143 protein-coding genes, 1 tRNA gene, 5 pseudogenes and 1 riboswitch are annotated in these 161,893 nt (G+C 71.6%); of the genes and pseudogenes, 87 read left to right on the top strand and 62 right to left on the bottom strand.

The window, feature by feature from the left end:
- Positions 1 to 91: 91 nt before the first annotated feature.
- The 3 genes from ACFZDC_RS31185 to thiO form a co-directional block, all read right to left on the bottom strand.
- Positions 92 to 886 (bottom strand): thiazole synthase, encoded by a 795-nt coding sequence (locus tag ACFZDC_RS31185; RefSeq protein WP_391329131.1) that lies wholly within the window; start codon positions 884 to 886, stop codon positions 92 to 94.
- A gap of 3 nt (positions 887 to 889) precedes the next feature.
- A complete protein-coding gene (thiS, locus tag ACFZDC_RS31180; protein WP_391329130.1) occupies positions 890 to 1,090 on the bottom strand; it encodes a sulfur carrier protein ThiS in 201 nt (66 codons plus the stop codon).
- On the bottom strand, positions 1,087 to 2,247 hold the full coding sequence (gene thiO / locus ACFZDC_RS31175) for a glycine oxidase ThiO (protein ID WP_391329129.1): 1,161 nt from the start codon (positions 2,245 to 2,247) through the stop codon (positions 1,087 to 1,089). The genes thiS and thiO overlap by 4 nt, the downstream gene beginning before the upstream one ends.
- Positions 2,245 to 2,356: riboswitch (TPP riboswitch) on the bottom strand. (Overlaps the previous gene by 3 nt.)
- Before the next feature lie 53 nt (positions 2,357 to 2,409).
- Between thiO and ACFZDC_RS31170 the strand changes: the two genes are divergently transcribed.
- The 6 genes from ACFZDC_RS31170 (at position 2,410) to ACFZDC_RS31145 (ending at position 7,210) form a co-directional block, all read left to right on the top strand.
- Positions 2,410 to 2,760, top strand: coding sequence for a hypothetical protein (locus ACFZDC_RS31170; protein WP_391329128.1), 351 nt, complete (start codon positions 2,410 to 2,412; stop codon positions 2,758 to 2,760).
- Between the two features lie 32 nt (positions 2,761 to 2,792).
- The gene (locus tag ACFZDC_RS31165; protein ID WP_391329127.1) at positions 2,793 to 4,025 is read left to right on the top strand and encodes an FAD-dependent oxidoreductase; all 1,233 of its coding nucleotides are present in this window, start codon (positions 2,793 to 2,795) and stop codon (positions 4,023 to 4,025) included.
- 65 nt (positions 4,026 to 4,090) lie between these two features.
- Complete coding sequence (locus ACFZDC_RS31160; RefSeq protein WP_391329126.1) at positions 4,091 to 4,456, top strand: Rv2175c family DNA-binding protein; 366 nt, start codon at positions 4,091 to 4,093, stop codon at positions 4,454 to 4,456.
- Between the two features lie 90 nt (positions 4,457 to 4,546).
- Positions 4,547 to 5,194, top strand: a complete 648-nt coding sequence (gene thiE, locus ACFZDC_RS31155) for a thiamine phosphate synthase (RefSeq protein WP_391329125.1) — start codon at positions 4,547 to 4,549, stop codon at positions 5,192 to 5,194.
- Between the two features lie 121 nt (positions 5,195 to 5,315).
- Positions 5,316 to 6,239, top strand: coding sequence for a methylenetetrahydrofolate reductase [NAD(P)H] (metF, locus tag ACFZDC_RS31150; RefSeq protein WP_391329124.1), 924 nt, complete (start codon positions 5,316 to 5,318; stop codon positions 6,237 to 6,239).
- Positions 6,240 to 6,295: 56 nt separating this feature from the next.
- Positions 6,296 to 7,210 (top strand): hypothetical protein, encoded by a 915-nt coding sequence (locus tag ACFZDC_RS31145; RefSeq protein WP_391329123.1) that lies wholly within the window; start codon positions 6,296 to 6,298, stop codon positions 7,208 to 7,210.
- 14 nt (positions 7,211 to 7,224) lie between these two features.
- On the opposite strand, the gene ACFZDC_RS31140 is transcribed toward ACFZDC_RS31145, so the two are convergent.
- The 5 genes from ACFZDC_RS31140 to ACFZDC_RS31120 form a co-directional block, all read right to left on the bottom strand.
- Positions 7,225 to 8,772 (bottom strand): FAD-dependent oxidoreductase, encoded by a 1,548-nt coding sequence (locus ACFZDC_RS31140; RefSeq protein WP_391329122.1) that lies wholly within the window; start codon positions 8,770 to 8,772, stop codon positions 7,225 to 7,227.
- 57 nt (positions 8,773 to 8,829) lie between these two features.
- Entirely contained in the window at positions 8,830 to 9,444 is a 615-nt protein-coding gene (locus ACFZDC_RS31135) for a DUF4126 family protein (protein WP_391329121.1), read from the bottom strand.
- A 390-nt stretch (positions 9,445 to 9,834) separates the two neighbouring features.
- Positions 9,835 to 10,464, bottom strand: a complete 630-nt coding sequence (locus tag ACFZDC_RS31130) for a TetR family transcriptional regulator (protein ID WP_391329120.1) — start codon at positions 10,462 to 10,464, stop codon at positions 9,835 to 9,837.
- A gap of 47 nt (positions 10,465 to 10,511) precedes the next feature.
- Complete coding sequence (locus ACFZDC_RS31125; protein WP_391329119.1) at positions 10,512 to 12,596, bottom strand: YhgE/Pip family protein; 2,085 nt, start codon at positions 12,594 to 12,596, stop codon at positions 10,512 to 10,514.
- Entirely contained in the window at positions 12,568 to 13,341 is a 774-nt protein-coding gene (locus ACFZDC_RS31120; protein ID WP_391329118.1) for an ATP-binding cassette domain-containing protein, read from the bottom strand. Before ACFZDC_RS31120 ends, ACFZDC_RS31125 begins: the two co-directional genes overlap by 29 nt.
- 160 nt (positions 13,342 to 13,501) lie before the next feature.
- On the opposite strand from ACFZDC_RS31120, the gene ACFZDC_RS31115 reads away from it, so the two are divergent.
- The 3 genes from ACFZDC_RS31115 (at position 13,502) to ACFZDC_RS31105 (ending at position 15,678) form a co-directional block, all read left to right on the top strand.
- Positions 13,502 to 14,065 carry an SAV_6107 family HEPN domain-containing protein gene (locus tag ACFZDC_RS31115; RefSeq protein WP_391329117.1) on the top strand — a complete coding sequence of 188 codons (564 nt, stop codon included), beginning with the start codon at positions 13,502 to 13,504 and terminating at the stop codon, positions 14,063 to 14,065.
- A 180-nt stretch (positions 14,066 to 14,245) separates the two neighbouring features.
- Positions 14,246 to 15,016, top strand: coding sequence for a methyltransferase (locus ACFZDC_RS31110; RefSeq protein ID WP_391329116.1), 771 nt, complete (start codon positions 14,246 to 14,248; stop codon positions 15,014 to 15,016).
- 278 nt (positions 15,017 to 15,294) lie between these two features.
- The gene (locus ACFZDC_RS31105) at positions 15,295 to 15,678 is read left to right on the top strand and encodes a DUF3040 domain-containing protein (RefSeq protein ID WP_391329115.1); all 384 of its coding nucleotides are present in this window, start codon (positions 15,295 to 15,297) and stop codon (positions 15,676 to 15,678) included.
- A gap of 123 nt (positions 15,679 to 15,801) precedes the next feature.
- Here the strand turns inward: ACFZDC_RS31105 and ACFZDC_RS31100 are convergent, their stop codons facing one another.
- The 4 genes from ACFZDC_RS31100 to ACFZDC_RS31085 form a co-directional block, all read right to left on the bottom strand.
- Positions 15,802 to 18,186: a transglutaminaseTgpA domain-containing protein gene (locus ACFZDC_RS31100; protein ID WP_391329114.1), complete on the bottom strand. Its 2,385-nt coding sequence runs from the start codon at positions 18,184 to 18,186 to the stop codon at positions 15,802 to 15,804.
- Complete coding sequence (locus ACFZDC_RS31095) at positions 18,183 to 19,544, bottom strand: DUF58 domain-containing protein (protein ID WP_391329113.1); 1,362 nt, start codon at positions 19,542 to 19,544, stop codon at positions 18,183 to 18,185. Before ACFZDC_RS31095 ends, ACFZDC_RS31100 begins: the two co-directional genes overlap by 4 nt.
- The gene (locus ACFZDC_RS31090; RefSeq protein ID WP_391329112.1) at positions 19,544 to 20,584 is read right to left on the bottom strand and encodes an AAA family ATPase; all 1,041 of its coding nucleotides are present in this window, start codon (positions 20,582 to 20,584) and stop codon (positions 19,544 to 19,546) included. The genes ACFZDC_RS31095 and ACFZDC_RS31090 overlap by 1 nt, the downstream gene beginning before the upstream one ends.
- A 290-nt stretch (positions 20,585 to 20,874) precedes the next feature.
- On the bottom strand, positions 20,875 to 21,486 hold the full coding sequence (locus ACFZDC_RS31085; RefSeq protein ID WP_391329111.1) for a carbonic anhydrase: 612 nt from the start codon (positions 21,484 to 21,486) through the stop codon (positions 20,875 to 20,877).
- Positions 21,487 to 21,840: 354 nt separating this feature from the next.
- Between ACFZDC_RS31085 and rsmH the strand changes: the two genes are divergently transcribed.
- The 16 genes from rsmH to ACFZDC_RS31005 all read left to right on the top strand — a co-directional run bounded on the left by rsmH (position 21,841) and on the right by ACFZDC_RS31005 (position 39,608).
- Complete coding sequence (gene rsmH / locus ACFZDC_RS31080) at positions 21,841 to 22,797, top strand: 16S rRNA (cytosine(1402)-N(4))-methyltransferase RsmH (protein WP_391329110.1); 957 nt, start codon at positions 21,841 to 21,843, stop codon at positions 22,795 to 22,797.
- A gap of 63 nt (positions 22,798 to 22,860) precedes the next feature.
- On the top strand, positions 22,861 to 23,436 hold the full coding sequence (locus ACFZDC_RS31075) for a septum formation initiator family protein (RefSeq protein WP_391329109.1): 576 nt from the start codon (positions 22,861 to 22,863) through the stop codon (positions 23,434 to 23,436).
- A 5-nt stretch (positions 23,437 to 23,441) separates the two neighbouring features.
- Positions 23,442 to 25,406 carry a penicillin-binding transpeptidase domain-containing protein gene (locus tag ACFZDC_RS31070; RefSeq protein WP_391329108.1) on the top strand — a complete coding sequence of 655 codons (1,965 nt, stop codon included), beginning with the start codon at positions 23,442 to 23,444 and terminating at the stop codon, positions 25,404 to 25,406.
- A 35-nt stretch (positions 25,407 to 25,441) separates the two neighbouring features.
- The gene (locus ACFZDC_RS31065) at positions 25,442 to 27,097 is read left to right on the top strand and encodes a UDP-N-acetylmuramoyl-L-alanyl-D-glutamate--2,6-diaminopimelate ligase (RefSeq protein WP_391329107.1); all 1,656 of its coding nucleotides are present in this window, start codon (positions 25,442 to 25,444) and stop codon (positions 27,095 to 27,097) included.
- 4 nt (positions 27,098 to 27,101) lie between these two features.
- Positions 27,102 to 28,508, top strand: a complete 1,407-nt coding sequence (gene murF / locus ACFZDC_RS31060; RefSeq protein WP_391329106.1) for a UDP-N-acetylmuramoyl-tripeptide--D-alanyl-D-alanine ligase — start codon at positions 27,102 to 27,104, stop codon at positions 28,506 to 28,508.
- On the top strand, positions 28,508 to 29,578 hold the full coding sequence (gene mraY, locus ACFZDC_RS31055; protein ID WP_391329135.1) for a phospho-N-acetylmuramoyl-pentapeptide-transferase: 1,071 nt from the start codon (positions 28,508 to 28,510) through the stop codon (positions 29,576 to 29,578). The genes murF and mraY overlap by 1 nt, the downstream gene beginning before the upstream one ends.
- Complete coding sequence (gene murD / locus ACFZDC_RS31050) at positions 29,560 to 31,002, top strand: UDP-N-acetylmuramoyl-L-alanine--D-glutamate ligase (protein WP_391329105.1); 1,443 nt, start codon at positions 29,560 to 29,562, stop codon at positions 31,000 to 31,002. The genes mraY and murD overlap by 19 nt, the downstream gene beginning before the upstream one ends.
- Positions 31,003 to 31,069: 67 nt before the next feature.
- A complete protein-coding gene (gene ftsW, locus ACFZDC_RS31045; RefSeq protein ID WP_391329104.1) occupies positions 31,070 to 32,431 on the top strand; it encodes a putative lipid II flippase FtsW in 1,362 nt (453 codons plus the stop codon).
- 6 nt (positions 32,432 to 32,437) lie between these two features.
- On the top strand, positions 32,438 to 33,526 hold the full coding sequence (murG, locus tag ACFZDC_RS31040; RefSeq protein ID WP_391329103.1) for an undecaprenyldiphospho-muramoylpentapeptide beta-N-acetylglucosaminyltransferase: 1,089 nt from the start codon (positions 32,438 to 32,440) through the stop codon (positions 33,524 to 33,526).
- Positions 33,527 to 33,552: 26 nt separating this feature from the next.
- A complete protein-coding gene (locus ACFZDC_RS31035) occupies positions 33,553 to 34,344 on the top strand; it encodes an FtsQ-type POTRA domain-containing protein (RefSeq protein WP_391329102.1) in 792 nt (263 codons plus the stop codon).
- Between the two features lie 278 nt (positions 34,345 to 34,622).
- Positions 34,623 to 35,828, top strand: a complete 1,206-nt coding sequence (gene ftsZ / locus ACFZDC_RS31030; protein WP_391329101.1) for a cell division protein FtsZ — start codon at positions 34,623 to 34,625, stop codon at positions 35,826 to 35,828.
- Positions 35,825 to 36,553 carry a peptidoglycan editing factor PgeF gene (pgeF, locus tag ACFZDC_RS31025; RefSeq protein WP_391329100.1) on the top strand — a complete coding sequence of 243 codons (729 nt, stop codon included), beginning with the start codon at positions 35,825 to 35,827 and terminating at the stop codon, positions 36,551 to 36,553. The genes ftsZ and pgeF overlap by 4 nt, the downstream gene beginning before the upstream one ends.
- Before the next feature lie 6 nt (positions 36,554 to 36,559).
- The gene (locus ACFZDC_RS31020) at positions 36,560 to 37,279 is read left to right on the top strand and encodes a YggS family pyridoxal phosphate-dependent enzyme (RefSeq protein WP_391329099.1); all 720 of its coding nucleotides are present in this window, start codon (positions 36,560 to 36,562) and stop codon (positions 37,277 to 37,279) included.
- 127 nt (positions 37,280 to 37,406) lie between these two features.
- Positions 37,407 to 38,048, top strand: a complete 642-nt coding sequence (locus ACFZDC_RS31015; RefSeq protein ID WP_391329098.1) for a cell division protein SepF — start codon at positions 37,407 to 37,409, stop codon at positions 38,046 to 38,048.
- Between the two features lie 50 nt (positions 38,049 to 38,098).
- Positions 38,099 to 38,386, top strand: a complete 288-nt coding sequence (locus ACFZDC_RS31010; RefSeq protein WP_391329097.1) for a YggT family protein — start codon at positions 38,099 to 38,101, stop codon at positions 38,384 to 38,386.
- Between the two features lie 55 nt (positions 38,387 to 38,441).
- Positions 38,442 to 39,608: a DivIVA domain-containing protein gene (locus ACFZDC_RS31005; protein WP_391329096.1), complete on the top strand. Its 1,167-nt coding sequence runs from the start codon at positions 38,442 to 38,444 to the stop codon at positions 39,606 to 39,608.
- Between the two features lie 371 nt (positions 39,609 to 39,979).
- On the opposite strand, the gene ileS is transcribed toward ACFZDC_RS31005, so the two are convergent.
- On the bottom strand, positions 39,980 to 43,123 hold the full coding sequence (gene ileS / locus ACFZDC_RS31000) for an isoleucine--tRNA ligase (protein ID WP_391329095.1): 3,144 nt from the start codon (positions 43,121 to 43,123) through the stop codon (positions 39,980 to 39,982).
- A gap of 605 nt (positions 43,124 to 43,728) precedes the next feature.
- Between ileS and ACFZDC_RS30995 the strand changes: the two genes are divergently transcribed.
- The 6 genes and pseudogenes from ACFZDC_RS30995 to ACFZDC_RS30970 all read left to right on the top strand — a co-directional run.
- Positions 43,729 to 45,069 (top strand): TraR/DksA C4-type zinc finger protein, encoded by a 1,341-nt coding sequence (locus ACFZDC_RS30995; RefSeq protein ID WP_391329094.1) that lies wholly within the window; start codon positions 43,729 to 43,731, stop codon positions 45,067 to 45,069.
- 67 nt (positions 45,070 to 45,136) lie between these two features.
- On the top strand, positions 45,137 to 45,760 hold the full coding sequence (gene lspA / locus ACFZDC_RS30990) for a signal peptidase II (RefSeq protein ID WP_391329093.1): 624 nt from the start codon (positions 45,137 to 45,139) through the stop codon (positions 45,758 to 45,760).
- Positions 45,761 to 45,829: 69 nt separating this feature from the next.
- On the top strand, positions 45,830 to 46,774 hold the full coding sequence (locus ACFZDC_RS30985; protein ID WP_391329092.1) for an RluA family pseudouridine synthase: 945 nt from the start codon (positions 45,830 to 45,832) through the stop codon (positions 46,772 to 46,774).
- Positions 46,771 to 47,238, top strand: coding sequence for a GNAT family N-acetyltransferase (locus tag ACFZDC_RS30980; RefSeq protein WP_391329091.1), 468 nt, complete (start codon positions 46,771 to 46,773; stop codon positions 47,236 to 47,238). Before ACFZDC_RS30985 ends, ACFZDC_RS30980 begins: the two co-directional genes overlap by 4 nt.
- Positions 47,239 to 47,323: 85 nt before the next feature.
- On the top strand, positions 47,324 to 48,910 hold the full coding sequence (locus tag ACFZDC_RS30975; RefSeq protein ID WP_391329090.1) for a Na+/H+ antiporter: 1,587 nt from the start codon (positions 47,324 to 47,326) through the stop codon (positions 48,908 to 48,910).
- Between the two features lie 209 nt (positions 48,911 to 49,119).
- A pseudogene (locus ACFZDC_RS30970) lies at positions 49,120 to 49,284 on the top strand (oxidoreductase); the annotation flags it as partial.
- Between the two features lie 31 nt (positions 49,285 to 49,315).
- Here ACFZDC_RS30970 and ACFZDC_RS30965 read toward each other — a convergent pair.
- The gene (locus ACFZDC_RS30965; RefSeq protein WP_391329089.1) at positions 49,316 to 50,422 is read right to left on the bottom strand and encodes a mechanosensitive ion channel domain-containing protein; all 1,107 of its coding nucleotides are present in this window, start codon (positions 50,420 to 50,422) and stop codon (positions 49,316 to 49,318) included.
- A 106-nt stretch (positions 50,423 to 50,528) separates the two neighbouring features.
- Between ACFZDC_RS30965 and ACFZDC_RS30960 the strand changes: the two genes are divergently transcribed.
- Entirely contained in the window at positions 50,529 to 51,107 is a 579-nt protein-coding gene (locus ACFZDC_RS30960; protein ID WP_391329088.1) for a dienelactone hydrolase family protein, read from the top strand.
- Between the two features lie 75 nt (positions 51,108 to 51,182).
- Here ACFZDC_RS30960 and ACFZDC_RS30955 read toward each other — a convergent pair whose 3' ends face one another.
- The 5 genes from ACFZDC_RS30955 to ACFZDC_RS30935 form a co-directional block, all read right to left on the bottom strand.
- Positions 51,183 to 51,533, bottom strand: a complete 351-nt coding sequence (locus ACFZDC_RS30955) for a hypothetical protein (protein WP_317442836.1) — start codon at positions 51,531 to 51,533, stop codon at positions 51,183 to 51,185.
- Between the two features lie 128 nt (positions 51,534 to 51,661).
- Positions 51,662 to 53,332: an alkaline phosphatase D family protein gene (locus tag ACFZDC_RS30950; RefSeq protein WP_391329087.1), complete on the bottom strand. Its 1,671-nt coding sequence runs from the start codon at positions 53,330 to 53,332 to the stop codon at positions 51,662 to 51,664.
- Positions 53,333 to 53,425: 93 nt separating this feature from the next.
- On the bottom strand, positions 53,426 to 54,241 hold the full coding sequence (locus ACFZDC_RS30945; RefSeq protein WP_391329086.1) for a thioredoxin domain-containing protein: 816 nt from the start codon (positions 54,239 to 54,241) through the stop codon (positions 53,426 to 53,428).
- A 66-nt stretch (positions 54,242 to 54,307) separates the two neighbouring features.
- The gene (locus ACFZDC_RS30940; RefSeq protein ID WP_391329085.1) at positions 54,308 to 54,991 is read right to left on the bottom strand and encodes a hypothetical protein; all 684 of its coding nucleotides are present in this window, start codon (positions 54,989 to 54,991) and stop codon (positions 54,308 to 54,310) included.
- Between the two features lie 84 nt (positions 54,992 to 55,075).
- On the bottom strand, positions 55,076 to 56,401 hold the full coding sequence (locus ACFZDC_RS30935) for a DUF2252 family protein (RefSeq protein WP_391329084.1): 1,326 nt from the start codon (positions 56,399 to 56,401) through the stop codon (positions 55,076 to 55,078).
- A gap of 302 nt (positions 56,402 to 56,703) precedes the next feature.
- Here ACFZDC_RS30935 and dnaE point away from each other — a divergent pair, with 302 nt between their 5' ends.
- On the top strand, positions 56,704 to 60,243 hold the full coding sequence (gene dnaE / locus ACFZDC_RS30930; RefSeq protein ID WP_391329083.1) for a DNA polymerase III subunit alpha: 3,540 nt from the start codon (positions 56,704 to 56,706) through the stop codon (positions 60,241 to 60,243).
- Positions 60,244 to 60,328: 85 nt separating this feature from the next.
- Here dnaE and ACFZDC_RS30925 read toward each other — a convergent pair whose 3' ends face one another.
- On the bottom strand, positions 60,329 to 60,508 hold the full coding sequence (locus ACFZDC_RS30925; RefSeq protein WP_391329082.1) for a hypothetical protein: 180 nt from the start codon (positions 60,506 to 60,508) through the stop codon (positions 60,329 to 60,331).
- 225 nt (positions 60,509 to 60,733) lie between these two features.
- On the opposite strand from ACFZDC_RS30925, the gene ACFZDC_RS30920 reads away from it, so the two are divergent.
- From ACFZDC_RS30920 to ACFZDC_RS30905, 4 genes are all read left to right on the top strand, one after another.
- Positions 60,734 to 61,954: an NYN domain-containing protein gene (locus ACFZDC_RS30920; RefSeq protein ID WP_391329081.1), complete on the top strand. Its 1,221-nt coding sequence runs from the start codon at positions 60,734 to 60,736 to the stop codon at positions 61,952 to 61,954.
- 58 nt (positions 61,955 to 62,012) lie between these two features.
- Positions 62,013 to 63,026: an ATP-binding cassette domain-containing protein gene (locus ACFZDC_RS30915; protein ID WP_391329080.1), complete on the top strand. Its 1,014-nt coding sequence runs from the start codon at positions 62,013 to 62,015 to the stop codon at positions 63,024 to 63,026.
- A 76-nt stretch (positions 63,027 to 63,102) separates the two neighbouring features.
- Positions 63,103 to 63,924, top strand: coding sequence for an ABC transporter permease (locus ACFZDC_RS30910; protein ID WP_391329079.1), 822 nt, complete (start codon positions 63,103 to 63,105; stop codon positions 63,922 to 63,924).
- A 34-nt stretch (positions 63,925 to 63,958) separates the two neighbouring features.
- Positions 63,959 to 64,597: an AAA family ATPase gene (locus ACFZDC_RS30905; RefSeq protein ID WP_391329078.1), complete on the top strand. Its 639-nt coding sequence runs from the start codon at positions 63,959 to 63,961 to the stop codon at positions 64,595 to 64,597.
- Positions 64,598 to 64,949: 352 nt separating this feature from the next.
- Here the strand turns inward: ACFZDC_RS30905 and ybaK are convergent, their stop codons facing one another.
- The 4 genes from ybaK to ACFZDC_RS30885 form a co-directional block, all read right to left on the bottom strand.
- On the bottom strand, positions 64,950 to 65,450 hold the full coding sequence (gene ybaK, locus ACFZDC_RS30900) for a Cys-tRNA(Pro) deacylase (protein WP_391329077.1): 501 nt from the start codon (positions 65,448 to 65,450) through the stop codon (positions 64,950 to 64,952).
- 43 nt (positions 65,451 to 65,493) lie between these two features.
- Positions 65,494 to 66,234 (bottom strand): LON peptidase substrate-binding domain-containing protein, encoded by a 741-nt coding sequence (locus ACFZDC_RS30895; protein ID WP_391329076.1) that lies wholly within the window; start codon positions 66,232 to 66,234, stop codon positions 65,494 to 65,496.
- Between the two features lie 11 nt (positions 66,235 to 66,245).
- Positions 66,246 to 67,301, bottom strand: a complete 1,056-nt coding sequence (locus ACFZDC_RS30890; protein WP_391329075.1) for a hypothetical protein — start codon at positions 67,299 to 67,301, stop codon at positions 66,246 to 66,248.
- 129 nt (positions 67,302 to 67,430) lie between these two features.
- Complete coding sequence (locus tag ACFZDC_RS30885) at positions 67,431 to 69,008, bottom strand: oxidoreductase (RefSeq protein WP_391329074.1); 1,578 nt, start codon at positions 69,006 to 69,008, stop codon at positions 67,431 to 67,433.
- 178 nt (positions 69,009 to 69,186) lie between these two features.
- On the opposite strand from ACFZDC_RS30885, the gene hisD reads away from it, so the two are divergent.
- The 9 genes and pseudogenes from hisD to ACFZDC_RS30840 all read left to right on the top strand — a co-directional run.
- Complete coding sequence (hisD, locus tag ACFZDC_RS30880; protein ID WP_391329073.1) at positions 69,187 to 70,512, top strand: histidinol dehydrogenase; 1,326 nt, start codon at positions 69,187 to 69,189, stop codon at positions 70,510 to 70,512.
- Positions 70,509 to 71,633, top strand: a complete 1,125-nt coding sequence (locus ACFZDC_RS30875) for a histidinol-phosphate transaminase (RefSeq protein WP_391329072.1) — start codon at positions 70,509 to 70,511, stop codon at positions 71,631 to 71,633. The genes hisD and ACFZDC_RS30875 overlap by 4 nt, the downstream gene beginning before the upstream one ends.
- Positions 71,630 to 72,232 carry an imidazoleglycerol-phosphate dehydratase HisB gene (gene hisB, locus ACFZDC_RS30870; RefSeq protein WP_391329071.1) on the top strand — a complete coding sequence of 201 codons (603 nt, stop codon included), beginning with the start codon at positions 71,630 to 71,632 and terminating at the stop codon, positions 72,230 to 72,232. Before ACFZDC_RS30875 ends, hisB begins: the two co-directional genes overlap by 4 nt.
- A 4-nt stretch (positions 72,233 to 72,236) precedes the next feature.
- The gene (locus ACFZDC_RS30865) at positions 72,237 to 72,401 is read left to right on the top strand and encodes a hypothetical protein (RefSeq protein WP_391329070.1); all 165 of its coding nucleotides are present in this window, start codon (positions 72,237 to 72,239) and stop codon (positions 72,399 to 72,401) included.
- The gene (hisH, locus tag ACFZDC_RS30860; protein ID WP_391329069.1) at positions 72,398 to 73,039 is read left to right on the top strand and encodes an imidazole glycerol phosphate synthase subunit HisH; all 642 of its coding nucleotides are present in this window, start codon (positions 72,398 to 72,400) and stop codon (positions 73,037 to 73,039) included. Before ACFZDC_RS30865 ends, hisH begins: the two co-directional genes overlap by 4 nt.
- 3 nt (positions 73,040 to 73,042) lie before the next feature.
- Complete coding sequence (gene priA / locus ACFZDC_RS30855; protein ID WP_391329068.1) at positions 73,043 to 73,768, top strand: bifunctional 1-(5-phosphoribosyl)-5-((5-phosphoribosylamino)methylideneamino)imidazole-4-carboxamide isomerase/phosphoribosylanthranilate isomerase PriA; 726 nt, start codon at positions 73,043 to 73,045, stop codon at positions 73,766 to 73,768.
- Entirely contained in the window at positions 73,765 to 74,169 is a 405-nt protein-coding gene (locus ACFZDC_RS30850) for a Rid family hydrolase (RefSeq protein ID WP_391329067.1), read from the top strand. The genes priA and ACFZDC_RS30850 overlap by 4 nt, the downstream gene beginning before the upstream one ends.
- Positions 74,166 to 74,921: an imidazole glycerol phosphate synthase subunit HisF gene (hisF, locus tag ACFZDC_RS30845; protein ID WP_391329066.1), complete on the top strand. Its 756-nt coding sequence runs from the start codon at positions 74,166 to 74,168 to the stop codon at positions 74,919 to 74,921. The genes ACFZDC_RS30850 and hisF overlap by 4 nt, the downstream gene beginning before the upstream one ends.
- 65 nt (positions 74,922 to 74,986) lie before the next feature.
- Positions 74,987 to 75,868 (top strand): annotated as a pseudogene (locus tag ACFZDC_RS30840) (MFS transporter); the annotation flags it as partial.
- 3 nt (positions 75,869 to 75,871) lie between these two features.
- On the opposite strand, the gene ACFZDC_RS30835 reads toward ACFZDC_RS30840, so the two are convergent.
- Positions 75,872 to 76,270, bottom strand: coding sequence for a VOC family protein (locus ACFZDC_RS30835; protein WP_391329065.1), 399 nt, complete (start codon positions 76,268 to 76,270; stop codon positions 75,872 to 75,874).
- A gap of 11 nt (positions 76,271 to 76,281) precedes the next feature.
- On the bottom strand, positions 76,282 to 76,917 hold the full coding sequence (locus ACFZDC_RS30830) for a TIGR03085 family metal-binding protein (RefSeq protein ID WP_391329064.1): 636 nt from the start codon (positions 76,915 to 76,917) through the stop codon (positions 76,282 to 76,284).
- Positions 76,918 to 77,037: 120 nt separating this feature from the next.
- On the opposite strand from ACFZDC_RS30830, the gene hisI reads away from it, so the two are divergent.
- The 11 genes from hisI to lgt all read left to right on the top strand — a co-directional run bounded on the left by hisI (position 77,038) and on the right by lgt (position 86,106).
- Positions 77,038 to 77,439 (top strand): phosphoribosyl-AMP cyclohydrolase, encoded by a 402-nt coding sequence (hisI, locus tag ACFZDC_RS30825; protein ID WP_391329063.1) that lies wholly within the window; start codon positions 77,038 to 77,040, stop codon positions 77,437 to 77,439.
- Between the two features lie 11 nt (positions 77,440 to 77,450).
- Positions 77,451 to 78,947, top strand: a complete 1,497-nt coding sequence (locus ACFZDC_RS30820; protein ID WP_391329062.1) for an anthranilate synthase component I — start codon at positions 77,451 to 77,453, stop codon at positions 78,945 to 78,947.
- A 50-nt stretch (positions 78,948 to 78,997) separates the two neighbouring features.
- On the top strand, positions 78,998 to 79,636 hold the full coding sequence (locus ACFZDC_RS30815; protein ID WP_391329061.1) for a TIGR02234 family membrane protein: 639 nt from the start codon (positions 78,998 to 79,000) through the stop codon (positions 79,634 to 79,636).
- Between the two features lie 208 nt (positions 79,637 to 79,844).
- The gene (locus ACFZDC_RS30810) at positions 79,845 to 80,102 is read left to right on the top strand and encodes an HGxxPAAW family protein (protein ID WP_391329060.1); all 258 of its coding nucleotides are present in this window, start codon (positions 79,845 to 79,847) and stop codon (positions 80,100 to 80,102) included.
- A gap of 95 nt (positions 80,103 to 80,197) precedes the next feature.
- Positions 80,198 to 80,638 carry a DUF2752 domain-containing protein gene (locus ACFZDC_RS30805; protein WP_391329059.1) on the top strand — a complete coding sequence of 147 codons (441 nt, stop codon included), beginning with the start codon at positions 80,198 to 80,200 and terminating at the stop codon, positions 80,636 to 80,638.
- A gap of 135 nt (positions 80,639 to 80,773) precedes the next feature.
- Positions 80,774 to 81,583, top strand: a complete 810-nt coding sequence (gene trpC / locus ACFZDC_RS30800) for an indole-3-glycerol phosphate synthase TrpC (protein ID WP_391329058.1) — start codon at positions 80,774 to 80,776, stop codon at positions 81,581 to 81,583.
- A gap of 21 nt (positions 81,584 to 81,604) precedes the next feature.
- Entirely contained in the window at positions 81,605 to 81,799 is a 195-nt protein-coding gene (trpM, locus tag ACFZDC_RS30795) for a tryptophan biosynthesis modulator TrpM (RefSeq protein ID WP_391329057.1), read from the top strand.
- A 231-nt stretch (positions 81,800 to 82,030) separates the two neighbouring features.
- Entirely contained in the window at positions 82,031 to 83,314 is a 1,284-nt protein-coding gene (gene trpB / locus ACFZDC_RS30790; RefSeq protein ID WP_391329056.1) for a tryptophan synthase subunit beta, read from the top strand.
- Positions 83,311 to 84,129 (top strand): tryptophan synthase subunit alpha, encoded by an 819-nt coding sequence (trpA, locus tag ACFZDC_RS30785; protein WP_391329055.1) that lies wholly within the window; start codon positions 83,311 to 83,313, stop codon positions 84,127 to 84,129. Before trpB ends, trpA begins: the two co-directional genes overlap by 4 nt.
- Positions 84,130 to 84,237: 108 nt before the next feature.
- Entirely contained in the window at positions 84,238 to 85,011 is a 774-nt protein-coding gene (locus tag ACFZDC_RS30780) for a thioredoxin domain-containing protein (protein WP_391329054.1), read from the top strand.
- A gap of 84 nt (positions 85,012 to 85,095) precedes the next feature.
- Positions 85,096 to 86,106 (top strand): prolipoprotein diacylglyceryl transferase, encoded by a 1,011-nt coding sequence (gene lgt, locus ACFZDC_RS30775; RefSeq protein WP_391329053.1) that lies wholly within the window; start codon positions 85,096 to 85,098, stop codon positions 86,104 to 86,106.
- Positions 86,107 to 86,195: 89 nt separating this feature from the next.
- Here the strand turns inward: lgt and ACFZDC_RS30770 are convergent, their stop codons facing one another.
- Genes ACFZDC_RS30770 through ACFZDC_RS30740 form a run of 7 tightly spaced genes read right to left on the bottom strand, consistent with a single transcriptional unit; the run spans position 86,196 to position 94,601 of the window.
- Positions 86,196 to 87,008, bottom strand: coding sequence for an aldolase/citrate lyase family protein (locus ACFZDC_RS30770; RefSeq protein WP_391329052.1), 813 nt, complete (start codon positions 87,006 to 87,008; stop codon positions 86,196 to 86,198).
- Complete coding sequence (locus ACFZDC_RS30765) at positions 87,005 to 88,222, bottom strand: CoA transferase (RefSeq protein ID WP_391329051.1); 1,218 nt, start codon at positions 88,220 to 88,222, stop codon at positions 87,005 to 87,007. Before ACFZDC_RS30765 ends, ACFZDC_RS30770 begins: the two co-directional genes overlap by 4 nt.
- On the bottom strand, positions 88,219 to 89,112 hold the full coding sequence (gene rbsK, locus ACFZDC_RS30760; RefSeq protein WP_391329050.1) for a ribokinase: 894 nt from the start codon (positions 89,110 to 89,112) through the stop codon (positions 88,219 to 88,221). Before rbsK ends, ACFZDC_RS30765 begins: the two co-directional genes overlap by 4 nt.
- Positions 89,109 to 90,473 (bottom strand): ADP-ribosylglycohydrolase family protein, encoded by a 1,365-nt coding sequence (locus tag ACFZDC_RS30755; RefSeq protein WP_391329049.1) that lies wholly within the window; start codon positions 90,471 to 90,473, stop codon positions 89,109 to 89,111. Before ACFZDC_RS30755 ends, rbsK begins: the two co-directional genes overlap by 4 nt.
- Positions 90,461 to 91,654, bottom strand: coding sequence for an ADP-ribosylglycohydrolase family protein (locus ACFZDC_RS30750; RefSeq protein WP_391329048.1), 1,194 nt, complete (start codon positions 91,652 to 91,654; stop codon positions 90,461 to 90,463). The genes ACFZDC_RS30755 and ACFZDC_RS30750 overlap by 13 nt, the downstream gene beginning before the upstream one ends.
- Before the next feature lie 8 nt (positions 91,655 to 91,662).
- Positions 91,663 to 92,778 (bottom strand): ADP-ribosylglycohydrolase family protein, encoded by a 1,116-nt coding sequence (locus tag ACFZDC_RS30745; protein ID WP_391329047.1) that lies wholly within the window; start codon positions 92,776 to 92,778, stop codon positions 91,663 to 91,665.
- The gene (locus ACFZDC_RS30740) at positions 92,775 to 94,601 is read right to left on the bottom strand and encodes an ADP-ribosylglycohydrolase family protein (protein ID WP_391329046.1); all 1,827 of its coding nucleotides are present in this window, start codon (positions 94,599 to 94,601) and stop codon (positions 92,775 to 92,777) included. The genes ACFZDC_RS30745 and ACFZDC_RS30740 overlap by 4 nt, the downstream gene beginning before the upstream one ends.
- A gap of 271 nt (positions 94,602 to 94,872) precedes the next feature.
- Here ACFZDC_RS30740 and ACFZDC_RS30735 point away from each other — a divergent pair, with 271 nt between their 5' ends.
- From ACFZDC_RS30735 to ACFZDC_RS30725, 3 genes are all read left to right on the top strand, one after another.
- Positions 94,873 to 95,604 (top strand): VIT1/CCC1 transporter family protein, encoded by a 732-nt coding sequence (locus ACFZDC_RS30735; protein WP_391329045.1) that lies wholly within the window; start codon positions 94,873 to 94,875, stop codon positions 95,602 to 95,604.
- A 402-nt stretch (positions 95,605 to 96,006) separates the two neighbouring features.
- Positions 96,007 to 100,605 carry a glutamate synthase large subunit gene (gene gltB, locus ACFZDC_RS30730; RefSeq protein WP_391329044.1) on the top strand — a complete coding sequence of 1,533 codons (4,599 nt, stop codon included), beginning with the start codon at positions 96,007 to 96,009 and terminating at the stop codon, positions 100,603 to 100,605.
- On the top strand, positions 100,598 to 102,061 hold the full coding sequence (locus ACFZDC_RS30725) for a glutamate synthase small subunit (protein ID WP_391329043.1): 1,464 nt from the start codon (positions 100,598 to 100,600) through the stop codon (positions 102,059 to 102,061). The genes gltB and ACFZDC_RS30725 overlap by 8 nt, the downstream gene beginning before the upstream one ends.
- A gap of 144 nt (positions 102,062 to 102,205) precedes the next feature.
- Here the strand turns inward: ACFZDC_RS30725 and ACFZDC_RS30720 are convergent.
- A pseudogene (locus ACFZDC_RS30720) lies at positions 102,206 to 103,097 on the bottom strand (chitosanase).
- A complete protein-coding gene (locus ACFZDC_RS30715; RefSeq protein WP_391329042.1) occupies positions 103,094 to 104,014 on the bottom strand; it encodes a rhomboid family intramembrane serine protease in 921 nt (306 codons plus the stop codon). The pseudogene ACFZDC_RS30720 and the gene ACFZDC_RS30715 overlap by 4 nt, the downstream one beginning before the upstream one ends.
- A gap of 143 nt (positions 104,015 to 104,157) precedes the next feature.
- On the opposite strand from ACFZDC_RS30715, the gene ACFZDC_RS30710 reads away from it, so the two are divergent.
- A complete protein-coding gene (locus ACFZDC_RS30710; RefSeq protein ID WP_391329041.1) occupies positions 104,158 to 104,883 on the top strand; it encodes a VWA domain-containing protein in 726 nt (241 codons plus the stop codon).
- A gap of 90 nt (positions 104,884 to 104,973) precedes the next feature.
- On the opposite strand, the gene ACFZDC_RS30705 is transcribed toward ACFZDC_RS30710, so the two are convergent.
- Both ACFZDC_RS30705 and ACFZDC_RS30700 read right to left on the bottom strand, forming a co-directional pair.
- Complete coding sequence (locus tag ACFZDC_RS30705) at positions 104,974 to 105,927, bottom strand: acyl-CoA dehydrogenase family protein (RefSeq protein ID WP_391329040.1); 954 nt, start codon at positions 105,925 to 105,927, stop codon at positions 104,974 to 104,976.
- On the bottom strand, positions 105,927 to 107,066 hold the full coding sequence (locus ACFZDC_RS30700; RefSeq protein ID WP_391329134.1) for an acyl-CoA dehydrogenase family protein: 1,140 nt from the start codon (positions 107,064 to 107,066) through the stop codon (positions 105,927 to 105,929). Before ACFZDC_RS30700 ends, ACFZDC_RS30705 begins: the two co-directional genes overlap by 1 nt.
- 53 nt (positions 107,067 to 107,119) lie before the next feature.
- On the opposite strand from ACFZDC_RS30700, the gene ACFZDC_RS30695 reads away from it, so the two are divergent.
- The 3 genes from ACFZDC_RS30695 to ACFZDC_RS30685 are packed head-to-tail and all read left to right on the top strand — an operon-like array spanning position 107,120 to position 109,753.
- Complete coding sequence (locus ACFZDC_RS30695) at positions 107,120 to 107,905, top strand: SDR family oxidoreductase (RefSeq protein WP_391329039.1); 786 nt, start codon at positions 107,120 to 107,122, stop codon at positions 107,903 to 107,905.
- Positions 107,906 to 107,920: 15 nt separating this feature from the next.
- Complete coding sequence (locus ACFZDC_RS30690; RefSeq protein ID WP_391329038.1) at positions 107,921 to 108,556, top strand: TetR family transcriptional regulator; 636 nt, start codon at positions 107,921 to 107,923, stop codon at positions 108,554 to 108,556.
- 39 nt (positions 108,557 to 108,595) lie between these two features.
- Entirely contained in the window at positions 108,596 to 109,753 is a 1,158-nt protein-coding gene (locus tag ACFZDC_RS30685) for an acetyl-CoA C-acetyltransferase (RefSeq protein ID WP_391329037.1), read from the top strand.
- On the opposite strand, the gene ACFZDC_RS30680 is transcribed toward ACFZDC_RS30685, so the two are convergent.
- From ACFZDC_RS30680 to ACFZDC_RS30665, 4 genes are read right to left on the bottom strand one after another with little or no spacing between them, the layout of a single operon-like run.
- Complete coding sequence (locus ACFZDC_RS30680) at positions 109,737 to 110,798, bottom strand: nitronate monooxygenase (protein ID WP_391329036.1); 1,062 nt, start codon at positions 110,796 to 110,798, stop codon at positions 109,737 to 109,739. The two genes, ACFZDC_RS30685 and ACFZDC_RS30680, sit on opposite strands and share 17 nt — an antisense overlap.
- Positions 110,795 to 111,559 (bottom strand): CoA-transferase, encoded by a 765-nt coding sequence (locus tag ACFZDC_RS30675; protein WP_391329035.1) that lies wholly within the window; start codon positions 111,557 to 111,559, stop codon positions 110,795 to 110,797. The genes ACFZDC_RS30680 and ACFZDC_RS30675 overlap by 4 nt, the downstream gene beginning before the upstream one ends.
- A complete protein-coding gene (locus tag ACFZDC_RS30670; RefSeq protein ID WP_391329034.1) occupies positions 111,556 to 112,407 on the bottom strand; it encodes a CoA-transferase in 852 nt (283 codons plus the stop codon). The genes ACFZDC_RS30675 and ACFZDC_RS30670 overlap by 4 nt, the downstream gene beginning before the upstream one ends.
- Positions 112,408 to 113,151 (bottom strand): enoyl-CoA hydratase family protein, encoded by a 744-nt coding sequence (locus tag ACFZDC_RS30665; RefSeq protein ID WP_391329033.1) that lies wholly within the window; start codon positions 113,149 to 113,151, stop codon positions 112,408 to 112,410.
- Positions 113,152 to 113,284: 133 nt separating this feature from the next.
- Between ACFZDC_RS30665 and ACFZDC_RS30660 the strand changes: the two genes are divergently transcribed.
- Complete coding sequence (locus ACFZDC_RS30660; RefSeq protein WP_391329032.1) at positions 113,285 to 114,052, top strand: SDR family oxidoreductase; 768 nt, start codon at positions 113,285 to 113,287, stop codon at positions 114,050 to 114,052.
- A complete protein-coding gene (locus ACFZDC_RS30655; RefSeq protein ID WP_391329031.1) occupies positions 114,049 to 114,969 on the top strand; it encodes an SDR family oxidoreductase in 921 nt (306 codons plus the stop codon). The genes ACFZDC_RS30660 and ACFZDC_RS30655 overlap by 4 nt, the downstream gene beginning before the upstream one ends.
- A gap of 12 nt (positions 114,970 to 114,981) precedes the next feature.
- Here the strand turns inward: ACFZDC_RS30655 and ACFZDC_RS30650 are convergent, their stop codons facing one another.
- Positions 114,982 to 115,449, bottom strand: coding sequence for a MarR family transcriptional regulator (locus ACFZDC_RS30650; protein ID WP_391329030.1), 468 nt, complete (start codon positions 115,447 to 115,449; stop codon positions 114,982 to 114,984).
- A 116-nt stretch (positions 115,450 to 115,565) separates the two neighbouring features.
- Here ACFZDC_RS30650 and ACFZDC_RS30645 point away from each other — a divergent pair, with 116 nt between their 5' ends.
- A complete protein-coding gene (locus ACFZDC_RS30645) occupies positions 115,566 to 117,005 on the top strand; it encodes an MFS transporter (RefSeq protein ID WP_391329029.1) in 1,440 nt (479 codons plus the stop codon).
- Positions 117,006 to 117,127: 122 nt separating this feature from the next.
- On the opposite strand, the gene ACFZDC_RS30640 is transcribed toward ACFZDC_RS30645, so the two are convergent.
- Positions 117,128 to 118,009, bottom strand: a complete 882-nt coding sequence (locus ACFZDC_RS30640; protein ID WP_391329028.1) for a hypothetical protein — start codon at positions 118,007 to 118,009, stop codon at positions 117,128 to 117,130.
- 123 nt (positions 118,010 to 118,132) lie between these two features.
- Positions 118,133 to 118,387 (bottom strand): annotated as a pseudogene (locus ACFZDC_RS30635) (beta-galactosidase); the annotation flags it as partial.
- Here ACFZDC_RS30635 and ACFZDC_RS30630 point away from each other — a divergent pair.
- The 3 genes and pseudogenes from ACFZDC_RS30630 to pepN all read left to right on the top strand — a co-directional run.
- Positions 118,386 to 118,579, top strand: a pseudogene (locus ACFZDC_RS30630) (AraC family transcriptional regulator); the annotation flags it as partial. The pseudogenes ACFZDC_RS30635 and ACFZDC_RS30630 overlap by 2 nt on opposite strands.
- A gap of 56 nt (positions 118,580 to 118,635) precedes the next feature.
- Entirely contained in the window at positions 118,636 to 118,986 is a 351-nt protein-coding gene (locus ACFZDC_RS30625; RefSeq protein ID WP_391329027.1) for a chorismate mutase, read from the top strand.
- Positions 118,987 to 119,069: 83 nt separating this feature from the next.
- The gene (pepN, locus tag ACFZDC_RS30620) at positions 119,070 to 121,550 is read left to right on the top strand and encodes an aminopeptidase N (RefSeq protein WP_391329026.1); all 2,481 of its coding nucleotides are present in this window, start codon (positions 119,070 to 119,072) and stop codon (positions 121,548 to 121,550) included.
- A 20-nt stretch (positions 121,551 to 121,570) separates the two neighbouring features.
- Here the strand turns inward: pepN and ACFZDC_RS30615 are convergent, their stop codons facing one another.
- Positions 121,571 to 122,161 carry a GNAT family N-acetyltransferase gene (locus ACFZDC_RS30615; protein WP_391329025.1) on the bottom strand — a complete coding sequence of 197 codons (591 nt, stop codon included), beginning with the start codon at positions 122,159 to 122,161 and terminating at the stop codon, positions 121,571 to 121,573.
- 271 nt (positions 122,162 to 122,432) lie between these two features.
- On the opposite strand from ACFZDC_RS30615, the gene ACFZDC_RS30610 reads away from it, so the two are divergent.
- Both ACFZDC_RS30610 and ACFZDC_RS30605 read left to right on the top strand, forming a co-directional pair.
- Positions 122,433 to 123,791, top strand: coding sequence for an aminotransferase class V-fold PLP-dependent enzyme (locus ACFZDC_RS30610; protein WP_391329024.1), 1,359 nt, complete (start codon positions 122,433 to 122,435; stop codon positions 123,789 to 123,791).
- Positions 123,788 to 125,200 carry a SidA/IucD/PvdA family monooxygenase gene (locus tag ACFZDC_RS30605; protein WP_391329023.1) on the top strand — a complete coding sequence of 471 codons (1,413 nt, stop codon included), beginning with the start codon at positions 123,788 to 123,790 and terminating at the stop codon, positions 125,198 to 125,200. Before ACFZDC_RS30610 ends, ACFZDC_RS30605 begins: the two co-directional genes overlap by 4 nt.
- Positions 125,201 to 125,219: 19 nt before the next feature.
- Here ACFZDC_RS30605 and ACFZDC_RS30600 read toward each other — a convergent pair whose 3' ends face one another.
- The gene (locus tag ACFZDC_RS30600) at positions 125,220 to 127,025 is read right to left on the bottom strand and encodes a 5'-nucleotidase C-terminal domain-containing protein (protein ID WP_391329022.1); all 1,806 of its coding nucleotides are present in this window, start codon (positions 127,023 to 127,025) and stop codon (positions 125,220 to 125,222) included.
- A 149-nt stretch (positions 127,026 to 127,174) separates the two neighbouring features.
- Between ACFZDC_RS30600 and ACFZDC_RS30595 the strand changes: the two genes are divergently transcribed.
- Positions 127,175 to 127,870, top strand: coding sequence for an SIMPL domain-containing protein (locus ACFZDC_RS30595; RefSeq protein WP_391329021.1), 696 nt, complete (start codon positions 127,175 to 127,177; stop codon positions 127,868 to 127,870).
- A 145-nt stretch (positions 127,871 to 128,015) separates the two neighbouring features.
- The gene (pyk, locus tag ACFZDC_RS30590) at positions 128,016 to 129,452 is read left to right on the top strand and encodes a pyruvate kinase (protein ID WP_391329020.1); all 1,437 of its coding nucleotides are present in this window, start codon (positions 128,016 to 128,018) and stop codon (positions 129,450 to 129,452) included.
- Positions 129,453 to 129,515: 63 nt separating this feature from the next.
- Here pyk and ACFZDC_RS30585 read toward each other — a convergent pair.
- Positions 129,516 to 129,590, bottom strand: a tRNA-Leu gene (locus tag ACFZDC_RS30585).
- Between the two features lie 100 nt (positions 129,591 to 129,690).
- Between ACFZDC_RS30585 and ACFZDC_RS30580 the strand changes: the two genes are divergently transcribed.
- Positions 129,691 to 130,347 (top strand): response regulator, encoded by a 657-nt coding sequence (locus ACFZDC_RS30580; protein WP_391329019.1) that lies wholly within the window; start codon positions 129,691 to 129,693, stop codon positions 130,345 to 130,347.
- 74 nt (positions 130,348 to 130,421) lie between these two features.
- On the opposite strand, the gene ACFZDC_RS30575 is transcribed toward ACFZDC_RS30580, so the two are convergent.
- The 7 genes from ACFZDC_RS30575 to ACFZDC_RS30545 form a co-directional block, all read right to left on the bottom strand.
- The gene (locus ACFZDC_RS30575; protein ID WP_365254354.1) at positions 130,422 to 131,138 is read right to left on the bottom strand and encodes an ABC transporter ATP-binding protein; all 717 of its coding nucleotides are present in this window, start codon (positions 131,136 to 131,138) and stop codon (positions 130,422 to 130,424) included.
- Positions 131,135 to 132,016: an ATP-binding cassette domain-containing protein gene (locus tag ACFZDC_RS30570; protein ID WP_391329018.1), complete on the bottom strand. Its 882-nt coding sequence runs from the start codon at positions 132,014 to 132,016 to the stop codon at positions 131,135 to 131,137. The genes ACFZDC_RS30575 and ACFZDC_RS30570 overlap by 4 nt, the downstream gene beginning before the upstream one ends.
- Before the next feature lie 6 nt (positions 132,017 to 132,022).
- Entirely contained in the window at positions 132,023 to 133,807 is a 1,785-nt protein-coding gene (locus ACFZDC_RS30565; RefSeq protein WP_391329017.1) for a branched-chain amino acid ABC transporter permease, read from the bottom strand.
- Positions 133,808 to 133,812: 5 nt separating this feature from the next.
- Positions 133,813 to 134,751: a branched-chain amino acid ABC transporter permease gene (locus ACFZDC_RS30560; protein WP_391329016.1), complete on the bottom strand. Its 939-nt coding sequence runs from the start codon at positions 134,749 to 134,751 to the stop codon at positions 133,813 to 133,815.
- Positions 134,752 to 134,860: 109 nt separating this feature from the next.
- Positions 134,861 to 136,069 carry an ABC transporter substrate-binding protein gene (locus ACFZDC_RS30555; RefSeq protein ID WP_391329133.1) on the bottom strand — a complete coding sequence of 403 codons (1,209 nt, stop codon included), beginning with the start codon at positions 136,067 to 136,069 and terminating at the stop codon, positions 134,861 to 134,863.
- Positions 136,070 to 136,822: 753 nt separating this feature from the next.
- Positions 136,823 to 137,311, bottom strand: coding sequence for a hotdog fold thioesterase (locus tag ACFZDC_RS30550; protein ID WP_391329015.1), 489 nt, complete (start codon positions 137,309 to 137,311; stop codon positions 136,823 to 136,825).
- A 45-nt stretch (positions 137,312 to 137,356) separates the two neighbouring features.
- Positions 137,357 to 139,777 (bottom strand): FdhF/YdeP family oxidoreductase, encoded by a 2,421-nt coding sequence (locus ACFZDC_RS30545; RefSeq protein ID WP_391329014.1) that lies wholly within the window; start codon positions 139,775 to 139,777, stop codon positions 137,357 to 137,359.
- Between the two features lie 450 nt (positions 139,778 to 140,227).
- Here ACFZDC_RS30545 and polA point away from each other — a divergent pair, with 450 nt between their 5' ends.
- Positions 140,228 to 142,954, top strand: coding sequence for a DNA polymerase I (gene polA, locus ACFZDC_RS30540; RefSeq protein WP_391329013.1), 2,727 nt, complete (start codon positions 140,228 to 140,230; stop codon positions 142,952 to 142,954).
- A gap of 629 nt (positions 142,955 to 143,583) precedes the next feature.
- Positions 143,584 to 143,982, top strand: coding sequence for a hypothetical protein (locus ACFZDC_RS30535; protein WP_391329012.1), 399 nt, complete (start codon positions 143,584 to 143,586; stop codon positions 143,980 to 143,982).
- Here ACFZDC_RS30535 and ACFZDC_RS30530 read toward each other — a convergent pair.
- A complete protein-coding gene (locus ACFZDC_RS30530) occupies positions 143,900 to 144,757 on the bottom strand; it encodes a DUF4184 family protein (protein ID WP_391329011.1) in 858 nt (285 codons plus the stop codon). The two genes, ACFZDC_RS30535 and ACFZDC_RS30530, sit on opposite strands and share 83 nt — an antisense overlap.
- 318 nt (positions 144,758 to 145,075) lie before the next feature.
- Between ACFZDC_RS30530 and ACFZDC_RS30525 the strand changes: the two genes are divergently transcribed.
- The 3 genes from ACFZDC_RS30525 to ACFZDC_RS30515 all read left to right on the top strand — a co-directional run bounded on the left by ACFZDC_RS30525 (position 145,076) and on the right by ACFZDC_RS30515 (position 148,125).
- Positions 145,076 to 146,809: a lytic murein transglycosylase gene (locus ACFZDC_RS30525; protein ID WP_391329010.1), complete on the top strand. Its 1,734-nt coding sequence runs from the start codon at positions 145,076 to 145,078 to the stop codon at positions 146,807 to 146,809.
- 163 nt (positions 146,810 to 146,972) lie between these two features.
- Entirely contained in the window at positions 146,973 to 147,107 is a 135-nt protein-coding gene (locus tag ACFZDC_RS30520; protein WP_391329009.1) for an SPW_0924 family protein, read from the top strand.
- A gap of 25 nt (positions 147,108 to 147,132) precedes the next feature.
- Positions 147,133 to 148,125, top strand: coding sequence for a porin PorA family protein (locus ACFZDC_RS30515; protein ID WP_391329008.1), 993 nt, complete (start codon positions 147,133 to 147,135; stop codon positions 148,123 to 148,125).
- On the opposite strand, the gene hrpB is transcribed toward ACFZDC_RS30515, so the two are convergent.
- Together hrpB and ACFZDC_RS30505 are read right to left on the bottom strand one after the other, a co-directional pair.
- Complete coding sequence (gene hrpB / locus ACFZDC_RS30510) at positions 148,115 to 150,640, bottom strand: ATP-dependent helicase HrpB (RefSeq protein ID WP_391329007.1); 2,526 nt, start codon at positions 150,638 to 150,640, stop codon at positions 148,115 to 148,117. The genes ACFZDC_RS30515 and hrpB overlap by 11 nt on opposite strands.
- 125 nt (positions 150,641 to 150,765) lie before the next feature.
- On the bottom strand, positions 150,766 to 151,590 hold the full coding sequence (locus tag ACFZDC_RS30505) for a methyltransferase domain-containing protein (RefSeq protein WP_391329132.1): 825 nt from the start codon (positions 151,588 to 151,590) through the stop codon (positions 150,766 to 150,768).
- Positions 151,591 to 151,968: 378 nt separating this feature from the next.
- Here ACFZDC_RS30505 and rpsA point away from each other — a divergent pair, with 378 nt between their 5' ends.
- Positions 151,969 to 153,465, top strand: coding sequence for a 30S ribosomal protein S1 (gene rpsA / locus ACFZDC_RS30500; RefSeq protein WP_391329006.1), 1,497 nt, complete (start codon positions 151,969 to 151,971; stop codon positions 153,463 to 153,465).
- 139 nt (positions 153,466 to 153,604) lie between these two features.
- On the opposite strand, the gene ACFZDC_RS30495 is transcribed toward rpsA, so the two are convergent.
- Positions 153,605 to 154,573, bottom strand: coding sequence for a right-handed parallel beta-helix repeat-containing protein (locus ACFZDC_RS30495; RefSeq protein WP_391329005.1), 969 nt, complete (start codon positions 154,571 to 154,573; stop codon positions 153,605 to 153,607).
- A gap of 201 nt (positions 154,574 to 154,774) precedes the next feature.
- On the opposite strand from ACFZDC_RS30495, the gene ACFZDC_RS30490 reads away from it, so the two are divergent.
- The 3 genes from ACFZDC_RS30490 (at position 154,775) to ACFZDC_RS30480 (ending at position 156,863) form a co-directional block, all read left to right on the top strand.
- Positions 154,775 to 155,716 carry a PAC2 family protein gene (locus tag ACFZDC_RS30490; RefSeq protein ID WP_391329004.1) on the top strand — a complete coding sequence of 314 codons (942 nt, stop codon included), beginning with the start codon at positions 154,775 to 154,777 and terminating at the stop codon, positions 155,714 to 155,716.
- A 69-nt stretch (positions 155,717 to 155,785) separates the two neighbouring features.
- Positions 155,786 to 156,433 carry a dephospho-CoA kinase gene (gene coaE / locus ACFZDC_RS30485; protein ID WP_391329003.1) on the top strand — a complete coding sequence of 216 codons (648 nt, stop codon included), beginning with the start codon at positions 155,786 to 155,788 and terminating at the stop codon, positions 156,431 to 156,433.
- Positions 156,434 to 156,482: 49 nt separating this feature from the next.
- On the top strand, positions 156,483 to 156,863 hold the full coding sequence (locus ACFZDC_RS30480; protein ID WP_391329002.1) for a tetratricopeptide repeat protein: 381 nt from the start codon (positions 156,483 to 156,485) through the stop codon (positions 156,861 to 156,863).
- Between the two features lie 24 nt (positions 156,864 to 156,887).
- Here the strand turns inward: ACFZDC_RS30480 and ACFZDC_RS30475 are convergent, their stop codons facing one another.
- Complete coding sequence (locus tag ACFZDC_RS30475; protein ID WP_391329001.1) at positions 156,888 to 157,184, bottom strand: DUF6343 family protein; 297 nt, start codon at positions 157,182 to 157,184, stop codon at positions 156,888 to 156,890.
- 348 nt (positions 157,185 to 157,532) lie between these two features.
- On the opposite strand from ACFZDC_RS30475, the gene ACFZDC_RS30470 reads away from it, so the two are divergent.
- Both ACFZDC_RS30470 and ACFZDC_RS30465 read left to right on the top strand, forming a co-directional pair.
- Positions 157,533 to 158,225 carry a methyltransferase domain-containing protein gene (locus ACFZDC_RS30470; RefSeq protein ID WP_391329000.1) on the top strand — a complete coding sequence of 231 codons (693 nt, stop codon included), beginning with the start codon at positions 157,533 to 157,535 and terminating at the stop codon, positions 158,223 to 158,225.
- 83 nt (positions 158,226 to 158,308) lie between these two features.
- Positions 158,309 to 158,761 (top strand): DoxX family protein, encoded by a 453-nt coding sequence (locus tag ACFZDC_RS30465; RefSeq protein WP_391328999.1) that lies wholly within the window; start codon positions 158,309 to 158,311, stop codon positions 158,759 to 158,761.
- 121 nt (positions 158,762 to 158,882) lie between these two features.
- Here the strand turns inward: ACFZDC_RS30465 and ACFZDC_RS30460 are convergent, their stop codons facing one another.
- Positions 158,883 to 159,560, bottom strand: a complete 678-nt coding sequence (locus ACFZDC_RS30460) for a S4 domain-containing protein (protein ID WP_391328998.1) — start codon at positions 159,558 to 159,560, stop codon at positions 158,883 to 158,885.
- A 214-nt stretch (positions 159,561 to 159,774) separates the two neighbouring features.
- Between ACFZDC_RS30460 and ACFZDC_RS30455 the strand changes: the two genes are divergently transcribed.
- The gene (locus ACFZDC_RS30455; protein WP_391328997.1) at positions 159,775 to 160,470 is read left to right on the top strand and encodes a uracil-DNA glycosylase family protein; all 696 of its coding nucleotides are present in this window, start codon (positions 159,775 to 159,777) and stop codon (positions 160,468 to 160,470) included.
- A 175-nt stretch (positions 160,471 to 160,645) separates the two neighbouring features.
- On the opposite strand, the gene ACFZDC_RS30450 is transcribed toward ACFZDC_RS30455, so the two are convergent.
- Positions 160,646 to 161,107 carry a GNAT family N-acetyltransferase gene (locus ACFZDC_RS30450; protein WP_391328996.1) on the bottom strand — a complete coding sequence of 154 codons (462 nt, stop codon included), beginning with the start codon at positions 161,105 to 161,107 and terminating at the stop codon, positions 160,646 to 160,648.
- Complete coding sequence (locus ACFZDC_RS30445) at positions 161,104 to 161,565, bottom strand: Rid family hydrolase (RefSeq protein WP_391328995.1); 462 nt, start codon at positions 161,563 to 161,565, stop codon at positions 161,104 to 161,106. Before ACFZDC_RS30445 ends, ACFZDC_RS30450 begins: the two co-directional genes overlap by 4 nt.
- Positions 161,566 to 161,893: the final 328 nt, after the last annotated feature.

The following is a 161,893-nucleotide window of genomic DNA, read 5'->3' as shown; positions in this document are numbered from 1 at the left end:
TAGAGTGCGGTCACGAGGGTGTCCAGGTTCGTCGTCACAAACGATCATGGACACCCTCTCCTCGCGCCCGCAGGCATTTGGAAAGACTCGTCTAGAAGGCGGGGCGCTCGGGATCCAGGTGGGCGCGCCCCTCCGTGGGGGAGGAGGCCTCCGCGAAGTGCCTGCGCGGAATCCGCCCGGCCAGCCGGGCCAGGCGTCCCGCCTCGACCGCGTGCTTCATGGCGGCGGCCATCGTCTCGGGCTCCTGCGCCCGCGTGACGGCGGAGGCGAGCATCACCCCGGCACACCCCAGCTCCATCGCCAGCGCCACGTCCGACGCCGTACCGGCCCCCGCGTCCAGGATCACCGGCACGCGCGCGTGCTCCACGATCAGCTGGAAGTTGTGCGGGTTGCGGATCCCGAGCCCGGACCCGATCGGCGAGCCCAGCGGCATCACCGCCGCACAGCCCACGTCCTGCAGCTTCCGGGCGAGCACGGGATCGTCGTTGGTGTACGGCAGCACCGTGAACCCGTCGTCGACCAGCGTCTCCGCCGCCTCCAGCAGCTCCACCGGATCCGGCAGCAGCGTCCGCTCGTCGGCGATGACCTCCAGCTTGATCAGGTCGGTGCCGAGGGCCTCGCGGGCCAGCCGGGCGGTCAGCACGGCCTCCCCGGCGGTGAAACAGCCCGCCGTGTTCGGCAGCACCCGGATGCCCAGCTTCTCCAGCACCGAGAGCACCGAGCCGTGCACCGCGGGATCGACCCGCCGCATCGCCACCGTGGTCAGCTCCGTGCCCGAGGCGACCAGCGCCCGCTCCAGCACGTCCAGGCTCGGTGCGCCGCCCGTACCCATGATCAGCCGGGAGCCGAAGGGCACCCCACTGAGGACGAAGGGATCGTCGGCCATGGCTCAGCCTCCCTGCACGGCGGTGAGGACTTCCACACGGTCGCCCTCGGCGAGGGCCGTGGTCGCCCACTGCGCGCGCGGGACGACGGTTTCGTTGACGGCGGCGGCCACCCCGGAGGGCGCCGCGGTGAGGGTCTCGACGAGGGCGTCCAGCGCGGTGCCCGGAGCGACCTGCCGGCGCTGCCCGTTGACGGAGATGTTCATGCCGGCTGCTCCACGAGTACGGCGCCGAAGCGCTTCGGCGTGAACGGGCGGGCCTCCTGAGGCAGCTCACCGCCGACCAGCAGCTCGGCCATGACGTCCCCGGTGACCGGCGTGAGCAGCACCCCGTTGCGGTAGTGCCCGGTGGCCAGCAGCAGCCCGTCGAGCCCGGAGGGGCCGAGCAGCGGCGCGTTGTCGGGGGAGCCGGGACGCAGACCCGCCCGGGTCTCGGTGAGGGGCAGCTCGGTGATCCCCGGCACCAGCTCATGGGCGTCGCGCAGCAGCTCGTAGACGCCGCCCGCGGTCACCGTCGTGTCCCAGCCCAGCTCCTCGCTGGTCGCGCCGACGACCAGCTCACCGTTCTCCCGGGGCACCAGGTAGACCTGGCTGCCGCGCACCACGGCCCGCACGGTGCGGCTCAGGAAGGGCGCGTACCGGCGCGGCACGGTCAGCCGCAGCACCTGTCCCTTCACCGGCCGTACGGGAGGCAGCACGTCGTCCGGGACGCCCGTCAGACGTCCGCTCAGGCTCCCGCCCGCCAGCACCACCTGACCCGCGCCCAGCCCGGTACCGTCCGCCGTGGTGATCCCGGCGGCCCGGTCCCCCGCGACGTCGAGCCGCTCGGCCCACGACCGGTGGAACACCACCCCGGCCCGCTCGCACGCGGTCACCAGGGCCGACGCCAGCCGCCGCGGGTCGATCTGGTGGTCGCCGTCGACCCGCAGCCCGCCGCGCACACCGGGCGCGAGCATGGGCTCCAGGCGCCGGCAGTCCCGCCCCGACAGCCACTCCGACTCCAGGCCCGAACGCTGCTGCAGCGCGTGCAGTTCGCGCAGATGCGCGCGGTCGTCGGCGTCGAGCGCGACGGCGAGCGTGCCGCTGCGCCGGTAGCCGAGGTCGTGTCCGGTCAGCTCGGTCAGCTCGGCCGCGAAGTCCGGGTAGCGGCGGGCGGATTCCATGTTCAGGGCGAGCAGCGTCTCCTCGCCGTAGTGCAGTTCGGTGACCGCGGCCAGCATCCCCGCCGCGACCCGCGCGGCCCCGCCACCGGGCTCCGGGTCCACCACGGCCGTGGCGAGCCCCCGCTGCGCGGCACGCCAGGCCGTGACCAGGCCGATGATTCCGCCCCCGATGACGAGGACGTCGGGTGTACGTGACGACATGGGCGTCCAGCCCCTCCCTTCGCCGGCATGACCCGGATCAGGTTCGTACGGTCGGAGGCCGCCAGCCTCCCTCTCAGCCCGGTGCGTCCGGGCTCCCGCGAGTGCTTGTACGGTGGCCACCCTAGCCCGCGGAGTACGTCGCCTGTAAGGGAGCCCCCGGCCATGACCCGCTCGCTCGACGGACTGGTCCTGGCCCCGGTGGCGGACCAGGCCCCAGGTCAGGTGGGTACGCGCACCCGGTTCGCGTACCACGAGAAGGACGGGGAGATCTGGGCCGAGTACGCCGGCGGCGACGTCGTACGCGGCCATCTGGTCGGCACCCGGGAGGGCGACCGGCTGGACTTCCGCTACGTGCAGCTCAAGCGGGACGGCACCACCTCCTCGGGGCACTGCGTGGCGACGGCCGTGGAACTGCCGGACGGGCGGGTGCGCGTGGAGGAGGCCTGGCGGTGGGAGTCGCAGCCGGGCGCCGGGACGAGCATTGTGGAACAGGTCACCGAGCACGCCCCCTGACTGACGTTTTGTCAGTTGTCTATGGTGATCGAGTGAGCGAGCAGACACCGCAACAGGGCACGTCACAGGGACGGCACGTGGTCGTCGTCGGCGCGGGCATGGCCGGGGTGCAGACCGCGGTCGCCCTGCGGGAGCAGGGCTTCACGGGCACCGTCACGCTGATCGGCGCCGAGCCCCACCAGCCGTACGACCGGCCGCCGCTGTCCAAGGCCGTGCTGCTCGGCACGGCCGAGGGCTCAGCCTTCGACATCGACTTCGAGGCCCTCGGTATCGAACTGCGGCTCGGCTGCGAGGCGCTGGGCGTGCGCCCCGGCGACCACGAGCTGGGCACCGAGGCGGGACCCGTCCCGTACGACGTCCTGGTGCTCGCCACGGGTGCCGAACCGATCCGGCTGCCGGGTGCCGAGGGCGTGCCCGGCGTGCACCTGCTGCGCACCCTGGACGACGCCGAACGGCTGCGGCCCGTGCTCGCCCGGCAGCACGACATCGTGGTCGTCGGCGCCGGCTGGATCGGCGCCGAGTTCGCCACGGCCGCCCGCGAGGCCGGCTGTGCCGTGACCGTCGTGGAGGCCGCCGACCGGCCGCTGGCCGGCGCCCTGCCCGCCGAGGTCGCCGCGCCGATGACCGTTTGGTACGCCGACAGCGGCGCCGAGCTGCGCACCCACGCGCGCGTGGAGCGCGTCGAGCCCGGCACGGTGGTGCTCGGCGACGGCACACGGCTGCCCGCGGGCGCCGTGGTGGTCGGCATCGGCGCCCGGCCGGCCACCGGCTGGCTGGCCGGTTCCGGCATCGAGCGGGGCGCGCACGGCGAGGTCGTGGCCGACGCCCACCTGCGGACCTCCGCCGAGGACGTGTACGCGGTCGGCGACTGCGCCTCCTTCCCCTCGGCCCGCTACGGCGCCCGGCTTCTGGTCCACCACTGGGACAACGCCCTGCAGGGCCCGCGCACGGTCGCCGCGAACATCCTGGGCGAGATCCCCATGGCCTACGACCCGGTGCCGTACTTCTGGTCGGAGCAGTTCGGCCGGTTCGTCCAGTACGCCGGCCACCACCCCGCGGCCGACCGCATGGTGTGGCGCGGCGACCCGGCGAGCCCGGCCTGGACCGTCTGCTGGCTGCGCGAGGACCGGCTGGTGGCTCTGCTGGCCGTGGGCAGGCCGCGCGATCTGGCCCAGGGCCGGCGGCTGATCGAGACCGGCCGGCGCATGGATCCCGAGGCCCTGACCGACCCGGCGCGGCCCCTGAAGGAAGCCACCGTCGGCTAGGCGCGTCCTCCCGCGTGGACCGGCCTGACTTCCGACTGTCAGTGGGGGATGGCAGGCTAGTTTCCGTGACCGAGATTGACGCAAAGATTGATGCTCTCGTCCCCGCCTGGCTCACTCTCCCCGATATCGCCGAAAAGTTCGGCGTCGAGGTGACGCGTGTGAGGCAGCTGGTCAAGGAGGGCCAGCTCATCGCCGTACGCCGAGGTGAGAACCGGGCGCTGCACGTCCCCGCCGCCTTCATCGACGGGGACAAGGTCGTCAAGGGCCTGACCGGGACCCTGACGCTCCTGAGGGACGACGGCTTCACGGTCGAAGAGATGATCGAATGGCTCTTCACCCCCGACCCGACCCTGCCCGGCACCCCCGCGCAGGCCCTGAGCGAGAATCGCGGCACGGAGGTGAAGCGCCGCGCCCAGGCGCTCGCCGTCTGAACCGACCCGCACCTCGGGTGGCGTACCGGCCGCGGCCCGTACGCCACCCCCTCGCACACCCATGGACACCGACCACGGGGGGACCCGCTCATGTCCGACACCGCCCGCGGCAGGCTCGTCGACGCCCGCCTCTACCTCTGCACGGACGCCCGTGAGCGCCAGGGCGACCTCGCCGAGTTCCTGGACGCGGTCCTGGCCGGCGGTGTCGACATCGTGCAGCTGCGCGACAAGGGCATGGAGGCCGCCGAGGAGCTGGAACACCTGGAGGTCTTCGCCGACGCCTGCGCCCGGCACGGCAAGCTGCTCGCGGTCAACGACCGGGCCGACGTCGCCCACGCCGCCTCCGCGGACGTGCTCCACCTCGGCCAGGGCGACCTGCCGGTCCCCGCGGCCCGCGCGATCCTCGGCGCCGACGTCCTGATCGGCCGCTCCACGCACGCCGTGTCCGAGGCCGCCGCGGCCGCCGTCCAGGACGGCGTGGACTACTTCTGCACCGGCCCCTGCTGGCCCACCCCCACCAAGCCCGGCCGCCACGCCCCCGGTCTCGACCTGGTCGGGTACACCGCCGCCCTGGGCACCGACCGCCCCTGGTTCGCCATCGGCGGTATCGACCTCGGCAACCTGGACGAGGTGCTCGACGCGGGCGCCCGCCGAGTGGTCGTGGTCCGCGCGATCACCGAGGCCGACGACCCGGGGGCCGCGGCGGCGGAGTTCGCGAAGCGGCTCCGGCAGGCTTAGGGACGCTCCGGGACGGGGCGCTGTCCAGGTTTTTGTCCAATGGGTGGACGGGGAAGCGACAATTCGGGCAAATTTCCGGCATTCGGTTGGGGTGCCGCCCACCCCTGGCTAACCTGCGGGTATGGCCCTCGGAACCGCATCCACCAGGACTGATCGCGCACGCACCGTGCGTGACATCCTCGCCACCGGCAAGACGGCGTACTCGTTCGAGTTCTACGCGCCGAAGACCCCCAAGGGCGAGAAGAGCCTGTGGAACGCACTGCGGCGGGTCGAGGCCGTGGCTCCCGACTTCGTCTCCGTGACCTATGGCGCCGGCGGCTCCACCCGAGCGACCACCGTCAAGGAGACCCAGCAGATCGTCGTGGACACGACGCTCACGCCGGTCGCCCATCTCACCGCGGTCGACCACTCCATCGCCGAGCTGCGCAACATCATCGGCCAGTACGCGGACGCGGGCATCCGCAACATGCTCGCCGTGCGCGGCGACCCGCCCGGCGACCCGATGGGCGAGTGGGTGCCGCACCCGAGGGGTCTGACGTACGCGGCCGAACTCGTCCGGCTCATCAAGGAGTCGGGCGACTTCTGTGTCGGTGTCGCCGCCTTCCCGGAGATGCATCCGAGGTCCACGGACTGGGACACCGACGTCGCCCACTTCGTCGACAAGTGCCGTGCGGGGGCCGACTACGCCATTACGCAGATGTTCTTCCAGCCGGAGTCGTATCTGCGGCTGCGCGACCGGGTGGCGGCGGCCGGCTGCGAGACCCCGGTCATCCCCGAGGTCCTGCCGGTCACCAGCGTGAAGATGCTGGAGCGGCTGCCCAGGCTCAGCAACGCCGTCTTCCCGGACGCCCTGAAAGAGCGGATCCTCACAGCGAAGGACGATCCGGCGGCGGTACGCTCCATTGGCATCGAGTTCGCCACGGAGTTCTGCGCCCGGCTGCTGGCCGAGGGAGTGCCCGGAATGCACTTCATCACGCTCAACAACTCCACGGCGACCCTGGAAATCTACGAGAACCTGGGCCTGCACCACCCCCCGCAGGCCTAGACCGGCCGCACCGCGATACGACACACTGCGTAGCGGTCACTGGGAGAGGGGCGTACATGGGCTGGACGGTCCTCTACATCGCGTTCGGCGTCGTCGCACTGTGGTTGCTCGGCGAGGTGCTGCTGCAGTACAAGGCGCGGCTGCGCTGGCGGCTGCTCGCCTTCGGCGGCTTCCTCGGTGTCGTACTCGGCGTGCTGATGCCGTCCGTCATCGTCATCGGTCTGGGTGCGATCGCGTTCGCGGTCGGCCAGACCTACGTCACCCTGTCCTTCCGCCGCGGCTTCGCCGCCGGCTGGGCGGTCAAGCGCCCCGAAGCCGAGGCCGAGGGCGGCGGCAGCAAGCGGCGGCGCGGCAAGGCGGACCGCCACGACCCGACCCTCGAGGTCTCCGACCTGGAGGCCGCCGACGGCGGAGACGACCGGGACGCCGGCTACGGCCGCGAGCATCTGGCCTACGGCGACGACGACCGTGACGACGTCTTCACCCCGGCCCGCTCGCCCGAGCCCAGCGCCGCCGAGAGCACCGCCGTCTACGAGCCCCAGCCCCTGCCCGACGACACCGGCTCCTACGGCGTCTACGGCGACACCGCCTACGCGGCCGCCGCCCAGCACCAGGCCACCGACCAGAACTACGCCTACGACTACTCGGGCTACGCCCAGCAGAGCTACGGCTACGACAACGGCCAGCAGGGGTACGCCAACTACTCCGACCCGTACATCGGCACCCAGTCCTACGGCGGGACCACGTACGGCACCGGCTACGAGCAGCAGCAGTACGGGCAGCAGGGCTACGGTCAGGACCCGTACGCCACCGGCGGCTACGGCGAGACCCCGGCCGACGGAGTCTGGGTCCCGCAGCAGCGCAGCGAGACCTACGGCGGCGAACTCCCGCAGGAGGAGCCGTACCCGTACCAGGGCAATGGGCAGCAGCCGCAGCCGGGCGCCGGGTACGACGAGCAGTACCGCTTCTGAGACCTACTCCCGGCTCACTGCGAGCCCCGGAACTCTGGGCCCTCCACGATCAGCCCCGCCACCAGCGCACCGGACATACCGGCGTGCGGAAGGCCCCCGCCGGGGTGGGACCAGCCGCCGACGGTGAAAAGGCCGGGCAGCTCGGTCGTGTTGCCGGGGTGCAGCAGGTGTCCGGCGCCGGCCGCGAGCGCCGGGGCCGGTATCGCGCCGCCCGCCGCGCCCGTGGCCTCCTCGATGGAGGCGGGGGTGCGCACCTCCCTCCAGAGAACGCGGTCCCGCAGCCCGGGCACGGCACGCTCGGCCACGGCGATCATGGCCTCGGCGCGCTGTTCGAAGACCTTGCGGTCGGCCCAGCCGTCTTCCTGGGGCTGGGCGGGGACCGTCGAGGTCAGGACGATCGACTCCTGGGCGGCGTCCGGGACCAGCGCCGGATCGTCGGGCCGCAGCACCGTGACGGTGGGGCGGGCCGCCATCCCGCCCGGGCCGCCGAACAGCAGGTCCCGTTCGGCCTCACGGTCCTCCGCGTGCACCACGGTCCGGTGGGCCGCACCCTCCGGCCGCCCACCGCGCAGCGCCAGCAGCACCGTCAGCCGACTCGGCGCCCCGCGCCGCGGTGCGACCTCACCGGCACCTCGCACCGCCGCGCCCGTGACCAGCCGGCCGAGGGCGTCGGGGGCGACACCCGCCACCACGAGGTCCGCCTCGGCAACCGTCCCTCCCCCGGAGCCCAAAGCCCGGGAGGTGCCCCCAGCCAGCTGCACGCCCGCCGCACGGCCGTCCTTCTCCACGATCCCGGTCACCTCGGCGCCGAAGACGAACTCGACCCGCCGCTGCACGCACCGCTCGTACACCGCGCGCGCCAACTCCCGGATGCCACCGCGCACATACCAGGTGCCGAAGGCGTGCTCCATGTACGGCAGCACGGCCGCGCTCGCCGGAGCGGTCCGGGGATCGAGGCCATGGGCGAGCGCGTGGCTCTCCAAGAGGGCCGCCAGCCGCTCGTCGCGCAGCTCCCACTCGCCGATCTCGGCCAGCGTGCTCGCACGCCGGGTGCGCAGCAGACGCTTGTGCGGCACGGCCGGATACGGCTCCCGCTCCGCCAGCACCTGCCAGTTCGGCCACAGCGGCTCCTCCAGCAGTGGCCGGCGCGTGCGGTCCCAGGCCTCCCGGGCCCGCACCAGGAAGTCGCCCCAGCGCTGCCCGGCCCCCCCACCCAGCGCCTCGTCAAGGGCCGCGACCACGCCCGCGCGAGAGGCGTTCGGCAGCGACACCTCCGTGCCGTCCGCGAAGACGTGCCGCGAGGCCGGATCGACCTGGACCAGCTCGACGCACTCCTCCAGCGGCTCCTTGCCGGTCTTGACGAACAGATCACGGTAGACCGCGGGCAGGGGCAGCAGCCCGGGGCCGGTGTCGAAGGCGAAGCCGTCCCGCTCGAAGCGGCGCACCGCACCGCCGTACGTCTCCGTACGCTCGTACACCGCCACCCGGTGGCCCGCGACGGCCAGCCGGGCAGCGGCCGCCATCGCGCCCATCCCGGCGCCGATCACCGCAATCCGTGCCATGCCTGCGACTTTATCGACCGTCACTGACAACGCGGCCCGCGGGCGGTCCGTGCGCGGTCAGCCCGGTGGTCCGGACACCGGCGAGGCCGGCCGCCGCTCCTGCCGCCGCCGGGCCCGGCGCCGCAGGAAGCGCCGGATGCGGGAGACGAGGAACACCAGCACCACGAGCCCGGAGACCAGCAGGGTGCCCGCGACGACCGCCGCGGCCTCCGGATGGAACATGGCGAACGAGACGACGCCGGCCACCCCGAGATCCTCGGCGAGGCTCAGGACGACGTTGCTGAAAGGCTCCGGCGAGGCGTTGACCGCCATCCGCGTCCCGGCCTTCACCCCGTGACTGGCCAGTGCGGTGGAACCGCCGATCAGCCCGGCCGCCACGTCCGACAGCGAGCCGCTGTGCCCGGCGAGCAGCGCCCCGACCCAGGCGCCCGCGAGCGGCCGGACGACCGTGTGCACGGAGTCCCACACCGAGTCGACGTACGGGATCTTGTCGGCGACCGCCTCGCACAGGAACAGCACGCCCGCCACGATCAGCACCTCGGGCCGCTGCAACGTCTGAGGCACGTCGTCGCTCAGCCCTGTCACGCCGAACAGGCCGAGCAGCAGCACCACCGCGTAGGCGTTGATGCCGCTGGCCCAGCCACTGGTGAACACCAGGGGGAGTACCGACACGGACGTGATGGTAGCCAGGCGGCGGGCCGGCGTCGTGGGCGCGCGCACGGACGCGTGAGTATCCGTACCTAGACCGCGAGATGAGTACGCGCGCGGATGGGCCGCGGCCTGGGTCAACGGGAGAGTGGAAGCACGGCAGGGGGCGCGGCCCGGCACCGCCGGCACGGGGCGGCGGAACGGCGCCCGCGCCCTGGCCGCTCCTTCCGCCGATCCGTCGGCGGAAGCGAGGCACGGGGGACCCGGGGCAGACCACCACGGGGGACCAACGGGGGAGAGGGAAACACAAGGAAAGACCGTACGAGGAAGCACGGGGGAGTACGGGAAGCACGGGGGAGTGGGAAGGCGCCGGTCCGGCAGCGGACCGGCGCCTTCTCCGTGCCCCCGGCGGGCTCAGCCCTTCCCGCTCACGCGTCCCTGGAGCAGCAGGGACAGGGCCGCGTGAACGTCGTCCAGGGAGCGCTCCGGCTGGAAGGACTTCCAGTCAAGGGCGGCCACCAGGACCATGCCGACCAGCGCGGCCGCGGTCAGCTGGACGTCGATCTCCCCGCTGAACTCGCCGGCCGCCACACCGTCGCGCAGCACCCCCTCCACCACGGCGACGGCCTCCTGCCGTACCACCATCAGCGTGGACTGCCAGGCGCGGTTGGTGCGCCACAGCTCGGCCACGTACAGCTGGGTGAAGGCCGGGTAGCGGTCGATGAAGACCAGGCCCGCGCGGACCATCGCGTCCAGGGCGTCCACCTTGCTGCCGCCCTCGGCCGCGGTCCGCTCGGCCGCCTCCCGCAGGGAGGCGGTGAGGAGGCGCACGCCGTGCCGCAGCAGTTCCTCGAAGAGGACCGACTTGCTCGCGAAGTTGTAGTAGACCGTGCCCTTCGCGACCCCGGCCCGCTCGGCGATCTCGTCCACCGTGGTGGCGGAGAAGCCCTGCTCGGCGATGAGCGTGACGGCCGCCTCGTAGAGCTTCTGCCGGGTGGCCTCGCGGCGCGTGCTGCCGCCGGACGTGGCGCTGCTGCTTTCCATGGCCCCGATTGTCACAGGTACGCGCGCGTGCAGGGGCCTCCCGGGGATCACAGGCTCAGTTCCGGGTGCAGCCGGTCCAGGGTCCACACCTGGCGGCGCCGGGCCGTGAGCGCGGTCAGTGCGAGGGTGCCCGCGGTGAACGCGGCCAGCACCCCGCACGCCTGCCACACCGGGCCGAGCCCGCCGCCCGTGATCAGCCGGCGCAGCGCCTCCACGATGTAGCTCATCGGCAGGAAGGGGTGGATGGCGTTGAAGAAGCGCGGGCTGGTCTGCACCGGGTAGGTGCCGCCCGCCGAGGTCAGCTGGAGCATCAGCAGGGCCAGCACGAGGATCCGGCCCGCCGCCCCGAAGCGGGCGTTCAGCCACTGCACGATCGCCGCGAAGCATGCCGCCACGAGGAACAGGAAGCCCACCGTCCCGGCCGCCCGTGCCATCTGCAGGCCGATCGCCCAGTGCAGCACGGACATCAGGGCGGCCGTCTGCAGCACGCCCACCGCGGCCACCGGCAGCCAGCCGGCCAGCGCGATCCGCCAGGCCGGCGAACCGGCCGCCAGGGCACGCCGGTTGAGCGGCGGGATCAGCATGTACGCCACCATCGCGCCCACCCACAGGGACAGCGGGATGAAGTACGGGGCGAAGCCGGTGCCGTAGTTGGGTGCATGGTGCAGGTCGTGGGAGGCGAGCTGGACCGGGTCGGCCATCACGCCGGTGCGCTGGTCGCGGTCCTTCTTGTCGTAGTCCGGGATCTTCTTCGCGCCGTCGTGCAGACCGCCGGACAGCTTCCCGGAGCCGTCGACCAGCTTGTACATGCCGCCGTTGAGCGTCTCGGCGCCCGACGCTGCCGTGCCGATGCCCTTGTCGAGCTGGGCCGCGCCGGTACTGGCGGTGCCGAGCCCGGTGTGCAGCTTCTTGGCGCCCGCGGCGACCCGGGCCGCGCCGTCGTTCAGCTTGTTGATCTTCTTGACGGCGTCGTTCACGTCCTCGTAGAGGTGCGGCGCGCGCTCGGCCAGGGCCTGGGCCTGCTCCTGGAGCGTGCCGAGGTTGGCCTGCATCGTCTTCAGGTCGCCGTCCTGGTCGGCGATCAGGGTGTTGAGGTCGTCGGCGACGGTGGCCACGTCCGCGGCCGCCTGCCTGGCCCTCTTCAGGTCGGGGCAGACCGGGTCCGGGACGACGGCGGTCTCGCAGCGTGCCTTGTAGACCTCGTCCAGGGCGGCCGAGGACGCGTGGGCGGTCCTGGCGGCGCCCGGCGCGAGCTTCACCAGGACGTCGAGGTTGTGGCGCACCGCCTTGGCCGAGTCGGCGACCAGCCGAGCGGTGTCCCCGATGGTCTTCCCGTTGTCCTTCAGGAACGGTCCGGCCTTCGCGTAGACGCCGTTGACGTTGTCCGCGAGGGTCCGCGTACCGTCCGCGACCCGCTGCGAGCCGTCCTCCAGGTCGCCCGCGCCCCTGGTGAGCTTTGTCAGGCCCGTGGAGAGCTTGCCGCTGCCGCTCTTGGCGTCCTCCAGGCCGTCCGCGAGGTCCTTGGAGCCCTTCTCCGCCTTGCCGAGGCCGCCCTTGAGCCGGTCGGCACCCTTGGCCGCCGTCACGGTCTTGTCGTGGATGGAGGAGAAGGAGATGAAGATTTTGTCCAGGAAGGTGCGGGACGTCTTGGTGGACGCGGCCGAGCGGACCTCGTTGAAGACCGTCCGGGAGATCTGGCCGACGATGTAGTTGTTCGCGTCGTTCGTGCGCACCCGGAGCGCGCCCGTCTGCGGGGAGTCGCCCGAACTGGAGGCGATCCGCTCGCTGAAGTCGGACGGCATCGTCAGCGACAGGTAGTAGGTGCCGTCCTCGACACCGCGGCGGGCCTCGGCGTCGCTGACCCGGTGCCACTCGAAGGTCCGGCTGTCGCTCAGCCCGTCCACGATGTCGGCGCCGGCCGTGACCCTCTTCCCGCCCGCCGTGGCGCCCTTGTCGTCGTTCACCAGGGCCACCGGGATGCGGTCCAGGCGACCGTACGGGTCCCAGAAGGACCACAGGTACAGGGCGCCGTAGAGCAGGGGAAGCACGAGCAGCGCGACCAGGGCGGCGCGCGGCAGCTTCCCCCGCCCGAAGCGCCTCAGCTCAAGCGCGGCCAGCCTCGGCGAGCGCATCGGCCTCCTCCTTCGGGTCGCTCTTGTCGTCGCTGCGGCCGGTGGGAACCGTCTCGTCGCTTCCGTGGGTGGAGACGGGGACGCAGTCCTCGGGGGCGGTGCGGCACACGGCCACGACCGTCGTCCCCGCGCGCGTGAGGGAGCGCAGCAGGTTCCAGACCTCGGCGCGTTCGGCGTCCGAGAGCTTCATGTCGACGTCGTCCACGCCGAGCAGCCGGGGCCGGCCGAGGAGGGCCAGCGCGATCGACAGGCGCAGCTCCTCCAGCCGCTCCAGGTCGCGTACGGCCGTCCGGGAGCCCTTGGGGAGCGTCTCCAGGTCGAGTCCCGCGGCGGCCAGGGCCGCGTCGACGCGCAGCCGCGCCTCGTGGGTGCGCTCCGCTCTGGGCCGCAGCACCTCGCGCAGCGAGTCGCCGAACCTGCGCTGCAGCAGGGCCCGCTCCCGCAGGTGCTCCCCGACGGTCAGGGCCGGTTCCAGGTCGGTGACACTGGCCACGTTGGCCACGGCGCCGACCCGGCGCACGGCCGCCATGTGCCGGGGGAGTTTGAACCCGCCCACCGTGGCCACTCCCTCGGTGGGCTTCATCCGTCCCGTGAGTGCGAGCAGCAGACACGTACGGCCGGAGCCGGACGGTCCCTCGATCGCGATCAGCGAGCCGGGCTCCGCATCGAGGGTGATGCCGCGAAAGGCCCACCCCCGCGGCCCCTTGAGCCCGAGACCCTCGGCTGTGACGTCCACGCCGTCCACAAGCCCCCCTGTGCATTATTTGAACTGACTGGTCAGTGCAAAAATACGCCCGAACCTACGATCGAGGCAAAGGCCCAGGTCAGAACGGATTGTCAGTGCCATACCTCACGATGGGCACATACGGCACCCGTGCCGTCACCCAGACGACAGGAGGTTCGTCATGGCCAATCCGTCCGCAGCCGCCGCCCGCCGGCGCAGCGCCACCGGCCCTGCCCCCTCACTGACCGGCCCGGCGAGCGATGTGCACCCCGTGCTCCGCCGGGCCACGGCCCCGCCCGCCGTTCTCGACCTGCTCGCCCAGGCCCGCGCCGGACTCGAGGAGGCCGACCGCCTGGAAACGCCCAACGAGCGCTATGCGACGGCCCACCTCGCGGCCCTGCGCACCGCTGCCGCCGTGCTGGCAGCCCGCGGCCGCCCGGAGACCTCCACGCGCCGCCGGGCCCGCATCCGCAGTGCCTGGGAGGTGCTTCCCGAGATCGCCCCCGAACTGACCGAGTGGAGCGCGCTCTTCGCCTCCGGTGCCGCCCGCCGCGCCCGCGCCGAGGCGGGCATCCAGGGGGCGGCCGGGCAGCGGGACGCCGACGACCTGATACGCGACGTGGCGATGTTCATCCGCCTCGTCGAGCGCATGCTGGTGCTCCAGCCCGTCCTGCCCCAGCCCCGCCAGGACACCGACGAGCCGCCGGGCCCGAGAGCCCGCGGTGACCTCCCGGACGCGGGCTGACCTCCGGTCGTCCGCCGTACGAGACGGACACGGCCGCGCCCCACCGCGATGACCGGCTGCGGCACCGGAGGCAATAGGGTGGAGGCGCCTGAAGCCTTCCTCCTCCCGCACCCGGGCCGGGGAGGCATCCCGTTCGCGCCGCCGGGCAACAGGCGGTGCCGCGCCGAGGAGTCAACTGACGTGTCGGACCCGATGCGCCCCCGCGCCTCTCTCCGTACCGCCGTGGTCTGGGAGGTCCTCCAGGACGCCCTCGACCACCGGGTCAAGGCCACGGGTCGGGACGCGCTGGACGTGCTCGACACCGGAGGTGGCAGCGGCAACTTCGCCGTGCCCCTCGCCCGCCTCGGCCACCGCGTCACCGTCGTCGACCCCAGCCCGAACGCCCTGTTCGCGCTGGAGCGCCGCGCCGCCGAGGCCGGCGTCGCCGACCGGGTCAAGGGCGTCCAGGGCGACGCCCACGGCCTGTTCGACGTGGTCGAGCGCGGCGGCTACGACGCCGTGCTGTGCCACGGCGTCCTCGAGTACGTCGACGACCCCGCCGAGGGCGTCCGCAACGCGGTGGCCGCGCTGCGCTCCGAGGGCGTCCTCAGCCTGCTCGCCGCCGGTCTCGGCGGTGCCGTCCTCGCCCGGGCCCTCGCCGGTCATTTCAAGGAGGCCAAGCAGGCCCTGGAGGACCCGGAGGGCCGCTGGGGCGCCGGCGACCCGATGCCGCGCCGCTTCACCGCCGAGCAGCTCACCGCGCTGGTCGAGAGCGCGGGCCTGAGGATCGGCGCCGTGCACGGCGTACGGGTCTTCGCCGACCTGGTGCCCGGCGTCCTGGTGGACACCGAGCCCGGAGCCCTCGACGCGCTGCTCAAGCTGGAGGCCGCCGCGGCCGAACTGCCCGCGTTCCACTCCGTGGCCACCCAGCTCCATGTCCTCGGCCGGACGCGAGGTGCGGCGGAGGTCTGAGCGCCTCGCGGGGCCTGCCGCTGATCAGGGGCTTGGCAGCAGATGGAGTACGCCACAAGACCCCCGATCGAGCGGTTTGCGCCGTATGATCGAGGTACACCGTCCGGCATGACGGGTCGGCCGTCGGGGAATGGAAGCCTCAGCGAGCCGGGACGTCCATGGCGGAATCCCGGTTGGCCTGTTGGCGTAGAGGGGCGGGTTTCACGGGGGGCGATTCCCTGCCTATCCTGAAGGGACCCCCCGGGTCGCCCCGGCGACTGCACGATGAGGAGGACTCCGTGCCGCTCTCGGAGCACGAGCAGCGCATGCTCGAGCAAATGGAGCGAGCGCTGTACGCCGAAGATCCCAAGTTCGCTTCGGCGCTTGAGGGAAACGGGCTGCGGACGTACACCCGGCGGCGGGTCTACCAGGCGGTTGCGGGCTTCCTCGTAGGTATCGCGCTCCTCATGGCCGGAATGGTCGCACAGCAGATCTGGGTCAGTGTGGTGGGCTTCCTCGTCATGCTGGGCTGCGCCGTACTCGCCGTCACGGGCTGGCGCAAGGCCCCCAAGCCGGGCGAACAGCCCGTGGGCGCCGCTCGCCGCCAGGTACGGCAGAAGCGCTCCGTGATGGACCGCATCGAGCAGCGCTGGCAGCGCCGCCGGGACGAGCAAGGGCACTGAGCGACCCGCGGTTCCGGCAGACACCAGTAGACATACGCGAGGGGGTGACCACCGGCCGGTGGTCACCCCCTCACGGATGTCACGGGCCGGCGGGACGTCCGGGCCCCGCCGCCGGCCCCGGACTCAACCCTGCTGCTCCGAAGGCCTGCGCAGCGTCGGCCGGGCCGCCACCGCACGCGCCCTGAGTGCCGTCCACCGGGCCGACACCGCCCACAGCACCCGCACCGCGGAGCGCGGCGCGAACAGCGCCCGCAGCCGTGTCCGCCCGCTCACCGTGCCGTTCAGGGCGGCGATGACCCGCCGCACGTCCTCGGCCAGGCCCGCCACCGGACGCGGCCGGGGCGCGTACAGCACCTGCTCCAGCGCGTCCGCCACCCGGTGCACCGCGGCACCGGCCACCGGGTCGAGATGCCCCAGCCTGACGAGCCGGGCGGCCGCCTTGCGCGGGGTCTGCGACTCGTCCGGCAGGATGCCGAGGTCCCAGGCGCTGTCGATCAGCTCCTGCCAGGCCGCCAGGGTGTGCGCCGCCGCGCCCTGTTCGGTCCGGGCGTGTCCGCCGAGCCGTACCGACCGCAGGCGCGCCCGCCACAGCATCGGCAGCAGCGGGATCGCCAGGACGGCCAGGGCGGCGAGGCCCAGCAGTCCGTAGCCCAGCAGGCGCCAGACGCCGCCGCCACCGCTGTGCGGCGCCGCCGCCGCGGACGGGCTGTCGCACGCCTGGAGCTCGTGCAACTGGGCCGCGCAGCTCTCGCTCGGCGAGGCCGCCGCCGAGGGCGCCGACGACGCGTTCTTGGACGGCAGCGCCTCGTCCGGCGCGGAACTGCCGGGGGTGTCCGACTGCGTGTACGACGGCACGGTGCCCCGGGTCGGGGTCGGCTCGAAGCGGGTCCAGCCCACGCCCTCGAAGTACAGCTCGGGCCAGGCGTGCGCGTCCTTCAGCATCACGGAGACCGTGCCGTCCGCCTGCGGGGTCCCGGGCGCGAACCCCACCGCGACCCGGGCAGGGATGCCGAGCGTGCGGGCCATCGCCGCCATCGCGAAGGAGAAGTGGACACAGAAGCCCTGCTTCTTCCTCAGGAAGTTCGCGATCGCGTCCGGACCGCGGCCGACCTCCACCCGGGTGTCGTACTGGAAGCCTCCGTTGACGGCGAAGTAGTCCTGGAGCTTGACGGCTTCCTCGTAGCGGCTCGCCGAGCCCGCGGTGATCTCCTCGGCGGTCCGGGCCACCACCTTCGGCAGCTTGGACGGCACCTTGGTGTACTCGCGCTTCAGGACCGCCGGCGGCTGCGCCGCGGCGGCCAGCTGCCTGGCGGTCGGCTGCACGTCCAGGCTCTTGACCTGGTAGGTCTCACCGCGTGTGTTCTGCCCGTGGTCACCGACGAGGGTCATGCCGACGGGCTCGTACCGCCAGTTGCCGCTGATCCGCACCCCGTTCGGCGGATACGGCATCGGCAACCAGTCCTGCGCGTACCAGTCCGCCGCCGTCACCGTCGTCTTCACGGTGGTGCGCTTGATCTGCGCGCCCAGGCCGATGGGCGTCGGGAAGACGTCCGGCACCTCGACGATGTGCCGCTGCGACGGCTTCCAGGTGGTGCCGTCGAAGTCGTCCAGGGAGACGATCCGCAGATACATGTCCGAGAGATCGTCGGAACTGGTCTTCAGGGACAGCACCTGGCGGTCGTTCTCCACGTTCAGGCTGTCGCGCAGTGACACCAGCGGGTTGACCGCGGAGATCGTGCCACCGTTCCCGTTGCCCGCGCCGACACCCGCTCCGGCGCCGTCCAGCAGTCCGCCCCGCATCGCGGGCAGGGCGAGCGGCGCCACCAGGGCGACGCCGAGGGCGACCGCGCCGATCCGGCGTCCGGTGCGCACCGGGGCGACCGCGCCGCTCTCCGGGTCGCCGGGGGCGGGGGCGGCGCCACCGAAGACGCGGCCCCACTGGGCCAGCCGGTCGCGGCCCTCGGCCAGCAGCAGCATCAGATAGCCGGCCGCCGCGACCAGGAACCACAGCCAGTCGGCGCCGGCGGACAGCCCGGCGGCCACCGAGTACAGGGCCAGCAGCGGCAGTCCGGCCGGGGCCGCGCTGCGGAAGGTCACCGCGAGCGTGTCCACCAGCAGGCCGATCAGCAGGACACCGCCGATCAGCATCAGCTTGATGCCGTCGGTGAGCGGTGCCGGTATCGCGTACCGGCTGACGTCGTCCGAGCCCTGCTGGAGCAGGTCGGCGAAGTGCCGGAAGGTGCCGGGGCCGGGGACGAACCCGATGATCGCCTGCTCCCGGGCGAAGACCAGGGTCAGCAGCATCAGCGTGACCAGGACCTGCGCCGCCACGGTCAGCGCCCGCGGCAGCGGCACCCGCCGGGCCGCCGCCCCCACACCGGTCTGCACGGCGATCAGCACGACCGCCTGCAACAGCCACGTGGACCGGTCGACCAGGGGCAGCAGTGCGCACGAGGCCATCAGCGTGGCCGCGGCGGCCCACAGGGCCAGTCGTGCCCGCCCGCTCATCCCAGTGCCTCCCCGCTCACGGCGGTCAGGCCCGAGCGTTCCCGGTCCGCCTGCCGCCACAGATCGTTCAGCGAGGCGCCACGCGGCACGCTCAGCGCCGTCCAGCCCGCCTCGCGCAGCATGCGCAGCCACTCCGCGTGCCGGTCGCCCGGGCCCGGCACATCGGTCGCCTCCCGCACCCAGGCGTCGGGGTCCAGCACGAAGGCCACCGCGCCGCCGCTGCGTTGGCGCATCTTGGCGACCACCGCCGCCTGCTCCTCGTCCAGGTCGCCCAGGAAGGCGACCAGCAGTCCCTCGTTCCCGCCGCGCAGCAGGTCGTACGCCCGGGACAGGCCCGTGCCGTCCGAGTGGTCGATCACCGCCAGGGTGTCCATCATCAGTCCGGCCGCGTCCGCGGTCTCCTGGCCGGCGCCGGCGAACCCGTCGGCGCCCTCCCCGGGCACCGAGCTGCCGTTGTCCGTCAGCAGACGCACCGCGAAGCCCCGCTCGAGCATGTGCACCAGGACCGAAGCGGTGCCGGAGACGGCCCACTCGAAGGCCGAGTCCGGGCCCGCGCCCTCATAACCGATGCCCCGGGTGTCCAGCAGGACCGTGCAGCGCGAGCGCCGCGGCTGCTCCTCGCGGCGCACCATCAGCTCGCCGTAGCGCGCGGTGGAGCGCCAGTGCACGCGCCGCAGGTCGTCGCCGTAGCGGTAACCGCGCGGGATCACGTCGTCCTCGCCCGCCAGGGCCAGGGAGCGCTGCCGCCCGTCGCCGTACCCCTTGGCCTCGCCGCTGAACCGGACCGGCGCCAGCGGCTCCACGCGCGGGATGACCGTCAGCGTGTCGTACGTGGAGAAGGAGCGGGTCAGCTCGCACATCCCGAACGGGTCGGTCAGCCGCAGTTGCAGGGGGCCCAGCGGATAGCGGCCGCGCAGGTCCGAACGGACCCGGTAGGACACCTCGCGGCGGCCGCCCGGCTCCACCCGGTCCAGCACGAAGCGTGGCCGGGGCCCGAGGACGTAGGGCACCCGGTCCTGGAGCATCAGCAGGCCCGTGGGCAGCCGGGAGACGTTGTCCATCCGCAGGTGCACCCGGGCCTCACTGCCGGCGGGCAGGCGCGCGGGGGAGAGCCGGCGGCTGCCGGCCACCCGGTGGCGGGTGCGGTAGAGCACGGTCGCGCAGAGCAGGGGCAGCACGGCCAGCAGCAGGCCGACCCGCAGCAGATCGCTCTGGCCCAGCACGTACGCGCAGATCGCGGCCGCGATCCCGGCGGCCAGGAAGGAACGCCCGCGGGTGGTCAGCCCCGCCAGGGCCGTCCGGACCCCGCCCCCCTCCCCGTGGCCGGTCTCCGCCTGCCCCGTCCCGCCGGCGCTCATCACAGACTCCGCGGCGGCTGCTGGGGGTAGGACGGGATGGTACGGGCCAGACCGCCGAAGCCGCGCTGCTGCTGCGGTCCCGCGGGCACCGGGGTGTGCTGCAGGATCTCCAGCACCACCTGTTCGGCCGTGCGGCGGTTGCGCTGTGCCTGGGCGGTGGGCAGCAGCCGGTGGGCGAGGACGGCGACGGCGAGCGCCTGTACGTCGTCCGGCAGCGCGTACTCCCGGCCGCCGAGGGCGGCGGAGGCCTTGGCCGCGCGCAGCAGGTGCAGCGTCGCACGCGGGGAGGCGCCGAGCCGGAGGTCGGGGTGCGTGCGCGTGGCCGCGACCAGCTCGACCGCGTACCGCCGCACCGCCTCGGAGACGTGCACCCCGCGCACCGCCTCGATCAGCTTCACGATCTCGTGCGCGTGCGCCACCGGCTGCAGGTCCTCCAGCGGGGAGACCCCGCCGTGCACGTCCAGCATCTGCAGCTCGGCCTCGACACTCGGGTAGCCGACGGAGACCCGGGCCATGAAGCGGTCGCGCTGGGCCTCGGGCAGCGGATAGGTGCCCTCCATCTCCACCGGGTTCTGCGTGGCCACCACCATGAAGGGACTGGGCAGTTCGTAGGTCTGCCCGTCGATGGTGACCTGCCGCTCCTCCATGGACTCCAGCAGCGCCGACTGGGTCTTGGGCGAGGCGCGGTTGATCTCGTCGCCGATCACGATCTGCGCGAAGATGGCGCCCGGCTTGAACTCGAAGTCCCGGCGCTGCTGGTCCCAGATGGACACGCCCGTGATGTCCGAGGGCAGCAGGTCGGGCGTGAACTGGATGCGCCGCACCGAGCAGTCGATGGACCGCGCCAGCGCCTTCGCGAGCATCGTCTTGCCCACCCCGGGGACGTCCTCGATCAACAGGTGTCCCTCGGCGAGCAGTACGGTCAGCGAAAGCCGTACGACCTCGGGCTTGCCCTCGATCACACCCTCCACCGAACCGCGGACACGCTCCACGGTGGCAGTCAGATCAGTGAGGCTCGATCGATCGTCATAGGTCGTCACCCGGCCCTCCTCGGCCCGTTCTTACTCGGGCCGCCGCTCTGCGATGCGAAACCGGCCCACCCCGAAAACACGGACACCGCACGGAAAAGGTTCCGCACGACGCCACACCCCGCATTCTTGCTGCCGTTACCGATTCGTGTCACTCGACTGTGGACAACTGCCCGCACTATGTCGGTCTTACGGCCTTTTCGACTGGCGTTTTCGATGAGGCGCGACGGCATGTCTCCGCCGGACGGGGTGTTGGGGCGGGCCGGCGAGCCCGGCCGGGGCCGGGCCCGGTTCGAGCCGGATCAGGCCGGGTCGACCTCGCGCAGCAGGCCCGTGCGCACGTCGAAGACGAAGCCGCGTACGTCGTCGGTGTGCAGCAGGAACGGCGAGGTGCGTACCCGCTGCATGGACTGGCGCACGTCCTGGTCGACGTCCCGGAAGGACTCCACCGCCCACGCCGGACGCTGGCCGACCTCCATCTCCAGTTCGCTGCGGAAGTCCTCGGTGAGGGCCTCCAGACCGCAGCCGGTGTGGTGGATCAGCACGATGCTGCGGGTGCCGAGCTTGCGCTGGCTGATGGTCAGGGAGCGGATCACGTCGTCGGTCACCACACCGCCCGCGTTGCGGATGGTGTGGCAGTCGCCCAGTTGCAGGCCGAGCGCGGCGTGCAGGTCGAGGCGGGCGTCCATGCATGCCACCACGGCCACGTGCAGGACGGGACGGGCGTCCATCCCCGGATCGGTGAAGGCGGAGGCGTAGCGTTCGTTGGCCTCCACCAGCCGGTCAGTCACGGAGCCATCGGTGGTTATGGCGCCTTCGGATCCAGTGGGCACTGCTGCTGAAGTCGTCATAGTGCTGACGTTACTGGTCACCGGCGGTTCCGGCCTGCTGTGAGAGCGGACAAAAAACGCCATCGTGGCTTGTTGTGAGCTAACCCACACGGAGTGCAAACATGGGCCGGGCGGGTGAATTCGTTCGAATTGCGGTCGGCGCCAGTATGCGGTACGCGACGCGCAGGCCGGTTGATTGACCGCGAGACGGGGTGGACTAAAGTGACGCGAAGCGGGAGGCGCGGCTCTTCCTGCTGGTGAAACCCCGGAGACCCGGCACAACGTCCGGACCGTCTCCCCACGTGCGCGGCGCGTACGTACGGCTCGGCCTCCTCCCGCTCCCGGTCGGCTGACGCTTCCGGCGCCGGCAGGCCTCCCCTTCACAGAGCGGGCGGGGACCCGGCGGTGCGTACGGCCCGCCGGAACTGAGAGGCCCCCTTGAGCAAGAGTCGACACGTCCCGGTGATGCTCCAGCGGTGCCTGGATCTGCTGGCGCCCGCGCTGGAGCGGCCGGGAGCGGTGGTCGTCGACTGCACCCTCGGCCTCGGCGGCCACAGCGAGGCGCTGCTGACCCGGTTCCCCGAGGCGCGGCTGATCGGCCTCGACCGGGACAAGGAGGCACTGCGGCTGTCCGGGGAACGGCTCGCCCCCTTCGGCGACCGCGCCACCCTCGTGCACGCCGTCTACGACGAGCTGCCCGACGTCCTGCGCAGGCTCGGCATCGCGCGCGTGCAGGGCGTGCTGTTCGACCTCGGGGTCTCCTCCATGCAACTGGACGAGGCCGACCGGGGCTTCGCCTACGCCCAGGACGCTCCCCTCGACATGCGCATGGACCAGACCAGTGGTATCAGTGCCGCCGAGGTCCTCAACACCTATCCGGCGGGTGAGCTGGTGCGGATCCTGCGCGCGTACGGCGAGGAGAAGCAGGCCAAGCGGATCGTCTCCGTGATCGTCCGGGAGCGGGAGAAGGAGCCGTTCAGCAACAGCGCGCGGCTCGTCGAGCTGATCCGGGACGCGCTGCCGCAGGCCGCCAAGCGCACCGGGGGCAACCCGGCCAAGCGCACCTTCCAGGCGCTGCGTATCGAGGTCAACGGTGAACTGTCCGTCCTGGAGCGGGCGATCCCGGCCGCGGTGAAGGCCCTCGGCGTCGGCGGACGCATCGCCGTGCTGTCGTACCACTCGCTCGAGGACCGGCTGGTGAAGCAGGTGTTGGCGGCCGGCGCCGCGAACACCGCGCCGCCCGGGCTGCCGGTCGTGCCCGAGCGCTACCAGCCGCGGCTCAAGCTGCTCACGCGCGGTGCCGAACTTCCCACCGAGGAAGAGGTCGCCGAGAACCGCAGGGCCGCCCCGGCCAGGCTACGGGGCGCCGAGCGCATCAGGGAGGACGCCGAGTGAGCGAATCGGGTCGGTTGGGTTTCCGGACTCACCCGTCGGCGCGCCGGAGCCACCGGAGGTCCAGTGAGTAGGAAACCCGAACTGAAGGGGAGGGCCGCCCGGCTTGCCCGGCTCTTCCCGGTCCGCCGCGCCCGGGCGGCCCGCGCCCCGTTCGTCCTCCTCGTCGTCCTGCTGCTCGGCGGCGGCCTCATCGGGCTGCTGGTCCTGAACTCCGCTCTCAGCGAAGGCTCGTTCAAACTCGACGACCTGCAGAAGCGGACGAAGAACCTCACCGACGAGGAACAGGCCCTCCAGCGGGACATCGACGGCTACTCGTCCCCCGACGCCCTTCAGCGCCGCGCCCTCGAACTCGGCATGGTCCCCGGCGGTGACCCGGCCTTCCTCGGCCCCGGCGGCACCGTCAAGGGCGTACCGAACGCAGCCAGTCCCGAGCCCGCCTCCCTCACCGGGCCGATCGCCCCGGAGGCCCTCTTTCCGGCCGCCGGCCCCTCCGCGGCACCCTCGGTCACGCTGCAGCCCCCCGCCACCCCCATCCCCACTCCCTCGGCCCCGGCACCGGCCCAGGGGACCGACCCGCCGGCGGTCGTGGCGCCGCCCACCACCCTCCAGCCCGCCCCCACCCCGACCCCCGGCAGGTGACGGAAGTGTCCGACAGGGAACCGCCGCGCCGCCGCGTGCCCGGCCCCGCGAAGCCTCCCCGTCCGAGGGGCGCCGTCCGGCGCCAGTCCGGGCCCGGCGCCCGTCCGGCCCGCCGGCCGAGCGGGTACCGGCCGCCGCCCGCGCCCGTCCTGCGGCTCAGCAGCCCTCGTCCCCGGCTGCGCATGGTCGGCCTCGCGCTCACCCTGGTGCTGCTCGCCTTCGTCGTACGGCTGCTGCAGGTCCAGGCCGTCGACGCCAGCGCGTACGCCGCCAAGGCCGAGCAGAACCGGTATGTCGTGCACACCCTGGCCGCCGAGCGCGGCGGGATCACCGACCGCAACGGCGTGGCCCTCGCCATCAGCGAGGACGCGTACGACATCACGGCCGACCCGACGATGTTCACCGCCAAGCAGCTGAAGATCGGCAACGGGCCCGAGCAGGCCGCCGCGCTGCTCGCGCCGATCCTGGGCCAGGACCAGGCCACGATCGTCAAGAAGCTCAGGCCCGCGAACAGGCTGTCGCGCTACGCCCGGCTCGCCACCCGCCAGACCCCGCAGGTCTGGAAGCAGATCAAGGACCTGAAGACCGCGCTCGGCAAGAAGGCCGAGACCGACAAGAGCACGGCCAACGTGCTCGCCGGCGTCTTCGCCGACCCCAGCAGCCAGCGCGTATACCCGAACGGCGACCTCGCCGCCGGGATACTGGGCTGGGTCAACGCCGACGGCCAGGGCGGCGGCGGCATCGAGCAGGAACTGAACAAGCAGCTGGCCGGCAAGGACGGCAAGCTCCGTTACGCCCAGTCCGGCGGGCGCGAGGTGCCCACGGCGGGATCGAGGGAGACGCCCGCCGTGCCCGGTTCCGACGTCGAACTCACCATCGACCGCGACATCCAGTGGGCCGCCCAGAACGCCATCACCGAGCAGGTGAAGAAGTCCAACGCGGACCGCGGCTACGTCATCGTCCAGGACACCCGTACCGGCGAGATCCTGGCCATGGCCAACTCGCCGGGCTTCGACCCGAACGACCTGGCGAAGGCCGACGGGGAGGCCATGGGCAACGCGGCCGTCCAGGACACCTACGAGCCCGGCTCCACCGCCAAGGTGATGGCGATGGCGGCCGTGCTGGAGCAGAACGCGGCCACGCCGCTCACGCACGTCGTCGTACCGAACCGGCTGCACCGCGGCGACCGGCTCTTCCAGGACGACGTCGACCACGCCACCAGGTACCTCACCCTCAACGGTGTGCTCGCCAAGTCCAGCAACATCGGCACCATCCTCGCCACCGGCCAGCTCGGCAGGACCCAGCCCGAGGCCAACAAGGTCCTCTACTCGTACCTGCGCAGGTTCGGCATCGGCAGCGCCACCGGGCTCGGCTTCCCCGGCGAGACCAAGGGCATCCTCGCGCCCGCCGACAAGTGGTCCACGTCGCAGCAGTACACGATCCCTTTCGGCCAGGGCTTCTCCCTCAGCGCCATGCAGGCCGCCTCCGTGTACTCGACGATCGCCAACGGCGGTGTCCGCGTCGAGCCCACCCTGGTGCGCGGTACCAAGGGCGCCGACGGGCGTTTCGCCCCCGCCCCGCAGCCCAAGAAGACCCGCGTGGTCAGCGAGAGGACCGCGAAGGCCCTCGCCCAGATGCTGGAGTCCGTAGTGGACGACGAGCAGGGCACCGGCATCAAGGCCCGCATCCCGGGGTACCGGGTCGCGGGCAAGACCGGCACGGCCAACCGCGTGGATCCGGCCACCGGCCGCTACCGCGGCTACACCTCGTCCTTCGCCGGATTCGCACCCGCGGACAATCCGCGGATCACCGTCTACTGCGCGATCCAGAACGCCACGTCCGGCAGTTACTTCGGCGGCCAGATCTGCGGCCCGATCTACAAGCAGGTGATGGAGTTCGCCCTGAAGACCCTCCAGATTCCGCCGACGGGGGCGAAGCCCGCGAACCTGCCCGTCGCCTACAAGCCCTGATCAGCACACACGGAAAGACCACCAGGAACCAAGCCGTGACAACGATCACCCCGAAACCCGGGAACCAGGGCACCCCGAGCCCCTCACTTCGCTCCGGAGCGGGTGCGCCCGGTACGCTCACCGCCGTGCCACACGCTGATCAGTCCCAAACCACCCAGAAGGGCGCTTCCGTGACATATCCGGGACCGCCGCGACCGGTTCAGGCCTCCGCCACACCCCTCGCGGAACTGGCCGATCAGCTGGGTGCCGCCGCTCCGGGCGACGCCGCCGAGGTCACGGGGATCACCCACGACTCGCGCGCCGTCCGCCCCGGCGACCTGTACGCCGCCCTGCCGGGCGCCCGCCTGCACGGCGCCGACTTCGTCACCCAGGCCGCCGGCCTCGGCGCGGTCGCCGTGCTGACCGATCCGACGGGCGCCGAACGCGCCGCCGCGACCGGGCTGCCGGTCCTGGTCGTGGACGACCCGCGCGCGCGGATGGGTGAACTGGCGGCGACGATCTACGGCCGCCCCGGCCGCGACCTGCTGCAGATCGGCATCACCGGCACCTCCGGCAAGACCACCACGGCCTATCTGGTCGAGGGCGGTCTGAAGACCACGCGCACCACCGGTCTCATCGGCACCGTCGAGATGCGCATCGGCGAGGAGCGCATCAAGTCCGAGCGCACCACTCCCGAAGCCACCGACCTGCAGGCGCTGTTCGCCGTCATGCGCGAACGCGGTGTCGAGGCGGTCGCCATGGAGGTCTCCAGCCACGCCCTGGTCCTCGGCCGGGTCGACGGCTGCGTCTTCGACATCGCCGTGTTCACCAACCTCAGCCCGGAACACATGGAGTTCCACTCCGACATGGAGGACTACTTCCGGGCCAAGGCACAGCTGTTCACGCCGAAACGCAGCAGAATCGGTGTGATCAACACCGACGACGAGTACGGCCGCCGGCTCGCCGGGGAGGCGACCGTCCCGGTCGTCACCTTCTCCGCCGAGGGCCACCCCGACGCCGACTGGCGTGCCCAGGACGTCCAGGTCGGTCCCATGGACTCGACGTTCACCGTCGTCGGCCCCCGGGGCGAGCGCATCCACGCCAAGTCGCCCCTGCCGGGCCCCTTCAACGTGGCCAACACCCTCGCCGCCGTCGTCGCCCTCGCGGTGGCCGGACTCGACCCGCAGACCGCCGCCGACGGCATCGCCGCCGTGCCGGGAGTCCCCGGCCGCCTGGAGCGTGTCGACGCCGGTCAGTCCTACCTCGCGGTCGTCGACTACGCCCACAAGACCGACGCGGTCGAGTCGGTGCTCAAGGCGCTGCGCAAGGTCACCAAGGGCCGCCTGCACGTGGTCCTCGGCTGCGGCGGCGACCGCGACCGGACCAAGCGCGCCCCGATGGGCGCCGCCGTGGCCCGGCTCGCCGACACGGCCGTACTGACCTCCGACAACCCCCGCTCCGAGGACCCCCTCGCGATCCTCGCGACCATGCTCCAGGGCGCGGCCTCCGTGCCCGTGCACGAGCGCGGCGAGGTGCTCCTCTTCGAGGACCGGGCCGCCGCGATCGCCGCCGCCGTGGGCCGCGCCGCCCCAGGCGACACCGTGCTGGTCGCGGGCAAGGGCCACGAGCAGGGCCAGGACATCGCCGGCGTGGTCCGTCCCTTCGACGACCGCCAGGTGCTTCGCGAAGCTATCCAGAAGACCCAGGGATGAACTTGTGATCGCCCTCTCCCTCGCCGAGATCGCAGCAGTCGTCGGCGGGCAGACGCACGACATACCGGATCCGTCCGTCCAGGTCACGGGACCGGTCGTCCGGGACTCCCGGGAGGTCCGGCAAGGCAGCCTCTTCGTCGCCTTCGTCGGCGAGCGCGCCGACGGCCACGACTACGCGCAGGCGGTCGTCCAAGCCGGTGCGGTGGCCGTGCTGGCGTCCCGGCCCGTCGGCGTGCCCGCGATCGTGGTCGAGGACGTCCAGACCGCCCTCGGCGCCCTCGCCCGCCATGTCGTACGACGGCTCGGCGCGACCCTCGTCGCCCTGACCGGCTCGGCCGGCAAGACCAGCACCAAGGACCTGATCGCCCAGGTGCTCCAGCGCAAGGCGCCGACCGTGTTCACGCCCGGCTCGCTCAACAACGAGATCGGGTTGCCCCTGACCGCCCTGTCCGCCACCGAGGAAACGCGCTTCCTCGTGCTGGAGATGGGTGCCCGCGGCATCGGCCACATCCGCTACCTCACCGATCTGACCCCGCCCAGGGTCGGCCTGGTCCTCAACGTCGGCACCGCCCACATCGGCGAGTTCGGCGGCCGCGAGCAGATCGCGCAGGCCAAGGGCGAACTCGTAGAGGCCCTTCCGGAGGACGGCGCGGCGATCCTCAACGCGGACGACCCGCTGGTCCGGGCCATGGCCTCCCGTACCAAGGCGAAGGTGGTCCTTTTCGGAGAGTCGGCCGAAGCGGACGTACGCGCCGAGAACGTGCGACTCACGGACAGCGGACAGCCCGCCTTCAGGCTTCACACACCCTCCGGTGCAAGCGATGTGACCATGCGCCTGTACGGTGAGCACCACGTGTCGAACGCGCTCGCCGCGGCCGCCGTCGCCCATGAGCTGGGCATGTCCGTAGCTGAGATCGCCACCGCGCTCTCCGAGGCGGGCTCCCTCTCCCGCTGGCGCATGGAGGTCACCGAGCGCCCGGACGGCGTGACCATCGTCAACGACGCCTACAACGCCAACCCCGAGTCCATGCGGGCCGCTCTCAGGGCGCTCGCGGCCATGGGCAAGGGGCGCCGCACGTGGGCGGTGCTCGGCAAGATGGCCGAGCTGGGGGACGAGGCGCTCGCCGAGCACGACGCCGTCGGACGGCTCGCCGTCCGGCTCAACGTCAGCAAGCTCGTCGCGGTCGGGGGGATTGAGGCCTCCTGGTTGCAACTGGGCGCATATAACGAGGGTTCGTGGGGTGAGGAGTCGGTGCACGTGTCCGACGCACAGGCGGCGGTCGACCTGTTGCGCAGCGAGTTGCGCCCGGGGGACGTCGTACTCGTGAAGGCGTCCCGTTCGGTGGGGCTGGAGAGCGTTGCCCAGGCGCTCGTCGAGGCCGGTGCCGAGGGCGGGGTCGATGCCCGATGATGAAGCAGATCCTGTTCTCGGGCGTCATCGGCCTCTTCCTGACGCTGGTCGGCACCCCGCTGCTGATCAAGCTCCTCGCCCGCAAGGGCTACGGCCAGTACATCCGGGACGACGGCCCGCGTGAGCACGCCAGCAAGCGCGGTACGCCGACCATGGGCGGTATCGCCTTCATCCTGGCGACGATCGCCGCGTACTTCCTGAGCAAGCTCATCACCGGTTACGCCCCGACGTACTCCGGGCTGCTGGTCCTCGGCCTGATGTTCGGCATGGGTCTGGTCGGCTTCCTCGACGACTACATCAAGATCGTCAAGCGGCGGTCGCTGGGTCTGCGGGCCAAGGCGAAGATGGCCGGCCAGCTGATCGTCGGCATCGCCTTCGCCGTGCTGTCGCTGATGTTCTCCGACGCGCGCGGCAACACCCCCGCGTCCACGAAGCTGTCGTTCATCACCGACTTCGGCTGGTCGATCGGCCCGGTGCTGTTCGTGGTCTGGGCGCTGTTCATGATCCTCGCGATGTCGAACGGCGTGAACCTGACGGACGGCCTGGACGGTCTGGCCACCGGCGCCTCCGTCCTCGTCTTCGGCGCCTACACCTTCATCGGCGTCTGGCAGTTCCAGGAGTCCTGCGCCAACGCGCAGACCCTGACCAACCCGAACGCCTGCTACGAGGTGCGCGATCCGCTCGACCTCGCCGTCGTCGCCTCCGCGCTGATGGGCGCCTGCCTCGGCTTCCTGTGGTGGAACACCTCGCCCGCCAAGATCTTCATGGGTGACACCGGTTCGCTCGCCCTCGGCGGTGTTCTCACGGGCCTGGCCATCCTCTCCCGCACGGAGCTGCTGGTGGCCATCATGGGCGGCCTGTTCGTCCTCATCACCATGTCGGTCGTCATCCAGGTCGGCTCGTTCCGGCTCACAGGCAAGCGTGTCTTCCGGATGGCACCACTTCAGCACCACTTCGAACTCAAGGGCTGGTCCGAAGTCCTGGTGGTGGTCCGCTTCTGGATCATCCAGGGCATCTGTGTCATTGTCGGACTGGGCCTCTTCTACGCGGGATGGGCAGCGGACAAGTGACCTCCTCGGTGCCTTCAGGGTCCTCCGAATTCCAGGGCCGGCACGTCACCGTCGCCGGGCTCGGCGTCTCCGGCGTCCCGGCGGCGAAAGTGCTGCACGCGCGCGGGGCGATTGTCACGGTCGTCAACGACGGCGACGACGCACGCGCGCGTGAGCAGGCCGCGGAGCTCCGGGCGCTCGGCATTACGGTGCGCCTCGGCGACGGGGCGACCCTGCCCGAAGGCACCGAGCTGATCGTCACCGCGCCCGGCTGGAAGCCCGGCAAGCCGCTGTTCCTGGCGGCCGAGAAGGCGGGCGTCCCCGTCTGGGGCGACGTGGAGCTGGCCTGGCGCCTGCGGGGCCCCGACGCGGCCCCCTGGCTCGCCGTCACCGGCACCAACGGCAAGACCACCACCGTCCAAATGCTGGCGTCGATCCTGAAGGCCGCGGGCCTGCGCACGGCCGCCGTCGGCAACATCGGGGTCTCCCTGCTCGACGCGGTCCTCGGCGAGGAGCATTACGACGTTCTCGCCGTCGAGCTGTCCAGTTACCAGCTCCACTGGGCGCCCTCACTGCGCGCCCACTCCGCGGCCGTGCTGAACCTCGCCCCGGACCACCTCGACTGGCACGGCACCATGGAGGCCTACGCCGCCGACAAGGGCCGTGTCTACGAGGGCAATCGGGTCGCCTGTGTCTACAACGTGGCCGACAAGCTCACCGAGGACCTGGTGCGCGAGGCCGACGTCGAGGAGGGCTGCCGGGCCATCGGGTTCACCCTCGGCACCCCGGGGCCGTCCCAACTCGGCGTCGTGGACGGCATCCTGGTCGACCGCGCCTTCGTGGAGATGCGGCACAAGAACGCGCAGGAGCTGGCCGAGGTCTCCGACGTCAATCCGCCGGCCCCGCACAACATCGCCAATGCCCTTGCCGCCGCGGCCCTCGCACGCGCCTTCGGGGTGCCCGCCAGGGCCGTACGCGACGGTCTGAGGGCCTTCCGTCCCGACGCGCACCGCATCGCGCACGTGGCCGACATCGACGGGGTGTCCTACGTCGACGACTCCAAGGCGACCAACACCCACGCCGCGGAAGCCTCGTTGGCGGCATATGAGCCTATTGTATGGATTGCCGGCGGTCTGGCGAAGGGCGCGACCTTCGACGAACTGGTCGCCAAGTCGGCGAAGCGACTTCGCGGTGCCGTCCTGATCGGCGCCGATCGCGCCCTGATCCGCGACGCCCTCGCGCGACACGCCCCGGAAGTACCCGTCGTCGACCTCGAACGGACCGACACTGGGGCGATGCTCCAGGCGGTGACGGAAGCGAAGCGGCTCGCGCGGCCCGGTGACACGGTGCTGCTGGCCCCGGCCTGTGCCTCCATGGACATGTTCACCAACTACAACCAGCGCGGTGACGCGTTCGCGGAGGCGGTCCGCGAGCTCGGCGCCTGATCCGGCCGCCTGCCGGGCGGATCTTGGGAGGGACGCGTGGGACGGTCGACGTTCACTGGAGGCCTTGATGCCCGGTAGCCGTACGGGCCGACCGCCCGTGCAGCGGGCGTCCCGCCGTCCCGCCGTCTCCCGGCCGCAGCGCGAGAACCCCGTGCTGCGGCTCTGCACCCGTGCGCGGAAGGCCTGGGACCGCCCGCTGACCGCCTACTACCTGATCCTCGGCGGCAGCCTGCTGATCACCGTGCTGGGCTTGGTGATGGTCTACTCGGCCTCCCAGATCACGGCGTTGCAGCTGTCGCTGCCGGGGTCGTACTTCTTCCGCAAGCAGGCCCTCGCCGCCCTCATCGGCAGCGCGCTGCTGTTCGTCGCCTCCCGCATGCCGGTGAAGCTGCACCGGGCGCTGGCCTACCCGATCCTGGCCGGCGCCGTCTTCCTGATGGCCCTGGTGCAGGTCCCCGGGATAGGAGTGTCGATCAACGGCAACCAGAACTGGATCTCCCTCGGCGGCTCCTTCCAGATCCAGCCCAGCGAGTTCGGCAAGCTCGCCCTGGTGCTGTGGGGTGCGGACCTGATCGCCCGCAAACAGGAGAAGAAGCTGCTGACCCAGTGGAAGCACATGCTGGTGCCGCTAGTGCCGGTCTCCTTCCTGCTACTGGGCCTGATCATGCTCGGCGGCGACATGGGCACCGCGATCATCCTCACGGCGATCCTGTTCGGCCTGCTGTGGCTCGCGGGGGCGCCCACCCGGCTGTTCGCCGGGGTGCTGACCATCGCCACCCTGATCGGCGGAGTGCTCATCAAGACCAGCCCCAACCGCATGGCGCGGCTCGCCTGCATCGGCGCCACCGAGCCCAAGGCCGGGGTCGCCGACTGCTGGCAGGCCGTGCACGGCATCTACGCCCTCGCCTCTGGCGGACTCTTCGGATCCGGACTCGGCGCGAGTGTGGAAAAATGGGGCCAACTACCCGAAGCCCACACCGACTTCATCTTCGCCGTCACCGGTGAGGAACTGGGCCTGGCGGGGACGCTGTCGGTACTCGCCCTGTTCGCGGCTCTAGGCTATGCGGGTATCCGCGTGGCCGGACGCACGGAGGACCCCTTCGTGAGGTACGCCGCGGGAGGTGTGACCACCTGGATCACCGCCCAGGCGGTGATCAACATCGGTGCGGTGCTCGGCCTGCTGCCGATCGCCGGCGTCCCCCTCCCGCTGTTCTCCTACGGAGGGTCCGCCCTGCTGCCGACCATGTTCGCCATCGGGCTGCTGATCGCCTTCGCGCGCGACGACCCCGCTGCGCGGGCGGCGCTTGCGATGCGGCAACCTCGCTTTGGTAGAAAGCGGGCGGGAGGCTCCGGTGTCGAGCGGGGGCCTCGGAGATGGAACACGATGCGACGGCGTGCCTCGGCGGCGCGCTCGTCCGGAGAGCGGTGAATTTCGGTGCATGTCGTACTCGCCGGCGGGGGTACCGCGGGCCACATCGAGCCCGCGCTCGCCCTCGCGGACGCCCTGCGCAGGCAGGACCCGACCGTGGGCATCACGGCCCTGGGCACGGAGCGGGGCCTGGAGACCCGGCTCGTTCCGGAGCGCGGCTACGAGCTGGCGCTGATCCCCGCGGTACCGCTGCCCCGCAAGCCAACGCCCGAGCTGATCACCGTCCCGGGCCGGCTCCGCGGCACGATCAAGGCCGCCGAGCAGATCCTGGAGCGCACCAAGGCCGACTGCGTGGTCGGCTTCGGCGGCTACGTCGCCCTGCCCGGCTACCTGGCCGCCAAGCGCCTCGGTGTGCCCATCGTGATCCACGAGGCCAACGCCCGGCCCGGCCTGGCCAACAAGATCGGCTCGCGGTACGCGGCCCGGGTCGCCGTCTCCACCCCGGACAGCAAGCTGCGCGACGCCCGCTACATCGGCATCCCGCTGCGCCGCTCCATCGCCACCCTGGACCGCGCTGTCGCCCGCCCGGAGGCCCGCGCCCGCTTCGGCCTCGACCCCAACCTGCCCACGCTGCTCGTCTCCGGCGGCTCCCAGGGCGCCCGGCGTCTCAACGAGGTGGTCCAGCAGGTCGCCCCGCGGCTCCAGCAGGCCGGCATCCAGATCCTGCACGCGGTCGGCCCGAAGAACGAACTGCCGCAGGTGCACCAGATGCCGGGAATGCCGCCCTACATCCCGGTAAGTTACCTGGACCGGATGGACCTCGCGTACGCCGCGGCCGACATGATGCTCTGCCGCGCGGGCGCGATGACCGTCGCCGAACTCTCCGCCGTCGGGCTCCCGGCCGCCTACGTCCCGCTGCCCATCGGCAACGGCGAACAGCGGCTGAACGCCCAGCCGGTGGTCAAGGCCGGCGGCGGACTCCTCGTCGACGACGCGGAACTGACCCCGGAGTGGGTGCAGCACAACGTCCTGCCCGTGCTCGCCGACCCGCACCGGCTGTACGAGATGTCCCGCGCGGCCAGTGAGTTCGGCCGCCGGGACGCCGACGACCTGCTCGTCGGCATGGTGTACGAGGCGATCGCCTCGCGCCGTTAGGACCGTATGACGAAAGGGCTGTGAGCGTGGCCGGACCGACGACCGCCGAGCGCGGTGAACGCCAGCAGGAGTCGTCCGGCCCGCCGCCCCCGCGGCGGTTGCAGCCCCGCCTTCGTGTGATCGTCATCCTGGCTGTCCTCCTGGTGTTCCTCGGGGGCGGTTCCACGTGGGTGGTGTACGGCTCCGCCTGGCTGCGTCTGGAACACGTCTCGGTCTCCGGCACACGGGTGCTGACCCCCGCCGACGTACGCGAGGCCGCTTCCGTGCCGATCGGGGCGCCGCTGATTTCCGTCGACACGGATGCCATCGAAGCTCGACTTCGCCGGAAATTGCCCCGAATTGACACCGTTGATGTCGTCCGTTCCTGGCCCCATGGAATCGGCCTGAAAGTGACCGAACGCATGCCGGTGCTGCTTGTCCGAAAAACCGGGACCTTCGTCGAAGTCGACCATGAAGGTGTCCGTTTCGCTACGGTTTCGCAGGCGCCGAAAGGCGTGCCGGTGCTGGAATTGTCGGCGTCCCGGTCGGGTTCGGGTGCCGCGAGCTTCCGGCGCTTCGGCATCGACCGTCTGGTGCGCGAGGCGGTCCAGGTGGGCGCCGATCTGCCGGCCGCGGTGGCGCGGGAGACCCTGACCGTCCAAGTCCGTTCCTACGACGACATCTCGCTGGAGTTGGGCGACGGCCGCACGGTCGCATGGGGCAGTGGGGAGAGTGGCCGCGCCAAGGCACGGGCCCTCACAGCTCTCATGAAAGCAGCTCCCGGCGCGCGGCACTTCGATGTCAGTGTCCCCACCGCCCCTGCGTCATCGGGGAGTTGACGCACATCAGCGCAGGCCAGCACCCTGGTTGGGCACTGCTATGGCTGATCACATAGGGTGAAAAGAAAAACGGGAGGTTCGGCGTGTTCGTTGAACGGGCGCCACTTGTCGACTTAGTGTCCTGTTCAGAAGACTCCAGAGAACAGACACACTGGTAACCCTAAACTTCAGGGTTAGGGTTCGGGTCGGCGTTCGGACCGTCCCATTCGGCATCCGTCGTCCCGGCGCGGGGAACCGCCCGGCGGCGACAACGTAATTCGAGGCGAGAGGCCTTCGACGTGGCAGCACCGCAGAACTACCTCGCAGTCATCAAGGTCATCGGTGTCGGCGGCGGTGGTGTCAATGCCATCAACCGGATGATCGAGGTCGGTCTCAAGGGCGTCGAGTTCATCGCCATCAACACCGACGCACAGGCGCTGTTGATGAGCGACGCCGACGTGAAGCTCGACGTCGGCCGCGAGCTCACCCGCGGACTCGGCGCCGGAGCCAACCCGGCCGTCGGCCGCAAGGCCGCCGAGGACCACCGCGAGGAGATCGAGGAGGTCCTGAAGGGGGCCGACATGGTCTTCGTGACGGCCGGTGAAGGCGGCGGCACCGGCACCGGCGGGGCGCCCGTCGTGGCCAACATCGCACGCAACCTCGGCGCCCTCACCATCGGCGTGGTCACGCGCCCGTTCACCTTCGAGGGACGGCGCCGCGCCAACCAGGCCGAGGACGGCATCGCGGAACTCCGCGAAGAGGTCGACACCCTCATCGTGATCCCCAACGACCGGCTGCTGTCCATCTCGGACCGCCAGGTCTCGGTCCTGGACGCCTTCAAGTCCGCCGACCAGGTCCTGCTCTCCGGTGTCCAGGGCATCACCGACCTCATCACCACCCCCGGTCTGATCAACCTCGACTTCGCCGACGTGAAGTCGGTCATGTCCGAGGCCGGGTCGGCCCTGATGGGCATCGGCTCGGCCCGGGGCGACGACCGCGCGGTGGCCGCCGCCGAGATGGCGATCTCCTCGCCGCTGCTGGAGGCCTCCATCGACGGCGCCCGCGGTGTGCTGCTCTCCATCTCCGGCGGCTCCGACCTCGGCCTGTTCGAGATCAACGAGGCCGCCCAGCTGGTCAGCGAGGCCGCCCACCCCGAGGCCAACATCATCTTCGGCGCCGTCATCGACGACGCCCTCGGCGACGAGGTCCGGGTCACCGTGATCGCGGCCGGCTTCGACGGCGGCCAGCCGCCGTCCCGCCGGGACAACGTCCTCGGCTCGGCCTCCTCCTCGGCCCCGGGCCGCCGCGAGGAGCCCGCTCCGGTACGGCAGCCGGAGAGCCGCCCGTCCTTCGGCTCGCTCGGCAGCGTGACCCCGAAGGAGGAGCCGGAGCCGGCACCCGAGCCGGTCGCCGACATCCAGGTGGCCCCGCCGGTCCCGCCGTCGCCGCGGACCTACTCGGACAGCGCGGCCGAGGAGCTGGACGTGCCGGACTTCCTGAAGTGATAGGACAGCGCGAGAGCGTGAGCGGCGCGCACTTCGCCTTCACCGACCGGTGGGGCGGGGTGAGCGCCGCTCCGTATGAGGAGCTCAACCTCGGCGGAGCGGTCGGCGACGACCCGGGATCGGTACGCAGGAACCGGGAGCTGGCGGCGAAGTCGCTGGGGTTGGACCCCCGCCTGGTCGTCTGGATGAACCAGGTGCACGGGGCGGATGTGACCGTGGTGGACGAGCCCTGGGGAGACCGCCCGGTCCCGGAGGTCGACGCGATCGTCACCACCCGCCGGGGACTCGCCCTCGCCGTCCTCACCGCAGACTGCGTACCGGTCCTGCTGGCCGATCCGGTCGCCGGTGTGGTGGCCGCCGCCCACGCCGGGCGACCAGGCATGGTCGAGGGGGTCGTCCCCGCCGCCGTGCGGGCCATGGCCGAACTCGGTGCCGAGCCGGGCCGGATCGTCGCCCGCACCGGCCCGGCCGTCTGCGGCCGGTGCTACGAGGTGCCGGAGGCGATGCGCGCCGAAGTGGCCGTCGTCGAGCCGGCGGCGCACGCTGTAACCAGCTGGGGCACACCGGCGGTCGACGTGAGCGCCGGCGTGCACGCCCAGCTCGAGCGGCTCGGGGTGTGCGACCGGGAGCAGTCTCCGGCGTGCACGCTGGAGTCGGGCGACCACTTCTCGTACCGCCGTGACCGCACCACCGGGCGGCTCGCGGGCTATGTCTGGCTGGACTGATAGGACATGACGGACCGTAAGACCGAACTCGCCGCAAACCTGGCGAAAGTGGAGCGGCGTATCACTGCCGCCTGTACGGCGGCCGGGCGCAGGCGGGAGCAGGTGACCCTGATCGTGGTCACCAAGACCTATCCGGCGAGTGATGTGCGGATTCTGTCGGAGCTCGGTGTGCGTCATGTCGCCGAGAACCGGGACCAGGACGCGGGCCCGAAGGCCGCCGCCTGCGCGGATCTGCCCCTGAAGTGGCACTTTGTCGGCCAATTGCAGACCAATAAAGTCCGTTCTGTTGTCAGTTATGCCGATGTGGTGCAGTCCGTCGATCGTGCCCGGCTCGTCACGGCGCTGTCGAAGGAGGCCGTGCGCATCGAGCGTGAAGTGGGCTGTCTCATCCAGGTCGCGCTCGACGCCGGGGAGAGCGAGCGGGGCGAGCGCGGGGGTGTCGCGCCCGGCGGAATCGAAGAGTTGGCCGCCCTCGTGGCCGAGTCACCCGGACTACGGCTCGACGGACTGATGACCGTCGCTCCGCTCAGCGGGGAGTACGCGGGACGCGAACAGGCGGCATTCGAGCGGCTCATGGATTTGTCGACCGACCTGCGCCGAGCTCATCCGGCTGCAACCATGGTGTCCGCAGGGATGAGTGCGGACCTCGAACAGGCCGTGGCCGCCGGGGCGACACATGTGCGCGTCGGCACTGCGGTACTCGGAGTCCGCCCCAGGCTCGGGTAACGTCGCCAAGAAGTCGGACCACAGCAGAAAATATGGTCAATGCCCGCCAAGGCAGGCACACGACCACGTGGATCGCGGGCACTTGGCAGTCGTCAGCCGATCCACCACAGAGCGGAGGACTCAGAGCATGGCCGGCGCGATGCGCAAGATGGCGGTCTACCTCGGCCTCGTGGAGGACGATGGGTACGACGGCCGTGGATTCGACCCCGACGACGACTTCGAGCCCGAGCTGGACCCGGAGCCGGAGCGGGACCACCGACGGCATGAACCGTCACATCAGTCGCATGGTGCACACCAGTCCCAAAGGGACGAAGAGGTGCGAATCGTGCAACCGCCCGCGCCGCGCGAACCGCTGGCCCGTTCGACTTCGCTCACCGCGGAATCCGGACGTCCGGCGCGAATCGCGCCCGTGGCATCCATCACACAAGAACGTCAGTCCCTGGAGAAGAACGCGCCGGTGATCATGCCCAAGGTTGTGTCCGAACGAGAGCCGTACCGGATCACCACGCTTCACCCCCGGACCTACAACGAGGCCCGTACCATCGGGGAACACTTCCGTGAGGGCACCCCGGTGATCATGAATCTGACTGAGATGGATGACACAGACGCGAAGCGACTTGTCGACTTTGCGGCCGGTTTGGTGTTTGGTCTTCACGGCAGCATCGAGCGGGTGACGCAGAAGGTGTTCCTGTTGTCTCCTGCTAACGTCGATGTCACGGCGGAGGACAAGGCCCGCATCGCAGAGGGCGGGTTCTTCAACCAGAGCTGAGACGCACCACCGGAAAGAAGCACGGAACAGGGGAGAGGGAAAGTCAGGCCATGAGCGTGTTCGCGCAGGTGATCTACATCGCGCTGATGGTGTTCCTCGTCGTGCTCATTTTCCGGTTGGTCATGGACTACGTCTTCCAGTTCGCCCGCTCGTGGCAACCCGGCAAGGCGATGGTGGTCGTCCTGGAGGCCACCTACACTGTCACCGATCCACCGCTGAAGCTTCTGCGGCGGTTCATCCCGCCGCTGCGTCTCGGGGGCGTGGCGCTCGACCTGTCCTTCTTCGTACTGATGATCATCGTCTACATCCTCATCTCCGTTGCGCAGAGCTTCCTGTGATGAGAGTGGACGATACGGTCTTGCCGACTGCCGATGACTACGTTGAGGTGAAGAGATGCCGTTGACCCCCGAGGACGTGCGGAACAAGCAGTTCACGACCGTCCGCCTCCGAGAAGGCTATGACGAGGATGAGGTCGATGCCTTCCTCGACGAGGTCGAAGCCGAACTGACCCGTCTGCTCCGCGAGAACGAGGACCTGCGCGCCAAGCTGGCCGCGGCCACGCGCGCTGCTGCCCAGAACCAGCAGAACATGCGCAAGCCTCCGGAGCAGGACCAGCAGCATCCTCAGCAGCAGGGCATGCGAGGTCCCGGCGCTCCGGTGCCCGCCGGCATATCGGGCCCGCCGCAGCAGCAGATGGGTGGCCCCATGGGTGGGCCGCCCCAGCTGCCGAGCGGTGCCCCGCAGCTGCCTGCCGGCCCCAGCGGCCAGGGCGGCCCGCAGGGTCCCGGCCCGATGGGCCAGGGTCCGATGGGCCAGGGTCCGATGGGCCAGGGCCACATGGGTCAGGGTCCGATGGGCCAGGGCCACATGGGTCAGGGCCACATGGGCGGTCAGCCGCCCATGCAGCAGCAGATGGGCGGCCCCATGGGCGGTCCGATGGGCGGCCCCGGTCAGGGCCCCGGCGGCGACAGCGCCGCCCGTGTCCTCTCGCTGGCCCAGCAGACCGCCGACCAGGCGATCGCCGAGGCCCGCTCCGAGGCCAACAAGATCGTCGGCGAGGCCCGCAGCCGCGCCGAGGGTCTGGAGCGTGACGCCCGTGCCAAGGCCGACGCGCTGGAGCGGGACGCGCAGGAGAAGCACCGCGTCGCCATGGGCTCCCTGGAGTCCGCGCGCGCCACGCTGGAGCGCAAGGTCGAGGACCTGCGTGGCTTCGAGCGCGAGTACCGCACGCGTCTGAAGTCGTACCTCGAGTCCCAGCTGCGTCAGCTGGAGACCCAGGCCGACGACTCGCTGGCTCCGCCGCGCACTCCGGCCACCGCGTCCCTCCCGCCGTCCCCGGCGCCCTCCATGGCCCCGGCCGGCGCGAGTGCCCCGTCCTACGGCGGCAATCAGACGATGGGCGGGTCCTCCGGGCCCTCGGGCCCGTCCTACGGCGGCCAGCAGCAGATGACCCCCGCGATGACCCAGCCCATGGCTCCGGTTCGTCCGCAGGGTCCGTCTCCGATGGGTCAGGCGCCCTCGCCGATGCGTGGGTTCCTGATCGACGAGGACGACAACTGACGGGGCGCGGGCACTAGTACGACAACGGCGTCGGCAGCGTTCAGGGCGGGACCCCGGACTTCGGTCCGGGGTCCCGCCCTTTTTACGCGCGTTGAGGGGGGTGTCGGTGCCGGCTGCGAGGAGCACCCCAGGGGCGCGGGAGCATCTGAGGGGCGCGGGAGTATCTGAGGGGCGCTGGAGCATCGAGAAAGGGCGCGGAGCGCCTGAAGGGGCGCAGGAGCATCTGAAACGGCCCGGGAGCACCTGAACGGGCGCGGCGCGGGAGTACTTGAGGACGCGGGGAACCGTGCACGGCAACCGCTTCGACCGGCACTCATGAGAAGGGCCCGGCCCCCCGCGGGGAGACCGGACCCTTGCCGGAAGGCCGGCGCTTACGCCTTGCGCAGCCGGAACGTCAGCGACAGACCCTCGTCCGTGAACGGCTCGCCGTAGGTGTCGTCCGCCTCGCCCTGGCCGAAGTCGGGTGACAGGACCTCCTCGGCGATCAGTCCGGCGTGCTCGTTCAGGGCCGCGACGACCGCCGGGTCCGTGGAGGTCCAGCGCAGGGCGATCCGGTCGGCGACGTCGAGGCCGCTGTTCTTGCGGGCCTCCTGGATCAGCCGGATCGCGTCACGGGCCAGGCCCGCCTGCCGCAGCTCCTCCGTGATCTCCAGGTCCAGCGCCACCGTGGCACCGGAGTCGGAGGCCACCGACCAGCCCTCACGCGGGGTCTCGGTGATGATCACCTCGTCGGGAGCCAGGGTGACCGTCTCGCCGTCCACCTCCACGGACGCCGTGCCCTCGCGCAGGGCCAGGGACAGCGCGGCCGCGTCGGCGGCGGCGACGGCCTTCGCCACGTCCTGCACTCGCTTGCCGAACCGCTTGCCCAGGGCGCGGAAGTTGGCCTTCGCCGTGGTGTCCACGAGTGAGCCGCCGACCTCGGACAGCGACGCCAGCGAGGAGACGTTCAGCTCCTCGGTGATCTGAACGTGCAGCTCGGGGTGCAGGGCCTCGAAGCCGGTCGCGGCGATCAGTGCCCGGGACAGCGGCTGACGCGTCTTGACGCCCGACTCCGCGCGCGTGGCACGGCCCAGTTCCACCAGCCGGCGGACCAGGACCATCTGCTTCGACAGCTCCGGGTCGATCGCGGAGAGGTCCGCCTCGGGCCAGGGGGCCAGATGCACGGACTCCGGGGCGCCCGGGGCCACCGGCACGACCAGGTCCTGCCACACCCGCTCGGTGATGAACGGGGTGATCGGGGCCATCAGCTTCGTGACCGTCTCCAGCACCTCGTGCAGCGTGCGCAACGCGGCCTTGTCGCCCTGCCAGAAGCGGCGGCGCGAGCGGCGGACGTACCAGTTGGACAGGTCGTCGACGAACGCGGACAGCAGCTTGCCGGCGCGCTGGGTGTCGTACGCCTCCAGGGCCTGGGTCACCTGGTCGGTCAGTGCGTGGAGTTCGGACAGCAGCCAGCGGTCCAGCACGGGGCGCTCCGCCGGGGCCGGGTCCGCCGCCGAGGGCGCCCAGCTCGACGTACGGGCGTACAGCGCCTGGAAGGCCACCGTGTTCCAGTACGTCAGCAGCGTCTTGCGGACGACCTCCTGGATGGTGCCGTGGCCGACCCGGCGGGCCGCCCACGGGGAGCCACCGGCCGCCATGAACCAGCGCACCGCGTCCGCGCCGTGCTGATCCATCAGCGGGATCGGCTGCAGGATGTTGCCCAGATGCTTGGACATCTTGCGGCCGTCCTCGGCCAGGATGTGGCCGAGGCACACGACGTTCTCGTACGACGACTTGTCGAACACCAGGGTGCCGACCGCCATCAGCGTGTAGAACCAGCCGCGGGTCTGGTCGATCGCCTCGGAGATGAACTGGGCCGGGTACCGGCTCTCGAACAGCTCCTTGTTCTTGTACGGGTAGCCCCACTGCGCGAACGGCATCGACCCCGAGTCGTACCAGGCGTCGATGACCTCCGGTACGCGCGTGGCCGTCTTCCCGCAGCCGTCGTGGCGGCAGGCGAAGGTGACCTCGTCGATGTACGGGCGGTGCGGGTCGAGGCCCGACTGGTCGGTGCCGGTCAGCTCGGTCAGCTCCGCGCGGGAGCCGACACAGGTGAGGTGGTCGTCCTCGCAGCGCCAGATCGGCAGCGGGGTGCCCCAGTAGCGGTTGCGGGACAGCGCCCAGTCGATGTTGTTGTTCAGCCAGTCGCCGTACCGGCCGTGCTTGACCGTCTCCGGGAACCAGTTGGTCCTCTCGTTCTCCTGGATCAGGCGGTCCTTGATCGCTGTGGTGCGGATGTACCAGGAGGGCTGCGCGTAGTACAGCAGCGCGGTGTGGCAGCGCCAGCAGTGCGGGTAGCTGTGCTCGTACGGGATGTGCTTGAAGAGCAGACCGCGCTGCTGGAGGTCCTCGGTGAGCTTTTCGTCCGCCTTCTTGAAGAAGACGCCGCCGACCAGCGGGACGTCCTCCTCGAAGGTGCCGTCCGGGCGGACCGGGTTCACCACCGGCAGGCCGTAGGCGCGGCAGACCCTGAGGTCGTCCTCACCGAAGGCGGGGGACTGGTGGACCAGACCCGTACCGTCCTCGGTCGTGACGTACTCGGCGTTCACCACGTAGTGCGCCGGCTCCGGGAACTCCACGAGCTCGAACGGACGTTGGTACGTCCAGCGCTCCATCTCGGCGCCGGTGAAGGTCTGGCCGGTGCTCTCCCAGCCCTCGCCGAGCGCCTTGGCGAGAAGCGGCTCGGCGACGACCAGCTTCTCCTCGCCGTTGGTCGCGACGACGTAGGTGACCTCCGGGTGCGCGGCGACCGCCGTGTTGGACACCAGGGTCCAGGGGGTCGTCGTCCACACCAGGAGCGCGGCGTCGCCGGCGAGGGGACCGGAGGTGAGCGGGAAACGGACGTACACGGACGGGTCCACGACCGTCTCGTAGCCCTGCGCCAGCTCGTGGTCGGACAGGCCGGTGCCGCAGCGCGGGCACCACGGGGCGACACGGTGGTCCTGGACCAGGAGGCCCTTGCCGAAGATCTCCTTCAGCGACCACCAGACCGATTCGACGTACTCGGGGTCCATGGTGCGGTAGGCGTCGTCCAGGTCGACCCAGTAGCCCATGCGGGTCGTCAGCTCGGCGAAGGCGTCGGTGTGCCGGGTCACGGACTCGCGGCACTTGGCGTTGAACTCGGCGATGCCGTAGGCCTCGATGTCCTGCTTGCCGGAGAAGCCCAGCTCCTTCTCGACCGCGAGCTCCACGGGCAGGCCGTGGCAGTCCCAGCCGGCCTTGCGGGCCACGTGGTAGCCGCGCATGGTGCGGAAGCGGGGGAAGACGTCCTTGAAGACGCGCGCCTCGATATGGTGGGCGCCGGGCATGCCGTTGGCGGTGGGCGGGCCCTCGTAGAACACCCACTCGGGGCGGCCCTCGGACTGCTCCAGGCTCTTGGCGAAGATCTTCTGGTCGCGCCAGAAGTCGAGCACGGCGTGCTCAAGCGCGGGCAGGTCGACCTGGGCGGGCACCTGGCGGTACGTCGGCGCTGTCATCTGCGAGCATCCTCCAACGGACTTGCTGCCTTCCGTCGGAGGGACGAGAGCCTTCTTTCCGTCTACGCCGTGTGCGGCGCGCTCCCGCGGTACCACCCTCCTTGGCCCCCCGTCGCGCCGTACGCGCCGGTGAGCCCCCTCATTGGGGTCGCGAAACCGGTTCTACTCGCCGCGGCGGGTCCTCCACGGCTTTCTTCCGGCGGCTCCGGGGTGATCTTCACGTCGCGCTCGCCCCCGGGCTCACACCGTCCCCGGGTCGCTCTGGGCTGCGTACGCCGCTACTCGTCCCCATCCACGCTTTCCGCTTCGCCCAGTGTACGGCGCCGCGCGGACAGCGGCCGACCGCTTTTCGGGTCTGCGGGGGCGCACGGCCGGGGAAGGTGCGGGATGACCCGAATGGCGAGGGGTACGGCTGCCCGGATCCGGGCACGCCCGGCTCGGCGGATTACCCGGCGGGGAGCTGGGCACAACGGATGCAGGTCCGCTGCGCGGGGGGTGCGGGCGGGCGAATCGGGCGGTGTGCCCCGTTGCCGCGGGACTCAAGTCGATTTATCGTCCCAGCACGATTCGCGTGCAAGATCACAATATGTGAAGGGGTCGCGGCCATGGTGGCGAAGAAGACCGCCGTACAGCAGCCGGCGACCGGCCGCTCCAGGGGCACGGACGCCTCCGGCGGTGCGGCTGCCTCCGGTGGCGAGCCCAAGGGCGCCGGCGGCAGGAAGAGCACGCGCGCGGGCACCGCGTCGGCGGGCCGGGCAGGGCCGGTGAAGACGGTCCGGGCGCCGGCCGGCAGGGCGGCGCGAGGAGACGGACCTGCGGGCAGGACGGCCGCTGAGGTGACCAAGAAGCCGCCCGGCGGGGAGCCGGCCGCTGCCATGACGAAAGCGGTCGAGGGGGAGGAGAGCGGTCGGAAGAGGGGTATTACTGCGGGGGCCGGGAAGAAGACGGCGGTCAAGGGGGACGGGAAGAAGACGGCGGCCAAGGACACCGGCGCGAAGCCTTCCGCCAGGAAGGCGGCGGCCGAGGCGGCGACGGCGAAGAAGGCGCCGGCCAGGAAAACTGCGGCTACGAAGGCGACGGCGAAGAAGACGACGGCGAAGAGGACGACGGTCAAGAAGGCCACGGCCACGACGGAGACGGCCGCGACAGCGGTGGTCGAGAAGGCAGTGGCGAAAGAGGCGGCCGCCAAGGAGAGGGCTGCCCGGAAGAAGACGGCCGCAGAGAAGACGACCACCACGAAGACCGGCGTCAGGGAGGCTGCGGTGAAGGCGACGGCCGACGGGAAGCAGGCCGGGAAGGCGGCCACCAAGAGGACGGCCTCCCAGGAGACGGCTGCCGGGAAGGCGGGCGGGAAGAAGGCCGGCACGGAGAAGGCGGTCGCCGAGGACGTCTCCACGGGGGCGGCCGAGAAGAGCACGGCCAAGAAAGCGGGCGCGGCGCGGGCCGCGAAGCAGACGGGAGCCACGACAGTGGTTGCGAAGAAGACTCCTGGAACGGCCACGGCGGAGCAGAGCGGCGTCCCCAAGGCACGGGTCGCCGCGGCGGAGCCCGGCGAGTTGGCGGTGCGCCCCGGCGAGGACCCCTGGACCCCGGAGGAGGTCGCCGAGGCCCGGGCCGAGTTGCTGTCCGAGGGGGAGCGGCTGCGGACCGAGATCAGCTCCTCCGAGGCCTCCCTCGTGGGCCTGATGCGGGACTCCGGGGACGGCGCGGGCGACGACCAGGCCGACACCGGCACCAAGAACATCACGCGCGAGCACGAGATGGCGCTGGCCGCCAACGCGCGCGAGATGCTCATCCAGACCGAGCGCGCCCTGGAACGGCTCGACGCGGGCACCTACGGCCTGTGCGAGAGCTGCGGCAACCCCATCGGCAAGGCCCGTATGCAGGCCTTCCCCCGGGCCACCCTGTGCGTGGAGTGCAAGCAGAAGCAGGAACGCCGCTCCTGAGCACGAGGGTCCGCCGGGGTGTGCCGTAGTCTCGTCCTCAGTCAGGCACCTAGGTTGAAGGACTCACGTGGCAGAGGCGGAGCGCATCATCGGTACGCCGGACACCCCGGACGACAGCGGCGAGCAGACGGCGGCCGGAGCGCCCGCCGGGCCGGGCGTGTCCGGCGCGGGCGAGCAGGAGACGCCGGCGCGGCAGCGGACCGGACGCGCGCGCCGGATCGCCGTCCTGTTCGCGGTGGCCGCGTTCGCCTACGCCCTCGACCTGGTCAGCAAGATGCTCGTGGTCGCGAAGCTGGAGCACCACGAGCCGATCCAGGTGATCGGGGACCTGCTGGAGCTGCACGCCATCCGCAACCCCGGCGCGGCCTTCGGCTTCGGCGCGGCCTTCACGGTCATCTTCACGCTGATCGCGGCCGCCGTGATCGTGGTGATCATCCGCCTGGCGCGCAAGCTCTACAGCTTTCCCTGGGCGATCGCGCTCGGTCTGCTGCTCGGCGGTGCCCTCGGCAACCTCACCGACCGCATCTTCCGGGCGCCCGGGGTCTTCGAGGGCGAGGTCGTCGACTTCATCGCCCCCAAGGGCTTCGCGGTGTTCAACCTGGCCGACTCGGCGATCGTGTGCGGCGGCATCCTGATCGTGCTGCTGTCCTTCCGCGGCCTGGACCCGGACGGCACCGTCCACAAGGACTGAGGCCGGTCCACAGGGCCGTTGTCCACAGGCTCGTTCGGGGCCGTCGTACCCGTCCGGCATACTCGTCGGGTGAGCACGCTTCCCGAGATCCGTACCCTGCCCGTGCCCGACGGCCTGGAGGGCGAGCGCGTCGACGCCGCCATCTCCCGCATGTTCGGCTTCTCCCGCACGAAGGCCGCGGAGCTGGCCGCGGCCGGCAAGGTCCAGGTCGACGGCACCGTGGTCGGCAAGTCCGAGCGGGTGCGCGGCGGCGCCTGGCTCGAGGTCGAGATGCCGCAGGCGCCCGCGCCCGTGCAGGTCGTCGCCGAGCCGGTCGAGGGCATGGAGATCGTGCACGACGACGATGACGTGGTCGTGATCGCCAAGCCGGTCGGCGTGGCAGCGCACCCCTCGCCGGGCTGGAGCGGCCCGACTGTCATCGGCGGCCTCGCCGCCGCCGGGTACCGCATCTCCACCTCCGGCGCCGCCGAGCGCCAGGGCATCGTGCACCGCCTGGACGTCGGCACCTCCGGCCTGATGGTGGTCGCGAAGTCGGAGTACGCGTACACGTCGCTCAAGCGCCAGTTCAAGGAGCGCACCGTCGACAAGCGCTACCACACCCTCGTCCAGGGCCACCCGGACCCGACGAGCGGCACGATCGACGCCCCGATCGGCCGCCACCCCCACCACGACTACAAGTGGGCGGTCACGGCGGACGGCAAGCCCTCCGTGACCCACTACGACCTCATCGAGGCCTTCCGCGCCGCCTCCCTGCTCGACGTGAAGCTGGAGACCGGACGCACCCACCAGATCCGCGTCCACATGGCAGCGCACCGCCATCCCTGCGTCGGTGACCTGACCTACGGCGCCGACCCGACCCTCGCCAAGCGGCTGCACCTGACCCGGCAGTGGCTGCACGCCGTACGGCTCGGCTTCGAGCACCCCGGGGACGGGCAGTGGGTGGAGTTCGCGAGCGACTACCCGGACGACCTGCAAAAGGCCCTCGACCAGGTCCGCGAGGAGACCTACGCGTGAGCACGCCGTACACCGTCCGGATCGCCGAGGACCCGGCCGACCGCGAGGCCTGCTTCGCGGTCCGCAAGGAGGTCTTCGTCGTCGAGCAGGGCGTCCCGCAGGACGTCGAGTACGACGCCTACGACGCCGTCGCCGTGCATGTGCTGGCGGTGCGCGAGGACGGCGTGCCGCTCGGCACCGGGCGCCTGCTGCACGGCGAGGCGGCCGCCGCCAAGACCGGCGGGGACGCCTCGGTGGGCTCCCTGGGGCGGCTCGCCGTCGCCCAGGCGGCGCGCGGGCTGGGCGTCGGTGTGGCCCTCGTGCGGGCCATCGAGGAGGCGGCACGCGCGCGTGACCTGGCTGCGGTGGACCTGCATGCGCAGACCCATGCCCTGGGCTTCTACGAGCGCCTGGGCTACGAGGCGTACGGTCCGGAGTTCCCGGACGCCGGGATCCCGCACCGGGCGATGCGGCGCGTCCTGTAAGCGAGGGCGCCGGAACGGCCGGTGGGCGGGGGCCGTGGCAGGCTGGAGGCCTGCCGTGTGATCGTCGACTCCCGGAGTGCTGGCCGTGGATCAGTTGGCCCTGTTGTTCGTGCTGCTGCTCGGGGCCCTGGTGAGCGTCCCGGTGGGGGACCGGTTCGGACTGCCGGCCCCGGTGCTGATGACCGTGCTCGGCGGGGTCCTGGCGGTGGCCGACTTCGTGCCCAACGTGAGCATCCCGCCCGAGCTGATCCTGCCCGGTCTGTTGCCGCCCCTGCTCTACGCCGCCGTACGGCGGACCTCCTGGCGGCAGTTCGCCGCCAACAAGCGGCCGATCTTCCTGCTGGCCGTCGCCCTGGTGTTCGTGACGACGCTGTGCGTGGCCGCCGTCGCCCACGCGATCGTGCCCGGGCTGCCGATCGCCGCCGCCGTGGCCCTGGGCGCGCTGATCGCCCCGCCCGACCCGGTCGCCGCCACCGCGGTCGCCGGGCAGCTCGGACTGCCGCGCCGACTGGTGTCGATCCTCGAGGGCGAGGGGCTCTTCAACGACGTCACGGCCATCGTGCTGTACCACGTGGCGATCGCCGCCGCTGTGAGCGGTGAGTTCTCGCCCTGGCGTGCCGGTCTGGACCTGGTGCTGTCCGCCGTGGTCGCGGTCGCGATCGGGCTGGCCCTCGGCTGGGGTGCGAACAGGCTGATGGATCTGCTCGGCGATCCGACCCTGCAGATCGGGCTGACCCTGCTGGTGCCGTACGCCTCCTACGTGCTCGCGGAGGAGCTGCACGGCTCCGGGGTGCTCGCCGTGCTCACCACGGCCCTCTTCCTAGCCGAGTACGCGACCGACGCCGACGACGTGATGACCCGGCTCGCCGGGCACACGTTCTGGGACATCATCGACACGCTCGTCACCGGTGTCGCCTTCGGGCTGATCGGGCTCGAACTGCACAACGCGATCAGGACGGCGTCCGGACGCTGGGGCGAACTCCTCGGCTGGGCGGCCGCGATCGTCGGCGTCGTCGTCTTCGTACGGCTGCTGTGGCTGATGCCCGCGACCTGGCTGACCAAGCGGCTGCACGCCCGGCGGGACTACGACGAGGACATCCCGGTGAGCTGGCGGGAGACCGTGGTGATGTGGTGGTCCGGGATGCGCGGGGTGGCGTCGGTGGCACTGGCGCTGGCGATCCCGCTCCGGACCGACGACGGATCCCCGTTCCCCGACCGGGACGAGATCGTTTTCATCGCCTTCGGGGTGATCATCGCCACACTGGTGCTGCAGGGGCTGACCCTGCCCTGGCTGGTGAAGCGGCTCGGGGTGCGGGCCGACTCCGAGCGGGAGAAGGAGTTCGAGAAGGAGCTGGCCCGGCGGGCCGCGAAGGCGGCGAAGCGCAGGCTGCGGGAGATCGAGCAGGTGGAGGACCTGCCCGAGGACCTGTCCGAGCAGATGCTGCGCCGGGCCTTCGACATCGGGATCCGGATCAGTCCGGACATGGGGGAGGAGGAGCGGCGGGAGGCGCAGCATCAGCGGGTGCGGAGGCTGCGGCGGGTGCGGCGGATCCAGGGGGAGATGCTCAGCGCCGCCCGGCACGAGGTGCTGGCGGCGCGGAGCGAACCGGGGGCGGATCCGGAGATCGTGGACCGGGTGCTGAGACATCTGGACGTACGCAGCCTGCGCTGACGCCTACCGGCGGAGGACCGTCATACAAGCAGATCGCTCCTGTGGACAACCCGGAGCACCGGTCGTGGTCCGCCCATACGCTCGCAGCATGACTCGCAACATCGTGATGAGTGGTGGCGGTACGGGAATCGGGCTCGCGGCGGCGCGGGCGTTCGCGGCGGACGGGGACCGGGTGCTGCTGCTCGGGCGGCGCGCGGAGGTGCGACACCATGAACGAGGCGCGGCGGCAGCGGCTCAGCGCCGACACCGTGACGGGCCGTGCCGGTATACCCGCCGACGTGGCCGCCACCCTGCACTGGCCGGCCTCACCCGGCGCCGGGCACATCACCTCCCAGATCATCCAGCTCCATGGCGGCGCCGAGCGGGGGCAGTGACAGCCAGTGACGGACAGCGACGGGGAGCCGGTCAACCCCGGCCCGTGCGCGGGAAGTCGTAGGCCTTGCGGAGCGCCGCGCCGCCGGGAGAGGGGATGCGGTTCGGCGGGAGGACCGCGTCCGCGGTGTTGACGCGGGGCAGGGCGTAGGGGTGCTCGGTGGACAGCCAGGTGATCATCTGCTCGCGGACGGCGACCCGGACCGTCCAGATGTCGTCCGCGTCCTTCGCGGTGACCAGGGCCCGCACCTGGATGGTGCTCGGGGTCGTGTCCGTCACCTGCAGGCCGTAGGCGCGGCCGTCCCAGGCGGGGCACTGGCGCAGGATGTCGCGGAGCTTCTCGCGCATCGCCTCGACCGGCGCGCTGTGGTCGAGATGCCAGTAGACGATGCCCGTCATCTGCGGGGTGCCCCGCGACCAGTTCTCGAACGGTTTGGAGGTGAAGTACGACACCGGCATCGTGATCCGTCGTTCGTCCCAGGTCCGTACCGTCAGGAAGGTCAGGGTGATCTCCTCGACCGTGCCCCACTCGCCGTCCACCACCACCGTGTCGCCGATGCGCACCATGTCGCCGAAGGCGATCTGCAGTCCGGCGAACATGTTGGACAGGGTCGACTGGGCGGCGACACCGGCGACGATGCCGAGGATGCCGGCGGAGGCCAGCAGTGAGGCACCGGCCGCCCGCATCGCCGGGAAGGTCAGCAGCATCGAGGCGACCGCCACCACGATGACGATGGCGGAGACCACCCGCATGATCAGTTCGACCTGCGTGCGGACCCGGCGCACCCGGGCGGTGTCCCGGTGGATGCGCGCGTACCGGCTGTAGGAGGTCTCGACGATCGCCGCGGCGATCCGGATCACCAGCCAGGCGGCGGACCCGATCAGCACCAGGGTCAGCGTCCGGCCGATGCCGACCTGATGCCGCTCCACTAGTTTCGCCTGGTCGTACGACCCTCTGAGGAGGGCGGCGCACAGGACGAGCTGGTAGGGGATGCGGGCGCGCCGCAGCTGGCCCCACAGTGGTGTCTCGTGGTTTCGGTCGTCGGCCTTGCGCAGCAGCCGGTCGGTGGCCCAGCCGATGGCCAGGGTGAGCAGCACCGAGCTGCCGAGCACGATCAAGGGGCGGAGCACGTTCTCCATCCTCCGCACCTAACCGGACTCGCGGGGTCATGAACATGTGTGTTCTCGGCGCGAGTGGGTACGGCCGTGGTTCGGCCCTGTCGGACCGGGCTGGCACCATGGCCTCATGAACATCATGCTCTTTCACTCGACCTACGGGCTCAGGCCCGCGGTGCGCGAGGCCGCGGACCGGCTGCGCGCGGCGGGCCACGAGGTGTGGACGCCGGACCTCTTCGAGGGGCGCACGTTCGACACGGTCGAGGAAGGCATGGGGTTCAAGGAGGAGCTCGGCAAGGAGGAGCTGCTGAAGCGGGCCGTGCTGGCGGCGGCGCCGTACTCGGAGCGCGGCCTGGTGTACGCGGGGTTCTCGCTCGGCGCCTCCGTCGCGCAGACGCTGGCCCTCGGTGACGAGAAAGCGCGCGGTCTGCTGCTTCTGCACGGCACGTCGGACATCGCGCCGAACGCGCGGGTGGACGAGTTGCCGGTGCAGCTGCACGTGGCCGAGCCGGACCCGTTCGAGACGGACGACTGGCTGAACGCCTGGTACCTGCAGATGGGCAGGGCGGGGGCGGATGTGGAGATCTACCGGTACGCGGGGGCCGGGCATCTCTACACCGACCCCGGACTGCCGGACTACGACGAGGAGGCCGCCGAGGCCACCTGGCGGGTGGCGCTCGGCTTCCTCGATGGCCTGGGCCACGTGTGAGTGGGTCAGACCGGCTGTTCAGATCCGACTACCGCTGCTGTGCGCCGACCACTGCTGTTGTGCAGGGGCGGAACCTCAGCCAGGGAAGCACTCCTTGGGTGGGTGTACCAGCGACTCGAAGTGCCCGGAGTACACCCACGTCGTCGGCTTTGAGTTGTACAGCCTGAACCACAGGGCCCCCGAGGGGGTCTTCGTGGTCGAGCACTGTATCTCCAGGGTCGTCTTGAACGGCACTGTGCGGAACTTGTGCGACGAGGAGGTGGGCTGCGCGTAGAGGGGGGCACCGTGGGTGTCCAGCACAGTCAGATTGACGAATGCCGGCGCCGCTGAGGCCTCCTGCGCCTGCGCGGCGCAGGCCAGCCCAGCGAGGGTCATGGCAGCCGCGATCGTCGCGGTCTTCTTCAAGGCACCTTGGGGGGTGGCCACGTGTCTCCTTTTTCAGGTTAGTTGACGAATTATCAACTATGTTTATTGTCGTAGGTATTATCACACTGCATCGATCAACTCACCACTGAATAAGGTGCGTCGGCGCACTCGGCGGTCCGTGGGGCCGCTCACACCGGGTCGTAGGTGCGCTCGATCCTCTGGGTGCCGCTGCGGGTGCGGTAGGAGCGGACCCAGGCGGAGGTGGCGTTCGCCGCCGTGCGGTCGGACAGGACGTAGTAGTCCATCTGCGCGCGGTCGGCGGTGATGTCCAGGACGCCGTAGCCGTGGCGGTCGGTGTCCACCCAGTGGACGTGCCGGTTGGCGGCCCTGATGACCGGCGAGGCGATCGCGGAGACGGTGCCCTCGGGGGCCTTCACGATGTCGTCGAGGTTGTCGGAGGTCACCGAGGTGACCACGAACTCGGTGGCCGCCGACGCCGACAGCGGGTACGTGCCCGCGTCCACCGGCACGTCGTTGGCCCACGCCATGTGGATGTCACCGGTCAGGAAGACGGTGTTGCCGATGGCATGGGAACGCAGGTGGCCCAGCAGCTCGCGGCGGTCGTCGGTGTAGCCGTCCCACTGGTCGGTGTTGGCGGCGATGCCCTCCTGCGGCAACCCGAGCAGCTTGGCGAGCGGCTTGAACAGGTCGGCGGAGAGCGATCCGAAGGAGAACGGCGAGATCATCACCGAGTTGCCGACCAGCCGCCACTTCGTGTCGGAGGCCGACAGGTTCGCCTTCAGCCAGTCGAGCTGGGCGCGGCCGGTGATCGTACGGTCCGGGTCGTCCACCGAGCCGCTCGCCGGCGACGCCTGCTGGGAGCGGAAGGAGCGCAGGTCCAGCAGGGAGAGGTCGGCGAGCTTGCCGAAGCGCAGCCGGCGGTAGGTGGTGCCGGCGAGCGCGGGACGGACCGGCATCCACTCGAAGTAGGCCTGCTTGGCGGCGGCCTGACGGGCCGTCCAGGTGCCCTCGGCGCCCTCGGTGTGGTTGACCGCGCCGCCCGACCAGGCGTTGTCGGCGAACTCGTGGTCGTCCCAGATCGCAATGACCGGTGCCTTCAGGTGCAGCGCCTGCAGGTCGGGGTCCGTCTTGTACTTCGCGTGCCGGATCCGGTAGTCGGCGAGGGTGAGGATCTCGTTCGCGGGGGCGTGCGGACGGATCACGGTGCCGCGGGCCGCGTACTCTCCCGACTTGTACTCGTAGATGTAGTCACCCAGGTGCAGCCACGCGTCGAGGTCGTTGCGGGCCGCGAGGTGGCGGTAGGCGGAGAAGTAGCCCGCCTCCCAGTTGGCGCAGGAGACCACGCCGAAGCGCAGACCGGCGGCAGAGGCCTCCGCCGCCGGCGCGGTGCGGGTGCGCGCCGCCGGGGAGTCCGTGCCGCCGGCCGAGAACCGGAACCAGTAGTCGGTGGCCGGTTCCAGACCGCGTATGTCCGCCTTGACGGTGTGGTCGGAGGCGGCTGTCGCCGTGGTGGAGCCCTGGGCGACGATGCTGGTGAACGCCTTGTCCCTGGCGACGGTCCAGCTCACCTGGGTGTCCGGGCCGACGCCGGAGCCGGGTACGGCGTCGGGGACGGGGGTCACCCGGGTCCACAGCAGGACGCCGTCGGGCAGCGGGTCGCCGGACGCGACGCCGTGCAGGAAGGCGGGGGCCTGGTCGGCGGCGCGTGCAGGAAGGGTGGCGGCGAGCGGGCCGGCCAGCACAGCCGTCGCCGCCGCGGCCTTGACGACCGTACGGCGGCGGGGCGAGGGGGAGTTGAGGGTCTGGTGGGCCTCAGATGATCTGTATCGACTGGTCACGACCGATCAGGTTACTGATCGGTATGCGTGCGAGTGGGCGAACTTCGAAAGTTCGCCCACTCGTCACGCGGAGGGTGGAATTCCCTGTTGGTGTCAGGCCTTGAGAGCCGCATCCACCACCTTGTTGAACTCCTCGGCCGTCCATGGCTGGTTGGGGTCAGAGGTCGTGAGCTTCTTGCCGTCCATCACGAAGCTCGGGGTGCCGGTCACGCCGTCCTTGTTGTCGTCGAAGGTCTTCGACATGGCCATGGCCCAGGCGTCGTAGGTGCCCTTCTTGACCGCGTCCTGGAACTTCGTGTTGTTCTTCAGCGCCGGGACGGTGTCGGCGGCCTTGATGAGGTAGCTGTCGTCCTTGAACTTGTCGGTCTGCTCGTCCGGGTGCCACTTCGCGGAGTACAGCGCGGTCTTGTACTCGAGGAACGCCTCGGGGCTGACGTTGAGCGCCGCGCCGAGGGCGCTCAGCGCGTTCTTGGACCCCACGCCGTTGTCGTGGTTGTCGATGAAGGTGGCACCGATGTACTGGATCTTGAATTTGCCGTCGTCGATGTCCTTCTTCACGGTCGAGCCGACGGTCTGCTCGAACTGGGCGCACACCGGGCAGCGCGGGTCCTCATAGACCTTGAGGGTCTTCTTGGCGCTGTCCTTGCCGATGACGACGGTGGTGCCCTTCGTGCCCGTGGTGTTGGCCGGGGCGACGACCGTGGCGTCCTTGAGGCCCTCCCAGTAGCTGGGCTTGTTGGCCTGGACCACGGCGTAGCCGATGCCGCCGGCCGCGGCCAGCACGGCCACGACCGAGCCGGCCACGATCAGCTGCCGCCTGGCCTTGTCACGCTTGGCCTGCCGCTCGCGCTCCTGGCGCAGCCGCTCCCGGGCCGCCGTCTTCGCCGACTGGCTGTTCCGCTTGCTCATAGTGGTGATCTCCATGTGGGACGCGCACATGTCGTACGCGAGATACGTGTGGGGGACTGGTCGTGCTCAGCCGAATGCCGGTGAGCACGGCGGTCCACGCCGTCCCAGGGAGTGCACGAGGAGCCGGTCGCGGGCGGCCGCCGGCCGGGGTGCCGGGCGCGGCAGCCGACGGACGGGAGACAGCCGTACCGCTTGGGCGGCCGCCGCGAGCGACAGCGGCCGGAAGGTGGTCGCGGTGACCGCGCGAAGCAGCTGGCCCAGGGCCCGCTCGCCCCGGCGCAGCCAGGCGGCGGCCAGCAGACCCACGCACACGTGCGCGGCGAGCAGCAGCCAGGCCGCGGCCGGGCCGGCGTCTGCGAGCAGCCCGCCCGCGTGGCCGCGGCCGCCGGTCACCTGGGCGAGCGGGGTGCCCAGGGCGCCGCCCTGGCACAGCACGTCGAAACCGAAGGTGCGCAACGGTCCGGCCACCGGGCCGCCCGCCCTGCCGTAGCAGGCGTGCTGGCCGGTGGTGAACACCGTGTCCGCGGCCAGCTCCAGCGGGATCAGCAGGGCCGCGATCCGACCGAAGCCGCGCTCGCGGCCCGCCAGCGCGTAGGCGGTGAGGAACACGCCGGTGGCGACCGCGGTCACGGTCGCCGCCGGCAGCGGAGCCCTGGACAGCAGGACGTGCGACGCGGTGCTGAGCGTCACGACGACGGCCGTGAACAGCGCCGCGCGCACGGCTCTGAGGTGGGTCCCGGATATGTCCATAGCGAAAGCAGAGTCTGTCACGTACGCGGGTAAGGGACCCTTAAAAGTAGGGACCCTTAAAGGGTGCCTGTGAGGGTGCGAAGGTTACAGCCCCGGAATCCGGCCGTTGCGGAACAGATCGACGAAGATCTGGTGGTCGGTACGCGCGCGTGCGCCGTAGCGGTGCGCGAAGTCCACCAGCAGGGGCCCGAAGCCCTCCTCGTCGGCCGCGAGCGCCGCGTCGATGGCCCGCTCGGTGGAGAACGGCACCAGGGACTCGCCGGACTGGTCGTCGGCCGCCGCGTGCATGGTGGCGGTGGCCCGGCCCAGGTCGGCGACGACGGCCGCGATCTCCTCCGGGTCGTCGATGTCGCCCCAGCCCAGGTCGACCGCGTAGGGCGAGACCTCGGCGACCAGCTGGCCCGCGCCGTCCAGCTCGGTCCAGCCCAGCCACGGGTCGGCGTGCGCCTGCAGGGCGCGCTGGGAGATCACCGTGCGGTGGCCCTCGTGCTGGAAGTACTCGGCGATCGCCGGGTCCGTGATGTGCCGGGAGACGGCCGGGGTCTGGGCCTGCTTGATGTAGATGACGACGTCGTTCTCCAGGGCGTCGCTGTGGCCCTCCAGGAGGATGTTGTACGACGGTAGGCCCGCCGAGCCGATGCCGATGCCCCGGCGGCCCACGACGTCCTTCACACGGTAGGAGTCGGGGCGGGCCAGCGAGGAGTCCGGCAGCGTCTCCAGGTAGCCGTCGAAGGCGGCCAGCACCTTGTAGCGGGTCGCCGCGTCCAGCTCGAGGGAGCCGCCGCCCGGGGCGAACCGGCGTTCGAAGTCGCGGATCTCGGTCATCGACTCCAGCAGCCCGAAGCGGGTCAGCGAGCGGGCGTCACGCAGGGCGTCCAGCAGCGGACCCTGCGCGGTGTCCAGCGTGAACGGCGGCACCTCGTCGCTCTTGGCACCGGTGGCAAGGGCGTGGATGCGCTCGCGGTAGGCGGCCGCGTAGATCGTCACCAGCTCGGTGATCTGCTCGTCGCTGAGCGCCTTCGCGTACCCGATGAGCGCGATGGAGGCCGAGAAGCGCTTCAGGTCCCAGGTGAAGGGGCCGACGTAGGCCTCGTCGAAGTCGTTGACGTTGAAGACCAGGCGGCCGTTGGAGTCCATGTACGTGCCGAAGTTCTCCGCGTGCAGGTCGCCGTGGATCCACACGCGCGAGGTGCGGTCGTCCAGGTACGGGCCGCCGCGCTTCTCGGCGTCGAGGTCGTGGTAGAAGAGGGCCGCCGTGCCCCGGTAGAACGCGAACGCCGAGGCCGCCATCTTCCGGAACTTCACCCGGAACGCGGCCGGGTCGGCGGCCAGGAGCCGGCCGAAGGCGGTGTCGAAGACGGCGAGGATCTCCTCGCCGCGCTGCTCGTCGTTGAGCTGGGGTACCGACATCGCGGGGTGCCTCCTGGTACAGGACGGGTGGTGCGTGAACGTGCATGAAGGTGGGCGACAGCGTTTCCGCCGTCTTCAACGGGCGACGCCACGCGGGAGTGCCCGGTTCCCGCACGAAGGTACGCGGGGAACCGCCCGCCCGTCTCCGACCGCCACCCCTCATCGAGGTGCTTCGCGCCAAAGCATCCACCTCGGTGTCAGTGCCGGGGCATAGACTTCGACGCTGTCCCCCCGACTGTCCGCAGTCGGTCCGCAGCCGGTCGGAAGATCGTCGACACCCGTTTCCTTTGGAGGCCGAAACCGTGTCAAAGCCGCCCTTCACGCACCTGCACGTCCACACCCAGTACTCGCTGCTGGACGGTGCCGCGCGGCTCAAGGACATGTTCAACGCCTGCAACGAGATGGGCATGACGCACATCGCCATGTCCGACCACGGCAACCTGCACGGGGCGTACGACTTCTTCCATTCCGCGAAGAAGGCCGGAATCACCCCCATCATCGGGATCGAGGCGTATGTCGCCCCCGAGTCCCGGCGCAACAAGCGCAAGATCCTCTGGGGCCAGCCGCACCAGAAGCGGGACGACATCTCCGGTTCCGGCGGTTACACCCACAAGACGATGTGGGCCGTGAACAGGACCGGCCTGCACAACCTCTTCCGCCTCTCCTCGGACGCCTACGCCGAGGGCTGGCTGCAGAAGTGGCCCCGGATGGACAAGGAGACCATCGCCCAGTGGTCCGAGGGCATCGTCGCCTCCACCGGCTGCCCCTCGGGCGAGGTGCAGACCCGGCTGCGCCTCGGCCACTTCGACGAGGCCCTGAAGGCCGCCGCCGAGTACCAGGACATCTTCGGCAAGGACAAGTACTTCCTGGAGCTGATGGACCACGGCATCGAGATCGAGCGCCGGGTCCGTGACGGCCTGCTGGAGATCGGCAAGAAGCTCGGCATCCCCCCGCTGGTCACCAACGACTCGCACTACACGTACGCGCACGAGGCGGGCGCCCACGACGCCCTGCTGTGCATCCAGACCGGCAAGAACCTCTCCGACCCGGACCGCTTCAAGTTCGACGGCACCGGTTACTACCTGAAGTCCACGGACGAGATGTACGCCATCGACTCCTCGGACGCCTGGCAGGAGGGCTGCGCCAACACGCTCCTCGTGGCCGAGATGGTGGACACCGCCGGCATGTTCGAGAAGCGCGACCTCATGCCCAAGTTCGACATCCCCGAGGGCTACACCGAGGTCACCTGGTTCAAGGAGGAGGTCCGCCGGGGCATGGAGCGCCGCTTCCCCGGCGGCATCCCCGAGGACCGCCAGAAGCAGGCCGACTACGAGATGGACGTCATCATCTCGATGGGCTTCCCCGGCTACTTCCTCGTGGTCGCCGACTTCATCATGTGGGCCAAGAACAACGGCATCGCGGTCGGCCCCGGCCGAGGCTCAGCGGCCGGCTCGATCGTCGCCTACGCCATGGGCATCACCGACCTCGACCCGATCCCGCACGGCCTGATCTTCGAGCGGTTCCTCAACCCCGAGCGCATCTCGATGCCCGATGTCGACATCGACTTCGACGAGCGCAGGCGCGTCGAGGTGATCCGGTACGTGACGGAGAAGTACGGCGCCGACAAGGTCGCCATGATCGGCACCTACGGCACCATCAAGGCCAAGAACGCGATCAAGGACTCCGCGCGCGTGCTGGGCTACCCGTACGCGATGGGCGACCGCATCACCAAGGCCATGCCCGCCGACGTCCTCGGCAAGGGCATCCCGCTGTCCGGCATCACCGACCCCAGCCACCCCCGCTACAGCGAGGCCGGCGAGGTCCGCGGGATGTACGAGAACGAGCCGGACGTGAAGAAGGTCATCGACACCGCGCGCGGCGTGGAGGGCCTGGTCCGGCAGATGGGTGTGCACGCCGCCGGCGTGATCATGTCCAGCGAGACCATCACCGAGCATGTCCCGGTCTGGGTGCGGCACACCGACGGCGTGACCATCACCCAGTGGGACTATCCGAGCTGCGAGTCGCTCGGCCTGCTGAAGATGGACTTCCTGGGCCTGCGCAACCTGACGATCATGGACGACGCCGTCAAGATGGTGAAGGCCAACAAGGGCGTCGACATCGACCTCCTGGGCCTCCCGCTCGACGACCCCACGACCTTCGAGCTGCTCCAGCGCGGCGACACCCTCGGCGTCTTCCAGTTCGACGGCGGCCCCATGCGCTCCCTGCTCCGGCTGATGAAGCCGGACAACTTCGAAGACATCTCCGCCGTGTCGGCCCTGTACCGGCCGGGCCCGATGGGCATGAACTCCCACACGAACTACGCGCTGCGCAAGAACGGGCAGCAGGAGATCACGCCGATCCACCCCGAGCTGGAGGCGCCGCTCAAGGAGGTCCTGGACGTCACCTACGGCCTGATCGTCTACCAGGAGCAGGTGCAGAAGGCCGCCCAGATCATCGCGGGCTACTCGCTCGGCGAGGCCGACATCCTCCGCCGCGTGATGGGCAAGAAGAAGCCCGACGAGCTGGCGAAGAACTTCACCATCTTCCAGGCGGGCGCCCAGAAGAACGGCTACAGCGACGAGGCCATCCAGGCCCTGTGGGACGTGCTGGTCCCCTTCGCCGGCTACGCCTTCAACAAGGCCCACTCGGCCGCCTACGGCCTGGTGTCGTACTGGACCGCGTACCTCAAGGCGAACTACCCCGCCGAGTACATGGCCGCGCTGCTTACCTCCGTCAAGGACGACAAGGACAAGTCGGCGGTCTACCTCAACGAGTGCCGCCGCATGGGCATCCGGGTGCTCCCGCCGAACGTCAACGAGTCCGAGTCCAACTTCGCCGCCCAGGGCGACGACGTGATCCTCTTCGGCCTCTCCGCCGTCCGCAACGTCGGCACGAACGTCGTCGAGTCGATCATCAAGTGCCGCAAGGCCAAGGGGAAGTACGCCTCCTTCCCGGACTACCTCGACAAGGTCGACGCGGTGGTCTGCAACAAGCGCACCACGGAGTCGCTGATCAAGGCCGGCGCCTTCGACACCATGGGCCACACCCGCAAGGGGCTCACGGCCCAGTACGAGCCGATGATCGACAACGTGGTCGCGGTCAAGCGCAAGGAGGCCGAGGGGCAGTTCGACCTCTTCGGCGGCATGGGCGAGGAGACCAGCAGCGAGCCCGGCTTCGGACTCGACGTGGAGTTCGCCACCGAGGAGTGGGACAAGACCTATCTGCTCGCCCAGGAGCGGGAGATGCTCGGTCTGTACGTCTCCGACCACCCGCTCTTCGGCCTGGAGCACGTGCTGTCCGACAAGGCGGACGCGGGCATCGCCCAGCTCACCGGAGGCGAGCACGCCGACGGTGCGGTGGTCACCATCGGCGGCATCATCTCGGGCCTGCAGCGCAAGATGACCAAGCAGGGCAACGCCTGGGCGATCGCCACCGTGGAGGACCTCGCCGGTTCCATCGAGTGCATGTTCTTCCCGGCCACCTATCAGCTGGTGTCGACCCAACTGGTCGAGGACGCGGTGGTGTTCGTCAAGGGCCGCCTCGACAAGCGCGAGGACGTGCCGCGACTCGTCGCCATGGAGCTGATGGTCCCCGACCTGTCCAACGCGGGAACCAACGCGCCGGTGATCCTCACGATCCCTGCGGTCAAGGTCACCCCGCCGATGGTCAGCCGCCTCGGCGAGATCCTCAGCCACCACAAGGGCGACAGCGAGGTCCGCATCAAGCTCCAGGGCCCGCGCAAGACCACCGTGCTGCGTCTGGACCGGCACCGGGTCAAGCCGGATCCGGCGCTGTTCGGCGACCTGAAGGTGCTGCTCGGCCCGTCCTGCCTGGCGGGCTGAGCGGATGACGCGGGAAGGGGCGCACCCGGCAAGGGTGCGCCCCTCCTGCATGCATGGGCTTCAACTGCCCAGTGGGCTGTGCCCTTTAGTTGTGGCCGAAGCTCTTCTGCTTCTTACGAGCAGCATCCGAGGGGCTGCCCGGGACGTGCGCCATCGAGGACTCGTGCTCCTCGGCCGACGGACGCTGGGCGCGCTCCTGTGCGTGCTCGTTCTGCGGAGCGCGGTTCTGCGGGCCGGCCTGCTTGCGGTTCTTGTTCTTGGCCATGGTGATCTGCCTCCTGTGGGGGATCTAGGGGCCAGGGCCGGGACCAGATTCACATACGCTGACATCAAGCGCATGTCGGATAATTACCGTGTGTGACAGGGGAGGTGGGCGTGGCGGAGCCGCAAACGCCACGCCGAAGATCGAGTTCGGGCCGTTAACCCCTGCGCGGTCGGGCAGACTCGAAGGAAGTCCGAAGCAAAACCTCCCGGGAAGAGGGTGAGTCGCGTGGACCGCTGCATCGTCCTGGTGGACGCCGGATATCTGCTGGGAGCCGCCGCCAGCCTCCTCGCCGGTGAGCCCTCCCGGTCCCGGATCACCGTCGACCACCCCGCGCTGATCCAGGCCCTGCGCGAACGCGCGGAGACGGAGACCGAGCGCCCCCTGCTGCGCATCTACTGGTTCGACGGCGCCCCCGACCGGGTCCCCCAGCCGGAGCACCGCCGGCTGCGCGTGATGCCCCGTGTCACCGTCCGCCTCGGCGCTCTCACCCGCAGCGACGGACGCTGGGCGCAGAAGGGCGTGGACGCCGCCATGCACGCCGAGCTGACCGAGTTGGCCCGCAACCGCGCCTGCTCCGACGTCGTCCTGGTCACCGGCGACGGCGACCTGCTGCCCGGCATGATGGCCGCCAAGGAGCACGGCGTCGCCGTCCACCTGTGGGCCGTACAGGCCGCCGACGGGGACTACAACCAGTCCGAGGACCTGGTCGCCGAGGCGGACGAGCGGCGCGTACTGGACCGGGTGTGGATCACCCAGGCGGTCCGCGCCAAGGAGCTGACCGGAGTCTGCGCGCCGCCGCCCGTGCCCCGGCCCGAGATCGCCGCGATCCTCTCCGCGCCGCTGCCCGAGTCCGCACCCGCCACGGCAGGTGAGCACCCCCCCGAGGAGGGCGCCCACCTGCCGGCCGCCGCCTCGGAGAACGGCGCCCAGGAGCGGGTCCCCGCCCCCAAGGGCGTACCCACCCCGAAGGACCTCGCCGCGCTGCGCGCACCGGGGGTGCAGGCCGTGCAGCATCCGACGACCGCCACCCTCAGGTGGTCCTCCGACAAGGGCTGGGTCGACCGTCCGGGCGCCGTCTCCGAGCCGCCCGAGGTCGCCTCGATGCCGACGCTGGCCCAGCTGACCACCGCCGAGCAGCGGTGGGCCGACCGGGAGGAGGACATCACCACGGTCGGCGGCGACCCGTACGAGGTGGGACAGGTCTTCGCCCGCCGGTGGATGTCCCGGCTCGGCGATCAGAGCCATCTGCAGCGGCTGTCCACGATGTACCCGCGCATCCCGCACCGCATCGACGGCGAGCTGCTGCGGTACGCCGCCCGCTTCGGACTGCTCGCCCACAAGGACGACCAGATCGACGAGCACGACCGTTACGCCATTCGGGCGGGGTTCTGGCGGGAGATCGATGTGCCGGCGGCCACGGAGCAGCACGCGCCCGCCGCCGACTGAATCCTCGTAGCCGCCCCAAAGGCGAGTAAAGGCCCCGGACCCCGTAGGCTCGTCCTTTGTGAGTACGCGCACGGGACAGGCACTTCGGTATGACGAGGTCGTACGCGTGCGCGGGCTCGGCAAGACCTACCCGCCCGTGAAGGGGCGGCGCGGGGCGCCGGGCACACCCGAGGTACGGGCCACCGACGGCGTGCAACTGGACGTGCGGCACGGGGAGATCTTCGGCCTGCTCGGCCCGAACGGCGCCGGCAAGTCCACCCTCGTACGGCAGCTCACCGGGCTGCTGCGACCGGACACCGGCAGCGTCGAGATCCTCGGCCACGACATCGTCAGGCACCCCGAGCGGGCCGCGCGGCTCCTCGCCTACCTGGGGCAGGAGTCCTCCGCCCTGGACGAGCTGACCGTCGCGCTCGCCGCCGAGACCACCGGACGCCTGCGCGGTCTGGAGGTACGGCGGGCGCGGGCCGAGCGGGACGCCGTACTCGAGGAACTGGGGCTCACCCCGATCGCCGGGCGGGCGCTGAAGAAGCTGTCCGGCGGACAGCGTCGCCTCGCCTGCTTCGCCGCCGCCCTCGTCGGGGAACGGCCGCTGCTCGTGCTGGACGAGCCGACCACCGGCATGGACCCGGTGGCGCGGCGCGCGGTGTGGGCGGCCGTGGACCGGCGGCGGGCCGAGCGCGGTACGACCGTGCTGCTGGTCACCCACAACGTCATCGAGGCCGAGTCCGTCCTCGACCGGGTGGCCGTCCTGGACCAGGGCCGGGTCATCGCCTGTGACACCCCGGCCGGGCTGAAGGAGCAGGTCTCCGGCGAGGTGCGGGTGGAGCTGGTGTGGCGGGAGCGGCCGCCGCTGGACGTGCCCGAGGTCGCCGTGCTGCGCGAGCGGGCCGTGGAGTCCGGGCGGCGCTGGACGCTCCGGCTCGCCCCCGAGGAGGCCCGGGCGGCCGTCGCCACGGTGACCGGCGGAGCCGCCTTCGCTGCCCTGGACGACTTCACGCTCGCCACGCCCAGCCTGGAGGACGTGTACCTGGCGCTGGGCGGGGCGGCACGGCAGGGGCTGGTGAAGGCGTGAGCACGCGAGTGGTCGCATCCGTATGGTCCCTGTGGGACGGTGGCCGAGCCGCCGTAGGGAAGAGGAGCAGGTCGTCGTGAGTGTCGTACCCGCGGAGGTTCTGCCGGGCGGTGCCCGGGCGGTGCCGGAGACGGCCCGCCGCGCGGCCGAGCTCGGGCCGTCCGCGCGGCTGTGGCCGTCGCTGGTGGCCGTCTACCGGGCGCAGCTGTCCCGGGCCCGGGTGGCGCGCATCCCGCTGCTGTTCGTGGCGACCTTCCAGTCCGTCGGCATCGCCGTGATGATGCGCGGTGTCGTGGACAGCGGCAGCGAGGCCCAGTCCGTGGTGGCGGGATCCTCGGTGCTCGTCGTCGCGTACGTGGCGCTCAATCTGCTGTCGCAGTACTTCGGGCAGTTGCGGGCCAGCGGGGGGCTGGACCACTACGCCACGCTGCCGGTGCCGCCCGCGGCGGTGGTGCTGGGGGCGGCGGCGGCGTACGCGTCCTTCACGGTGCCGGGGACCCTGGTGACCGCCGTCTTCGGGTGTGCGCTCTTCGGGCTGCCGTTGTCCAACCTGTGGATCCTGGTGGCCGTGATCCCGCTCGCCGGAGCCGCGCTGTCCGGGCTCGGTGCCGCCTGCGGGCTGCTCGCGCCGCGCCCCGAGCTGGCCGCGCTGCTCGGGCAGCTGGGCATGTCGGCGGCGTTGCTGCTGGGTGTGCTGCCGGCCGACCGGATGCCGGAGATCGTACGGCTGGCCCGGGATCTGCTGCCGTCGACCTATGGCGTGGAGGCATACGCCCGGACCTTCGGGGCACACCCCGACTGGGCCGTCGTCCTCGTTGACCTGGGAGTGTGCGCGGGTGTCGGAGTGGTCTCGCTGGCCGTGGCGACCTGGGCGTACCGCCGGGCCGCCGTCCGGTGACGCGGCGCACAGCGCGGCCTGGCACGATGTCAGGGTGACCGCACCGCTGACTCCGCCTCCGCCGCCGCACGACGACTCCCCGCACCAGGTCTGGCAGGCGCCGCCGCCTGCCGGGTCGCCGGTCGCGGACCTGTACGGACAGGACGGCCCTGGGATGAAGACCGAAGTGCGAGATGCCGCCGTGATCACACTGGCGGTGGCGCTGCTGGGCGGGGTGCTGTTCGGGCTGCTGTGGTGGTGGCTGGCGCCTCATGTGCCGCTGGTCGCTGACCAGGTCGACAAGAGCTGGGTCGTCTATCTGAAGGACACCGAGGGGGAGCAGGCCGTCGGGGTGGACGGAACGTTCACGCTGCTGGGGCTGGCCTTCGGCGTGGTCAGTGCGGCCGTCGTGTTCCTGCTGCGGCGGCGCGGGGGCGTCCCGCTGGTCGTCGCACTCGGCCTGGGCGGGCTGCTCGCGTCCGTGCTGGCGTGGCGGCTGGGGGTGTGGCTGGGACCTCCCTCCGACGTGATCGCTCACGCGAAGGCGGTGGGGAAGGGTGTCACCTTCTCGGCGCCGCTGAAGTTGAGCGCGAAGGGCGCGCTGCTGGCCTGGCCGCTGGCCGGGCTGCTGGTGCACCTGGGCCTCACGGCCCTGTTCGGCCCCCGCGACCCCGAGCCACCGTACGCCGGCTGATGCGGCTGGGGCTGGGCCTGGCGATGCCGAGCGGCGGTATGCCGACTGATGGCTGGGGCTGGTGATCCTGAGCGGCGGTATGCCGGTTGATCCGGCTGGGGCTCGGCCCGGTGATCACTGAGCGGCGGTGTGTCGGCTGATGCGGCTGGGGCTCGGGCCCCCGTCGGCTGACGCACCCGGGGCGCTGCCCGGTGACCCTGAGCCGCTGTGTGCCGGCTGGTGCATCCGGGGGCTCTGTGCCGTGATTCTGAGCCGCTGTGTGCCGGCTGGTGCATCCGGGGGCTCTGTGCCGTGATTCTGAGCCGCTGTGTGCCGGCTGGTGCATCCGGGGGCTGGGTCTCTGAGGCGGCTGTCAGCCCCGGCCGATCGGAGCCAGTACCGCTGACGTCAGTTTCGCCAGATCGCCCGGCGCCAGTTCGACCTCCAGCCCCCTGCGCCCCGCCGAGACGCAGATCGTCTCGTGGGACTCGGCCGAGTCGTCCAGGACCGTGGTGAGCCTCTTGCGCTGGCCCAGCGGGGAGATGCCGCCGCGGACGTAGCCGGTGGTGCGTTCCGCGAGGGCGGGATCGGCCATGGTGGCCCGCTTGCCGCCCGCCGCCGCGGCGAGGGCCTTGAGGTCCAGCGTGCCGGACACCGGGACCACCGCCACCGTCAGGGTGCCGTCCACGTCCGCCACCAGCGTCTTGAAGACGCGGTCGGGGGAGACGCCCATCGCCTCCGCCGCCTCCTCGCCGTAGGAGGGGTGGGAGGGATCGTGGTCGTAGGAGTGCACCGTGTACTCCACGCCCGCCGCGGTCAGGGCCACCGTCGCGGGCGTGCCGCCGGACTGCTGCTTCTTGGACTTCTTCGCCATCGGGGGTGTCGGCCTCGGTTCGCTCGGTTCCGGCTGGTTTCGCTCAGTTCAGGCTGGTCGGCGTCCGCGTCAGCTCGAACGCGGGCAACGACGGCAGACTGCGGATGATGGACGTCTCCGCACGAAGGAGTTTCAGCTCGTCCCGGAGCCGTGAGGCGGTGTCCGGCGCCTGCAGCAGCCGTTGCTTCGTCGGTGTGTCCAGGACCATCGCCGCCGCCACCAGGTAGGACACCACCGAGGGGTCGTCCGGGAGGTCCGCGCCCGTCGAGAGCGAGCGCTCGCGTGCGCCTGCCAGGCGCTTCTGGTACTGGCGGAAGGCACGCAGCACGCCCTCGGCCAGCGCGCCCGCCTCGTCGCCGGGGTCCTCCGGCAGCTCCTCCAGCTCCGCCGTCAGGAACGGGCCCGAGGCGTCCACGGACAGCAGCCGTACCCGGGTCGTCCCCGTCGCCAGCACCTCGAAGGTGCCGTCGGCGCGCTCGCGGATGGTCGCCGCGTCCGCCACGCACCCCACGCCGTGGAAGGACTTCAGCGGGTCGGGGCCGAAGCCCGCGGCCGGGCCACGCTCGGGCTCCGCGGTCGGATCCGGCATGCCCGGGGCGCTCGGAGCCACCTCGTGGCCGTCGCGGATCGCCACGACGGCGAACCGGCGCGGTTCGTCCTCGGGGGTCTTCAGCAGCTCGCGCATCATGGCGCGATAACGCTCCTCGAAGATGCTCAGGGGCAGCACGAGCCCGGGGAACAGTGCCGAGTTCAGCGGGAAGAGGGGCAGACGGGCGGTGGTCACGGCGCCCCAGCCTAGTGGTCCGGGACGGGGGCTCGACCGCGGTGCTCGTTCCGCGGTCGCGGGGACACCGCTGCCAGCTCGCTCAGGGCGCCGTGCGGAGCGGCCGTCAGGAGTGCCTCGCGCAGCCGCAGGAAGTGGCCCAGCGGGTCGTCGGAGAACCGGTCCCAGGGGAACGAGGTGGCGTACGGGCCGATCAGGCGCAGCTGGCCGCGGGCCTCCTCCCAGCGTTCCAGCCGTACGAGGACGTAGACCAGCTTGTTGCGGACCTCGGCGGGCCAGGGGGCGGCCGCCGGGAAGCGGCCGGAGAGCGCGACCGCCCGGTCGGCCGCCGCCTCCAGCCGCTCGCGCGGCACCCGGGGGCCGCAGCCGTCGGTGAGGTAGGAGAAGGCCGCGCGGGCCGGCAGCGCCTGGACGAGGGAGTCGGCAGGGGCGTCCTGCGCGGCCAGGTCGGCGAAGTCGAAGCACTCGCGGTGCGAGCCGTGCCAGAAGGTGCCCAGGTAGCGCAGGGCGGCCACATGGCAGCCGTAATGGTGCGGGGCCCGCCGGACCGCCGCCTCCCACAGCTCCTCGAAGTAGCGGTGCCCGGCGCGGGAGCCACGCGCGTGGTCCAGCGCGATCCGCCAGGGCACCGGGTCGCGGTCCTCGGCGCGGGCGGCGGCCGTGATCAGCGGGCTCACCTCGCGCAGCAGCTCGGCGCGGGCCGGCGACGGCCAGGCGCGGTCCACCGCGAGCTGGGCCCTGACGAGAGCCGCGTCGGGGTCGTCCGGGTCGGCCGCGCGCCACTCCTCGAACCACTCGGGGCGCGCACGTGCGAAGGCCGCGAGCCGCTTGGTGTACCGGTCGCGGTCCTCCCATGCGGCCGCCGCGCGGGTGGCGGCGAGCAGGGCGGCGGCGGCGCCGTACTCGCCCCGGCCGGCCGCGACCAGGGCGGGGGAGAGACGTTCGTCGGGCGCGTCGAGGACGGCCTCGTCTCCTGCCGGTGGTGGGGCGGCGGGGCGCGAGGCACGTCGTCGTGTCATCCGAGCGGGGCGGAAAAACGCGGGCAGCAGAGCCATGGTGTCGACCATTGAAAGTCCGCAGGTCGAGGCAGCGCCAGAGGGTCGGGGCAAGTCGTGGAAGGTTGTATGCCCGACGGTCAAGGACAGGTAAAAGGTGATTGTTCAACTATTGTGGCGTACCTGTCAGCGAATCGGGCCTCAGCCCCGCCGCAGCAGCCGGGACGCCCCGGCCGCCACCGTCGTCGCCAGGATCCAGCCCAGCATGATCATCGCCGCTGCCAGCCACTGCCAGCCGCCGCGCAGCTGCCACTGGCCGACCTGGCCGAGATCGATCACCGGCAGCAGGAGGTCCAGCGTGAACAGGGCGGGGCTCCAGGACGGATGGCCGCTGGAGTTCATCGGCGGATGGTCGGCGTGCGAGAAGGCCAGCGTGCCCGCCGCCCACAGCACCGCCATCCATACCGCGGCGCGGCCGGGCCGGTAGCCGTAGGCCACCGTCAAGTCCTGGGCGTACCCCCAGAACTTGGCGGCCAGGGGCAGCGTCTCGCGGCGCCGGCGCTGCTTGGCGAGCAGCACCTCGCGGGCGTCCTCGTCCTCCCCGGCCGCCCGCAGCACCGCGGCCAGCCGCTCGTACGGCTCCGGGTTGTACTCGGCGGTGGCCGCCGCCACCCAGTCGAGCCGACGGCTCAGCGGGAACGGGCCCCGCGGGACCAGGTTCTCGTACGTGAAGCCGCCCATGTGCAGACTGCCCGGGCCCGGCCAACTGCCCGCGCGGTCCACCAGGTTGACGACCCGTGCCCCGGAGAGCAGCACCTGGCCGCGCTGCGGGGCGTCCCCGAGGAAGCGCAGCTCGGGCGTCTGCACCCGGCGCAGCGACAGCACCTGGTCGTCCGTGAGGTCGAACCGGGCCCGCTCCAGGTCGACGGCGTCGCCGAAGCGCCCGTCGTCCAGCCGCACCCCGCCCTGGCACTCGAACCGCTGGATCCGCGTCCCGCGCGCGGGGGTCGTGCCACTCAGCAGCGGGTTGCCCACGCCGGCCGGGGTCAGGTACAGGGTGCGTTCCACCGTCAGCTGGGGTGCGTTCAGGGCGAGGCGCGCGTACGGGTTGGCCAGTTTCGCTCCCCGCAGGCTCAGCGAGACACCGACCTTGGCGCTGCGCAGGCTCAGCTCGCCGTGCGACTCCAGCAGCTCCGCCTGCAGGTCCTGGCCCACCGTCATGCCGTCCGCGGCGATCGAGCGGCCGCTGCGGTCCCGGTAGACGATCGCCTGGTTGAGCAGCAGGTCCGTGCCGATCTGGGCGTCGGTCAGCCGGACTCCGTTCTGGAAGCGGCAGCGGGGCAGGTGCAGATCGCCCTCGGTGTGCACCCGGGCCGCCTCCAGGCGCGGCACCGCGCAGTCCACCAGGCGCACGGTGGTGAACCGGGCCTCGGGCAGCAGGATCTGGTCGTCGAAGCGGCAGCCGCGCATCTCCACGTACGGCGTGACCGTGCCGCCCGCCAGGTCCAGCGTGCCGGTGACCCGCAGGCCGACCAGCTTCAGCGAGGGCACCCGGCCCGCGAGCGCGGGGGGCCCGTCCAGCAGTAGCCAGCAGACGATGCGCGCCCGGACGCTCCGCTCGGGCCCCCAGGGATGCCCGCCGTGCGGATCGTCCACGACGACGTCCCCGCTGCTCAGGTCGTACACGCTGCCGTTGCGGAAGGCCTGCCACATGCCCGCCTCGGCCGCGGTCAGGTCGTCCGGCAGGTCCCCGGCGTGGATGCCGGTCCCCTCGGTCACCGCTCTTCCTTCCTCCCCGCCTACTCGTGAGTCACCTGTGTCGTACAGCTGTTCATGCCCGGTGCGTGACGCCCGGAACACTAGACGTGAAGGCGATCTTCCGAGTTCCGGCCAGGTTCTGTATCAGCCATTGATACGCGCGGACGGCTCCCGATGCCGGTCTGAGAGAATTGACCCTGTGATTTCCCGAATCGATCTGCGCGGCGACGCCCTTCCCGAGGGCCCCGCCCTGCGCGACCTGCTGCCCCGAGCCGACTTCGACGTTCAGGCCGCCCTGGAGAAGGTGCGTCCGATCTGTGAGGCCGTGCATCATCGGGGCGACGCGGCGCTGATCGACTTCGCCGAGAAGTTCGACGGAGTGCGTCTGGAATCGGTCCGTGTCCCGGCCCAGGCGCTCACCGACGCGCTCGAGGCCCTCGACCCGGCCGTGCGCGCGGCCCTGGAGGAGTCCATCCGCCGGGCCCGCCTGGTCCACCGCGAGCAGCGCCGCACGACGCACACCACGCAGGTCGTGCCCGGCGGATCCGTGACCGAGAAGTGGGTGCCGGTCGAGCGTGTCGGGCTGTACGCACCGGGCGGCCGGTCCGTCTACCCCTCGTCCGTGATCATGAACGCCGTACCGGCCCAGGAGGCCGGGGTCGCGTCCATCGCACTCGCCTCCCCGCCCCAGGCCGAGTTCGGCGGGCTGCCGCACCCGACGATCCTCGCCGCGTGCGCCCTGCTCGGCGTGGACGAGGTCTATGCCGCCGGCGGTGCCACCGCCGTCGCGATGTTCGCGCACGGCACCGAGTCCTGCCTGCCCGCCAACATGGTCACCGGCCCCGGCAACATCTGGGTGGCCGCCGCCAAGCGCTACTTCACCGGCAGGATCGGCATCGACGCCGAGGCCGGACCCACCGAGATCGCCGTCCTCGCGGACGACACCGCCGACCCGGTGCACGTGGCCTCGGACCTGATCAGCCAGGCCGAGCACGATCCGCTCGCGGCGGCCGTCCTCGTCACCGACTCGGTCGAGCTGGCCGACGCGGTGGAGAAGGAGCTGGAGCCGCAGGTCGCGGCCACCAAGCACATCGAGGACCGCATCCGCCCGGCCCTCGCGGGCAGGCAGTCCGCGATCGTGCTGGTCGACGGCATCGAGGAGGGGCTGCGGGTGGTCGACGCCTACGGCGCCGAGCACCTGGAGATCCAGACGGCCGATGCCGCCGCGGTCGCCGATCGTGTGAAGAACGCCGGCGCGATCTTCATCGGCCCCTGGGCTCCGGTCTCGCTGGGCGACTACGCGGCCGGGTCCAACCACGTCCTGCCCACCGGTGGCTGCGCCTGCCACTCCTCCGGGCTGTCCGTCCAGTCCTTCCTGCGCGGCATCCACATCGTCGACTACACGAAGGACGCGCTGGCCGAGGTCGCGCATCACGTGGTGACGCTGGCGGAGGCGGAGGACCTGCCCGCGCACGGCGCGGCGATCAAGGCTCGGTTCGGCTGGAAGGTACCTGAGAGCAAGTGACCGGCAACCCCCCTGTGTCCCGTTGGGACGCACTCCCCATCCGTGACGAGCTGCGCGGCAAGTCCCCGTACGGCGCGCCCCAGTTGGACGTCCCCGTACGGCTGAACACCAACGAGAACCCCTACCCGCTGCCCGAGCCGCTGGTCGAGCGGATCGCGGAGCGGGTGCGGGAGGCCGCCCGCGACCTGAACCGCTACCCGGACCGGGACGCGGTCCAGCTGCGCACCGAGCTCGCCAAGTACCTGACGAAGACGGGCAAGTACCCGCTCGGCATCGAGAACGTGTGGGCCGCCAACGGCTCCAACGAGGTCATCCAGCAGCTGCTGCAGACCTTCGGCGGTCCCGGCCGCACGGCCATCGGCTTCGAGCCGTCGTACTCGATGCACGCGCTCATCGCCCGCGGCACGGGCACGGCCTGGATCTCGGGCTCGCGCAACGAGGACTTCACGATCGACCTCGCCGCCGCCGAGCAGGCCATCGCCGAGCACCGCCCGGACGTCGTCTTCATCACCACCCCCAACAACCCCACGGGCAACGCGGTGCCGCCGGAGGCGGTCCTCGCGCTCCATGACGCGGCCCAGGCGGCCAAGCCGTCGATGGTGATCGTGGACGAGGCCTACGTCGAGTTCAGCCACGGCGACTCGCTGCTGCCGCTGCTGCAGGGCCGGCCGCATCTCGTCGTCTCGCGCACGATGTCGAAGGCCTTCGGGGCCGCGGGGCTCCGCCTCGGCTACCTCGCCGCCGACCCGGCGGTCGTGGACGCCGTGCAGCTCGTACGGCTGCCGTACCACCTGTCGGCGATCACCCAGGCGACCGCGCTGGCCGCCCTGGAGCACACCGACACGCTGCTGAAGTACGTCGAGCAGCTGAAGTCGGAGCGGGACCGGCTGGTCGCCGAGCTGCGCGCGACCGGCTACGACGTCATCGAGTCCGACGCGAACTTCGTGCAGTTCGGCCGGTTCGAGAACGCCCACACCGCCTGGCAGCGGATCCTCGACCGGGGTGTCCTGGTCCGGGACAACGGCGTACCGGGGTGGCTGCGGGTGTCCGCCGGAACCCCGGACGAAAACGACGCGTTCCTCGACGCGGTACGTGAGCTGAAGAAGGAGCTTGAGGCATGACTCGCGATGGGCGCATCGGACGAATCGAGCGCACCACCAAGGAGACGTCCGTGCTGGTCGAGATCGACCTCGACGGCACGGGGAAGACCGACATCAAGACCGGCGTCGGCTTCTACGACCACATGCTCGACCAGCTCGGCCGGCACGGTCTGTTCGACCTGACCGTGAAGACCGACGGCGACCTGCACATCGACTCCCACCACACCATCGAGGACACCGCCCTCGCGCTCGGCGCCGCCTTCAAGCAGGCGCTCGGCGACAAGGTGGGGATCTACCGATTCGGCAACTGCACGGTCCCGCTGGACGAGTCCCTCGCCCAGGTCACCGTCGACCTGTCCGGGCGCCCCTACCTGGTGCACACCGAGCCCGAGAACATGGCGCCGATGATCGGCGAGTACGACACCACGATGACCCGGCACATCCTGGAGTCCTTCGTCGCCCAGGCACAGATCGCGCTGCACGTGCACGTGCCGTACGGGCGCAACGCGCACCACATCGTGGAGTGCCAGTTCAAGGCCCTCGCCCGGGCGCTGCGCTACGCCAGCGAGCGCGACCCGCGCGCGGCCGGCATCCTCCCCTCCACGAAGGGCGCGCTGTAACCCCATGAACGGTCTTTCGACCCTGTTGATCGTCGTCGGCCTCTTCCTCGTCGGCGGCATCGTCTCCTTCGTCAAGCAGAAGATGCCCACGAGCCTCGTCGTGCTGCTCTCGATCGGCGCGGGCCTGTGCCTCGTGGCGGGGGTCATGCGGCTGGAGGTCTGGAATTGAGCGCTACCAGGCGAGTGGTCGTCTTCGACTACGGTTTCGGCAACGTCCGGTCCGCCGAGCGCGCCCTCGCGCGCGTGGGGGCCGACGTGGAGATAACGCGCGACTTCGACAAGGCCATGAACGCCGACGGCCTGCTGGTGCCGGGCGTCGGTGCCTTCGCCGCCTGCATGCAGGGCCTGCGCGGCGCCCGCGGTGACTGGGTCGTCGACCGCCGGCTGTCCGGCGGGCGCCCGGTCATGGGCATCTGCGTCGGCATGCAGATCCTCTTCGCGCGCGGCATCGAGCACGGCGTGGAGGCCGAGGGCCTCGACGAGTGGCCCGGCACGGTCGAGCCGCTGCAGGCCGACGTCGTGCCGCACATGGGCTGGAATACCGTGGACGCCCCGGCCGGCTCGCAGCTGTTCGCGGGCCTCGACGCCGACGCCCGCTTCTACTTCGTGCACTCCTACGCCGTCCACGACTGGGCCCTTCAGACGCACAACCCGCTGATCGAGGCCCCCAAGGTCACCTGGTCCACGCACGGCAAGCCGTTCGTGGCGGCCGTGGAGAACGGCGCCCTGTGGGCCACCCAGTTCCACCCCGAGAAGTCCGGCGACGCCGGAGCCCAGCTCCTCACCAACTGGATCGGAACCCTGTAGACCATGGCCAAGCTCGAACTCCTCCCCGCCGTCGACGTCCGTGACGGCCAGGCCGTCCGTCTCGTGCACGGCGAGTCCGGGACCGAGACCTCCTACGGCTCCCCGCTGGAGGCCGCCCTCGCCTGGCAGCGCTCGGGCGCCGAGTGGCTGCACCTGGTCGACCTCGACGCCGCCTTCGGCACGGGCGACAACCGGGAGCTGATCGCCGAGGTGGCCAGGGCGATGGACATCAAGGTGGAGCTGTCCGGCGGCATCCGCGACGACGACACCCTCGCCGCCGCCCTCGCCACCGGCTGCACCCGGGTGAACCTCGGTACCGCCGCCCTGGAGACCCCCGAGTGGGTCGCCAAGGCCATCGCCGAGCACGGCGACAAGATCGCCGTCGGCCTGGACGTGCGCGGCACGACCCTGCGCGGCCGCGGCTGGACCCGCGACGGCGGTGACCTCTACGAGACGCTGGAGCGCCTCAACAAGGAGGGCTGCGCCCGCTACGTCGTCACCGACATCGCCAAGGACGGCACCCTGCAGGGTCCGAACCTGGAGCTGCTGAAGAACGTCTGCGCCGCGACGGACCGCCCGGTCGTGGCCTCCGGCGGCGTGTCGTCGCTGGACGACCTCCGCGCCATCGCCGACCTGGTACCCCTCGGTGTCGAGGGCTCCATCGTCGGGAAGGCCCTTTACGCGAAGGCGTTCACCCTGGAAGAGGCCTTGGAGGCTGTGTCGTCATGACGTCCGAAGCCGTGCGGCGCGTGCAGAGCGGAAGTCCCTGGGAAGAGAGCTTCGGGTTCGCTCGCGCCGTCGCGGCGGGTGACCGTGTGCTGGTGGCCGGCACGACGTCCTTCAAGGGCACCGTGCTGTACGGGGAGGGCGACCCCTACGAACAGGCCAAGGTGGCCTTCACCGGCGCGCTCGAGGCGATCGCGGAGTTCGGGCTCGGTGTCGAGTCGGTGGTCCGGACCCGGATGTACCTGACCCATGCGCGGGACGTGGACGCGGCGGGCCGTGCCCACAAGGAGATCTTCGACTCCACGCGCCCTGTCTCGACATTGCTGGTCGTGGAGGGCTTCGTCGACCCGCGCATCCTCGTCGAAGTGGAACTAGAAGCATTCAGAGGAGCCGTGACCTCATGACCCTGGCGGTCCGAGTCATCCCCTGCCTGGACGTGGACAACGGCCGGGTCGTCAAGGGCGTCAACTTCCAGAACCTGCGCGACGCGGGCGACCCCGTCGAGATGGCCAAGGTGTACGACGCCGAGGGCGCCGACGAACTGACGTTCCTGGACATCACCGCGTCCTCGGGCAACCGCGAGACGACGTACGACGTGGTGCGCCGCACCGCCGAGCAGGTGTTCATCCCGCTGACCGTCGGCGGCGGTGTCCGCACGGCCGAGGACGTGGACAGGCTGCTGCGGGCCGGCGCCGACAAGGTGGGTGTCAACACCGCGGCCATCGCCCGCCCGGACCTGATCCGCGAGATCGCCGAGCGCTTCGGCCGGCAGGTGCTGGTGTTGTCCGTGGACGCGCGCAGAACCGCATCCGGCTCCTTCGAGGTCACCACCCACGGCGGCCGCAAGGGCACCGGCATCGACGCCGTCGAGTGGGCCCACCGGGCCGCCGACCTCGGTGCCGGGGAGATCCTGCTCAACTCCATGGACGCGGACGGCACCAAGGACGGTTACGACCTGGAGATGATCGCGGCCGTGCGCAAGCACGTCACCGTCCCGGTGATCGCGTCCGGGGGCGCGGGCCGGCTGGCCGACTTCCCACCGGCCGTCGAGGCGGGCGCGGACGCGGTCCTGGCCGCCTCGGTCTTCCACTTCGGGGACCTGCGGATCGGCGAGGTGAAGCACACGCTGCGGGAGGCGGGGCACCCCGTGCGGTGACACTGCGCCGGACGTCGGCCCCGGTCGCCCGGTGAGGTGACCGGGGCCGACTCATCGGCAGACACGGCACCGTCGACGCCGTGTTCATGCCCGCCGTGGGTGCCCTCCCGGCGAGGATCACGGGGACGACGCAACTCGCCCGGGTGCAGGGCATGCGCGGCCTCGCGATCCGGGTCGCGAGCGTCGTGGCCCCGCTCGGCGGCCTCGGCGTGGCGGTCGGCGGCGCGACGGCCGCGTTCGCCCTCGCCGGGCTGCTCATCGCGGTGTCGGTGCCGCTGCTGTTCTCCGTGCGGGTCCGGGACCTGCCGGCGGACGACGGGGCGGGCGCCCGGGAGGCGAGTCCCTGGCGGGATCTGAAGGCCGGGCTGCGCCACGTACGCGGCCATCGCGTCCTGGCCCCGCTGATGTTGGCCATCGCCCTCGGCGACTTCGGCTTCGTCGGCCCGCTCAACGTCGGCCTCACCCTGCTCGCCGACCACCGCGGCCGGGGCGCTTCGGGGATGGGCTCGGTGCTCGCCGGGTTCGGTGTCGGCGCGGGCGCCGCCTCGCTGCTGCTGACCGTCCGCGGGCGGCTGCCCCGCGCCGGACTGGTCGCCGCGTACGCCATCCTCGCGGGCGCCGCCGCCATCGGCGCCCTCGCCTACGTACCGAGCCTCGGCGCGGCCGTCGGGGTGGCCCTCCTCATCGGGCTCCTCGCCGGGCTGAGCGGCGCCATGTGCGGGGCCCTGCTGCAGACCCGGACGAACCCCGCCTACCTCGGCCGGGTCACGGCCCTGGCCGGCCTGGTCAGCCTCGGTCTCGCCCCGCTGAGCATGCCCTTCGCGGCCGCCGCGATCGGAGTCTGGGGCCTCGGCCCGGTGTTCGTCGTCAGCGCTGCCGTCTGCGGGCTCGGCGGGGTCGTCGGCCTGCCCTTCCCCGGCCTGCGCCGAGCCGAACTCCCCCGCTGACGCTCACTCCCTCGGCTGGGTCAGCTGCACCAGATTGCCGACCGTGTCGTCGAACACCGCCGCCAGCACCGGCCCCTGCTCCTGCGGCGGATGCGTGAACCGGACACCGAGACCGCGCAGGCGGTGGTACTCCGCCCGCAGGTCGTCCACGGAGAAGACGATGCACGGGAGCCCCGCCTCGTACAGCGCCTTGCGGTACGGCTCCGCGATGGGGCCCTCACCGGGTTCCAGCAGCAGCTGGAGGTCCGGTTGTGCCCCGTGGGGCGCCCCGACCGTGACGAACGGCGTGCCGCCGCCCAGGTCCACGTGCAGCCGCGTCTCGAAACCCAGCACGCCCGTGTAGAAGGCGTGCGCCCTGGCCACGTCGTCCACGTACACGCCGGTCATCGCGACCTTGATCACCGCGAGCCCTCTCAGATGCCCAGCTGCTTGGACTCGTGCAGCCGGTCGATCGCGTCCGCGTCGCCCTCCAGGTCCACCTTGGCCGCGCTCTGCCGGCCGAAGACGAACATCAGCAGCTCCGACGGCTCACCGGTCACCGTGACCACCGGGGTGCCGCGATGCGCGACCGCCGTCTGGCCGTCCGGGCGGCGCAGCACCAGACCGGTCGGCACACCCCGGCCCACCAGTCGCGCGGTGCGCTCCAGCCGCGACCACAGGGCGTCCTGGAACACCGGATCCAGCTCGCGCGGGCTCCAATCCGGCTGGGCGCGGCGGACGTCCTCGGTGTGGACGTAGAACTCGACGATGTTGGCCGCCTCGTCGATCTGCTTGAGCTGGAAGGGTGAGAAGCGCGGCGGCCCGGTACGGATCAGCTGGATCAGCTCCTCGTACGGCTTCGCGGTGTACTCGGCCGTCACCTTCTCGAGGCGCGGCGCCAGCGGCTTGATCAGCGTGCCCCCGGCGGCGTCCGGCCGGCGTTCGCGCACCACCACGTGTGCGGCCAGGTCCCGGGTCCGCCAGCCCTCGCAGAGGGTCTCGGCGTCCGGACCGACGGTTTCCAAGAGGTCGGCGAGCAGGAGCCGTTCACGCTTGGCGAAGGTCGACATGCTGTCAGCCTACGACCCCGTACCGGGTCCGCCCAGCGGGCACCGGCCGTACGGCTCCCGGACGGTCCGGCCAGTGGACACGGACCGTCACTGTCAGCCCCGCGCGGCACAATGGCACCCATGACCAGTACGACCGGTACGCCCCGGCCCAGCAGCCTCGACCCGGAGATCGCCGCGCGCCTCAGGCGCAGCGCCGACGGGCTCCTGCCCGCCATCGCCCAGCAGTACGACACCGGTGAGGTGCTGATGCTCGGCTGGATGGACGACGAGGCGCTGCACCGCACGCTCACCACCGGCCGCTGCACCTACTGGTCCCGCAGCCGCCAGGAGTACTGGGTCAAGGGCGACACCTCGGGCCACTTCCAGTGGGTGAAGTCCGTCGCCCTGGACTGCGACGCCGACACCGTGCTGGTCCAGGTCGACCAGGTGGGCGCCGCCTGCCACACCGGCGCGCGCACCTGCTTCGACGAGGACGTGCTCCTCAAGGACGCCGCTGCCGGTCCCGCCGGCCCGGATCAGTAAGGTCTGCCGCCATGGACCTCGAGACCTTCCGCAAGCTCGCCGCCGACCGGCGTGTCATCCCGGTCACGCGCAAGCTCCTCGCCGACGGCGACACCCCGGTCGCGCTCTACCGCAAGCTCGCCGCCGAACGCCCCGGCACCTTCCTGCTGGAGTCCGCGGAGAACGGCCGCTCCTGGTCCCGGTACTCCTTCGTGGGTGTCCGCAGCGCCGCCACGCTCACCGCCCGGGACGGGCAGGCCCACTGGCTCGGCACCCCGCCGGTCGGCGTCCCCACGGACGGCGACCCGCTCGTCGCCCTGCGCGCCACCCTCCAGGCCCTGCACACCCCGCACCAGGAGGGCCTGCCGCCCTTCACCGGCGGCATGGTCGGCTACCTCGGCTACGACATCGTCCGCCGCCTGGAGAAGATCGGCCCCGGCGAGCGGGACGACCTGAAGCTGCCCGAGCTGACCCTGCTCCTCACCAGCGACCTCGCCGTCATGGACCACTGGGAGGGCTCGGTCCTGCTGATCGCCAACGCGATCAACCACAACGACCTCGACACCGGCGTGGACGAGGCCTACGCCGACGCCGTGGCCCGCCTCGACGCCATGGAGGCCGACCTGACCCGGGCGGTCGCCCAGCCCCCCGCCGTCCTGCCGCCCTCCGAACTGCCCGAGTACACCGCCCTGTGGGGCGGCCCGGACTTCCAGGCGGCCGTGGAGGACGTCAAGGAGCGCATCCGCGCGGGCGAGGCCTTCCAGGTCGTGCCCTCCCAGCGCTTCGAGACCCCGTGCACCGCCAGCGCGCTGGACGTCTACCGGGTCCTCAGGGCCACCAACCCGTCGCCGTACATGTACCTGTTCCGGTTCCCCCACGGGGAAGGCGGCGCGTTCGACGTCGTCGGGTCGTCCCCCGAGGCGCTGGTGAAGGTGGAGGACGGGCGCGCGATGGTCCACCCCATCGCCGGCACCCGGCACCGCGGCGCCACCCCGCAGGAGGACCAGGCGCTCGCCGAGGAACTGCTCGCCGACCCCAAGGAGCGCGCCGAGCACCTGATGCTGGTCGACCTCGGCCGCAACGACCTCGGCCGGGTCTGCGAGCCCGGCTCGGTGGAGGTCGTGGACTTCATGTCCATCGAGCGCTACTCCCACGTCATGCACATCGTCTCGACCGTCACCGGCAAGGTCGCCGAGGGCCGCACGGCCTTCGACGTGCTCACCGCGTGCTTCCCGGCGGGCACGCTCTCCGGCGCCCCCAAGCCCCGCGCCATGCAGATCATCGACGAACTCGAGCCCTCCCGGCGCGGCCTGTACGGCGGCTGCGTCGGCTACCTCGACTTCGCCGGGGACTCCGACACCGCCATCGCCATCCGAACCGCCCTGCTCAGGGACGGCACCGCCTATGTGCAGGCGGGCGCCGGCATCGTCGCCGACTCCGACCCGGTCGCCGAGGACCAGGAGTGCCGCAACAAGGCCGCGGCCGTCCTGCGCGCGGTGCACACGGCCAACCGCCTCGGAACGGCCTGACCGGCCCGAGACGAACCCCGGGTGACGGTTCGCCCGGGGTTCAGGCGATAGTGGAGTACGTGACTGCCGTACCTCACCCCCGTTCCGAAGCCGCCGCGCCCACCCGGTCCGGCCGGCGGAGCCTCGCCGTGGCCCTGCTGTGCGGTGCGCTCGGCGCTGCCGGGGCGCTGCTCGCGACCCGGCAGCGCTGGTCGGAGGGCACCGCCACGGTGGCCGGCGGCGCGTTCCCGCTGACCGCCAGGGGCAGCGACGTCACGGGCGTCCCCGCGGCCCTCGCCATAGTGGGCCTCGCCGCACTCGTCGCCGTCTTCGCCGTCCGCGGAGCCGGCCGTCTGGCCGTCGCCGCCCTGCTCGCGCTCTCCGGCGCCGGCATCGCCGCCGCCGCCCTCGTCGGGGCCTCCGACAGCTCCGCGCTGGACGCGAAGGCCGCGCAGGCCACCGGCGACACCTCGGCCACGGTCGCCGCCCTCAGCCACACCGGCTGGCCGTACGTCGCGGCCGTGGGCGGCGTCCTGATCCTGTCCGCCGGGCTGCTCGCCCTGCGCTACGGACGCCTGTGGCCCGCCATGTCCGGCCGCTACGAGCGCGGGGCCGACCGGCCGCGGCGCAAGCCCCGCCCGGTGGACCCCGAGCGTCCCGAGGAGATCTGGAAGGCCCTGGACCGCGGCGAGGATCCGACCGGCGCCTGAACTCCAGCCGTACCCTCCCGGCCGTCGCCGGATGTGGCGAACCAGACGCCACCCCCGCGTCCGGCACGCGCGCGCGTACGGGACAATGGACGATGAGCGTCCGGCTCGGACAGTGACGGGCGGGCTCGGCAACGTAGGGCACGTTCGACACGTACGACGCGTACTACGGCACGTACACAGCAACGTACACAGCAACGAGGAGCAAGTCATGGCGGGCAGCAGCCACGGTCACACCCCGGCCGCCTGGACCGGCGTCACCATCGCCTTCATCGGTTTCTGCGTCGCGGGCGCCTTCATGGTGATGGCCCAGCCGGTCGGCTTCTGGGCCGGCATGGCGATCGTGGTCCTCGGTGGCGTCGTCGGCGCCGCCATGCGCGCCATGGGCCTCGGCCAGCCGAAGCAGACGCACGCCGCCCCGCACGCGGCCCCCGCCCCGGTCCGTGAGCCGGCCGGCGTCGAGGGCTGAGCACCACCGCTTCCCGCGCGAGGGGCGGCCCGCACCCTCTTCGGTGCGGGCCGCCCCCTCGCGCGCGTGGCGGGCGGCCGGGGCACAATGCCAGCGTGAACGCCGACAGCCCCACCGCACCGCGCACCCCCCCGTCCCCCGCGCTGTGGGGCCGGCTCGCCGTCCCGGCCGGCATCCTCGCGGCCGTCGCCGGAGCCTTCGCCTACGTCGGCGCGGTCGACCCCAACGAGCCCGGCCACTATCCGGTGTGCCCCCTGTACCGGCTCACCGGCCTGTACTGCCCCGGCTGCGGCGGACTGCGCAGCGCGCACGCCTTCGTCCACGGCGACCTCCTCACCGCCCTGCGCGACAACGCGGCTGGCGTGGCCGCCTACCTCGGCTTCGCGGTGCTGTGGACCGTCTGGGTGGTCCGCGCGGTGCGCGGCCGGCCGGTGCGGCGCGAACCCGGGCGGGCGCAGATGTGGAGCATCGGCGCGTTGTTGCTGGTCTTCACCGTTGTCCGGAACCTGCCGTTCGGCGGTTGGCTGCATCCCTGATCGCTCACCGAAACGTCCAGGTTGTGGGACCGGTATGGATCGGATGCAGGGCCTTCGTGGACCTCCGGATACCATCGCATTGACCACGGGTTTTCAGAACCCGCAGGAACGACCGTCTGAAAGGGGGCCGCTCGCGTGAGTGTGCTCGACGAGATCATCGACGGAGTCCGTGCCGACCTCGCGGAGCGGCAGGCACGCGTCAGCCTCGACGAGCTCAAGGAGCGTGCGGCGAAGGCCCCCGCCGCCAAGGACGGGGTGGCCGCGCTCAAGGGCGACGGCGTCAAGGTGATCTGCGAGGTCAAGCGCTCCAGCCCCTCCAAGGGCGCGCTGGCCGCGATCGCCGACCCGGCCGGGCTCGCCGCCGACTACGAGGCGGGCGGCGCCGCCGTCATCTCGGTCCTGACCGAGGAGCGCCGCTTCGGCGGCTCGCTGGCCGACCTGGAGGCCGTCCGCGCCCGCGTGGACATCCCGGTCCTGCGCAAGGACTTCATCGTCACGTCGTACCAGCTGTGGGAGGCCCGGGCGTACGGCGCCGACCTCGCGCTGCTGATCGTCGCCGCCCTGGACCAGCCGGCCCTCGAGTCGCTGATCGAGCGCGCTGTCTCCATCGGCCTCACCCCGCTGGTCGAGGTGCACGACGAGGACGAGGCCGAGCGGGCCGTGGACGCGGGCGCCCGGATCATCGGCGTCAACGCGCGCAACCTGAAGACGCTGGAGGTCGACCGCGGCACCTTCGAGCGGATCGCCCCGGAGGTCCCCGAGGGCATCGTCAAGGTCGCCGAGTCCGGTGTGCGCGGGCCGCACGACCTCATCGCCTACGCCAACGCCGGCGCCGACGCGGTCCTGGTGGGCGAGTCCCTCGTCACCGGGCGCGACCCGAAGGCCGCCGTCTCCGACCTGGTCGCGGCGGGCGAGCACCCCGCACTGCGGCACGGGCGAAGCTGACCCCTCGGTGGCTGGATCCCGATGATGCTTCCGATCACGCCGGCGATGCGGGACCCCTATGCCCGCCTCGCCCGCGGCTGCCGGCCCCGCGGCTGCCGTGCCCCCGCACGACGGGTGCACGGGCGGCGCGTCCGCTATGTGATCGGTGACGAGCCCGGGCAGGTGAACGGCATGCGATGGCGTCGCCACGCGCGCGTGTCACCCGCGGTGAGCTGAGCCGAGTCTCCTTCTGCCGCCGGTCGCCCGGGAAGGCGCCGGCACGGCACGAGTCCGGGTCAGGAACCGCCGGTCCCCGCGGGCCGGACTTCACGGTTCCCGCGAGGCCTTCCTCCCCCCTGCCGACAGGCGAGGGTGGGCGGCGAAAGCGCCGTCGAAGGCGGCACGCGCACGCGTGTGCACGTACCCCAAGTCCAGCAACCCGGGGCCCAGCCCCTGCGAGGTATCCGTATGCCCAGCGAGTTCTTCATCCCCGATCCCACCGGCCAGGTCCCCAGTGCCGAGGGCTACTTCGGCGCGTTCGGCGGCAAGTTCATCCCGGAGGCCCTCGTCGCCGCCGTGGACGAGGTCGCCGTCGAGTACGACAAGGCCAAGGCCGACCCCGAGTTCGCCCGCGAACTCGACGACCTGCTCGTCCACTACACCGGCCGACCCAGCGCCCTCACCGAGGTGCCCCGGTTCGCCGAACACGCCGGTGGCGCCCGTGTCTTCCTGAAGCGGGAGGACCTCAACCACACCGGTTCCCACAAGATCAACAACGTCCTCGGCCAGGCCCTGCTCACCCGGCGCATGGGCAAGACCCGCGTCATCGCGGAGACCGGCGCCGGCCAGCACGGCGTCGCGACGGCCACCGCCTGCGCGCTCTTCGGCCTCGACTGCACCATCTACATGGGCGAGATCGACACCGAGCGCCAGGCGCTGAACGTGGCCCGCATGCGCATGCTCGGCGCCGAGGTCGTCGCCGTGAAGTCCGGCAGCCGCACCCTGAAGGACGCCATCAACGAGGCGTTCCGCGACTGGGTCGCCAACGTCGACCACACCCACTACCTGTTCGGCACGGTCGCCGGACCGCACCCGTTCCCGGCCATGGTCCGCGACTTCCACCGGGTCATCGGCGTCGAAGCGCGGCGCCAGCTCCTGGAGCGGGCCGGCCGTCTCCCCGACGCCGCCATCGCCTGCGTCGGCGGCGGCTCCAACGCCATCGGCCTCTTCCACGCCTTCATCCCCGACGAGGGCGTCCGCCTGATCGGCTGCGAGCCGGCCGGGCACGGTGTGGAGACCGGCGAGCACGCGGCCACCCTGACCGCGGGCGAGCCCGGCATTCTGCACGGCTCCCGCTCCTACGTCCTGCAGGACGAGGAGGGCCAGATCACCGAGCCGTACTCCATCTCGGCCGGTCTCGACTACCCGGGCGTCGGCCCGGAGCACTCCTACCTGCGCGACAGCGGCCGCGGCGAGTACCGCGCGATCACCGACGACGCCGCCATGCAGGCCCTGCGCCTGCTGTCCCGCACCGAGGGCATCATCCCGGCCATCGAGAGCGCCCACGCCCTGGCCGGCGCCCTGGAGGTCGGCAAGGAGCTGGGCAAGGACGGCCTGATCGTCGTCAACCTGTCCGGCCGCGGCGACAAGGACATGGACACCGCCGCGCGCTACTTCGGCCTCTACGACACCGACGCCGAGGTGGCCGCCAACGAAGCCGACACCGCCGAGATCGAGGGGGACGCCAAGTGAGCGGCAACATCCAGCTGTTGACGGACACCCTCGCCGCCGCCAAGGCGGAGGGCCGGTCCGCGCTCATCGCCTACCTCCCGGCCGGCTTCCCGACCGTGGACGGCGGCATCGAGGCGATCAAGGCCGTCTTCGACGGCGGCGCCGACGTCGTCGAGGTCGGCCTGCCGCACAGCGACCCGGTCCTGGACGGCCCGGTCATCCAGACCGCCGACGACATCGCCCTGCGCGGGGGAGTAAGGATCGCGGACGTCATGCGGACGGTCCGGGAGGCGCACGAGGCGACCGGGAAGCCGGTGCTCGTCATGACCTACTGGAACCCCATCGACCGCTACGGCGTCGAGCGCTTCACCGCGGAGCTGGCCGAGGCGGGCGGCGCGGGCTGCATCCTGCCCGACCTGCCGGTCCAGGAGTCGGCCCTGTGGCGGGAGCACGCGGAGAAGCACGGCCTCGCCACCGTCTTCGTGGTCGCCCCCAGCAGCAGGGACGAGCGGCTCGCCCGGATCACCGCGGCGGGCAGCGGCTTCGTCTACGCGGCCTCGCTGATGGGCGTCACCGGCACCCGCGAGTCGGTCGGCGCGCAGGCCCAGGACCTGGTCGAGCGCACCCGGGCCACCGGCACGGGGCTGCCCGTGTGCGTCGGGCTCGGCGTCTCCAACGCGGCCCAGGCCGCCGAGGTCGCCGGTTTCGCTGACGGTGTCATCGTCGGTTCGGCGTTCGTGAAGCGGATGCTGGACGCCTCGGACCACGCCTCCGGCCTCGAGGCGGTGCGCGAGCTCGCCGGCGACCTCGCGAAGGGCGTCCGCGGACAGGCGTAAACCACTCGCAGGCGTCCGTAGCCGTTCACAACGGAAGATTCGGTCACTCGAACGAGTGGACCTCGAGCCGGGGAGGCGCGCTGCGCCTCCCCGGTTCGTTCTGGGGGTGTGAGCGAGAAGAACCGTGACGGAAAGCGCACCGCCCGTGAGCGGCTGGCGGTCGAGCGTGAGAAGCAGAAGGCCGCGGAGAAGCGACGGCGGACGCTGATCGTCGGCGCGAGCGTCGTCTGCGTCCTCGGTCTCGCGGCGGTGATCGGCGTGGTCGCCGCGAACGCGGGCAAGAACAAGGCAAGCAGCGCGGGCCCGGTCGTGGCGCCCTCCGGCGCACAGGGCAAGGACAGCCTCGCGGTCCCGGTGGGCAAGGACGGCGCCAAGTCGACGCTCACGGTCTGGGAGGACTTCCGCTGCCCGGCCTGCCAGGCCTTCGAGACGGCGTACCGGCCCACGCTCCATGAGCTGACCGACGCGGGCAAGCTCAGAATCGAGTACCACCTCGTCCGGCTGATCGACGGCAACCTCGGCGGCAGCGGCTCGCTGCGCGCGGCCAACGCGGCGGCCTGCGCCCAGGACGCCGGAAGGTTCCGCGACTACCACGACGTGCTGTACGCGAACCAGCCCAAGGAGACCGACGACACCTTCGGCGACAACGACAAGCTGATCCAGCTGGGCGGCAAGGTGAACGGTCTCGACACCCCCGCGTTCCGCAAGTGCGTCAAGGACGGCACCCACGACAGCTGGGTGAACAAGTCCCAGAAGGCCTTCCAGTCCGGCGGCTTCTCCGGCACGCCCACGGTCCTCCTCGGCGGCAAGAACATCTACCAGGACCGGACGATGACCCCGGCGAAGCTCAAGCAGATGGTGGAGGCGGCCAACCGCGGGTAAGGGCGTTTCTCACGTGCCCGTTACGGACCCGTTGCCGGGCTGCCTGCCGTCCTGGCGGCCCGGCACGGTAGCGTCGACCTTGCCATGGAACTTGCCTACATTCCCAGCCCGTCGCGCGGGGTGCTGTACCTCGGCCCCATTCCGCTGCGCGGTTACGCCTTCTGCATCATCATCGGCGTCTTCGTCGCCGTCTGGCTCGGCAACAAGCGCTGGATCGCCCGCGGCGGGCGGACCGGCACGGTCGCCGACATCGCCGTCTGGGCCGTGCCCTTCGGCCTGGTCGGTGGCCGGCTCTACCACGTGATCACGGACTACGAGCTGTACTTCAGCGAGGGCCGTGACTGGGTGGACGCCTTCAAGGTGTGGCAGGGCGGCCTGGGTATCTGGGGTGCGATCGCCCTGGGCGCGGTCGGAGCGTGGATCGGCGCCCGGCGCCGGGGCATCCCGCTGCCCGCCTACGCCGACGCCGTCGCTCCCGGCATCGCCTTCGCCCAGGCCATCGGCCGCTGGGGCAACTGGTTCAACCAGGAGCTGTACGGGCGCGAGACGCATGTTCCGTGGGCGCTGCACATCACCTCCGCCGAGGGCGGCCGGGTGCCGGGCTACTACCACCCGACCTTCCTGTACGAGTCGCTGTGGTGCATCGGTGTCGCCCTCCTGGTCATCTGGGCCGACCGCCGCTTCCAGCTGGGCCACGGCCGGGCGTTCGCCCTGTACGTCGCCGCCTACTGCGTGGGCCGCGGCTGGATCGAGTACATGCGCGTGGACGACGCCCACCACATCCTGGGCCTCCGCCTCAACGACTGGACCGCGCTGATCGTGTTCCTGCTGGCGGTGACGTACATCGTGGTGTCGGCCAAGAAGCGCCCGGGCCGGGAAGCGGTGGTCGAGCCGGCGGCGGCTGCCTCCGGCGATGCGGCAGACGGTGCGTCCGGCGATGCGGCAGACGGTGCGTCCGAAGGCGCGGCAGATGGTGCCTCCGACGGTGCGGAGCGGACCGAGGCCGACAGCACGGAGAAGACCGAGGACCAGGCCGAGGCGGATAGCGTCGCGGAGGCGAAGGACGAGGCCGAGTCGGCACCCAAGACGAGCTGACGACCGGTGGTGGGCATCGAGGGCGTCCGGAGTCTTCCGGGCGCCCTCGGCCCGTGTTGCGCCCGGTCGCGTCGGGAAGAGGCGGGCTCTCACCCCCTGCGCGCCAAGGACAAGGTGCGCTGGGCCGCCGCCACCACCGCCGCGTCGACGAAGCGGCCGTCGGGGAGGGCCTGGGCGCCCTCGGTGGTGGCCGCCGCCTTGATGATCGTTTCGGCCTGTTCGATCTCCGCGTGGGTGGGCAGATACGCCCGCTCGATCACCGGCAGCTGGCGGGGGTGGATGGCCGCGCGTCCCAGGAAGCCGAGGGTGCGGCCGTGGGCGCAGGACGCGGCGAGGGCGTCCAGGTCGCGGATGTCGGGGTGGACCGACTGGGGCGGTGGGGGCAGGCCTGCCGCACGGGCGGCGATGATCACGCGGGACCGGGGCCAGTCGAGGCCGGCGTCGGCTCGTACGCCCAGGTCGGCGCGCAGGTCCGCCTCGCCCAGGGAGACGCCTCGCAGGGACGGGTGGGCGCCGGCGATGGCGTAGGCGTGTTCGATGGCGAGCGCCGACTCCAGGAGGGCGTACAGCGGCAGCGGAGTGGTGACGGCGACCTGTCTGATCTGGCCCGGGGACGTCACCTTCGGGAGCCGTAGCCCGGACACGCCCGGCAGCGCGGCCAGTGTCGTGAGGTCCGCGGCCGCCCAGGGGCCGTCCAGGGCGTTGACACGGACGTGCACCGGCACGGTCTGGGGCTCGCGGAGGCGTTCGGCCGTGGCCGTTCGGGCGTACTCCTTGCGGTCCGGGGCGACCGCGTCCTCCAGGTCGATCACCACCACGTCGGCGCCGGCGGCCAGCGCCTTGGCCACGACGTGCGGGCGGTCGCCGGGGACGTACAGCCAGGTGAGCGGGAACGGTGTCACAGGGCTCCCTCCTCGCGCAGGGCGCGCAGCTCGGCCGGGGTGAGACCCAGCTCGGTGAGCACCGCGTCCGTGTCGGCACCGTGCGGGCGGCCGGCCCAGCGGATCGCGCCGGGGGTCGAGGAGAGGCGGAAGAGGACGTTCTGCATGCGCAGGGGGCCCAGTTCGGGGTCGTCGACGGTGGTGATCGTCTTCAGGGCCCGGTACTGGGGATCCGCCATGACGTCCCGTACGTCCTGGACGGGGGCCACCGCGGCTTCCGCCTTCTCGAAGGCCGCCAGGACCTCGTCGCGGGTGCGGGAGGCGATCCAGGAGCCCACTGCCTCGTCCAGCACGTCGGCGTGCGCGGCACGGCCCGCGCCCGTGGTGAACCACGGTTCCTCGATGAGCTCCGGGCGGCCGACCAGGCGCATCACCCGCTCCGCCACCGACTGCGCGGAGGTGGAGACGGCGACCCAGAGGCCGTCGGCGGTGCGGTAGGTGTTGCGCGGGGCGTTGTTCGCGGACCGGTTGCCGGTGCGTTCCTGGACGTGGCCGAGCTGGTCGTACCAGGTCGGATGGGGGCCGAGGACCGCCAGGATGGGCTCGATGATCGCCATGTCCACGACCTGCCCCTCGCCGGTCCGCCCGCGGGCGGCCAGGGCCGTCAGTACGGCGTAGGCGGTCGCCAGGCCCGCGACCGAGTCCGCGAGTCCGAACGGCGGGAGCGTCGGCGGCGCGTCCGGTTCGCCGGTGAGTGCCGCGAAGCCGCTCATCGCCTCGGCGAGGGTGCCGAAGCCGGGCCGGTGCGCGTACGGGCCGAACTGGCCGAAGGCCGTGACCCGGGCGAGGATCAGCCGCGGGTTGGCGGCGGACAGCTCCGTCCAGCCCAGCTCCCACTTCTCCAGGGTGCCCGGCCGGAAGTTCTCGATCACCACGTCGGCGGTGGCGGCGAGACGGAGCAGGGCCGCGCGGCCGCCGGGCCTGGACAGGTCGAGGGTGATGGCGCGCTTGTTGCGGCCGAGCACCTTCCACCACAGGCCGACACCGTGCTTCGCCGGGCCGTGTCCCCGCGACGGGTCGGGCCGGTCCGGATGCTCCACCTTGATCACCTCGGCGCCGAAGTCGCCGAGCAGGGTGGCGGCCATGGGGCCGGCGAACAGGGTGGCCAGGTCCAGGACCCGCAGGCCGGCGAGGGGCTGCGGGCTGCTCACGGGGTGCGTGGCGGACGTACTCATGCGGTGTACTGCGTCTCGATCTCCGGGCGGTACGGCATCGACGCGGACGCCCCCTCCCGCTGCACGGACAGCGCCGCCGCGGCGGCGGCCCAGGCCAGGGCCTCCCGCACGGGCTTCTCCTCGGCGAGGGCCACCGCGAGCGCGCCGACGAAGGTGTCGCCGGCGCCCGTGGAGTCCACCGCCTTCACCCGGGGCGCGGGGACCACCAGTGGTTCGGTGCCCCGGGCCAGGTACAGGCTGCCGGTCGCGCCCAGGGTGACGACGACCTCCGGGACCAGGTCGAGCAGGGCGGCCGCCGCCTCCCGCGGGTCGGTGCGGCCGGTGAGGGTGACGGCCTCGTACTCGTTGGGGACCAACAGGTCGGTCGCGGCGAGGAGTTCGGGCGGGAGCGGCTGGGCCGGTGAGGGGGTGAGGACCGTGCGGACACCGTGCCGGCGGGCCGCCTGCGCACCCGCGACAACCGCGGCCCGCGGGATCTCCAGCTGGAGGAGCAGGGCGTCGGCGGTGGCGATCACGCCCTCGTCACCGGGCGAGAGGTGGTCCACGGTGCCGTTCGCGCCGGGGATGACGACGATGGAGTTGCCGCCCTCGTCGTCCACCACGATGTGCGCGGTGCCGGACGGCCCTTCGACCGTGCGCAGGAAGTCGGTGTCCACGCCCGAGTGTTCGAGCGTGTCGCGCAGGCGCACACCGAAGGAGTCGTTGCCGACCGCGCCGATCATCGAGACCGTGGCGCCGGCGCGGGCCGCGGCGATCGCCTGGTTGCCCCCCTTGCCGCCGGGGATCGTACGGAACCCCCGTCCCGTCACGGTCTCGCCGCGCTGCGGGGCCTTGGTGACGTAGGTGACGAGGTCCATGTTCGTGCTGCCGAGGACGACGATGTGGGTCATGAGCGGGTCGCCTCCAGGTGCGTGAGGTGGGCGAGGGTGTCGAAGCCGGTGCCGTCGAAGTCGGCGACGGTGGTGGCGAGCCGGTTCTTCACCGGGGCCCGCCAGCGGTCGGGGAGCGCGCCGGGGGACCCGGCGAGGAGACCGGCGATGCTTCCGGCGGTCGCTCCGTTGGAGTCGGTGTCCCAGCCGCCGGAGACCGCACGGCAGATGGAGCCGGTGAAGTCGCCGTCCGCGTGGGTGAGGGCGGCGACGATCAGGGCGGTGTTGGGGATGGCGTGGACCCAGTGGTGGGTGGCGGAGTAGGTGGCGTGGAGTTCGTCCACGACGTTGTCGAAGTCCGGGTGCTGCGCGGCCAGGTGGCGGGCGTGGTCGATCGCCTTGGCCAGGCGGGAGCGGGGCGGGACCACCGTGCGGCCGGTGTGCAGGCAGGCGTGGACGTCGTGGGCGCCGGTGGCCGCGGCGGCGAGGGTGGCGGCCGTGAACATGGCCGCGTAGACGCCGTTGGCGGTGTGGGTGAGGACGGCGTCGCGGTGGGCCTGTTCGGCGGCCGCGGCGGGGTCGCCGGGGTTGGTCCAGCCGTGCACGTCGGCACGGATCAGGGCGCCGATCCACTCGCGGAACGGGTTGCGGTGGCGGGCCGTGTGCGGGGGTTCGATGCCGGTGAGGAGGTTGCGGAAGGCGATGCGTTCGGCCGTGAAGGTGCGGCCGGGCGGGAGCTCTTCGAGCCAGAGCCCTGCCACGTCGGTGGTGGTGAAGGTCTTTCCGTGGCGGTTGAGCAGGAGGAGGTTGAGGAGGGGGTAGTTCAGGTCGTCGTCCTCGGGCATGCCGTCGATGTTCTCGGCGAGGGAGGTCGTGGCGGAGCGGCGGTTCCAGGGGTGGGTGTCCAGGAGCTCCCGGGGGACGCCCTCAGCCGTGAACCAGGTGGACAGGGGCCAGTTGCCGGTGGACCGGGCGAGGGCGCGGATGCCGTCGAGGGGGAGCTTCTCCACGGGTTTGCCGAGGAGGCAGCCGACGGCGCGGCCCAGCCAGGATGCCTCCAGGGTGTGCGGGGTGGGGGCCGGCCCACCGGGAGACCGCGCGGGCCACTCTGGGCACAGTGCCCTGATCCGCTCCAGGTCCGTGGGTTCGTCCTCCGCGAACGTGCCGGGCAGGTCCGCCAGTTCGTCGAGGAGGTCCTCGGCCAGCAGGCGCAGGTAGCGTGTGGGCCGCCGCGGTGAGGCCCCGGCCCGCTCCGGGGCGTCCGGTCCCCCGGCCGCGCGCCACCTCGCCTCGATCCTCGACGGTTCTCGGCCGTCCAGGCGGGCCTGGCGGAGTTCGTGGCCCACCAGGTCCTCCGGCTGGACCCAGGTCAGTCGGAGCATGCCGTGCCTCCGAGGGCCGTGAAGGCCCGCTCGTGTGCGCGTCGGCGGTGTACGTCCCGTTCGAAGATCTCGCGGGTGACCCCGGTCAGCGTGCGGGCCGGCTCCCACAGGTCCAGGCGGCTGGCCTCCGCCACCGGCTTGGACCACTCGTCGGGGACCGGGGAGCCGAGGGCGCCGGCGACGGCGCCCGCCATCGTGGCGATCGAGTCGCAGTCGCGGCCGTAGTTGACCGAGCCCAGGACCGCCTGCCGAAAGTCGCCGCCGGAGACCAGCACCATGCCCAGGGCGACGGGGAGTTCTTCGAGGGAGTGCAGACGGGAGGGGCGGCGGGCGCCGAGAGAGGGGGCACGGTAGTCGGGGCCGACCGTGTCGTACGGGGCCACCGCCTTTCGGAGCGGGGCCAGGGCCGACTCGAAGTCACTGTATCCGCGCGCCACTTCGCAGACCTGCTCGATCGCCGCGCGCGTGCCGTCCTTCGCCAGGGACAGACAGGCGGTCACCACCGCGTCCGGGGTCGCACCCGGTGCGGTGGCGGCGGCGACCGCCGCGGCGAAGACCCCGGCGGCCTCCCGGCCGTACGACGACTGGTGCGCGCCCGCGATGTCCAGCGCCTCGGCGTACGCCGCGGCCGGGTTGGCCGCGTTGACCAGGCCGACGGGGGCCATGTACATCGCGGCCCCGCAGTTGACGATGTTGCCGACGCCCGCTTCCCGTGGGTCCACGTGGCCGTACGCCAGCCGGGCCACGAGCCACTTCTCGGCGAGGAAGAGGCGCTGGAGCGGCAGCGTCTCGGTCTCCAGTTCCGGGATCCAGCGCGGGTTCGTCATCAGGTCCGGGACCAGGTGGTCGGCGACGGCGTACGCGTCGAGGTGGTCGCGGACACGGGCGTAGACGCGGACCAGCGCGTGGGTCATCAGGGTGTCGTCGGTGACGTGACCGTCGCCCTTGTGGTACGGGGCGATGGGGCGGGCGGTGCGCCAGGCGTCACCGTGCCAGGGGCCCACGATGCCGTGCACGCGGCCGCCGTGGCGGTCGGTGATCTGGTCGGGGGAGTAGCCCTCGACGGGGCCGCCGAGGGCGTCGCCCACGGCGGCTCCGACCAGGGCCTTGGTGATCCGCTCGTCGAGACCGCTCAGCCGCGACGGACACGGCCCGCTGCTTTCAGCTCCTTTGGGCGTCATGCCCCGAATCATCCTCCTGCTCGGGCCCGTTGTGCGGCTTCCAGGAGTCCGGCGAGTTCCACCAGGTCGGTACCGGTGAGGCGGGGGAGGGCGCAGCCGGACAGGGTGCGGCAGGCGTCCCGCCAGGTGCTGGGGATGGCCGCGCCGCCGCCCAGGGCTCCGGTGAGCGCGCCCGCGAGGGCGGGGGCGGAGTCGGCGACCCGGGACAGGCAGGCGGCGGCGGGTACGGCCTCGGCGATGCGGCCGCGGGCGGCGGTGGCCAGGGCGAGGGCCACGGGGACGGTCTCGGCGGCGGCGATGCCGTAGCTGTAGACATGGTCGACGATCTGGTGCTCGAGGAGGGGGATGAGCGCGAAGGCCGACTCGCTGTCCTCGGCCAGGGCCAGGGCGTGGCGGGTGTTGCGGCCGATCTCCGTCTGCGCCGGGAGCTCGGCGCGCGCGGCCGCCACGCAGGCGTCCGTGTCCGCAGCGGCCAGGGCGAGCGCGAGGGCCGCCGCCATCGCGCGGGCGCCGTGCACGCCGTCGCCGTCCTGGGTGTAACGGGCGTCGAACTCGGCGAGGTCGGCGGCCCGTCGGGGGTCGCCGGGATGGGCCACCGCGAGGACGCAGGCACGGACGCACGCGGCGTCGTCGAAGTAGTGCGGGTTGTCGTGGCCGGTGGCGGGCGGGCGCAGACCGGCGGCGAGGTTGCCGAGTCCGGCGCGGACGGAGATGCGGGCGCGCAGGGGCAGTACGGCGGACTCGATCTCGGGGGCGCGTTCCGCTGCCGCGGCGACCTCGGAGGCGACGGCGCTCCAGGTCAGGTCGATGGCGGCACGCATACGGCGTTCCCGGCCGAGGTCGCCGAGCACGTCGTCGTCGCCGGCCCGCAGGACCGCTTCCGCCGCGAACGCCGCCCACTCGGCGTCGTCGGAGGGGCCGAGGCGCAGGGGTTCCGGGGGCTGGTTGAGGGCGATCGGCACCGGGAGGGTGGTCGTCGCGTTCTGCTCGGCGAAGGTATCCAGTTCGCGGGTGAGCCGGCGGGTCCACTCGGGCATCCGCGCCGCCCGGTGCCGGGCGGCGGGCCAGCCGGCGGCGTCTCCCGCGGCGAGCCCGAGAAGCAGCCCCTCGATCCGGCGCGTCACGGCCGAGCCTCGCTGTCCGCGTTCCCGCAGTTCCCCGCCCCCACCAGCGAACTCCGCCCCCTGCCTCCCCGCCTCCTCCCCGACCCGTCACCCGATTCGGTGGGCTGGGAGGTGGGTGGGAGGGCCGAAGGTGGCTCGATTGATGGAGAGGTGGGCGCGGGGGGTGCGGGTGGCTTGGTGGGCTGGGATGTGGAGGGGAGGGGCGCGGGTGGGTTGGTGGGTTGGGACGTGGAGGGGAGGGGCGCGGGTGGCTTGGTGGGCTGGGACGTGGAGGGGAGGGGCGCGGGTGGCTTGGTGGGCTGGGACGTGGAGGGGAGGGGCGCGGGTGGCTCGGTGGGCTGGGACGTGGGCGGTGTCCCGGCCGGGGCGGCCGTGCGGGTCCGGTCCGTCGCGGCTTCCCGTGCCCCTTCCGAGGTAGCTGTGCGGGCCCCCTCCGTCGCAACTGCCCGAACCCGCTCCGCGGCAGCTGCCGGCGCCCCCTCTGTCGCATGTGCCCGGCACTTCTCCGCCGTGGCCACGCGGCGCGCCTCCGCTGCAGGTGCCGGGCCGGTCTCCGCCGTGGCCTGGGTGGCCCCCTCCGCGGCTGGTGTTCGGCTCTTCTCCGCCGTGGCGACGCGGCCTGCCTCCGCTGCAGGTGTTCGGCGCGCCCTCGCCGTTGCCTCGCGGCTTCCTTGCGCCGCGGGCGTGCCGTCTTCCGCTGTCTTAGGCTCGCGGCTTCCTTGCGCCGCGGGCGTCTCGCCCACCTCCGTCGCAGCCACCCATGTGATGCCCCGCGCGCCCTCCGGCAGGAGGGCCGGCACCACTACCCCGGCGCCCCACTTGCCGCCTTCCTCCGGTACCAGTAGTTCGGCGACGTCCAGGACGTGGTGGCCGGCCATGGACGGGAGGCAGCGGCCCCTTGCCGGGCCGATCGCTGACGCCCACTGCGAAGGGATCGCCGAGATGCCCTGGGTCGCGCCGGACAGGGCGCCTGCCACCGCCGCCGTCGTATCCGCGTCACGGCCCATGTTGACCGCCGTGAGGACCGCTTCCCGGAAGTCCCCGTCGGCCGCCGCGTACGCGCCGAAGGCGAGGGCGACCGCCTCGGGGGCCAGGTCGGTCCAGGGGTAGCCGCCGATGACCACCGCGGAGCGGACCGCGCGTTCGCCGCGGTGGGCCACGGCCACCGCGCGCCGCAGCGAGCGGGCCGTCCAGGAGTCCTCGGGTACGACGGCGAGCGCCGAGGCGATCACCACGGGCGGCGAGGCGCCCGCCATCGCCGCCGCCACTCCCGCCGCGACCGCTTGGCCGCCGTAGATGCCCTCGCCCTCATGACTGACCGAACCGTCGATCGCCACCAGGCGGGCCGCCTCGCCGGGGCGCCCTGCGGCGAAGACCCCGAAGGGCGCCGCCCGCATCGCGAGGCCGTCGCTCCAGGCGTGCCGGTGCTGGGCGGAGATGGGGGCCGCGAGACCGCGCCGGAGGTTCTCCAGCGTGCCCCGCTCGCTGAAGCCGGCCCCGCGGAAGGGGCCCTCGGCCCGGTCGGCGATCCACTGGTGCCAGGCGCCCTCGACATGGGCGGGAGTGAGCGCCGAGCCGTGCCGGGCCAGCAGCAGCCCCGAGAAGATCGCGTACTCCGTGTCGTCCGTGCCGCACGGCTTCTCGCTGACGTACCCGGTGATCCGGCCCCAACGGGCACGGATCTCGGAGGGCTTGAGGTTCTCCGCGGGAGCCCCGAGCGCATCGCCGACGGCCAGGCCGAGCAGCGTGCCGCGGGCCCGTTCGCGGAGTGCGGCGGCGTCCCCGGGCACCGGGGCCGGGGGAGTGCAGGCGATCGATGCCATGGGCGGCCTCTCCTTCGCGGGACCACAAGGGCCACGGGGACCTTTGCGGATGTCTCCCACGGGAGGGGCGGCCGTGAGCCTCGCCGCATGCCGTGTCACCCGGTCGGCATCTGAGCATGATCAGTCACGGATGAGCGGTACACGGCAAAACCGCAGGTTAGCCGAGCCTTTCCTTGCTGGCGACGACGAAATTATCGGCGTACCTTCGGTGCTGTCGAAAAATAGAACTCATCCAAAGTTAGCTTTGGCTAAGCTTCCTGGGGGACCCCGTATGGCCATCATCGAGACCGAGGCGGCGCTGCACGAGGCGCACCGCGACAATCACACGCACCGTGATGTGAACGGCGGCTGGCTGCGCCCCGCCGTCTTCGGCGCGATGGACGGTCTGGTCTCCAACCTCGCCCTGATGACCGGTGTCGCGGGCGGGTCCGTCAGTCACCAGACGATCGTCATCACCGGGCTCGCGGGGCTCGCCGCCGGTGCCTTCTCCATGGCGGCCGGCGAGTACACCTCCGTCGCCTCCCAGCGCGAACTCGTCGAGGCCGAGCTCGACGTCGAGCGGCGCGAACTGCGCAAGCACCCGCAGGACGAGGAGGACGAGCTGGCGGCACTCTACGTGGCCCGGGGGGTGGAGCCCGACCTGGCCCGGGAGGTCGCCCGGCAGCTGTCCAGGGATCCCGAGCAGGCCCTGGAGATCCATGCCCGCGAGGAACTGGGCATCGACCCCGGTGATCTGCCGTCCCCGCTGGTCGCCGCCGTGTCGTCGTTCGGGTCGTTCGCGCTCGGCGCTCTGCTGCCCGTCCTGCCGTTCCTGCTGGGTGCGGCTGCCCTCTGGCCGGCTGTGCTGCTCGCGCTCGCCGGGCTGTTCGGCTGCGGCGCCGTGGTGGCCAAGGTGACCGCGCGGACCTGGTGGTACAGCGGCCTTCGACAGCTCGCGCTGGGCGGTGCGGCGGCCGGTGTGACGTACGCCCTGGGCGGCCTGTTCGGTACCGCCGTAGGATAGTGCCGCTGCTATCTATGCGATGGGCCGCATAAGTAGCCGTTACTCGCTGGTTTCGACGGCTTAACCACCGGGCATGAGCCGTAAGCGCTGGGGCAATGACGCCTGCGGCGCACACGCGGGGTGGGCGAAGACGCTCCCCCACCCCTTTCCGGCTGACGGACGCCGATCTGATCGATCTTGTCCGGTTCGGTCCCCACACACTTCCGCCGCCCGCGGGTGGCACCCTGCCGCGACCCCACGGCACCCGGCCGCAACCCTGCGGCGTCCGCATGTTGGAACGGAGTATCCGGTTCCCGGGAATCGCTCCATCATGTAACCTGCACGAAATTTTGCACTCCACGCAGAGGGCCAACGTCGTCCCTCGGCACTTGAACATGCCACATGACGACGACGGGAGAGCCGATGCGTACACCGCGCCAGCCGTCCCAGCATTCCGCGAATGGCCAGAACTGGTCGTTCATGGATGCTCGCCCTGCTGCGCAGGGTATGTACGACCCCCGCAACGAGCACGACGCCTGTGGCGTCGGCTTCGTCGCCACCCTCACCGGAGAGGCGAGCCATGCGCTGGTCGAGCAGGCGCTGACCGTTCTGCGCAACCTCGAGCACCGTGGCGCCACCGGCTCCGAGCCCGACTCCGGCGACGGCGCGGGCATCCTCTCCCAGGTCCCCGACGCCTTCTTCCGTGAGGTGGCCGGATTCGACCTTCCCGCGGCGGGCGGCTACGCGGTGGGCATCGCCTTCCTGCCGGAGGACGGCAGCGAGGACGCCGTCTCGCGGATCGAGACGATCGCGGCCGACGAGGGCCTGACCGTCCTCGGCTGGCGCGAGGTTCCGGTCGCGCCCGAGCTGCTGGGCGCCACCGCCCGTTCCACCATGCCGGGCTTCCGGCAGATCTTCGTCACCGACGGCGCCAGCGAGGGCATCGCGCTGGACCGCAAGGCCTTCGTGCTGCGCAAGCGCGCCGAGCGGGAGGCCGGTGTCTACTTCCCGTCCCTCTCCGCCCGCACGATCGTCTACAAGGGCATGCTGACCACCGGCCAGCTGGAGCCCTTCTTCCCGGACCTGTCCGACCGCCGTTTCGCCTCCGCGATCGCGCTCGTGCACTCCCGGTTCTCCACGAACACCTTCCCGTCGTGGCCGCTCGCGCACCCGTACCGCTTCGTCGCCCACAACGGTGAGATCAACACCGTCAAGGGCAACCGCAACTGGATGCGCGCCCGCGAGTCCCAGCTCGTCTCCGACCTGTTCGGCTCGGACGAGAAGGCGATCGAGCGCATCTTCCCGGTGTGTACGCCGGACGCCTCCGACTCCGCCTCCTTCGACGAGGTGCTGGAACTGCTGCACCTCGGCGGCCGCTCGCTCCCGCACTCCGTGCTGATGATGATCCCGGAGGCGTGGGAGAACCACGCCTCCATGGACCCGGCACGGCGCGCCTTCTACCAGTTCCACTCCACGATGATGGAGCCGTGGGACGGCCCCGCCTGCGTCACCTTCACCGACGGCACCCAGGTCGGCGCCGTGCTCGACCGCAACGGTCTGCGCCCCGGCCGCTACTGGGTCACCGACGACGGCCTCGTCGTCCTCGGCTCCGAGGTCGGTGTCCTCGACATCGACCCGGCCAAGGTCGTCCGCAAGGGCCGGCTGCAGCCCGGCCGCATGTTCCTCGTCGACACCGCCGAGCACCGCATCATCGAGGACGACGAGATCAAGGCGTCCCTCGCCGCCGAGAAGCCGTACGCCGAGTGGCTGGAGGCCGGCGAGATCGAGCTGGTCGACCTGCCCGAGCGCGAGCACATCGTCCACACCCACGCCTCGGTCACCCGCCGCCAGCAGACCTTCGGCTACACCGAGGAGGAGCTGCGCGTCATCCTCGCGCCGATGGCCCGCACCGCGGCCGAGCCGATCGGCTCCATGGGCACCGACAGCCCGATCGCGGCCCTGTCCGAGCGCCCGCGGCTGCTCTTCGACTACTTCACCCAGCTGTTCGCGCAGGTCACCAACCCGCCGCTGGACGCGATCCGCGAGGAGCTGGTCACCTCGCTGCGCTCGTCGCTGGGGCCGGAGGGCAACCTGCTGGAGCCGACCGCCGCGTCCTGCCGCAGCGTCCTGCTGCCCTTCCCGGTGATCGACAACGACGAGCTGGCCAAGCTCATCCACATCAACGCCGACGGCGACATGCCCGGCTTCAAGGCCGCGACCCTCTCCGGCCTGTACCGGGTCTCCGGCGGCGGTGACGCCCTCGCCGCGCGCATCGAGGAGATCTGCGCCGAGGCCGACGCGGCCATCGAGAACGGCGCCCGGCTGATCGTCCTCTCGGACCGCCACTCGGACGCCGAGCACGCGCCGATCCCGTCGCTGCTGCTCACTTCGGCCGTCCACCACCACCTCATCCGCACCAAGCAGCGCACCCAGGTGGGCCTGCTGGTCGAGGCCGGCGACGTCCGCGAGGTCCACCACGTCGCCCTGCTCATCGGCTACGGCGCCGCCGCCGTCAACCCGTACCTGGCGATGGAGTCCGTCGAGGACCTGCTGCGCGCCGGCACCTTCCTCAACGGCCTGGAGCCCGAGAAGGCCATCCGCAACCTGATCTACGCCCTCGGCAAGGGCGTCCTGAAGGTCATGTCCAAGATGGGCATCTCGACCGTCGCCTCCTACCGCGGCGCCCAGGTCTTCGAGGCCGTCGGCCTGGACGAGACCTTTGTCGAGAAGTACTTCAACGGCACGGCCACCAAGATCGGCGGCGTCGGCATCGACGTCATCGCCAAGGAGGTCGCCGCCCGCCACGCCAAGGCCTACCCGGCCTCCGGCATCGCCCCGGCGCACCGCGCGCTGGAGATCGGCGGCGAGTACCAGTGGCGTCGCGAGGGCGAGCCGCACCTGTTCGACCCGGAGACGGTCTTCCGCCTCCAGCACTCCACGCGCTCCGGTCGCTACGACATCTTCAAGAAGTACACCGGGCGCGTGAACGAGCAGTCCGAGCGCCTGATGACGCTGCGTGGCCTGTTCGGCTTCAAGGCCGACCGGCAGCCCATCCCGATCGACGAGGTCGAGCCGGTCTCCGAGATCGTCAAGCGCTTCTCCACCGGTGCCATGTCGTACGGCTCCATCTCCATGGAGGCGCACGAGACCCTCGCCATCGCCATGAACCAGCTGGGCGGCAAGTCCAACACCGGTGAGGGCGGCGAGGACCCGGAGCGCCTGTACGACCCGGCGCGCCGGTCCAGCATCAAGCAGGTCGCCTCCGGCCGCTTCGGCGTCACCTCCGAGTACCTGGTCAACGCCGACGACATCCAGATCAAGATGGCCCAGGGTGCCAAGCCCGGCGAGGGCGGCCAGCTGCCCGGCCACAAGGTGTACCCGTGGGTGGCCAAGACCCGGCACTCGACGCCGGGCGTGGGGCTCATCTCCCCGCCGCCGCACCACGACATCTACTCCATCGAGGACCTGGCCCAGCTGATCCACGACCTCAAGAACGCCAACCCGGCGGCACGTATCCACGTGAAGCTGGTGTCGGAGGTCGGCGTCGGCACGGTCGCGGCCGGTGTGTCCAAGGCGCACGCGGACGTCGTCCTCATCTCGGGTCATGACGGCGGTACGGGTGCCTCCCCGCTCACCTCGCTGAAGCACGCGGGCGGCCCCTGGGAGCTGGGCCTTGCCGAGACCCAGCAGACCCTGCTGCTCAACGGCCTGCGCGACCGGATCGTGGTCCAGACCGACGGCCAGCTGAAGACCGGCCGTGACGTGGTCATCGCCGCGCTGCTCGGCGCCGAGGAGTTCGGTTTCGCGACCGCTCCGCTCGTCGTCTCCGGCTGCGTGATGATGCGCGTCTGCCACCTGGACACCTGCCCGGTCGGCATCGCCACCCAGAACCCCACCCTGCGCGACCGCTTCACCGGCAAGGCCGAGTACGTGGTGAACTTCTTCCAGTTCATCGCCGAGGAGGTCCGCGAGATCCTCGCGGAGCTGGGCTTCCGCTCCATCGAGGAGGCCGTCGGTCACGCGGAGGCGCTCGACGTCACCCGTGCCGTCGACCACTGGAAGGCGCAGGGCCTGGACCTGGAGCCGCTGTTCCACGTGCCCGAGCTGGCCGAGGGCGCGGTGCGCCACCAGATCGTCGAGCAGGACCACGGCCTGGAGAAGGCCCTGGACAACGAGCTGATCAAGCTCGCCGCCGACGCCCTGGCCGCCTCGGACGTCACCGAGGCACAGCCGGTGCGCGCGCAGGTCGCCATCCGCAACATCAACCGCACGGTCGGCACCATGCTCGGCCACGAGGTGACGAAGAAGTTCGGCGGCGCGGGCCTGCCCGACGACACCATCGACATCACCTTCACCGGCTCCGCCGGCCAGTCCTTCGGCGCGTTCCTGCCGCGCGGCGTCACGCTGCGCCTGGAGGGCGACGCCAACGACTACGTCGGCAAGGGCCTCTCCGGCGGCCGGATCGTCGTCCGCCCGGACCGGGCCGCCGACCACCTCGCCGAGTACTCGACCATCGCGGGCAACACCATCGCCTACGGCGCCACCGGCGGCGAGCTGTTCCTGCGCGGCCGTTCCGGTGAGCGGTTCTGCGTCCGCAACTCCGGCGCGCTGGTCGTCTCCGAGGGCGTGGGCGACCACGGCTGCGAGTACATGACCGGCGGTCGCGCGGTGGTCCTCGGCGAGACCGGCCGCAACTTCGCGGCGGGCATGTCCGGCGGCATCGCGTACGTCATCGACCTCGACCGCGACAACGTCAACGTCGGCAACGTCGAGTCCGTCGAGGCGCTGGACGACGCCGACAAGCAGTGGCTGCACGACGTGGTGCGCCGCCACGCCGAGGAGACCGGCTCGACGGTCGCCGAGAAGCTGCTCGCCGACTGGGACGCGGCCGTGGAGCGGTTCAGCAAGATCATTCCCACCACGTACAAGGCAGTGCTCGCCGCCAAGGACGCCGCCGAGCGAGCCGGTCTCTCCGAGACCGAGATCACCGAGAAGATGATGGAGGCGGCGATCAATGGCTGACCCGAAGGGCTTCCTGAACCACGGCCGTGAGGTCGCCAAGTCCCGTCCCGTCGAGCAGCGCGTCAAGGACTGGAACGAGGTCTACGTCCCCGGCTCCCTGCTGCCGATCATCAGCAAGCAGGCCAGCCGGTGCATGGACTGCGGCATCCCGTTCTGCCACAACGGCTGTCCGCTCGGGAACCTGATCCCCGAGTGGAACGACTACGCCTACCGCGAGGACTGGGCGGCCGCCCAGGAGCGCCTGCACGCGACCAACAACTTCCCGGAGTTCACCGGTCGTCTCTGCCCGGCCCCCTGCGAGTCGGCGTGCGTGCTGGGCATCAACCAGCCGCCGGTCACCATCAAGAACGTCGAGGTCTCGATCATCGACAAGGCGTGGGAGACCGGGGACGTCGCCCCGCAGATCCCTGAGCGCCTGTCCGGCAAGACGGTCGCGGTGATCGGCTCCGGGCCGGCGGGCCTCGCCGCCGCCCAGCAGCTGACCCGGGCCGGTCACACGGTCGCCGTCTACGAGCGCGCGGACCGCGTCGGAGGCCTCCTCAGGTACGGCATCCCCGAGTTCAAGATGGAGAAGCGGCACATCAACCGCCGTATCGAGCAGATGCGCGCGGAGGGCACCCGCTTCCGTACCGGCATCGAGATCGGCCGCGACCTGAAGGCGACGGACCTGAAGAAGCGGTACGACGCCGTGGTCCTGGCCGTCGGCGCGACCACCGCCCGTGACCTGCCGGTGCCCGGCCGCGACCTCAAGGGCATCTACCAGGCGATGGAGTACCTGCCGCTCGCCAACAAGGTCCAGGAGGGCGACTACGTCACCCCGCCGATCTCGGCCGAGGGCAAGCACGTCGTCGTCATCGGCGGTGGCGACACCGGTGCCGACTGCGTGGGCACCGCCCACCGCCAGGGCGCGGCCTCCGTCACGCAGCTGGAGATCATGCCCCGCCCGAGCGAGGAGCGGCACCCGGTCAACCAGCCCTGGCCGACCTTCCCGATCCTCTACAAGGTCACCTCGGCCCACGAGGAGGGCGGCGAGCGGATCTACTCCGCCTCCACCACCCACTTCGAGGGCGACGAGGACGGCAACGTCCAGTGGCTGCACCTGGCCGAGGTCGAGTTCGTCGACGGCAGGCTGACCCAGAAGCCGGGCACCGAGCGCAAGATCCCCGCCCAGCTGGTCACCCTCGCCATGGGCTTCACCGGCACCGACCGGGAGAACGGCCTGGTCGAGCAGTTCGGCCTGGACCTCGACGAGCGCGGCAACATCGCCCGCGACGCCGACTTCCATACCAATGTGCCGGGCGTGTTCGTCGCCGGTGACGCGGGTCGTGGTCAGTCGCTGATCGTCTGGGCGATCGCGGAGGGCCGTTCGGCGGCTCGCGGTGTGGACCGCTTCCTGACCGGGGCCAGCGACCTGCCCGCCCCGATCCGCCCGACGGACCGCGCACTGGCGGTCTGACGGCTCATCAAGAACGTCCCGTACAAAGGCGTACGGGCGGGTTATCTGGGGGGATACCCCCCAGACCCCCCGTGACGGCGCTTGCCCACCTGTCCCCGACCGGACTCTTGGGCAGGCGCCGCCGCATGTCCGGACGCCAGACGGCTACGGCACCTTGTACGTCTCCCGGTACACCCGCCACTCCAGCGGCGTGTCCAGGTCCAGGTTGCCGTCGTACAGGAAGTCCCGCTGGGCCGTGTCGATGCGGGTGGTGTCGATGGTCGGCTTCTTGGACTTCATGGCCTTGCGCCGGACGTCCAGGAAGCGGTCGAGGTAGTTCTTCTCGCTGCCGCCCTCGGAGGGGGTGTCCGCCTCCTTCAGGGCGCGTTCGCGCAGGCCGTAGAAGCCGTCGGGGCCGGTGCCGGGCCATCGCGTCGTAGGAGACGAACTGGCCCAGCGTGCCCGGCCCGTCGAGCTTGGCGAGGCGGACGGCCGGGCCGAAGTAGGCGCGGTCGCGCTCCTGTTCCTGGGCCCTGCGGGAGGCCGGGAGTTTCGCCTCCGCCTTCCAGGCCGCGGTGACGCCCGGGTCCAGGTCCTCGTGGGAGCCGGTGCCGTCGACCTTGCGCAGGGCCGGCAGGTACTGCGCGAGGGCGTTGTCCGGATGCGCCTTCGGGTAGCGCTCGACGAGGGTCAGCAGGTCGTGGGTGCTGGTGCGGAAGCCGATGACGCCGGCGGTGTAGCCCTGTCCGTCGCCGGTGTCCTCGACGTAGCCGTAGGCGCTGCGTCAGTCGCGCGTGGAGTTCTCCGCGCTCGCCACGATCCGTTGCGCCGGCTCCTTCTCGGCGGGCGCGGCAAGTCCCGGCGGGGCGTCGGCGACGGCCTCCGCGTCCTCGGCCCGCTCCCCCTCGGCCCTGCTCCTTGCCTCCTGACGGGCCCGCTGGGCGGCGCTGCCGTGCCGGCCCTCCGAGGAACCGGACGGGTCGGGGGCGACGGCGTAGACGACCGCCGTGACCACGACCGGCACGGCCGCGAACAGCAGGATTCCGGCCCGCTTCATCCGGCCGCCCCTCCGGTGAGACCCGACACCTTGCCCCAGACCAGGACCAGCAGCAGCGCCGCCAGGGCCACGCACACGCCGGCCTGGACCAGGACGCGACGATTGTCCCGGGGCGCGTACGCGTACGCCAGTGTCACCGCACCGCCCGCCAGCAGGCCGCCGAGGTGCCCCTGCCAGGAGGTCATCCCCGCGGAGATCACCAGCCAGAGCAGCAGGCCGATCATGTAGCGGTTGACCGCCTGCATGTCGTAACCGAGTCGGCGGCCCATCACCCAGTAGGCGGCCCCGAGCCCGAAGATCGCGCCGGAGGCGCCGACGCTCGGGACGTCCGGCGCGAGCAGCAACTCCAGGACGGAGCCGCCCAGCGCCGACAGCAGGTACAGGGCGAGGTAACGGACCCGGCCAAGCTGGACCTCCACGACCCGGCCGACGGTCCACAGCGAGGCCATGTTCATCACGATGTGCAGGACGCCGATGCCCTCGGTCGGTGGCATGTGCAGGAAGGCGCTGGTCAGTAGCCGCTCCCACTCGCCGCCCACGAGCCCCTCGGCGTGCACCGAGGAGTCGTACGGGTACTGCCACAGGTAGTGCGAGCCGTCCGTGCCCTTGAGCCCGGCGCCCAGCATCCCGAACCGGTCCACGATCGACGGGCGCGCCAACTCGGCCAGGTAGGCGAGCACATTGAGCCCGATGAGGACGTACGTCACCAGCGGCACCGTGCTGATCCGGCCGCCGAACGCCGTGCGCGCCTGCCGGACCGACCGCGCGTCCTCCTTCACGCACTCGACGCACTGATGGCCGACGGCGGCCTCCCGCATGCACGACGGGCAGATGTAGCGGTCGCAGCGGGTGCAGCGGACGTGTGACTCCACCTTGGGGTGACGAAAGCAGGTGGTGACGGCGGACTCGGCGGTCACGGCCGGCTCCTCTGAGGAAGGTTGGGACAGGATGAGAGCCGGTGGGGACGGCGGCGAACAAAGTAGCGAACAACTGTGACGGCAGTGACGGCAGGGGGGCGGTGATCACATAGGCTCGGCCTCCTGGAAAGCCGAGGGGGGCCATGAGCGCGATCAGTCTGCGCAAGGTGGAGGAGACGGCGCCCGCGCTCGTCGGCGCGTACAAGTCGGCAGGGGTGTCCCTGCGCAAGCACGGCCTGGACGGGCTACGGGCCGCCGTGTACCTGGTGGTCGACTACTCGGGCTCGATGAAGCCGTACTACCAGGACGGCAGCGTGCAGGCGCTCGCCGACCGGGTGCTGGGCCTGTCCGCGCACCTGGACGACGACGGCCGGGTGCCGGTGGTGTTCTTCTCCACGGACATCGACGCGGTCACCGACATCGCGCTCGACGGTCACGAGGGCCGGATCGAGCGGATCGCGGCCGGGCTCGGGCACATGGGCAGGACCAGCTACCACCTGGCGATGGACGCCGTCATCGACCACTACATGGACAGCGGCGCCACGGACCCCGCGCTGGTCGTCTTCCAGACCGACGGCGGTCCGGTCAACAAGCTCGCCGCCGAACGCTACCTGTGCAAGGCGGCCGGGCTCCCGCTGTTCTGGCAGTTCGTCGGCTTCGGCGCCCCGGGCAGCCGGCAGTTCGAGTTCCTGCGAAAGCTGGACGAACTGGCGGTACCCGGCAAGCGGGTCGTGGACAACGCCGGCTTCTTCCACGCGGGCCAGGACCCCCGGCGGGTCTCCGACGCCGAGCTGTACGACCGTCTCGTCGGCGAGTTCCCGACGTGGCTGGCGGCCGCACGCGCCGCGGGCATCGTACGGCCGGCCTGAGACCGGCCGCAGACCCACGGCAAGATCTGATACCTCCCAGGTCTGTTGCGAATGTCCCGCCTGCCCAGCGACGCCCGGCACCAACAGCTTCTAGGGCTGGGTGTCCTGGAGGATCGCATCCCGGCACTCCTCCGGCGTGCCCCACGCCGTGCGCAGGGCGCGGGCCTTGGTCAGCCACAGGGACAGGTCGTACTCCGCCGTGTACCCGATCGCGCCGTGCAGCTGGAGCGCGGTGCGTGCGGTGGCGTACGCCGCCTCGCACGCCTTCAGCTTGGCGGCGGCCACGTCCGCGGGGCTCAGGGACAGCGCCGCTCCGAAGAGCAGGGGCCGGGCGAACTCCAGGGCGATCGTCGCATCCGCCAGGCGGTGCTTGACCGCCTGGAACGAACCGACGGGGACGCCGAACTGCGTGCGCTGCCCGACGTAGGCGACCGTCCGGTCGAGCAGCGCGAGTCCGACGCCGAGGGCCTGGGCGGCGGTGGCCAGGCGCGCCCAGGTGAGCGCGTGGGCCCGCGGTGGGTCGGGGGTCAGGAGTTCGCCGCCGGAGGCCAGCGGGGTCGGACGGCGGGCCGGGTCGAGGGAGGGGCGGACCGGGCCGGGGCCCGGGGACAGGAGCAGTCCACCGGCGGCCGGGGCGAGGTGGAGCGTGGCCGCGTGGCCGTCGAGGGCGTACCCGGCGGGTGCCGCGACGGTCGCGACGCTCTCGCCCGCCACGAGCCCGGGCAGGAACCGCTTGGCCGGCGGACCCTCGCCGAGCAGCACGGCCGCCGCGACCGTCTCCACGAGCGGCCCGGGCACCGCGTGCCTGCCCAACTCAACGAAAGCGATGGCCAGTTCCACCGGGCGTGGCCCCAGCCCCCCGAATTCCTCCGGCACCGCGAGACCGAACACCCCCGCCTCCGCGATACGACGCCACAGCGCTCGGCCGCTCGCGTGGTCGCCGCGGCTCCACTCCCGTATCACCGCCGGGGTGCGCGCCGCCGTCAGCATCGCGTGCAGCGAGTCGGCGAAGGCGCGCTGCTCGGTGTCGAGGAGGAAGCGCATCAGCGGCGTCCCTTCGGCAGGCCGAGCAGGCGCTCGGCGACGATGTCCCGCTGGATCTCGTTGGTGCCCGCGTAGATGGGTCCGGCCAAGGAGAAGACGTACCCCTCCGCCCAGGCCGTGTCCGCCGACTCGCCCTCGCCGCCCAGCAGATCGAGCGCCGTCTCGTGCAGCGCCAGGTCGTACTCGGACCAGAACACCTTGTTCATGCTGGACTCCGGGCCGAGCGAGGTGCCCTCCAGGAAGCGGGAGGCGGCCGCGTACGTGAACAACTGGTGGGCGCGGGCGCCGGCCAGGGCGTCGGCCACCCGGGCACGGGCGTGCTCGGGGCAGCCCTGTGCCTTCCACAGCTGAAGCAGCCGGGCGGCCGTGGCCAGGAAACGGCCCGGGGAACGCAGGGTGAGGCCCCGTTCGTTGCCCGCCGTGGACATCGCGATCCGCCAGCCCTGGCCGGGCTCGCCGATCACGTCCTCGTCCGGCACGAAGACCTCGTCCAGGAACAGCTCCGCGAAGGCCGGTTTGCCGTCCAGACGGCCGATGGGGCGGACCGTGACACCGGGGGCCCGCAGATCGAACATGAGGTACGTGAGCCCCTGGTGCGGTTTCGGCGCGCCGGGATCGCTGCGGAACAGGCCGAAGGCCCGGTCGGCGAAGGCGGCCCGTGAGGACCAGGTCTTCTGGCCGCTCAGCAGCCAGCCGCCGTCCGTCCGTACGGCTGCGGAGGTGAGCGATGCCAGGTCGGAGCCCGCCTCCGGCTCGGACCAGGCCTGCGCCCAGACCACCTGGCCCGAGGCCATCGGCGGCAGCACCCGCGCGCGTTGCTCCCGCGTGCCGTGGTCGAAGAGGGTCGGCGCGAGCAGACTGATCCCGTTCTGGCCGACCCGGCCCGGGGCGCCCGCCGCCCAGTACTCCTCCTCGAAGACCAGCCACCGCAGCAGCCCGGCGCCCCGCCCGCCGTACTCCTCGGGCCAGGACACCACCGCCCAGCGGGCCCCGGCCAGTTCCGCCTCCCAGGCGCGGTGCGCCGCGAAGCCCTCCTCGGTCTCCAGGCAGGGCAGGGGAGCGCGCGGCACGTGTGCCGTCAGCCAGGCGCGGGCCTCGGCGCGGAACTCCTCGTCGGCCGGGGCATGGGTCAGGTCCACGGTCGCCGTCACCGTCCTTCCCTAACAAGTGTTTGGTAGGTTAGCGTGGTCCCATGACAGGCGTCGAGAGTCCGGCATACGTGCCCGGACACGGGCTGCTGAAGGGGCGCACCGCCGTCATCACCGCGGCGGCCGGCGCGGGGATCGGCGGGGCGACCGCGCGCCGCTTCCTGGAAGAGGGCGCCAGAGTGCTGATCAGCGACGCGCACACGCGCCGCCTGACGGAGCACGAGGGCAGACTGGACCGGGAGTTCCCCGGCGCGGTGGCCGCCGTGCCCTGCGACGTCACCGACGAGGCCCAGGTGCGGGCGCTGTTCGAGGCGGCCGTGCGGGAACACGGAAAGCTCGACATCGTGGTCAACAACGCGGGGCTCGGAGGTACTTCGCCCCTCGCCGACATGACCGACGAGCAGTGGTCCCGGGTCCTCGACGTCACCTTGAACGGCACCTTCCGCTGTACCCGTGCGGCCCTGCGCGCCCTGCGGGACAGCGGCGGCGGGGTGATCGTCAACAACGCCTCCGTCGTCGGCTGGCGCGCCCAGGCGGGGCAGGCCCACTACGCCGCCGCGAAGGCCGGGGTCATGGCGCTGACCCGGTGCGCCGCGATCGAGGCGGCCGCGTACGGGGTGCGGGTCAACGCGGTGGCGCCCAGCCTCGCCATGCATCCGCACCTGGCCAAAGTCACCTCGGCCGAACTGCTCCGGGAGCTCACCGGGCGGGAGGCCTTCGGGCGGTACGCCGAGCCCTGGGAGGTGGCCAACGTGATCGTGTTCCTGGCCTCCGGCTACTCCTCGTACCTGACCGGCGAAGTCGTCGCCGTCAGCAGCCAGCACCCCTAGGACCACAATGGGTTCGTGCCGACCAAGAAGAAGCCCCAGGTGACCGCCCCGAAGAAGCCCACGGCCGCCGCCGCGCAGGCGCGCCGCCGCGAACTCCTCGGCACCGCCGCCGAGGTCTTCGCCGAGCAGGGCTACAACGCCACCACCGTCCGCACCATCGCCGACCACGCCGGCATGCTCGCGGGCAGCCTGTACTACCACTTCGACTCCAAGGAGTCGATGCTGGAGGAGATCCTGCGCACCTTCCTCGACGAGCTGTGGGACGGTTACGACACCGTCCTGGCCTCCGGACTCGGGCCCCGCGAGACCCTGGAGGCCCTGGTCACCGAGTCCTTCCGGGAGATCGACCGGCACCGCGCCGCCGTCGCGATCTACCAGAAGGAGAGCAAGCAGCTCGTGGCGCAGGACCGCTTCGCCTTCCTCGCCGACTCGCAGCGCCGGTTCGAGAAGGCGTGGCTGTCCACGCTGGAACGCGGGGTCGGCGAGCGCGCCTTCCGCGCCGACCTGGACGTCCGGCTCACCTACCGGTTCGTCCGGGACACGGTGTGGGTCGCCGCGTCCTGGTACCGGCCCGGCGGACAGCACAGCCCGGAGGAGATCGCCCGGCAGTACCTGTCGATGGTGCTGGACGGCATCGCCGTACGCGAATGACATCGCCGATCAACGCCCCTTTCCTGTGAGGGAGTCGCCATGGCCGAGGCCTACATCGTCGAAGCGGTCCGCACGCCCGTCGGGCGGCGCGGGGGAGGGCTCGGCCGGGTCCACCCGGCCGACCTGGGCGCGCACGTGCTGACGGCGCTCGTGGAGCGGGCCGGGATCGACCCGGCCGCCGTGCAGGACGTCGTCTTCGGCTGCCTGGACGCGGTCGGACCGCAGGCCGGGGACATCGCCCGCACCTGCTGGCTGGCCGCCGGCCTGCCCGAGGAGGTGCCGGGCGTGACCGTCGACCGGCAGTGCGGCTCCTCCCAGCAGGCCGTGCACTTCGCCGCGCAGGCCGTGCTCTCCGGCACCCAGGACCTGGTGGTCGCGGGCGGGGTGCAGAACATGTCCCAGATCCCCATCGCCTTCGCCTCCCGGCAGGCCGCCGAACCCCTCGGTCTGACCGGCGGCCCCTTCGCCGGCAGCACCGGCTGGCGCGCCCGCTACGGCGACCAGCCCGTCAACCAGTTCACCGGCGCCGAGATGATCGCCGCCAAGTGGGGCATCAGCCGCGAGGACCAGGAGGAGTTCGCGCTGCGCTCGCACCGGCGGGCGGTATGGGCCATCGACACGGGCCGCTTCGAGCGCGAGACCGTCCCCTACGGCGAGGCCACCGTCGACGAGGGCCCACGCCGGGACACCTCCCTGGCGAAGATGGCCGCGCTGAAGCCCGTCCTCGACGGCGGCACCATCACCGCTGCCTGCTCCTCCCAGGTCTCCGACGGAGCCGCGGCCATGCTGCTCGCCTCGGAACACGCGGTACGGGAACACGGGCTGCGCCCCCGCGCCCGCGTGCACCACCTCTCCGTGCGCGGCGAGGACCCCATCCGCATGCTCTCCGCGCCCATCCCGGCCACCGCACACGCCCTGAGGAAGACCGGTCTGACCATCGACGCCCTCGACCTCGTGGAGATCAACGAGGCGTTCGCGCCGGTCGTCCTGGCCTGGCTGAAGGAGACCGGCGCCGACCCGGACAAGGTCAACGTCAACGGCGGAGCGATCGCCCTCGGCCACCCGCTCGGCGCCACCGGCGTCCGGTTGATGACCACCCTGCTCCACGAACTGGAGCGCATCGGCGGCCGGTTCGGGCTCCAGACCATGTGCGAGGGCGGCGGCCAGGCGAACGTGACGATCATCGAACGCCTGTGAGGCCCTCCAGTTCCTCCAGCACCTCCTCCGCCTCCTCCATGATCCGCGCCACCAGTTCGGCGCAGGAGGGCAGGTCGTCGAGCAACCCGGCGACCTGCCCGGAGGCCATCACCCCGCAGTCCGTACGACCGTCCACCATCGCCGACTTCAGTAGCATCGGCGTGTTGGCCGCCAGCAGCACCTGGCTCCAGGACAGCTCCTTGCCGTGCCTCAGGGCCAGGCCGTCCCGGACCAGCTGCCACCAGGTGAGCCCCGACAGCCGCCGGAATCCCGCCGCCCGCCGCACCGCGTGGGCGAGGGCCCGCACACGGCCGGACCGCTCCAGCGCGTCGACCAGATCCGTGCGCAGCATCCGGTGCGGCAGCCCGTCCACCGCTCTGGTGACGAGGACGTCCCGGACGCCCGCCGCCAGATACCGGGCCTTCACCGTGTCCGGCACCGTCGAGTCCGAGGTGAGCAGGAACCGTGTGCCCATGGCCACCCCGGCCGCCCCGTAGGCCAGCGCCGCGACCAGCCCCCGCCCGTCGAAGAAGCCGCCCGCCGCCACGACCGGTATCCGCACCGCGTCCACCACCTGCGGCAGCAGCACGGTCGTGGCCACCTCGCCGGTGTGGCCACCGCCCTCGCCGCCCTGCACGATCACCGCGTCCGCACCCCACGCGGCCACCTTCTCGGCGTGCCGCCGCGCCCCGACGGACGGGATGACCACCACACCGGCCTCCTTGAGCCGGCTGATCAGCTCGGGCGAGGGAGCCAGGGCGAAGGAGGCCACCCGGACACCCTCGTCCAGCATGATCCGTACCCGGTCGGCCGCATCGGCCGCGTCCGCCCGCAGGTTCACCCCGAACGGAGCCCGCGTCCGCGACCGGACCTCCCGTATGGCGCCACGCAGCTGATCGGGCGTCATGGTCGCGGAGGCGAGGATGCCGAGGGCCCCGGCGTTCGCCGCCGCCGAGACCAGCCGCGGGCCGGCCACCCAGCCCATCCCGGTCTGCACGATCGGATGCCGCACCCCGACCAGCCGGGTCAGCGCGGTCTCCCTCATCCCCTCACCGCCTCGGGGACCTCACGCGCCCGTGCTCCGTCCGGATCCAGCACCTCACGGATCAGCCGCAGCTCCTCTGCCGTGGGCTCCCGGGTGCACGGCACCTCCTCCGGCACGGCGAGCTCGAAGTCCGTCGCCTCCCGCACCTGCTCCACGCCCACCCCCGGATGCAGCGAGGCCAGCCGCATCGAGCGGTCGGGAGTGGCGAAGTCGAAGACGCCGAGATCGGAGACGACCCGGGGGACGCGGTGGAAGCGGGCCGTGCCGCCCAGCTCCGCGGCACGGTCGTACCCCACCCCGCACACCATGTCCGCCCGCTCCACGAACACCCGCCGGGAGTGTCTCGGGATCCAGTAACTGGTCGGGTTGTTCAGCGTGTTGAGCGGCGCCCCGCGCACCCCGAGCAGCTGCCGCCGGGGCCGCGACCAGTCGCCGATGCAGGAGATGTTCTGGTTGCCGTACCGGTCGATCTGGCTCGCCCCCATCATCACGTGCCGGCGCCCGCCCGCCACCAGGGCCAGATGCTGCCGGTAGGGCAGCCAGCCCTCAGGGGTGCCGTCCGGGCGGACCAGCAGCGCCTCCCCGTCGGTGAGCAGCAGGTCCGGCGCGAAGGTGAGCCGGGCCAGCCGCGCGCCCAGCGACGGGATCAGCCCCATCGGACTGGCCAGGATCTCCCCGCCGCCCCGCCAGGCCTCGGCGCAGGCGATCACGCAGTACTCGGCGCGGGTGGGCGGGGGAAGAGGGACACGAGTGGCCTTCATCCTTCCGGCTCCTTCCGCCACCTTCGCACCGCCTCCCGGTACTCCTCCTCGTCCCCGTGGAGGAACCGCTCGGCGAACTCCGGCCAGGGCGTGGACGCGTACTCCCTCTGGAACGCCTCGTCCCGGCCGTAGTCCGGCGCGCAGGACGAGAAGTGCGCCCCGTTCGGCGCCTCGACCACACCGGTCACCGACAGCCGCTTCAGGAGCAGTGACTGCGGCGCCGCCTCCTTCGTCAACTCGGCCGTGTCGACGATCCGTTCGCAGGAGACATAGGCCTCGTCCGCCGCCTCGCAGAACAGGTCGTCGAAGTACGGGTCCGGGCCCAGGCACTGCCCGTTGCCCAGCCGGTCGGCGCGATTGACGTGCACCAGGGCCGCGTCCATCCGCAGGGCGGGCATCGCCACGAACGTCTCCCCGTCCCCGTACGGTGAAGTGACCGTCCTCAGGTGGGGGTTGACCCGCATGACGTCCGAGCCGAGGCCCGCCCGCACCGGCAGGAACGGCAGCCGGTTCGCGGCCGCGTGCAGCCCCCACATGAACATCCCCTCGTCGACCTCCGTCAGGTCGACGTCCCCGCGCTCGCGTGCCGCCCGGTAGTGCGGTTCGAGCGGGATGGAGTCGAGGGTGACGAAGGCGGTGACCAGTCTGCGGATCCGGCCGGCCGCGGCCAGCATGCCGACGTCGGGCCCGCCGTACGACACGACCGTGAGGTCCCGGATCCCGCCTCTCAGCAGGGCCCTGACCAGCGCCATCGGCTTGCGCCGTGCACCCCAGCCGCCGATGCCCAGGGTCATCCCGCTGGACAGCCGGGAGACCACCTCGTCGGCGGTCATCGTCTTGTCGCCCACCTACGCTCCCTCCTTCCCGAACGTGTCGCGGACCCGGTCGGCCAGTCCGCTGAGGTTGGCCTCGTACGTGAAGCCCTGTTCGAAGCGGTAACTGCGGCGCACGTCGACGGGATCGATCCCGTTGATGGCGGCCTTGGCCATGCGCAGCAGCCGTCCGTCCTTCGCGGCGATCTCCCGGGCCAGCTCCAGCGCCGTCGCGCGCAGGTCCGTGCGCGGCACCACGCGCCAGACCGAGCCGTGCGCGTGCAGCTCGGCGGCGCTCGCTGGGCGCGCGGTGTAATACAGCGCACGCATCAGGTGCTGCGGGACCAGCCGGGCCAGGTGCGTGGCGGCACCCAGTGCGCCCCGGTCCAGCTCGGGCAGCCCGAAGGTGGCGTCGTCGCTCGCCACGATCGCGTCCGCGTTCCCCACCAGGCCTATCCCGCCGCCCAGACAGAACCCCTGCACCGCCGCTATCACGGGCGTCTCGCACTCGTACACCGCCGCGAAGGCCTCCGCGCAGCCCTGGTTGGCGCCGATCAGCGCCTCGTGCCCCTTCGCCTTTATCTCCTTGATGTCCACGCCCGCGTTGAACCCGCGTCCCTCGGCGGCCAGCACCACGCACCGCGCCCCGGGGTCACGGCCGGCCGCGCGCAGGGCTTCGGCCAGGGCGAACCAGCCGCGCACCGGCAGCGCGTTCACCGGCGGGAAGTCGACGGTGACTACGGAAATCCCCTTTTCCGGGACCGACATGGAGACACCCATGGACGCATCAGCTACCTTCGCACTCAACGCCTTTCCACCAAACATTTGTTAGGTGTGAGGCTTTGAAGCTAGCAGTCGGCGCAGACGAGCGGGAGGGCCTGTGGAAAACTCCGGACACCCCGCAACAGGACCTGTGGGCAGCCCGCTGCGCGGCAGAACCGTCGTCGTCACCGGCGGCACCCGGGGTGTCGGCGCGGGCATCGCGCGCGCCTTCGCCCGGTCCGGCGCCCGGGTGGTGGCCTGCGCCCGGCGTCCCCCCGAACGGCCTCTCGACGCTGTCGAGTTCGCTCCCCTCGACCTGCGCGATCCGCCCGCCGTGCGCGCCTTCTTCGCCGCGCTGCCCCGGCTCGACGTGCTCGTCAACAACGCGGGCGGCACCCCGTACCGGCGACTGACGGACACGGACGCCGAGCGGCACGCCCGGGTCATCGAGCTGAACCTGGTCACCCCGCTGACCGCCTCCCTCGCCGCGTACGAGCAGCTCCGGCAAACCCGGGGCTCGGTCGTCATGGTCGGCAGCGTGAGCGGCGGGCGCCCTTCACCCGGCTCGGCGGCCTACGGCGCGGCCAAGGCGGGGCTGGAGAACCTGGCCGCTTCGATGGCCGTGGAGTGGGCGCCGGAGGTCCGGGTCAACACGCTGGTCGTCGGCATGGTCCGCACCGAGCAATCCCCTCTGCACTACGGCGGCCCGGCCGGCATCGCCGCGGTCGCCCGCACCGTCCCGCTCGGGCGGCTGGCCACCCCGGACGACGTCGGCGGGGCCGCCGTCTTCCTGGCCTCCGACGCGGCCGCCTACATCAGCGGGGCGAGCCTGCTGGTGCACGGCGGAGGGGAGCGGCCCGCCTTCCTGGACGCCGCGACCGCCAACAAGGAAGACCGTCGACAAGGAGGCCCGGAATGAGCGGAATCTGCGCAGGGCGAGTCGTCGTCATCACCGGCGCCGGGCGGGGGCTGGGCCGCGCCCACGCCCTCGCCTTCGCCGCCGGGGGTGCCCAGGTCGTCGTCAACGACCTGGGCGTCGGACCGGACGGGGCGCCCGGACCCGACAGCCCGGCGGCGGCGGTCGTCGCGGAGATCCGGAAGGCGGGCGGCGAGGCGGTCGCGCACGGCGGCGACATCGCGACGACCGAGGGCGCCGCCTCCCTGATCCAGGCCGCGGTCGAGACGTACGGCCGGCTCGACACCCTCGTCAACAACGCAGGCTTCCTGCGCGACCGCATGCTCGTCAACCTCGACGAGGACGACTGGGACGCCGTGCTCCGCGTCCACCTCAAGGGCCACTTCCTGCCCCTCAAACACGCCGCCGCGCACTGGCGGGCCGAGGCCAGGGCGGGGCGCACGCCGGTGGCCCGGATCGTCAACACAAGCAGCGGGGCGGGCCTGCTGGGCTCGGTGGGGCAGGGGAACTACAGCGCCGCCAAGGCCGGGATCATCGGACTGACCCTCGTCGCGGCGGCGGAACTGGCCCGCTACGGCGTCCAGGTCAACGCCATCGCCCCGGCCGCCCGCACCCGCATGACGGAACGCACCTTCGCCGAGACCATGGCGGCCCCGGCCGCCGGCTTCGACGCCATGGCCCCCGAGAACGTCTCCCCGCTGGTCGTCTGGCTCGGCTCGGCCGCGAGCACCGGCGTGACCGGCCGGGTGTTCGAGGCGGAAGGCGGCCGGATCACCGTCATGGAGGGCTGGCGCCCGGGTCCCACGGCCGACAAGGGGGCGCGCCGCACCCCGGCCGAGGCGGGTGACACCGTGCTGAAGCTGCTGGCGCAGGCGGAGGTGCCGGGGGCGGTGTACGGGTCCCGGGACGACAGGTCCTAGAAGTAGAAGAGGTCAGCCGGTCAGCCGGGCGGCGGCCGCGCGCTGCCGCTCGCTCATGACGGACAGGAACCGGATCACCGTCCTCAGCTCCTCCGTGCTGAACTCCTCGCAGGCCTCGACGACGTCGCGTGCCCAGTCCTCGAAGAACACGGCCAGCTCGGCGATCTTCTCCTGGTTCAGCTCGACGAGGACCCGGCGCTTGTCCGTCGGGTGCTTGACCCTGCGCACAAAGCCCTTGCCCTCCAGGCGGTCGAGTAGGCCGGTGACGGAGGCCGGGGCGAGTCCGGTCAGTTCGGCCAGGTCCTTGGCGGTCAGCGGACCCTGCCGCTGAAGGTAGTCGAGGGTCTTCTCCTCCGTGGCGTTGAGCCCCTGCTTGGCGGCGACCGCCGAGTGGAACATGACCGTCACGGCACTGTGGTTGCGCCCCACGTCCATGAGCTGCTGCAACGTCTCGGCGCGCTTGTCGTGTCCCTCGGCCATGACCTCAGGCTAGCAAATCTTTCGTTTGGTCGAACTAAGGACTTGCCCTCGGGTTCGCGTCGGTTCAACTCTTTCGTTAGGCCGAACGAAATAAATCCGAGCCAGGGGAGACTTCCGTGTCCACGACCCTCACCGCACACCCACCCACCACCGCTGAGCCGTACCCGCGCCGCTGGGCCGCCGCCGTCGTGATGATGATCGCGGCGCTGATGGACCTGCTCGACGGCACCATCGTCAACGTGGCGGTCCCGTCCATCGGCCGCGAGCTGCACGCCTCGCCGAGCGACCTGCAGTGGACGGTCTCCGCCTACCTGCTCGGCTTCGCCGCAGCACTGATCGTCTCCGGTCACCTCGGCGACCGCTTCGGCCGCCGCCCCCTCTTCCTCGCCGGTACGGTCGGCTTCGGACTGGCGAGCCTGGCCTGCGGGATCGCCCAGTCCCCTGGGCAGCTGATCGCCGCGCGGGCGGTGCAGGGCGTGCTGGCGGCGGTGCTGGTGCCGCAGGTGCTGGGCTCGTTCCGCACCCTGTTCCAGGGCAAGGAGCGGGGGGCCGCCTTCGGGATGTACGGCGCCGTCGCCGGGTTCGCCTCGGCGGTGGGGCTGCTGCTCGGCGGGGTGCTCACCGACGCCGACCTGTTCGGCTGGGGCTGGCGGTCGGTGTTCCTGGTGAACGTGCCGGTCGCCGTGGCGACCTTCCTGGGCGGGCTGCTGCTGGTACCGGCCACCCGTGCGCGCTCGGCGGGGCGCCCGGACGTGCTGGGCAGTCTGCTGCTGGCCGGGGGACTGGGCGCGATCGTGCTGCCGCTGGTGCAGGGCCGCGACAACGGCTGGCCGCTGTGGGGCTGGCTCTGCCTCGCCACCGGGGTGGCCGCGGTCGTCGGGCTCGGACTGTACGAGGCCCGGCGGCACCGGCCCGGCACGGTGCCGCTGCTGCCGACGCACGCCTTCGGGCTCCCGGCGTTCTCCGTGGGCGTGGTGGTCCAGCTGCTGTTCTCGCTCGGAATGCAAGGCTTCTTCCTCGTCTTCGCCTTCTGGCTGCAGGGCGGGGAGCGGTACACGCCGATGCAGGCCGGGCTGGTGACCGCGGCCTTCTCGGTGGGCGGCTTCCTGACCGCGCCCGCTGCGGACGGGCTTGCCGTGAAGTACGGGCGGATCGTGCTCGGCGCCGGGGCGCTGATGATGGCGGGCGGCTTCGGCTGGGTGTGGACGGTGGTCGACGGCGCGTCCGCCGTGCACACCGGGGCGTGGCCGCTGGCGCCGGGGCTGCTGGTCGCCGGGGCGGGGCTCGGGTTCCTGGTGGTGCCGCTGGTGAACGTGGTGCTGTCGGCCGTGCCGGGTGAGCTGGCGGGTGGGGCGTCGGGGATCTTCTCCACGGCTCAGCAGTTCGGGGGAGCGCTGGGGGCGGCCGTGGTCGGCACGGTGTTCTTCGGGCACGTGGGAAAGGGCCTCACCGGGGCGCTCACCGTCTCGATGCCGTGGGTGGTGGCGGCGTTCGTGGTGTGCGGGGTGCTGTGTGCCGCGCTGCCTGGGCGGGCGGTGGCCGAGAACTCGGACTGAGCCGCACCGGGCCCGCCAGGGGGCGGCGTCCTCTGGCGGGGACGCCCCGATGCAAAGACGCAACCGGAGCCCCGCTTCTCGGCGGAGCGCGTCGGCTGGGCGGGCCGACGGGTGGGCGAACCCTAGGTGTCGCACTCCAGCACCGTCCGGCACAACCCGCACCTCGCCCGGACCCGTCCTCGTACCGGCACCCGGATCCGCTGGTGGCAGGTGGGGCAGGGGAAGGAGACGCGGAGGCGGCCGGCGGGGTCGGGGGTGAAGGCGTAGGGCGCCGTCGGCGGAACGCCGGAGGCATGGCGGCGATCGTGGGCGTAGCGACGGCGGCCCGCCCAGCCGGCCCCGGTCAGCGGCGGCTGCTGCTCGTCCCGCCGGGCCCGGTCCAGGCCGTTGGTGTACGCCGTGTACGCCTGCGGGCTGGTGAACCACACGGAGGGATCCTCGTGGAAGAGCAGGGACCGTTTGGCGAGGACGTAACCGAACTCCTCCGGGGTGAGGTAGCCGAGCTTCTGGGAGGAGACCTCGTCCTCGCGGTAGGCGTCGAGCAGCAGCCAGCCCGCGCCCAGGTAGGTCGCCACCGTGTCCGTCAGGATCTCGTTCTCCGCCGTGGTGGGGAAGTCGAGGTCGAGGCGGTGCAGGTAGACGTGGGTGACCTCGTGGGCGAGCGCCGCGCCGATGTCCCTGCGGTGGGTGCGGAAGCGGTCGTTCAGCTCGACGAAGTACTCGGGGCCCGCCGCCAGTTCGACGTTGGCCGCATGGGTCATCTCCCGGAAGCCGACGATCAGCCGGGCCTCCGGCAGCCGGAAGTGCCGGACGATCTCGCGGGCCACGCGCTGCGCGCCCAGATGCAGGTCGTCCGTGTCGCAGAAGGCCACGTCGGCGGGGGCCACGCTGGCCGAGAAGGTCTGGACGGTGCCGTACGACAGCCGCTTGTACAGTGCGGTGATGGCGGCCCGCACCGTCTCCAGGTGCGGGTAGCCGTGCTCGACCGGTCCGCCGTTCGCCACGTCCGACCCCCAAAGACGCCCGGAACTCCCTTCCACTCTAGGCGGGTGTGAGCGGATTTCGCCGGTCGGGTTTCGACATCGCCCCAGTGACGGCCGCCCTGTGGCGACCGCCGGAGGCCGGGCTCAGACCGGCAGCAGACGAGGCGCGCACGGCCCCGGCCCCGCCCCCTGCGACTCCAGCACCCACACCTCGTTCCCGCCCTCCCGCAGCACCGGACCGGGAACGTACAGGGACCGCTGCGGTCCCACGGACCGGTAGCGCCCCAGGCCGAAGCCGTTGCCCCAGACGAAGCCCCGGGTCCAGCCCGGCAGTTCGAGCCGCGCGTCCCCGGCCCCGCGGACCGTGACGGTGCCCCGGTACAGTCCCGGGGCGCCCTCCGCGGACAGCGCACCCGTCGCCGCCGTCGCCCGGCGCGCCGGCTACGACGACCCGGCCTCCTTCTCCCGACTGTTCACCCGCCGGGTCGGCACCGCCCCGTCCGCTTCCGCGCCCAGCAGGGCCGCAGCGTCCCCGGCGGCTGGAGCGACCGGATCCCGGACCCGGACGATCCTCCGACGATCGGCGACTGACCGCATGCTGATCGTCCGGAGATCGCAGGGTGCCGGGCCCCTTAAGGTTGACGCCCATGACCACCAGCAACACCGGTACCGGTGACGTCGACCCCGCGGTCCGCCAGGAACTGGAGCGGCTGCGCGAGAGCATCGACAACATCGACGCGGCCGTCGTCCACATGCTCGCCGAGCGCTTCAAGTGCACCCAGCAGGTCGGCCGGCTCAAGGCCGTACACCAGCTGCCGCCCGCCGACCCGGCGCGCGAGGCACGCCAGATCGAGCGGCTGCGCCGCCTCGCCGAGAACGCCAAGCTCGATCCGGCGTTCGCCGAGAAGTTCCTGACCTTCATCATCGCCGAGGTGATCCGGCACCACGAGTCCATCGCCGAGGACACCGCCAACGGGCAGCCCGCGGCGGCCGACTGACCGGCCGGGGCGCCGGACCCGGACAAAGGGCGTGTAACGATCCGCCCCTGTGCGCTGTCAGTTCCATCAGGCAGCATGGCTGCATGTCCGTCATCACGCGCGACGAAGCGCAGCTCCGAGCACAGTTCCTCGACGTCCACCGCTACACGGTCGAGCTCGACCTGACCACGGGGGACGAGACCTTCGACTCCCGCACCGTGATCACGTTCACCGCGCGGTCCGCCGGGGACACGTTCGTGGAGCTGAAGCCGGCCGAGCTGCGCGCCGTCACCCTCGACGGACAGCCCCTCGACCCCGAGTCCCTGCACGAGGACCGGCTGCCGCTGCGGAACCTCACCGCCGGCGAGCACGAACTGCGGGTCGACGCGGCCATGCGCTACTCCCGCACCGGTGAGGGCATGCACCGCTTCACCGACCCCACCGACGGCGAGACGTACGTCTACACGCAGCTGTTCCTGGACGACATCCAGCGCGTCTTCCCCGCCTTCGACCAGCCCGACCTGAAGGCCGTCTTCGAGCTCACCGTCACCGCGCCCGCGGGCTGGACCGTCCTCGCCAACGGCATCACCGAGCACCTCGGCGGGGGCCGCTGGCGGGCCGCCCCGACCCCGCTGATCTCCACCTACCTCGTCGCCGTCGCCGCGGGCCCCTGGCACTCGGTGCGCACCGAGCACCGCGGCCTGCCCTTCGGCCTCCACTGCCGCCGCTCCCTCGCGCTCCACCTCGACGCCGACGCCGACGAGCTCTTCGAGGTCACGCGCGCGTGCTTCGACCGCTACCACGAGAAGTTCGAGGAGCCCTACCCCTTCGACTCCTACGACCAGGCGTTCGTCCCCGAGTTCAACGCCGGCGCCATGGAGAACCCGGGCCTGGTCACCTTCCGCGACGAGTTCGTCTACCGCTCCGCCGTCACCGACACCGAGCGGCAGACTCGCGCCATGGTCATCGCGCACGAGATGGCCCACATGTGGTTCGGCGACCTCGTCACCCTCAAGTGGTGGGACGACATCTGGCTGAACGAGTCCTTCGCCGAGTACATGGGCTACCAGACCACCGCGGAGGCCACCCGCTTCACCGACACCTGGACCGACTTCGGAGTCGCCCGCAAGGCCTGGGGCTACGACGCCGACCAGCGCCCCTCCACCCACCCGGTCGCCCCCGACGCCGTCGACGACACCGCCGCCGCCCTGCTCAACTTCGACGGCATCTCCTATGCCAAGGGCGCCTCCGCGCTGCGCCAGCTGGTGGCCTGGCTCGGTGAGAAGGACTTCCTCGCCGGCATCAACATCCACTTCAAGCGGCACCGGTTCGCCAACGCCACCCTCGCCGACTTCATCGACTCCCTCGCCGCGGCCACCGAGCGCGACGTGCACGCCTGGGCCGACGCCTGGCTGCGCACCACCGGTGTCGACACCCTCACCCCGGCCATCGAGTCCGCCGAGGGGACCTGCGCCCTGACCGTCGACCGCGCGGGCAGCCGCCCGCACCGCGTCACCGTCGGCCTGTACGACCGCGACCTCACCGACGAGGGCCGCCTCACCCTGCGCGAACGCGTCGGCCTCGACGTCCCGCAGACCGCCCCGCAGCCGATCGGCAAGCGTCCCGCCCTGCTCCTGCTCAACGACGGCGACCTGACCTACGCCAAGGTCCGCTTCGACGCCGAGTCCTTCGAGGCGGTCCGCACGGACCTGTCCGGACTGCCCGAGCCGCTCACCCGCGCGGTGGTGTGGAACGCGCTCAGGGACGCCGTCCGCGACGGCGAACTCCCGCCCACCGCGTACCTGGAGACGGCCCGCGCCCACCTTCCCCTGGAGACCGACCTGGCCCTGGTCCAGGGCGTCCTCGCCTTCGCCTCCGCCCAGGTCGCCGACCGCTACCTGAAGCCCGAGGACCGCCCGGCCGCCCTCGCCACCCTCGGCTCCCTCTGCCGCGACCTGCTGCGCCGCACCGAGGACGGCGACAACCCCGGCCTGCGCCTGGTCGCCGTACGGCACTTCATCGACGTCGCCGCCCACCCCGAGACCATCGCCGCCTGGCTCTCCGACGGCACGGTGCCCGGCGGGCCGGAACTCGACCCCGAGCTGCGCTGGCGCATCCTCGGCCGGCTCGCCGTGCTCGGCGCCACCGACGCGGACGCCATCTCCGCCGAGCTGGAGCGCGACCCGTCCGCCACCGGTCAGGAGGGGGCGGCCACCTGCCGTGCCGCCCTGCCCGACCCCGAGGCCAAGCGCGCCGCCTGGGACGCGATGTTCGCCACGGACGACCTCTCCAACTACCTGTTCACGGCCACCGCGCGGGGTTTCTGGCAGCCCGAGCAGGCCGAGCTGGTCCGGGAGTACGTCCCGCGCTACTACCAGGACGCGGTCGCGGTGGCCGCCCGACGGGGCCCCGCCATCGCGGTCGCCGCCGGCCGCTGGGCCTTCCCGCACCACGCCGTCGACGCCGAGAACCTCGCCCTCGGCGAGGCCTGCCTGCGCGAGGCCGACCCCAACATCGCCCTGCGCCGCAAGCTGGCCGACGAACTGGACGACCTGGCCCGGGCGTTGCGGGTGCGGGGGGAGTAGGTCCAGGGACCCGACGCCGCTCACGGCGGGCCGACCCCCCGGCCGAGGTTCCCGGCAGAGCCCTGACGGTTCCGCGGACGCAACTCGGCCCGCCGTACGCCCCCTTCGCGTGGTCCCGCGCGCCGGTTGCCCACCTGGGAAGGGGTGGGGGCAGGGGCGTGCAGGGTGAAACCGAGCCGCTCCAGGAAGCGCTCACCGGAGCGCCAGCCGGCCGGTACCGTCGCCGTGACCAGGGACACCTGCCCGGCCCGGGTCAGCAGGGCCTCGGCCAGCGCACGGCCGAGGCCACGACCCCGTGCCCAGGGCGCCAGCAGGTACAGGCCCACCGCCACCGCGCCCGGCTCCGGATGGTCCCGGACGGCATCCACCAGGCCCGCGACCACACCGTCCCGCTCCAGCACCAGGAGCACCTTGTCCTCGAGGCTCGCGCCCTCCGGCAGCGAGTAGAACAGACTCTGCACATCACCCGGCCCCGACGGCAGCCCCGTCGCCGCCACGAACCAGTCCTCGCACTCCTCGAACAGGGTCAGCAGCGGCACCTCGTCCGCGGGACCGGGCTCACGCACCACCACCCGCTCACCGGGCACGTCGATCATCCACGCGTCAACCATCCGACCGACGTTAGCCGCGGGCCACCGCCCGTTCCAACGTTCCCACGTGTCTTCCCCGCACGGCAGTACCCACTTTCGGGTTCCGATCGTTGGGCTTTCCGGACGTGCGGTCTGCTTCCGGTACAAGCTGGAATTCCCCGTACAGAACCCGTCGTACCGCAGTCCTCGTGCACCTCGCACAGAAACCCCCGCGGTTCGCCTACCGCACCCCCCGAACCAGCCGGAAGCCCCCACGGTCGCCCCCCTGCCCCCGCGCCCCGGAGGAGAGCCCATGAGCATGCCGCCCCTCGCCTCAGGACCCGACGGCCCCGGAGCCCTGGGACCACTCCTGGACACCGTCCTCGACGCTCTCGCGAGCGGCGGCCGGGCCCGCGGCGGACCGCTGCCGGCCGGAGGGCCCGAGGCCGTGGCCGCGCGGGTCGCCGACGCCGTCGGGGACGTCCTGCCGGACGAGGGCGACCCCGACGCCCTGCGCTCCCTCGTGCAGGCGCTGGCCGAGGGCGCCGCCGACCCGGCCGACCCGCTGTGCGCGGCCCATCTGCACTGCCCGCCGCTCGCCGTCGCCACCGCCGCCGACCTCGCCGCGAGCGCCCTCAACCCGTCCCTGGACTCCTGGGACCAGGCCCCGGCCGCCTCCGCGCTGGAGGCCGAGGTCACCCGCGCCCTCGCCCACGAGATCGGCCTCGCCGACGCTCTGGTCACCACCGGTGGCACCGAGTCCAACCAACTCGCCCTGCTGCTCGCCCGCGAGGCCCACGGCGGCAGCGTCCGGCTGGTCTGCGGGGCCAACGCCCACCACTCCCTGCCCCGGGCCGCCTGGCTGCTCGGCCTGCCCGACCCGGTCGTCGTCCCGGCCCCGGGCGGCACCCTCGACCCGGCCGCCCTCGACGCGGCCCTCACCGCGCTCTCCGGGCCACTGCTGGTCGCCGCCACCGCCGGCACCACCGACGCCGGGCTCATCGACCCGCTGCCCGAGATCGCCGGCCTGTGCACCGCCCATGGCGTCCGCCTGCACATCGACGCCGCCTACGGCTCGGGCCTCGCCTTCAGCGACCGGCACCGGGAGAAGCTCACGGGACTTCAAGCCGCTCACACCGTCACCCTCGACCTGCACAAGCTCGGCTGGCAGCCGGCCGCCGCCGGCCTGCTCGCCGTGGCCCGGCCCCGCGAACTGGCCGTCCTCCACCAGCGCGTCGACTACCTGAACGCCGACGACGACACCGAGGCCGGACTCCCCGATCTGCTCGGCCGCTCCCTGCGCACCACCCGCCGCCCGGACATCCTCAAGATCGCCGTCACCCTGAAGACCCTGGGCCGCGGCGGACTGGGCGCCCTGGTCGACCAGGTGTGCGCCCACGCGGGGGAGTTCGCGGCGCTCGTCCAGGGCCACCCCGGCTTCGAACTGTACGACCGGCCCGTCATCAGCACGGTCCTGTTCCGTCCCGCCGACGCGGACGACGACGCCGTGGCCGCCGTACGCCGCGGGCTGCTGCACGAGGGCCGGGCCGTCCTCGGCCGGGCCCGCCTCGACGGCCGGCTCTGGCTCAAGGCCACCCTCCTCAACCCCCACATCCGGCCGGACGAACTGGCCCAGCTCCTCAAGCTCGTCGAAGGAACGACCCCCAGATGACCATCCCCCCACGCCATGAGCCCGAGTCCCCCCGCGACCTGGTCGGCATCGGCATCGGACCGTGCAACCTCTCCCTCGCCGCACTCGCCCACCCGCTCGCCGAACTCGACGCCGTCTTCTACGAACAGCGCCCCGGCTTCGACTGGCACCCCGGCCTCCTCATCGAGGGCGCCACCATCCAGGTGCCCTTCCTCGCGGACCTGGTGACCCTCGTCGACCCCACCAGCCCCTGGAGCTTCCTCAACTACCTCAGGGCCCGTGAGCGGCTCTTTCCCTTCTACTTCGGCGAGCGCTTCCACATCCAGCGCGCCGAGTACGACGCCTACTGCCGCTGGGTCTCGCAGCACCTCCCCGGGCTGCGCTTCCGCCACCAGGTCGACGCCGTCCGCTGGAACCCGGAACGCGATGTCTTCGAGGTCGACTTCACCCAGCTCGACGCGGAGGGCGAGGCCGAGGCGCTCGGCCGCACCTACACCCGCAACATCGTCCTCGGCGTCGGCACCGTCCCCTACGTGCCCGAGCCCCTCAAGCCCCTGGTCGAGGCGCCCGGCGTCCCGGTCGTCCACGCCGCGGACTACCTCGACCACCGCGCCGCCGTACTCGCCGCGGAACACGTCACCGTCGTCGGCTCCGGGCAGTCCGGCGCCGAGGTCTTCCTCGACCTGCTGCGCCACCGTCCCCCCGGCCGCGAGAAGCTGCACTGGATCGGCCGTACCGAGGCGTTCGCGCCGATGGAGTACTCCAAACTCGGCCTGGAGCACTTCACGCCCGACTACGCCCGCTACTTCCACGCGCTCGCCGAGCCCGTACGCGACCGGCTGGTCGCCGCCCAGTGGCAGCTGCACAAGGGCATCGACGCGGGCACCCTCGCCGCCATCCACGACGAGCTGTACCGGCGCACCGTTGACGGCGGCTGGCCCGACGCCGTCCTCACCCCCGGTGTCCGCGTCCGCACCGCCGGCCGCATCGCCACCACCAAGGTCGAACTCCACCTGGAGCACCTCCAGCAGGACAGCCGCTGCCGGCTCACCACCGGCGCCGTCGTCCTCGCCACCGGCTACCGCGAGCGTCCGCTCGACTGCATCCTCGCCGGACTCGACCCCTACCTGCGCCGTGACAGCAGCGCACGCCCGCGTATCGACGAGGAGTTCCGGTTCGTCCTCGACCCCTCGGTGACCGGATCGGTCTACGTCCAGAACGCCGAACTGCACACCCACGGCGTCGGCGCCCCCGACCTCGGCCTCGCCGCCCGGCGCAGCGCCACCATCCTCAACTCCCTCACCGGGAAGGAGCCGTACCCGCTGCCGACGCGAACGGCGTTCACCACTTTCGGACTCGAGGAGTCCGCCTCCCGGGTGCCGCAGGCCCGGGAGGGGAAGCAACTGACTCCGCTGGTCGAAGAATGGTGAGAGGCCCGGCTCCCGGCCGCTAGAACACCGGCGTGCCGTTCCGCGTCAGCTTCCAGTCCGCGGACGCGAAGTCCTTCGGGTCCAGGACGCCCTTCGCGGTGACCCACTCCGCGATCCGGGTGCGGATCTCCGTCGACTCAGCCCACAGCTCCGGGGCCGAGGCGACGTGCGGGAAGGCACCGCCGCCGTTGGCGCGGTAGTTGTTCACCGCGAGCACGAACTGCTGGGCGTCGTCCAGCGCGGCCCCGCCGAAGGTGAGGTTCTTGATGCGCGACCCGGCCGGCTGGGCGATGTCGATGTCGTACGACAGACCCGAAACGTAGTCGTAGTTGTAGTCCGGACGGCCGCCCGCGTTCGTCAGCTTCTCCACGTCGACGGTCGCGTCGGCGGCCGTCCGGACGTAGTACTCCGCCGAGTACTCCAGGTACGCCCGCACCTGCGCGCCCGTCAGCAGCTTGGCGACCAGCGTGTTGTCGTACACGTACAGGCCCGACAGGTCGCGGATGGTCACGTCGCCGGCCGGGATCTGGGAGGTGCGGGAGAACGGCGAGGCCTGCGCGATCACCGGCAGCGAGGCGTGGGCGGTGCCCGCCAGCGCGGCCTTGACCACGTCCTCCTGGACCTTGGTGATCAGGTCGATGATCGGGGCGTCCTTGTAGCGGGCCTCGACCGTGGTCAGGGTCTCGGTCGCCCGGCCCACCACCTGGTTGACGTACGCGACGACCTTCGCGTGCTCGTCCTTGAGCAGCATGGTGATCTTCGGGTCGTCGGCGACCGTGTTGGAGTCGCGCAGCGAGGCGGAGACCGACTCCACCTCCCACTTCCCCTTGCTGAACACCAGCTCGATGTCGAAGAGGGTCAGCCGTTCGGCGTAACACAGCGGCTCCGAGAGCACGACCGTCTTCCCGGTCTGCTCGTTGGTGACCTTCAGCTCAGGGATCTCCACGTGCGCGTGGCCGACCAGGATCGCGTCGATGCCCGGCACCTGCTTGGCCACGTTGGCGGCCGCGTTCTCCACGTACGGCACCTGGTCGCCGTACGACGACGTGCCCGACGTACCCGAATGGGCCGAGACGACGACCACGTCCGCGCCGAGCGACCTGAGCTTCGGCACCCACTTCGCGGCCTGCTCCTCCAGGCCCTCGAACGCCAGCTTGCCCTGCACATAGGCCTTGTCCCAGATCGCGATGCCCGGGTTGGTCAGGCCGAGCACGGCGACCTTGACCGGCGGCGCGCCCGGCACGTGGAACTTCTTGACGAAGTAGGGCGGGAAGGCGGGCTTCAGGGTCTTCGCGTCGACCGCGTTGGCGCCGAGCAGCGGAAAGTCCAGCTGGTCCTCGAACGTGCGCAGGGTCTCGATGCCGTAGTTGAACTCGTGGTTGCCGAGCGCCGCCGCGTCGTACCCGATCGCGTTCATCGCCTGCGCCATCGGGTGCACGGGGCCGCCCTTGGCGGTGATCGGGTCGACCTTGGCGTAGTAGTACGTCAGCGGGGTGCCCTGGATCGTGTCGCCGGCGTCCAGCAGCAGCGTGTTGCAGCGCCCCTTCTCCGCGCGTACCTGGTCGACCAGTGTCGAGATACGGGCCAGGCCCTGGGCGTTGCCCGCCTTGTCGGAGTACTCCGCGTCCTTGAAGTAGTCCCAGTTGAAGACGTGTCCGTGCAGGTCGGTGGTGCCCATGACGGTGAGCGAGTAGCGCTTCACGTGCTTCCCGGGCCCCTTGCGCTCCGCCGCCTCGGCCGCCGGAGCCGCAGCCGCACCGGCCATCGCCACCCCCGCCCCCGTCGCGGCGGACTTCTTCAGGAATTTCCGGCGGTTCAACGGCATCTCTCGGTCTCCTCCGGGAATGGTCAACAACGCGCGTAGATTCTGACCCGGTCATGACGGACGGCGACAGGCCCGTGAGGTTTCGATCTGGTGACCTCTTGCGTGAACGCCGGCCGCCCGAGCGGGAAGCGCGTGACAGAGTGGGAGGTATGACCTCTCCGCCGACCACCCCGTACGGCACCCCCGACGCCCCCCTCCTCGTGGTCCGCGGCGAGGCGGAGTTCGACGTCGAGCCCGAGGTCGCGCGGATCAGCGTCACCGTCGGCGCGCGAGGCCGCGACCGCCGCTCCACGCTCGACGACCTCACCCGCCGCAACGCCGCCGCCCTCGACCTGGTCAAGTCGTACGGAGAGGCGGTGGAGCACGTGTCCACCGGCGCCGTCTCCCTCACTCCGGAGCTCTCCGACCGTGGCCGGGGCGAGCGCGTGCGCAGCTACCACGGCCGGGTGCTCCTCGGCGCCGAGCTGACCGACTTCACCGTTCTCGGTGAACTCACCACCCGTCTGGCGGACTTGGAGCTGACCCGGGTCGACGGTCCCTGGTGGTCCCTGCGTCCCGCCTCACCGGTGTACGCGGAGGCCCGGCGGCGTGCGGTGGCAGAGGCGCTCCAGCGGGCCCGGGAGTACGCCGAGGCCCTCGGCACCTCGATCGCCGCGCTGATCGAGCTGGCCGACACCGGCGCCGAGCGCACCCACCCGACCCGCGCCCCCTTCGAGCGCGGGGGCCGCCGGGTCGCCATGGCGGCCGCGGACCAGCCCGCCGAACCCCTCGATCTCGAACCTCCGCGCCTGCGCGTCAGTGCTCACATCAGCGCGCAATTCACGATGCGGCCCCCGCGGATCTGAGCGGGCCGAGAAGCGTCCGGTTAATTCGCTCATAGGAGCGGGTCGCCGCACAATTCAACACTTGTCAATAGCCCTTCACCCAAAGGTTCTTGAGTAGTCATGTGGCCCGGATTCTCTACCGGCGGGTAAGGCCTAGGCTCGAATCATGCGCCGAGCAAAGATCGTCTGTACTCTGGGGCCCGCCACGGACTCGTACGACCAGATCAAGGCACTGGTCGAGGCCGGAATGGACGTCGCCCGTTTCAACCTCAGCCACGGCACTCACGCCGAGCACGAGGAGCGTTACCAGCGCGTGCGTAAGGCGGCCGACGAAACCGGTCGCAGCGTCGGAATCCTCGCCGACCTTCAAGGTCCGAAGATCCGGCTGGGCCGCTTCGGCGAAGGCCCCGTACTCCTTGAACGCGGTGACTCCTTCACCATCACTGTGGAGGAGGGCGTCGAGGGCGACCGCCACCAGTGCGGCACCACCTACGGCGGCCTCGCCGCCGACGTCACCCCCGGCGAGCGCGTCCTCGTGGACGACGGCAAGGTCTGTCTGCAGGTCACCGCGGTCGACGGCCCCCGCGTACGCACCCGGGTGGTCGAGGGCGGCGTGATCTCCGACCACAAGGGCCTGAACCTCCCCGGCGTGGCCGTCTCCGTGCCCGCCCTCTCCAAGAAGGACGAGGACGACCTGCGCTGGGCGCTGCGCACCGGGTTCGACGTCGTCGCCCTCTCCTTCGTCCGCAGCGGCAAGGACGCCGAGGGCGTCCACCGCGTCATGGACGAGGAGGGCCGCCGCCTCCCGGTCATCGCCAAGGTCGAGAAACCGCAGGCCGTCGAGAACATCGACGACATAGTGGCCGCCTTCGACGGCATCATGGTCGCGCGCGGCGACCTTGGCGTGGAGATGCCCCTGGAACAGGTCCCGATCGTGCAGAAGCGCGCCATCAAGCTCGCCAGGCGCAACGCCAAGCCGGTCATCGTGGCCACCCAGATGCTCGACTCGATGATCGACAGCTCCCGCCCCACCCGCGCCGAGGCCTCGGACGTGGCCAACGCGGTCATCGACGGCACGGACGCGGTGATGCTCTCCGGCGAGACCAGCGTCGGCAAGTACCCGATCGAGACCGTGCGGACCATGGCGAAGATCGTCGCGGCGGCCGAGGAGGACATCCTCGCCAAGGGCCTGCCGCCGCTGACCGAGCGGAACAAGCCCCGCACCCAGGGCGGCGCGGTCGCCCGGGCCGCCGCGGAGATGGGCGACTTCCTCGGGGCGAAGTTCCTGGTCGCGTTCACCCAGTCGGGAGACACGGCCCGCCGGCTCTCCCGCTACCGCTCGCCGATTCCGCTGCTCGCCTTCACCCCGGAGCCGGCCACCCGCTCCCAGCTCAGCCTGACCTGGGGCGCGGAGACCTTCCTCGGCCCGCCCGTCGGTTCCACGGACGCGATGGTCGACCAGGTGGACGATCTGCTGCTGAAGTACGGCCGCTGCCAAAAGGGTGACGTCGTGGTCATCACGGCGGGCTCCCCGCCCGGAGTCTCCGGATCCACCAACATGGTCCGGGTGCACCACATCGGCGAGGACGACAGTCCCAAGTGAACGACCGAGGGCCCCTCACGAGAGGGGCCCGCCCATACGCTGACCTTGGAATCCAAGGAAAAGTGCCCCGGGTCGGACTCGAACCGACACTGTACGGGTTTTGAATCCGTTGCCTGCTGCCAATTGGGCTACCGGGGCTCGCAGAATCCAAGGTCTTGCCCGACCCTCCGCGCGTCCACCATACCGTAGCTAGGTAGGCTCTTGTCAGCAGTACCCCTGCCCTGAACGAGGAGCCCCCGTGACCGCCGAGTCGCCCCAGCCCGTAGACGCGCCCGACGACGACAAGTCGCACGTGCCTCCGCTGACGACCCGTGTCGTCATCGCCGAGGACGAGGCCCTCATCCGGCTCGACCTCAAAGAGATGCTCGAGGAGGAGGGGTACACCGTCGTCGGCGAGGCCGGGGATGGTGAGCAGGCTGTGGAGCTGGCGCGCGAGCACCGGCCGGACCTGGTGATCCTCGATGTGAAGATGCCCAAGCTGGACGGCATTTCCGCGGCCGAGAAGATCGCCGAGGAGTCCATCGCCCCGGTCCTGATGCTCACCGCCTTCTCGCAGCGCGACCTCGTCGAGCGCGCCCGGGACGCCGGTGCCATGGCCTACCTGGTGAAGCCGTTCAGCAAGAGCGACGTCGTACCGGCGATCGAGATGGCCGTCTCCCGCTTCACCGAGCTGAAGCAGTTGGAGCAGGAGGTCGCCGACCTCACCCAGCGGCTGGAGACCCGCAAGCTGGTCGACCGTGCGAAGTCCGTCCTGCAGACCGAGTACGGGCTGACCGAGCCCGCCGCCTTCCGCTGGATCCAGAAGACCTCCATGGACCGCCGGATGTCGATGCAGCAGGTCGCCGAGGCGGTCATCGCGGACAGCGAGGAGAAGAAGGCCGCGAAGAAGGACTGAGCCGGCCCCTGGGCATGACGAGGCCCGCGCCCCGGAGAAGGGGGCGCGGGCCTCGTCGTGTGTGCGGGCGGGCTTCAGTCCTCGCCGAGGTAGGCCTTGCGCACGGACTCGTCGTGCAGCAGGTCCTGGCCGGTGCCGGACAGGACGATGCTGCCGACCTCCATCACGTGTCCCTGGTCGGCGAGCGAGAGCGCCGCCTGGGCGTTCTGCTCGACCAGGAGGATGGTGGTGCCCGTGGACTTCAGCTCGGCGATGGTGGCCATGATCTTCTGCATCATGATCGGGGAGAGACCCATGGAGGGCTCGTCGAGCATGAGCAGCTTGGGCTGGGACATCAGGGCCCGGCCCATGGCCAGCATCTGCTGCTCGCCGCCGGAGAGGGTGCCCGCGGCCTGCTTGCGCCGTTCGCCCAGGATGGGGAACAGGTCGTAGGCGCGCTGGATGTCCTTCTCGATGCCTTCCTTGTCCTTGCGGAGGAAGGCGCCGAGCTGGAGGTTCTCGGCGATGGTGAGCCGCGGGAAGATGTGCCGGCCCTCGGGGGAGTGCGCGAGTCCGAGGGAGACGATCTTGTGCGCGGGTACGCCGGTGAGCGGCTTGCCGTCGAAGACGATCCGGCCGGACGTGGGCTTGAGCAGGCCCGAGAGCGTCCGCAGGGTGGTGGTCTTGCCGGCGCCGTTGGTGCCGATGAGGGTGACGACCTGGCCGGCTTCGACGCTGAACGAGATGCCCTTGACGGCTTCGATCTTGCCGTAGGCGACCCTGAGGTCCTCGACCTCCAGCAGTGCGGTCACGGGGTGTCTCCCTTGGTGGTGCCGGCGGTGCTGTCCGCCGTCGTGTCTTCGGCGTGCGCCGCTCCGGCCTCAGCCGCCTCGACCTCGGCGGCCTCCGCCTCGCCCGGGTCGCCCTCGAAGGGTTCGCCGAGGTAGGCGGCGACGACGCGCTCGTCGGCCTGGACCACGTCGGAGGTGCCTTCGACGAGCTTCTCGCCCTGGACGAGGACGGCGACGCGGTCGCAGAGGTTGAAGATGAAGCGCATGTCGTGCTCGATGACGAGGACGGCGATGCCCTTGTCCCGGATGGCGAAGACCAGTTCCTCGGTGGTGCGGGTCTCCTGCGGGTTCATGCCGGCCGTCGGCTCGTCGAGCAGCAGCAGGCCCGGCTCGCTCGCCAGTGCCCGGGCGATCTCCAGCTTGCGCTGCTCGCCGTAGGGCAGGTTGCGCGCGAGGTGGTCCCGCTTGGCGTCGAGGCCGACGAACTCCAGGAGTTCCATGGCCTTGGCCTCGGACTCCTTCTCGGCCTTGCGGAAGCCGGGGCCGCGCAGCAGCGCGGACCACAGGCCTTCCTTGGTCCGGGTGTGGCGGCCGACGAGGACGTTCTCGAGGACCGTCATGTTGGCGAACAGCCGGATGTTCTGGAAGGTGCGGGCGATGCCCGCCTGGGTCACCAGGTGCGGCTTCGGGGGCAGCACCTTGCCCTGGTAGGCGACGGTGCCCTCGGTGGGGACGTACAGGCCGGTGAGGCAGTTGAAGAAGGTCGTCTTGCCGGCGCCGTTGGGGCCGATGAGGCCGACGATCTCGCCGCTGTTGACGGTGAAGTCGACGGAGCGGACGGCGGTGAGACCGCCGAAGCGCATGGTGACGTCACGGGCTTCGAGTACAGGTGTCGTCATGGTGCGTCACGCCCCTGCCTTGGTGGCGGCCGGTTCGTCGGTCAGCGTCTTCTGTGCGGGTACGTCGAGCTGGTCGGTCTCGTGGAACTCCAGCTGGCGGCGGCGGTTGGCGATGATGCCCTCGGGCCGGAAGCGCATCAGCAGGATGAGGGCGATGCCGAAGGCCAGCAGTTCGTAGTTCTGCAGGAACTGGAGCTTCTCGGGGACCAGGTAGAGGACGCTGGCGCCGAGGAGGGGGCCGCTGACGGTGCCCATGCCGCCGAGGACGACGGCGGCGAGGAGGAAGGCGGAGTTGGGCGGGGCGGCGCCGGCGAACTGGTAGGGCTGGGGGTTGACGCTGTAGTTCACGTGGGCCATCACGGTGCCGGCGAGGCCGGCCAGGGAGGCGCCGAGGGCGAAGGCGACCAGCTTGACGCGGAAACCGTTGATGCCCATGGCGGTGGCGGCGGTCTCGTCCTCGCGGATGGCGATCCAGGAGCGGCCGATGCGGGAGTCGGCGGCGCGGGTGAAGACGAGCACGACGATGGCCGTGACGATGAGCATCAGGAAGAGGTAGTTGGCGAACCGGCCGAGGGTGAATCCGCCGATGTCGTGCGGCTGGCCCAGGTTGAAGCCGAAGATGTTCAGGTCCGGGATCTGGGTGATGCCGTTCGGGCCGCGCGTGATGTTGGGTCCGGAGTCGCCGTCGAGGTTGTTGACGGTGATGCGGAAGATCTCTCCGAAGCCGAGGGTGACGATGGCGAGGTAGTCGCCGCGCAGCCGCAGGGTGGGTGCGCCGATGAGGACGCCGAAGACGAGCGAGGCGGCCATGCCGGTGAGGGCGGCGGCCCAGAACGGGAAGTGGACGCCGGAGAAGCGGGAGTACTCGGAGCCGGAGACCAGTGCGGCGGCGTAGGCGCCGACGCCGAGGAAGGCGACGTAGCCGAGGTCGAGCAGGCCGGTGAGGCCGACGACGATGTTCAGGCCGAGGGCGACGGTGGCGAAGATGAGGATGTTGACGCCGACGTTGGCGTTGTGGTCGTCGCTCTGGGTGAAGGGGAAGATGACGGCGGCGAGGAAGGCGAGGGACGCCGCGAAGCCCTTGTGGTGGGCGGAGATGGTGGCGTACCGGTCGACGAGGCCGGTGTGCATCAGGCCCCAGGTGGCGAAGACGACGAGGAACAGGAAGCCGATGAAGGTCTCGCTGGCGTCGTTGTCGATGCCGATGCCGTAGGTGAAGGTGATCAGCGCCAGGGCCGTGCCGGCGGTGATGAAGCCGCGTTCGGCGAGCGGGGAGAGCTTGCCGGGGCGGGGCTGCGCGGGCTTGGTGAGGTAGCCGGTCAGGCCGGTGCCGGGTGCGGGGTGCGGCAGGGCCAGGGCGCCGACGACGGGGAGTGCCGAGGCCGCCATGGCGACGTAGGCGCCGGGGTCGAGGTTGACCAGGCCGCCGAGGTCGACGGCGATGGCGATGCCGGCGAACCAGCAGACGGTGAAGGCCGCCATGGCCGTCAGGAAGACGGGCGAGGTGGCGTTGCCCGGGTTCAGCCAGCGCAGGCCCGGCACGTCCCACAGGCGGAGGGCGAACAGCAGGGTGAGGGCACCGGCCACGAGGGCGAGGACCTGCAGGCCCGCGGGGTAGCCGTAGACGGTCAGGTCGCCGGGGAAGTCGGGGGTCCAGGTCCAGCTCATGAACGTGCTGGCGATGGTGCCGACGGCGCCGGCGGCGATGAGGATGCGGGCGCCGGCGGCGGGCAGCGGGACGGGTCCGCGGTCGGCCGCGGTCGCGGGCGGTGTGGTGGTCGTGTCGGTCATGCTGCTCACGCCCTGTCCGCGACGCGTTCGCCGAGCAGGCCTTGTGGCCTGAAGAGGAGTACGAGGATGAGGAGGACGAAGGCCCACACGGCGGCCCAGCCGCCTCCGCCGAGCTGCTGCATGCCCGGGATGTTGGAGATGTAGGCGGTGGCCATGGCTTCGGCGACGCCGAGGACGAGGCCGCCGAGCATGGCGCCGTAGATGTTGCCGATGCCGCCGAGGACGGCCGCGGTGAAGGCCTTGAGGCCGGCGATGAAGCCCATGTCGTAGGAGACGGAGCCGTACTTGAGGCCGTAGGAGACGCCGGCGACGGCGGCGAAGAAGCCGCCGATGGCGAAGGCGATCACGATGATGCGGTTGGTGTCGATGCCCATCAGCTGTGCGGTGTCCGGGTCCTGGGCGGTGGCCTGCATGGCGCGGCCGGTGCGGGAGAGGCGGACGAAGAAGGCGAGGACGGCCATGCACAGGGGGGCGGCGATGATGAGGAAGATGTCGCCGCTCTGCACGGTCACGGAGCCGATGTGGAGCGGGCCGAAGGGCAACTGGGGGAAGACACGGGCGGACTTGGCGTCGCCGCCGACGTGGTACCAGTTGAAGACGGCCTGCTGCAGCGCGAGGGAGAGACCGATCGCGGTGATCAGCGGGGCGAGGCGTGGTGCGCCGCGCAAGGGCCGGTAGGCGAAGCGCTCGGCGCCGACGGCGATGAGCACGGCGACCAGGGCGCCGCCGATGAGCATCGCCGGCAGGGCTATCCACATGGATATGCCGTCCGGCAGGACGAGGTAGACCGTGAGGGCGCCGAACCCTCCGGTCATGAAGATCTCGCCGTGGGCGAAGTTGATGAGCTGGACGATGCCGTACACCATCGTGTAGCCGATGGCGATCAGCCCGTACATCGAGCCGAGGAACAGCCCGTTGGCCAGCTGCTGCGGCAGGGTGTTCACCGCATGGCCTCCATGTGGTGGGGAGAGTCAAGGGGGGCGTAGAGAGCGGGCCGCGCGGTGACGGTGGTCTGCGCCGCGCGGCCCTGGTGGTGCCTGGTGTCCGGCTGGGTTACTTCGGGATGGCGACGCCGCTCTTGACGGACTTCCACTCGCCCTTGGTGACCTGGTAAACGGTCAGCTGCTTGTTGGTGGTGTCACCGAACTCGTCGAACGAGATCTTCCCGGAGATGCCGTCGAAGGAGGACTTCTGGACGCCGTCGACGACCTGCTGGCGGGCGTCGGCGGGAACCTTGCCGTCCTTCACGACCGCGGCGACGGCCTTGATGATGGCGGTGGTGGCGTCGTAGGCGTAGGAGCCGTAGGTGCCGTAGTCGCCGGGGTACTTCTTGGCCTTGTAGGTGTTCACGAAGTCCTTGGCGGCCGGCAGGGTGTCGACCGGGACGCCGATGGAGGTGACGAGGTCGCCCTCGGCGGCCTTGCCGCCGGTCTTGATGTAGGTCGGGGTGAACATGCCGTCGCCGCCGAACAGCGGGATCTTGGCGCCGGCGTCCTTGAGCTGCTTGGTGAGGATCTGGGACTCGTCGTACTGGCCGCCGTAGTAGAGGATGTCGGCGCCCGAGTTCTTGATCTTGGTGACGAGGGTGGAGAAGTCGCGGTCACCGGTGTTGACGTGGTCGGTGCCGATGACCTTGCCGCCCTGCTTGGCGAACTGCTCCTTGAAGATCTTGGAGAGGCCGGCGCCGTAGGTCTGCTTGTCGTCGACGACGAAGGCCTTCTTCTTCTTGAGGCCGTTGTAGGCGTAGTCGGCGGCGAAGGCGCCCTGGAGGGCGTCGGTGGTCGCGGTGCGGAAGTAGGACTTGAACGGGCGGACCTTCTTGGTCTGCCAGTTCTTGCCCTGCGTCAGCTCGGGGGCGGTGTTGGAGGGGGAGATCTCCACCAGGTTCGCCGAGGCCAGGGTCTGCTGCATCTGCGTGGCCACACCGGAGTTCAGCGGGCCGACGACGCCGAGGACGTCCTTCTCGGCGACGAACTGGGAGGCGTTCTGCTGGCCGGTGGCGGGGATCGCCTTGTCGTCCAGTGCTTTGATCTTGAAGGTGACGCCGGGGACGGTCTTGTTCTTGTTGGCGTCGTCGACGGCGATCTGCGCGCCGTACTGGATGCCGAGGCCCGTGGCGGAGTTCTGGCCGGTCAGGGGGGCGTCGACGCCGATGGTGACCGTGACGTTGCCGCTGTCGCCACTCTTGTTGTCCTTGTCGCGGGAGCCGCAGGCGGTGAGAGTCAGAGCTCCGGTGGTCAGTACGGAGGTCAGAATCACCAGAGAACGCTGTCGCACAATCGATCCTTTCCGCTGGCACGTTCCGCCCCCACGGGGGACGGCGAGCGCCGCGCCGGTACCGAACTCCCGATGGAGCGGTGACTGGCCGTGACTCTAAGCCCGGTACGGGACCTGGGCATCGCCGTGCGCTGGCTTGTGACTTTCTTGTTATGACGACGCGGACGGCTGACTTCCGGCCAGGAGGATCTTGGCTGGTTTGGCGGAATTTCCGCTGGGTCCACATTTTGAGAATGCGCACTTCCGGTTGGCCGTGGCCGGGGCCCGTGTGCCACCGGGCCGCGGAGTCCTCAAGGGCACCTGGAATGCCTGTCGGTGCGGACTCGCGGGACCCTTGAACGGGTCTCTCGCATTGCGCGTATGTTACGGAGCGTTACGCCGGGAAAGAGGGGTGGTCCGCATTCCGGAATTCCGTGTAATAGGCACCGACATCCCAGCGGTGAAGGCGAGCCGCGACTGTCGGAGGATGAAATTCCGCTTGCGCGTACCGCTCTGCGGGCCCGGTGGCGGCGGGAAATGGCGGACGCCGCAGGGGGGTTGGTGACGGTGCGGGGCGTGGGCGTGGGCGCGTGCGGGGAGGGGGTGTTGTCGGCGGCCCGTGCCCGGCGCGGCGACGGAGGGCCCGTCAAGTCCCGCCGCTGTCAGCCTCGTTCAGCGGTTCCGTGCGGCTCGGCCCCGGCCGTCCGAGGTGATCCGTGCGGTGGCCGGGGCGTGCGGGGAGCGGCGGACGCGGTGGGCTCAGCCGGCCGTACCGGCCGGGGCTCCGTCGTTCGGTGTGACGTCCCGCAGCAGGCAGGTCAGCCGGGCGCTGCACACCCGGCGGCCCTCCTCGTCGCTGATCACGATCTCGTACGTCGCCGTCGACCGGCCCCGGTGCACGGGCGTGGCCACGCCGGTCACCAGGCCCGAGCGGACCCCCCGGTGGTGCGTGCAGTTCAGGTCCACGCCGACCGCGATCTTCGAGGTGCCGCCGTGCAGCATGGAGCCGACCGAGCCCAGGGTCTCCGCGAGCACAGCGGACGCGCCGCCGTGCAGCAGCCCGTACGGCTGGGTGTTGCCCTCCACCGGCATGGTGCCGACGACCCGCTCCGCCGAGGCCTCCAGGATCTGGACACCCATCCGAGTGCCGAGGTGGCCCGCCGAGAACAGCGCGGGCAGGTCCACGCCGAGTGCGGCGTACTCCTCGATGACCTCCTGCGGGAATGTCACCTGCTGCTGCTCACCCATGGGCCCGGCTCCGTTCGTCATACACCTGTCTCGCTGAGCAAACGCTCAGTCGGTCGCCGATTGTTCCAGACGGGCTTCCGGACGGTTCTCCCGGTGGTGCCTCGGCATCGTCCCCGTCGCCTCTCCGCCCTGTTCCACCGTCTCCGCCATCGCCTTCTCCGTGGCCTTCGCCGTCGTCTCCGCCCCGGCCTTCTCCATGGGCTTCTCCAGGCGGACCACGACGGACTTGCTGGCCGGGGTGTTGCTGGTGTCGGCGGTGGCGTCCAGCGGCACCAGCACATTGGTCTCCGGGTAGTACGCCGCCGCGCAGCCCCGGGCCGTCGGGTAGTGCACGACACGGAAGCCGGGCGCCCGCCGCTCCACGCCGTCCTTCCACTCGCTCACCAGGTCGACGTACGCCCCGTCGGCGACCCCCAGGGCCCGCGCGTCCTCGGGGTGCACCAGCACCACCCGGCGCCCGTTGGTGATGCCCCGGTAGCGGTCGTCCAGGCCGTAGATCGTGGTGTTGTACTGGTCGTGCGAGCGCAGCGTCTGCAGCAGCAGCCTGCCCTCGGGCAGCTCCGGGTACTCCACCGGCGCCGCCGTGAAGTTCGCCTTGCCGGTCGCCGTCGGGAAGCGGCGCTCGTCACGCGGCGCGTGCGGCAGCGCGAAGCCGCCGGGGCGGGCCACGCGCGCGTTGAAGTCCTCGAAGCCGGGGATCACGCGCGCGATGCGGTCACGGATCGTCGCGTAGTCCTTCTCGAACTCCTCCCACGGCACCTTGCTGTCCGGGCCGAGCGCCCGACGCGCCAGCCGGCACACGATCGCCGGCTCGGACAGCAGCCGCGTGCTCGCCGGCGTCAGCCGCCCGCGCGAGGCGTGCACCATGCCCATGGAGTCCTCGACGGTCACGAACTGCTCGCCACCGCCCTGCAGATCGCGCTCGGTCCGGCCCAGCGTCGGCAGGATCAGGGCACGCGCTCCCGTCACCACGTGCGAGCGGTTGAGCTTCGTCGACACGTGCACGGTCAGCCGCGCGCGCCGCATGGCCGCCTCGGTCACCTCCGTGTCGGGCGAGGCGGAGACGAAGTTGCCGCCCATGGCGAAGAAGACCTTCGCCTCGCCGTCCCGCAGCGCGCGGATGGCCCGTACGACGTCGAAGCCGTGTTCGCGCGGTGGCGCGAACCCGAACTCCTTCTCCAACGCGTCCAGGAACGCCGGGGCGGGCCGCTCGAAGATGCCCATCGTGCGGTCGCCCTGCACGTTGGAGTGGCCGCGCACCGGGCACACACCCGCGCCCGGGCGGCCGATGTTGCCCCGCAGGAGCAGGAAGTTGACCACTTCACGGATGGTGGGGACGGCGTGCTTATGCTGGGTGAGGCCCATGGCCCAGCAGACGATGGTCCGCCGCGAGGCAAGGACAATGCCGAGCATCTTCTCGATCTCCGCGCGCGTGAGGCCGGTGGCCGCGAGCGTCTGCGCCCAGTCGGCGGTGCGGGCGGCCTCGGTGAACTCCTCGTAGCCGTGGGTGTGTTCGCGCACGAACTCCTCGTCGACCGCACCCTCCGTCTCCAGGATCAGCTTGTTGAGGAGACGGAACAGGGCCTGATCGCCGCCGATGCGGATCTGCAGGAACAGATCGGTGAGGGCGGCGCCCTTGAGCATGCCCTTCGGAGTCTGCGGGTTGTTGAACCGCTCCAGGCCGGCTTCGGGCAGCGGGTTCACGCTGATGATCCTCGCGCCGTTCGCCTTGGCCTTCTCCAGCGCCGAGAGCATGCGCGGATGGTTCGTCCCGGGGTTCTGCCCCGCCACGATGATCAGGTCGGCCTTGTAGAGGTCCTCCAGCAGAACGCTGCCCTTGCCGATGCCGATCGTCTCGGAGAGCGCCGAACCGGACGACTCGTGACACATGTTCGAGCAGTCGGGAAGGTTGTTGGTGCCCAGCTCGCGCGCGAAGAGCTGGTACAGGAACGCGGCCTCGTTGCTGGTCCGTCCCGAGGTGTAGAAGACGGCCTCGTCGGGGGAGCCGAGGGCGGCGATCTCCTCGGCGATGATGTCGAAGGCGAGCTCCCAGCTCACCGGCTCGTAGTGATCCGCCCCCTCGGGGAGATGCATGGGGTGGGTGAGCCGGCCCTGCTGCCCCAGCCAGTAGCCGCTCCTGGTGGCCAGGTCGGCGACGGAGTGCGCGGCGAAGAACTCGGGGGTGACCCGGCGCAGGGTGGCCTCCTCGGCCACCGCCTTGGCGCCGTTCTCGCAGAACTCCGCCTTGTGCCGGTGGTCCGGCTCCGGCCAGGCACAGCCCGGGCAGTCGAAGCCGTCCTTCTGGTTCACGCGCAGCAGGGTCAGCGCCGTGCGCTTCACCCCCATCTGCTGCTGGGCGATGCGCAGGGTGTGCCCGATGGCGGGCAGCCCTGCCGCCGCGTGCTTCGGCTCCGTGACCTGCGGCGCGTCCTGAACCGGATCACCCTTGGGCGGCTTCGTCGCCATCGCACGCTCCCCTTCGACTGCGTGTGAGAAATACGTGCCGATCCTCCCACGGGCCGCTGACAAGCATGGGTGCCGGGCTTGCCGAGGGCGGGATCCGCGGGTGCGCGAGCCCGGCAGGTCACCTGGGGGCGGTGGGGTGGTAGGGGCGGTGGGGGCGAGCGGAGCCCGGGAGCGTGTGCGGGAGGTCCTTCTGTCCCCGCGACGACGATCACCGCCGACGGCTGCTGCCCGGTAGTGTCGAACCACCGCGCGGTGAACCTCCCCGCGGTGACGGCCGTCACATCGGGCTGCTCTCTCGTCGCGGCATGTGGCTCCTCCTCCGACTCGTCCAGCTCTTCGGACTGCCTCGCCCCGAGGAGCAGTCGACGGCAGCGACCCCCGACAGCCCGGCGCTGTCGGCCGAGCCCGTGCCGGATCCGACTGTCAGTGGACCGTGGCAGGATCGGGGGCGTGGCAGAGACAGCATCGAAGAAGACCGACAAGACCCCCGGCGGCACCCGTCCGCGGCTGATGCTCATGGACGGGCACTCGCTGGCCTACCGCGCGTTCTTCGCGCTGCCCGCGGAGAACTTCACGACCGCGACGGGCCAGCCGACGAACGCCATCTACGGCTTCGCGTCGATGCTGGCCAACACCCTGCGCGACGAGGCGCCCACGCACTTCGCGGTGGCCTTCGACGTCTCCCGCAAGACCTGGCGCTCCGAGCAGTTCACCGAGTACAAGGCCAACCGCTCCAAGACCCCGGACGAGTTCAAGGGCCAGGTCGAGCTGATCGGCGAGCTGCTCGACGCGATGCACGCACAGCGCTTCGCCGTCGACGGCTTCGAGGCGGATGACGTCATCGCCACGCTCGCCACCGCGGCCGAGGCCGAGGGCTTCGAGGTGCTGATCGTCACCGGCGACCGCGACTCCTTCCAGCTGGTCACCGAGCACACGACCGTGCTGTACCCGACGAAGGGCGTCTCGGAGCTGACCCGATTCACCCCGGAGAAGGTCTTCGAGAAGTACGGGTTGACGCCGGCCCAGTACCCGGACTTCGCGGCCCTGCGCGGCGACCCCTCCGACAACCTCCCCGGCATCCCCGGCGTCGGCGAGAAGACCGCGGCGAAGTGGATCAACCAATTCGGCTCGTTCGCCGAGCTGGTCGAGCGCGTCGACGAGGTCAAGGGCAAGGCCGGGCAGAACCTCCGCGACCACCTGGAGGCCGTCAAGCTCAACCGCGTCCTGACCGAACTCGAGCGCCAGGTCGAGCTGCCGAAGACGGTCGCCGACCTGGAGCGGGCTCCGTACGACCGCAAGGCCGTCGCGATGGTCCTGGACACCCTGGAGATCCGCAACCCGTCCCTGCGCGAGCGTCTCTTCGCCGTCGACCCCGGCGCCGAGGAGGCCGAGGTCACCCCGATCGTGACGGACGGCGTGGAACTGGACGGCAAGATCCTCGGCACCGGGGAGCTGGCCCCCTGGCTGGTAGAGCACGGCACCGGGACCCTGGGCGTCGCCACGGTCGACACCTGGGCGCTGGGTGCCGGCTCGGTCGCCGAAGTCGCGCTCGCCGCCGCCGGGGGAGCGGCCGCCTGGTTCGACCCCTCCGAGCTGGACGAGGCCGACGAGAACGCGTTCGCCGCCTGGCTGGCCGACGCAGGCCGCCCCAAGGTGTTCCACAACGCCAAGGGCGCCATGCGTGTCTTCGCCGAGCACGGCTGGACCATCCAGGGCGTGCGCATGGACACCGCCCTCGCCGCCTACCTGGTCAAGCCGGGCCGCCGCTCCTTCGACCTGGACGCGCTCTCCCTGGAGTACCTGCACCGCGAGCTGACTCCCGCCGCCGCGGCCGACGGCCAGCTGGCCTTCGGCGCGGACGACGGCGCCGAGGCCGAGGCGCTGATGATCCAGGCCCGTGCCGTCCTCGATCTCGGCGAGGCCTTCGAGGGCCGCCTGGGGGAAGTGGGCGCCGCGGACCTCCTCAGGGACATGGAACTGCCGACCTCGGCCCTGCTCGCCCGCATGGAGCGCAACGGCATCGCGGCCGACCGCGCGCACCTCGAGGCGATGGAGCAGACGTTCGCGGGGGCCGTGCAGCAGGCCGTGAAGGAGGCGCACGCGGCCGCCGGGCACGAGTTCAACCTGGGCTCGCCCAAGCAGCTCCAGGAGGTCCTCTTCGGCGAGCTGGCGCTGCCCAAGACGAAGAAGACGAAGACCGGCTACACCACCGACGCCGACGCCCTGGCCTGGCTCGCCACCCAGACCGACAACGAGCTTCCGGTGATCATGCTCCGGCACCGTGAGCAGGCGAAGCTGCGTGTCACGGTCGAGGGCCTGATCAAGACCATCGCCGGCGACGGCCGCATCCACACGACCTTCAACCAGACGGTGGCCGCGACCGGCCGGCTGTCGTCCACGGACCCGAACCTGCAGAACATCCCGGTCCGCACCGACGAGGGCCGGGCGATCCGCCGCGGGTTCGTGGTCGGCGAGGGCTTCGAGTCCCTGATGACCGCCGATTACAGCCAGATCGAGCTGCGTGTGATGGCCCACCTCTCGGAGGACGAGGGCCTGATCGAGGCGTTCACCTCCGGTGAGGACCTGCACACCACGGTTGCCTCCCAGGTCTTCTCGGTGGAGCGGGACGCGGTGGACGCGGAGATGCGCCGCAAGATCAAGGCGATGTCGTACGGCCTGGCCTACGGCCTGTCCGCCTTCGGCCTCTCCCAGCAGCTGAACATCGAGGCGGCCGAGGCGCGTGGCTTGATGGACACCTACTTCGAGCGCTTCGGCGGGGTGCGGGAGTATCTGCGCCGGGCGGTCGACGAGGCGCGGGCGACGGGGTACACGGCGACGCTCTTCGGGCGCCGCCGCTACCTCCCGGATCTCAACAGCGACAACCGGCAGCGTCGCGAGGCGGCCGAGCGGATGGCCCTGAACGCGCCGATCCAGGGCACGGCGGCCGACATCGTCAAGATCGCGATGCTCAATGTCGACCGGGCCCTGCGCGAGGCGGACCTCAGGTCCCGCATGCTTCTCCAGGTCCACGACGAAATCGTCCTGGAGATCGCCCCCGGCGAGCGGAAGGCCACCGAGGAGATCGTCCGCCGCGAGATGGCGAACGCGGTCGACCTGAGGGCCCCGCTGGACGTCTCGGTGGGCGTGGGCCCCGACTGGGAGTCCGCGGCGCACTAGCCTTCGGCGATCCCGCCGGCAGGGGCGTTGCCCAGTGGTCACTGGGCAACGCCCCTGCGCGTTTTTGCGCACCGGTGCTCTTCGCGCCCCTGCGCTGGTCGCGCCCCGGTGCCGAGAACGCCTCGGCCGAGGCGACGGCCCTTCGGAGCCGCGCCTGCACGTTTCTCTGCGCCGCAATGGCGATCGGCTCCCACGGCGCATCGCGGCGGTGCCCGGCCAACCGGTCCCGTGACGGTTGCCGCACCTTCTCCCGCGGTTTCTTTTCGTGCGCCGGTGACGAGGGTTTCTGCGCCGCAATGGCGATCGGCTCCCACGGCGCATCGCGGCGGTGCCCGGCCAACCGGTCCCGTGACGGTTGCCGCACCCTCTCCCACGGCTCCTTTTCGTGCACCGGTGGCGAGGGTTTCTCCGCCGCAACAGCGATCGACTCCCACCCGCCCCCGGCGGTGCCGAACCCCGTGCCACACCAGGGGCTGGCCCCTCCCGCGCAACCCCGACGCCGGCCCCACCCGCACCACCCGCACGGGCCGGCCCACCCGTACAACCCCCACCGACACCCCGGAGGGCGCTTCACTCACGTGGCCCCCGCCAAAACGCCCCCTGAGCCCCCCAGCCGCAACACTGCGGGCATGGGTATACGCACGCTTCACCGCCGGACGGCGCAAGGCACACCGGTCCGGGCGGACACCGCCTCGGTCCAGGCCACGCCCGCCTCGCCGGTCCCGGCCCTCGCGGTCGACGCAAGCACCGCCCGCATCCCCGCCGACCTGGCCGCGACCGTGCGCCGGGCCGTGGCGGACCTCCGGCGCCGGCTGGCCGCCGCTCCACGTCCCGCCCCGGACTGGCGCGCCCGGGCCGACCTCGCCCGCGGCTACCTGGCGCTCCTGCTCACCCTGATCCCGCGAGCGCGCCCCCGGCGCACCCTCACCGTCTTCGTGGCCTCCGTCACCGAGCCACGGACCGGTCCCGGCCCGCACCGACCACCGCTCCGGGACCGCCCGGAACGAGGGCCGGACGACACACCCTGACGCCGGCCGCGTACACCAGCACCCCGAGGACCACTCCGGTGCCCGCGCCGAAGCACAGCGTGGGCACCAGGTCCCCGTGCTTGCCGCGCGCACCCCAGTACTCCCACCACCGGGCCGCCCGCTGCGCCGCCCCCGCCAGGGCCCAGCCGCCGATCACGGCACCGGCGCACCAGCGGTCCCGCACGGACAGCGCGGGCACCCCCAGCGGCTCACCGGCCGGCGCCCGCCGCAGCGCCCGTGCCAGGAACACGGCGATCACCACGGCGGCCAGCGCGGACGTGCCGTACTGCAGCCACGTGTAAAGAGGCATGCCCGCAAGCTCCCGCCCGAGGGCCGGTACCAGCCGCGAACCCCACCGGTCGTGATGGGTGAAGGCGTCCCACACCACATGGGTCAGCGCGCCGAGCACCGCGGAGACGTACCACCGCAGCAGCGCAACCGCCCGCACGCGCGCGCGTGGCGCCCCGCAGCGCAGCAGGGCGGCCGGCCGGCCCTGCCGGCGCCGGGGCAGCAGCGCCACCAGTGGCTCCCGGACGAGCAGCCACAGTGCGACCAGTGCCCAGGTGATGAGCACGTCAACGCCGGCCACGCCGGCGAAGGAGTGCGTGACCGCCCCGAACTCCATGCCGCCCGGCACGACACTCGCGGCGTAGTAGGGCATGTCGGGCGCGAAGGAACCCGCGACGAGTACCGAGGACACCAGCCGGGCCCGGCCGCCGCCGTCCCGGCGGATGGCGGGCAGCACGGCCGCCGCATGGCTGAGCGTGAACGGCAACGGGTCCCCCTGGAGCGGTCGTCAGCGGTGGCGCCGGAACCGGTGATCGCGGTCCGACCAGTATGCGTGAGCGCCGCCCGGGGCCGCCCATGCCGACGAGAGTTGGCCAACCGGTGAAAATCGGGCACGAACGGGTGCCCGGGCAAAGCAAGTTGTCGTAGGGTCACCTGGGTCGCCGTGCGGGGAGCAAGGCCGAACACACATCGCACGGATGGAAAGGCGGAACAGGGGCAACCACAGCACCGGGTCAACCGTCACACCAGAGCGAGGCACACAGACGGAGACGGACGCACCAGCGTCCACGGGAGGGTTCACTCTATGGCGGCGCACATCGGCAGGCGGCTGCGCAAGGGGGCGGCGACCACCGCCGTGGCCGCGGCAGCGGTCGCGGCTCTGTCCGCGTCCCAGGCTCCAGGAGCGACCGGCGAGGACCACGGCAGACAGGCCGCGGCCGGCGCCAGCACCCCCGCACCGGAAGCGGCCGCCGACGGCAACGCCACCGGCAACTCGCCCTACTACACGGACCTGCCGCCCCTCAACAGCCCCAACCCCAGCCCGCCGCCCACCATCGGCACGCCCGTCTCCCGGGGTGAGGCCGAGGCGGGTATTCCCGCGACGGTCCTCGACGCCTACAAGAAGGCCGAGGCCGAGCTGCGTTCGTCCAAGCCGGGCTGCAACCTGCCCTGGCAACTCCTGGCCGCCATCGGCAAGGTGGAGTCGGGCCAGGCCCGCGGCGGCCGCGTCGACGCGGACGGCACCACGGTGGGCCGGATCCTCGGCCCGCAGCTCGACGGCAACGGCTTCGCGCTCATCCAGGACACCGACCACGGCGCGTACGACGGCAACAGCCGGTACGACCAGGCCGTCGGCCCGATGCAGTTCATCCCGTCCACCTGGGCCTGGGCCGGGCGGGACGGCAACGGTGACGGCACGTCGGACCCCAACAACGTCTACGACGCCGCGCTCGCCGCCGGCCACTACCTGTGCCGCAACGACTGGGACATGTCCACCCAGGCCGGCCTGCGCAGCGCGATCCTCAGCTACAACGACTCGCAGGACTATCTGAACCTGGTCCTGAACTGGCTGGAGTACTACCGCAAGGGCACCCACTCCGTCCCCGACGGCAGCGGCGGCGTGCCCTCGCACCGCAGCGACGACAACACCCGGCCCACCGGCACCCCGAAGCCCTCCGACCCGCCGAACACCAAGCCGGACCCGAAGCCCGACAAGCCGGACCCGAAGCCCGACAAGCCCGGCGGCGGCAACGAGACCCCCGACCCGAAGCCGCCGAATCCGCCGGTCCCGCCGACGACGCCCACTCCCTCCGACACCGTGGACCACCTGGAGGACGCGGGCACCGCGAAGCTCACCGCGATGGCCGGGGACGCGTTCGACGGGCGGATCAGCACCCGCGCCGAGACCAAGGCCGGGATGGCCGTCGGCAAGGTCAGGATCCGGTTCACCATCACCGGTGACACCGACGCCACCTTCGCCGGCGGCGAGACCGTGGCCGCGATCGCCACCGACGCCAAGGGCGTGGCGGTCGCGCCGCCGCTCGAAGCCGGTGAGAAGACCGGCGACTTCAAGATCACCACCACCGTGGTCGGCCACAGGGTCAAGGGCCCCGACTACCCGGCCACCGTCACCGCGCGCGCCGCCGACACCCTCGCCCGCACCGGCGACACCCCGCTGACCTGCACCCCGGGCGGCGAGTTCGCCGACCAGGTCCAGGTGAAGGCGACGTACAAGGGCGCCGTCGCGGACAAGGTCGCGACCACCGCCACGCTCATCAAGGCGGCCGACGACGCCACCGAGAACGACAAGGGCCCCTACTTCAAGGACGCCGACGGCAAGGCCGTGCGCACCCTCACCGGCCTCCGGACGGACGGCAAGGGCCTGCTCACGCTGCCGAAGCTGTACGCGGACGACACCACGGGCACCTTCCTGCTCCGCATCACCACCACCGGCGGCGCGACCCTCACCGTCGAACTGAAGGTCGCCGCCGCCGACAGTCCGGCGAGCCCGTCGCCGAGCCCGTCCGCGACCTCCTGACGGCCCCCTGGGCCCGGACAGCAGCAGGGCGCCCTCTCCGCTCGGGGGAGAGGGCGCCCCTCGTCTGTGTGCGACGTGTTCTCATCTCGTCCGGGCGTTGCTACCGTGCCGACCTGACGACCCATCAGAAACTGTCCGGGAACCGACCGTCGGGAGACCTCGCATGCGCGCCCTGATCGCCGCCGCGACCGGACTCGCCCTCGCGCTCGCCCTGGTCGTGGCGATGACCGCCCTGGGCGCGCCGACAGGCCGGACGTCCCCCAAGCCGCTGCTGACGACGGTGCCCGCGCACCCGTAGCAGCGCCCGTCCGAGGGAGGCCGGAATGCGCCGCACGGCAAGCCTGGTCCTGCTCGCCTGTGCCATGTGCTGCGCGGCGCTGTCCCCGCTGCTGCGCTGGTACGCCTTCCCGCGCCTGGCCAGGATCCCCGCCGACCAGTACCAGGACATGGTCCTCGAGGCCAGGGACGCCACGCTCCTGGACTACGGCACCATGCGCGCCAAGAAGGTCCCGAAGGTCACCATCGTGCAGACCCTCAAGGGCAACGTGGAGGCCGCCGAGAAGATCGAGAAGACCGCAGGCAGGCCCGTCGTCGTCTGGGACGGCCTGTCCTACGTCCAGGGGCCCGACGGCAGGATGGTCTCGCGGATCCCCGAGCGCTACATCTTCGACGCCCACAGCCAGGACCCCGTCCACGCCACCGGCGAGACGGTCGACGGCGACCCGGTCAAGCGGGACGGCATCGAGTTCAAGTGGCCCTTCCTCACCCAGAAGCGCGACTACGAGTACTTCGACGCGCAGACCCGCACCACCAGCCCCATCCACTACCAGGGCACCCGGACCTTCCGCGGCGTGCACGTCTACTACTTCGAACAGACCATCCCCTGGACCAAGGTCCCCTTCCCGAAGGCCATGCCGGTCCAGGGCATCACACCGGAGTCGGTGGCCAGGACCGGCACCACCCGCTGGTACACCACGGTCCGCAGGTTCTGGGTCGAACCGGTCACCGGCGCGCCCGTCTACGGCGAGGAGATCCACAAGGAGGAACTGCGCGGCGGCACCCTGCTCGGCGGCCGCTCCAGCGTGACGGCCTTCGCCGGGGACGTGAAGATGCGCGAGGACTACATCGAGCACACCGTCGCCCTGGTCAAGCACAACCGCACCCTGGTCCTGATGCTCACCTCCTCCCTGCCCTGGGGGCTTTTGTTCCTCGGCCTCCTGCTCCTCTCGCTCTCCCTCTGCCTGGAGGCACGCGCCGGACGCCCGCGGGACCCGGCACCCACGGAGGCGGCGGAACCCGAACCGGTCAGCGCCTGAGCCGCGCGTTGGTGTGCCGGGTGGGCTCGGCGGTCGCCGGGTCCTCGGGCCACGGATGCTTCGGATACCGCCCTCGCAGCTCCGCGCGTACGCCCTGGTAGCCGTCCTTCCAGAAGGAGGCGAGATCGGCCGTCACGGCGGCGGGCCGCCCGGCGGGGGAGAGCAGGTGCACGAGCAGCGGGACCCCCGCCACGGCCGGTGTCTGCGCCAACCCGAACATCTCCTGCAGCTTCACCGCGAGCACGGGCCGCTCCGGGTCCCCATAGTCGATCCGGATCCTGGACCCACTGGGCACGGCGATCCGTTCGGGCGCCAGCTCGTCCAGCCAGGCGGCCTCACCGCTCGCCCAGGGCAGCAGCCGCTCCAACGCCCGCCCGGCGTCGATCCGCCCGAGATCGGCCCGCCGCCGGGCGCTGCCCAGCTCCGGTTCCAACCACTCGTCCACGCGCGCGTGGAGCGCCTCGTCCGCCACGTCCGGCCACGGCTCCCCCCGGTGCGCACGCACAAACGCCAGCCGCTGCCGCAGGACCGCAGCCTCCGGCGACCAGCGGAGCAGCCCGAGCCCCTCCCGCCGGAGCCCTTCGAGCAGGGCCCCGCGCACAAGACCGGGAGCGGCGTCCTTCAGCGGCCGCACGGCCAGCTCGGTCGCCCCGAGCCGCTCCACGCGCCGCGCTACGACATCCCCGTCGGCCCAGTGCACTTCGTCGAGCTCCTCCAGGAGCGCCCCGGCCGCGGCCCGCGCCACCTCCTCGTGCACAGCGGCCCCGAGCCGCACGCGCGCGTGCCCCTTCCCCCCGGGCCGGTCCGCCACGGCAACGACGATCCACGGCTCCCCGCGCAAGACGGCCCCGTCCCCTAGCTCGGCCCGGGTCCCCGACGCCATGAGATACGACCCGGCGTCGAGCCTGGCCACCCGCTCGGGAAAGGCGAGCGCCGTGACGAGGCCGGCGAGCCGATCGTCACCGGTGCCCGATCCCGCCCCGACGTCCACCGGCAGCCGACGGTCATGAGCGGGCGGGTGGGAAAACTCCGCCGAGACGGCCCGCAGCCGGCGGACCTCGCTCCGCCACCGCGCCGCGTAGGCGTCACCCCCACGCCGGGCACGACGCAGGGCACCGGCCAGATCGTCCCCGTACTCGCGCGGCACCTCCTCCGACAGCAGGGCGACGACCTCCGCACCCTCACCGCAGGTGTCCAGCAGAGCCCGCCCCAGCCGCGGGTGCACCCCCAGCCGACCCAGCCGCACACCGAGCTCAGTGACTCGGCCCGCGGAGTCCACCGCTCCCACCGCCGTGAGAACATCCCGCGCCGCCGCCATCGCCCCGCCCGGCGGCGGATCCAGCAACGCCAGCCCCGAGGCGTCCGGATCGCCCCAGCAGGCCGCCTGAAGGGCGAACGCGGTCAGGTCGGCCACCTTGATCTCCGGCGCCGGAAAAGCCGGCAGACGGACGTCCTCGGCCTCCGTCCAGCACCGGTACACCACACCCGGCGCCACCCGCCCGGCCCGCCCCGCCCGCTGCCGCCCGGCCGCCCGCGAGGCCCGCACCGTCGCCAGCCCGCTCAACCCGCGCGCGTGGTCCACACGCGGCTCCCGCGCCAGCCCCGAGTCGACCACCACCCGTACCCCGGGCACCGTCAGCGACGACTCCGCCACCGACGTCGCCAGCACCACCCGCCGCCGCTCCCCGGGCGTCAGCACCGCGTCCTGCACGGCGGCCGGCGCACGCCCGTGCACCTGGAGCACGTCCACGGCCCCCAGATCCCCCAGTTGTCCGGCCACCCGCCCGATCTCGCCGACACCGGGCAGGAAGCACAGCACGTCGCCCTCCCGCTCGGCCAGTGCCCGCTGCACCACCGACGCCACGTGCCCCAGCAGCGCCGGATCGACCCACAGGCCCTGCGGCGGCCGTACCGGACGAGCCGGCGGCGCCCACACCACCTCCACGGGATGCGAGACTCCCTTGGCCTCGACCACCGGAGCATCGCCGAGCAGGCGCGCCCAGCCCTCCGCGTCCGTGGTCGCCGACGCGGCCACCAGCCGCAGCTCCGGCCGCAGCGTCTGCCGTACGTCCCACAGGAACGCGGCCACCGTGTCGGCGTCCAGATGCCGCTCGTGACATTCGTCGAGCACCACCACGTCGACGCCCGCCAGCTCCTGGTCGCGCTGCACCCGCTGCAACAGCACTCCGGTCGTCACGACCTCCACGCGCGCGTGCCGCCCCACGACCCGTTCCCCGCGCACCGTGTAGCCGACGCTCTCACCGGTCTTCTCGCCCAGCAGCCACGCCATCCGCCGAGCCGCCGCCCGCGCCGCGATCCGCCGCGGCTCGGCCACCACGACCCGCCGCGCGGGACCGCCGCCGACCAGACCCGCCAGCACCAGCGGCACCAGCGTCGTCTTGCCGGTGCCGGGCGGCGCCACCAGCACGGCGGTGCCGTTCCCTTCCAGGGCGTCGCTCAGGGCGGGCAGGGCGGTACGGACGGGCAGCGCGTCCAGGGCGTCGTCACGGATCACGCCCCTAGTGTCGTACGGCGGCGCAGACGCCTTCCACGCGCGCATACGGCGGCGAAGACGCGTCCCACATGCGTGTGCGCGGCGAAAACGCTCCCACGCGCGCGTGCGCGTAAGTAAGGGACTGCTCAGTCCCGCTCGCAGACGAAGATCGCCGTCCCGGGGATGAGATTCCCGCGCAGGGGCGACCAGCCGCCCCACTCCGAGCTGTTCCAGGCCGGCCACTCCGGCTCCAGCAGGTCCACCAGCCGGAAACCCGACGCCACGATGTCCCGGACGCGGTCGCCGAGCGTCCTGTGGTGCTCGACGTACACCGCGCGGCCCTCCTCGTCCTGCTCCACGTAGGGCGTGCGGTCGAAGTAGGACGACGCCACCGACAGGCCCTCGGGACCGGGCTCGTCCGGGAACGCCCAGCGGATCGGATGCGTCACCGAGAAGACCAACCGGCCGCCCGGCCGCAGCACCCGGCACACCTCGCTCAGCACCAGTCGCGGATCGGCCACGAACGGCAGCGCCCCGTACGCGGAGCACGCCAGAGCGAAGGAGCCGTCCGCGAAGGGCAGCGCGCCGGCGTCGGCACAGACCAGCGGAAACGATCCGCCGATGCGCAGGGCGTGCTGCAGCTGGCGGTGCGAGAGGTCCAGCGCCACCGGGCGGGCACCCCGGGCGGCCAGCCAGCGCGAGCACTGCGCCGCACCCGCGCCGATCTCCAGGACGTCCTTGCCCTTCAGGTCCTCCGTCGGGCCGAGCAGCTCGGCCTCCACCTCGTCCAGCCCTTCCGGGCCCCACACGAAGCGGTCGTCCCCGAGGAACGTGCCGTGCTCGACCTGGTACTCGTCGGCGTTGCGGTCCCACCAGCCCCGGTTGGCGCGGGCGCTCTCCGCGACCCCGGCGTCACGTCGGGTGGCTTCCGGCTCGCACCCCTCGGGGTCGAGCGGTTCCGGCTCTTGGATGATCGGCTCCCTCGTCGTACTCTTCCGTCCAACGCGCCGGGCGATGGCGTGTCACGGAGGGGGGTCCCGTCGGCCTGTCCGGCCTCCTGGGACGTTTCTTGTGCCGGGTATGCGGCGATCCGCCCCGGGTGTGCGCCTTCGCGCATTGACCCTGTCCGGCTGCCCCCGTATGCTACAAGTTGCGCTGCGGGCCTGCGCACCTCAGACGTAGCAGGCTGCGCTCGCATCTGTTGAATTCCCCTCGGTTGTCGAGGCGCCACCGGGCACCCGGTGCTCAAAGTGGCGCTTCCTTGGCTGTCCGGCTTCTGCAGAGCGAAACGGGCTCCCGGCGTAAGCAGTACCTACGACTTCAATGTCCGTACCGGAGCCCTTTCCCACATGACGAGCAGCACCGAGACCACCGCCACCACCCCGCAGGTAGCGGTCAACGACATCGGTAACGAGGAAGCATTCCTCGCCGCGATCGACGAGACGATCAAGTACTTCAACGACGGCGACATCGTCGACGGCGTCATCGTGAAGGTCGACCGGGACGAGGTCCTGCTCGACATCGGTTACAAGACCGAAGGTGTCATCCCGAGCCGCGAGCTCTCGATCAAGCACGACGTCGACCCGAACGAGGTCGTCGCCGTCGGCGACGAGATCGAGGCCCTGGTCCTCCAGAAGGAGGACAAGGAAGGCCGCCTGATCCTCTCGAAGAAGCGCGCCCAGTACGAGCGTGCCTGGGGCACCATCGAGAAGATCAAGGAAGAGGACGGCATCGTCACCGGTACCGTCATCGAGGTCGTCAAGGGTGGTCTCATCCTCGACATCGGCCTCCGCGGCTTCCTCCCGGCCTCTCTGGTCGAGATGCGCCGTGTCCGCGACCTCCAGCCCTACGTGGGCAAGGAGCTCGAGGCCAAGATCATCGAGCTGGACAAGAACCGCAACAACGTGGTCCTGTCCCGCCGTGCCTGGCTGGAGCAGACCCAGTCCGAGGTCCGCCAGACGTTCCTCACGACCCTCCAGAAGGGTCAGGTCCGCTCCGGTGTGGTCTCCTCGATCGTCAACTTCGGTGCCTTCGTGGACCTGGGTGGCGTCGACGGTCTGGTCCACGTCTCCGAGCTGTCCTGGAAGCACATCGACCACCCCTCCGAGGTCGTCGAGGTCGGCCAGGAGGTCACGGTCGAGGTCCTCGACGTCGACATGGACCGCGAGCGCGTCTCCCTGTCGCTGAAGGCGACCCAGGAAGACCCGTGGCAGCAGTTCGCCCGCACCCACCAGATCGGCCAGGTCGTGCCCGGCAAGGTCACGAAGCTGGTTCCGTTCGGTGCGTTCGTCCGCGTGGACGAGGGCATCGAGGGTCTGGTCCACATCTCCGAGCTGGCCGAGCGCCACGTGGAGATCCCGGAGCAGGTCGTCCAGGTCAACGACGAGATCTTCGTCAAGGTCATCGACATCGACCTCGAGCGTCGTCGCATCAGCCTCTCGCTGAAGCAGGCCAACGAGTCCTTCGGTTCGGACCCGGCCTCGGTCGAGTTCGACCCGACGCTGTACGGCATGGCCGCGTCGTACGACGACCAGGGCAACTACATCTACCCCGAGGGCTTCGACCCCGAGACCAACGACTGGCTCGAGGGCTACGAGAAGCAGCGCGAGGAGTGGGAGCGCCAGTACGCCGAGGCGCAGACCCGCTTCGAGCAGCACCAGCAGCAGGTCATCAAGTCCCGCGAGGCGGACGCCCAGGCCGCTGCCGAGGGTGGCGAGGCCGCCGCTCCGGCCGCGTCGGGTGGTGGCGGTTCGTACTCCTCCGAGGGTGCGGACACCTCCGGTGCGCTGGCCTCGGACGAGGCGCTGGCCGCGCTGCGCGAGAAGCTGGCCGGTGGGCAGAGCTGAACGCTAGCCGCTGGGCTTAGCCGATAGCTTTGAGGGGCCGTACCTTTTGGGGTGCGGCCCCTCAAACGTGTCTCGGGGGGTGCCGGTTGTCTTTCGGGTGCGGGCCGGCCGTGGCCGGTCGTGCGGTTCCCCGCGCTTCTCAGGAAGTGACCGTGATGTTGGTCAAGCCCTTGCCTCCGGTCACCGTGTTGCTGCTGCAGACCGTCGTCCTGCAGCTTGCGCTGTAGTTCGTCGCGTCGATCGCCAGACGGGTCGAGCCCGCCGCGCCCGTCAATGTCGATTTACTGCCCTTGAAGACCGTGCCGCAGCCCCAGCCGGACCGCTGGGTGTGGGTCTGGTAGCCGTCGTTGGTGGTCCCCGTGCCGGTGTTGTCCTGGACGAGGGCGTCGTTGCCCTTCACGTCGACCCAGGAGTCGTCGTAGTTGACCCCGGTCAGCCCGCTGCCGTCGAAGGTGTTGCCGACGGTCCGGGGGCCCGTCGTGCCCTCCTTGACATCGACGTTCTCAACGCCGACGCCGGGGCCGATCGTGTTGTGCAGGATCTGGATGCGGTCACTGCGGTCACTGCGGTCGGACAGTGTGTTCGCGGTCCCCACGTACACACCCTCACCCATGCCGCTGCCGTCGTTCCCGGTGTCGTAGATCTTCGATTTCCTGATCAGGTCGTCCGAGCTGGAGTTTCGGAAGTGCACGCCCTCCATGGCGACGTCGTGCACCGCGACACCGTCCACCATGACACCCTGGGCCGCGTCGATCATGATGCCCTTCTGGCCGCCGGTCACGGTCAGCCCGCTGACCGTCCAGTAGGAAGCGCCGTTCAGATGCAGGCCGTACCCCCCGCTCGCGGTCAGGACGGCCTTCGGCGAGCCGGTGACGGTGATACGGGCCGTTGCGGTGGACGGCGTGGTCGCCTTGAAATTACCGGTGTACGTGCCGTCCGCCAGGTGGATCGTGTCGCCTGGCCTCGCGCCCCTCAGCGCGGTCTTGAGCTGGGCGGCGGTGCCCACCTCGATGGTCGAGGCGGCGGCGGAGGGGCCCGCGGAGAGGAGCATGCCGCCGGTGGCGGCGGTCGCGGCGAGCAGAGAGGTGAGCAGCGTGCGGGTGCGCATGGGGTGGCTTCCTGTCGTACGGACGCTGATCTCATACATGAACGACAGATGTGAGTGTGAACGCTGGTCCTCGTGAGGGCAGGGACCAGTTGACGGAGCGTCAAGGTGCCCGGCACGAGGTGCCTGCTCAGCGGCGTCACCCGGGAATGCCCACACCCCAAGGCGCGTTGTTCATGAGGAACACGAGGAGGAGCGGTCGCAGTGCTTGATCCGCAGGGTTTGTACGCATGGGAGCCGAAGGGCCTCGCCGTCGTCGACATGGCGCTCGCCCAGGAATCGGCCGGTCTTGTCATGCTCTACCACTTCGACGGATACATTGACGCGGGGGAGACCGGCGACCAGATCGTCGAGCGGCTCCTCGACGCACAGCCCCACCAGGTCGTGGCCCGCTTCGACCACGACCGGCTCGTGGACTACCGGGCCCGCCGCCCGCTGCTGACCTTCAAGCGGGACCGCTGGACCGAGTACGAGGTGCCAACCATCGAGGTCCGCCTCGTCCAGGACACCACCGGCGCCCCGTTCCTGCTGCTGTCCGGCCCCGAGCCGGACGTGGAGTGGGAGCGGTTCGCCGCGGCCGTACAGCAGATCGTGGAGCGGCTCGGCGTCCGCCTCTCCGTGAACTTCCATGGCATCCCCATGGGCGTCCCCCACACCCGCCCCGTCGGCCTCACCCCCCACGGCAACCGCACCGACCTCATCCCGGGCGGCCGCAGCCCCTTCGACGAGGCCCAGGTGCCCGGCAGCGCCGAAGCGCTGCTGGAGTACCGCCTCATGGAGGCCGGACACGACGTCCTGGGCGTCGCCGCACACGTCCCCCACTACATCGCCCGCTCCCCGTACCCGGACGCGGCGCTGACCGTCCTGGAAGCCGTCACCGCCGCCACCGGCCTGGTACTGCCGGGTGTCGCGCACTCCCTGCGAACGGACGCGCACCGCACACAGACCGAGATCGACCGGCAGATCCAGGAGGGCGACGAGGAACTGACCGCACTGGTCCAAGGCCTCGAGCACCAGTACGACGCCGCCGCGGGCGCCGAGACCCGCGGCAACATGCTCGCCGAACCGGCCGACATCCCCTCCGCCGACGAAATCGGGCGGGAGTTCGAGCGATTCCTCGCAGAGCGAGAGGGCGACAACCAGTAAGGCAGCCGACCGGCCGCGACGCCGACGCCGGGGGCGGCCCTGTCAGCGGCAGGGCCTAAGCTTCCGCACATGCTGAAAGTGGGCCTGACCGGCGGCATCGGCGCCGGCAAGAGCGAGGTGTCACGGCTGCTCGTCGCACACGGAGCCGTGCTGATCGACGCCGACCGCATCGCACGCGACGTCGTGGCACCCGGAACCCCCGGGCTCGCGGCCGTGGTGGAGGCCTTCGGCCAGGACGTCCTCACCGCCGACGGCAGCCTGGACCGGCCCAGACTCGGCTCCATCGTCTTCGCCGACCCCGCGAGGCTGGCCGTCCTCAACGCGATCGTGCACCCCCTGGTCGGCGCCCGCTCCCACGAACTGGAAAGCGCCGCGGCCGACGACGCCGTCGTGATCCACGACGTACCGCTCCTCACCGAGAACGGCCTGGCGCCCCAGTACGACCTGGTGATCGTCGTCGACGCGAGCCCCGAAACCCAGCTCGACCGGCTGGTACGGCTGCGCGGGATGACCGAGGACGACGCACGCGCACGCATGGCCGCCCAGGCCACCCGCGAGCAGCGCCGGGAGATCGCGGACATCGTGATCGACAACGACGTACCCCTCGACACCCTGCGCAAGCGCGTCGCGGACATCTGGGACGACCTCCAGCGCCGGGCACACGAACCCCGTACGGCATCCGAGGACGGACGACCGGGCGACGCCGACGCGGAATAGCGGCCCCCCACCGGGCGTTGAACCGCTTCAGTGAGGGAAGGACTGTGCCGTGCCCGAGACCAGCGGTTCGACCGGACGAACTCCGGAGACGCATGTCATCGACTTCCGCGCGGCCGAGCACCTGCTCAACGCACGGGACCCGCGGGGCGCGGTGAAACTGCTCGACGGAGTCATCGCCGCACACCCCGAAAACACCGCGGCCCGCCTGCTGCGCGCACGCGCCTTCTTCGCGGCCGCACAACTACGGCCCGCCGAACTCGAGTTCACCATCGTGCTCGAGCGGGAACCGGACAACGCCTTCGCCCACTTCGCGCTCGCCCGCACCTATGAACGCCAGGGCCACCCCGACCAGGCCAAGCGCCACTTCCGGCTCGCCGCCGCACTCGACCCCAACCCGCGGTACCTCAAGGCCGCACGCTTCGACTCCTGACCGCCCACGGGCCGCAAGCCGCCGTCACGGATGGCGATGCCGCGAAGGACGCCGAGAGGGCGGACCGCCGTCCGCCGGCCGATACGGCGGAACGTCACGACCCGGCTGATAATGCGGGCCCTGCCGCATGTGCCTGAGAATCATGACCATGTCCACCGTGACCACCAGCCACAACACCCCACAGGCGACCGCCCAGCCCGGGCGTCCTACCAGCGCGAACGCCGCCGTGCCGAAGATCGCCCAGACCAGTCCCCACGCACTCAGCCACAACCGCGCCCGCAAAGCACTGCGCGCGGTCGCCGGCTCACTGCCCGTACGCATCTGATCACCACTCCTGCTTGCAACGTACTCCTCGCCGGGAACGTTCACCAACGAGGCTCCCAAAAGGGGACGCACCGCGCTGCCCGACGCCGACGACCAGCCCGAACAGCTCCTCGACCCGGCAGCACCCCCCGAGGACACCGAGGAACTGGTCGCCCTACGGCGCACCGTGACAAGCGGCCCGGGCACGCGCCGACCCCCTCCCGGACGGCCCGCCGGCGACCACCTGCGAGCGGGAGGACCCTGGTCCATCGGACACGGATGGTTCCCGCCCCGAGACCAACGACTCGAACGAGTGAACCCCGCCCCACCGGGAACGGCCCCACCACGCCCGCCCGTTCTTCCTGCATGACGGTCGAAATGCGCGAAGGACACAAGGGAACAGGCCCCGGCGCCATCACCCCCGACGGCTGCGCGGTCGAGCTCTACACACGGCTTCCGGCCGGCGACGAGCCGGACATCATCACCGCGGCCGTGCCCCCCGGGGCACACATCCTGGAGCTGGGCAGCGGAGTGGGCCGGATCACCCATCCCCTGCTGGAACGCGGCTTCACGGTCACAGCGGTGGACGAGTCCGCCGAGATGCTCGCCCATGTCCGAGGGGCACGCACGATATGCGGCCCGATCGAAAAACTGGACCTGGGCGAGAAGTACGACGTGGTGATGCTCGCGTCCTTCCTCGTCCACACCGGTGACATCGAGGCCCGCCGGGGCCTGCTGCGCACCTGCGCCCGCCACGTGGCCAAGGACGGCTGCGTGCTCATCCAGCGGGAGGGCCCGGACTACCACACGAACGTGCCGAGAGAGCGGATCGACCCCAGCGGCTTCACCCTGCGCATCGTGTCGGCGGAACCGGCCGGCGACGGGGTGAACTCGGTACGCGCCGAGTACCTGTTCCCCGACGCCGTCTGGACCCAGACCTTCCTGGCCCGGCCCCTGACCACGGAGCAGTTCGAAGAGGCGCTGACGGAGGCGGCACTGGAGGTGGACACCTATCTGACCCCCGACCAGACATGGGTGAGGGCGGTACCGGTGGCATAAGGAGCGAGGAGCGATGAGTTCTCGGCCCAGGGCCGGTCTACGTCGGTGACAGCAACCAGGACCGCTTCACCGAGGAGACCCCCGTGTCCGAGACCACCGCCCCTGCCGTTTCCGCCCCCTCCGGCGCTTCCGCGACCGCCCGCGGTCGCCTCGCCCGGATCGCCCTGCGCGCGGTCCAGGTGCTGCTCGCCCTCTTCTACGGGATCGCGAGCGCACTGCCCAAGCTGATCGCGCACCCGTCCGCCGTGGAGTCCTTCGACAAGATCGGCTGGGGCAGCGTGGGCATGTACACCATCGGCGCGCTCGAACTGGCCGGCGCGGTCGCGCTGTTGGTTCCGGCCCTCCAGTCGGTGGCGGCGATGGCGTTGAGCGCACTCATGGTGGGCGCGTTCATCGTCCAGCTCACCGTCTTCGACGGTCAGTACGCGGCGACCCCGCTGATCCTGATCGTGCCGCTCGTGCTGATCGCCTGGGCCCGGCGCGGGCACAACACGGACCTGCTGCGGCTGCTGCGGCGGGCGGGCCGACGGGCGTGACCCGTGCGGGACACCGCCGGTGACGCCGGCCGGGCGCGGGGGCCTGGCCGACGTCACCGGGCTGAGTTCAGAGGGGGAGGAGGGGTGGGGGAGGGGGGAGGGGCCCCCAAGCAAGTCCGGCTCAGCGTCCCCGAGGACGCCCGCCGGACCCGCCGATTCCCCCCGCCCCGCCGAATCCCCCGGGGCCGCTCAGTCCGCCGTGCCCGCTTGGGCCGCCGTGTCCGCCCGGCCCGCCGTGCCCGCTTGGCCGGTCCGGTCCGCCGAGTCCGCCCAGCCCCCGGAGCCGTTCCAGCTCGCGGCGGTCCCGTTTGGTGGGGCGGCCGGCGCCGCGGTCGCGGAGACCGGCGGGGCCCACGGCCTCGCGGGGCGGGGGAGGAGGGGAGTTGTCGATGTAGCACTGAGCGGCCACCGGTGCGCCGACGCGCTTGCGGATCAGGCGCTTGACGATCACGACCCGTTCCCGGCCCTCGTGCCGCAGCCGCACCTCGTCGCCGACGCGCAGGGAGTAGGCGGGTTTCACCCGCTCGCCGTTGACGTGGACGTGGCCGCCACGGCAGGCGGTGGCGCCCAGGGAGCGGGTCTTGATCAGACGTACCGCCCAGATCCAGCTGTCGATCCGTACGGTCTCGCCCTTGGCCGGTCCGGCGGCCTCGGCGGCGGCCACAGCGGCGGCGATCTTGGGGTCGAGCGGCTGGGCGCCGGCGGCTCCGGAACCCTCGGCATCCTGGGCGGGGGCTGCTGCTCCGCCCGGTCCGCCGGTGTCACCGTGCACGGTCTCGTCCGCATCCTCGGAAGCCATGTCCCGACCTTAACCCGCCGGGCCCGGTGAGCCGGAGACGTTTTCCTGGGACCCGCGCCCGTAGAACGCCGAAGGCGGCTCCCCTCCCCAGGGGACCCACCGGCCCGGACCTCTACGGGCCCGGCAGGCCCGCATACCCCCGGCCCACCCCCTGTCCGACACAACACCCCCCACCCCTGCGGGGGCCCGGCGGAGCCGGGCATACGGTGGCGGTATGGACGACAGCAGCGCGCTCGCTCGGCTCGACCGGCGCGTCGCGGGTTGCCGGGCTTGCCCCCGGCTGGTCGAGTGGCGTGAGGAGGTGGCCCGGTCCAAGCGGGCCGCGTTCGCCGACTGGACGTACTGGGGGCGGCCGGTGCCCGGGTTCGGTCCGGCCGACGCCCGCCTGGTGATCGTCGGGCTGGCCCCCGCCGCGCACGGCGGCAACCGCACGGGCCGTATGTTCACCGGCGACCGGTCGGGAGACGTGCTCTACCAGGCGCTGTACGACGTGGGGCTCGCCTCGCAGCCCACCTCCGTGCACGCCGACGACGGCCTGGAGCTGTACGGGGTGCGGGTCACCGCGCCCGTGCACTGTGCTCCGCCCGCGAACAAGCCCACTCCCGGCGAGCGGGACACCTGCCGGCCCTGGCTGGTCCAGGAGCTGAAGCTGCTGCGCCCGACCCTCCGGGCGGCCGTGGTGCTCGGCGCCTTCGGCTGGCAGGCGGCGCTGCCCGCGTTCGCCGAGGCGGGCTGGCCCGTGCCCCGCCCCCGACCCGGCTTCGCCCATGGCGCCCGGGTCGGCCTGGATGGTCTGGACGTCTTCGGCTGCTTCCACGTCAGCCAGCGCAACACCTTCACCGGCCGGCTCACTCCCGTCATGCTCCGTGAGGTGCTGCGCACGGCGGCCGACGCGGCCGGACTGCCGTAGCCGGCGGTGAAGGTGGCGGATTCACTGGTGTCCTGGGGTTCACGACCAGCCGGGCCGGCGGCTACGGGAAGCCGCTGCCCAAGGTGCGGACGTGGGGGCGGCCCAAGGGGTGGCCCTGCCCGTGCCGCTCAGCCCCTCGGGTTCCACGCGCCGGCCGGGTGGCGTCCCGTATCCCTCAGGGCTGCCACACGTACCGCACGTCCGGCTCGCGCTCCTCGTTGCCGCTGCCGTCCGTGTACTCGACGGCGACGAAACCGTGCCGCTCGTAGAAGCGGTGGGCGGGCTTGTTGACCTGGAAGGTCCACAGGGTGAGGCCCTGCGGGTTGCGTTCCTTGGCGAGGGAGACGAACCGGTCACCGAGTCCGCGGCCCCGCCACTCCGGGTCCAGATACAACTGGGAGAGCAGGTCGCCGTTCAGGACCATCACACCGACGATCCCGCGCCCTTCCCCGGCCGTCTCGGCCACCCACGTCTCCCGCAGCGGCACCACCACGTCCCGGAAATACCCCCGCACGTCGTCGTCGGTGCGGGGCCGCACCACGGTGGGCAGCGAGGTGTCGAAGGACCGCAGCCAGACGTCGGCGGCGGCACGGGCGTCGGCCGGCACCGCCCGGCGCAGGACGACCGCGGCCGTCACCGGCCGGTCTCTTCTTCCGGTCCTTCCAGTCCTTCCGGTCCTTCCGGTCCATCCGGCGCTTCCGGCACCACGGCCGTCGCCGTGATCTCCACCAGCTGCCCGGTGTACCCGAGACAGGCGACACCCAGCAGCGTGGACGAGTGCGGTCCCCGGCTCAGCCCCGACGCCTCGACGACCTCCCACACCGCGGACAGCACCGAGGGCTCGTTGCTGACGACGTACACATCCGTCGCCAGCACATGCTCCAAGTCGCTGCCGACGGCGAGCAGTTGCTCCCGGAGGTTGGCGATCACCCGCTCGGCCTGCTGCACCGGATCCCCCGCACCGACCACCTCCCCCTTCTCGTCGAGCGGCACGGCTCCCGCGAGAAACGCGAGCTTCGTGCCGGCCTCGACGACAGAAGCGTGGGAGTAGGTGGGGGGCGGGAAGAGGGCGGGGGTGGTGACGCGACGGATCATGGCGGCTCCTGGGCTGGCCGGTGCACAAGGCTCCCGATCATCCGTCGCCCCGCCAGGCCTCCGCACCCGAATTTCGGGCTGCCACCGCGACCTGCGCCCACACACCCCCGTTATGTTTTCTGCGGTCCTGCAACGGGGCCGCTGGCCTCCGGGCCCGGCATGACTGTTGCCCCCTGTCGATCGGATGACCTGGGGGGTGGTGTCACCGGGCCCGAGGGGTGCCGTCGGAGACGCTGATCAGAGGTCCGGCCACCGCCCGGTTCGGCGCAACGCCGGGCAGTTCGCGGGCGGCAGGTCTGCATAACGTGGATGCGCGAGCACGACACCC

The organism is Streptomyces sp. NPDC007905 (assembly GCF_042959345.1).
In the GTDB taxonomy this organism is placed as follows: Bacteria; Actinomycetota; Actinomycetes; order Streptomycetales; family Streptomycetaceae; genus Streptomyces.
This window is presented reverse-complemented; position numbering and strand designations above follow the sequence as displayed.

Bases quoted from the DNA above. Each gene is read 5' to 3' on its own strand.
- ACFZDC_RS31185 (WP_391329131.1), bottom strand. From the start codon at position 886: ATGGCCGACGATCCCTTCGTCCTCAGTGGGGTGCCCTTCGGCTCCCGG.
- thiS (WP_391329130.1), bottom strand. From the start codon at position 1,090: ATGAACATCTCCGTCAACGGGCAGCGCCGGCAGGTCGCTCCGGGCACC.
- thiO (WP_391329129.1), bottom strand. From the start codon at position 2,247: ATGTCGTCACGTACACCCGACGTCCTCGTCATCGGGGGCGGAATCATC.
- ACFZDC_RS31170 (WP_391329128.1), top strand. From the start codon at position 2,410: ATGACCCGCTCGCTCGACGGACTGGTCCTGGCCCCGGTGGCGGACCAG.
- thiE (WP_391329125.1), top strand. From the start codon at position 4,547: ATGTCCGACACCGCCCGCGGCAGGCTCGTCGACGCCCGCCTCTACCTC.
- metF (WP_391329124.1), top strand. From the start codon at position 5,316: ATGGCCCTCGGAACCGCATCCACCAGGACTGATCGCGCACGCACCGTG.
- ACFZDC_RS31145 (WP_391329123.1), top strand. From the start codon at position 6,296: ATGGGCTGGACGGTCCTCTACATCGCGTTCGGCGTCGTCGCACTGTGG.
- ACFZDC_RS31140 (WP_391329122.1), bottom strand. From the start codon at position 8,772: ATGGCACGGATTGCGGTGATCGGCGCCGGGATGGGCGCGATGGCGGCC.
- ACFZDC_RS31130 (WP_391329120.1), bottom strand. From the start codon at position 10,464: ATGGAAAGCAGCAGCGCCACGTCCGGCGGCAGCACGCGCCGCGAGGCC.
- ACFZDC_RS31125 (WP_391329119.1), bottom strand. From the start codon at position 12,596: ATGCGCTCGCCGAGGCTGGCCGCGCTTGAGCTGAGGCGCTTCGGGCGG.
- ACFZDC_RS31115 (WP_391329117.1), top strand. From the start codon at position 13,502: ATGGCCAATCCGTCCGCAGCCGCCGCCCGCCGGCGCAGCGCCACCGGC.
- ACFZDC_RS31100 (WP_391329114.1), bottom strand. From the start codon at position 18,186: ATGAGCGGGCGGGCACGACTGGCCCTGTGGGCCGCCGCGGCCACGCTG.
- ACFZDC_RS31095 (WP_391329113.1), bottom strand. From the start codon at position 19,544: ATGAGCGCCGGCGGGACGGGGCAGGCGGAGACCGGCCACGGGGAGGGG.
- ACFZDC_RS31085 (WP_391329111.1), bottom strand. From the start codon at position 21,486: ATGGCGTTTTTTGTCCGCTCTCACAGCAGGCCGGAACCGCCGGTGACC.
- mraY (WP_391329135.1), top strand. From the start codon at position 28,508: ATGAAGCAGATCCTGTTCTCGGGCGTCATCGGCCTCTTCCTGACGCTG.
- murD (WP_391329105.1), top strand. From the start codon at position 29,560: ATGGGCAGCGGACAAGTGACCTCCTCGGTGCCTTCAGGGTCCTCCGAA.
- ftsW (WP_391329104.1), top strand. From the start codon at position 31,070: ATGCCCGGTAGCCGTACGGGCCGACCGCCCGTGCAGCGGGCGTCCCGC.
- ACFZDC_RS31020 (WP_391329099.1), top strand. From the start codon at position 36,560: ATGACGGACCGTAAGACCGAACTCGCCGCAAACCTGGCGAAAGTGGAG.
- ACFZDC_RS31015 (WP_391329098.1), top strand. From the start codon at position 37,407: ATGGCCGGCGCGATGCGCAAGATGGCGGTCTACCTCGGCCTCGTGGAG.
- ACFZDC_RS31010 (WP_391329097.1), top strand. From the start codon at position 38,099: ATGAGCGTGTTCGCGCAGGTGATCTACATCGCGCTGATGGTGTTCCTC.
- ACFZDC_RS31005 (WP_391329096.1), top strand. From the start codon at position 38,442: ATGCCGTTGACCCCCGAGGACGTGCGGAACAAGCAGTTCACGACCGTC.
- ileS (WP_391329095.1), bottom strand. From the start codon at position 43,123: ATGACAGCGCCGACGTACCGCCAGGTGCCCGCCCAGGTCGACCTGCCC.
- ACFZDC_RS30995 (WP_391329094.1), top strand. From the start codon at position 43,729: ATGGTGGCGAAGAAGACCGCCGTACAGCAGCCGGCGACCGGCCGCTCC.
- ACFZDC_RS30965 (WP_391329089.1), bottom strand. From the start codon at position 50,422: ATGGAGAACGTGCTCCGCCCCTTGATCGTGCTCGGCAGCTCGGTGCTG.
- ACFZDC_RS30960 (WP_391329088.1), top strand. From the start codon at position 50,529: ATGAACATCATGCTCTTTCACTCGACCTACGGGCTCAGGCCCGCGGTG.
- ACFZDC_RS30945 (WP_391329086.1), bottom strand. From the start codon at position 54,241: ATGAGCAAGCGGAACAGCCAGTCGGCGAAGACGGCGGCCCGGGAGCGG.
- ACFZDC_RS30940 (WP_391329085.1), bottom strand. From the start codon at position 54,991: ATGGACATATCCGGGACCCACCTCAGAGCCGTGCGCGCGGCGCTGTTC.
- ACFZDC_RS30935 (WP_391329084.1), bottom strand. From the start codon at position 56,401: ATGTCGGTACCCCAGCTCAACGACGAGCAGCGCGGCGAGGAGATCCTC.
- ACFZDC_RS30925 (WP_391329082.1), bottom strand. From the start codon at position 60,508: ATGGCCAAGAACAAGAACCGCAAGCAGGCCGGCCCGCAGAACCGCGCT.
- ybaK (WP_391329077.1), bottom strand. From the start codon at position 65,450: ATGGCGAAGAAGTCCAAGAAGCAGCAGTCCGGCGGCACGCCCGCGACG.
- ACFZDC_RS30890 (WP_391329075.1), bottom strand. From the start codon at position 67,301: ATGGTCGACACCATGGCTCTGCTGCCCGCGTTTTTCCGCCCCGCTCGG.
- hisB (WP_391329071.1), top strand. From the start codon at position 71,630: ATGACTCGCGATGGGCGCATCGGACGAATCGAGCGCACCACCAAGGAG.
- ACFZDC_RS30865 (WP_391329070.1), top strand. From the start codon at position 72,237: ATGAACGGTCTTTCGACCCTGTTGATCGTCGTCGGCCTCTTCCTCGTC.
- priA (WP_391329068.1), top strand. From the start codon at position 73,043: ATGGCCAAGCTCGAACTCCTCCCCGCCGTCGACGTCCGTGACGGCCAG.
- ACFZDC_RS30850 (WP_391329067.1), top strand. From the start codon at position 73,765: ATGACGTCCGAAGCCGTGCGGCGCGTGCAGAGCGGAAGTCCCTGGGAA.
- hisF (WP_391329066.1), top strand. From the start codon at position 74,166: ATGACCCTGGCGGTCCGAGTCATCCCCTGCCTGGACGTGGACAACGGC.
- ACFZDC_RS30830 (WP_391329064.1), bottom strand. From the start codon at position 76,917: ATGTCGACCTTCGCCAAGCGTGAACGGCTCCTGCTCGCCGACCTCTTG.
- hisI (WP_391329063.1), top strand. From the start codon at position 77,038: ATGACCAGTACGACCGGTACGCCCCGGCCCAGCAGCCTCGACCCGGAG.
- ACFZDC_RS30820 (WP_391329062.1), top strand. From the start codon at position 77,451: ATGGACCTCGAGACCTTCCGCAAGCTCGCCGCCGACCGGCGTGTCATC.
- ACFZDC_RS30810 (WP_391329060.1), top strand. From the start codon at position 79,845: ATGGCGGGCAGCAGCCACGGTCACACCCCGGCCGCCTGGACCGGCGTC.
- trpM (WP_391329057.1), top strand. From the start codon at position 81,605: ATGATGCTTCCGATCACGCCGGCGATGCGGGACCCCTATGCCCGCCTC.
- trpB (WP_391329056.1), top strand. From the start codon at position 82,031: ATGCCCAGCGAGTTCTTCATCCCCGATCCCACCGGCCAGGTCCCCAGT.
- lgt (WP_391329053.1), top strand. From the start codon at position 85,096: ATGGAACTTGCCTACATTCCCAGCCCGTCGCGCGGGGTGCTGTACCTC.
- ACFZDC_RS30765 (WP_391329051.1), bottom strand. From the start codon at position 88,222: ATGAGTACGTCCGCCACGCACCCCGTGAGCAGCCCGCAGCCCCTCGCC.
- rbsK (WP_391329050.1), bottom strand. From the start codon at position 89,112: ATGACCCACATCGTCGTCCTCGGCAGCACGAACATGGACCTCGTCACC.
- ACFZDC_RS30755 (WP_391329049.1), bottom strand. From the start codon at position 90,473: ATGCTCCGACTGACCTGGGTCCAGCCGGAGGACCTGGTGGGCCACGAA.
- ACFZDC_RS30750 (WP_391329048.1), bottom strand. From the start codon at position 91,654: ATGACGCCCAAAGGAGCTGAAAGCAGCGGGCCGTGTCCGTCGCGGCTG.
- ACFZDC_RS30740 (WP_391329046.1), bottom strand. From the start codon at position 94,601: ATGGCATCGATCGCCTGCACTCCCCCGGCCCCGGTGCCCGGGGACGCC.
- ACFZDC_RS30735 (WP_391329045.1), top strand. From the start codon at position 94,873: ATGGCCATCATCGAGACCGAGGCGGCGCTGCACGAGGCGCACCGCGAC.
- gltB (WP_391329044.1), top strand. From the start codon at position 96,007: ATGCGTACACCGCGCCAGCCGTCCCAGCATTCCGCGAATGGCCAGAAC.
- ACFZDC_RS30725 (WP_391329043.1), top strand. From the start codon at position 100,598: ATGGCTGACCCGAAGGGCTTCCTGAACCACGGCCGTGAGGTCGCCAAG.
- ACFZDC_RS30710 (WP_391329041.1), top strand. From the start codon at position 104,158: ATGAGCGCGATCAGTCTGCGCAAGGTGGAGGAGACGGCGCCCGCGCTC.
- ACFZDC_RS30705 (WP_391329040.1), bottom strand. From the start codon at position 105,927: ATGCGCTTCCTCCTCGACACCGAGCAGCGCGCCTTCGCCGACTCGCTG.
- ACFZDC_RS30695 (WP_391329039.1), top strand. From the start codon at position 107,120: ATGACAGGCGTCGAGAGTCCGGCATACGTGCCCGGACACGGGCTGCTG.
- ACFZDC_RS30685 (WP_391329037.1), top strand. From the start codon at position 108,596: ATGGCCGAGGCCTACATCGTCGAAGCGGTCCGCACGCCCGTCGGGCGG.
- ACFZDC_RS30680 (WP_391329036.1), bottom strand. From the start codon at position 110,798: ATGAGGGAGACCGCGCTGACCCGGCTGGTCGGGGTGCGGCATCCGATC.
- ACFZDC_RS30675 (WP_391329035.1), bottom strand. From the start codon at position 111,559: ATGAAGGCCACTCGTGTCCCTCTTCCCCCGCCCACCCGCGCCGAGTAC.
- ACFZDC_RS30665 (WP_391329033.1), bottom strand. From the start codon at position 113,151: ATGGGTGTCTCCATGTCGGTCCCGGAAAAGGGGATTTCCGTAGTCACC.
- ACFZDC_RS30655 (WP_391329031.1), top strand. From the start codon at position 114,049: ATGAGCGGAATCTGCGCAGGGCGAGTCGTCGTCATCACCGGCGCCGGG.
- ACFZDC_RS30650 (WP_391329030.1), bottom strand. From the start codon at position 115,449: ATGGCCGAGGGACACGACAAGCGCGCCGAGACGTTGCAGCAGCTCATG.
- ACFZDC_RS30625 (WP_391329027.1), top strand. From the start codon at position 118,636: ATGACCACCAGCAACACCGGTACCGGTGACGTCGACCCCGCGGTCCGC.
- pepN (WP_391329026.1), top strand. From the start codon at position 119,070: ATGTCCGTCATCACGCGCGACGAAGCGCAGCTCCGAGCACAGTTCCTC.
- ACFZDC_RS30615 (WP_391329025.1), bottom strand. From the start codon at position 122,161: ATGGTTGACGCGTGGATGATCGACGTGCCCGGTGAGCGGGTGGTGGTG.
- ACFZDC_RS30610 (WP_391329024.1), top strand. From the start codon at position 122,433: ATGAGCATGCCGCCCCTCGCCTCAGGACCCGACGGCCCCGGAGCCCTG.
- ACFZDC_RS30605 (WP_391329023.1), top strand. From the start codon at position 123,788: ATGACCATCCCCCCACGCCATGAGCCCGAGTCCCCCCGCGACCTGGTC.
- ACFZDC_RS30600 (WP_391329022.1), bottom strand. From the start codon at position 127,025: ATGCCGTTGAACCGCCGGAAATTCCTGAAGAAGTCCGCCGCGACGGGG.
- ACFZDC_RS30595 (WP_391329021.1), top strand. From the start codon at position 127,175: ATGACCTCTCCGCCGACCACCCCGTACGGCACCCCCGACGCCCCCCTC.
- pyk (WP_391329020.1), top strand. From the start codon at position 128,016: ATGCGCCGAGCAAAGATCGTCTGTACTCTGGGGCCCGCCACGGACTCG.
- ACFZDC_RS30570 (WP_391329018.1), bottom strand. From the start codon at position 132,016: ATGACGACACCTGTACTCGAAGCCCGTGACGTCACCATGCGCTTCGGC.
- ACFZDC_RS30565 (WP_391329017.1), bottom strand. From the start codon at position 133,807: ATGACCGACACGACCACCACACCGCCCGCGACCGCGGCCGACCGCGGA.
- ACFZDC_RS30550 (WP_391329015.1), bottom strand. From the start codon at position 137,311: ATGGGTGAGCAGCAGCAGGTGACATTCCCGCAGGAGGTCATCGAGGAG.
- ACFZDC_RS30545 (WP_391329014.1), bottom strand. From the start codon at position 139,777: ATGGCGACGAAGCCGCCCAAGGGTGATCCGGTTCAGGACGCGCCGCAG.
- ACFZDC_RS30535 (WP_391329012.1), top strand. From the start codon at position 143,584: ATGGGTATACGCACGCTTCACCGCCGGACGGCGCAAGGCACACCGGTC.
- ACFZDC_RS30525 (WP_391329010.1), top strand. From the start codon at position 145,076: ATGGCGGCGCACATCGGCAGGCGGCTGCGCAAGGGGGCGGCGACCACC.
- ACFZDC_RS30520 (WP_391329009.1), top strand. From the start codon at position 146,973: ATGCGCGCCCTGATCGCCGCCGCGACCGGACTCGCCCTCGCGCTCGCC.
- ACFZDC_RS30515 (WP_391329008.1), top strand. From the start codon at position 147,133: ATGCGCCGCACGGCAAGCCTGGTCCTGCTCGCCTGTGCCATGTGCTGC.
- rpsA (WP_391329006.1), top strand. From the start codon at position 151,969: ATGACGAGCAGCACCGAGACCACCGCCACCACCCCGCAGGTAGCGGTC.
- ACFZDC_RS30495 (WP_391329005.1), bottom strand. From the start codon at position 154,573: ATGCGCACCCGCACGCTGCTCACCTCTCTGCTCGCCGCGACCGCCGCC.
- coaE (WP_391329003.1), top strand. From the start codon at position 155,786: ATGCTGAAAGTGGGCCTGACCGGCGGCATCGGCGCCGGCAAGAGCGAG.
- ACFZDC_RS30475 (WP_391329001.1), bottom strand. From the start codon at position 157,184: ATGCGTACGGGCAGTGAGCCGGCGACCGCGCGCAGTGCTTTGCGGGCG.
- ACFZDC_RS30470 (WP_391329000.1), top strand. From the start codon at position 157,533: ATGACGGTCGAAATGCGCGAAGGACACAAGGGAACAGGCCCCGGCGCC.
- ACFZDC_RS30460 (WP_391328998.1), bottom strand. From the start codon at position 159,560: ATGGCTTCCGAGGATGCGGACGAGACCGTGCACGGTGACACCGGCGGA.
- ACFZDC_RS30455 (WP_391328997.1), top strand. From the start codon at position 159,775: ATGGACGACAGCAGCGCGCTCGCTCGGCTCGACCGGCGCGTCGCGGGT.
- ACFZDC_RS30445 (WP_391328995.1), bottom strand. From the start codon at position 161,565: ATGATCCGTCGCGTCACCACCCCCGCCCTCTTCCCGCCCCCCACCTAC.